This window comes from Streptomyces acidiscabies (assembly GCF_020010905.1).
Classification (GTDB): Bacteria; Actinomycetota; Actinomycetes; order Streptomycetales; family Streptomycetaceae; genus Streptomyces; species Streptomyces acidiscabies.
In genome coordinates this window covers 4,711,107-4,939,758 of the sequence record NZ_JAGJBY010000001.1, presented here as the reverse complement: position 1 = coordinate 4,939,758, position 228,652 = coordinate 4,711,107, and the positions used below count along the sequence as shown (strand labels likewise).

Here is a 228,652-nt window from a genome sequence, read left to right as displayed (position 1 = left end):
ACACGGTGCCGCATACCGGGGACGACGGGCCGGCCGGTGACGACGTCGGCGACTCCGGCGGCACCGCGCCAGACCTGGCCACCGGCGCGCACCTCGGCGAAGAGGCCGGGCACGCCGGCGCGGTGGACGGAGTCGAGGGCCGCGTCCAACTCGGCTGAATTCACTGGGTTCTTCACGTCAAGGGTCCTCTCGCATGCCTCGTCTTATCGAGGGGGCGGACTGGCGCCAACACAATGCACGCGGCGCTCGCAACACCAAGTGCATAGGCTAAGGTGCCATAACGCAAGGGGTTGACGAGAGGGGCACGATGGCAGGCCGGAAGCGTTGGTCGACCGACGAGATCCTGGACGTGGCGGCGGAGTTGCTGCGCACGAGCGACCCGGACTCCTTCAGCCTGCGCAAACTGGCCGCGACCCTCGGCACCGACTCCTCCAGCCTCTACCGGCATTTCCGCAACAAGACAGAACTGCTGCGCGCGGTCGCCGACCGGATCCTCCTCGCCGCGATGGACGACCACCGCGCGGAGGGCGACTGGAAGCAGCGCCTCACGGCGCTCGCGCTGCGGCTGCGGGACGCCTTCGGGAGCCAGCCCGAACTCGCCGCGGTCTGGGGGCGGTATGCGTCGAGCGGTACCGGATCCCGGCTGGTCATGGAGGAGGTGCTCCAGGCGCTGCGCGCGTCCGGTCTCCCCGACGAGGAGATCCCGGCGCGCTACCACCGGCTCGCCGTCCTCATCGCCTCGCTGATCGCCTCCGAGGCCGGCGCGGCGACCCCCGAGGAGCGGGAACAGGGCCTGGAACTGTTCCGGGTCGCGGTCCTCGGCGCGGACCCCGCACGCTTCCCCGCCCTCTCCCACTTCGCCCGCGACATCCGCCCCCTCGGCACGGACCGCGCTGCCGCGTTCGAGGAGATCCTCGCGGCGCATCTGGCGCAGATCGAGGCGGCAGTAGCCTGATCCGCCGAGCCTGAACCGCCCATCGCGGGGAGGGACGCCCCCGCCGCCGACCATGCCCCCCGAAGTCCGGATCGCGCTGCTGGGCGGCCTCAGCGCAATCCGCTCCGCTTGATCTCCTTCACCCTGTACCCGGGGCCGCTTGCTTCTCCTAGTCGCCTGCCAGGAAGTCGGTGACCCGGCGGTTCGTCCGGGCGGGCACCGCGGTGGGCATGGCGAAGTGGGTGAGTTCGGCGAGGGTCTCGATCCGGGCGTCCGGTACGGCCTTGCGGGCCCGGGCTGCGACGTTCGCGGCGTCGTGGGTGCCACTGCGGCCGGCGAGAAGGACCAGGAGCGGGACGTTCAGCGCCGTGGGGTCCGGGCGGCGGCCGACGACCAGCTTCCGGTTCGTGAAGCCCGAGACCGCCAAGGCATAGAGCCGCTTCCAGCCCGGGTCGGTGTCGGTCCCCGCGGTCTCACGGTCCAGGTAGGCGCGCGCACGGGCTTCCGTCGGGCGCAGCAGGATCGGCAGCGAACGCAGCAGGAAACTGGGGCGGAAGCCGGCGAAGCACTGGGTCGGGTCGAGCAGTACCAGCCGGTCGACCCGCCGCGCGGCGTGCAGGGCGTAGGTCAGAGCGATCCAGCCGCCGTAGGAGTGGCCCAGCAGGTGCGTGCGGGACACGGCGAGGCCGTCGAGCAGCGCGTCAAGCCAGGCCATCAGGTCGGCCGTTGTGCGCAGCGGGCGCCCGCCGGGGATGCTGCGTCCGGCATCGCCGAGGATGTCGACGGCCAGCACCCGGTGGTGCGTGCCGAGTGCCGGGGCATTGGCGAACCAGACCGCGCCGGTGGAGCCGCCGCCGTGCAGAAGGAGGACCGGGGTGGCGTCGGCAGGGCCGTAGGCGTGGACACGGGTGGTGCCGTACGGGGTGGGAATGTCGATCTCGGTGGTACCGGTCGGCCAGCGGGCGAGGAGTGCGTCGTAGGCGGCGAAGAAATCCTGGGATGAGGACACGGTGAAACCCCCCGGGGAATCGTCTCGTCGACCAAGTATCTCGCTCGGCGAGATACTAGCCCGGTGAGTGATGACATCGACCCCGCGATGCGGCTGGTCCACCTGCTGCGCGCGGTAACCGTGGAACTCGACCTGCGCGGCGCCGAGTTCGCCGCGCGAAACGGCCTGCACCCGACCGATCTGCGGGCCCTCATCCACCTGCTCGACGCCGACCGGGCGGGCACCGACGTCACCCCGGGACGACTCGGTACGGCGCTGCGGCTCAACTCGGCCGGCACCACCGCCCTGCTCGACCGGCTGGAGCGCCTGGGGCTCGTCCGTCGCAGGCGCGACGAGAACGACCGACGGCGCGTCGTGCTGACGGTGGAACAGAAAGCCGTGGAGCTGGGCCGGTCCTTCTTCGGCCCGCTCATCGCCAACCTGGTCGAGGCGGCCGAGGACTTCACTCCGGGCGAACTGGACATCGTCCACCGCTACCTGACCACCGCCCTTCAAGCAGCCGCTCCCGACCAGGACACGTCGACGCCCGCCGCCACGAATCTCCTCACCGAGGAGCTGACCTGACCGGCAGGTACGAGCGGCTACGCGCCGTCGGCCCCGAGCGCTCAGCCCTCCCCCTCCACCGGCGTGATCACCGTCCGCATGAACACCTCCAGCAGCCGCAGCGGATCGACGGACGGGTCGAGAAGCACCTGGACGCGCAAGCCATCCAGCATGGCGAGGACGAGGACGGCCTTCTCCTCGACGGAGAGTTCCGGGCCGGGGTGAGCCGTTCGCAGGGCGCCGCTGCGGAGGCGGTTGCGCAGGCGTTCGCCGCGGTGTGTGAAGTACTCGTGGGCCGGATGCGCGGGGTTGGTCGCGGCGACGGCGAGGGCGAGCCAGTTGCGCAGGTGGTCGGGGTCGGCGAACTCGTCGGCGAGGAGTTCGCCGAGGACGGCGGCGCCCTCGGTGCCGGAGGCGAGGATACGGTCGGCCTGCTCCTCGTCGTACGCGTCGCGCTGGGCCAGCGCCGCGACGAGGAGGTCCTCCTTGCCGGAGAAGTGGTGCAGGAGCGCGGCATGGGTGACGCCCGCGCGGGCGGCGATGTCGCGCAGGGAGGCCCGTTCGAAGCCGTGCTCGGCGAAGCTCGCGAGGGCGGCGCGGACGATCTGTGTCCGGCGGGCCGGGGTGGTGGCGTACGGCCCTCGGGGGCCGGTCTTCTCGCGCAACGTGCTTCCTCCGTACGACCGCTTGCCTCAAGCTCCGGCCGGGAGTTTAATCGCGTCGAACTCTAACCACCATGGTTAGATTCCATCGCGTTCCACAGGAGTGCCCATGCCGGACAGCACGCCGTTCCTGTGGGGAGCCGCCAGTTCCCCGCATCAGACCGAGGGCAACAACGTCAACAGCGACTGGTGGGTCCGGGAGGGGCAGATCCCCGGCCTGGAGCGCAGCGGCGACGCGACCGACAGCTACCACCGGTACGGCGAGGACATGCGCCTCCTCGCGGACGCCGGCCTCACCGCGTACCGCTTCGGCGTCGAGTGGGCCCGCGTCGAACCCGTACCCGGACACTTCTCCCGCGCCGTGCTCGCCCACTACCGGCGGATGATCGACACCGCGCTCTCCCTCGGCCTGACCCCCGTCATCACGCTGCACCACTTCTCCAGCCCGCGCTGGTTCACGGAGGAGGGCGGGTGGCTCGGCGAGCGGGCGGTCGCCCGGTTCACCCGGTACGTCGAGGCCGTCGCCCCCATCCTGGACGGCGTCCCCTGGGTCGCCACCCTCAACGAGCCCAACATGCTCGCGATGATGATGACGGTCGAGCGCCGGCACCTCACCGCCCAGGGCCTGGCCGGCGCCGACACGACCCGCCCTCGACTCCCGGCCCCCGACCCGAAGATCGGCGCCGCCCTCATCGAGGCCCACCAGGCGGCCCGCGCGGTCCTCCACGCCCACACCGACGCGGGCGTCGGCTGGACCATCGCGAACCGAGCCTTCACCGCCCGCCCCGGAGCGGAAGCGAAGCTCCGCGAGATCGAGTACGTCTGGGAGAACCTCTACCTGGAAGCCTCCCGCGACGACGACTTCGTAGGCGTCCAGTCCTACTCCAGCGAATGGGTCACCCCCACCGGCCTCGAACCCCACACCCCCCACCCCGACGACACCATGACCGGCAAGCCCTACCGCCCCGACGCCCTCGCCCTGGCCGTCCGCCACACCGCGCAGATCACCGGCAACACCCCCATCCTCGTCACGGAGAACGGCATAGCCACCCCGGACGACACCCGCCGCATCGCCTACACGAAGGCGGCCCTGACCGGCCTCTTCTCCGCGATCGACGACGGCATAGACGTCCGCGCCTACTTCCACTGGAGCGCCCTCGACAACTACCGCTGGGGAGACTGGACCCCCACCCTGGGCCTCATCGCGGTAGACCGCGAAACTTTCACCCGGCACCCGAAACCAAGCTTGGCCTGGCTGGGCGAGGTAGCCCGCCGGGGACGTCCGTGACCACCTCCCTGTTCATGCCTCTATGCGCAACCAGGCGTCGCCCGCGCGGAGCCAGAGGGAACCGTCACGGCCCTGACCACAGCCCATGACGACCCGGCCGGGCACCCGCAGCTCGCGGCGGCTGGTCACCGCCCAGGTGACGCCGTCGAACTCGGCACGCGTGAGTTCGACGGACCGCTTGTTGTGGTCGCGGCGGGTGAGTACGGCTCTGCTGCCGGAGACCGCGAATCCGTCCGGGTTGCGCACGGGGCTGGGGTGGCTGACGACGTCTCCGGTGGACGGCGTGATCCGCGTGAGGAACGTACCGTCTCTGCCGGAGTCCCAGACGAGCCACACCTGCCCGTTCTCGGTCGCGGCGGTGGAGCCTTGCAGCGGCCGGTCGGGCAGCCGGCCCCGGGGAATCCAGGAGTTCCGGCCCTGGGAGTCCCAGCCCGCGAGGCCCGTTCTCGACTCGGGGTGACCGCCGTAGATGCCCTCGTCACCGTAGGCCGTCCAGATTCCTCCGTCGGTGTCGGTGACCAGGGCGGAGATGTCGTCACCGACGCAGAACTCGGACTCGGGGGTGCCGGAGGGGTCAAGGACCATGGCGTTCGGCGCCCAATATCCCTCGGAAACCTCGAATCGGGCAGCAGGGCCAGGTGACTGGGCCAGAACCGAACGTCCTTTACCGGGATACGCCGCTCTTCCTGTCCCGCGACGATGACCAACTCCCCGGCGAACGGGGCCTTCGGCCTCCAGCCTTTGATGTACGGGATGCGTTCCAGGTATCGCCGGTGAACCAGCAGGACCGCAAGCGGTCCGGCGGGCCCGGCGCTGGTTGCCTCTGGGACTCCGGAGCCGAAGGGCCCGAAGAGCGCCACGTTACCGGCCTCAGGCGCATGCTCAATCCCCGTCCGGGAGAAGTGCGCGATCGTGGGCCCGCCGCCGCGAGTCGAGCCCCGTTCACCCCGCCTGTTTGCCGCTGCCGCGTTCTCTGTGTGACTGCCAGACTGGCAAGCATGCATCGCACTGGATCCGGTGATCGTGCACGCGAACTGGAAGAGGGCCTGTACCGGAAATTGATTCAGGCGTTCCATGACGGCCGTCTGGTGATCTATCGCTTGCGCTCCCCGCAGCAAACGCCTTGCGCACTGGGAGAGAGCCATGAAGTAAACGGTGCCTGGCAGTCCGCAACGCTCATCTACGGCCCGTGGGACACGAATCAGGAACACACACACGTCACCACTTGGCGCGAGCTTCCCGGTCAAGCATTCCGCCCTGACACCCCCCCGGACGTCCAGTCCGCTCCCTCGCAGAACCTCGAAGTCCGGGTCGATGACCTGCCCGTCCTCGGCACGCTTCATCGTGGCCCGGAGACATGGCAGTTGGGGGTGGCCGTCGAGGATCACAAGATCCTGGTGACCGGTCGCGGGGCGATCGGAAACCTGGCCCTTGAGACGGTCGACGACATCGTTCCCCTCATTGATGCGCGGCGTGCCCATATAGAGAACTACCGGCGGCAGCGCTGACGTTGAAGCTGATGGTGCAGCGCTCCAAGCACCGCCGACACGGGGTGAACGTGCAGGTGGTCACCGACCTCCGTGGCGAGGTGCTGTGGCTGTCTCCGCCCCTGCCGGGGCGCTGCCAGGACCTGACCGCGCCCCCAGGCGGGCCGCCGGCTCAGGCTGGCGTCAGCTGCCATTGCTGGTTGGCGCCGTTGTTGGCGGTCCACTGCACGACGGCGGCTCCGTCGTTCTTCGACTGGCCGTTCACATCGGCCGCCAGGCCGCTGTCGTGGCTGACGATGGTGAAGTGCCCGTCGCCGGTGGGCCGCAGGTACCACTGCTGGTTGGTGCCGCCGGTGACGGTCCACTGCTGGAGCTGGAGACCTGCGGTCGAGGAGAAGCCGTTGACGTCGAGCACCTTGCCGGTGGGGTTGTAGCGCAGGGTGAAGGCGCTGCCCGAGGCGCTGAGGGTCCAGGTCCCGCCGCCGGTCTGCTGGACGGCCTTGGCGCCGTCGGCGGTGGAGTTGCCGGCGATGGCCAGCGGCTTGCCGCTGTTCCGGTTGACGATCCGGTAGGTGCCCGGCGCGGGGCTCGTGGAGCTGCCCAGGGTGAAGTACTCGACCGCGTCGCTGAACACGGTCGTCCCGGCTTTGCTGGTGGACAGGACGAGGTAGACCCGTGAGCCGCTGGACGGCGCGGTGAACGACACGGTCTGCGTCGCCTTCGAGCCGAGCGGGACGGTGAGGGTGGTGTTCCCGGAGGCGACCACCGGGCCGGTGGCGCTGTCGAGGTGGGCGCTCCAGGCGAAGTCCACGGCGGTGCCGGTGAAGTCGTCGTTGAACACCGAGATCGTACGGTTCACGGTGCTGTTGGCGGCGTATCCGGGGACCGCTTGCGGGAGCGGGAAGATGCCGTTGGAGTCCGACACACCGGAGGCCGACCAGTAGGGCAGGTCGATCGCGGCCACGGGGTTGAACGCGGCCTGCACCCGCTGGAACTGCGGATTGCTCCACGGGTCGGAGAGGTTGTCGGCGCCGTAGACGGGATGGCCGCCCTCTTCGGGGGTGAAGTCGGTGGTGCGCACGCCGGGTATGACGCCCGCCCAGGCGGACAGCAGGGTGTAGGGGCGCAAGTCGCTGGCGTCCTTGGCGCGCTTGGCCACCATCGTGGTGGCGAACCACTCGAAGCCCTGCTTGGTGTTGCACTTGGGCCAGATGTACTCGCCCTCGCCATCGGGCCGGCCGGCCACCGGCACGACCTTCTCGCCGTATTGGCCGAATCCGTCCAAGTAGTGCCCGAAGACATCGAAGTTGGAGTACGTCATGGTGGGGTAGGGGTTGGCCGGGGCGCCGACCCACGCGTCGACGCTTACCGGCCGGGTGCCGTCGTTGCCGTTCATCGCCGCGTACAGGTCCTTCTCGAACTGCTCCGAGTCGTCACCGCTGCTGCCGGGCTCGTTGCTCTGGCTCCAGCGGATCACGGCCGGGTGGTTACGGTCGCGCAGGGTCAGCGCGCGGGCGTGGTCGACCATGTTGTCGTGCCCGGCGACGAAGTCCTGAAGGCTGTTGGAGCCACGGATGCCGGTCTCGTCGATGATCATCAGGCCCATCTCGTCGGCCACGTCGAGCATGTAGGGGCTGGCCGGCTCCTGGTGAATGCGGACCACGTTGTAGTTCAGCCGCTGGTAGTTGTCGACCGCCTGCGGCCAGCCGCCGTTGCCCGAGGAGGGCGCGAGGAAGCCGGGCAGGGTGTCGTAGGCGTCGCCTTTGCCGCCGTTGTCGACCCGGTCGTAGTCGGCGCCCTGGAGGTTGTCGCCGCGGAAGTTCACCCGCACGCCGTTGAGGTAGTAGTACTCGCCGTTCTGGCTGCTCTCCCGGAAGCCGAAGCGGTAGGTCGCGTCGCTGGTGTGTCCGTCGTCGGTCGCCGCGTGGACGGTCAGGCGGTGCAGTTGGGCGCGATACCCCTGCCGGTAGGGGACGTTGGGCCACCAGTACGAGGAGGAGCCCAAGTTCCACGCCACCGGCCCGACCGTCACCTTGACGGTCGAGTGGGCGGCCACGGTCACCGTGCTGCTCGGCAGCGCCGGGTAGCTGAACGACGTGCCGTTGTCCGATGCGAGCGAACCGGTCAGCGTCACCGTCCGCGCGGCGCCGGAGGTGTTGGTCACCGACGCGTCGTAGGTGAGGGTCTGATTGGCCACGGACGTGCGGATGAACGTGTCACTGACGTACACCGCCGGATACACGCGCAGGAACGCCGAACGGAAGATCCCCTGTGGTACCGCCTCGGCCCAGTCGGCCGCGTCGGGCACCAGATACCTGCCGTTCGCGGGGTTCTTCAGGGCGCCTCTGCCCTTCACGTCGACCGTGATGGTGTGCGTGGTACCCGGTGCCGCGTACGCGCTGATGTCGAAGTTCGACGGTGTGAAGGCGGTGGTCCTGGTCGCCACCGTCCGCCCGTCGACCGACAGGGTCGCCTGGTGGTTCACCGCGCCGAACTCGATCCACGTGGACTGCGACTGCCCGGAGTCCGGCACGGTGATGGTGCGGGAGTACACCGCCTCGTTCACATCGGTGAAGCCCTGCTTGTACCAGCCGCCGCCCGGCACGGTGATCGACGTCGCCGACCGGCCCGCCGGGGTGAACCCCCACGTGCCGGCCAGGTCGGTCGAGGTGATCGCGGCGTTGCCCGCGGTGAAGCCGTTGACGTCCGCCGCCGACGCGGCGGGGACGGCCGCCGTGGACGCCGTGGGTCGCGGACCTGCCGCCGTGGCCGGGTGCATGCCCACTACAGCGGTGAGCAGCACCGCGGCGGCCGCTGCCACCGGCATGAAGCGTCGACGGCTCCGCAGCCGAATGTGTTGTCGCATGACGCGAGCTCCTTCGTTGAAGGGTGGGGGGATCACGCTGCTTTCTTCGTGCTGTTCGCGGTGCGACCTGGTCTAGGTGCGCGCCCGAGGTCGATGAGGGTGTTGTCGGAGTCCGGGACGTCGCACGGCACGGGGCAGGCGGTCGGCGTCGAGCATTCAGGGAACCTTGACCCGCCAGGTGACCCGACCACGGGGTGACCTGATGGCCACCGGAAGAAACGTGGTCGGCGATGGCGTTGGGCCGGCCGGGGAGCAGGGTCCGGCCGGCCGTGGGGCTGTCGGGCCACGGGGTCATCGGTGCGACCGAGGTGCGGCTGCCAGGGGCGGCGAAGGTATCCATCAGCACACGGGCCGCCGCCGGCGATACGACACGCCCGCGGCCCCGACACCATCCCGCCACACCGAACCGCCGTCGCCTGCCATCAGCTGCTCCACTACGTTGTGGCGCCCGCCGACCGGAGGTGGACGAGCTGGTGGCTCATGATGTGTCTGACTCATCAGTGGGACCGGTCTGGCCGTTCAAGCGTCAGGCGACAACGCAAGCCGGTTTCAACCCCCATAGCCCTGCGGCCATTCCGAATCCCCATGACAGCGCTCGGCCGTGCTCGACGTCAAGGGCAATGAATCTGCCTATTTCAAGATGTTCGCCGCTGCAGACCCATCGGAGTCCAGGCGGCGGCTGATTTGCCTTGAATGACCAACGGAGGCGCCTGATGAGTAAGACTCATCGCCGCTTGATGCTCGCTCATCGGCATGAACGGACGTTGCTGTCGGTCTGAGAGGGCGAGATCTGTGGTTCGGGGCGTGGGTCGATACCAGGTGCCGGGCGATGGGACTCAGCGGGCGGGAGCCGGCTCGGACGACGGCAGCCACTCTCGCCTGAGCAGCCCGTAGACCCACGAGTCAGAGACCTCGCCGTTGACAACGCAGTCTTCCCGCAACGTCCCCTCACGCACGAAGCCGAGCTTCTCCAGCACGCGGGCAGAAGCCACGTTGCGCGTATCGGCCTCAGCCTGGACGCGATTCAGGTCCAGCGTGTCGAATGCCCACCGCAGCAAAGCGCGCGGCCTCGGTCGCATAACCGTGGCCCCACGCCGCATCGTCGAAGCAGTAGCCCAGCGACGCGCTGCGGAAGTCCGGATTCCACCTGCTCAGGGTGCACCAGCCGATGAACGCCCCGTCGGAGACACGATCCACGGCCAGCCGCGCCCCGGTGCCTTCCTTCTCCATCTCTTGGCAACGGGTGATGAACTTCTCGGCGCGCGCGTTCGGTCCACGGTGGATCGTCCCAGTAGCGCAACACGTAAGCGTTGCTCTGCAGCGCGAACAGGTCGTTCGCGTCCGCGTCTTCGAAGGCACGCAGTCACAGGCGAGCAGTGTGTAACGAGGGGGTTGGCAGAACGACGTGAGTGGGCCAGTGGCGTGTTTTCAGTTTGATGCGGACGTTGTTGATGTTGTTCGGCACGAGGTCCAGGTCCATCGCCTCGCACACGTTCCTCGCCCGTAGCGGAGCGTCGGCTTCGGCGAACACGGCCATGATCTGCTGGTAGGCGGGGCCGTCCGGCAGGGCCGGAGTCGGTGTGGCCGGTGCCGAGGGCGTTTCGTCGGGCAGTTCCAGGAGCGTCTTGCGGGTGATCGTGATGTGCTCGGCGGCCTGGGCGAGTCCGTCCAGCAGTGCGGTCAGCTGCGCGATCTGCTCGTGAGCGGCCTCCGCTTCCACAGCGATCTGCCGCTCGCGGACCTCCAGACGTGCCAGCAGGGCACCGAGGGTCTGCTGTGGGTCGCCGCTCACGCGCCGCGCCAGGACGGGGTGGAGGTCCCCGCGGCGACCTTGTCCAGCAACGCGGTACCGAAGGCGTTGTCGCGCACGGTCGTGACCGCGGGCGGCATGCAGACTCGGGGTGTTGAGCACCACCAGGCTCGGGTCGGCTAGGGCCTGTCCTGCGGATCATCGTTTGCCTCTGACCCGAGTTGGTCAACGGTATCGTCGGGCCATGAGGGGGACTGATGACTGCTAGGACGACGAATACCGCCGGCGCGGCCAACGCTTTTAGCATTGGAGGTGATTACCCAGTACGTCGGCTTGGGTTCGGCGCCATGCGCCTGCCCACCACGCCGGGACCGGACCGGGAAGGCTCCATCACGCTGGCCCGGCATGCTGTGGAACTCGGTGTCACGCTGATCGACACCGCCCACCTGTATGGGTGGGGTGCCAATGAGGAACTGCTGGCCGAGGCCCTGCATCCGTATCCCGAAGACCTGCTGATCGCCACCAAGGTCGGCGTTACCAGGTCCGGGCCGGACGGGTGGGCGCATGATGCACGGCCCGAGAGCCTGCGCCGACAGGTAGAGCAGGGGTTGCGCCGCTTGCGGACCGAGCACATCGGCCTGTTGCAACTGCACCGGATCGACCCCAACGTACCCGTCGCCGAACAGGTGGGCACGCTCCACTCGCTCCAACTGGAAGGCAAGATAGGCCATATCGGGCTGTCCGAGGTGTCGGTTGCCCACTTGCACGAGGCCCGGCAGACCGCTGAGATCGCGAGCGTGCAGAACCGCTTCAGCCTCCTGGACCGGTACCATGAGCCCGTGCTGGAGGCATGCGAGGCCGCCGGTATCGCATTCCTGCCCTGGCGCCCCGTCGCCGCGGCCACGGACTCCCGAGCGGCATCCGAACTCACCGCAGTCGCCGACAGCCTCGGCGCCACCGTCCCTCAGATCCTGCTCGCCTGGCTGCTGGCCCGATCGTCGGTCATCCTGCCGATTCCCGGAACCGCCTCGCGCGCCCACTTGGAGGAGAACCTGGCGGCAGCAGACCTCCAGCTCACCGATTCCCACCGGCAGCTGCTGGAACGTGCGGCCAGATCCGCGGCCCCGACCGGCGGATCATGAGCGAAGCCACAGCCGGATCGCGGCGATGGTAACGGTGCCGTGAAAGATGTAGGCGCGCTTGTCATACCTCGTGGCCACGGCCCGGGAGTGCTTAGGGCCTGTCCGGCGGATCTTGTGACCGCTACAGGGCCACTTGTTGGCATGCATATGGCGCACGGGGCTGACATGTGAGGAATGGTCATGCCAACGAGCCGACGCTGGGACGGTCACATGATCCGCCGGACAGGCCCTAATCGTCCCCGGCTCTCACGCACCTGCCGGCGCAGCAGGTCATGGATGACCTCGTCGGTGCCGTCGTCGTGCCATTTGTAGAAGTAGTACTTCACCGCGCCAGGCAGTGGCAGGTCGTGGGGCAGGTAATCCCATTGGCAGCCGGTCCGGGACTGGTACAGGAGCGCGTTGACAATCTCTCGCATCTCGTAGTTGCCCTGGTGGCCACTGACGGACGGATGTTTCGCCTTCCATGCAGTGGTCACCGGCTCGATCAGCGCCCAGCGTTCCTCGGATAAATCGCTCTTGCAGGGCTTGCGGTCGCTCACCCCGTCACTCCAGCACGGCCAAGCCCATCAACCGGCCGGGAGTCCCCGCACCCACACGATCAGGCGATACCGAACCGGACATCAGGTCACGTACCGCCCTCTCCCAGATCCCGGTGCAGTCCGAATCGAATGACGCCAATCGCCGCAGCTGTCCTCGCCCTGGAGCGGCAACGCTGAAAAACCTCCGTGAGATCCATGTGCCGAGAATCGCCCGGCACAGCCGTCCGGCGCCTCAACCCACGGGTGGGAGCGGGGTGGATTTCGATCTCCACCCGGAGGTGGAGGGCGTGTTCAGGAAGCGGTGCAATGAGGCGGTCGAGCGACGCGAGATCGACGTACTCGGTGTCCGCGTGAGCGCCCTCGCCACCAACTCCGGAGAGGAAACCGGGGGTTCAGGCCCAGTCAAGCAGCGCACAGTCCGTCCAGAAGCGTCGATCACCGGTGGGATCCCTCCGTGTTGAGCAGGACGGTCACAGAGTCCGGCCCGAGGTCCGGGAGCAGGTGCCGGGCCGCGCGCAGGCCGGCTAGTGGGGCCGCTCCGCAGGGGCCCGAGTCGACTCCCAGGGCGGCTAGTTCGGCGGCAGCCCGGGCGCTCGCCTCGTCCGTTACCGCGATCGCCGCGTCCAAGCCGCCGTGCAGGTACGGCCAGGCGATGCTCGACGGGGTGCCGCAGTTCAGGCCCGCCATCGTCGTACGGCCCGTGGTGACGCTGACGAGTTCGCCGTGTCTGAGGCTCTCCAGGACGCAGGCCGCGCTGTCCGGTTCCACCGACATCAGCGCGGGGGCGTTCGGGCGGCTGCGGTAGTGGGTGATCACGGCCTGGGCGAGCGAGCCGACGCCGACGGGTACGACGATCAAGTCCGGTTCCGCCGGGAGCTGTTCGTCGATCTCCGCGCACAGGGTGTCGTAGCCCTCGACGATCCACGCCGGGATCTCCTCGTAGCCCGGCCAGGCGGTGTCCTGGATCAGGAGGGCGTCCGGTGTCTCGGCCGCGTGGCGTACGGCTGTGTCGTAGTCGCCGTCGACCTCGGTGACCTTGGCACCCTCGGCGGCGATCGGGGCGGGGTCGACGCCCTGGGGGATGAACACGTGGGCCTGCATGCCGAGTTGGCGTGCGGTGCGGGCGACCGCGCGGCCGTGGTTGCCGTCGGTGGCGGTGACCAGGGTCGTGGTGTGCGGGGCATCGGCGAGGGCGCGGTGGATGGCCCAGGTGGCGCCGAGTGCTTTGAACGCGGGGAGGCCGAGGCGGGAGGACTCGTCCTTGACGAAGACGCGTCCTAGGTTCAACTCCCTTGCCAGAGTGGGGAGTTCGGTGAGGGGGGTAGGGGCGTAGTCGGGGAGGGTGCGGTGGAAGGCGCGTACGGCGGTGGGGGGTGGAGGGCAGCGCCAGGTGCGGGCTGCGGGGCGGGCCAGCCAGGGGATTTCGGTCACGTTCTCAGGGTCCAACACCCAGCGATCGTGGCACGCCGGGACGCCTTGCAGGCGGCGGTAGCCGACCAGTACAAGTGACGTCCCGGCCACGACACCCCTCAGGGCACCTCCGGCCCCCCGAACTCCTCCATCGCGTCGATCAGCCACCGCCCCAGATAGTCCGCGAACGACGCGCGCGGGAGCAGACGGTACGTCGGCGCATCGTCCACCTGCCACAGCAGAACCGGTATCGGACCCACCGTCGTCAACACCGCGCGTCCGGGGCCGAATTCGCGGGGGTGGAGGTCCAGGGGACAGCCCTTTTCCAGGACCGCACGGGCGCTCGGGCCGGTGAGCTGGAGAGTCGTGCGGTTCGCGGAGAGGTCGACGATCGAGCCGGGGTCCGTACCCAGGGACTCCTTCAAGTCAGCGGTGAGCGGGGCCGGTTCGCTGCTGGAGATGACGAGCCATTCGTCCGGACCCGACCAAGTGGCCGTGTGGGGACCGGATGTTGCCGTACGGCCGGATTCCCTGGGGAGGGAGACGCCCAGCGTCTTCTCCATCCGCGCCGCCGCCTCCGAGGCCGGGTTCACGCGGACGTTCACCATCGTGAGGAACGGGAGTTCCGTCAAGGAGACACCTCGGGGGCCCGTCACCGTCGCCGCCGACAGGGCTTCCTTCAGGTGGGCCAGCGGGCTGACCGCGAGTTGTTCAGCCATCTCGGCGGGTCCCTTCGGGGTCGTAGAGGACGAAGTCGGTGACCTCGACGGGGATCAGGTCGTCGCCGACGGGGGCGAGGAGGGTTTCGCCGTGCCGGGAACGGCCGCCGGACACCAGCGCGAGGGCGAAGGGGCGGCCGAGGGCCGGGCTGTGGTAGCTGGAGGTGACGTGGCCGAGCATGGGAACCGGGATCGTGTCCAAGTCGACGTCCGGGGAGAGGAGTTGGGTGCCCTCGGGGAGCCGGGTCGTACGGTCCGCCGGCAGCAGGCCGACCAGGTGCTTGCGGTCGGCGCGGACCGTGTCGGGCCGGGAGTACGACCGCTTGCCGACGAAGTCCTTCTGCTTCGACACCACCCACGCCATCCCCGCGTCCTGCGGAGTGACCGTCCCGTCCGTGTCCTGCCCGACGATGATGTACCCCTTCTCGGCGCGCAGGACGTGCATGGTCTCGGTGCCGTAGGGGGTGATCCCGTACGGCTGCCCGGCGGCGTGCACCTGCTCCCAGACCGAACGCCCGTACCACGCGGCCACGTTGATCTCGTAGGCGAGTTCACCGGAGAACGAGATCCGGCAGATCCGGGCCGGTATCCCGGAGGCGAGCGTGGTCTCGCGGAAGGCCATGAAGGGGAACGCCTCGTTGGAGAGGTCGACGTCCGGCGCCAACTGCCCCACGACGTCACGGGACTTGGGCCCGACGACCGCGATGGTCGACCACTGCTCGGTCACCGACGTGCAGTACACGTCGAGTTCGGGCCACTCCGTCTGGAGCCACTCCTCCAGCCAGTCGAGGACTTTGGCGGCGCCACCGGTCGTGGTGGTCAGGAAGTACCGCTCGTCGTCGAGGCGCAGGGTCACCCCGTCGTCGAAGATCATGCCGTCGGGCTTGCACATCACGCCGTAACGGGCGTTGCCGGGCTTCAGTTTCTTGAACGCGTTGGTGTAGATCCGGTTGAGGAACTCCCCCGCGTCGGCGCCACGGATCTCGATCTTCCCGAGGGTAGAGGCGTCCATGAACCCGACCCCCTCGCGGGCGGCCCGGCACTCGCGGGCGACGGCGGCGTCCATGTCCTCCCCGTCCAACGGGTAGTACCGGGGCCGCTTCCACTGCCCGACGTCCTCGAACACGGCACCGTGCTCGACATGCCAGTGATGCACGGACGTCATCCGCTCCGGGTCGAACAACTCCCCCCGCTCACGCCCCGCGAGAGCCGCGAACGCGACCGGCATGTACGGCGCCCGATAGGCCGTCGTCCCAATCTCCCCCGGCTCACCCCCGAGCACCGACGCGATCACCCCGATCGCGTTGACCCCGGACGTCTTCCCCTGATCGTTGGCGGTCCCGAGCGAGGTGTACCGCTTGACGTGCTCAACTCCCCGCATCCCGGCGCCGGTCGACCGCAGCACATCGGCGACGGACACATCCCGCTGGAGATCGACGAAGTGATCGTCGTACGACTCGGCGGGCACGGTCCACAACGCCCGTACGGACGAGGCTGGTTGCCGGAAAACCCGAGAAGACACCGACGGCACCGGCACCGCGAACCCTGCTTCGGCAGCGGCCACCGCCCCGGCCCGAGCCCCCTCGGCGACACAGTCGTCCGTGTCGTACGTCCCCCGAGCCGCCCCCACCACCTGCTGCCCCCGCACCACCCCGTCCGGCACGAACGCGGCCAGTTCCTCGTCCCAGCGCACCTTTCCCTGCCGCTGGCTGTGCAGATGAACGACAGGACTCCAGCCCCCGGAGACGGCGAGCAGATCACACGCGAAAGTCTCCAAGCCCTCCTGCCCATCAAGCCCTTGGACGGTGACCCCGGTCAACCGCCCTTCCCCGGACGCCGATACGACCGCGCTCCCCGTCAACACCCGCACGGCATCCGCCAGAACAGCGGCCCGAGCCGACAACTCCGCACGCGCGTCCACCACAGCCACGACCTCGACCCCCGCAGCCCGCAACGCGTCCACGGTGTCGTACGCACTGTCATTGGTCGTACTCACCACAACCCGCGAACCCGGCGTCACCCCGTACCTGTCGAGGTACGTCCGCACAGCCCCGGCAAGCATCACCCCGGGCCGGTCGTTCCCGGCGAAGACCAGCGGCCGTTCATGCGCACCGGTGGCCAGCACGACCTGCCGGGCCCGGATGTGCCACAGCCGTTGCCGCGAGACCCCCTTCAACGACAGGTCCTCGGTGCGCCGTTGGAGCGCGAGGACGTAGTTGTCGTCGTAGGACCCGAAGGCGGTCGTCCGGTGGAGTACGACGGTCTCGGGCGCGGCGTCGAGGCGCGCGCGCAGGTCCGTGACCCACTCGGAGCGGTCGAGGAGCGAGCCGCCCGGCTCCGGCTGGTCGTCGATGAGGAGGACGCGGGCGCCGGAGTCGCTGGCGGCGACGGCCGCGGCGAGCCCGGCGGGGCCCGCGCCGACGACCAGGACGTCCGTGTGGACGTACTTCTTGTCGTAGGCGGCCGGGTCGTCGGACGGATCGAGGCGGCCCTTGCCGGAGAGGGTGCGGGCGCTAAGGCCGTCGTACAGCTCGATCGTCGTGGCGGGGAGCATGCCCTCCGAGTAGGAACTGTCCAGCTGCACCAGGGCGTTGGGCTCTTCGACGCCCGCCGAGACGATGCCTCGCGGGCGGCCCCGGTAGAGGGACGGGGCGACCTCTATGACCCCGTTCGCGAGCATCGCGGAGGCGAGGGTGTCGCCGGGATGGCCGGTCAACTCCCGTCCGTCGACGGTGAATCGGAGGACGGTGTCGCGGTCGATACGGCCGCCGTGCGGAAGCCGGAAGGGCTGGTCGGTCATCGGGTTCCTTCCGGGCGGGGCTCGTCGAGGCGGTAGACGGCGAGGACCTGATAACTGGCGGTGTCACGCAGGACGTTGAACCAGCGGCGGCAGCCCGTGCTGTGCACCCAGCGCTCGGCGAAGGGGCCCTTGGGGTTGTCGCGGTAGAAGACGTACTCGGCCCACTGCTCGTCGGTGAGGTCGCCGGCGTTCTCGGGGTAGGGGACGTGGGCCTGGCCGCCGTAGTGGTACTCGGTCTCGTCGCGCGGGCCGCAGTAGGGGCAGTCGATCAGCAGCACGGTGCCTCCTCAGTGGGCCACGGCCGCGGCGCCGTGTTCGTCGATCAGGGCGCCCGTCGTGAAGCGGTCGAGCGCGAACGGGGCGTTGAGGGCGTGGGGTTCGCCGGTGGCGATGGTGTGCGCGAAGGTCCAGCCGGCCGCCGGGGTGGCCTTGAAACCGCCGGTTCCCCAGCCGCAGTTGACGTACAGGTTCTCGACCGGGGTGGTGCCGATGACCGGGGAGGCGTCGGGGGTGACGTCGACGATGCCGCCCCAGGTGCGCAGGACGTGCGCGCGGGCGAAGGCGGGGAACAGCTCGACGGCGGCGGCCATTTGCTGCTCGATCACATGGAACGAGCCGCGCTGGCCGTACCCGTTGTAGGAGTCGACGCCCGCGCCCATCACCAACTCGCCCTTGTGGGCCTGCGATACGTACACGTGGACGTGGTTCGACATCACCACGGTCGGGTGGACCGTCTCGTGCAGCTCGGAGACGAGGGCCTGGAGCGGGTGCGACTGGACGGGGAGGCGGACCCCGGCGAGTTCCGCCAGGACGCTGCTGTGTCCGGCCGCCGCGAGGCCGACGCGTCCGGCGAGGATGCGGCCCCGGTTCGTCTCGACGCCGACGACCCGGTTCCCGTCCTTGACGAAGCCGGTGACCTCGCAGCCCTGGATCAGGTCGATGCCGTACGCGTCGGCGCTGCGGGCCAACGCCCAGGCCACGTGGTCGTGTTTGGCGATCCCGGCGCGGGGCTGGAAGGTCGCGCCGAGCACCGGGTAGCGGGTGTTCGAGGAGACGTTGACGATCGGGCAGACCTCGGCGACCTCGTCCGGCTCCAGCCATTCGGCGTCAACACCGTTGAGGCGGTTGGCGTTCACGCGCCGGACGCCCTCGCGGACGTCCTGGAGGGTGTGCGCGAGGTTGAGGACGCCGCGCTGGCTGAACAGGAAGTCGTAGTCCAGCTCCTCGGGGAGCCGCTCCCACAGTTTGAGGGCGTGCTCGTAGATCGCCGCGCTCTCGTCCCACAGGTAGTTGGAGCGGATGATCGTCGTGTTGCGGGCCATGTTGCCGCCCGCGAGCCAGCCCTTCTCCAGGACGGCGACGTTCGTGATGCCGTGGTTGACGGCGAGGTAGTGGGCGGTCGCCAGGCCGTGCCCGCCGCCGCCGACGATGACGACGTCGTACGAACGCTTCGGGTCGGGGTTGCGCCAGAGGAAGTCGGGGTGCTCGGGGAGAGGGGCTTCGGTCATGCGAGGTCTCCGTACAGGGGGAAGGCGTTCGCCAACTTGGTCACCCGGTCCCGGAGTTCACCCTCGGGCACCTCGCCCTTGAGCGTCTCCGCCACGATGTCGGCGACCTCCCGGAACTCCGGCCTGCCGAAGCCGCGCGTGGCGAGTGCCGGGGTCCCGATGCGCAGCCCGGACGACACCATCGGCGGGCGCGGGTCGAAGGGGACGGCGTTGCGGTTGACGGTGATGCCGACCCGGTGGAGCCGGTCCTCGGCCTGCTTGCCGTCCAACTCCGAGTTGCGCAGGTCGACCAGGACGAGGTGGACCTCGGTGCCGCCGGTCAGGACGGTGATCCCGGCCTCGGCGACGTCGTCGGACAGCAGCCGTCCGGCGAGCACCCGGGCCCCCTCCAGCGTCCGCCGCTGCCGGTCCCTGAAGTCCTCGCTCGCGGCGACCTTGAAGGCAACTGCCTTGGCGGCGATGACGTGTTCGAGCGGGCCGCCCTGCTGGCCGGGGAAGACCGCCGAGTCGATCTTCTTCGCGAGACCGGCCCGCGTGAGGATCACGCCGCCGCGCGGTCCCCCGAGGGTCTTGTGCGTGGTCGTCGTGACAACATCCGCGTACGGCACCGGATTCGGGTGCAGCCCGGCCGCGACCAGCCCGGCGAAGTGCGCCATGTCGACCATCAGGTACGCGCCGACCGCGTCGGCGATCCGCCGGAACTCCGCGAAGTCGAGCTGGCGCGGGTACGCCGACCAGCCCGCGACGATCAGCTTCGGCCGGTGTTCCAGGGCGAGTTGCTCGACCTCGTCCATGTCGATCCGCAGGTCGGACGCGCGGACGTGGTACGGCACGACGTTGTACAGCTTGCCCGAGTAGTTGAGGCGCATGCCGTGCGTCAGGTGGCCGCCGTGCGCGAGGTCGAGGCCGAGGATCGTGTCGCCGGGCTTCAACAGGGCGAACATCGCCGCCGCGTTGGCCTGGGCGCCCGAGTGGGGCTGGACGTTGGCGTGTTCGGCGCCGAACAGGGCCTTGACCCGGTCGATCGCCAACTGCTCGATGACGTCGGTATGTTCGCAGCCGCCGTAGTAGCGGCGGCCGGGGTAGCCCTCGGCGTACTTGTTCGTGAGCACCGAGCCCTGGGCCTCCAGGACCGCGACGGGCGCGAAGTTCTCGGAGGCGATCATCTCCAGCGTCGACTGCTGGCGGTGCAGTTCGGCCGCGACGGCGGCGGACACGTCCGGGTCGAGTGCGGCGAGCGGGAGGGACAGGGTCATCTGTTCACCATCCTGGGAACCGGCTGATACGCGACTGATATATCAAGCTGTGCGGTAACGTATGGGAGCTCACCGCACGCGTCAAGGGGGCGTCCATGCAGCAGACGGCGGCCGAGGAGCTGTCCCTCGCCGAACAGGCGTACCGCGCCGTACGCGACCAGCTCGTCCTGCTCGCGATCCGGCCCGGCGCGCCCATCAACGAGGAGCAGTTGGCGCAGTCCCTCGGGGTCGGCCGCACGCCGCTGCGCGAGGCGCTCAAGCGGCTCCAGTACGAGCGGCTCATCACGACGTACCCCCGGCGCGGGACCTTCGCCACGGACGTCAACATCACCGACCTCGCGCACGTCTCCGAGGTCCGCCAGGAACTGGAACCCCTCGCCGCCGCGCAGGCCGCACGCCGGGCCACCCCCGCCGACCGGGCCGTACTCACCGGGCTGCGGGGCGAGTTGGAGAGCGCGGACACCCGCCGCCAGGGCGCGACCGCCCTGCTCCGCCTCGACCTCCAGGTGCACCGCGCCGTCTACGCCGCGACCGGCAACCCCTACCTGGAGGACACCCTCGTCCAGTACGACAACCTCGCGACCCGCATCTGGTGCCTCTTCATCGACCGCCTCCCCGACATGGCGGGCCACGTCGTCGAACACGGACCACTGATCGAGGCGATCGTGACGGGCGAGCCGGACCGGGCACAGGAGCTGGCGCGCAGGCATGTGGAGGGGTTCGAGAAGGCGGTGCGGGGGGTGATCTGAGCGGGCCTCGCCTTCAGCGGCCTCGCGGATGCGGGGGTGGTCGTCCTCGCCGTACTGACCGCCTGGTTGGGGGTGACCGCCGTGCGGGTCACCCCCGTACAGGATCACGTCGTCCGTGGCGCCGGCGGTCTCGTGATCGCCGTCAGGACCACCGCCGCGAGCGTCACCACGCCGACCGTGACGAACGCCGTGGTGTAGCCGTCACTCGCGAGGTGAGCGGTGGTCAGGGGGCCGATGACGCCGGCCAGGCTCCAGGAGACGAGCATCGGACCGTAGACGGCGCCGATGTGGGCAACACCGAAGAAGTCACCGGCAGTTGCGGGCATCGTCCCGAACCCGCCGCCGTTCGCGAGGCTGACCGCGCAGACGAGGACGGCGAAGAGGGCGGGGTCGTGGGCCCAGGGCAGGGCGAGGAGCGCGAGGCCCTGGACGACGAGGAGGACGGCGAACGTCCGCATCCGGCCCGCCCGTTCGGAGATCGCGCCGGCCAGCGGGCGGCCCACGCCGTTGAAGACCCCGGCCGCCGCGGTGAGCGCCGCCGCGGACCCGGCGTCGTACCCGGAGATGGCGTGCGCGGCGGGGGCCAGCACGCTGACGAGGCTGATGCCCGCGAGCGCGCTGGCGAACAGGATCGTCGCGAGGAGGTACCACTCGCGGCTGCGCAGCGCCTCACGCCCGGTGAAGGAGGGCCGTACGCTGCGGCCGACCACGACGGAGGCGGACGCGGACGCGGGCGGGTTCACGAACAGCCACGCCGCCGGCAGGGTCATCGCCGCGCAGAGCAGGCCCATCGGCAGGAACGCCTGGGTGGGTACGGTCTCGTAGCGGTGGACGAGGGCCGCCAGCACCGGCGCGCTGAGCACCGGCCCGAGGCCGAAGCCGCCGACGCTGATGCCGGTGATCAGCCCCCGCTTGTCGGGGAACCAGCGCTGGAGCAGGGCGGTCGGGACGATGTACCCGATGCCGAGCCCGACTCCGGAGACGACGCCGTAGCAGAGGATCAGGACCCACAGGTCGGCCGCGTCCCGGGCGGCCGAGCAGGCGATGATCCCGGCCGAGTAGATCCCCGCGCCGATCATCGCCGTGACCCGGGAACCGTGCCGCTCCTGGAGCCGGCCGCCGCACCAGGTCCCGACGAACACCATCCCGACGGCGACGCTGAACGGCAGCGTGGCGCGCGTCGCGTCGAACGCGAACGTCGAGCCGGGTTCCCTCAGCGCCCGCGCGAACACGCTCCACGAATAGACGGACCCCAGGGCGAGTTGGAACACCACCGCCGCCACGGCGACCCAGATCCGGTGCCTCCCCCGGGTACGGCGCATCAGCACCGGCATCGACACGGAGACCACCACACGCCGGGCGGCGTCCGGCCGTACGTACCTCTGCCCCTCACGGGACCTGTCGATTACAGACTTCACAACCAGCCACCTCGGCATAGCGGACGAACGTTTCGGCTCCGCAGTCGATCACCGGGGGTGGCGCGTGTTCGGCACGGCACACGGGGAGTTCACTCAACGGGGTCGCGGTCCGGGCATCCGGCAGGAGGTGTCGTAACCGGTGGGCGGGAGTGTCGTTCGTGCAGCGGAGGTTCACTGTCGGGTGCTGAGGAGCGAGGAGCGGGGAGGGAGCGTGTGGTTCGTTACTGTGTACGGGTTCACGCACCCCCTCACCCTCAGATTTCTCAAAAGATTGCCAACCGGCTTGAAATGCGATAAAAGCGCCATCAGCCGCGAACCGCTGATCGACTGGAGGACCAGGTTTGTTAGAGGCGGTCGGCTTGTTCGGTAGTCAGCCGCTTCGTGTGCCTGTGGGGCCCGACGCCCACCGCTGGATCACCTTCCGAGGCGAGCGCACGCTCATCGTCGCCGCCCGTACTTTCACCTCGACCGTGCGCGTCCTGGAAACGCTGCCCGCGCTTCTGCGTGACGACCCCCGCGTGACCGTCGTCTTCGCGCACGACCCCACCTCCGCGTTCAACGACGGCGTGCTCGACCTCCTGCGCACCGCCGGGTGCCGGGTCGCCCCCTGGGAACAGGTGGGCCGTATCTCCCCCGACCTGATCCTGTCGGCCAGCGAGAACATCGACGTGCCGGAGGGCGACTGCCCCGTGCTGGTGCTGCCGCACGGCGTCGGCTTCCAGAAGCTCGTACCGGACTCCCGCAGTCACCGCGAGCGGCTCTCCGGCGTCGTACCGGACTCCTTGCTGGAATCGGGACGCGCCTGGCTGGCGATCTCGCACCCGGCGCAGGAGGAGCAGTTGCTCGCCGCTCACCCGAAGGCGGCGGGGCACACACTGCTGGTGGGTGACCCGTGCTTCGACGAACTGGCCGAGAGCCGGGACCACAGGGCGGCGTACCGCGAGGCGCTGGGCGTCGCGGAGGACCAACGTCTGGTCATGGTCAGTTCGACCTGGGGGCCGACCTCCCTCCTGGGCAGCCGTCCGGACCTGCTCCCCCGGCTCCTCGCGCACCTTCCCCTCGACGCGTACCGGGTCGGCGCGATCGTGCACCCCAACGTGTGGTCGGCGCACGGCGCCTGGCAGATCCGTACCCTTCAGGCCGCCGCCCTGGAGGCAGGGCTGCTGCTGATGCCGGCCGCCCACGCCTGGCGCCCCGCGCTGGTCGCCGCCGACGTCGTGATCGGCGATCACGGTTCCGTGACGCTGTACGGGGCGGCTGCGGGAACGCCCCTGCTGCTGGCCGCCTTCGGCAGCGACGCGGTGCCGGGGACGGCCGCCCACCGCCTGGCGTCCCTCGCGCCCCGGCTCGACACGCGGGGAGACCTGCGCCGACAGGTGGAGGACGCCGTACGGGAGCACACGCCCGACCGGTACACCGAGGTCGCCACGCATGCCTTCGCCGAGCCGGGGCACGCGCTCGCCCGGCTGCGCACCGCCCTCTACGACCTGCTGAGACTCCCGGAACCCTCCTCCGCTCCCCCGGCCCCCGCGACGCTGCCCGTCCCGGACCCGCCCGCCGCACCGGTCACCTCGTGGCAGGTGACCACCGGCGTCACCGGCGGGGCGACGCCGACGGTCACCGTGCGCCGCTTCCCGGCGGCCGTGACCGCGTACGGCGATCCCCTCCCCGACTCCGACGCCCTCTTCACCCACCTGGCCTGCGCGGACGACGAGCGCGACCGCCGGCTGACCGAGAGCGCCTCTGTCCTGGTCCGACGCCACCGCGCACCGACGCCGGTCGCGGCACTGCGCTGGATCGAGGACACCCTCGCCCGGTTCCCCGGCAGTCTCCTCGCGGCGTCGGCGGTGCGCGGAGGCGGCTATCTGGCCGGGCTCAGGGACGGCCGCGTCGTGGAGGCCGGGGTCACGGGACCGGTGCCGGACCCGGGCCTGCCGGCGGCGGTCGTCTACGCCTGTCTGCGCGCGGGGCTCGCGCTGGACGACGCGCAGGTGACGCTGTACGTCGACGGGGTGCGGGACGAGGACGTCGTCCTGCGTCTTCGTCTCGGATAGGGCTCAGCCTCCGAAGTCCCCCAGGCGGCGCCGCAGTTCCTCTTCCCGGCGGCTGTCGCCGAGCGCCTCGTAGATGGCGGCGGCGCGGCTCAGGCACTCGCGCACCAGCTCCTCGTGACCGCCGGCCTCTTCGGCGATATCGGCGAGCCGGACCCGGGCCTGTGCCTCGTACTGCATCCCGTCCGCCACCCCGGCCAGCTCCCCGATCGCCTCCCGCAGGTCGTGCATCGCCTGCGCGGTGTCGCCGAGACGGCCGTGTACGACGCCGATGGCGGCCTTCGCCCGCGCCGCCATCCGCAGGTCGGGCTCGGCGCGGTCCGTCAGCTCCTGGTGCGCCCGGCGCAGCAGGGTCAGGGCCTCCGCGTGCTCGCCCTGGGCGTCCAGCGCGCAGCCGAGGAAGAAGGTGACGAGGGCGGCGCCGCGCGTCTCCCCCGCCTGCTCGTTGAGCTGGAGGGAGCGCCGGTACGCATCGGCCGCCCGGGGCGGGTCGACGACGTCCAGGTACCGGCCGAGGAACTCGTGGACGGATGCCTTCAGCGCGAGGCGGTCGGTCGTCTCGGCCAGGGCGACGGCCCGCTCCAGTTGTTCTCCCGCGCGGTCGTTCTCGCCGAGGTCGAGCAGCGGACGCGACAGCAGGCTGCGCAGCCTGGCACCGGTCGCCCGGGCCTCCTCGTCGGGCTCCCCCTTCTCGGCCGCCTCGATGCCCAGCTCCAGTACCTCCACCCAGGTCCTGAGGTAGCGGTGGTAGAGGAACAGCACCGAGAACGACTCGGCCAGCCTGCGGGCCAGGGGGTACAGCTCGTGCCGGACGGCCTCGCGCAGGACCGCGAGGACGGTGGTGTGCTCGGCGTCCAGCCACTCCAGCGGCGGCGGACCGCCGGCCGTGGCGAAGGGGTCGGCGGCGCCGCGCAGCAGGTGCGAGAGGTCGGCGGCCCGCAGCCGTTCCTTCCTGAGCGCCCGGTCCGCGAACGCGCAGAGCACGAGGTAGTGCGTGCCCACGCGCTCGATCAGCGCCGTCTGCTCGGTCGCCGGCTCCTCCTCGGCCGCGCGCTCACGGGCGTGCAGCCGGATCAGGTCGTGCATGCGGTACCGGTCGTCGTGCGCCTTCTCCACCAGGCCGTCCTTCACCAGGACGAGCAGCAGGCTCTTGGCGCGTTCCGGGGTGACCTCGGCGGCGACGGCGGCCACGCCCGCGTCGAAGCGGCCTACCGGCAGCAGGCCGAGCAGCCGGTAGAGCCGGGCCGCTTCGGGCGGCAGCAGCCGGTACGTGGGACCCAGGACAGTGGACACGACGGACTCCTCCCCATCCAGTGCGAGACCGGCCAGCCGGCCGGCCTCGTCGTCGAGTTCGGCGGCCAGTTCCGCCATGCTCAGGCACTCGTCGTTCAGCCGTGCCGCCACCACCAGCAATGCCACGGGCAGCCCGTCGCACAGCTCCACCAGGCGCTTCGCGGCCTCCGGTTCGGCTTCGACCACCTCCCTGCAGCACCGGTCCCGCAACAGCTCCAGCCCGCCGTGCGTGTCCAGCGTCTCGACGCGGACGAACCGGGCGCTGCCCCCGACGGCCAGCTCACCGATCCGGCGCTGGCTCGTGGCCAGTACGGCGCTGCCCGGCCCCTTGGGGATGAGGGCACGGACCTGTGCGGCCTGGTCGACGTCGTCGAGGACGAGCAGGATCCGCAGGTCGGCCGTGCGCGAGCGGAACAGGTTGGTGCGGTCGTGGAGCGAGTCCGGGATGCCGAGTTCTCCTCCCGGCAGCGACCTCAGGCACATGGCCAGGGCCTCGGAGACGTCCCCGCCGGGGCCGGGCAGAGGGGCGGATCCGTCGCGCAGGGCCGCGAAATCCACGTACAGCTGGCCGTCCGGGAAATGGGCCTTGGTCTTCTCCGCGCACCGCCAGGCCATGGCCGACTTGCCGACGCCGGGAGGGCCGAACAGGACGTCCACGCCCACGGCTGCGCCCGCTCTCGCGCCGAGCCTCGTCTCCAGGGTTCCGAGTTCGGCCTCCCGGTTGCTGAACGGCATGGTCAGGGCGGGGACTTGGTCAGGTCTGACCCGGCGGTCCGGGGCGGGTGAGGGTGCTGCCGGGACGTGGAAATGGATGTTCCCGTGGACGGGTGAACCCTGGAGCACCAGGCCGTGGTTCACGCCCGCGCCGACCAGCTCGACGTAGCCGCGTGACGCGTCCGGGGCCAGGTCGGACAGCAGGCGTGCCAGTTCGGCCGCGGCGCCGGAGTCCTCCTGGAACACCTCCTCCAGGCGGTGGCGCAGGCGGTCCTGGACAGCTGCCCGAGCGCCGGTGTCGCCCGCCCCGCCCAACTCCTCGTGTGCAGCTGCCAGTTCCTCCTCGGCGCCCTCGCCCGAGGCCCGTCGTCCGAAGAACCGGGTCAGTCCGCTCTTCGCCCGCTCGAACCCCTCGGAGACGATCAGCCCGACCAGCGCCGTCGCCCCCGACGCGGCAAGACCCGCCAACTCGGCCTCCACACAGCCCCCTTCACTCGTTCCAGCCCCGCAGAGCACGGTCGGACACCCACCGTAGCGTCCTCGACCGTGTGCGATACGTCGTGCCTCGCCTAGCTTGGCCCCATGGAGAACGCGAACCCGCTGCGGCGGGTCCCCCTCGACCGGCTCCGGCGTCGTACGAGCATGAAGTGGCGGACGTATCCGCAGGACGTCCTGCCCCTGTGGGTCGCCGAGATGGACGTCGATCTCGCGGAGCCGGTCGCGCGGGCCCTCGTGGACGCGGTCGCGCTCGGGGACACCGGGTACCCGGCGGGGACGGCGTACGCCGAGGCGCTGGCCGGGTTCGCGGGCAAGCGGTGGGGGTGGGAAGGGCTCGCGGTGGAGCGTACGGCGATCGTGCCGGACGTGATGCTGGGGGTCGTCGAGATGCTGAAGCTGGTGTCGGGTCCGGGGGACCGAGTCGTCGTCAACTCCCCTGTGTACACGCCGTTCTACCAGTTCATCAGCAACATGGACCGGGTGGTCGTCGAGGCCCCGCTCGGCGCGGACGGCCGGATGGACCTCGCCGTGCTGGAGGAGACGTTCGGCCGGGTCGCGGCGGAGGGCGGCCGGCCCGCGTTCCTGCTGTGCAGCCCGCACAACCCGACGGGTACGTTGCACACGGCCGAGGAGCTGGCCGCGGTGGCGGCGCTGGCGTCGCGGTACGGCGTGCGGGTCGTGGCGGACGAGATCCACGCGCCGGTCGTCGCGGCGGGCGCGGCGTTCGTGCCGTACCTCAGTGTCCCCGGCGCGGAGAGCGGGCTGTCGCTGATGTCCGCGTCGAAGGCGTGGAACCTGGCCGGGCTCAAGGCGGCCGTCGCCGTCGCCGGACCTGACGCGGGGGACGATCTCGCGCGGCTCCCGGAGGAGGTCGGCCACGGTCCCAGCCACCTCGGCGTCATCGCGCACACCGCCGCGCTGCGGGACGGCGGGGACTGGCTCGACGCGGTCCTCGCGGGGCTCGACGAGAACCGGCGCCTCGTCGCCGGGCTCCTGGCACAGCACCTTCCCGCCGTGCGGTACACCCCGGCGCAGGCGACGTACCTGGCCTGGCTGGACTGCCGCGCGCTGGACCTCGGCGACGACCCGGCGGACGTCTTCCTCCAACGCGGACGGGTGGCCCTCAACTCCGGCCCCTCCTTCGGCACCGGCGGCGCGGGCTTCGTCCGGATGAACCTGGCGACGTCCCCGGAGAACGTGGCGGAGGGGGTACGGAGGATGGCGGCGGCACTCGACTGACCGACGGGACCAGTGGGACCAGTGGGACCGGCGTTCCCCGTCCGCCCCACAGAAAACACACAGGCTTGGCCTGTTCGCGCGTGCCGCGTGCTCATCCCGCTGTGCTGAGGTGACCCCCGTACGGGATTCGACTTGTGCGACATGGACCGACCCCAGCGACAAACGGACCGACCCCAGCGACAAGGAGAGCACATGCCCCGCACCGGACGCTGGGCCGCGGTGACCGCCGCGGCCTTCGCCACCGCTCTGGCCTTCACGCCCTCGGCGAGCGCCGACACCCCCTCGACGAGCGCGGCGCCCCCGTCCCGGCCCGTCCACTGGACCGCTCCCGCCCCGGGCCTGACCGCCCCGGCCCTGAAGAAGGTCCTCGACCTGCCCGTGCGCATCACCAACGACTTCGCGAACCGTCCCACCACCCAGTGCCTGGACGTCGACGCGAACGGCGGCGGCAACGGCACCGTCGTCCAGGTCTGGCAGTGCAACGGCACGACCCAGCAGCGCTGGTACCTGTGGAACAACGGCGCGCTGGAGAGCTACCGCTTCCCCGGCAAGTGCCTGGACGCCGACACCAACGGCGGCGGCGCCAACGGCACCAAGGTCCAGATCTGGGACTGCAACAACACCGCGCAGCAGAGCTGGTCCCACCCGTCCGGCGACCGCGCGATCTACAACGCCCTCTTCTACGGCGGCGGCAACATCGTCCTGGACCGCGACGCCAACGTCTGGGGCAACGGCGCCCGCGTCCAGCTCTGGCAGAAGAACTTCCAGTCGCAGCAGTGGTGGGACGTCTGGGCGGACTGACAGCGAACGGGCCGGCGGAAAACCGACAACACCGGCACCCCCGGGAAATGTCCGGAAACCGACGGCCCCACGCCCCAACCTTTCCCCCACCCCCGTGGTCCCACCTGGCACGGACACCCGCCCGAGAGGAGCCACCCACCCATGAAACGCTGGGCCACCGCCCTGGCCACGACCACGCTGGTGCTCACGGGAACCGCCCTCGCCCCGGCCGCCGTCGCCGCTCCGCGCACCGCCGCTGTCTGCGCGACGGGCTGGGGCAGCGACACGAAGGCCGCGCCGGGCTCGATCGCGACGGTCGGATCCCTCACGGACGTACGGACGGGCCGCCACGACTGCTACGACCGGATCGTTCTCGACATCCCCGGGATGACGACCGCCGATCCCGCCGCGTACTGGGTCCAGTACGTCCCGAGCTTCTCCCATCCCCCGTCCCAGACCGGCATTCCGGTCACCGGCGGGGCCATCATCGAGGTCGAGTTCACGGCGCCGGTCGACACGGCCCGCTATCCCGTGCGCCTCGCGGCCCCGCTCCCCGGCCTCGACCTCACCTCTTACCGCACCTTCCGCGACGCCAAGTTCGGCGGCACGTACGACAACGGGACCCATATCGGCCTCGGGGTCCGCGCCCGGCTGCCGTTCAGAGTGCTGGTCCTGCCCGACCGGCTCGTGGTGGATGTCGCTCATACCTGGTGATCGTTCCGAGTGCCGGAAACGGTTCACACCAATTTCGGATCACACCTTTTCCGGCACCCGCCACGCCCCTGACACCCACCACGCCCCCGGCGCTCACCACGACCCTCAAGGTTGACACGTCACCCGCTGAACTTCCCCGCATTCTCCGCCAGCCACGCGTCAAAGCTCCGCAGCTCCGGATTGATCTCCCGCAGCCGCACCAGATCCCGCGCCCCCGTGAACTCCCGGTCGAAGTCGCCGTAGTACTGGAACATGTTGCCGATCTCGTCCCCAGCAGGGACCCCGAGAGAGCGGAACACGTCGTACGGCACCGACTGGAACCGCACCGGCTCGCCGTACGCGCCGGACAGCTTCTCGGCGTACTGCGCGCCCGTGAGGTGGTCGCCCGCAAGGCCGACCGTCTCGCCGATGTACTGCTCACCGCCCTTGATCAGCGCGAACCCGGTGCGGCCGATGTCCTCGGCGTCGACGCCGGACAGGAGCTTGCCGTCCTCCAGCGGGAGGGTCAGGGTCAGGACGCCGTCGTCGCCGCGCTGGGGGGCGAACTGGCCGAGGAAACCCTGGAAGTAGAACGTGGCGTTGAGGAACGTCGTCGGCACGCCCGCCTCCGTGAAGAGCCGGTTGCTCTCACCCTTCGCGTCGAAGTGCGGGACGTTGTAGGAACCCTGGAGGACCGGCATCCGTTCATCCGTCAGCGGCAGCAGCTCGCGGGTGTCCTCCAGCGTCGACCAGACGACGTGCCGCAACCCCGCGGCCTGCGCGGACCGGACCAGCACCTCGATCTCGGCGGTCTCCTTCTCCGCCGACATGTGCGCCCAGAAGTTGGTGACCAGGAACGCGCCGTACGCGCCCTCGAACGCCGCGCGGACGCTCGCCTCGTCGGTGAAGTCCGCCCGTACGACCTCGGCGCCCAGTCCGGCGAGTTCCCGGGCGGCGGGCGCTTCGGGGTCACGGGTGAGCGCGCGGACGGTGAAGCCGGACTCCGGGTCCGCGAGGACCGCGCGGGCGAACCCGCCGCCCTGCGCACCCGTGGCTCCGGCGACCGCGATGACCTTCTTGCCGTTCATGGTGCTCCTCCGAAAGGCCGTGGTTGACGCTTCAACCAGAAGCCTAGGACCATCAAGATGACACGTCAACCAGATCGAGGGCGTAGGAAAACCCCCGACACCTGGTCGGGCAACCCTCAGCGGTTGCGGGACGCCCCCGGAAGCGGCGCCTGAAGATCCGCGAGAAGCTCCGCCTGCCCCGCGAGAACACCGGAGAGAATCGCGCGGGCGACCCGCAGCAGCTCGGCGATGCGCGGATCCGTCAGCGAGTAATGAACGGTCGACCCCTCTTTACGGGTCACCACGAGATTCGCCCGCCGCAACACAGCGAGCTGCTGGGACAGATGCGCGGGCTCGATCCCGACCTCGGGAAGCATCTCCGCGACAGAGTGCTCACGCTGGCTGAGGAGTTCGAGCACGCGGATCCGGGCGGGATGCCCGAGCGTCTTGAAGAACTCGGCCTTCAGCTGGTACAGCGGCGTACTCACCGTCCCGCCACCTCTCGCATCCGCCCGTTCGCCACGAACCTGCATGGTAACAACCTCGAAGGCCACCGAATCCGGCGAACGCCGAGGACGACAGGAGATCACCGATGACATGGCCACGGGTCGACGGGATGCGGACACTGGAGCTGGGCACCCCGGGCGACATGCGGGTACGGCTCAACTCCCTGGCCCTGTCCGGCCGCAAGACCACGACGACGGGCCTGGCGGGGCACCGCGGCTACTGGGAGCGCGCGGGTACGCCGGTCGACGACGGAACGCGCGTCGTGTGCCTGGCCTTCCGGCTGGTGGACGCTCCGCAAGACACCCCTCCGACATCGGCCTCAAAATAATTCCGGCACCGATGTCGAGAACCCGTACCCCGCTCCGTCCCAGTAGTGAACGCGGCCACAACGGGCCGCATAAGTCGAGGAGAACGTCATGGCCAAGTACCTGTTGCTCAAGCACTACCGGGGCGCGCCGGCGGCGGTCAACGATGTGCCGATGGAGCGGTGGACGCCCGAGGAGGTCTCGGCGCACATGCAGTACATGCGGGACTTCGCGGAGCGGCTGGTGGAGAGCGGGGAGTACGTCGACGGGCAGGCGCTGGCGCCCGAGGGGACGTGGGTGCAGTACGGCGGGGAGGGGCAGGCGCCCGTGACGGACGGGCCGTTCGCCGAGACCAAGGATCTGATCGCCGGGTGGATGGTGATCGACGTGGACACGTACGAGCGGGCCGTCGAGCTCGCCGGGGAGTTGTCCGCGGCGCCCGGCGCCGGGGGGAAGCCGATTCACGAGTGGCTGGAGCTGCGGCCCTTCCTCTCCGCGGCGCCGAACGTCACGGACTGCCACGCCGGTGGATGACGCGCTGCTCAGGGGCCTCACCCCGGGTGTCCTGACGGTCCTCGTCCGCCGCGGAGCAGACTTCGCGGCGGCCGAGGACGCCGTCCAGGACGCCCTCGTGGAGGCGGTCCGCGTGTGGCCCGGGGAGCCGCCGAGGGACCCGAAGGGCTGGCTGGTCACCGTGGCCTGGCGGAAGTTCCTCGACCAGTCCCGCGCGGACACGGCACGCCGCCGCCGCGAGGACCGCGTCGAGGAGGAACCCCAGCCCGGCCCCACCCCGGCCGTGGACGACACGCTCCAGCTGTACTTCCTGTGCGCGCACCCCTCGCTGACCCCGTCCTCGGCGGTCGCGCTCACCCTGCGCGCGGTCGGCGGGCTGACCACCCGGCAGATCGCCCAGGCGTACCTCGTCCCCGAGGCGACGATGGCGCAGCGGATCAGCCGGGCCAAGCGCACGGTCTCGGACGTCCGGTTCGACCGGCCCGGCGACGTCGCGACGGTCCTGCGCGTCCTGTACCTCGTCTTCAACGAGGGCTACACCGGCGACGTCGACCTCGCCGCCGAGGCGATCCGCCTCACCCGGCAGCTCGCCACCGCGATCGACCACCCCGAGGTCGCGGGCCTGCTCGCCCTGATGCTGCTGCACCACGCCCGCCGTACGGCCCGTACGGCCCCGGACGGCAGCCTGGTCCCGCTCGCCGAACAGGACCGGACGCGCTGGGACACCGCCCTCATCGCCGAGGGCGTCGACATCCTCCAAAAAGCCCTGGCCCGCGACAAGTTGGGCGAGTTCCAGGCGCAGGCGGCCATCGCGGCGCTGCACGCCGACGCGCCCACCGCCGGGGAGACGGACTGGGTGCAGATCGTGGAGTGGTACGACGAACTCGCGGGCCTCACGGACAGTCCCGTCGTCCGTCTCAACCGGGCGGTGGCGGTCGGCGAGGCGGACGGGCCCCGCGCGGGTCTGGCCGCCCTCGCGGCCGTGGATGCCTCGCTCCCCCGTCATACGGCGGTGGCGGCCCACCTGCACGAACGCGCGGGCGACCTGGCGACGGCGGCGCGCCTGTACGCGGAGGCTGCCCACAAGGCCCCGAACCTCGCGGAGCGCGACCACCTGACCCGCCAGGCGGCCCGCCTCAACACGCGCGGCGCGAACTGAACAGACTCAGTCCCTCAACACCAGGTCGAGGAGCCCGGGAAACTGCGCGTCGAACTCCTCCCGCCGCAGCCGGTTGACCCGCCGGGGCCCCTCGTCCCGCTGCTCGACGAGCCCCGCCGCGCGCAGCACGGAGAAGTGGTGGCTGAGCGCGGCCTTGCCGACGGGTACGTCGAAGCTGCCGCAACTGCGCGTCCAGACAGGGGAACCGGCAAGTTCACGCAGGAGCCGGATGCGGACGGGGTCGGCCACGGCAGACAGGGCCGTGAGCACGGGGACGTCCTCGGGGTGCGTGTGGACGGGCGCGGCGCGGTGGCTCGCGCCCGGGGGCTGGTCGGGCATGTGCCTCCTGTCGGCGGGGGTCCCGGCCGGTTGCCGAGTGTTCGACGGATATCTTACAGTCCGAGTGTTCGCTTCCAATTGAACACTCGCCCGGACCGAGCCCCGTCACCCTGCCCCGTCACCTGCCCCGAAGGACGTGTCACCCATGCGCGCAATCGAGTTCCACGAGACCGGCGCCCCCGAGGTCCTGAAGCTCGTCGACGCCGAGACCCCCGAACCGGCCCCCGGCCAGGTCACCATCGACGTCGCCTATGCCGGTGTGAACTTCGCCGACGTCAAGGCCCGCGCCGAGGGCTACCGCGTCGAGACCCTGCCCTTCCGTCCCGGCCTCGAAGTCTCCGGCCGTATCCGCACGGTCGGCGAGGGCGTCACCGGCCTCACCCCGGGCCAGGAGGTCGCCGCGTTCCTCCCTGGCGGCGGCTACGCCGAGGTCGTCCGCGCCGAGGCCACCGCCACGGTCCCGCTCCCCGAAGGCCTCGACCTGCGCACAGCGGCGACGCTCCCCACCGTCCTGCCCACCGCGCACGCCCTCCTCCACGAGGTCGGCCGCCTGCGCACCGGCGAGACGGTCCTCGTGCACGGCGCGGCGGGCGGCGTCGGCACGGTCGTGGGCCTGCTCGCGCGGGCGGCGGGCGCGGGCGCGGTGTACGGCGTGGCCTCGACCCCGGCGAAGGCGGAGTACGCGCTGAAGCACGGGTACGACGAGGTGTTCACGCCGGACGCGTTCGCGGCGGACGTCCGCCGTGCCACCGGCGGCAAGGGCGTCGACCTGATCCTCGACCCGGTCGGCGGCGAGACCCTCCGGCTCGGCCTCGACGCCCTCGCGCTGTACGGCCGCCTGGTCTCCTACGGCAACGCGTCCGGCGCCGCGCCCTGGCAGGCCGGCGCACCCGAACTGGGCGCGCAGGGGCGTTCCGTGTCGGCGTTCACGCTCCTCGGCCTCGCCCAGTCCGCGCCGGACGAGCTGCGCGCGCTCACGGAACGGGCGTACGCGAAGGTGCTCGACGGCACGGTGTCCCTGCCGGTGACCGCCGAGTTCCCGCTGACGGAGGCGGCCGAGGCGCACCGGCTGCTGGGCGGGCGGACGTCGACGGGGAAGCTGCTGCTGCGGGTGGCGGACTGAGGGCACGCCCCCCCGCACTCGCCAGAGCCTCAGCCCCCGTACCGCGCAGCCGCCGTCAGCAGCGCGTCGACCTCACCCTCCGTCGTCGCAAAGGACGTGACGAGCCGTACGACCCCCTGGCCCCACCGGTCGTGGTAGAAGGCGAACCCGTCCGCGAGGAGTCCGTCGAGCACCACTTGGGGCAGTCGGGCGAAGAGGATGTTCGCGTCGGCCGCCCCGAGCAGTTCGACTCCCGGGATCGCCTTGAGCCCCTCCTGGAGGCGGGCGGCCATCGCGTTGGCGTGGGCCGCGTTGCGCAGCCAGAGGCCGTCGGCGAGGTAGGCGTCCAACTGGGCTGCCTGGAAGCGCATCTTGGCGGTGAGCTGTCCGGCGCGCTTGCCCCGGAAGGAGAGTTCGGGGGTGAGGGAGCGGTCGAACACCACGATCGCGTCGGCCGTCATCGTGCCGTTCTTCGTGGCGCCGAAGGACAGGACGTCGACCCCGGCCCGCCAAGTCAGCTCGGCGGGCGTGCAGTTGAGGGAGGCGACGGCGCCGGCGAACCTGGCGCCGTCCATGTGCACCCGCAGCCCGGCGTCCTTGGCGATGGCCCCCAACTCCCGTACCTCGTCGAGGGTGTAGACCGCCCCGGACTCGGTGGCCTGCGTGATGCTGACGACGGACGGCTCGACGCTGTGCACGTCACCCGTCTTGTGGCGGACGGCCGTTCGCAGTTCGGCGGGGTCGATCTTGGCGTCGGCGCCGCCGAGGGGCACGAGCTTGGCGCCCGCCGTGTAGAACTCGGGCGCCCCGCACTCGTCGTTGTTGATGTGGCTCTCGCGGTGGCACAGGACACTGCCCCAGGGCGGGGTGAGCGTGGCGAGGCTCAGCGCGTTGGCGGCGGTGCCGGTGGAGACGAACAGGACGTCGACGTCGTGCTCGAAGAGGTCGGCGAGCCGGCTCCGTACGGACGCGGAGTGGTCGTCGGCGCCGTACGGGAGAGCGGAGCCGGAGGCGGCTCGGATCATCGCCTCGACTATCTCGGGCGGGGCGGCGGCGGTGTTGTCGCTGCTGAAGATCATGGGCGGGGCTCCTTGACGGCGTGGATCAGACGGCGGAGGGCGTCGAGGTAGACGTCGTGGTCGGTGACGGCGGGGACGATCTCGGCCAGATGGGCGGTGAGGACGGGGAACGCCTCGGGGTCGAGCGCGGCCAGCGCGCGGCGGGTGGTGGCGCGGGCGGCAGCGGGGTCGCGGTGGTCGACGAAGCCGGCGCTGCCGAGGGTGAGGAGGTACAGGGACCGGTACGCCGTGATCGCCTCGGTGGGGGTCATCCCGGCGGCGAGGCTGTCGGCGAGCTGGGGTTCGGTGAGGCGGGCCAGCAGGTTCGGGCCGAGCCAGGGGCGGGTGCCGCGCAGGGCGAGGAGGCCGGGGTGGGCGACGAGGAGGCGGTAGAGGGCGGTGAACCGGGTCTCGGTCACGCTCTCCCAGTCGCCCGTCGCCTCCGGGAGCTGGGCCGCGAGGTGGTCGAGGCACAGGTCGAGGAGTCCGGCGAGGTCGGTGCAGCGGCGCTGGAGGGAGGCGAGCGAGATGTCGAGCCGGGCGGCGAGGGCCCGGAAGGTGAGCGCCTCGGGTCCGCCCTCGTCGACCAGCCGGAGGGCGGTCTCGGCGATGCGGGCCGGGGTCGCGCGGTCCAGGGAGGGGGAGGTGCGAGGCATGCGGGTCAGCGTACGGTACGGCGTATCGCCAGGACAAGCACACCCCACCCGGAACAGGCACACCCCGCCCCGGAAGGTCTCAGCCCTCCGCGGACCGCACCCCGTTCAGGAACAGGTCCAGGAACCGGTCCCGCATCCCCGTCGCGCTCACTCCCCGCCTGTGCGAGATGTGCGAGCTGAAGTTCGTCAGCGCGGCGGCGAAGGACTCCGCGGCGACCGAGCGGTCGAGCCCCGGCCGCAGCTCACCGCGCTGCTCGGCGCCGTACAGCACGTCCTCGATGACCGCGAGCGGCTGGTCCACGCAGTCGCGCAGGAAGCCCGCGTACAGCTCGGGGAAGTCGGGGAACTCGAAGGAGCACCGGAAGACGATGAGCCACTGGGGGCTCTCCAGGGTCTCGGCCATCTTGTCGTACAGGATGCCCAGGTCCCGTTCGAGGCTGCCGGTGCGGGGCGGGTGGATGCAGCCGGAGAGGCTGCTGAGCGCCGCGAGGACCAGGTCGTCGCGCTCCGGCCAGCGGGAGTAGAGCGTGCGCTTGGCGACCTTCGCGCGGGAGGCCACGGAGTTGGTGCGGAAGCCCGCGACGCCGGCCTCGGCGAGTTCGTCGACGGCCGCTTGCAGGATGCGTTCGTCGGCGCCGGGGTCACGGGGCCGGCCCGGTCTCGCGGCGGGCGGTGACGTGGTGGCCATGGGTACCCCTTCCGGCGGTGCTCGGTTCCAGTCTTACAGGTGGCATGTTTCACGACCGAAACGGTTTCGTATTCATCCATGTCCGCGATAGCGTGGAGGCCGGGACACCAAGTGAGGGGACGGTGGCCATGACCGGACACCCGACGACCGCAGCGCAGCGCTCACGCCGCAGCCGGATCAGCCCGGAGCGCGAGGCCGAGTTGTACGACGCCGTGCTGGACCTCCTGCGCGAGGTCGGGTACGAGGGGCTCACGATGGAGGCGGTCGCCACCCGCACCCGGTGCAGCAAGGCGACCCTCTACCGCCAGTGGGCGGGCAAGCCGGAGCTGGTCGCGAAGGCGCTGCGCCACCAGAAGCCGGTCTCCTTCGACCGCATCGACACCGGTTCCCTGCGCGGCGACCTCATGACCCTCGTCGACCAGCTCGACGACCATCGCATGGCCGAGGACACCGCGCTGATCCGGGGCCTGTCGTGCGCGGTGCACGCGTACCCGGAGCTCCGGGTGGCGTTGCGCCGTCTGCTGGTCGACCCCGAGGTGTCCGGCCTCGACACGCTGCTCGGCAGGGCGGTCGAGCGCGGGGAGGTCCACCCGGACACCCCCGCCCTCGCCTACGTCGCGCACATGATGGTGGGCGCGCTGATCACCCACTCCCTGATCGAGGGGACCCCGGCGGACGCGGCCTTCCTGCGCCGGTACATCGACTCGGCACTGTTCCCCGCGCTGGGGGTGTGACTCAGCCGAGCTTCTCGTTGAGCAGCGCGGCGAGCGGCGCGGAGGACGCCGGGTTCTGCCCGGTCAGGACGTTGCGGTCGGTCACGGTGTACGGCGCCCACGGCGCACCGGACTCGACCCGCAGCCCCGCCTCGGTGAGCCGGTCCACCAGCAGCCACTTCGCCTTGTCGGCGAACCCGCCGATGCGCTCCTCCTCGTTGGTGAAGGCGGCGACCCGGTACCCGGCGAACGCGTTCGTGCCGTCGCCCTTCACGGCCGCGAGCAGCGCCGCCGGACCGTGGCAGACGACGGCGACCGGCATCCCGCTGCCGACCGCGCGGGTGAGCAGCGCGCCGGAGTCGGCGTCGACGGCGAGGTCCTCCATCGGACCGTGCCCGCCGGGGACGTACACGGCGTCGTAGTCCTCCAGGCGTACGTCGGTGAGGGCGATGGGCTCGCGCAGGCCGGTCGCCTTCTCCAGGCCCTCCTTGATCTCGTCGGAGTCGAGGCTGTTCCGGTCGACCGGGGAGACGGCGCCGCCGGGGGTGGCGACGGTGACCTCGTGGCCGGCGGCCTGGAACGCCTCGTAGGGGACGACCGCTTCCTCGGCCCAGAAGCCGGTGGGGTGGGTCGTGCCGTCGGCCAGGGTCCACTGGTCGGCGGCGGTCATCAGGAACAGGATCTTCGCCATGGTGCGCTCCTCGGCGTGGGGGATGTACCGACGAGACTAGTTGCAATCACCACCGATGCACCAACGGAGCCGTTGTCCGTGAGGTCACCCCCGTGCGTTGCGGCACATGTCCTCGGTGAGCGGGCGCCCGGTGGGCCAGGCGGTCGCCTGGAACGCGAGGGTTCCCTTTCCGGCCTTCCCGGCGGCGGGCGGGACGAGGCGGACGACGGCGACCGCCTTGTCGTACGGCGTCCCGTCGCTCTTCAGGCAGATCCAGCCGCTCGCGCCCTCCACCTTGGACTGGCCGCGCAGCCGCCGCCAGGTCTCCTTGATGTCGGCGAGCGCCGGGACCGTGCCCTTCTCGTCGACGCGGTCGGCGATGCCGGTGACAGCGGTGGTGGCCGCGTCGAACATGGTGATCGTGCGGCCGTCGGTGAGGTCGACGGCCCCGATCTGCTTCTGCTTGTCGATCACGCCGGTGAGTTTGGCGAGGTCGTCGGGGGAACCGCCGGTCGCGGGGCGCCCCTTGGTGCCGGCCTTCCACGCGTCGGGGTGGGTGATGGTCGCGTACTCGACGGTCAGGCCCGCGCCCCGGGTGAAGGCGCCCCAGTCGAGGTTGGGGTCGAGGGTGATCGTCGAGGCGCCGGAGACGGTGACGACGCGGATCGGGCGTTCCGTGCAGCCCCGGTCGCCGAGGGCCTTGATGAGGTTGGCGAGGGCGGGGGGCCGTCCGGCGAAGTAGACGGTGGTGGCCTTCGAGTCGCAGACGTTGCCGACCATCTGCCGGAAGTCCCGGTAGAGCACCTTCTCCGCGTCGTACGTCTCGGGGCCGCCCGCCGCGCCCTTGGTGACCTCCTGGAACGCGTCGCGCAGGGACCGGGAGTACAGGTCGTCGCTGTTCTCGTCCTGGATCAGGAAGGTCCGGGACGAGTCGCCGCCGAGGTAGTGGCTGAGGGCCTGGGCCTGGTCGCGGTTGGAGGGGACGACCTTGACGAGGCCGGGGTAGTGACCGGCGTCGTCGTTCGCGAGGTCGGTCGCGGTGATCGGGCCGCCCACCACGGGGATGCCCTTGTCCTTGGTCAAGTAGCCGATGGTGTCGGCGTTCTGACGGACACTCAGGTTGAAGCCGAAGACGACCCGGAGCCGGTCCCGCGTCTTGGTCATCTCCCCCAGCCAGTCGGCGACTTGTCTGCCGTGGTCCATCGCGCGCCCCGGGTTGGCGAGGACGAGGCGGACGCCGATGTCGGAGTCGTCGACCTTGTTGGCCCGGTACTGGGCGAGGTAGGCGCCCTGCACCTCGCGCAGGATCTGGTCCCGGTCGGCCTTGCTGTCGGCGGCCGGGGTCATGGGGATCATCAACGCGACTGTGGTGTACGGCTTCTGAGTATTCGTCACCTCGTCGTTGAGGTCCTTGATCGCCTTCGACACCTTGTCCAGCTCGCTGATGTAGACGTGGCCGCCGTCGCTGACGCCGACGCACTGCCCGCCCTCCTTCACCAGCCGTTCGTTGCCGCTCTGGCAGTAGTCGGGCAGCCCGGCGGCCCACACGACCACGGTGACCGCGCCGAACGCGAGCAGCGCGCACGCCCCGAGGAGGACGCCGCGCACGACGGGGACGAAGTGGGCCCGCAGCACCAGCCAGACGCCGGCGCCGAGGACGAGGAGGAGGACGATCGGCCCGCCGATCAGTACCGGCGTCGGCCAGAACTCGGGTGCCACGTCAGTGTTCCCTTCTGGCGGTGGGGAGTTCGGGGACCCGCCGCCCCTGGGCGAGCAGGACGGGCCAGCGGCGGGCGGCGTCGGCGGTGGCGAGCTCCTGGTCGCCCCGGTCGTCGTACGCGACGTCGAAGCCGTTGAGCAGTTGCCGCAACCGGTTGTCGGGGCTCTCCGGGTCGTCCGTGTAGAGGGAGGAGAGCGTCGAGACTCCCCACAGCAGGTCGAGGAGGCGGCCGATCGCGCGGTGGCGGTCGTCGTGGTGGGGTCCACATGCTGTGCAGAGCGCGGCCGGCTGCGGGTGCTGTCCGGCGTACCCGTCGGGCGGGTGCGGGGCCGCGCACACGGTCTGTACGGTGGCCAGCCAGCCGGGGCGGCCGGTGGCACCGAACGCCGTGTGCAGCCCGGCGACGGCCTCCTCGCGGCGGCCGAGAGCCAGGGTGTGGTGCAGGTGGGGTGCGCTGCCGGGGGCGTACCGGTCGCGGGCGGCGGTGTGCAGCGCGGTCCAGCGGGCGGGGTCCGCCTCGGTGCGCAGGTGGTGCAGGAGGAGTTCGCGCAGGGTGCGGTCGCCGATCGCGGGGTGGGCGGCGTCCGGCCAGGCCGCGCGGTGCCAGTGGTCCTCCTTGAGGAGGTCGCGGACGCGGTGGTGCTGGTCGGGGTCGTGTCCCGGCAGGTGCGGTACGTCCTCCGCGCGCAGCGCCACCGCCCACGGGAGGAGGGCGTCGATCAGGTCGCGGTCGGGGACGAGGTAGCGCAGCAGCGCGGCGGTGACGGTGCCGTCCTGGTCGGTGCCCGCCGGAGGCAGGCTCAGCAGGGCGGGGCCGAGGGCCTGGGGTTCGGCGCGCAGGAGGGTGGCCCGGCGGCCGGTGCGCAGGGTCTCGCGGGCGGCCTCGATCAGCGGGTGCGCGCAGCCCGCCCGGCCGGCGCTGAGCTGCTCGACGAGGTTGGGCAGTCCGCGCGGGCAGGGGGCGCCGAGGGCGGTGGCGATGCTGTCGGCGCCGAGGGCCGGCGCCTGGAGCCACACCTGCCAGGCTTCGCGGGCGTCGCTGCGGGGGCTGTGCCAGACGAGGGTGCCGAACTGCGGGACGCCGAGCGGGTGGGGGTGCTTGGGGGTGGCGGCCCGGGGCCTGGCGGAGAGTTGGGTGGCAACGATCACCGGGCGGGTGACCTGGTCGCCCCGCGTGTTCTCGGGGCCCGCCGCTCTCGCGTAGGCGGTCAGCAGGAGGTCCAGGAGGCGGCGTCCTGTGGGGGTGTGCGTGTTGTCGAGGAGGATCAGCGGCAGGGGCCGCACGCGCCAGTGTCTTCGCCGGTAGTGGGCGTCGATGTCGGCGAGGAACGCGGCGCTCAGGCGGCTCTCCAGGTCGCGGCGGGCCTGGGCGGGGACCTGGAGGCGCAGGCTCAGGAACACCCAGTCGAGGAGCTTCCTGATGCCGGAGCCCGAGATCGCGAGGAGTTCCTCGTCCCACCATTTCAGGGCCGCCTGGTCGAGTCTGGCGCCGCCGCGCTCCCCCGCCTGTCCGATGATCCGCTGGAGGAGTTCCTCGACCGGGCCGAGTCCCGGCGCGAACGCCGTGACCAGGGGGATCGCCGCCGACACCCAGGCCGCGAGCGTGTCCCACAGGGGGCGTTCGCCGGCCAGGGCCTCCTCCAGTGCGCGCAGGCGGTGTTCGAGGCGCTGGAGGTCCGCCAGCGCGGGGCCGTCCGCGTGGTCGGTGTCGAGGGGTTCGTACAGGGTGGTGGCCGCCATCAGGCCGTACGTGAAGCGGGGGAAGTCGATGTGGCCGAACTTCGGGACGTCCACGCTGAGTTCGCGCACCAGCCAGCCGAGCGCCGCGAGCGGGCGTGAGGTCAGGGGGCTGGCCTGGTCGGGGGGCGGGGCCATGCCGACCGGCTGGGCGCCGGGCATCGGCCACTTCGCGACATGCAGGCGGCCCACATGGGCGTCGTGCAGCTGCTCGCAGACGGCCGTCCTGCCCGTGCCACGTCCGCCGTACACGGTGATCACCGGGGCGCCGCGCGGGTATCCGGACGCGGCTCCCGTACCGCGCGGCCCCAGGCCCACGGCCTCCGGGACGAACGTGTCGACGAGTTGCTCGTACCCGTGGAGTACACGGTGCGCCATCCATACCCCCGTTGAGATGTGCGCGCTGTGGGGTGACCCCTGAGATCACGTCAATTCTCCCCCAATACGGGGATGTTGGCGCCGGTGTTGCTTGACTGGGGTGGTTACGAACAGGTGAAAGGGGATGACGTGTACGACCTCACGGAGTCGATCGAGTCGATGGAGCAACTCGCCTCGGGCTGGCGGACGTTGACACTCGACCGCAATCCGGACTCCGACGTCCGCGACCTGCCGGGGATCGCCGTGCGGTGGGCCGACAGCCGGTTCCTCTTCTGGAACTGCGTCACGCTCACCGAGACCGATGTCCGACCCGCGCTCCTGGAGCGGCGGTTGGGCGAGGCGGCGGACGTCATGCGGGCCAAGAAGCAGGGCGGGTTCCTGTGGGTCTTCGAGGACCTGCTGTCCCCCGAGGCCCGTACGGCGCTCGCCCCGGCCGCCGGACGGGCGGGCCTCGCCCACGCGTTCCCCGGCACCGGGATGGCCGGTGACCTGCTGCCGCTCCCCGAACCCGCCCACCCGGAGCTGACGTTCGTCCGGGTGCGCGACGACGAGCAGCTGACGGCGTACGCGGACCTCAACTCCCGTGCGTACGGCTTCGATCCGGACGACGGGCGGGACGGTCTGGTCGGGTCCGCGCTGTGGAAGAGCGGCGTGCACGCCTACCTGGGGCTGCGCGACGGGGTCCCGGTGAGCTGCGCGGCGACCGTCGAGACGGACGGGCGGCTGTTCGTCGTCCTCGTCGCGACCGACCCCGCCTGGGAGCGGCGGGGGTACGGGGAGGCGGTGACGCGGAAGGCGCTGTACGAGGGCGGCCGGGCCACGGGGCTGACCCGGGCCACCCTGCACGCGACGGCGGCGGGGGCGCCGGTGTATCCGAGGATCGGGTTCCGGGCGAACTCGCCCATCTCGTTCTGGGCGCTCAGTTCAGGCTGAGTTCCGGGCGGTACATCTCCAGCCAGAGGGCCAGGTCGAGGGCGCGTTCCAGGCCGCGTCGCCCGGCCTGGCTGTTCACCTGGGTGGTGCGGTGGGCGATCTCGTGAAGGTGGGTCCTGTCGACGAGGTCGAAGACCGGGTGGGAGGGGTTCGTGAGGAGGTCCTTGGCCTGGGCGCGCAGGGCGGTGGCGTACGCCGGGTCCTGGGTGGAGGGGTAGGGGCTCTTGACCCTGTCGTACACGGACTTGGGCAGGAGGTCGGCGGTCGCCTCGCGCAGGAGGCTCTTCTCGCGGCCGTCGAAGGACTTGAGGGACCAGGGGGTGTTGTAGGCGTACTCGACGAGGCGGTGGTCGCAGAACGGGACGCGGACCTCCAGGCCGACGGCCATGCTCGCGCGGTCCTTGCGGTCGAGGAGGATGCGGACGAACCGGGTGAGGTGGAGGTGGGACATGCGGCGCATGCCGTACTCGAAGTCGCTCTCGCCGTCGAGGCGTTGGATGTCCTTGACGGCTCCCCGGTGGCTGTCGGCCACGTAGCCGTCGAGGTCGAGGGCGGTGAGCAGGGCGGGGTCCAGGGTCTCGGCGTCCTGGCCGAAGTGGCGGCCGAAGCCGGCCAGCCAGGGGAAGGTGGTGCCCTTGCGGGCCTCCTCGTCGAAGAACTGGAGGTAGCCGCCGAAGACTTCGTCCGCCGACTCGCCGGAGAGGGCCACCGTGGACTCGCGGCGGATCGCCTTAAACAGCAGGTACAGGGAGGCGTCCATGTCACCGAACCCTGCGGGCAGGTCGCGGGCCCTGATGCCCTTCGCGCGGACCTCCGGGTCGGCGAGGGACTGCGGGTCCAGGACGATGTCCTGGTGCTCGGTGTGCGCGGTGCGGGCGACGTCGTGCACGAAGGGGGTGTCGGGGGTGCCGCGCAGGTCGTCCGCGATGAAGTGGTCCGTCTGGCCGACGAAGTCGACGGCGAAACTGCGCACCTTCTCGCCGTGCTCGCCGAGTTGGCGTGCCGCGAGCGCCGTCATCGCGGAGGAGTCGAGGCCGCCGGAGAGGAGCGTGCAGCGGGGGACGTCGGCGACGAGCTGGCGGCGGACGATGTCGTCGAGGAGTTCCCTGACCGTCGCGATCGTCGTCGCCTTGTCGTCGGTGTGCTCCTTCGTCTCCAACTCCCAGTACACGCGCCGGTGCAGGCCCTCGCGGTCCACGGTGACGACGGTTCCCGGCTCCACCTCCGCCATGCCGTCCCACACCGCGTGGCCCGGCGTCTTCACCATCGTCAGCAGTTCCCGCATGCCGTCGAGCGTGACGCGGCGGCGGGCCAGGGGGTTCGCGAGGATCGCCTTGGGTTCCGAGCCGAAGAGGACGCCGTCCGGGGTGGGGTAGTAGTAGAAGGGCTTGATGCCCATGCGGTCCCTGATCATCACGAGCTTGCTGCGGCGGCCGTCCCAGACGGCGAACGCGTACATGCCGTTGAGGCGTTCGGCGACCTCGTCGCCCCACTCCAGGTAGCCGTGCAGGACGACTTCGGTGTCCGAGTCGGTCGTGAACCGGTGCCCCCTGGCCTCCAGTTCGCGGCGCAGCTCGGTGAAGTTGTACGCCTCGCCGGAGTACACCATCGCGACGGTCCCGTGCGCCGTCGGAAAGGTCATCGGCTGCCGTCCACCGGGCAGGTCGATGATGGCGAGCCTGCGGTGCCCCAGCCCTGCGGGGCCCTCCGCCCACGCTCCCCTGTCGTCCGGTCCCCGGCACTCCATCGTCTCCGTCATCGCATCCAATACGGCGCCCTCGTCCCGCAGTTCACGGTCGAAGGAGACCCAGCCGGCGATGCCACACATAACGTCCTCCACTCCGCGTCCCCTTCCGGGAACCCCGTCTCACCAGCGCAGACGCACGCCGGAAGCACACCCGTCGGGGGAACAAGTTGTAACCACCACTCACTTCCGAGCGTGCGCCGTGCGTGACCGTCGGTCAACATGGCCGTAACAAAGGAACCTTGAGCAACCACCTGCTTTCGGACGGACTTTGCCGGGGATAGACCTGCGACTCGGCGCACCGCCTTGGCCACACCCACCGGGAACCGGCCACAAGCAAAAACTTCCCCACCGGGAGAGGGATCCGCCATGGATTGAGGAGGAAACCGGGCGAGCATCATCAAGGCCCAGCACTTTGGAACACATGGGGGTGGATCCGATGCCCGACCAGTCCGACAGATCATCAGAAAGTGCCGGTGAGAGTACTGGTACGCCGGGGACATCAGGCCGCTGGGGAAAGCTGATCGCCGCAGTCGCCGCACTCGGAGGGTTCGGCGGTCTCGCTCTGTTCCTGCCCGCGCTGGGAGACACGTTCGGCTGGGGTGCCGATGGCGGGCAGCCCAAAGAGACGGTCGCGACGTCGGGGCCGAGCAGTTCATCTGCCACCACGCGCGGCGGGCCGCCGGATTCCTCCACCAAGATCGAATATCCCGCAGCCCATGGGGACGAACCGATCGAGATCGGCCTCTGCCAGGAGTTCAGGGGAAGCTCGCGACTGACTGACGGCTACAGGTTATGGATCGCCGGACGAGCCGCGGGCGAAGACGACTACGTCCTCTTCGGCGAGGCAACCGTGTCCGCCACCACCGGCGACTGGACCCACACCATTCAAGCGGGCGCCAAAGAACAGAAGGGTCTGGTATTCGAGATCTTCACGGTCCCGGTACCGGAAACAGTCTCCGACTACCTGCTCGACGCCACCGACTACCAGGGACGCCACCTGGCCCCCCACGGTGACGGATCTCCGGAAGTCGGCCTGCGCAACACGGCTTTCCCACCGGACTCCGACACACTTCACATCGACAGCATCAAGGTGCGGCGGAACAACGATTCCCGTCCGTGCTGAGCCATGGTCGGCCCGCGCGATCAGCATCGCGGCCCCACCCGAACCCCAGCCCTGAGCCCCTGGAGTCCCGTGCCTCTCTCCCTCGAAGACCGCCTCGCCATCCACGAGTTGATCGCGCTGCACGGCCACCTCGTCGACGACGGTGACCTCCACCGTCTCGACGAGCTGCTCACCCCCGACGCCGTGTACGACCTCAGCGACTTCGGCCGTCCTCCCCTGATCGGTATCGACGCCTTCCGCGAAGCCGCCCTCGCGCTGGGGGCGGCCAATCCGGTTGCCCATCACGTCACCAACGTCGTCATCGTCGCCTCGGACGCCGACAGCGCCCAGGTCCGTTCGAAGGGCCTGGGCGTGATGGTCGACGGGTCCTGTGGGTCGGTGAGTTATGACGACACGGTGGTTCGTACGCCGGGTGGCTGGCGGATCAGCCGGCGGCTGATGGCGGTTCGCCGGGTTCCACTGAACGGTGCCGGGTGACAGCTCACGCCGCGTTTCTCTCCGCCGCCTCCACCACGTTCGCCAGCAGCATCGCCCGCGTCATCGGCCCCACTCCCCCGGGCATCGGCGCGAGCCAACCCGCCGTGCGGGCGCAGTCCGGGTGGACGTCACCCACCAGGCCCGAGTCCGTGCGCGTGATGCCGACGTCCAGGACCGCCGCGCCGGGGCGGAGCATGTCGGGGGTGACCAGGCCGGGGACGCCCGCCGCCGCTATGACGATGTCGGCCTCGCGGACGTGCCAGGCCAGGCCCTTCGTGCCGGTGTGGCAGAGGGTGACCGTGGCGTTCTCGGAGCGGCGGGTGAGGAGGAGGCCGATGGGGCGGCCGACCGTCACGCCTCGGCCGATCACGCAGACGCGGGCACCGGCCAGCGGGACTTCGTGGCGGCGGAGGAGTTCGACCACTCCCCGTGGGGTGCAGGGAAGCGGTGCCTCGACGCCCAGGACCAGGCGGCCGAGGTTCACGGGGTGGAGGCCGTCCGCGTCCTTCGAGGGGTCCATGCGTTCCAGTACCGCGTTCGCGTCCAGGTGCGCGGGCAACGGGAGTTGGACGATGTAACCCGTGCACGCGGGGTCCGCGTTGAGCCGGTCCACCGCCTCCTCGACCTGCGCCTGCGTCGCGTCCGCCGGAAGGTCGACGCGGATCGACGCGATGCCGACCTGGGCGCAGTCCCGGTGCTTGCCGGCGACGTACGCCCGGCTGCCGGGATCGTCGCCGACGAGGACCGTGCCGAGGCCGGGCGGCGGAGCGCCGGTGGCGGTCAACTTGGCCACGCGGTCGGCGAGTTCGCTGCGGAGTGCGGCGGCGGTCGCCTTGCCGTCGAGCAGTCGCGCGGTCATCGCGTTCCCCCTCAGCCCCGCAACCGGGACATGGTCGGGTCGAACAACGGCTCCTCGGCGACCACGGCCTCCACCCGCCGGTCGAAGTAGCCGATACGCAACTCCGTGCCGGGCACGGCGAGTTCGGCGGGGAGCCAGGCGTACGCGATGCCCTTGCCGATCGTGTAGCCGTACGCGGCGCTGGTCACGTACCCGACAGCGCGCTCCCCGTCGTACACGGGCTCCTTGCCGAGGACGACGTCGTACGGGTCATCGATGGTCAGGCAGGTCAACTTCCGTCGCACAGAGGTCTTCCGGCGTTCCAGCGCCGCCTTGCCGATGAAGTCGCCCTTGTCGAGCTTCACGGCGAAGCCGACGCCCGCCTCGTAGGGGTCGTGCTCGTAGGTCATGTCGGTGCCGAAGGAGCGGTAACCCTTCTCCAGGCGGAGGCTGTTGAAGGCGCCGCGGCCCGCGATGACGCCGCCGAGGGGTTCGGCCGCGCGGCGCAGCGTGTCCCAGAGTTTCAGGCCGAGGTCGGCGGTCGTGTAGATCTCCCAGCCGAGTTCGCCGACGTAGGACAGGCGCATGGCGGTCACCGGGACGCTGCCGATGTGGGCCTGCTTCGCGCGGAAGTACTTGAGGCCGTCGTTGCTGAAGTCGTCGTCGGTGAGCGGCTGGAGGACCTTGCGGGCGAGGGGTCCCCACAGGCCGATGCAGCAGGTCCCGGCGGTGATGTCGCGGACCTGGACGGTGCCGTCGGCGGGGAGGTGGCGGGTGAGCCAGTCGAGGTCGAGGTTGCCGTTGGCGCCGATCTGGAAGCGGCCCTGGGCGAGGCGGGCCACGGTGACGTCGCTGCGGATGCCCCCGTCGTGGTCCAGCAGCAGCGTGTACGTCACCGAGCCGACCGACTTGGCGACCTTGCTGGTGGTCAGCGTCTCCAGGAAGGCGCCCGCGCCGGGGCCGGTGACCTCAAGCCGCTTGAGCGCGGTCATGTCGTACATCGCGACGGTCTCGCGCGTGGCCTGCGCCTCGGCGCCGACGATCGGGGACCAGTACTGGGCCGCCCAGTCGTTGGGGACGGGGATGGAACGGCCGTCCAGGAGCGCGGAGTTGGCCTCGTACCAGTGAGGGCGTTCCCAGCCGTTCGCCTCCAGGAAGAACGCGCCGTGCTCCTGCTGCCTTTCATGGAACGGGCTGGTCCGGATCGGGCGCGGGTCACCGGAGGGCTGGAGCGGGTGCAGGATGTCGTACACCTCGACGAAGTTCTGGCAGTCGCGCGCGAGGACGTACTCCGGGGTGAGCTGGTGCGGCTCGAAGCGGTTGACGTCGCACTCGTGGAGGTCGAACGAGGAGCAGTACCCGTCGACGAGCCACTCGGCCATCGCGCGGCCGATGCCCGCCGAGTGCGTCACCCACACCGCCTCGGCGACCCAGAACCCCTTGACGTCCCGCGATTCGCCGAGGAGGGGGAAGTTGTCGGTGGTGAAGGAGAACAGGCCGTTGATGCCCTCGTCGACCTTGGCGTCCTTCGTCGCGGGCAGCAGCGATTGCGTCTCGGTCCAGGCGTCGGCGAAGTCGTCCTCGGTGAACTCCAGGACGGACGGCATGGGTTGGTCGTCGCCGAAGGTGAGGATGTCGTCGGCGGAGACCGGCATGGGGCGGTGGCCGTAGTAGCCGATGCCGATGGCGTCGTACCGGTCGCGGTAGTAGAGGTCGGCGTCCTGGTGGCGCAGGATCGGCCGGACGGCCTCCTCGGTCTGCCCGGCGAGCGCGGGGACGGGGCCGGTCCAGGCGAGTTGGTGGGCGAGCGGGGTGAGGGGGAGGTTCATGCCGGCCATGCGGGCGATCTTCGGGCCCCAGATGCCGGCGCAGCACACGACGATGTCGGCGTCGAGGTCGCCGTGGTCGGTGCGGACGCCGGTGACGCGGCCGGCGTCCTGGAGGATGTCGAGCACCTCGTGGCGGGGCAGGAAGTCGACGCCGTTCTCGGTGGCCCGGCGGATCTGGGCCTCGACGGCGAGGACGGCCTTGGCGAGGCCGTCGGTGGGGACGAAGAGGCCGCCGAGGACCCGGGAGCGGTCCAGCAGGGGGTGCTTGGCGACGCACGCGTCCGCGTCGATCAGCTCGGCCTCCACGCCCCACGCGGTGATCCAGCCGTGCCGGCGCTCCAGTTCGGTGAGGCGCTCGGGGGTGGTGGCGACTTCGAGGCCGCCGACCTGGAGGAAGCAGGGCTTGCCGTCCACGTCCAGGGAGCAGAACTTGTCCACCGTGTAGCGCGCCAACTCGGTCATCGCCTTGGAGGAGTTGGTCTGGAAGACCAGCCCCGGGGCGTGCGAGCTGGAGCCTCCGGTGGCCGGGAGCGGACCCTGGTCGACCACCGTCACATCGGTCCAGCCGCGCTGCGCGATCTCGTCCGCGAGCGCGGCGCCGACGACGCCTGCTCCGATGATGACCACTCGGGGTCCCGTCATCGCCGCACCTCCGCTTGAGTTGCTTCGTACGCAACGCACTTCAGGTTGCGCAACTCAATGTGCCCGGCGCACAGGGGGGTGTCAAGAGGGCCGGGGATGCCGGAGAACACCCCTTTTCCACAACAGGAAAAACACGAACGCCCGGCAGGCGGAGCGCACTTGGGCACTCCGCCTGCCGGGCCTCACAGCGAGGTCACTTGAGCCAGGCGTCGACCTTCCCCCGGTTCGCCTCGACCCACTTCTTCGCCGCCGCCTCCGGTGTCATCCGGTCCACCGCGATGTACTTGGCGACGATGTTCTGGTCGTCGTTGGTCCAGGTGAAGTTCTTCACCAGGTCGTAGGCGGGGGACCCGGACTTCTCGAACCGCACGCTGACGATCTTGTCGAGGTCGTACACGGGGTAGTCGCAGGCGATTTTCTCGGCGTTCGCGTCACAACCGGTCTTGTACGCGGGGAGGTTGACCTTCACCAAGGGGACTTCCGTCAGGAACCACTGCGGCTCGTAGAAGTAGCCGATCACCCATTCCTTGTTCTTCTCGGCCTTGCGGTACGCCTGGATGAGCGCGGTCTCGCTGCCCGCGTACACCACCTTGAAGTCCAGCTTGAGGTTCTTCACGAGCGCCTCGTCGTTGGTGACGTACGACGGGTCCCCGTCGAGGAGTTGGCCCTTGCCGCCCGACTCCGAGGTCTTGAAGTTGGCCGCGTACTTGTTGAGGTTCCGCCAGTTGGTGATGTCGGGGTGGGCCTTGGCGAGCCACGGCGGGACGTACCAGCCGATGACGCCCTTGTTGCCGGCGGAGCCCGCCGAGACGGCCGTCTTCTGGCCACCGATGTACTTCGCCTTGAGGTCGTCGTGCCCCCAGTTCTCCAGGACGGCGTCCACCTCACCGGTCCCGAAGCCCTGCCAGGCGATCTCCTCCTTGAGGTCCTTCTGGACGACCTTGCAACCCAAGTCGTTGGCCGCGACGTACGCGACCACCGCCGCGTCGGCCTGGTAGCCGACCCAGGGGTTGACCGCGAGGTTGAAGGTGCCGCACGTGCCGTGGGCGCCCGCAGCGGGCGCCATGTCGCTGACCTTCGCCCAGCCGCACCCGGCGGTGAGGGTGAGGGAGAGCGCCAGCGCGCCGAGGCCGGCTCGCCTGTGAAGTGTCATCGGGTCGTCCTTTGCGCGGCGGCCTGCGTGATCCGGTCGAACATGACGCCGAGCAGCACGATCGCGAGCCCGGCGGCGAGCCCCTTGCCGTACAACTGGCCCTGCGAGAACCCGGCGACGACGTCGTACCCGAGCGCGCCCGCGCCGACCAGGCCGCCGACGACGACCATCGACAGGACGTAGATCAGCCCCTGGTTGGTGGCGAGGGTCAACGCGCCGCGTGCCATGGGGAGTTGAACCTTGGTGACGAGCTGCCAGGTGCCGGCGCCGGCCGAGGTCGCCGCCTCCACGGTGGTCTCCGGGACGTTCCGTACGCCGTCCGCGATGATCTTGATGGCGACGGGGGCGGCGTACACCACGGCGGCGACGATCGCCGTGAACCGGGTCGCGCCGAACAGCGCGAGGAACGGCACCAGGTAGACGAACGGGGGCATGACCTGCGCCGCGTCCAGGGTCGGCCGCAGGACGCGGTCGACCGTGCGGCTGCGGCCCATCCACACGCCGAAGACGATGCCGAGGAGCATCACCATGACGGTGGCGAAGGCGGTCGAGGCGAGCGTCGTCATCGCGTCGGACCACAGGCCCGTACCGATCAGGAGTCCGACGCAGATCGCCGCCGTGATCCCGGCGCGTACGCCGCCGAGGACCGTGCCGATCCCGGCGAGGACAAGGCCGACGAGCCACCACGGGGAGTCGGTGAGGAGGGTCTGGAAGGGGTTGAGGAGGCCGGTGGTGACGGCGTCGCGGAAGCCGTTGGTCAGGCCGGAGAGGTGGTCCTGCGCCCAGGTCGTCGCCGAGTCGGCGGCGCTCGCGATCTTCTCGCCGGTCTGTCCGCTGCCGGGGAACTGCGCGGCCCAGACGTAGACGTGGGAGAGGTAGATCATGACGGCGACGCCCGCCGCGCCGGCCGCGAGGAGGTGGGGGCGCCATTTGAAGGTCGTCCGGCCCCGTTCGGCGGCGGCCGTGGTGACGCGGTCCAGGACGATCGCGAGGACGACGATCGCGAGGCCCGCGTTGAACGCCGTGCCGACGTCGAGGGACTGGAGTGCCTGGACGACGGTCTTGCCGAGGCCGGGCGCGTCGATGAGGGCGGCGATGGTGGCCATGGCGAGCGCGGCCATGATGGTCTGGTTGACGCCCATCACGACCGTGCGGCGGGACATCGGGAGCAGGACCTTGCGCAGGGCCTGTCCCCTGGTCGCGCCGAGGGATTCGGCGGCCTCGACGGTCGTCGCGGGGACCGCGCGGATGGCGTGGGCGGTGATGCGGATCGCGGGCGGGGCCGCGTAGATGAGGGTGGCGATGGTCGCGGAGGCCGGGCCGATCAGGAAGAACAGGGTCAGCGGGGCCAGGTAGACGAAGGTCGGCATCGTCTGCATGAAGTCGAGGAACGGCGTCAGGATCCGGTTCACCCGGTCGGAGACGCCCGCCCACACGCCCAGCGGGATGCCGATCAGCAGGGCGAGGAGGACCGCCGAGAGGGTGAGCGCGAAGGTGTCCATGCTCTCCTGCCACAGGCCTTGCAGCCCGAGGAAGGTGAAGCCGGCCGTCGCGAGGAGCGCGACGCGCCAGTTCCCGAAGGCCCAGGAGACGAGGGCGACGATCCCGACGACCCCGAACCAGCCGATCTGCGGGACGGGCCGGCCGTCCGGCGGCTGGGCGATCAACTCCTGGACGAACACGCCGAGATGGTCGATCGCCGTGCGGATGTCGTTGAAGAAGTACTCGAAGAGCGGGTTGGAGTCGCGGTTCGCGCCGATCGAGTCGTTGACGTCGTTGAACCAGCGGTGCAGGTCGGTGAGATCGGCCGCCGCGAGCGACAGGGTCTGCTTGCCCTTGAGGACGGCGAACAGGAGCAGCCACGCCGCGAGAATGGCCGCCACCAGCCGGGGCCGGGTGATCCTGCTGGCTGACGGTTCGTCAACTACCGGTGGCTCGGCGGACTCTGTGGGTTTCTCCAGGACTGTCGTCATCGCCCGGCCACCACCGCGAGGATCTCCTCGTCCCCGACGATCCCGAGCAACTGCCCGTTCTCGACGACCTTCACGGGCTTCTCGGCGGCGAGCACGGCCCGCGTCGCCTCGCGTACGACGACGTCGGGGCCGAGTTCGGGGCCGTCGAGGGCGTCGTCGTCCCGCGCGGGGCGCATGATCCAGCGCAGGGTGAGGACGTCCCCGCGCGGCACGTCCCGCACGAACTCCTTGACGTAGTCGTCGGCCGGGGCGCCCACGAGTTCGTCGCCGGTGCCGCACTGGACCATCTTGCCGTCGCGCATGATGAGGATGCGGTCGCCGAGTTTGAGGGCCTCGGAGAGGTCGTGGGTGATGAACACCATGGTCTTGCCGACCTCGTGGTGCAGGCGGACGACCTCGCTCTGCATGTCGCGGCGGATGAGGGGGTCGAGCGCGGAGAAGGGTTCGTCGAAGAAGAGGACCTCGGGGTCGCCCGCCAACGCCCGTGCGAGGCCCACGCGTTGCTGCATGCCGCCGGACAACTGGTCGGGGTAGGAGTTCTCGTAGCCGGAGAGGCCGACCAACTCGACGACCTCCAGGGCGCGTTTCATCCGCTCGGCGCGTCCGGCGCCCCGGATCTCCAGGCCGAAGGCGACGTTGTCGACGACCTTGCGGTGCGGGAGGAGGCCGAAGTGCTGGAAGACCATGGAGAACTTGCGGCGGCGCAGCTCGCGCAGCCGGGCGGGGTCGGCGTCGCGGATGTTCTCGCCCTCGAAGACGATCTCGCCCGAGGTGGGTTCGATCAGCCGGGTGAGACAGCGCACCAGGGTGGACTTGCCGGAGCCGGACAGGCCCATGACGACGAAGACCTCGCCCGGGGCCACCTCGAAGCCGACGTCGCGCACGGCGGCCGTACAGCCGGTACGGTCCATGAGTTCACGGCGGCCGAGGCCGCTCAGTTCCTCGGAGCCGGGGACCTTGTCGGCCTTCGGTCCGAACACCTTCCACAGGTCGCGCACGGAGATGACCGGCGTACCGTCCGAGTCCTTGGGTGTGCCGCGCCGCTGGGGCACCTCGGTCTGTGTGGGGAGCACAGTCGGACCTCTTTTCAGGTGTCCCGGCCTCAGCCGCTGAACCAGCGCTGAGGCCGGGGTCGGATGTTCTGCCAGATGTGTTTGGGCTCCCGGTATTCGTCCAGGCCGGTCGGTCCCAACTCCCGGCCCACTCCCGAGCGCCCGAAGCCACCCCATTCCGCTTGCGGCACATAGGGGTGGTAGTCGTTGATCCACACGGTGCCGTGCCGCAGCCGCCGGGCGACCCGCTGGGCCTTCCCCGCGTCCTCGGTCCACACGGCTCCCGCGAGGCCGTACTCCGTGTCGTTCGCGATGCGTACGGCGTCGTCCTCGTCCGTGAACCGCTCCACGGTCAGGACGGGTCCGAAGGACTCCTCGTGCACGACGCGCATGTCCTGCGTGCAGGCGTCCAGGACGGTCGGCGGGTAGTAGAAGCCGTCCGCCAGCGCGGGGTCGGCGGGGCGCTCGCCGCCGCAGCGCAGTACGGCGCCCTCGGCAATGCCGGCCGCGACGTACGCCTCGACCTTCGCGAGGTGCGCTGCGGAGATCAGCGGGCCGGTCTCGGCGGCGGCGTCGAACGGGCCGCCCAGGCGGATGAGTCGGGCCCTGCGGACGACCTCGTCGACGAAGCGGTCGTGCAGGGAGTCCTCGACGATGAGGCGGGCTCCTGCCGAGCAGACCTGGCCGGAGTGGAGGAAGACGGCGGTGAGCGCGAAGTCGACGGCCGCCTCGAAGTCGGCGTCGGCGAAGACCACGTTGGGGTTCTTGCCGCCGAGTTCCAGGGCCGTCTTCTTGACGGTGGCGGCGGCGCTCGCCATCACGCGCTTGCCGGTCTCCACGCCGCCGGTGAAGGAGACGAGGTCGACGTCGGGGTGGTCGGCGAGGGGGGCGCCCGCCTCGGCTCCGGCGCCCAGGACGAGGTTCGCGACGCCCGGCGGGAGGCCGGCCTCTTCGAGGGCCCGCATGAGGAGGATCGCGGTGGAGGGGGTGAGTTCGCTGGGCTTCAGGACGAACGTGTTGCCCGCGACGAGCGCCGGGGCGACCTTCCAACTCGCCTGGAGCAGCGGGTAGTTCCACGGGGTGATCAGTCCGCAGACCCCTACCGGGGCGTACTCGACGCGGCTGATCGCGTCGTCGCGGCCGGTGTCGATGACGCGGCCCGCGGAGGTGCCGGCGAGGCCGCCGTAGTAGCGCAGACAGGAGACGACGTCCGCGATGTCGTACTCGCTCTCCACGAGGCGCTTGCCCGTGTCGAGGGACTCCGCGCGGGCGAATTCCTTCGTGTCGCGCTCGATCAGGTCCGCCGTGCGCAGCAGGACCGCGCCCCGGTCGCGTTCGGGGGTGCGGGGCCAGGGGCCGGTGTCGAAGGCTCGGCGGGCCGCCGCTATCGCCGCTTCCGTGTCCTCGCGGGCCGCCTCCGCGACCGTCGCGACGAGGGTGCCGTCGGCGGGACATCGGATCTCGCGGCGCCCTTCGGCGGCCGAATCCCGCCACTCGCCGTCCACGTACAGGTCTGCCACGCGCCGTGCCCTTCCGGAAGAAAATGCCCCGTATCGAGATTCGTTGCGCATAGTGCATCTGATTGCTTGTGGTGGAACACAGTGACGAACCGACAGAGCGTCGTCAAGGGGTTCGCCGGTGACGATTTCGCCAACGGGGCAGTTGACCCGGTGGCCTTGACCTCCCCCCAGCATCGCCCGACCATGTTGCGTATCGCTCACCGCGTTGTGTCATGCGCATCAACGGAGGCCAGCATGTCCCCTCGTACACGATCCGGCCGTGAGTTCGTGCTCACCCTCTCCTGCCCCGACAGCGTCGGGCTGGTGCACGCCGTGAGCGGGTTCCTCGTCCGCAACTCCGGGAACATCCTGGAGAGTCAGCAGTTCGACGACCGGCTGACCGGGCGGTTCTTCATGCGGGTCCACTTCGATGTGACCGACCCCGCCTGCGAGTTGGAGTCCCTGCGGCTGCGGTTCGGGCCCGTCGCCCAGGCGTACAACATCACCTGGACGCTGCGGGACGCCGCCACGCCGACCCGGACCCTCATCATGGTCTCCAAGTTCGGGCACTGCCTCAACGACCTGCTGTTCAGGGGGCGTTCGGGCGCGCTCAACATCGAGATCCCGGCGATCGTCTCCAACCACCGGGACTTCGAGGGGCTCGCCGAGAGTTACGGGGTGCCCTTCCACCACATCCCGGTCACCAAGGACACCAAGCCCGAGGCCGAGGCGCGGCTGTTGGAGCTGGTGCGTGATCTCGATGTCGATCTCGTGGTACTCGCGCGTTACATGCAGGTCCTGTCGGACGACCTGTGCAAGCAGCTCGAAGGGCGGGCCATCAACATCCACCACTCCTTCCTGCCGAGCTTCAAGGGGGCCCGGCCTTACGACCAGGCGCATCTGCGGGGGGTGAAGCTGGTGGGGGCGACCGCGCACTACGTGACACCCGACCTCGACGAGGGACAGATCATCGAGCAGGACGTGACGCGGGTGGACCACTCGCTGGCGCCGGGGGATCTGGTGACGGTGGGGCGGGACGTGGAGGCGCAGGTGCTGGCGCATGCGGTGAAGTGGCACAGCGAGAGCCGGGTGATGGTGGACGGGAACCGGACGGTGGTGTTCCGGTGAACCGTCGCCCACTACCGCCGGGTTGACGGCTCTCGTATGGTGGAGAGGAAACGCATCGGCGCCCGCCTGATTTGACGCGCGGGCCGGACGGGGGAAGAAGGGTGCGTGCCCGGTGTCGGTCGGGCTCCTCTCCAGCATCGCCGCCGTGTTCTACGGCTGCACTGTCTCGCTCATCGCTCTCACCGCCACGTTCTCCCGCAGCCATGCTCTGCGGCGTGAAGCGCGCAGCACACTCGCCGTGTTGGTGCCGGGGAGCCGGGAGGGTGCCGACAGCTGAAACGGTGGGTGGAGCCGGCAGCCCGGCTCCACCCACCGTCGTATACGGCTAACCCGCCTGCTTCTGCGCGTCCCTGTGGCGGTAGTACTCCGCCTCCGACGCCGGGAGCGGGGTCTTGCCCAGGATCAGGTCCGCCGCCTTCTCAGCGATCATCATGACCGGGGCGTAGATGTTGCCGTTGGTGACGTACGGCATCACCGAGGCGTCGACCACGCGCAGGCCCTCCACGCCGTGGACCCGCATCGACTCGGGGTCGACCACCGACATCTCGTCCGTGCCCATCTTGCAGGTGCAGGACGGGTGGAGGGCCGTCTCGCCCTCCTTGGCGACCCACGCGAGGATCTCCTCGTCGGAGGCGACGGACGGGCCCGGGGAGATCTCGCCGTCGTTGTAGGGGGCCATCGCCGGTTGGCTCAGGAGGTTGCGGGCCACCCGGATCGCCTCCACCCACTCGCGGCGATCCTGTTCCGTGGAGAGGTAGTTGAAGCGCAGGGCGGGGTGGACCCGGGGGTCCTTGGTCTTTATCTTCACCGAGCCGATCGCGTCGGAGTACATGGGGCCCACATGGACCTGGTAGCCGTGCCCCCCGGCCGGTGACGAGCCGTCGTAGCGGACCGCGATCGGGAGGAAGTGGAACATCAGGTTGGGGTAGTCGACGTCGTCGTTGCTGCGCGCGAAGCCCCCCGCCTCGAAGTGGTTCGTGGCGGCGGGACCCTTGCGGAAGAGCCACTGGAGGCCGATGAAGGGGGCCCGCCACTTCGCCATGTACGGCTGCATGGAGACGGGTTGTTTGCAGGCGTACTGGACGTACACCTCCAGGTGGTCCTGGAGGTTCTCGCCGACGCCGGGCAGGTCGTGGACGACGTCGATGCCGAGGGCGCTCAGTTCCTCGGCGTTGCCTATGCCCGAGACCTGGAGGAGCTGCGGGGAGTTGATGGCGCCGCCGCACAGGATGACCTCGCCGGCGCGGACCTGCTGGGCGGCTCCGGGGCCGCGTTCGTACTCGACGCCGACCGCGCGTTTGCCCTCGAAAAGAACCCGGGTGACGAACGCCCGTGTCTTCACGGTGAGGTTGGGGCGTTTGCGGACGGGCTTGAGGTAGGCCTTGGACGCGGACAGGCGCCGCCCGCGGTGCACGTTGCGGTCGAACGCGGCGAAGCCCTCCTGCCGGAATCCGTTGACGTCGGACGTGGGCGCGTACCCGGCCTCCTCGGTGGCTTTGAGGAACGCGCCGAACAACGGGTTGGAGGCGGGCCCGCGTTCGAGGACGAGGGGCCCGTCGTGCCCCCGGAAGGGGTCGTCGGGGTCGGCGGCGAGACAGTTCTCCATGCGCCGGAAGTAGGGCAGGCAGTGCGCGTAGTCCCAGGTCTCCATGCCGGGGTCGGCGGCCCAGCGCTCGTAGTCCATGGGGTTGCCGCGCTGGAAGATCATGCCGTTGATGCTGGAGGAGCCGCCGAGAACCTTGCCGCGCGCGTGGTAGACGCGCCGCCCGCCCATGTGGGGCTCGGGCTCGGACTCGTACTTCCAGTCGTAGAAGCGGCTGCCGATGGGGTAGGTGAGTGCGGCGGGCATGTGGATGAAGACGTCCCAGGGGTGGTCGCTGCGCCCCGCCTCCAGGACCAGGACCCGGTTCGCCGGATTCGCGGAGAGGCGGTTCGCCAGTGCGCTGCCTGCCGAGCCGCCGCCGACGATGACGAAGTCGTAGTGGGGTGTTGCCATGGTGCCTCGTCTCCCTCGCGCCATTGGTACGCCGGGAATGCTAGTGCTGAGCGCGCTATGCGCACCAGGTTGCGGTAAGCGCAACTTGGAACGAGTTTGCTACGGACGTGTTGCTTGCGGTCGCGTTGTTTACCGCGCGTATAGTTTCACTGTGAGCAACTACACGCCTGATACCGAGACGTCCACTTCCCAGGCCGGCGGGGTCCAGTCGGTCGATCGTGCGATCAGCGTCATGGAGATCCTCGCCCAGCGCGGCGAAGCGGGGGTCAGCGAGGTGGCGGCGGAGATCGAGGTTCACAAATCCACCGCGTTCCGCCTGCTCGGCGCGCTGGAGGCGCGCGGACTGGTCGAACAGGCCGGTGAACGCGGCAAGTACCGGCTGGGGTTCGGCATCGTCCGGCTCGCGGGCGCGGTGACCGGACGGATAGACATCACCCAGCAGGCGCGGCCCATCTGCGAGCGGCTCGCCGAGGAGATCGGCGAGACCGTCAACATCGCGGTGCTCCAGGAGCAGTACGCGATCAACCTGTACCAGGTACGGGGTCCCGGAGCCGTCGCCGTACACAACTGGGTCGGCCAGCTCACGCCGTTGCACGCGACGTCCAGCGGCAAGGTGCTGCTCGCGTCGCTCGCGGCGACCGACCGGGCCGCGCTGCTGGCCGAGACCGGGCTCAAGAAGCTCACGCCGCGCACGATCACGGCGAAGACGAAGCTGGAGAAGAACCTCGCCGAGTCGCTGGAGCGCGGCTACGCCTACACGCTGGAGGAGTTGGAGGTCGGGCTGCACGCGATGGCGGCGCCGGTCCGGGGCCGGGACGGCGAGGTGATCGCGGCGCTGAGCGCGTCGGGACCGGCGTACCGCTTCACGGAGAACCGGCTGCACGAGTTCGCGCCGGTGCTGCTGAAGGGGGCGGAGGAGATCAGCCGCCGGATGGGGCATCTGGGCTGAGGCCAGGGGCTGTTGGGTTCACCCCATGGCCCGTTGAGTTCACCTGGGCTCCCCCAGCCGCTCCAGCACCCAGTCGTGGAACTCCCCGATGTGGTGCTCGCTCGGCACCAGCACGCCCCCCTTCGCGTACATCCGCGAGTGCATGCCGGGCTGGGTCCGCTCGCACGCGTCGAAGTCCTGCTGGTTGACGCGGTGGAAGAGTTCCACGGACCGGCTGACGTCCTTGCCGGACTCGACGACGTGCGGCAGGTACAGCCAGTCGCACTCGACGACCGTGCGGTCGGCGGCCATCGGGTACATCCGGTGGAGGATCACGTGGTCGGGCACCAGGTTGATGAACACCTGCGGTTTGACGGTGATCGCGTAGTACCGCCGGTCCTGGTCCTCGGCGACCCCGGGGATGCGGTCGAGCCCCTCGGAGCCGTCGACGGTGAACCCCTGGACGTCGTCACCGAACTCGGCGCCGTGCCCGACGTAGTACTGGGCGGCGTACCCGTCGGCGAACTCCGGGAGCACCTCGGTCAGTTCGGGGTGGATCGTCGCGCAGTGGTAGCACTCCATGAAGTTCTCGATGATGAGCTTCCAGTTGGCCTTGACGTCGTACACGATCCGCTTGCCGAGCGACAGGTTCGCCATGTCGTAGTGGTCGATGGACTCGGTGTCCCCGAGTCTCTCGACGACCGCGCCCATCACGTCGTCCTCGAAGGACGGCGGGTTCTCGGCGAGGCACACCCACACATAGCCGAGCCACTCGCGCACGTGCACGCTCACGAGGCCGTACTCGGTCCGCCCGACGTCGGGCATCTTCGTGAGGTTGGGCGCGGCGACGAGCTTGCCGGTGAGGTCGTACGTCCAGGCGTGGTACGGGCATTGGAACGCGCGCTTGACCTCGCCGGCCTCCTCCGTGCACAGCTTGGCGCCGCGGTGCCGACAGACGTTGAAGTAGGCGCGGACCGAGTTGTCGCGGGCGCGGGTGACGAGGATGGACTCTCGGCCCACGTCGACGGTGCGGAACGCCCCCGGTTTGGGGAGGTCCGCCGCGCGCACGGCGCAGAACCACATGGTCTCGAAGATGCGCTCCTGCTCCTGCGCGAAGATCCCGGGATCGGTGTAGGAGGAGCCGGGGAGGGTGGCGATGAGGCTGTCCGGCAGGCCGGTCGAGGTCACGGGGCACTCCTCGGGTTGCGTCGGGGGAAAGTCGTTCAGGCGGCGGCGAGTTGCTTGCGCCAGCGGGTGAACAGGCGGGGCTGGTTCATCCCGAGGACGGCGACGGGTGTCTCCCCGCGCCGGTAGACGGCGAGGACGTCGCGCGCGTCGGCGCTGCCCGCCTCGACGGTGACACGGTCGGCACCGGCCGCGTGTCCGGCGAACTGGATGCGTACGCCGTACTGGTCGGACCAGAAGTACGGGGGGCGCGGGGTCCCCGGCGGCGCGGCGCCGTCCCCCGCGAGCAGCGCCGCGACGGCGGCGGCCGGGCGTTCCAGCGCGCCGGTCCAGTGCTCCACGCGCCGGTGGCCGCCCGTGCGCGGGTCGTACCAGTTCGCGCAGTCGCCGACCGCGACCACGCCGGGTACGCCGGTCCGGCCGTCGGCGCCGCACTTGACGCCGTTGTCGAGCGGGACGCCCGAGCCGGCGAGCCACTCCACGCAGGGCCGGGCGCCCACGCCGACGACGACGATGTCGGCGGGAAGTGTGCGCCCGTCCTCCAACAGCACGGCGTCCACGCGGCGTTCGCCGCTGAGCCCCTTGACGCCGACCCCGCACAGGAGCCGTACGCCGTGGTCGGTGTGGAGGCCGGAGACGACCGCGCCCATGTCGGCGCCGAGGGGTCCGGCGAGCGGTGTGGGGGCGGCCTCGACGACGGTCGCATCCAGGCCGAGTGCCTGCGCGGTGGAGGCGACCTCGGCGCCGATGAAGCCGCCGCCGATCACCACGAGCCGTCCACCGGCGGCGAGTTCGGCCTTGAGGGCGCGGGCGTCGTCGAGGGTACGGAGGGTGTGCACCCCGGCGAGGTTCTCGGAGCCGGGGAGGGTGCGGGCGGCGGCGCCGGTGGCGACGACGAAGCCGTCCGCGCTGATCCGGCGGCCGTCCGCGAGCCTCAACTCGCGGGCGCCCGCGTCGAGTCCGGCGGCGCGGGTCCCGAGCAGCCATTCGGCGCCGAGGTCCTCGTCGTCCGTCTCCAGGGCGAGTTCGGCCTCGCCGTACGTGCCGGCGAGGAACTCCTTGGAGAGCGGGGGCCGGTCGTAGGGGCGGTGGATCTCGTCGCCCACGACGATCAGCCGGCCGTCGTACCCCTGGGCGCGCAGGGCGCGGGCCGCCGAGAGCCCGGCCAGCGACGCGCCGATCACGGCGACCGTTCTCACGCGGTCTCCCTCGCGAGCCGGGACGCCATGCAGGGCGGCAGGTTGGGGGCCTCGGTGGACACCTTCACGTGGATCATGCCGTCCTCGACGACCACCTCGTGGGTACGGACCGGGAGTTTGGCGGGCGGGGAGTCCACCGCGCCGGTCCTCAGGTCGAACTTCGAGGCGTGCAGCGGGCATTCCACCTCGCAGCCCTCCAGCCAGCCGTCCGCGAGTGAGGCGTCCTGGTGGGTGCAGGTGTCGTCGATGGCGAAGACCTCGCCGTCGTCGGTGTGGAACACCGAGACGGGCGGGTCGATGTCGAGCCGATATGCCTCGCCTCGCGGCAGGTCCGCGAGACGGCACGCGGGAATCATCATGACACCTCGGTGCGTATAGCGAAACGGATTGCGGTAAGCGCAACGCCAGTGTGGAGCCGCCCCGAACCGTTGTCAAGGAGTCCAAAGACGGGGTTTCCCGGACAGCCGGACGCGCCCGCCCCACCCGCGTGAGCAGGTGGAACAGGCGCGTCCGGCAATAGATTTGACAGATCGTCAGAACACGACAACCGACCGGAGAACGTCCCCCTGACGCATCCGGTCGAACGCCTTCTCCACCTCGTCGAGCTGAATCGTCTCGGTGACGAACGCGTCGAGCGGCAGCCGCCCCTGGAGATAGAGGTCGATCAGCATCGGGAAGTCCCGGGACGGCAGACAGTCCCCGTACCAGGACGATTTGAGCGAGCCGCCCCGCCCGAACACGTCCAGCAACGGGAGTTCGAGCTTCATCTCGGGCGTGGGCACGCCGACGAGGACGACCGTCCCGGCCAAGTCCCGTCCGTAGAAAGCCTGTTTGTACGTCTCCGGCCTGCCGACCGCCTCGATCACCACGTCCGCACCGAAGCCGCCGGTCAGCTCCTGGATCGCCGTGACCGCGTCCGTGCCACGGGAGTTGACCGTGTGGGTGGCGCCCAGTTTCGCCGCCGTCTCCAGCTTGGCGTCGTCGATGTCGACGGCGATGACCTTCGCCGCGCCCGCGAGCGAGGCCCCGACGACGGCCGCCGCGCCGACGCCGCCGCAGCCGATGACGGCGACCGTGTCACCGCGTCCGACGTTCCCGGTGTTGATGGCGGCGCCGATCCCGGCCATCACGCCGCAGCCCAGGAGCCCGGCGGCGGCCGGGGAGGCGGCGCGGTCGACCTTGGTGCACTGGCCGGCGGCGACGAGGGTCTTCTCGGCGAAGGCGCCGATGCCGAGGGCCGGGGCGAGTTCGGTGCCGTCGAGGAGGGTCATCTTCTGCTCGGCGTTGTGGGTGTTGAAGCAGTACTGCGGGCGCCCGCGCAGACAGGCCCGGCAATTCCCGCACACGGCACGCCAGTTGAGGATCACGAAGTCGCCGGGAGCGACGTCCGTGACCCCCTCCCCGACCGCCTCGACGACGCCCGCCGCCTCGTGCCCGAGGAGGAAGGGGAACTCGTCGTTGATGCCGCCCTCGCGGTAGTGCAGGTCGGTGTGGCAGACCCCGCACGCCTCGACCTTCACCAGGGCCTCCCCCGGGCCCGGGTCCGGCACGACGATCGTCTCCAGGGAGACGGGGGCGCCCTTTCCTCGCGCGACGACAGCACGGACCTGGTGAGCCATGGCCACTCCCGAGTTCGACGTTGCTCATTGCGGTACGCATCTCAAGTTACGCAACACAGCATCGGGGAGTGGCCGGGCGCGGTCAAGAAGCGGGACTCAGTGCGTGGTCGTCATCTCCCGAGCCGGGAGACGCGGGCGCCCGCCTCGGCGACGGTCCGGCGCAGCCAGATGTGCGCGGGGTCGCGCTCGTGCCGGGAGTGCCACCACAGGGACTCCACCAGGCGGCCGGGGCCGAAGGGGAGGTCCACGGTGGTCAGTCCGTGACCGGGCGGGAAGAGGGCGATCGCGCGGCCGGGGAGCACGGCGAGGCGGTCGGTGCCGGCGATCAGGTGGGAGACGGGGAGGAAGTTCTCCACGGCGATCTCGACGCGGGGCTCGATGCCGTGGACGCGCAGCCGGTGGACCAGGGAGAAATTCAGCCACGGGAAGTGGAACGGGACCACCCAGGGGCGGGCGGACAGCTCCTCGACCGTCGGGGGTCCGGCGGCGACGGAGTGCGCGGAGGCGACGCAGGCCCACTCGTCCTCGTACAGCTCGATCGCCGAGGCGTCCGCGAGCAGGCCCTGCGGCAGGATCACGCCGTCGACCTCGCCGAGGCGGTGCGCCACGTGGTTGATCAGGTCCGGGGTGTTCGCCTGGAACCGCAGCCGTACGCCGGGGGCCCGCTCGCTCACCAGCGCGGCCAGCTCCCGGCCCAGCGTCGCCACGTGCACGTCGGCGCCGACCAGCGTGAACTCGCGCCGCGTGTGGGCGGGGTCGAAGCCGGAGCGGGGCCGGAAGACGCGGTCCGCCGAGGACAGGGCCGTCATCACCTGTTCCGTGAGCTGTTCCGCCAGCGGGGTCAGCTCGTAGGTGTTGCCCACCCGGGTGAGCAGTTCGTCGCCGAAGTGCCGTCGCAGGCGCGCGAGCGAGGCGCTCACCGTCGGCTGACTGAGGCCCAGCCGCGCCGCCGCCTTCGTCACGCTGCGTTCCCGCAGGAGCGCGTCCAACGGCACGAGAAGGTTCAGGTCCAGGGCCACGAGGTCGTGCCTCCGCAGGGTGTCGGGCCGGGTCCCGGGCGAGCCTAGATCACCTGGGTAAAGCGGAGTTCCGGTCCTGGGCACCCCGCGTCAAACCTCGGCAAAACCGGTTGTCACCGGAACCTGCGGCCACCGGCCTTCCCCGTCAGTAGAGTTCGGGCATGCCCGCGCGAGACGAACTCCTCATCGACCTGATCGACCACACCGAGAGGGAGGGCGCCGGCCCGCGACTCACCGTGATCACCCACGGCGTCGTCCTCACCGGCCGCCTCACCACCCACCGCACCTGGGCCGTCTCCGTCGCCGACCTCCTCGACGACGACAGCGCACCGGACGAACACTTCGGCGAGGCGTTCCGCCGCGAGGCCGCCGAACCCCTCGCCCACCCGCCGGTGTTCCTGCATCTGCACGGCTGCCGGCTGATCTCCGGGGCGAGCAGCTTGCCTGCGGCGGTGGGCGAATATTTCCGGGTGCCGTTGGATTCGGTGACGGCTTGGAGTGTGCGGTGAGGTGGAGTGGGCGCCTGGCTGGGCGAGGCGTCCGGGGGTGGGATCATGAACGGGTCGTTACTACATAGCTGTAGAGGAGATGTCGGGTGTTCGAGGGGCTGAAGAACCTCAAGGGGCTCAAGGACAAGGTCGAGGACCTCGCCGGGGAGCACGGGGACAAGATCTCCGCCGGGCTGGAGAAGGCGGGGGACTTCATCGACGACAGGACCGGCGGGAAGCACGGCGACAAGATCGACACGGCGGTCGACAAGGCGCAGGAGTACATCGGGAAGCTGGGCGAGAAGAAGGACTGACGGTCCGTCAGCATGGCGCCCCCACCGGGTTGTTGGCGGTGGGGGCGTTGCGGGTTCAGGCGGGGGTGTCGCTGTCCAGGATCTTCGCGAGGGTCTCCAGTGTGGGGTGGATCTCGCGCTGGAGGCGGGGCACGTCGAGGCCGTCGTCGCCGACGACCGTGAGCAGGGCGCGGTCGTTGACCGCGAGGACGACGATGTGCCGGTCGGCGCTGCGGGTGGTGACGTCCCGCAGGCCGGTGCCGCCAGCCTCCTGGGCCATGCGGCGGGCCAGGCTGTAGCTCGCGGCGGTGAGCGCGGCCACGGACTCCGCGTGCACGGCGTCGACGTCGGCGGCGACCAGGAGGCCGTCGACGGTGGAGATCACCGTCTCGCTGACACCCATCACCCCTTCACGCAGCGCGGCGAGCACCTCGACGAGCGGTTCGGACTGGTGGACTTCGGACATCGGCGATCCCTGCTGGTGAGCGGACGAGCGGGCGTGCGGGGAGTGAGAGCCTGTGTCACATCCCTGGTCGGATCAGCGCGCGTCGTCTGGTGCGTGCGATCGCAAGGCGCCGGAGCGCCCGCGTGGCGGAGTCACGTGGGCGTTTCGGCAACGCGGCGAGCGTGCGTGCCAGGCGGCGGGCGCCCGGCCGGGGATGTGACACAGGCTCTCAGGGCAAAGAGGCGAGACGGTCGCGTACCCGGTGGAGGAGGGACGTGTCAGGCTGGTGCTCCTCAAGGTCCGTGGGGACGGGGCGGCCGGCCGATGTGCCGGGGCGGCGTACGGGGAGTGGCGGCGGGATGTCGGCGGGCTGGTCGAGCCTGCGTCGCCGGGCGAGCGTGAGGTAGCGCTGTCGGGACTTCCTGCGCCGGCGCGGGTTCACACGGTATCCGATCGGTGGGGGTGGTGTGTTCCCGGTGTGCGCGTCGGGAGCGGGGTGCTCCGGGCCGGGGGGCGGGATGCGTCGGCGCGTGCTCCCGGGACGCGAAGTGCCGTGCTGGGGCGGCCCGTTGGCGTCACGTCGGGGTGGATCAGGCCCAGCGTGCGCAGGTGGGCGAGGTCCATCATCACCGCGTACGTGCCCCGGCCGAGGGTGAAGGCGAGGTCGCGCGGGGTGCGGCGGCCGTTCACCGCGTCCAGGAGTGCCGTGTGGCGGGCGCCGAGGACTTCGGGGCGGGGCGTGTCCGTCGTACGGAGTCTGGTGCGGGCCAACTCGCTGGGGGAGCCCCAGAGTTCGGTGAGGGCGGTGAGGCGGCGGGTGGTCTCGGCGGCGACGAGGTGCGGGGCGAAGGCGCGGGCGGCGACGACTCCGGGGGCGGGGTCGCGGACCTCCCAGACGGCGCCGGGGCCCAGGGCCAGCGCGAAGGCGCCGTCGAACAGGGCTGCCGTGCACGCGACTTCGAACTCCTGCGGGGTCAACACGCCGCGTTCCTTGAGCTGTTGGGCGAGGTCGCCGTGCGCCGCGCGGGCCGCCGCCCAGGAACTGTCGTCCACGCGGCCCGACTTGAGGAGGATCGACTCCGCGCTCGGGGCGCCGGGGGTGTCGACGGCGACGACCAGTCCGGCGTGTACGTGAATCGTGCCACCAGGGGTGCCCGAGACGGTGACCGCCGCGTCGCGGCCCTCGTCGTGCAACGCGGCCAGCAGGGCGGGGAGGTTGCGCGGGGTCGCCGCGGAGGTCATGCGGTCACCTCTGCCGCGTACAGGCCCAAGTGGTGCAGGACCAGGGCGAGATTGGCCTGGCCGCGCTCCAGTGCGGCCGTCAGGAGCAGGGGGTCGCCCTGGCGCGGTACGGTCGCCACGACCAGCTGGCGGTTGGCGCCCGTGATGACGATGCTCTCCAACTCCCCTTGCGCGCCAGCCGCGTTGAGGCCGCTCTCGACGGACGCGGCGAGGCGGCTGCACTCGACGGGGTCCGAGCCGCCCTCCCCCGCGTCGCCGTACGTCAGTCCCGTGACCGCGTCGATGAGCGAGACACCTGTGACGCCCGGTAGATCCAGGAGGCGACTCAGGGAGGCTTCGACTGATGACAACGGGACTCCCCTTCACTTTTGCTTCACATCACAACTGAAGGCACAGTAGTTTAATCCGAAAGGTTCAGGACAGGGCGTCCGTCGCTCATTTTCTGACCCATCGTCACATCGCCGTACCGCACAGAGTGAACAGAGCGAAGGGCAGCACATGAACATCGAGACAGCGCTCAAGGAAGCGATGACGATCGACGGCGCCCTGGGTGTCGCTCTCGTGGACTACGAGAGCGGAATGTCGCTCGGCGTCCTCGGCGGCGGCCCCGGTCTCGACCTGGAGGTCGCCGCCGCCGGCAACACGGAGGTCGTCCGCGCCAAGACCCGCACCCTCGAACTCCTCGGCATGGAGGACGCGGTCGAGGACATCCTCATCACCCTCGGCGCCCAGTACCACCTGATCCGCCCCCTAGGCAGCAGCAGCGGCACCCTGTTCCTGTACCTGGCGCTGGACCGGGGCCGGGGAAACCTGGCGCTGGCGCGGCATGCACTGAAGCGGATCGAGAAGGACCTGGAGATCTAGTCCTTCCGGATCCGCCTCAACTCGGCGTCACAGGACCGGCGTTCCACTCCCGGGGCAGCGGCGCGTCGCAGAAGACGCACACGAAGTCCCCTTCGCGCACGACGTTCACCTCCCGGCAGGCGACGCACCGCCGGAAGACCACCTCGTGCGTGAACCCGCCGGGGTGTCCAAGCCCGGCCCGCTCCAGGGAACGCGCGACCGCGTCCCAGGACGTGACGTCCGGGCAGTAGCCGGTGGACAGGTTGGTGATCTCGGCCACCGTCCACCGGCCCGCATCCCGGTCGAACGTGATCTCTCCCGCGCCGAGCACCGGTTCCCCGGACGCGCACACGACGTGTTCACTGCGCCGGGGCGCCAGGCGCAGCCGCGTCTGCCGGTCGACCACGTAGGTGAACGGCGCCGCCAGGTCCTCCGGAGACTGGGCCGAGGCCCAACTCTCCATGTCGGACGGCGTGTTGATGCAGGCGCCGCCGCTTTCCGGGTGTGCGAGGGCGGTCAGTTCGGCGGGGCCCGTGTAGGCGTACATCACCTCGATCGCGCCGCCGCCGGAAAACACGGCGAGGGCGGAGCCGTTGTGGCCCCGCCCTCGTGCGCGTTCGGTCCTAGCGGCCCCACGCCCACTTCAGGCGGTCCGCGCCCGACGTGTTCGTCGTGGCCAGCCAGGGGTTCGCCGCCGGGCCCGTCAGGGTCTGGAGGGAGTACGTGTCGCCCGTGCGCAGGCCCGGCCAGTAGACCGAGCCCATGTGGAGCTGGCGGAAGACGTCCGTGTCGGCCTGGATGAAGGAGATCTCGTTGTTGCCGACGTTGGAGCCGTTGTAGTCGAGGCCGCTCGTCATCGTCGCGCCGAACTCGTCCGCCACCGTGCGGTACGCGCAGTCGCCGAGGCGGGTCTTGAGGTCGGTGACCCACTCGTCGTAGGTGCGGTTGCCCCAGAAGCCGTAGTGGTGCAGGGAGAGGTACGTACCCTTGAGGCGGGGGTCCGCGCAGACGGAGACGACGCTGTCGTTGTAGCCGCTGCCGCTGACGAAGATCCGGTTCTTCGGGATCTTCGGGAACGTGCCGATCCACTTCGCGGCGAGGTCGGCCCACTCGGTCGGCGTGTAGCCGTGCGGCTCGTTCATCGGCTCGAAGTACACGAGGCTGTTGTGCCGGAACGCGCTGGTGACCGTCTTCCACATCGGCCAGTACGTCGCCGTGTCGTCGATGAACCCGTCCTTCTGGGCGCCGGAGCCCTCCCAGTAGGAGACGATGACCTTGAAGCCCTGGCGGGTCGCCGCGTCGATGACCGCGCGGTAGGAGTGCCAGTAACTGCCGTTCACCGTGTACGGGTTGATCGGGATGCGTACGGTGTTGGCGCCGAGGTTGGCCCGGAACGCGGAGATGATGCGCGTCGCCTTGTGGTACGTCTGCGCGTACGTGTCCGACAGCGACAGACCCGACAGCACGACCTCGTCGTTGGCGTAGTTGTCGCGCGGGTCCGCCCAGTTGACGCCCTTGAACTGGCTGGTGTTCGGCGCGGGCGCGGCGTGCCGGTCGGCGGCGGACGCCGGGACACCGGCACCGAGCGCGGCGACACCGGCGAGGGCCACGGCGGTGGCGATCAGCGAACGCGTGCGGGGGCGCCGGGAGTTACGGGAGCGCAGGGGCACGGCAGTACCTTCTTACGGGATGAACGCGGCTCGGCGTCAGGCTTGACCTGGGGTGATCAACGCGGTGTGAGTCTGGGGCGGGGTGCGCGAGGTTGTCAAGGACGTTGCGGGGAGATTTCGGAAAGCGCTTACCCTCCGGTGGTGGAGCCGTTGTCGGTGGTCGCTGCCGGCGTTCGCGACGTGACGGAAAGGGAGCGGCGGGTCGCCCTCGACCATGTCCGACGCTCGTCGCGGAGGCACCGCTGCGCGGGAGCATGACGATGCCGGTGTGGGCGGGGACGCGGCGCGCACGCCGGGGGACCTCGACCGGGTCGCCCTGGAGGACGATGTGGGCGTCGATCCCCTCGACCCGTACCCGTGCGCCCGGCTCTTCAAGGGAGTTGGAGTCTCGTCTCTGAATTGACGCACCGTCACGCGAACGTGGGGGTGAGGGAGGCGGTGACGAGTTCCGTGCGGGAGCGTGTGCCGGTTCTGGCGAAGAGGCGGGAGAGGCGGCGGGACGCCGCGTTCTCGGTGAGGTGGAGGACTCGGGCGATCTGGCGGGTGGTGAGCTGTTCGGTGAGGAGCGTGGTGAGGAGGTGGTCGTTCTCGGTGGTGGCCTGTCTGCGGCCGGGGACGGCAAGTCCGGCTTCTCGTAGGGCAGTTCTCGTGTGGAAGCGCCACAGGGACGCGCCGGTCCGGCCGAACACTTCGTACGCCTCGTGCAGCACCGTCGCCGGGACCGCGCCCGCCGTGGCGGCGGTCATCAGGGTGGTCGCCGTCTCGAACGGCAGCCCCCGGCGGCGGGCGAGGTCCACGGCCTCGCGCAGGTCGCGGTGGGCGGTCGCTTCGTCGCGCAGGACTCGGGCCGAAGTCAGCAAGTACAGCAGGCGGGTTCGGTCGGTGCCGGTCTGCCGGACAAGGTGCTCCAGGCGCCGTAGGCAGTCCGCCGCCTCGCGGTCGCGTCCCGCCCGTGATGTCAACTGAGCCAGCAGGGACCACAGTTCGTCCGTGCCGTGGGCCTGGTCGTGCGCCCGGGCCCGGTCCAGGCCGGTGCGCAGGGTCCGCTCCGCCCCGTCCAAGTCGCCGAGAGCCATGAGGAGTTCGGCTTCCGACGCATGCAAGGCGCCGTGCGGCGGGGTGCCTTCAGGGCCGTGGGCGTCCCGTACCAGGTGGAGGGCGGTGGTGACGCGGCCCTGGGCGAGGAGGATGGCCGCCGTCCGCGCGGGGAGCAGGGTGCTGTCCGCGACCGGGGTGGACTGGATCTCGCGCCCGGCCAGGAGCCGGCGGGCCGATTCCAGGGCCTGGTCCCACCGGCCCGTGAGGTGGTCGTGAAGGAACCGGGTGAGCGGCGGCAGCACGGGCACGGTCAGGCCGGTGGTCGTCAGCAGGGCGGTCGTGCCGACGAGGTCGTAGCGGCTGAGGAGGTTGTCGACCATGCCGCCGGCCAGCGAGTACACCTTGCCCGGGGGGAGTTGGGGGGCGTCGTCGAAGGCCAGTGCGCGCCGGTAGGGTTCCGGGCGGCCGAGGCCGAGTTCGGCCGTGGCGAGGCAGACGACGGGTACGGCGCGGGCGCGGGGGTCGGTGTTCCACACCGTCTCGGTCGTACGGAGCAGGTCCTCCGTCTGCCGCCACCGCGAGAGGTGGCACAGGGCGAGGGCCCGGCCCGTCACCTTCGCGAGGGCGGGGATCGGCAGGACGTCCCACCAGTGGGCGGTCCCGAGGCGGGACATCGCGGACCAGTCGCGCTGGTTGGCCGTGACCGCCACGATCAGGCAGGCGGCCTCCTGGAGGTCGAGGTCGCTCAGCGTCGGTCCCGGGTCGCGCAGCAGGGATTCGGCGGCGGTCCGGGCGGCGGGGTAGTCGCAGGCCAGGTAGGCGGTGATGCCGTACTGCTGGAGGACGAGGTCGCGGGCGTCGGCGTGTTCGGTCAGGTCACGGGCGGCCCGCAGCCAGCGCAGGACCCGGCCGTCGTCGGTGCCGGGCCGTATCTGCCGGGCGGCGTCGGTGAGTTCGGCGACGGCGCGTTCTCGGTCGACCAGGCTGCCGGCGTCTGCGCGGTAGGTCTGGACGGCCGTGCCGTCTAGGAGGGTGCCCGCGTTCGCGTGGTGGGCCGGGGTGTCCGTGGGGTCGCGGAGGCTGGGCTCTGCGCGGTGGGCCGAGGTGTCCGTGCCGCCAACGGGGCCGGGCCCGGCGTCCTCGCGGTGCGCCGAGGTGCCGGGCTCCGGGTCCGCGCAGTGAGCCGGGGTATCGCCAGGGCCAGGCTCCGCGTCCGCGCGGTGCGCCGAGGTCTCGCCAGGCTCCGATGCGCCGTCGTTCCAGAGGACCTCCACCGCGACCGCGGACAGCCTGCTGCGGCGTACCGGGCTCATCCGCTCGCGGACGGAGTGCGCCGTCAGCGGGAGGCGGAAGGGCCTGCCCGGGGCCTCGTCGACTATGCCCGCCTCGGCCAGGCTGCGGGCACCCTCGTGGACCGCCTCGATGGACAAGCCTGTGCACTCCGCGGTCAGTTGAAGGGCCTGCTCGCCGAGTGGTCCCAGGATGCTCAGCGCCGCGGCCACCGTGCGCGCGGGCTCGCCGAGCCGGTCCAGGGCCGTGAGGAAACGGTCGTCGTCCGGCAGCACCGGCACCGTCGCCCTGGAGGGGACGAAGGCGTGGCCGTCGGCGACCCGGATCACGTCCCGGCGCGTCCACGCGGTGAGCAGGGCCTCGACCGCTCCCGGGAGGCCGCGCGTCAACTCGCCGATCTGCCGGGACAGTTGGGTGTCCGCTTCGGCCTGTAGCCAGCGCGCGACCAGGGCGTGGGTGTCGTGGGGGCTCAGCGGGTGCAGGACCATCACGTCGGCCGAGGGCCCGTCGAGCAGCGGCGCGTTCCCGTCGGCGGGCGCGGAGGTGTCGGGTCTCGCGCCGTCCCAGCTGGCCGCCGACGCCATCAACCACACGCCGGGAACCGCACCGTCCCGACTGGCCCCCGACGCCACCAGCCGCACACCGGGAACCGCGCCGTCCAGGCAGGTCGCCGACGCCACCAACCCCTCGCCGTCCCGGCCGACTTCCGACGCCACCAACCCCGCCCCGTCCAGGCACGCTCCCGACACCACCAGCCGCACACCAGGAACGTCGACCCGCCCCAACGCAGCCAGAGAGCCCGAATCGGCGTACTGAACGTCGTCGACAAGCACCGTCACCGGCGCACACCGAGCAAGGTCCGCCCGCAACAACGCCTCCATCCCCGCCCGATCCCCCCGGTCCACAGCCGTCAACGCCTCCGCGACCGGCCCCCGCCCCCGCACCGCCATGACCACCCGCAACGCCAGCAACAACGGCCGGTCGGCATCGCCGGGAACGCAGTCCACCGCGTACACCGCACCCCCGCGCGCCCGCAGCCGCTCACCCGCCGCCCGCAGGAACGCGCTGCGCCCCACGCCGTGTTCACCCCGTACGAGGACGAAACGCGGGCCGTCGGAGTCGCCGAGCAGACCGTCGAGCCGCTCCAACTCCCGTTCGCGGCCGAGCAGACGGGCGTCGGTGCGGTCCATACGGGCGGGCCTGCCCCAGCGGGCCAGTTCGTCGGTGTGCGACCCCACTTGTCACCCTCCGGTTTCCGAGATGTGGCTCCGACCCTACGAGCCGCGCCGGAGAGATGATCTTCATCCGGGCAGCGGGAACGGAGTACGGCGAGGTGTCGTCTTCCCCCGGGGGCGACCACGAGGAACGGGATGGCAGGGTGCGGGAGCGGCGTGGGGCGGTCGTCGGCAGGGACGGCGAGATCCGGACACTGACGGACGCACTTCGGGCCACCGGCGGAGCGGCGCGTGTCCTGCTCGTCACCGCCGGGGCCGGGATGGGCAGGACGACCGTCCTGGAGGAGGCGCGGCGTACGGCGGCCCGGGCCGGGACGGCGGTGGTGGGGGTCGGTCCGGCGGGCGAGGGCGACGCGGCATGCGGCCTGGTCCTCACGAACCCGGACGACCGTCTGGCCGGACTGCCGGGAGCCGTGAGGTCGCGGTTGCGGGCGGCGGGGCGGGTCGGCGGGGTGGAGGGGCTGTCCGCGCTGTCCGGGGCGCTGGCCTCGGCGGCGCGCCGGGTGCCGCTCGCGCTGGTCGTCGACGACGTCGACCGTCTACCGCCGTACGCCGCCGACGCGTTGGGGCTGCTGCTGCGGGTCTTCCGCCCGTACGGCGTACCTGTGGTGATGACCGCCGGTCACGCGCGGCCCCCGGCCGACCACGTCCTCGAACTTCCCCCGCTGCGCCCGGCCGACGTCGCCGGGCTGGTCGACCTCCACGTCACCCGGCGGTTCGGCCGCCCGGCCGATCCCGCGCTGGCGGACGCGGTGTCCCTGGCCCTGGGCTCACTGGCGGGCAACCCGCGCGCCGTCCTGTCCGTCCTCGGCACCCTGGACGAGCGGGAACTGCTGGAACTCGACGGCCTGATGTGCCTCGCCCGCCCTGCGAGTTGCCTGCGGCTGGCCGTCGAGGACGCGTTCCCTCTCGGGTTCGGCCGGTCCCACGAGCCGCCGTACTCCGGGACCGTCGAGGCCGCGATCGTCACCGCACGTGTGCTGGACCACGCCGAGGTGCATGTCGACGACGCGTTCCGGATGACGCCGTCGGCCGGTGCCCGGGCCCTCGAACGCAGGCTGGACCGCCTGATCACGGACGGGGTGCTGGCCGCCGACGCCCGGGGCCGCCTGTCGTTCGCCGTCCCGGCCCTCGCGGCGACTCTGCGGGCCTTGCCCTTCGCCCGCGACGTCCAGGCCAACTCCGCCCGGTACGTCACCTCGCTGGCGGAGCGGATCGGTGCCGAGGCCACCGGGCGCGGCCATCCCCGGCTGGCCGACCGCGTCGCGGAGTCGGGCACGCGCGTACCGAACTCCGTCGCCGTACCCCTGCTGCTAGCGGCGGCCCGCGAGGAGGCCAGGACAGACTGGCACCGCTCGGCCCGCGCGTACGCCGCCGCACTCACCCGACTCGCACCGGACGATCCGCGTACGCCGGGTGTGCTCAGGGAGGCGAGCGGCCTGAGCCTGCGGCACGGGGACCACGAGGGGTTGCTCACGCTCGGAAAGCCGCTGTACGCCGTCCTGGACGCGTCACCCACGCCGGGCCTGGAGGGCGTCGCCGCCGCGCGGGCGTGGGCGGCGCTCCACCAACACCGCATGCCCGACGACGAGTTCCCCGCCGCAGGCGAACTGGCGGCGCTCGGCGGCCTGTACGGCATCGGCCCACTCACGTCCGGACGGGTGCGGGTTGCCGACCAGACGTCGGAGGCCGGGGCCGGGCGCTGGCTGACGGCCGCCGACCACACGCCGGAAGCCGTGAAGGGGCGCCCCCTCACAGCCGCCAGCCACACACCGGGCACCGACCCCGAGCACCCCCTCACACCCCGGCACCACACCCCGGAGTCCGTTCCCGAGCACCCCCTAACCCCCTCCGCCAACCACCCCCCACACCCCCTCACCCCCCTCCCCTCCCCCACCGAACTCCGCCTAGTCGCCGCCGCGTTAGGCAGCCGTACCGAACTGGACCGAGCCCGGCGCCAGTTGCCCGTCGATGCCCTCGACGCCGGGAGTCTGGAGCGGCTGCGGCAAGCCGCCGCCCATGCCGATCTGTCCGGCGCGTTCGCCGCCGTCCTCGGTGATCGGTATGTCACCGCGGCGGACAGTGTCGCCGCCCAGTACCGGGGCATGGTGCGTGACCATCTCGCGGGGGACTGGGACGCCGCGCTCGCGACAGCCCGCCGTATCGAGGTGCGCAACACTGCCGGCACCCCCTACCCCGCGCGGGCGCTGGCCGCGGAGATCCACTGTGCGCGCGGGAACCTCGTACACGCCCGTACGTGGCTCGGTCTGGTCCCCGACAGCCTCACCCACCCCCTGGCGGGCCGGGCGCGGCTGGCCGTGCGGTACTGGTCCGGCGGGGCGGAGGAGGCGTTGGAGGGGGCCTGGTACGACGCGCGGCGGGCGCGGAAGGACGGGCAGCTCGCCGGGGTCGAGCGGCTGCTGCTGGGGATTCTGTCGCTTGCCGCCCTCGACGACCGACCGTACCTGGTCCAGCAGGTCGTGGAGGAACTGGAGACCCTGCACGAGGAGGCGGACGCGCCGCTGACCCACGAGGCGCTCCTCCTGGCACGCGGCCTCGCCCACCACGACACGGACAGCGCGCTGGCCGCCCACCGGATGATCGAGCGGCGGGGCGACGCCGACCTGCGCGTCCTGTGCTGCATGTGCCTGACGCACATCGCCGACGACCCACAGCCCTGGCTGGCGGATGCCGTACGCGAGGCCCGCCGCCTCGGTCTCGGGGGCCCGTTCCGCACCGCCGCCCACCGCGCCGCGCGCGTACGCGGCATCCCTCTCCCGCGTCTGCGCCGCGCCGACGAGAAGCTGAGCGACGCCGACGCCAGGCTGTTGCGCATGGTCAGCGACGGCGCGACCAACCGGCGGATCGCCGCGGAACTCGCGTGCAGCCACAAGACCGTGGAGCAGCGCCTGGCGCGGCTGTTCCAGCGCACGGGCTGCCGCTCCCGGACGGAGCTGGCCGCCTTCTGGCTGAACGAGAACCTCACGCAGCCCCGGACGGCCGCCGACCCGACGGACACCGGCCGGTGATCCCGGACCGGTCCGCACGGACACTGTTCGGGCACCGTCGGCCCGTCTCGCTCGGCGGCGTACGCGTACTGGTCATCGGGTACGGGCAGGTCACGTACCCGGCACACCCCGTTCCCCCGCGAAACCCCCGTTCCCCCTCACAAGAACGCCGATCCGGACCCCCCGTCGGGAGAGTACGGCCGACGCCCGAGCGGACCCGCGCCGATCGGTGGGGCCTGGATGATGCGGGCCAGATCGCGCTGTATCCCCTCCGCCTCGGCTCGGACCTGGGCCGGTATGTCCCCGCGCTCGGCGACGAGGCGGTCGAAGATGGGGGTGTAACTGAACACGTCGAGTCTGTTTTCCTGCCTGGTAGGCCCAGAGCACACAACTGGGCGGTGTGGCGCATACGGTGCTGAGCCTACGGGGTGGATCACGGCCCGCGCCCGCCGCCCTGATCATGTCTACGTCACCCCCACACGCCGGGAGAGCCTGTGACACCCCGTCACCCGGCGGGAACCGCGAACCCCTCACGCCTCCCGCAGCATCCGCCACCCCGGCGCATAGTTGCCGTGCAGCACCAGCGACGCCGCCCCCACCGCGCCCACCGTCTCCCCGATCACGCTCGCCTCGACCGTGATCCCCCGGATCGTCCGCGCGACGGACGTCCGGTTGACCGCCGCCTCGATCTCCTCCCGCATCAGCCCCTCGATCCCCCGCAGCGCCTCGCCCCCGAGGACGATCCGCCCCACGTCCAGCAGGCTCGTGGCGCCCCGCGCCGCCTGTCCGATACGCCGCGCCGCGCGCCGTACGACGTCGAGGGCCGCGTCGTCGCCGGAGCGGGCGGCCTTGCGCAGGGCCTTCCAGTCGAGGTGGACGGAGTCGGGGCCGCCGATGAGGCCGAGACCGGCGGCGGTGTCGGGGCCGTGGCGCTCGAAGAGGTCCTCGATGATCGCGGCGGGGCTGCAATAGGGGCCGAGGCAGTCGTTCGCGCCGCACTGGCAGACCCGGTCCCCCGGCTCGACCGGCATGTGCCCGAACTCCCCCGCGTTCCCCGAGTCCCCGTGCAGCACGGTGTTGTCGAGGACGATCCCGGCCCCGATCCCGGTCCCGAGGTAGACGAAGAGGAAGCTCCCGGCCCGCTGGGCGCCCCCGATCCACCGCTCCCCTATGGCCGCGGCGGTCGCGTCGTTGTCGAGGGCGACCGGCAGCCCGGTGGCCGCCGCGAACATCTCGGTGAGCGGCACCCGCCCCCACCCGGGAAAGTTGGGCGGCGAGACGACGGCCCCGGTGCTCCCGTCGAGGGGCCCGGGCGCCGCGATGCCGAGCCCGAGGAGCCGCTCGCGGTCGACGCCGGAGCGCTCGACGAGCCGTAGGGCGGCGCGGGACACCCGGTCCACGATGCCGGCCGGGTCCCCGGGGTCGGTGAGTCTGAGCCGCCTGCTCCCCACGACCTGCCCCGCGAGATCGACGACGACGATGACGGCGACGTCCGGATCGAGGTGCACACCGACCGCGTACGCCCCGTCCGCCCGCAGCGACAGCAACGTACGCCGTTTGCCCCCGTTGGACGGCGCCTGCCCGGACTCGACGACGAGCCCGGCGTCGAGGAGCTTGCGGACGACGTTGGAGACGGTCTGGTTGGTGAGGCCGGTCAGCGCGGCGAGCTCGACGCGGCTGATCTCCCCGCCCGTACGGACGGCGTCGAGGACGACCGCCTGGTTGTAGCCACCGACGCGCGGCAGGTTCGTCCCGCTCGGCGTCGACACCGGACTCCCCTGGGGCACGCCCGCCCCGTCCGTCACACTCTGTGCCCGCGTCTGCTGCGTCACCCGTACCACCTGGACCCCTCACCTCGGCCGGCCGCTCCCCCAGAGCGCGCCGCAGGCCGAAAGTTTACACACCGGAAGCATTGACTTAATCCATCAATTGGATTTAGCTGACGCCCATCAAATCCGGTCGCATGGTCCGGGTGATGTGGCGCCGAGGCCAGGTCAGAGCGGCGCACCCACTCGCCCCTGTGGCCGGAAAGAGCCGTAGAACATCTCGTCATTCCCCAGGTTTCGCGCTCCGGAGGAACCACTGTGCGCACGAGAATCGTCACCGCCGCGGCGTTCACCGCCGCCACCGCACTGGCTGTCACCGCCTGTGGTTCGGGTTCGTCAGGCAGCTCGTCCAAGACCGTCAAGGTCGTCTACTGGCAGAACCTGAACAGCACGGTCAAGCTCCAGGCGAACTTCCTCGCCTCCGCCGTGAAGGAGTTCCAGGCCGCCAACCCCGGCACCAAGGTCCAGCTGGTCCCGGTCACCGCCTCCGAGAACGACTACTACACGAAGATCCAGCTCATGATGCGGTCCCCCTCGACCGCTCCGGACCTCATCTACGAGGACACCGCGCTGATCAACTCCGACATCGCGGGCGGCTACCTCAAGCCCCTCGACACCTACACCGCGCAGTGGGCCGACTGGTCCCAGTACGCGGCGGCGGCGAAGGGCGCGGTCACGGGCGCCGCCGACGGCAAGGTGTACGGCGTCCCGGACAACACCGACACGCGCGGCATCTGGTACAACAAGCAGCTCTTCCAGAAGGCCGGCATCGCCGTCCCGTGGCAGCCGAAGACCTGGGCCGACGTCCTGACGGCCGCGCGCACGATCAAGGCGAAGCTCCCCGGCGTCACCCCGCTCAACCTCTACACCGGCCAGGCGGGCGGCGAGGCGTCCTCGATGCAGGGCTTCGAGATGCTCCTGTACGGCACGCAGGCCGCCGGGAACTCGCTGTACGACGGGGCACAGAAGAAGTGGGTCGTCGGCAGCCAGGGCTTCAAGGACTCCCTCGACTTCGTGCACACCGTCTACAACGACGGCCTCGGCCCGGCCAAGGAGCAGGCGCTCGGCGCCAACTTCGGCACCACGGTCGGCACGGAACTCATCCCCCAGGGCAAGCTCGCGATCGACATCGACGGCTCGTGGATGCCGAACAACTGGGGGACGACGAGCCCGACGCCGTGGAAGGAGTGGAACTCGGTGATGGGGACGGCCGCGATGCCGACCCAGAACGGCCAGGCGCCCGGCGCGACCAGCATGTCCGGCGGCTGGGCCTGGTCGATCCCGGCGAAGGCCAAGAACGCCGACCTCGCCTGGAAGTTCCTCTCCGGGACGCTCCAGACGAAGGCCAACTCCACGAAGTGGAACGTCCTCAACGCGACGATCGCCGTGCGCAACGACGTCGCCGCCGACCCCGAGTACCTGAAGGCCGTCCCGACCAACAAGTTCTTCACCGGACTGGTCGCCGACACCCACTACCGCCCCGGTCTGCCCGAGTACAACCAGGTCTCGACGGCGATCCAGAAGGCGATGGAGTCGGTGACGACGGGACAGGCGTCCGCCGACAAGGCCGCAGCCACGTACGACAACGATGTCAAGTCGGCGGTCGGCGGTGACCACACGGTCGAGGGCACCAAGTGACCGCCGTCTCCCCCCTGGCGCCCCGCGAGAAGCGCTCTCGCGGGGCCGCCCCCTCGCCCGTCGTCCGCTCGCTGCTGCGCGGGCTGCCGACCGTCCCTGCGGTGATCCTGCTCGCCGTGTTCCTCGCCGGTCCGATCGCGTACTGCGTCTACTACGCCTTCACGGACATGCAGTTGACCGGCACGTCCGGCACGGACTTCGTCGGTTTCGACAACTTCACCCGCGCGTTCAAGGACGACGACTTCCTCAACGCCGTGAAGCTGACGCTCGTGTTCGTCGTCGGCTCGGCCGTGGTCGGGCAGAACACGCTGGGCCTCGCGCTCGCGCTGATGATGCAGAAGGCCAGCAAGCCGGTCCGTTCCCTGATCAGTGGCGTCGTGATCGCGGCCTGGGTGCTGCCCGAGGTCGTCGCCGGGTACCTGATGTACGCCTTCTTCTTCGACCAGGGCTCGCTGAACTCGCTGCTCGACGCGATCGGCCTGCCCACGCAGAACTGGCTGTACACGATGCCGATCCTGGCGGTGTGTCTGGCCAACGTGTGGCGCGGTACGGCCTTCTCGCTGATGGTGTTCACCGCCGCCATCAACGACGTACCGGCCGAACTCACCGAGGCCGCCGAGATGGACGGCGCGAACGCCTGGCAGCGGCTGTGGCGGGTGACCCTTCCGGTGATCAGGCCGACGATCCTGACGAACCTGATGCTGATCACCCTCCAGACCCTGTCGGTCTTCGGGCTCATTTACACGATGACGCGCGGCGGTCCCGGCAACAAGAGCGAGACGCTGCCGATCTTCATGTACCAACAGGCCTTCCAGAACAGCCTGATCGGCTACGGCACGGCGATCGCGCTGGTGCTGCTCGTGGTCGGCGCGCTGTTCTCGATCGTGTACATCCGCCTGCTCAAGATGGAGGACGACTGATGGCCGCCCTCGCCACTCCGCCCGCCGCGACCGTCAACAAGGCTCCTGCTGTCAGGAGTTCGCCCCGACGGCGCTTCAAGCTCGGCAAGCTGTCGGTGAACGTCGTCCTGCTCGCGGTGTCGGTCCTGTACGTCCTGCCGCTGCTGTGGATGCTCCTCGCCTCCGTCAGCGACCTCAACACCTTCCAGCTAAAGCTCCCCGGCTCCCTCACGCTGGACAACTTCGACGCGGTCCTCAACGTCGACACGACCTTCCGCCCGATGCTCAACAGCCTTCTGCTGTGCGGTTTCGGTACGGCGATCACGGTCGCGGCGTCGATCCTGTGCGCGTACCCGCTCTCGCGGTACCGGTCGCGGGTGCGGCGACCGTTCCTGTACACGATCCTGTTCTCGACGGGGCTGCCCATCACCGCCGTGATGATCCCCGTCTACAGCATGTTCGTGCAGGTCAACCTGATCGACTCGATGCCGGGGACGACGCTGTTCCTGGCCGCGTCCTCGCTGCCGTTCGGGATCTGGCTGATGAAGAACTTCATGGACGGCGTGCCGATCGTCCTGGAGGAGGCGGCCAGGATCGACGGCGCGAACACGATGCAGGTGCTGTGGCGGGTGGTGCTGCCGCTGATGCGGCCCGGGGTCGTCGTGGTCACCATCTTCACGTTCATCGGCATGTGGGGGAACTTCTTCGTCCCCTTCATCCTGCTGCTGTCGCCGGAGAAACTCCCCGCGTCCGTCAGCGTGTTCACGTTCCTCAGCGCTCATGACCAGACGCAGTACGGGCAGTTGTCGGCGTTCTCGATCATCTACTCGCTGCCGGTCGTGATGTTGTATCTGCTGCTGGCCCGCAAGCTGGGCGGCGGGTTCGCGCTCGGCGGCGCGCTCAAGGGCTGAACTCCCTCCGGCTTCACAGGTTTTCGGCTCAGGCCGCCCCCCCACTTCTTGCGACGGAGATCCACATGCACAACGACCGTGACGTCACCGAACAGCGGCTGCGCCGGGTGCTGGAGGAACGCATCCGGCCCGCCGTCCACGCCAGAGCGGTACCCCTCTCGGTCGAGGCGTGGGATGTGCCGGGTGAACCGGTGCCGGTCGGCGAGGGGTTGGCCGCGCCCTTCCGTCCGGTGAAGGTCGGCGACCCGTGGGGACCCGCCTGGACGACGAGTTGGTTCAAGGTGACCGGGACCGTACCGGCCGAGTGGGCGGGCCTGCCGGTGGAGGCGGTGCTCGACCTCGGGTTCGGCACGCACTCGGCCGGCTTCTCCGCCGAGGGCCTCGTCTACCGCGCCGACGGCACCGCCGTGAAGGCCCTCAACCCGCGCAACACCTGGCTCCCGGTCACCGAACAGGCGGAAGGCGGCGAGGAGTTCACGGTCTTCATCGAGGCCGCCGCCAACCCGGTCGTCATGCACACCGGCCAGGACCAGGTGACGTTCACCCCGGTCACGGTCGGCGGCCCGGCCCCCTGGCTCGGCGACCCGGCGGCCGACCCGGGCGCCCCGGTCTACCGCCTGCGCCGCATGGACCTGGCCGTCGTCGACCGCGAAGTCCACGAACTCACGCAGGACTTGGACGTCCTCGGCCAGCTCATGCACGAGCTCTCCCCGGCCGACCCGCGCCGCTGGCAGATCCTGCGCGCGGTCGAACTCGCCCTGGACGCCATCGACTTGCGGGACATCAGCGGTACGGCTCCGAAGGCCCGGGAAGCCCTCCGACCGGCTTTGGACTCCCCCGCGCACGCGGGCGCCCACCGCGTCACCGCCGTCGGCCACGCGCACATCGACACGGCGTGGCTGTGGCCGCTGCGCGAGACGGTCCGCAAGGTGGCCCGCACGGTCTCCAACGTCACTCAACTCATGGACGACCACCCCGAGTTCAAGTTCGTCATGTCCCAGGCCCAGCAGCTCGCCTGGCTCAAGGAGCACCGGCCCGAGGTGTACGCGCGCGCCCAGGAGAAGGCGAAGACCGGGCAGTTCCTGCCGACCGGCAGCCTCTGGGTGGAGCCGGACACCAACATCAGCGGCGGCGAGGCGCTGGTGCGGCAGTTCGTGCACGGAAAGCGGTTCTATCTCGACGAGTTCGGCGTCGAGACCGAGGACATGTGGCTGCCGGACACCTTCGGCTACAACGCGGCCCTCCCCCAGATCATGAAGCTGGCCGGGGTGAAGTGGTTCCTCACGCAGAAGATCTCGTGGAACACGACGAACAAGTTCCCGCACCACACGTTCTGGTGGGAGGGCATCGACGGCACCCGTATCTTCAGCCACTTCCCGCCGGTCGACTCCTACAACGGCGACCTCTCCGGCGCCCAAGTCGCCCACAGCGTCCGGAACTTCCAGGACAAGGCGCGCGCCAACCACTCCCTGATCCCCTTCGGCTACGGCGACGGCGGCGGCGGTCCCACCCGGGAGATGCTGTCCCGCGCCGAGCGCATGAAGGACCTGGAGGGCGCGCCGCGCGTCGAGATGGACGGCCCGCTGGAGTTCTTCCGCAAGGCGCACGCCGAGTACGAGGCGAACGGGGGCGCCCCCGTCTGGTCCGGCGAGCTGTACCTGGAGTTCCACCGGGGCACGCTCACCAGCCAGTTGGCCACGAAGCAGGGGAACCGGCGCAGCGAACACCTGTTGCGTGAGGCCGAGTTGTGGGCGGCGACGGCGGCGGTGCGGGAGGGGACGCCGTATCCGTACGAGGAGTTGGACCGACTGTGGAAGACGGTGCTGCTGCATCAGTTCCACGACATCCTGCCGGGGACGTCGATCGCATGGGTGCACCGGGAGGCGGAGGAGACGTACGCGCGGGTCGCGGGGGAGCTGAACGGGGTGATCGGGGTGGCGCTGGGGGCGCTGGCCGGGGAAGGGGAGGGGACGGTCGTCTTCAATGCGGCTCCGCATGCGCGGGGTGGGGTGGCGGCGTTCGGGGCGGTGGTTCGGGAGGGGCGGCCGGAGGCGCCGGTGGCACCACAGCCGGGGTCGGTGGCCGGGTCCGGTGAAGTGCGGTCCGATAATCCGACCTTCGTCCTCGACAACGGCATCGTCCGCGTCACCATCGACTCCCGCGGCCTCGTCACCTCCGCCTACGACCTCGAAGCCGACCGCGAGGCCCTCGCCCCCGGTACTGTCGGCAACCTCCTCCAGCTCCACCAGGACTTCCCGAACCAGTGGGACGCCTGGGACCTGGACGTCTTCTACCGCAACACCGTCCGCGACCTCACCGAGGCCGAGTCGGTCACGGCGACCGAGGACGGCGTCCACGTGGTCCGCGTGTTCGGCGACTCGCGGATCGAGCAGACGCTGACCCTGCCCGCCGGTTCACGCCGCCTGTCGGTCGACACGGTCGTCGACTGGCACGAGCGGGAGAAGGTCCTCAAGGCCGCGTTCCCGCTGGACGTCCGCGCCGCGCACTCGACCGCCGAGATCCCCTTCGGTCACGTCGAGCGCCCCACGCACACCAACACCACCTGGGACGCAGCCAAGTTCGAGATCTGCGCGCACCGCTACCTGCACGTCGGCGAGCGCGACTGGGGCGCGGCCCTGGTCAACGACTCCTCGTACGGCCACGACGTCACCCGCGACGTCCGCGCCGACGGCGGCACGACCACCACGGTCCGCCTCACCCTGCTGCGCGCGGCCCTCTTCCCGGACCCCGACCAGGACCAGGGCACGCACCGCCTGTCCTACGGCCTGCTGATCGGCGCCCAGGTCCCGGACGCGGTGCGCGAGGGGTACCGGTTCAACCTGCGCGAGCGGGTCGTCGCCGGTTCCGCGACGGTCGCCCCGCTGGTCGCCGTCGACGACGACGGCGTCGTGATCGAGGCGGTCAAGCTCGCCGACGACCGCAGCGGCGACGTGATCGTCCGCCTCTTCGAGTCCCGGGGCACCCGCGCCCGCGCCACCCTCACGGCCGGCTTCCCGCTCGCCTCCGCCACCGTGACCGACCTGCTGGAACGCCCGCTGGAGGGCGAGTCGGTGGAGCACGGCGGCAACGAAGTGCGGTTCTCCCTGCGGCCGTTCCAGATCCTCACGCTACGGCTGGGCCGCTAGCGGTATCCGCTCCAGGACCCCTCCCGCGAACACGTCGTACAGCGGGAGGGTCTCCAGGTGCACGTACCCGATGTGGCAGTCGCACACGGCGAGCGGGCACGCGCGCGGCTGCAACGCGGCCCGGTAGGAGCCGTCGTAGAGGTTGCCGAGTTCGGCGCGGACGAAGTGGCAGCGCCGTACGGTCCCCTCGCCGTCCACCGAGATCACCGACTCGCCGGTGCGGCACGGGAGTCCTGCGCTGGGGTGCGGGCGGCGGCTGTACGGGAACAGCGGGTCGAGGCCGGTCCAGTCGGCGGCGGAGGCGTCGTCGTACGTGTGGCCCTCGGCGGCGTTCACCCACAGGTAGACGTGGCCGGGGAGGTCGGCGCGCAACTGTCGTGCCGCGTCGAGGTGTTCGGGCAGGCCGACGATGCCGACGCTGTACCGGATCCCCTTCGCCGCGAGGTCGTGGCACTTCGCGAGGAAGCGGTCGTACGGGGTCTGGCCGGGGTGGTAAGTGCACCACAGGGCAAGGGTGTCGGGCTCTGCCTCGGTCAACCAGTCGGTGCGGCAGCTGAGGTTGGTCTGGATGGCGACGCGGCGGACGTGCGGGAGGTGGGACAGGCCGACCAGCGCGCGGCGGTACCAGGAGCGGGTCAGGCCCTCGCCCCAGGGGGTGAAGAGGATCGACAGGCGGTCGTCGGTCTGGGCGTGCGCCCACTCCGTGAAGCGGTCCAACGCGGCGCGGTCCGCCCGGAGTCGGTCCGTGCTGTCGCGGCGCTTCGCGAACGGGCAGTAGGGGCAGTCGTAGTCGCAGGAGGCGAGCGGGCCCCGGTAGAGCAGGGTGAGATCCATCGCGGCGGCTACTTCCTCTCGTACGCGGCCATGCGGCGGCGCACCACCGGGGAGAAGAGTTCGGGCCCGATCGCGTCGGAGTGCGCGAGGCCCTCCGGGGTGAGCTTGAGCCGGCCGTCCGTCTCCTCCAGCCAGCCGCGCTCGGCCAGGCGCGCCAACTCGGGCCCGAAGTGCTCCCGTTGGCCGTCCTCGGGCAACCCCTCGGCCTGGAGCAGGGATTGGAGGAGATACCGGCGGCGCCGCTCGTCGTCGCCCATCTCGAAGCCGATCTCCGCGTGCGCGAAGTCCTCGGTGGTCACGTAGTCGTCGATGATCCCGCGTATCTCGCTCATCCCCACCGCGTAGTCGAAGGAGTAGTGCACCTCCCTCGTGTACGACCGCGCCCCGCACCCCAGTCCGACCATCCCGTCCGTCTGGCACGCGTAGTCGTCCGCGCCCTGGTCCGGGGCGTCCGCACGGCGGAACATCCGCATCGAGTGCTGGACGTACCCCTGCGCGAGGAGATGGTCGCGGCCCAACCGGTAGAGCCGCAGCCGCTGTTGGTCCCAGGCCGGGTCGGGGGCGTCGGACGCGCGTCGGCCCAGTCCCGTGCCGGGGCGGACGTACAGGGGGTAGAGGTACAGCTCCTCGGGGTCCCAGGCGAGCGCCGCGTCGAGGGAGTTGAGCCAGCTCGCGTCCGTCTGGCCGTCGATGCCGTAGATGAGGTCGATGTTGAGGACCGGGATGCGTACGTCCCTGATCCTGCCGAGCGCCGCCTCGACGTCCGCGCGTTTCTGCGGGCGTACGGCGGCTCGCGCCTCGGTGTCGTCGAAGCTCTGGACGCCGAGGCTGAGACGGGTGGTGCCCCGGTCGGCGAGGACCTGGAGCCGGTCGGCGGTGGCGGTCGCGGGAGATGCCTCGACGGAGAGGGGGATCGCCTTCAGGTCGGCGCCCATGCGCAGTTCGGCGAGGTCGCAGAGGCGGTCGAGTTCGGCGGCGGTGAGGAAGGTGGGGGTGCCGCCGCCGAACGCCGCTGTGGCGAAACGGGGTTCGGTGAGGGCTTCGCGGGCCGCTGTCGCCTGGCGTTCGAGGGCGTCCAGGTAGGCGGTGGTGAGGCCGTCGGGGGCGCCGATGCGGGTGAAGAGGTTGCAGAAGCCGCAGCGGACTTCGCAGAACGGAATGTGGAAGTAGAGGGAGAGGGCGTTCGTCGGTTCGTCCGCCCAGAGCTTGGTGAGCGGCGGGCGGTCGTCGAGTTTCCGGTACGCCGTCTTGTGAGGGTAGGCGTACACGTACGACTGGTAGGGGCTCGTGGTCACGCTGTCTCCCCCTGGTTCAGGACGAATTGGGCGTACGGCACCGTCCATACCGAGGGGTGGCCCAGGCGGTGGCCGGTGTAGCCGTCGTCGCCGTAGGCCGTGCCGTGGTCGGAGCAGACGATCGTGAAGCAGGGGCGGCGGCTGCTCGCGGCGGCGAAGAGGCGGCCGATGTGGCGGTCGACGTACTCCAGGGCGGCGGCATGGGTGGCGCGGGTGTCTCCGGCCTCGCGGGTGGCGCCGGGGAGGTGGAACCAGTTGGGCTGGTGCAGGGCCGAGACGTTCACGAAGAGGAACAGGCGCTGGTCCTGCGGGAGTTCGGCGACGACCTGTTCGGCGCGGGCGACCTGGTTCTCGAAGGAGTGGGGTGAGGTGACGCCGAACTCCGGTTCCCAGTGGGCCTCTTGGAAGAGGCCGGGGAGGACCGTGCCGAGCGGGCCCTGGCGGTTGAAGAAGCCGACGCCGCCGATGCAGACCGTGCGGTAGCCCTCCTTCGCCAGGCCGGAGACCAGGTCGGGGGTGTCGTACACGAACGTGCCGTCGGCCGTCGTCTCGCTGCCCGCGAAGCGTGCGGCGAAGAGGCGTGGGTGGGGTCCCGGGGTGGCCGGTGTCGGCAAGAATCCCGCGAAGATCGCCTGGTGGGAGGCGTACGTGAAGCTGCCGGGGGCGTGCCGTTCCTCCCAGCGGCCGTCGGGGAGGTGGCGGGCGAGGTTCGGGATGCGGCCCTCGGCGGCGAGTTCGACGGCGACGTCGTACCTCAGGGTGTCGAGGGTGACGAGGAGGAGGTCGTGACTGCCGACGATCCTCGCCATGTCAGGCGTGTGCATGGGTGGTTCTTCCGTGGTTCGGGGCGGCGTGGCGCCGGGCGTGTTCCGGTGCGGCGCGTATCTGGGCGGCGTACGTGTCGAGTCCCTCCGCGCCGCTGCCCGGCAGGCCCGTGAGGCCGGGGAGGAGGTCGCCGAAGGCGTTGACCTCGCCGACCACGGCCGCGCGCCAGCCGACCGCCGGCAGCAGGTCGACGCCGACGCACAGCGTGCGCGGGAAGCAGGCGGCGGCCCGCTCGGCCACCCCGAGGACGTCGGACCAGCGCGCCCCCGCCTCCTCGACCGCCGCGCGCGCCTCGTCGAGGTCGCCTCTACGGCCGCCGAGGTGCAGGTTGGTGAGCGGGGAGCCGCTGGTGCGGACCACCGCGTGCGTGGCTCGTCCGGCGACGACCACGACCCGCAGGTCCGCCGCGCGGGCCCGCTGGGACGCCTTCGGGAACCAGCGCTCCAGGTGGAGGTGGTCCGGGGCGAGCCTGTCGACGATCGCGGCGATCTCGCGTTCGCTGTCGTAGCGGCGGACCTTGAGGGAGTTGAACAGCCGCCCGTCCGGGGCGCGTTCGACGGACGTCGTCGCGCGGATACGCCCGCCGCCCGCCGTCTCGACCGCGAGTACGCCGGACGCGGAGGAGCCGTGCGCGGGCTTCACGAAGAGCCTCGGCATGCGGTGCTCGCGCATCAGGGCGCGGACGTCGTCCCAGCCGGTGACCTCGGCGGCGGGCGAGTACGGGACGGGGACACCCGCTGCCGTCAGGCGTGCGTGGCAGCGGCGTTTGTCGAACAGGGTCGCCAGGTCGTCCGGGTCGTCGAGGCGGGTGCCGCCGCGCAGGGTGGCCAGGGTCGCGAGGAACGCGTCGTACCAGCGGGCGGAGCCTTCGACCCGGGTGGGGTCGTCGGCGGCGCGCAGGACGCGGTCCACCTCGGGGTTCTCGCCGGGCGAGTCGAGGCGGACGATCTCGTCGGGGGTGAAGTCGGCGCCGCCCGCCGCGAGGACGTCCGCCCAGGCCAGGACGCGCGGGGCCGGGAGACCGGCCGCGCGGGCGGCGTCGGTGAAGAGGGTCACGCGGCGGTTCTCGGGGTTGCCGACGACCGTGAACGCGGGCGTACGGCACACCTCCTCGGGAGCGGGCGGCATCGGTGTCACTCCCCCACGGCCACGTAACGCCACACCGTGCCGTCGTCCTCTTCGTCGTCCTCCGCGTCGTCGCGGTCGAGGAAGAGGTCGACGCCCGCCGGGGTCAGGGTGTCGGTGAGGCGCTCGCGCACGGGGGCGGTCAGGTAGTTGTAGTGCAGGTCGAGCGTCTTCAGGTGGGTGAGGGGCTGGCCGGTGAGGAGGGCGGCGGCGCCGTCGTCGGTGAGGATGCCCATCGACAGGTCGAGGGACTCCAGGCGGGCGACGACCGGTGCGGCGGCGACGGCTGCGGCGACCTGGTCCTGCATCTCGCTGTTGTGCAGCGCGAGGTGACGCAGGCTCGGCAGGCGGGCGCCGGACAGGATCGGCGCCAGGTCGCCGATCTCGGCGTCGCCGCCGTAGTCGGGCGTGCCGAGCCACAGGTCGAGGTGTTCCAGGGCCGGGAAGTCGCACGCGGCGACCCCGCGCACCACGCTCGCGGGCAGGCCGCCGGACTCCATCGTCAGGCGGCGCAGCGCGGTGTGCGTGACGCTGTCGATCGCCAGGTCCTGGCCGCCGCGCGTGCCCAGCTCCTCCAGCTCCGGGAAGGCCGTCAGCAGCGGGGTGACGTCCGTCTGCTGGATCCAGGAGATCTCACACTCCTCCGACGTCATGTCCCCGAGGAACAGCGCGCGCAGCGCGGGCAGCCGGTCCTTGGCGGCGACGATCGCCTCGATCACGGCCGCCGGGTCCGTCTCGTACGCCTCCTCCCAGGCGCCGACCACGATCGCCTTCACCTGCGCGCTGTCGACGGTGTCGAGGAAGCGGGCGAAGACGGCCGTCCACTCCTCGCCGGAGTCGTACACCTCGCTTGCGATGCGCCAGGCGCAGGCGTCCGCGTCGGGCTGCGGCCTGTTGTCCTTCGGGTGCGGGATCGCGCGGACCGGCAGCCGGTGGAAGGTCTTCAGGTGCTCGTGGACGGTCATGCGACGGCTCCATGCTCGCGGCGGTTGTGGCCTGTTGCCGCAAGTTGTACCAACCGCCACTGACAACGCGGTGCCGGGGGCGGGGTTCGGGGGCGTTGTCAGTGGTGGGTCGTACGGTCGTGGTCATGAGGGCGGCGCGAGGTGCGCCGCGGTCGAGTTGGAGGGGGTGTGTCCATGTACCGGCAGGGAGACGTACTGATCGTGTCCGTCGCCGAAGAGGCCGTTCCGGCGCATGTGGAGCGGGCGCCGAGAGAGGCGCGGGACGGGCGGGGGCGGCTGGTGCTGGCGCTGGGCGAGGTGACCGGGCACGCGCATGCGGTGGTGGGTCCGGGGGACCTCGTGCGGGAGTCGGGGCCGTTCGGGCCGATGCTGCTGCATGTGCCCAAGGGCGGGCGGGTGGTTCACGAGGAGCACGCGACGATCGTGCTCCCGGCGGGGTGGTACCGGGTGATCCGGCAGCGGGAGTACGTGCCCGGGTCGGTGCGGATCGTGGCGGACTGAGGGGTCTTGACGATGAACGTGAACGAGTGGCGTGCCTGTGCGGCGTCGGCGGTTCCGGCGGACCGGGCGCGGGCCGAGGCGGGCGTCCGGCTCGCGTACCGGCGGGCGGGGCTGGCCGAGCCGGAGCGGGTCCTGTGGGCGGGCTCGCCCCTGGAGGGCGTGGCCGTGGTCGGCGGGCTGGCCGCTCCCGGGGCGAGTGTCCGCGAGGCCGTGCGCAGTGAGCCGTGGGCGGTCGAACGACGGCGGCTGCACGGCGAGTTGGGGCCGGAGGGGTGGTCCGCGCACTGGTCCGCGACCGGCGGCCGGCTGTGGGAGCTGACCCAGTCGCTGGTCGAGCGGATCCGGGAGGGCGTGCTGGAGGAGGTCGGCAGGCAGCGGGCGGGACAGGCTCGGCTGATTCTGCTGGACGCGATGCTGGGGCAGCATGACGCGCCGTGGCTGGCGGCGTTCGCGGGTGGCTCGGCATCCGGTGACGCGGGGCTGCCGGACGACGGCACCACGCCGCTTCCGGCGCGCGGGAGCCTGACTGAACAGCCTGGTGCCGAGGGGCCGTTGGACGGGCTCGCCGAGGTCTGTCGCAGCGCCGGGTGGTGGTGGGCCTTCGAGAAGGTCGCCGTGATCTGCGAGCGGCCCACCGAACTGCACCGTGACGAGGCGGGGCGGCTCGACCGGGGGGACGGTCCGGCGCTGGCGTTCCCCGACGGGTTCGCGCTGTGCGCGTGGCGCGGAATGCCGGTGCCGCCGGACTTCCTCGACGAGCTGCGCACGCTGGTGCCGCAGCGCATCCAGGCCGAGGAGAACGCCGAACTGCGGCGCGTGATGCTGGAGTTCTACGGGTACGAGCGGTACCTCGCCGACTCGGGCGCGCAGCCGGTCCACCGGGACGGGACCGGCGTCCTGTGGCGGATCGAGATGGGCATCGACGAGCCCGTGGTGATGGTCGAGGTCGTCAACTCCACGCCGGAGCCGGACGGTTCACGGAACGTGTACTGGCTGCGGGTGCCGCCGCGTACGCGCACCGCGCGAGAGGGGGTGGCCTGGACGTTCGGCCTGAGCGCCGACGCGTACGCGCCGCTCCAGGAGACCTGACCGCCCCCTGCGCCGGGTCAGCTCAGACCGAGGTCCGACAGTGCTGTCGTCCAGTCCGAGGCGATCGCGTTCTGCGCGTCGGTCAGGTTGACCTGGCCCGCGCAGACGGCCTTCTTGAGCTTGTTCTCGACGGTGTCCTTGTTACCGGCGGTCTTGTCGCCGTACTCGGGCTCCGGCCACAGGTTCAGGGGGTCCTTGGGGGCGCCGCCGAGTTCGAGGGGGATGAAGTGGTCCTCCTCGTAGTCGGCGGTGCTGGTGTCGCTGTAGCCGTACTCGACTATCTGCTGCTTCTTCAGGGCGGTCGTGTACGAGCTGGAGGGACGGACGGTCGCGGTCCACCCGGAGACGCAGATGGTGGAGCCGATGGTGTCCTGAGTGACATCGGGGTTGAGGGCGCCGGGCTGGCAGGAGGGGTCGGGGAGGGGAAGGTACGACTGGCTGCACGACTGCGCGTGAGCCGTACCCGCCGTGAACGTGAGTCCGGCGGCGGCGAGGGCGAAGGCGGAGAGGGCGGTCACCACGGGACGGGTGGTACGGGACATGGGGGGTCTCCCGAGAAGGCCCGGCAACAGTCCGGGCGGTCGCGCACATGACAGCATCCCGGGGTTCTACGCGGATAGACGTCTTTGCCGAAGGAGGTGACAGCTTGAGGCACGGATTGCCGGAGGCCGGGAGTGGGGTGGCAAGTGCATTGCCGGACCTTGGAGTTCGGGGAGCGGACCACCCTCACGCCCGCCCGCGCCCCGCCCTCCGGGCCTAGCTCGGGTAGGCGGTGTCGCGGGCCGTCTTCTCCCAGGCGGTGACATCGGAGCGGACGGCGTCGAGGTGGGCGAGGACCGCGTCGACCGCGTCGCCGCCCAGGGGCAGATGCAGCGGGGTCTGCTCGGCGTCCAGGGCCGCCAGGATCGCCGCCGCAGCCTTGGCCGGGTCGCCCGGTTCCGTGCCGCCGGCAGTCTGGGTCATCCGCCGGGTGGGGCCGACCGTCCCGGCGTAGTCGGCGATCTCCTCACTGACGCTGATATTGCCCATCAAGCTGGTACGGAAGGCACCGGGCTCCACGATCAGCACCTTGATACCGAGCGGACGCACCTCCTCGACCAGCGCCTCCGAGAACCCTTCCAGCGCGAACTTGGTCCCGCTGTAGGCCGAGAACCCGGAGAAGGACATCTGACCGCCCATGCTGCTCATCTGGACGATCGCGCCACTGCGCCGGGCACGCATGTGCGGCAGCACGGCCCGAACCAGCGCGGCGGGCCCGAAGAAGTGCAGGTCGAACAGGGACCGCAGCTCGGCGTCGCTGGTCTCCTCAGCAGCACCCACATGACTACGCCCGGCATTGTTGACCAGAACGTCGATCCGCCCGTGCCGATCCGTCACATCCCGCACGACAACCTCGATCCCCGCACTGTCGGTCACATCGAGCGCCAGCGCCTCCACCTGCCCGGGATGCGCGGCAACCAGCCCCGCCAGCGCATCGACACGGCGCGCGGTCGCCACGACCACGTCCCCGGCAGCAACCGCCGCCTCGGCGATCGCCCGGCCGAACCCGCTGCTCGCCCCGGTCACCAGCCACACCTTGCTCATCGGACGTCCCTCCCGTAAGTACTGCGGATCTCTCAGGCCCCACCCTGCCGCCAGCCGCGTTCACCCGTCCAAGACCCCTTGTGATAACCCATGGCTATGGACGTGCACGGAAGAGACCTTCGCTACTTCGCCGCCGTCGCGGACGAACTGCACTTCACACGCGCCGCCGAGCGGCTGTTCATCTCCCAGCCCGCGCTGAGCAAACAGATCCGGATGCCGGAACGGCAGCTAGGCGCACCGCTGTTCGAGCGCGACCGGCGAGAGGTCCGGCTCACCCCGGTGGGCGCCGCGCTGCTCCCCCACGCCCGCGAGATACTGGCCGCCTGGGACACCGCGCACAAGGCGGTCGAGGCCGCCAAAGCCGGTCAGCGCACAACTCTCGTCATAGGGATGAGCACCAGCCCGGGCCGCGGCGGCCTGCTCCCCGCGATCAGATCCCGGTTCACCGACCTCCACCCCGACGCCACCGTGAAACTGCGCCAGATCAGCTGGGAGGACCCGACCGCAGGCCTCACCGACGCCTCCAGCGACCTCGCCTTCGTCTGGCTCCCCCTGCCCGACCCCGACCGCTACACCTGGCTCGTGGTCGCCGAGGAACCACGCCTGGTCGCCCTCCCCCAGAACCACCCGCTGGCCGCCCGGGACACCGTCGACTTCACCGACCTCCTCGACGAACCCTTCCTCGCACTGCCGAAGAGCGCCGGAATACTCCGGGACCACTGGCTCGCACTGGACGCCCGCAACGGCAGACCACCCCGCATCGGAGCCGAAATAGCCGGCACCGAGGAAACGTACGAAGCCCTCGTGGACGGACGCGGCATCTGCCTGCTGGCCAGCGGAAACGCACCACTGATCGCCCTCGACGGCGTCACCACCCGCCCGGTGCACGGCCTCTCCCCCAGCCGCCTCGCACTCGCCTGGCGCACCGACGACCACCGCCCCCTGGTGAAGGACTACATACACGCCTGCCACCAGGCGACCGGACGGGCCTGACCGCACGCGAAGCCGACCGCACCGAAATTCGTTTGCGACCCCCGCCCCACCCCCCCGACCCTGACACCATGCCGTACCTCATACGCCCGGCCACCCTCGAAGACGCCCCCGAGATCACCGCCCTCCTCAACGCGATCGACGTGATCGAGGTCGGCCGCCCCGAAACGGACCAGCACACCGTCGAGGCCGACCTCAAACACCCCGACACCGACCTGGCCCACGACTCATGGCTCGCCTTCGACGGTGAACTCCTCGTCGTCTACGGCCTGTTGTGGGACGAGTCGGAGGGCGAGCGGATCGACATCGACCACTATGTCCTCCCCGAGCCCCAGGAGGCCGGCCGGAGTGTCCTGGCCGCGATGGAGACGAGGGCCCTGGAGAAGGCCCGGTCGAACGGGGCCGAGCGAGCTGTCGTCCACCTCTACCTCAACGTCCGCGCGACGCTCGACCAGGAAGTGCTGACGGCTCGCGGCTGGGACGTCGTCCGCAGATACCACGTACTGCACAGGCCGGTCGATCCCGAGCAGGACCACCCCGTCCAACTCCCCGACGGCGTACGGCTGCGAGCCTGCGTCACCGAGGAGGACCGCCGCCTGGTCCACGCCCTCTACCAGGCCACGTTCGCCGAGCACTTCGACTTCCAGCCGCGTACGTACGAGCAGTGGTTCCACGACGTCGACGGCGACCGGATCGACTGGTCGCTGGTGTGGATCGCCGGCACCGGTCAAAAACAAGACGTCGGCTTCCTCCTCGCCCGCAACGACCGTACGGCGATGGGCTGGATCCGCAGCATCGGCGTCCTGCGCGAAGCGCGCGGCCAGGGGCTCGCGGGCCTGCTCCTGCGGCACGCGTTCGCGACGTTCGCCGAACTGGGCCGCGACACGGTGGGCCTTGGCGTGGACACCGACAACACGACGGGCGCACCGGCGCTGTACGCACGCCACGGGATGACGGTGCACTTCGCGGTGGACACCTGGGAGGTCACCCTCACCTGAGCCCGCCCCCCTCTGCCTCAACCCACCGCACACCAGCACGCCCGGCCCCTCCGAAGAGAGACCGGGCGTACCGAACGATCAGAGCGTCACGGTGTGATCTGCCACCGCTGGATGTACCCGACGTCGATCGAAGCCTGGTCCTGGACCCGCAGCTTCCAGGTCCCGTTGACCGCTTCGGACGACGCGTTGACGGTGAACGTCTGGTCGACGTTGTCCGCGGAGCCGCCGGCGCGGTTCAGCAGCGAGTAAACCGTCCCGTCGGGCGCGACCAGGTCGACCTTCAGGTCGCCCCGGTAGGTGTGGACGATGTTGACGTACACCTCGGTGGTCGCGGAGGCGTTGCCCGCGCGGCCGGTGATGGTGATGGGCGACTCGACGGCGGCCCCGTTGTCGGGGATGTCGACGCGGGTGGAGCTGGCGTAGATGTTGGCGACCCGCCAGTTGAAGGTCAGCGAGACGGACGCGCCGGTGGCGTCGGTGACCTTGACGGTGACGTCGCCGGCCCCGAGGGTCGTCGGAACGCCGGAGATGAGGCCGGTGGGGCTGATGGAGAGACCGGCGGGCAGCCCGGTGGCCTCGTAGGTCAGACCGGCACCGGTGTTGGTGGTGTACGCGTCGACCTGGAGGGAGACGCTCTGCCCGACGCCGGAGACCTGCGCGGGGATCGGCGCGACGTTGACGCCGAGGGCGATGCGGTTGCCGACGTTGATCCCGGCCCACGCGTCGGCGACGGCGAGGTAGGTCGGGCTGTAGGCGCCGAAGAGGTCGGTGGCGGCCGACAGCGTGGCGACGCGCGCGCCCGCGTAGTCGGTGGAGGACGTCATGTACGTCGTCAGCGCCCGGTACCAGATCTTCGCGGCGTTCTGGATGCCGATGCCGGTGACCGGCTTGCCGTCGGAGGTCGGGCTGTCGTAGGCGACGCCGTTGACGGTCTTGGCGCCGCTGCCCTCGCTCAGCAGGTAGAAGAAGTGGTTGGCGGGACCGGAGGAGTAGTGGACGTCGACGCCGCCGAGGGAGGAGCTCCAGCTGTCGTACGAGGCGCCGTCCTTGGAGGGCTTGTCCATGTACCGCAGCGGCGTGCCGTCGCCGTTGATGTCGATCTTCTCGCCGACGAAGTAGTCACCGGGGTCGGCGGGGGTGTTCTCGTAGAACTCGACGGCGGCGGCGAAGATGTCGGACGTCGCCTCGTTGAGGCCGCCGGACTCGCCGGAGTAGTCGAGGTTCGCCGTCGCGGCGGTGACGCCGTGTGTCATCTCGTGCGCGGCGACGTCGAGGGAGGTGAGCGGGTTGTTGTTGCCGGAGCCGTCGCCGTACGTCATGCAGAAGCAGGAGTCCTGCCAGAACGCGTTGACGTAGGAGCTGCCGTAGTGGGCGCGGCTGTAGGCGGCGACGCCGTCGTTGCGGATGCCGTTGCGGCCGAAGACGTTCTTGTAGTAGTCCCAGGTGGCCGCCGCGCCGAACGCGACGTCGACGCCGGCGGTCTGCCGGTTGCTCTGCAGGCCGTTGCCCCAGACGTCGTCGGCGTCGGTGAAGAGGGTGCCGGTGCCGGAGGTGCCCTGGTTGAGGTCGTAGGTGCGGTGGCCCGCGCGGTCGCCGTCGACGAGCTGGTACGTCGATCCCGACAGCGTCGAGCCGACCGGGACCGCGCCGTTGTACTGGCCGGTGCCGGTGCCGGTGTGGACGCCTTCCTCGGCGAGGAGCTGCTTGCCGGAGGCCGCGTCGCTGACGACGCGCAGCTCGCTCGGGGTGCCGTCGGCCTGCGTGCCGTGGACGGTGGTCTCCCAGGCGAGGACCGGCTTGCCCTCCCCGGCCCACACGACGAGACGGGGCGCCTTCTCGGCCTCGCCCTTGGCGACGTCGGCGTTCTTCGCGGCGCCGAGCGCCTTGCCCGACGCGGTGGCGGCGGAGATCTTCGGGGTGAGCGAGGGGACGGCGAGCTTCGCCTCGTACGCCTTGGACGTCGTCGTACGGCCGCTGGTCGCGGTGTGCACGACGAGGTCGCCGCCGAGGACGGGCAGACCGGCGTAGGTGCGCTCGTAGCGGGTGTGGACGGTGCCGTCGGCGTCCTTGATGACGTCGCGGGCGACGAGTTTCTCCTGGGTGCCGAGGGCGAGGCTGCGGGCGGTGGTCGCGGCCGAGGCGGTGGCGCTCTTGAGGAGGCTCGTGCGCTGAGCGGGCGTCAGGGTGAGCTGGGCTGCGCCTGCGCGGGGTATCGCACTGATCTTCTTGCCCGCGCCGGCACCGGCGTCGGGCGCGGCCGTGGCGCCGCCGGTCTGGGTGCCGACGGCCAGCAGGGCGCCGGCTGCGGTGAGGGCGAGGAGCGTAGCGCGTCTGCGCCGGGGGAGAAGGCGGGGTCGCCGGGGCAAAGGGGTCTCCTTCTGCGGACGGCTTCTGGTCAAGAGGCCGTGGCGGACGGAACGCAGGTGGGGGGTGTCGCCTGATGCGTACGTGAAGAAAAGGTGAACGTGAGACAGAAGAGTGACACCGAGTGCCGCCTATTGTCATGAGTGCATCAAGTCAACGGCTTGAACTAGCCCTTATTTACTGGGAGTTCAGACTTTCAAGAGCGAGTTTTCGGACTCACCGAACTCTCACCGCGCTCTCACCACAGCCCCCGCCACACCTTCACCGAACCCCAGGGAGATCCCCCCGCCACTCCAGCCGCCGCCCCTCCCCCACGTACACCGACCGCCCTCCCGCCCCGTACCGCCCTATCTCCGTGGCCAGCACCACTTCTTCCCCGGCCCCGGCCGCCCGTTCCGTCACGTCCAGCAGCAGACCGTCCAGCGGGCCGCCCACCAGTTCGGCGTAACGCCTGCCCTGTCGAGGCCCCGCGTCCTCGTGGTCCGCGCCGTACACCCTGCCGCGCATGAACTCCGTCTCGTCCATGGTCAACAGCCTGCCACCCGGCACTGACAACGCCCCTGCGGCGACCTCCCGGTGACGGTCACTCCGATGCCCGAATCCCGATGTCCGAATTGATCATATTTGACCTTTATGTGCCTATATAGGGTGAGTGGTTCTCCATGAGACGAGGAGCAGCATGCGCAAGGAAACTCTGCGGAGACGGGTACGACGGCGGATCGCCGTCGGCCTCGTGCTGGCCGTGTGCGCGGCCGGCGCGCCCGTCGCCCAGGCAGCCTCGGCCCCCGGGCCCGCGAAGGGCAAGGGCTCCGGCGACGGCACGGTGACCGTACGGGTCGTCACCGAGGTGAACGCCGACGGCGCGTACGACAGCGCCCTGGAGCCCGGGATGGCGGGCGTGACCGTCACCCTGACGGACGACGCGGGCCAGAAGCTGACCGCGACGACCGACGCGGACGGGCTCGCGACCTTCACCCCGGCGTCCTCGGCGCTGACCGGCGGCAAGTACCGGATCGAGGTGAAGAACCCCGACACGGCCACCTACCAGCCGGCGATCGCGGGCCTCGGCACGGGCGCCGACGTGATCCGCTCCAACACCGGCTTCGTCGACGTCTCGGGCGGCACGGCCGCCACGTACACCACCGGCTTCTGGGAGCCGGACGTCTACTACCCGGAGAACCCGACGCTGGTCACGGCGGGCCTCGCCAAGGGTGACGCGCCCGCCATGCAGGGCCTGCTCCAGTTCGACGGGAACCTGACGACCACCCCGCCCGGCGACGCGGTCACCCAGCTCACCGAGAACACCGCCCAGCAGGCCGTCTTCGGCATCGGCACCGACCGCACCGGCAACGTCTTCATGGGTACGTCGGTCAAGCGGCACACCGAGTACGGCCCGGCCGGTCCGGTCAACGCGATCTACCGCTACAACGGCACCAGCAAGGCGGTGACGACGTTCACCACCCTGCCGGGCGACCTCACCAAGCACGACGCGACCGGCAACTACCTCCACGACGACGCCATCTACAGCAAGGTCGGCCGCGAGGGTCTCGGTGACGTCGACGTCTCCGGGGACGGCAAGACGCTGTACGCCGTCAACCTCAACGACTCCAAGCTGTACAAGGTGCCCATCGACGGCACCGGCGACGGCGTCACGGCGGGCACGCAGGCGTCGTACGCCATCCCGAAGCCGGCGTCCTGCGAGGGCGAGTGGCACCCGTACGGCATCGGCGTGCGCGGGAAGCGCGTGCTGGTCGGCGGGGTGTGTGGGGCGGAGACGACCGTCAGCGACACCGCGGCGTGGGGCGATCCCTCCAAGCTGAGCGCGCACGTCTCCGAGTTCAAGGGCGGTTCGTTCAGCGAACTGACCTCGTACGCGCTGGACTTCGGGCGCGGCTGCGCCTACCGGTTCACCGGGACGCCCGACACGGCCTACCGCTGCGACGACGCGACGACCGTCGGCGCGCAGATGAGTGGGGACTGGGAGGCGTGGAACGAGCGGGTGCCGGTGCGTGAGGAGCACTCGTTCGTCTCCGCGCCGCAGCCGATGCTGTCCAACATCGAGATCGCCGACAACGGCGACCTGATCATGGGCTTCCGCGACCGTTTCGGGGACATGCAGGGCAACCAGACCTACTCCTTCGGCTCGACGACGACCCAGGTCTCGGCGGTGGCCGCCGGTGACGTGCTGCGGTCGTGCGTGTCGGGGACGACGTACACACTGGAAAGCAATGGCTCCTGCGGTTCGTTCACGGGCGCGAACCCGGGCAACAAGCAGGGGCCGGGCGGCGGTGAGTTCTACGACGACACGACCGTCCTGTCCGACGCCAGCCACGACCAGATCACCGAGGGCGGGCTCGCGCTCCAGCCGTACCGCAAGAAGCTGTGGACCAACGCCTTCGACCCGTGGACGAACCAGGCGTACGAGCAGGGTGCGCGCGAGTGGGTCGCCGACGGTTCCGTGCCCACGCGCAAGCGGGCCGACCAGAGCGGCACGATCATCGGCAACCTGCGGATCAAGTCGACGTGGAGCGACGGCGCGAACCTCTTCGGCAAGGGCAACGGCCTCGCCGACCTGGAGCTGATCTCCACCCCGCCGCCGGTCCAGGTAGGCAACCGGGTCTGGTACGACGCGAACGGTGACGGCATCCAGGATCCGTCCGAGCCGCCGATCCCGGGCGTCGTCGTCACCCTGACGGCCCCCGACGGCACGAAGCTCACCGCGACGACCGACGCGAACGGCGAGTACTACATCGGCACCACGCAGGGCCTGGAGCCGAACACGACGTACGACGTCGCCTTCGACCCCGCCGGCGCCGACACCTCGGGCTTGCCCGGCACCCCCGCCCCCAAGGACCTCCAGTTCACCAAGGCGAACGCGGGCAGCGACACCCACCTCAACTCCAAGCCCGACAGCGCGGGCAAGACGACGGTGGCCGTCGGTGACCCCGGCTACACCAACCACGACGTCGACGCGGGTCTGACGCCGCTCAACAAGCTGGGCGACTACGTCTGGTACGACGAGAACGGCGACGGCATCCAGGACCCGACGGAGAAGCCGGCTCCCGGAATCACCGTCAAGCTGATCGACCCGGCGACCGGTCAGACCATCAAGACCACAACGACCGGCACGGACGGCAAGTACCTCTTCGAGGACCTGCCCGACGGCAAGTACAAGGTCTGCTTCGACAAACCGGCCAACTACCAGTGGACCAAGCAGAACGCCGGAGCCAGCGGAAACGACTCCGTCGTGGACCCGTCGACCGGCTGCTCCGCCGAGGTCACCCTGGGCCCGACCAACCGCGCGGACCTCACCCAGGACGCCGGTCTCACGCCGCTCAACAAGGTCGGCGACTACGTCTGGTACGACGACAACGGCAACGGCATCCAGGACCCGACGGAGAAGCCGGCGTCCGGGATCCCGGTCAAGCTGATCGACCCGGCCACCGGTCAGACCATCAAGACCACGACCACCGGCACGGACGGCAAGTACCTCTTCGACGACCTGCCCGACGGCAAGTACAAGGTCTGCTTCGACAAGCCAGCCGGCTACCAGTGGACCAAGCAGAACGCCGGAGCCAGCGGAAACGACTCCGTCGTCGACCCCGCCACCGGCTGCTCCGCCGAGATCACCCTCGGCCCGACCAACCGCGCCGACCTCACCCAGGACGCCGGACTCACGCCGCTCAACAAGGTCGGCGACTACGTCTGGTACGACGAGAACGACAACGGCATCCAGGACCCGAGCGAGAAGCCCGCATCCGGGATCCCGGTCAAGCTGATCGACCCGGCCACCGGCAATACGGTCAAGACGACGACGACCGGCACCGACGGCAAGTACCTCTTCGACGACCTGCCCGACGGCTCGTACAAGGTCTGCTTCACGGCTCCGGCCGGCTACCAGTTCACGAAGCAGAACGCGGGCGCCTCCGGCAACGACTCGGTCGTGGACCCGAAGACGGGGTGCTCGGCGCCGGTCACGCTGGGTCCGTCCAACCGGACCGATCTCACGCTGGACGCGGGACTCGTACCGCTCAACAAGCTGGGCGACTACGTCTGGTACGACGACAACGCGAACGGGATCCAGGACAAGGGCGAGAAGCCCACCCCCGGGGTCACCGTGAAGCTGATCGACCCGGCCACCGGCAAGACGCTGAAGACGACCAAGACGGACGCGCAGGGGAAGTACCTCTTCGACAACCTCCCCGACGGCAAGTACAAGGTCTGCTTCGACAAGCCGAACGGCTACCAGTGGACCAAGCCCAACGCGGGCGGGGTCGGCAACGACTCGGTCGTGAACCAGAAGAGCGGCTGCTCGAACCCGGTCACGCTGGGCCCCGGTCACCGTTCGGACCTCACCCTGGACGCCGGTCTGGTCAAGGAGTTGGGGGTGACGGTCCTGACGACCGACGCCAAGACCGGTACGCCGCTGGGCAGTACGGTCGTCCAGCTGTGGCGCAGCGTCAACGGCAAGAAGACGCTCGTCGGTGAGTGCTCGACGCCGGTCAACGGCAAGTGCGCCTTCGGGAAGCTGCCGCCCGGCACGTACTACGCGGTCGTCAAGGACGTCCCCGAGGGCTACGACCTGCCGAAGAACCCGACGACCAAGACGTACCAACTCACCGTGAAGAACAACGGGTTGATCATCAAGATCCCGATCCCGCGCGGGGAGCCGTGCAAGGGGAAGAAGTGCTGATCCCCTGACCGTGCTGATCGGCTGACCGTGCCGGTCCGCCGAACGTGAAAGGGCCGCGTACCCCACCGGGTGCGCGGCCCTTTCCGATGCGTCAACTATCCGCTGTAGACGCCGACTTCGTTGAGCGAGTAGCCCCACTCGGTTCCCCGCTGCACACCCTGTACGCGGACGTACCGCGCCGGGGTCGCCGTGAAGCGGGCCGTGTCGAGGCCGCCGTCACCGGCCGTCGTCGACCAGGCGGTACGCCAGTTGCTGCCGTCCGAGGAGACCTCGATGCGGTACGACTTGCCGTACGCCCGCTCCCAGTCCAGCGTCACCCGGCCCACCAGCTGCGTGGCGCCGAGGTCGACCTGCCAGGACTGCGCGTCGTTCCAATCGCTGGCCCAGCGCGTGGAGTTGTCGCCGTCGATGGCCCGGCCCGGCTGGTAGCTGGTGAACGGGTTGGACTCCGAGGTGCTGGCGCTCGCGGTGCCGGTGCGGGCGAGGTCGACGCCGGCCCGGTGGTCCTCGGTGGCGCCCCAGGTGCCGAGGTAGGACTCGGCGCCCCGGAAGAGGTCGCCGACCGCGTCCTGGCCGCCGACCTTGCGGATGTCCTCGATCCAGTCGGGGATGAGACCCGCGTGCGCGCCGCCGTCGGTGTTGATGTCGAACGTGCGCTGTCCGCTGGTCTGCCGGTCGATGACCGAGCCGCCGTCGACGCTGGTGAAGGGGTACGTCACCTTCGTCGCCGTCTCGCCGCGCGGGCCGGGGTGGTCGCCGACGCCGTTGAAGTCGGTGCCGAATCCGTAGCCGACGCCGTACTTCTCACGCAGCGCGTCCGTGCGGGCGGCCTCCTTCACGAACGCCTCGGAGCCGTGCATGTACTGCGCGACGAAACCGCCCACCGAGTAGACCCGCTCGGTCCAGTTGAGGTCCATCCAGCTGTGCGAGGAGATCACGCCCGGGTAGGACGCGGCCTCGAACATGTCGAGCACCCGGCCGGTGGCCTTGACGCTCATGTGGTCGATCTCCAGCATCATCTTGCGCTGCATCATGCCGCGTACGGCGTACTCACCGAGTTCGGTCAACCCCCGTTTGTTGCACTGGGCGTTGTCCTCGTAGGCGGGCACCTCGACGCCGTCCGGCAGCTCCTTCTCAGCCGTGGAGGCGGCGCCGCCGATGGGGTTGTCGTGCATCGCGGTGGTGCACTTCTCGGTCTGCCAGAACGTGCCGGTCGACAGGAACTGGCCGACGTTGATGGCGGTGCCGAGGCCGCCCTCGTCGAAGCGGACGCCGCACAGCGCGTTGTCGAACTTGTGGCACAGGAACATGGAGCGCACGCCGAGCCCGTACAGCTCGTCGAGACCCTTGTCGATGTCGGCCTTGGAGCACTGCGCGATGTCGAGGACCTGCTTGCAGCCGAACGGCTCGGACGTCTCGACGCCCAGGATCACCGCCAGCTTGCCCTGTTCGATGACCTGCCGCGCCTGCTCACTGTCGGTGACGATGCGGAACCAGCCCTTGCCGGTGCCGCCGTACTGCCGGTCGATGAATGCCTGGAGGTCGTACGTCAGCTTCGCCTGGAGGCGGATCGACGTCATCTCGTCGCAGGAGCGGTCCTTGAAGAAGTAGACCGAGCAGATCACGCCGTTGGTGACGAGGTCGTTGACCAGGACGCGCTGGCCGCCGCGCCAGGCGCGCTCGATCCAGGCGTAGTAGTTGGCCTGGTGCGTCATCGAGTCGTACGCGGGCCAGTCCTTGAAGGTCGGCCAGCCGGTCGGGTCGTGCTTGCCGTCGCCGCCGTGGGTGATGTAGTCGAAGATCGCGAGGGTGCCGTCGGGGTAGTGCTCCGGACAGTCCTTCAGCGCGTCCGCGACGCCGGCCTCCGAGAAGACCTTGCCGCAGATCAGCCGGCCGCCGAACGCCTCGTTGGAGAAGAGGTGGTTGTGGGCGTCGACGAAGCCGCGTACCTCTCCGGCCGCGTTCGTGCCGGTGAAGGGGGCGCCGGTGACGTTGATCTGGGAGTCGGGGGTGGCGCGCGCGGTGGGGTTCCACCAGTCCGTGGCGGCCGAACTGGGGGTCGGAACCAGGGCAGTTGTGAGGAGGAGCAGGAGGAGCGCGAGCAGGGTGACGCGTCTGCGTCTGACCGTGGTCATGTGGCGGTCCCTCGGGTCGGCGGGGGCGCGGTCGATGAGCCGGAGTGTGCGGCGTTCCCCTCACCGTTCCACGGGAGTTCCATGGGGTTGTCATGACCGTCGCAAGATCTTCATGGATGAGGATCGGGGTGGAGTCGGCGCGCAGTCAAGACTTAGGAAAGACCGACCGGTCGGAATCGGCCCCGGCTTGCGGGAGTTGAGGGGTGCTGGGGTGGCGGACGCCGGGGTGGCGGGCGCTACCCTCGGTAACTCCGCAGCTTTCTATACAGAGTTGCCCGTCCGATGCCCAGCGCCGACGCCGCTCGCGCCTTGTTGCCGCCGTGCCGTTTCAACGCCTGGAGGATCGCTGTGCGTTCCGCGTCCTCCATCGGGCTGAGGGGGCGGTGGGCGGGGCCTTCCCGTACCGCGTCGGGGAGTTCGGCCTTGCGGACCGGGCCCGTGAGGCGGCGGCCCTGCACCAACGCGTGGACGACGTGCGCGAGTTCGGTGAGGTTGCCCGGCCAGGGGTGGCGTTCCAGCGCCCGCAGGGCGTCCAGGGACCAGGTGAGCGGGGGGTGTCCCGCGGGGGGCTTCGGGGCGAGCGTCTTCAGCAACTCCGCGATGTCCTCCGGGCGTTCACGGAGGGCGGGGAGGGTGATCGTGCGGGCCGCCAGGACGTCGAGGAGGCGTTGGAGGCAGGGGCCCGGGGGTGTGCCGGGGGTGTACGTGACGTACAGCGGGGCCGTGGGGTGGGTGTCCAGGAGGGAGTTGAGGGTGGCGGTGTCGGGTGGGGTGAGGCGTTCCGCGTGGCGGAGGATCAGGGGGTGACCCGTCGTCAGGTGGTCGACCGCGTCGCCGAGTTCGGACTCTGCCGCGTCCACCGTCCTTGCGTGCGGGGCGAGTTCGCGGGCGAGGGTGGTCTTGCCGGTGCCTCGTTCGCCGGTGATGAGCAGCGGGGGTCGGGTACGGCAGGGTTCGGCGCCGCTCCGGACGGGGGCCGGGTTCAGGACGGCGACCACTCCGACGGTCGCCTCGCCCTGGCGTACGGGGGTGAGGTCGACGCTCCGTCCGGCCACGGTGAGCTGCCGGGCCTCGGGGTCCTTGAGCGCGGCCCGTTCGAGGCGGTGGAGGTCCTCGGGGGTGAGGGCGCGGGCCGCCAGCTCGTCGACGAGCCTGCTGTGCCCACCGAACGCCGCGACCGGGCGGTCGCCGGTGCGGGCGGAGAGGTAGGCGTCCAGGAGGAGGCGTTCGGGGGTGGCGGAGCGGGCTAGGAGCTCGGCTTCGAGGGCTGCGGCGGTGGCTTCGGCGAGGGCGGCGGAGGGGTGGGGGGTGGCGGAGTGGGGGGCGGCGGAGGGGTGGGGGGTGGCGGAGTGGGACGGGGCAGGGTGGGCTGCGGAGGGGTGGGTGTCCGGGAGGTGAGTGTCTGCGAGGTGGGCCGCAGGGAGGTGGGCGGGGGCAGGGGCGGCGGCGAGGCGAGGCGGGGCGGACTCGACGCCGGGCAGCTGAGCCGGAGCGGAGTCGACCCCGGCGAGGCGGACCGGCCAGAGGTGGGCGTCAGGCAGGTGTGCCGGCGAGGTGGCGACGTCGGGAAGCTGGGCCGTGCAGCCCTCGCACAGCCGGGTCACGACGGTGACCGTACCGATCGGGCGCGTGGCACCCGGCGCGCGGACGGGGGCGCTGACGGCGGACGTGTCCTGCCAGTCGTCCAGGAAGTGTTCGGGCCCATGGACCTCGGCACGGCGCCCGGTCCGCAGCGCGATGGCGGCGCTGTTGGGGCCCACGCGCTCCTCGGAAAGGTCCGCGTACGGATGGTCGTGCGGATGAACGCCTCTGCTCCACAGCACCCGCAGCCGCGCGTCGGTGAACACCAGCGCCGACCGCCCGTCCAGCGCGGAAGCGAGCCGCTCCAGCACCGGCCGGGCCGCCTCCAGCACCGGCGCCGCTCCCACGACCGGCGGCGCGTCCCCGCCCGCATCGCGCCGCACCCCGTGGAACCGGGCCCGCCGCCAGGCCGACACGACCTCCTCCGGTACCCCCTCGGGCACCGGCCCACCCGCCAGGAACCGCTCCCGGGCATGCCGAAGTCGGGTAAGGGCCGGAAGCTGCTCTGCGGTCGTCATGACACCCCTCACCGTACCTGGAACGGTTGAAGGGGCAACGAACAGGACTGTCACGGAGTGCCACCGCTCTCACTTCCCCCGGATGGGCTCCCCCGGCGCCGGAGGAGCCCATGTCACCCGGCCGTCACTCCGGAGGCGTCGGCATGTCCGGTGACCGGTACATCGCCTGGACGTCCAACTCCAGCTGGACCGTCGGGCCGACCACCGCGATGCCCCGGGCCAGCATCGAGCGCCAGTTGAGGGTGTAGTCCTCGCGGTGGAGTTCGGCTGTCGCGAGGGCGGCGCAGCGGAGTTCCTCGCCGTAGCCGCCGTTCACCGTGCCCAGGTACGTCGTGTCGAGGGACACCGAGCGGCTCACGCCGTGCATCGTGAGCGTGCCCTGGAGGGTCCACTTGCTGCCGCCCCGGTAGGCGAACCGGGTGCTCTGGAAGTCGATGTACGGGAACCGCTCGACGTCGAGGAAGTCCGCCGAACGCAGGTGGTTGTCACGGGTGTTGTTGCCCGTGGTGATGCTGGCGGCGTGGATGCGGACATGGACGCTGGAGTCGCTCATGTCCGGCGTGACGCGTATCGCGCCCTCGAACCGTTCGAACCGGCCGTGCACGTGCGCCATGCCGACATGCTTGGCGATGAAGCGGATCGCGGTGTGCGGCGGGTCGAACGCCCAGCCGCCGGGCGGCGGGAGCGGGAGCTGGCGGGCCGGCTGGAGCCGGACCAGACCGGGCGCCGGGCTGTGGCCGCCGAGCACGTCGACGGTCTCCCGGTGCGGGGTCAGCCCCTCCGCGATCGCCAGCATGCTGTACCGGCCGGGCGGCAGGACGGCGACGAAGAACCCGTACGGGTCCGTGATGCCGCGCGCGGCCACCTGGTGCGTGTCGAGGGCGGTGATCGTCACCTCGACCGCGCCCATCGGCTGGTCCACGGGGTCGACGATCGTCCACCCGGCCGAGCCCGCGCCCGCGGGCAGCGCCAGCCGCAGCCCGGTATCGGCCGCCGCGCCCTTGTCCCGTCGGCGCCGGAGCAGTCCGAGGGCCATGTTGTGTCACCTTCCTGAATTCCTGAATAGAGTCCGCGAGCACCGGTACGGCACTCACGGTCGAGGGAGTGAGGCTCCTGAACCGGACCAACTCCGGTTCCCTGTACGGCTGTTGAGGCATTCCCCGATGCCCGCGCCGCAAGCCTCCTCACCGCCCCCGGGGTTCCCGCCCCTCGAACGCGTCGCGCAGCACCCCCAGCACGCCGTCCGCCGTGACCTCGCGCGGATTCGGATAGGCCGTCCCCACGGCCAGCTCCACCGCACGCGTCAAGTCCCCCTCGGTCAGCCCGAGTTCACCCAGCGATCGGGGTGCCCCGAGCCGCCCGCACAGCTCCCGCAGCGCCCCCACCGGATCGTCCGAGCCCATCGCCCGCCCGAGCCGCGCCAACGCGTCCGGCGCGGCAGGGGAGTTGAAGGCCAGGACGTACGGCAGCAGCACCGTGTGCGTCTCGGCGTGCGGCAGCCCGAAGCTGCCGCCCAGCACATGCGCCAGCTTGTGATGCAGGCCCATGACGGTCGACCCCAGCACCGCCCCGCACAGCCAGGCCCCGTACAGAGCCCGGCCGCGAGCCGCCAAGTCCCCCGGCGCCGACGCCAGTTCGGGCAGCGCGCCGACCATCGCCCGCGCCCCCTCCTCCGCCATCAGCTGGAGCAGCGGCGACACCCCCGGCGAGTACAGCCCCTCGGCGGCATGCGCGATCGCGTTGACGCCGCTCGTCACCGACAGGTCCACCGGCATGCCGACGGTCAGGTCGGGGTCGTACACCACGCTGCGCGGCAGCACCGCCGGATCACGGCCCGTACGCTTCACCCCGTTCTCGGTGAGCCCCCACACGGGCGTCATCTCCGAGCCGGAGTACGTCGTCGGTACGGCGATCAGCGGCAGCCCGGCGCGCAGGGCGAGCGCCTTGCCGAGCCCGATGGCAGAGCCGCCGCCCACGGCGACGCAGCCGTCGGCCTTCAGTGAGGACGCCAACTCCACGGCCCGCTCGGCGACTTCGACCGGAACGTGCATCCGGGCCGCCGCGTGCACCCCCACGCACACCGCCCCGAGCGCCCGCGCGACTTTCTCCGCGACGTCCGCCCCGCGCGCGCCGCTCACCACCAACACCCGCTCCAGGCCCAGCCGTTCCACCTCCCCCGGCACAGCGCTCGTCGACGCGCCGGACCGCAGGACCACCCGCGACCCCGGCACGTCGTGCACGAACTCCACGCCGGTCACCGTGAGTTGAGGACGAGGTCGAAGCGGGCGTGCCGGAAGGGGTTCGCGACGCCGAACTCCCCTGCCAGGGCAGGGTCGTCGGTCGTGGCGAAGTCCTGCACGAGGCTCTCCTTCACCGCGAACACCGCGTCGGAGTCTAGGTATCGGCCGCCCGCGACGAAGATGTGCGTGGTGACCGGCGTGTGCCCCGGCGCGGACGCGATGAAGTGGATGTGCGCGGGCCGGTACGGGTGGCGTCCGGTCGCCCGCAGCAGGTCGCCGACGGGGCCGTCCGTGGGGATCGGGTACGCGTCCGGCACGCACGTCCGGAACCAGAACCGTCCCTCGCCGTCGGCGGTGAACAACCCGCGCCCGTTGCCCGGGGGTTGGACGTCGGGCTGCTGGACGTCGTAGAAGCCCTCGGCGTCGGCCTGCCACACGTCGAGGACCGCGCCCGGCAGGGGAGTTCCGTCGCCGGACAGCACCCGCCCGCTCACCACGCACGGCTCGCCGGTGCCCAACAGGTCGATGTCCGCGCCGAGTTCACGCACCGGCGACTCGGTCATGTGGAACGGCCCGAGGACCGTCGACTCGGTGCCGGGCCCGGTGTCGCCGTTCACGGTCTCGACCAGCATCGACACGCCGAGCACGTCGGACAGGAGGATGAACTCCTGCCGGGTGTCGGTGCACGTCTGCCCGGTCGCGGTGAGGAAGCCGATCGCCCGCTCCCACTCCTCACCGGTCAGCCGGGTCTCACGGACGAAGTCGTGCAGATGCCGGGTGAGAGAGCCGAGCAGCTCGCGCAGCCGGGGATCGGCCGTACCGGCGAAGCTCTCGACGACCGCGCCGGTCAGCTCATCGGAAGAACCGCCCGGCTGCCCGCCCAGCCCTCCGCCCGGCTCCCCCGCCGGCCTCGCGCTCGTCCCGGCCGCTTCGGCAGACCCCGCGCTCATGGATTCCGTACTCATACGACTCCCTCAGCCCCGCCCGAGCACCCGCCCGAGCGCCTCCGACAACCGCCGTCCAGCATCCTCCGGCGCCCCCGCGTACCGGAACGCGACATACCCGTCCGGCCGGACGAGGAGCACGCCCGCGTCCGGTACCTCCCGCAGCCGGGCCCAGTCGCCGTACGGGTCGTCGTACTCCTGACCAGGGCCGATGACCACGGACGTCAGGCCGAGCGCGTCCGCCGCGCGGACCCAGTCCTCGCCGCCGATGCCGGTCAGGACCGTGAAGCGGCCCTTGCCGACCGTGTCCAGCGTGGACAGGGTGCGCGCCCCGGAGGTGATCCAGGCGTGCGGGAGCTTCGCGCCGGGGCGGGACGACGGCTGGTGGTACAGCTCCGGGTCGCGGTCGAAGCCGGGGTCGGGCGTGCCGTCCGGGACGACCGCGTCGGACGCGTACCGCTGGTTCAGGTCGACGCCGTGCGCGTTGAACTCGTACGCCTTGAACGCGATCGCCTCCCGCAGCCGCTCCCGGCGCTTCTCCGCCGCCGCGCCGGCGTCCTTGCGGCCCTCGATGTTGGCGCGCAGTTGCGCGGGGGTCTGCGGGGCGAGCAGGTCGAGGGCCTCGAAGACGGGAGCCGTCTCGCCGATCGACTGGTTGGCACGGGTGACGATCCGCCGCCCGACCGGCGCGCGTTCGGCGCTGTACGTGTCGAGCAGCTTCGGGCTCGCCGTCCCTTCCAGGACCAGCTTCAGCTTCCACGCCAGGTTGTACGCGTCCTGGATCGACGTGTTGGAGCCGAGGCCGTTGGACGGCGGGTGGCGGTGCACGGCGTCCCCGGCGCAGAAGACACGCCCGTTGGAGTAGGTCTCGGCGTACAGGTCGTTGACGGTCCACGCGGACGACGACTTGATGGTGACCGGGATCTCGTCGTCGCCGATCAGCTTCCGTACGACCGACTCCGCGTACTCCGTGGTCAGGTCGGGTGCGCCCGCGTCCACGTCGTACCCCCACACGATCATCCACTCGTGCCAGGGCCGTACGCACCGCACCAGCCCCGCCCCGATGCCGCCGACGGTCGCGCCCGGCGTGAGGACCCAGTACAGGGTGGACGGGCGGTGCGCGGTGTACTTGGTGAGGTCCGCGTCGAAGACGATGTTGATGCTGCCGGCCACGCCCATGCGGCCGACCGTCGGCAGCCCGGCGTCCTGCGCGACCTGCGAACGGCCGCCGTCCGCGCCGATCAGGTACTTCGCGCGGATCGTGTACTCGTCGCCGCGCACCCGGTCCTCGACGGTCACCGTCACGCCGAACTCGTCCTGCACGAACGACTTGTAGACCGTGCTGTACCGGAACACCGTGCCGCGCGCGATCGCCGCGTCCACCAGGACCGGTTCCATCAGGTGCTGCGGCATGTCGCACATCCGCGTGGGGCTCGCGAGGTCGTGCTCGGCCTGGACGCGGGGGTCGTTGCCCCACGACCGCAGCCGGCCCAACTCTTCCCCGGCGAGGCTGGTGCAGAAAGTCGTGTTCCCCATGAGGTGTTGGGGCGTCGCCTGCGCGACGACCTCGTCCTCGACGCCGAGGTCCCGCAGCACCTCCATCGTCCGCTGGTTCGTGATGTGCGCACGCGGCGTGTCCGCGAGGCTCCCGTACCGGGTGACGACCATGTTCGCCACCCCGTACGTACTCAACGCCAACGCCGCCGAGGCACCTGCGGGGCCACTGCCAACAATAAGGACGTCGGTCACGACATCGGGCTCGACGCTGTGCACGGGAACGCTCCGGGGAAGTGAGGGGGATCTTCCAAGATCATGAACCGGAGGGGGCGGGGGCGGGTGTCTCAGTTCGAGACAGTGGGGAGGGTTTGGGGCCGCCTGTCTACGTCAGTGATTTGCGCACGGCGTCGACCAAGGAGGCCGCACGCGTGTCGCCCGCTCCTCCGACGAGGTTGTTCATCACGTAGCCGAAAGCGATGCCGGACTCCGGGTCGGCGAAGCCGAGCGAGCACCGCGCCCGGTGTGCCCGAAGGAACTCGCCCCGAGCATCGGGGTGCTCTCCGTGAGCAGACGTACGCCGTCCACCCTGCCGATCAGCGCGGCGTACATACGGGCCAGCGCGTGCGCGGTGCCGATGCCGTTGGAGGCGGGGAGTTCGGCGGCCTGGACCTCGGAAGAGTTGAAGTCGATCTCGGCGGGGTCGGTGACTGCGTACGCCCGGTTGCTGAACGACTCCGGGTCCTGCCAGGCGGCGACGAGTTCTCGGAGTTCCTCGGGGACCGGCTCAGTCGTGAGGTCCAGCGCTGGTTACTGGTGCACCATGCGGCTGACCCGGCTGACCCGGCTGACCCGGCTGCGTCGGTCCGCCGGCAGTCCGATGCAGAAGTCGCGCCCGAGGGGAGCGGCGATCTCCTCGGCGACGAACCAGCCCGGCGTCCGCCCGGACACCCAGCGGATCACTTCGCCGACCAGCCAGCCCCAGGTCCGCCTGTGGTACCCGTGCGCCGTACCCGGAACCCACAAGGGGCGCTGCGCCGCCAGCGCGGCCACGATCGGGTGCCAGGCCAACGCGTCCTTCAACGGGACCGGGCGGTCCAGCGTGATCAACCCCGCCTGGTGGGACAGCAGTTGACGTACCGTGATGTCCGCCTTGCCGTTCACGGCGAACTCCGGCCAGTACGTCGCCACGGGCGCACCGAGGTCCAGCGCGCCACGCTCGACCAGCATGTGCGCTGCGGTCGCGATGGCTCCCTTGGTCGCTGAGTAGACGAGTTGCAGGTTCTCCCGTGTCCATGGGCGGCCGGTCCCTGGGTCGGCGATACCTCCCCAGAGGTCCACCATCGGTCGGCCGTGCCGGTACACGCATACCGCTGCGCCGATGTCTCCGTGCTGGGAGAAGTTCGCGGCGAACGCCTCCCGCACGGGTTCGAACCCGGCCTCGACCTCACCGTGGATCATTGTCATGCCGTCCGTCCTACCGGGCTGCGGTGTGCAGCCCAAGGAGGCACGTCGCTGAACCCCACCCGCTACTAGTGACTGCCGCAACGGGCAGGATCGGGGCATGAGGATTCTTGTGCTGGGTGGGACATGGTTCTTGGGCCGGGCTGTTGCTCAGGTGGCTCTGGGCCAGGGTTGGGAGGTCACGGCGTTCAACCGGGGACGCTCCGGGACGGCTCCGGAGGGGGTGGCCGAGGTTCATGGGGACCGTACGGTTCCGGGGGACGTAGCGAAGCTTGCCGGTCATGGGCCGTGGGACGCGGTGGTCGACACCTCGGCTTCGGAGCTTGCTCCGCGTGACGTGCTCGCGGGGGCGCGGGCGTTGGAGTCGGTGGCGGGCCGGTACGTCTACGTATCCACGGTGAACGCTTATCGGGGCTGGCCCGACGAGCCGTTGACGGAGACCTCGGAGCTGCTGGACGGTCCTGCGGATGCGGACATCGACTACGGCAGGTTGCCTGCGGACTGGGACGGTCCCGACTGGTACTACGGGCGCCAGAAGGCCGGTGCCGAGCGGGCGGCGATCACGGCGTTCGGCGCCGAGCGGGTGTCGGTGCTACGCCCCGGGGTGATTCTGGGACCGGGGGAGTACGTCGGCCGTCTGCCGTGGTGGCTGCGTCGGGCGGAGAAGGGCGGCGCGATTCTGGCGCCCGGCGATCCGGCGAAGAGCATTCAGCCCGTGGACGTCCGTGATGTGGCCGCGTTCGCGCTGGACCAGGCGCAGGCTGTCGGCGGTGGTGCCTACAACGTCACGGCTCCGCTCAGCCGCGAGACGATGGGTGGCTTCCTCGACGCGTGCCTTGAGGTGACCGGCCGCGTCGGGCATCTGGTATGGGCTTCCGACGACCTGCTGATCGGTCATGGGGTGCAGCAGTGGACGGAGTTGCCGCTCTGGCGTACCCACGCCGGGGTGTGGAGCATCGACTCCGCGCTGGCGCAGGCGGCGGGTCTGCGGTGCCGGCCGCTGGCCGAGACCGTTGCCGACACGTGGGAGTGGCTGCGTGCGGGAGGTCTGCCGGTCGAGCATCCGCGGTGGGCGGAGCACGGGATCGCGGCGGCGAAGGAGGCGGAGATCCTGGCCGTACTGAGCGGCTGACATCAGCCTTCGAGCGCCGACGGGGCGCCGGAGCCGAGTCTTTGTGCTGTGGCGGCGGCGGTGAACTCCTCGATCCGCTCCCCCAGTGAGTTCGCCTCCGCCGCGCCGGTGAAGTCCGGGTGGCAGAGTTCGGCGCGGACCGCTGAGATCCGTTCCAGGGTTCCGGCTCCCCGCCATTCGGTGGGGATGGCGAAGACGGGGTCGAGGGCCTCGTGCGTTCCGTCGAGTTCCCGGCGCAGGAGGCGAGCCCGCGCGAGGTCCACCGATGCCTGGGAGACGACGAGGAGCGGACGTTGGTCCTCGGGCCGCGCGGACAGGAGAGTCAGGGCGGAGGACGCCGCCTCTTCCGCGCCGTCCGCGTTGCGCAGCAGGAGGTGCGTCGTGGCGTTGCTCATGGCGACGCGGTGGGCGGGGAATCCGAACTCCCCCGCGATGTCGTCGTGGAGTTCGTCGCGTGTCCCCGTGTCGTGGTCCAGGGCCTCACGCATGGCCTGCTCCGAAGCCGCCCGATTCCCCAAGTGGGCGTAGGCGCGGCCCTCGATGACGGACAGACGGGTACGGGCGGTGTCGCCGAGTCCGCCGAACCGCTGTGCCTTGTGGACGAGCCGAAGGGATTCGGAGGGTCGGCCGCCCCAGTAGGCGAAGAGAGCCAACGCGCCGTGTGCGTACGCCTGGAGAGGACCGTGCTCGATGACCTGTCCGTAGAGCGCGGCGGTGCGTGACAGCGATACCGCGGGTGCCAGGGATCCCAGGTCGAAGCAGATGGCGGAGAGCAGCGCCGCCGACTGGCCGGAGGCGAGGTAGGCGCGGGTCTTCTGCCGGGGTACCTCGGTCCTTTCCAGCAGGGACTGGGAGAGCGCGAGCAGTTCCTTCGCACGCCGGTACACCTCGACCGGTGACGTGCGGTTGTAGTCCTGTGCCAGAGCCATGACGTCGTCGTCGAGCTGGTCGAGCGTGATGTCCGGAACACTGAGGGAGGCGGCATCGCTTGCGTGTGCCGCCGCGTCCCGAGCGGTCATTGCGAGTTCACTTTCATCGAGCGTGAATACGTGCTGGTGGGGCTGGAGGAGAGGCGTCTTCGGGACAGGGCCGAGGAGTTCGCGTACCGGATAGCCGAAGATGCGCTCCAGCACCTGCGGAGCGGGCTGGTTCGGCAGACCCTTCACACGGCCTGACGTCCACCGCCGGAACGTCTGCTCCTCCACGGTCGCGGTGGAACAGGATTCGCCTGTGGCTGCCGCGAGTTCGCGGGCGGCTCGCTCGTACGCCTTCCTGAAGACCTCGTACGTCCATCCCCGCTCCTGGAGCAGGAATTGGAACAGCGTCCTCGCTTCCCGCGTCATGAATTTCCTCCCCGGCGACTCGATCACAAGGGGCGTGTTGAAGGGGGAGCCCCACAGCCACTATCGCCCAATCCGCCACGGTCGACGCGATCTTGGGGCCAGGTGCGGTCCAAATGACATGTCTGTGATATCCGCATCACCCGACCGAGCGCCAGGTGATACCCGGCGTGACATGGTGCGGCCCGCCGGGCGGCGCAACTCTTGATCTCCCCCCACCGTCCCGAGGCCAGGCCCCTGGCCAGTGCCTCGGGACGGGGCCCTTCACGGGGCTCAAGGACAGGCGCTGGAGGAGCCCATGGCCGTCACGGCATACGTAGGCACGCGGCACTACCGACAGGAGCTGACCGTCGACTCGAAGAGTCTCGGCAGGACCCGCCGGATCGTCGCCGCGTTCATGCGGTACTGGGGTCTGGGCAAGTTAGTGGACCCCGCGGTCGTGTGCGTCACGGAGCTGCTGGCCAACGTGAGCAGACACGCCGGCTCCACATGCGTTCTCGTTGTCCGGGCGACGGATTCCGGCGTACGCATCGTCGTCAGCGACGGCAGCACGCGGCATCCGGTCGTCCGTGAGCCGGACTGGTCCGACGAGAGCGGGCGGGGCATGGTGCTCATCAGCACGCTCGCCTCCTCCTGGGGTGTCACGCCGACCGACACGGGCAAGGACGTCTGGGTCGAGCTGCGTACAGCAGCCTCCGAGGAGGCCGCCTGATGTGCGCCATCAAACCCTCCCTGCCCGTACGCGACAGCGAAGCGGCTCCTGCGAGGCCGACGTCGTCGCGGACGCTGGGCGATCTGCTGGACGCCCTCCAGTCCTCCTTCGTTCTCGACGGGGTCGACGAGTACTTGGAGCGGGTCCTCGGCTGGGGTGCTTCGCCGCTGAGTCCCGCGGAGACCAGGACGATCGCGCCTCGGCTGTACGGCAGCCTGTGGTGGCTGGTGACCGAGATCCTGCGTCGTGTGAACGGCCGTCCGGACGGGGCGCAGAAGGAACTCATCGGCCGCGCGGTCCGCCTGCGTGAGGACGAGACGGCTGACGAGGTTGGTGTCCGCCGTCTCGCGGTGCTGGTCTCGGCCCTGCTGGACGAGATTGCCGACGACGACGCTCACGGGCCGCTGCCGTACTTCGGTGATGAGCGGGACGTCAGGTGGTCGGCGTGAGTGGTCAGCCGCTTCCGCGTACGTACTGGTGCCACGCGGATTACGCAGGGTCGGGGCCGGTCGGCGTGATCCCTCTGAGCGCCGTGACCACGTCTCCGGCGCAGGCCGTGGAGTGGGTGCGCGACGCCGTACGCAACACCGCCTTCGTGCTCGACCGCCGGACGTTCGGGGCCGTGTGGGGCTGGCTGGGTGATCACCAGGCGGTGGATGCCGCCGTTATCGGTCTGCGCCGGGGGCGGTCGTACGTGTACAGCGTGCCGACCCCCACGGGGTGCTGGAAGTGGACCGTCTACCCGGTCTCCGTGCTCCCGATGGCGGGAAGGCGCGGGTCGCCGTCGCACGGCATCACCGGAGGGCCCCGTGCGGGGTGTTCCGGAGGCGTTCAAGTCCCTTGCGAACTTCCGTTGTTCGGAGACCCCTATGACCTCCACTGATTCCCTCGCGGGCCTGGGCCGTCCCACGGTCGCCGAGGCGGCATCCGAACTGACCCGTGCCTGCCAGGCCGCGGGTCTGAAGATCCAGGTGTCGTCTTCGCCGTCGAAGGCGGGGTTCGGCCGGTACCTCGTCCTCGGTGAAGTGACTCCTCAAACGGCCGTGAGGCTCGCGGAGTTGATCGAGGAGCAGCTGACGGAGGCGCACCAGGCCGCCGAGGAGTTGTGGAACACCTTCCAGGCGTGCGGGCTGACGACGCCCACCCCGTACGTCGTCGGCTCCCGGATCGACCTCGGTGACGTCTCCGTCGAAACGGCCGAGCAACTCGCCGTCCTGCTCGGTGCGCCGCCTCGGCCGGACTCCTCGGCGCCGGTCGTCGACTGGGTGGTGGGCCAGGAGGCCGCGGACCGGCCCGCCTCCGCTTTCGCAGAGGTGACCGGCGGTGGACTGCTGGACGCCTACTTCCACCCCGACTGCCTGCGCTGTGACGAGGGCTCGGCGGTGAGTCTGAAGTCCGTCTCCGTCGAGCACGCACAACTCCTCGGCGAGGCCCTCCAGTTCGGAGTTCCGTCATGACCGAGCCTCAGCGATCCGACCTCGCCCGCGACCTGATCGCACGCGCTCGGCAGGCGCGGGAGTACCACGCGCAGCGGGCACGGGGTCTGCTGCGCGAGTTCGAGACCGACCTGGGCCGTCACCTCGACCACGCCAACGCCCGGGTACTCCAGCGGATCACCACCCAGCACGGCTGGCCCGGCAGGACCCTGGTGGGGGAGGAAGCCGCCGAAGCGACGTGGCAGCTCGCGCTGCACGTCGACCACCTACCCGACCTCCAGCGGACCCTGCTGGATCTGCTGGACGTGGCGGTGAAGCTGGGCGAAGCCTCGCGCCGCCAGTGGGCGCATCTCTTCGACCGGTGTGCCGTCAACGCGGGACAGCCTCAGCTCTACGGCACCCAGTACCACCTCGGCCCAGACGGTGTGGAACCGCTGCCGATCTGGGACCCGGAACACCTCGACGCCCGCCGCGCCAGGGTCGGCCTGCCTCCGCACGGGCCCGTCCACGCACTGGTGCGGCGACGGCACAGCTATGGACCCCAGCCTCAGCAGTCCGAGCCGGACGGGGAGTCCGAGCGGACGGTCCTCCTCGGGAGCGCGGCATGACCCAGACCGGGCGGGGAGCATCCCGTGGCCCTCCCCGCCACCTGACACCTCGTTCCCCCGATCCGCCCGAATCCGACCGGAGGCCGTCCGTTGGAGAAAAAACCGCAGTTGGCACAGGAGTTGGCCGAGACCGTCAAGATCCTGTCCTGGAACATACGCAAGGGCGAGCACGCCGACGCCGCCTGCGCGTGGATCAACGAGCAGCAGCCCGATGTCGTGTTCTGGCAGGAGATGCAGGCCGCCGACCTCGAACGCGTCACCAACCAGCTGGGGATGCTCGCCTTCCCGGCCGCACGCACGGCCTCGGGTAACGGCAACGACAACGTCATCTTCGTGCGTTCCGATGGTCCGTTCGTCGTGGAGGACGTGTACGGGCACGAGTGGGCCGGATGGCATGCGCCGGCGAACGTCTCCGTGCGGCTCGCACTGGCGGACGGCGGTGTCAGTGCGCGGGCGCTGAGTCTGGTCTGCGAGCACTCCTGTTACTGGTCGTCCGAGCGCCGCTGGGACGAGGCGCGCTGGTACGCGACGCTCGCCAAGCCGGGGTGGCTCACCGTCGCCGGCGGGGACTGGAACTCCTACCCGACCGGCGAGGGGCCCAGCGCCGAGGAGTGGGAGACGGTCCAGGACCGCGCGTTCTACATGAACCGCACCTACATCGCCGCCGACGGCACGCGGGTCAGCGACGATCGCGCCGACGGGATCATGCGCGGCGCGAAGTACGTCGACGTGGCTCGTTGGGTCGCCGACCACACCGAGTGGGCCGCTGCGGTCCGGCCGACAGCCGGGTACGGGCCGGAGAAGGCGCTCCAGGGTGGGCCCGAGCGCATCGACCGGACCTACGCCGTGAAGGAACTCGCCCGCGCGATCGCCCGCTACGAGACCTTCGACATCGGGAAGCTCCGCTCGATCTCCGACCACCTGCCGGGCATGACCACGTTCTACCGGCGGGTCCTGGCGGAGATCATGTGCGCCCCCGTCGACAGCCTCGGCCGTCCGGCCGCGATACCGGGCTGACAGGGGGTGTGCTGATGGGCAGGTGGGTGAGTCTCGGCCAGGCGTTCGGGGGTTTCTCTGAGTCGCTGGTGCTGGAGCCGCAGCCGAAGCCGAGGACGGAACCGGTGCCCCGCAGGGCCGTCGAGGAGGAGTCCAAGGAGGCCAGGGCTGCGGCGGACACCATGCGCGCCGCCGGATACGAACCCGAGGAGCCGTATCCCGGACGCCGTTCCTCCCCCTGGCGGGTCCGGTGTACGACCTGCAAGAAGCCGCGCCGTCCGACCCTGCACCAGGTCGCCTGCGGCCTGCGCTGCAAGCACGGCGGACGCCCCAAATCCTGACGTTCCGGATCACCGGAACGTCGCCTCGACCCCCGGCGTGGGAGCGCCCGATCGGACTCCCCCGCCCGAGAAGCACTTCCACGCCGGGCCGTGCCCCTTGCCGTGAGATATCCACGCCTCGCGGCAAGGGGAATCAGAAAAAGAATGGTGGTCATGCCCAGATTTCGGATCGGCGCGATAGTGAAGAGCAGTAACAAGCCCTCGAAGGGGGCGAATGTCTGGGTCGACGCCAAAGGCAAAGAGGAAGCCGAAGGGAAGGGGAAGCGGAAAATCCAGAAGGAGAACCCGAACGGGCACGTCGAAGTGGCGAAGGTTGAGGAAGTGCCCCCCTCCGGAGCCGCCCAAGTTCCGCTGGTGGTAGGCAGTTTCAGCGTCCTGCGTCTCAACTCAAGGAGGGGAAGCATGCTCAGGAATTTTTCCTACGACGGCATCGAGGGCGCCTACCTCGATGCGTTACGGCTGGCAATCGAATATCCCGAACATCAGATCTCTGCTCGCGGAAATCGCGCGCGGGAGGTCATCGGCGTCAGCTTCAGGCTGAGCGACCCCCGCCAGCGCTTCCCGTATTTGGTGCAGCGCAAGGCCAACCCCGTATTTCAGATCGCGGAGTCGCTCTGGTATCTCGCGGGCCGCCGCGACCTGGAGATGATCGGGTACTACGCCCCGTCCATGAGGGCGAGTTCCCCGGACGGCATCCACCTGGGCGGGTCCGCCTATGGCCATACCCTGTTCACACCGGGAGCCGACGGTGTGTCGCCGTTCGACCGGGTGCTGGACCTGCTGCGCACCGAGACGGACTCGAAGCGGGGCTATCTGCCCGTCTTCTCCTCCGACGAACTCGCCGTCGACGACAACCCCGACGTGGCCTGCCTCGCGGGGCTGCACCTCCTCGCGCGCGGCAACGCGTTGCACATGGTGTGCACCATGCGCGCCAACGACCTCGACTGCGGCCTGCTGAGCGACGTCTTCAGCTTCACCATGATCCAGGAGTACGCGGCCGTCCAACTCCGCCTGGACCTGGGTACGTACACCCACTTCATCGGCTCGGCCCACGTCAACGGCTGCAACGCCGACCGGGTCAAGCGGGTCCTGGCCGAGGCGGACGGCCTTGCGGAACCCCGGCTCTTCCCGTTCCCGGCGATGCCGCGCACCACCACCGCGGCGACCGTTGCCCGTGTCCTGGAGCACGAAGAGGCCCTGCGCACCAACAGGGTCCGCTACAGCGCCCGCGACATCCTCGGCCTGGACCTGGAGGTGTACTGGCAGCAGATGCTCCTGCTGTTCGAGGTCTACCGCCAGATCCAGCACGACCGCCCCGACACCGTCTCCGACGACGTCCTGTCCGCGCTGATCCCCGGGCTGCGGTGGCTGGTCGGACACCGCTGGCCCCAGTACGCCGCCTCGGCCCTGAACGGCGTCGCGCGGTGAGCCGCAAGCCGGCGAGCGGCGCCGTGGTGGACGGCATCGACTTCGACCGCCGGGCCGTCGTCCTGTGCAAGCCCGACGCGGTCGAGCGCGGTCTCGTCGAGCGGGTGCTCGCGCGGATCACCGAGGCGGGTTTCACGGTCGTCGGGCGCCGGGACGTCGTGGTCCAGCCGTGGCAGGCGCACGTCGCGTACCGCGACCTCCTCACCGGACCCCGGAACCCCGGCGCCGACGTCCCCGCCCTTCTCGACCAGGCGTTCACCGGCCGTCCCGTGGCGGTGGCCCTCGCCCACGGCACCCCGGACATCCATTCCCGGTTGCGTCGGCTCATCGGGCACACGGACCCGGCTGCCGCCGTGGCGGGCACGATCCGCAGTGACCTCGGCGCCGACAGCCTCGAAGCCGCCGCTCTTCAAAAGCGCCTCGTGCGCAACCTCGTCCACACCAGCGACGATCCCGCCGCCGCGCGCCGCGAGTTCGGCGTCTGGTTCGCCGAGCGTGAGGTGCCGGACTTCGCCGAGTGCTCCGTGATCCTGTGCAAGCCGGACGCGGTCGAACGCGGCCTGGTCGCGGAGGTCCTGGACCGCGTCCGGGCAGCCGGGTTCACGGTCTCGGACCCGGTGGACGTCATCGTGCGGCCGTGGCAGATCCACGTCCACTACTGGGATCTCCTTGTCGACGCCGACTGGTTCCCCGACCGTGACATCCCCGCCTGCCTCGACGCCGAGTACGCCGGCAGACACGTCAGTGTCGCTCTCGCGCACGCGGAACCCGGCTGCCACGGCCGGCTGCGCCAACTCCTCGGCCACTTCGACCCGATGTACGCCGCACCGGGCACGATCCGCGGCGACCTCGGCGCCGACAGCCTCGAAATCGCCTCTCTGCAGAAGCGCCTCGTGCGCAACCTCGTCCACACCAGCGACGACGCCGACGCCGCGCGCCGTGACTTCGGCACCTGGTTCGGAGCCGGCCGCCGCGCTCTGCTCACGTCCTTGTCCGTACCGGCCCAGCCCACGTCCGCCGACCACTGACCCCGGATCCGGAGGCCACCATGACGAACCTCCCCGAACCGACCGCGCTTCTCCGCCGCCCGCTGCCGATCCTGACCGACAGGCAGATCGGCGCGCTGAAGCCGGAACTGTCCGACGTGATCGAGTACCGCAAGTCCGGCCTGTCGCTGAACTGGATCGTCGGCTGCCCGCTGAAGTGCGGCTACTGCGTACGGCACCTGTTCGACAACTTCGGGATGAAGGCCCCGAAACGGCTGATGAGCGACGAGGCTGCCGTTGCTGCCCTCGTCGGCCACCCGTACTTCCGCCCCCACCGCACACCGGTCCAACTCCTCAACCGGGCCACCGACTCGATGCTCCCCGTCGTCAAGCCGCACCTGTTCTCCGTGCTGCGGAGCCTGGACGATCAGGGCCTGACCAACCACGTCCTGGTCATCACCCGCTGGCGGGTCCACCCGGAGGACTGCGCCGTCCTCAACTCCTTCAGGAACCTGCGCCTGACCCTGCTCGTCACCCACTCTGGGATCGACCACCCCGGCATCGAACCGGTCGACTCCGCCATCGCCGCCGACAGCCTGCGCACCCTGTACGCGCACGCCGAGAACTACCGCACCATCCTGTACTGGAGGCCGATCGTCCCCGGCCTCAACGACAGCCCCGCACACCTCACCCGGGCCCGCGAGCTGTCCCGGCACGCGCACGCCACCGTCTTCACCGGCCTGTTCTTCCGCGCCGAGATCAAGGCGTACTACGAGGCCAACGGCCTGCCTGCACCGTACGACGACACAGCCCGCCGCAAGATCCTGCCGGAGACCACCGAGCAGCGGATCCTCGACGCCTTCCCCGCAACACCGGGTGTCCTGTTCCGCAAGACGAGTTGCGGTATCGCCTACGCCTGGGGCGAGCCCGATTACAACGGCCACTACGGCATCCGTGAGTTGTGCGACATCTGCCCGCCCGAGCAGATCGCGCTGTGCCGGGACGCCTGGGTCAAGCCGGACCTGCCCGACGTCACCCGTGAGGCGCGCGTCCTCGGCGCGATCGGCGAGGTCGAGGTCAACGGCCGTGCCATCGTCGTCGAGGGACTGGACGAGCCGCCCCGCTACTTCCTCCAGCACGGATACGGCTACCAGTGCCACGACCGCCGCAAACCGCACCACTACCGCCAGCACGGCCGGGCTGCCATCGGCTGGCCGGCGGAGAACGGACCTTCCCCGTCATGAACTTCGGCTCCTGGCCCCGTCTGCTCGTCGTCGACGTCGAAGGCAACGGCACCAACCCTCCCGACCTCGTCGAGGTCGCCGCACTCCCCATCGACAATGGCCACCCCGACAAGGCGACCGCGCGGGCGTGGCTGACCCGGCCGCAGCGCCCGGTCACCTCGTTCGCCACCCGCGTGCACGGCCTGACCAACCAGGACCTGGCCGACCAGCCCGCCTGGGCGGAGATCGCCGGCACGGTCCAGGAGTTCCTCGGCACGGCGTGGATCTGCGCCCACAACGCGCACATCGACCACCGGGTCCTCGCAGCCCACCTGCCCGGATGGGAACCCACCGGGGTCCTGGACACCCTGCGCCTCGCCCGCGTCACCCTTCCCGGCCTGCCCGGCTACAGCCTGGACGCGCTCATCAAGGCCGTACAGCCCGATCTGCGCGAAGCCCCCGCCCAGCGCCACCGGGCCACGTACGACGCCTACGCCACCGCCCAGATCCTCATCACCCTGGCCGGTCACTACGGCACCTGGGACGACCTCGTCGCCGCCGCCGTACCCCCCGGCCTCCCCGGAGCCCCCGAACCAGAAAAGGACCCGACCCTGTGGTGACCCCTCAACCGCCCGTCCGGATCGGGGTGCTGGGCACACACTCCACCGGCAAGACGACCCTCCTGAAACGGATCGAGATGGAACTGCGCGGCCACGGCGTGACCGTGGCCCGCACCGGCCGCTTCGCCAAGCGGGCCGCCGCACTGGGCCTGCCCAAGATGCAGCACCACACCGTGGCCTCCACCGAGTGGATCATCACCCAGGGCATCGCCGACGAGATCGCCGCCACCGCCACGGGCGCCGACGTCGTCCTTCTCGACTGCGCCTCCTACGACGCCCTCGCCTACTGGCGGGCCGCCCTCGAATTCCGCGGCGAGACGGCACACCGGACCGACACCGAACGCCTGCTGGCGCTCGCGGCGACCCAGGCAGTGAAGTACGACCTGCTGTTCGCCACCGTGCTGGACCCGCACACCGCCACCGGCGACGACGCCCTCTTCCGCCGCCTCGTCGACCGCCACGCCCACGCCCTCCTCGCCGAGGAGCACATCCACCACCAACGCGTCACCGACGAGGACCACAACCGCACGGCAGCCATCGAGCGAGCCCTCCACCTGTCCCTGAAGGAGCCACGGACATGACCACCGTCACCCCGCCCGCAGGCACCATCACCATCGCCGGCAAGACCGTCTCCCGCCTCGGCTTCGGCACCATGCGCCTGACCGGCCCCGGCACCTGGGGCCACCCCGACGACCACGACACCGCCATCACCGTCCTCCGCCAGGCCGTCCACACCCACGGCATCACCCACATCGACACCGCGGACGCCTACGGCCCTCACACCTGCGAGACCCTCGTCCGCCACGCCCTCTACCCTTACCCGCCCGACGTCCTCATCGCGACCAAGACCGGCATGCTCCGCCCCGGCCCCGACCAGTGGGTACCCCACGGCCACCCCGCTTACCTCAGGTCCTGCGCCGAAGCGAGCCTGCGCCGCCTCGGTGTCGAACGCCTCGACCTCTGCTACCTCCACCGCATCGACCGCGAGATCCCCGCCGACGACCAGTTCGGCGTGATGAAGGCACTCCAGGACGAGGGAAAGGTCGGCCACATCGGCCTGTCGAAGGTCACCCCCGACGACATCCGGGACGCCGGGAAGCACTTCGAGATCGCGGCGGTCCAGAACGTCCTCAACGTCATCGACCACTACGACCCCTCCCTCGAAACCTGCCGGGAACTCGGCATCCCGTACGTGGCCTACCGCCCCCTCGACGCCGGTGCCCTCACGAAGACACGGGGTGTCGCCGAGTCCCTGGCCTGGCTCCTCGACAAAGGACCCCACGTCGCCCCGATCCCCGGCACCAGCAACCCCCGGCACCTCGCGGAGATCGCCGAGGCCGTCAAGGGCCGGACGTGACGCCGTCGGCCGTGGCTCCCACGCCGACGAACACGAAGACCCCGTACACGAACTGGCGGCCTCCACTCATCGGGGTGTCGCTGTTCGTCCCCGTCGACGGCGACGCCCTCCTCGTCGCCAAGACCATGGGAGGCATCGTCCTTCCCGTCGGAGGCGTACGAGAGGGACAGACGGTCGAACACGCCGCGCGGGAGGTGCTGCCCGGGGGAGAACTTCCCCACCTCCGGCGGGTCTTCACCGACCGGAGACAGATGCGCCGCCGGGCAGTCGTCACCCACGTCCTGGCCACGGCCGCCATGTCCCAGGACGAGACGCTCCCCTTCGCCTACCGGGACCCGCGAGGGATGTTACTCATCCTCACGATCCGTGAGGCCATCTCGCGCATGCCTCCCCGGACACGGTCGAGGGTCGAACTTGCCGCGCTGACGCTCGCAGGTGGCACCGTACGACTTCCGTTTCCCACACCGAAATAGGACAACGCCAGCTCGCTGCCGTCGCTGAGGGCAGCGGTCGCCATGCCTTCATGAGATGCCCCGGACCCGTTGCTCTGCCACTGCACGAAGCTCCCCTCCGACATCACGAACCGCCCGTCTGGATCTCCGTCTCCGCGTGTGCCAAGAAGTCGCTCACCATCCGGCCGAACAGTGCCGCGAGCCGCTCCCGGTCCTCCGGGGACCACTCCGCGAGGGCCTGGGCGATGCTGCGGCGGCTCACCTCGCGGACGCGCTGTGCTGCGGAGAGGCCCGCCTCCGTGAGGTGGATGCGTTGGGCTCGGCGGTCGTCGGGGTCGGGGGTGCGGATGAGGTAGCCGGCTTTTTCCAGCTGGCCGAGTTGGCGGGTCACGTGCGACGCCTCGACCGAGAGGCGCGCGGCGAGGACGCCGGGGCGTTGGGGGGACGGGTCGCTGGAGAGGTGGCGGAGGATGCTGACGGCGGCCCGGTCCAGGGTGACACCGCTCGCGGCCATGAGCTGTTCGTGTCGACGCATCCGCCCCGAGTGCATCGTGAGGCGGTTGAAGTGACGCTCGATCTCCGTGACCTCTCCGGAGGCCGGTGACAGGGGGCTGGGCGGCGTTGGGGTCATGATCCCAGCCTACCCGTTAGTTGCGTAACTTAAGTAACTCGAATCCGACCGCTGCGGGGCGCACCGCGAGCTCCGACCCCAAGCCCGGCCGCAAGGGCGTGATCACAGGGGTACGGCAACAACGGCTTGGCCGCACGGGGCTCGGCCTGACGGAACCGCCCCGCAAGCCGAGCCTTACGGGGCTCGACTTCACACCCCTCACCCATGGAGAAGACCTCGCGATCTCGGCTTCACGGACCCAACCTCACGAGGGCCGACCTCACGGGCTCGACCCAACAGGCCCCCGGGCCCACCCCCACGCACCCGATCACGAAGCCCCGGCCACAAGGCGCCGACCATCCCCAGCCTTCGCAGCACCACCGCCCTCCCCACAAGGCCCCAGCAGCAAGGAGCCGACCAAGCACAATCACCACCCCCTCCCCATAAGACCCCAGCCCCAAGACCCCTGACCACAAGGCCTCCGCCACAAAGCCCCGCCCTCACCCCGCCCCTAAAACCTCCCCCACAAGGGCCAGTTCACCCCCTTGCCCCGCGTGCCCCCATTGAATGATCCATTCAACCTCACTACCATGCGCCGATGGATTCATTCACCCATGCGCTACGCAGGCGACTCCCCCTCGCCCTGCTGCTGGCCCTCGGGCTGACTCTTCCCACCTCTCCCCCCGCCTCCGCCGCCCCGGCGACCCCTCTCCCCCAGGTCTGGCCCACCCCGCAGCACATGACGGCGGGTCGAGGCTCGGTCGCCGTACCGAGCCGGGTCGTGGAGGTGGTCGGCGCGAAGACCGACCCCGCCGCCCGCAAGGTCGTCGAGACGGCGCTGCGCAACGCCGGCGCCGACCACATCGTCACCGTCACGGCAGGACACCTCCCCCCACCGGCAGCACTCACCGTCTACGTGGGTGGCCCGACCGAGAACCCCGACACGGCCCGCGCCCTGCGCAAACTGCACGCCCCGGCCCCCACCGCCCTCCCCGCAGAGGGCTACGTCCTCGCCTCGGGCAAGCGCACCCTCGCCCTCGCAGGCGTCGACACCACCGGCACCTTCTACGCCGCCCAGACCCTCCGCCAACTCCTGACGGGACGTCAACTCCCGGACGTCACGGTGAAGGACTGGCCCACGGCCAAGCTCAGAGGCGTGATCGAGGGCTTCTACGGCACCCCCTGGTCGCACGCGGCACGCCTCGCCCAACTCGACTTCTACGGCCGCACGAAGCAGAACGTGTACGTCTACTCCCCCAAGAACGACGCCTACTTGAGGGCACGCTGGCGGGACGAGTACCCGCCGGCGGCGCTCGCGACCATCAAGGAACTGGTCGACAGATCGGCGGAGAACCACGTCCGCTTCACGTACGCCCTCTCCCCGGGGCTGTCGGTCTGCTACTCCTCGCAGGACGACATCGCGGCCCTGGTACGGAAGTTCGCCTCGCTGTACGACATCGGCGTGCGCTCGTTCGCGATCCCGCTGGACGACATCAGCTACACGAAGTGGAACTGCGCGGCGGACGGGACGAAGTTCGGCACGGGCGGCGCCGCGGCCGGTGAAGCCCAGTCGTACCTGCTGAACGAGGCGTGGAAGGCGTTCTCCCAAGGCCGGTCAGGACTGGGCCCGTTGGAGATGGTCCCCACGGAGTACTCCGACCTCGCCGACAGTCCGTACAAGACGGCACTGCGTGAGCAGCTCGGCAAGGACGTCGTCGTGGAGTGGACCGGCACCGCCACGATTCCCCCGGTGATCACCACCGCCCAGACCGAGCAAGCCCGCGAGGTGTACGGGCATCCCGTCCTGATCTGGGACAACTACCCGGTGAACGACTACGTCACCAGCCGTCTCCTCCTCGGCCCCTACAACGGTCGCGAACCCGGCGTGCCGACCGCCGCCGTCGGCGTGACCGCCAACCCGATGGTGCAGGCGGAGGCCAGCAAACTGGCCCTGTTCACCTCGGCCGACTACCTCTGGAACCCCCACGCGTACGACCCCCACAAAGCGTTCCTCGCCTCGGTCCGCGACCTCGCGGGCCCGGCGGCGGAGCACTGGCTGCGGATCTTCGCGGAGAACCAGTACTCCTCGGCACTGAACACCACCGAGTCCCCCACCCTGACGAAGCTGATCGCGGACTTCCGCGACGGATACGGCGAGCGGGCCACGGCAGCCCTGCGCGCCTACTTCACCGACATGGCGGCAACGCCCGCCCAGTTGCGCGCCCACCTCGCCAACCCCGGTTTCCTCAAGGAGAGTTCGGCCTGGCTGGACAAGCTGGGCGCGTACGGCAGTGCCGGACTCACCGCCGTGGACCTGCTGTTGGCGCACCGCCAGGGCGACACGGAAGCCGTGTCCCGCCTCTGGAACCGCCTCCAGTCCGAACGCAAGGCCCTCGACGCGGTCCCCCAGCAGATCTCCCCCGGCGTCATGGACCAGTTCCTGTTCCGCACGTCCCTGGAGAACGCCCCCGCCCCCGGCCCCGACGCCACCTTCACCCCGACGTCCGTCTCCCTGAAACCCGGCGAGAAGGCGACGGTCAAACTCAGCTTCTCCCAACCGGGCCCGGCACAATGGCAGTTGACCGTCCCCGAGGGCCTCACAGCAACCCCGTCCACCGGCACCGCCACCACGGCAACGATCACCCTGACGGCCGACGCGAACGCGAAACCCGGCGTACGGTCCGTCAACGTCACCGGCGCCCTCCCCCGCACTCTCCCCGTCCAAATCACCCCCGGCGACGGCACCTTGCGCGCCCTCACCGCCAACTTCAGCGGCGCCTCGGTCAGTTCGATCGACCTCGCGTCCGGCACCAGCACCGAGATCAAGACCGGCGCCAACCCCGGTGACGTAACAACGAGTTCGGACGGCCGTACGGCGTACGCGGCGAACCAGGGCGCCAACACGGTCAGCGTCATCGACGTGTCCACGAGTACGGTCACGGCGACGGTCCCCGTCGGCAAGGTCCCGGCGGGCCTCGCGCTGACGCCCGACGGGAAGACCCTCTGGGTCGCGAACTACACGGACGGCACGGTCCAGCCGATCGACACGGCGACACTCAAGCCGGGTGCGCCGGTCAAGGTCGGCAAGGGCCCCGAGAACCTGACGATCACGCCGGACGGCAAGACCCTGTACGTCCCGAACATCAGCGGCAACACGGTCACGCCGGTGGACCTGGCCACGAACAAGGCGGGCAAGGCGATCCCGGTCGGCCCCCGCCCCTTCAACGTGGTCGCCGCTCCCGACAGCAGGACGGTGTACGTCTCCAACTCGGGCGGCTCGACGATTACCCCGATCGACACGGCGACGAACGCCACGAAGCCGACGTACCTGGTCACGGGCCAGGCGTACGGCCTGACGATCACCCCGGACGGCCGCACCCTCTGGGTCACCGCCAGCACGGGCAGCACGGCGACGCCGATCGACACGGTGACGGGCGCCCCGGGAACCCCGGTGACGGTGGGCAGGTCGGCGTTCGACGCGGCTCCGGACTGGAACGGCGCCACGGTCTACGTGACGACGGCCGACGAGAACCACCTCGTGCCGCTGAACACGGCGACCGGCAAGCTCGGAACGCCGCTGCCGACGGGGGCGTACCCGTTGGCGGCGACGGTGACGGGGGTGCCGGTGAAGTAGAAGAAGGGGTTGCCGCCTCGGAGGAGACGGCAACCCCTTCTTTTTTCGCTACGTCAGCTCGCGGTGCGGCGGATGCGTCCCTCGTACCGCTTCTCCAGCTCCAGGTTCCCCTCGAACCCTCCCGGCACATTCGCCGACACGTACACCGGCGGCCGGTCCCCCGACTCGATCAGCTGACCCGCCGCCTCGGCCACAGCCATCTGCACCAGCATCACCCCGGTCAGCGTGGACAGCGCGCACACCGCCCCACCCCCCGGCAGCGGCAGCAGCGCGTCCCCGCGGGGCGCCGCGTTGTCCAGCACCACGTCCGCCAGATCCGCCAGCTTCTTCCCGCTCGGGTGCTTGGCCGGAACGGCACGCGTGTGCGCGAGGGACGTGATCGCGAGGAGCTTGTGCCCGTGTTCCTTCGCCTGGATCGCCATCTCGACGATCACGTTGTTGACGCCGGAGTTGGAGACGACGACGAAGAGGTCCTGCGGCCGGGGCGCCGCGAGGTCGTACAGCCGGGCGGCGACACCGGGCTCGCGTTCGAGGAGCGGGTCGTCGAGGGCGCTGGGCGCGTCGCCGCCGAAGAGGACGAGGTCGGGGACCTGGAGCCGGTTGGTGGGCACGAACCCGCCCGCGCGGCCCGCGAGTTCGAGGACGAGGGCCTGCGAGTGGCCGGTGCCGAACGCCTGGATGACCCCGTCGTCGCGGACGCACTGCGCGATGAGGGCGGCGGCCCGGGACACGTCGTCCCGGCATGTCTCGACGAGGTGCGAGAGGACGTCGAGTCCCTCTTTGGCGAAGCGTTCCGCGTTGACGGACTCGTTGGCGGACTCGACGGTCACCTGGGACTCCCCACTGATCGATGGCTCAAACCACCATGCTAAAGAGAACAGGTGAATCAATAAATCACACACACCGGTCCACCGGCAATGAGGCAGGCATCCCGCACATATCCGGTCCTGGTATTCACCCGACCAGTCAGTCGGTGGCTGGTACCTTCTCCTCATGCCCACGACCGACGTCACCACACTGATCCGCACCGAGTTGCCGAGGCTGGCCGGCTCCCTGAGGAAGGTCGGGGAGCTGATCCTGGAGGACCCGGCCGCCGTCACCCACTGTTCGGCGGCGGAGCTGGGCCGACGTACCGGCACCTCGCAGGCGACGGTGACCCGTTTCTGCCGGGCGATCGGCCTGGACTCCTACCAGCACCTGCTGATCGAGCTGGCGCAGGAGCGCGGCCGGGGCGAGGCGTCGGACTGGGGCACGGCGGAGATCGGCCCGGACATCTCGCCGGACGACAGCCTGGAGCGGGTCGTGCAGGTCGTCGGCAGCGCGGACCTGCGGGCGATCCAGCAGACGGTGGACCGGATCGACCTGGACGCCCTGGAGCGCGGCGCGCAGGCGCTGGCCAGGGCCCGCAGGATCGACGTGTACGGCGTCGGCGGCAGCGGCGCGGTCGCGCAGGAGACGGAGACGCGGCTGTTCCGGATCGGCTGCGCGGTGCGCGGCTGGACGGAGGTGCACGGCGCGGCGACCTCGGCGGCGCTGCTGACCCCGGCGGACGTGGCGATCGGCATCTCGCACTCGGGGTCGACGCGGGAGACGCTGGAGCCGTTCGAGATGGCGAAGGAGCGGGGCGCGACGACGATCGCGCTGACCACGGACCCGCGTTCGCCACTGGCCCGCGCGGCCGACGTACGGCTGATCTCGGCCACCTCGGAGACCAGCTTCCGCACCGGCTCGATCGGCGGCCGGCACTCGGTCCTGATGATCGTGGACTGCCTGTACGTGCGGGTCGCGCAGCTCTCCTACCAGCGGGCCAGCGCCTCCCTCGCGCTGACCGACCACATCACCCCGCAGCACGCGGTGAAGGCACGCCGCGCACGCTGATCATGCATGGTTCAACCAACCTCGATACCCAGGAGTGGTTGATTGAACCACCGCTCGATGCCACTATGAGGCTCCCTCGACCTCCCGTAGGAGCCCCATGCGTGTCATCTCCGTCGAGTCGACCGAGCTGTTCACCGGCGCCGCCGAGCATCCGTACCAGGTGGTGGCCGTCGAGATCGGGCACGACCCCGGCCGACAGGTCCGGCTGACGCTCACGGGCGACGGCGTCCACGGCGTCGACGAGCCGCTCGTCACGATCGGCGAGGACGGCACCGTACGCGCCGAGATATCCGTGACGTCCGAGGGGCTCGCGCCCGGCGACAAGCGCGAGATCACGGTCACCGCCGAGGACGCTTCCCAAAAAGAGACCGTTCACCACACCGCCGAGTTCACCGCCGCCGAGCCCGGCTGGACGATGTTCATGGTGAGCCACTTCCACTACGACCCCGTCTGGTGGAACACACAGGCCGCCTACACGGAGACCTGGGACGTCGCCGACGACGCGTCCAGCGGCCTCCCGGCCCGCACCTTCGACTCGCGCGGCCAGTCCGGCATGAGCCTGGTCCGCGCGCACTGCGACCTCGCGCGGCGCGACCCGGCGTACACGTTCGTCCTCGCGGAGGTCGACTACCTCAAGCCGTACTGGGACTCCTTCCCCGAAGAGCGGGCGTTCCTGCGGGAGTTGATCCGCACCGGGCGCATCGAGATCATGGGCGGCACCTACAACGAGCCCAACACGAACCTCACCGGCGCCGAGGCGACCATCCGCAACGCGCTGTACGGCGACGGGTTCCAGCGCGGGATCATGGGCGCGGAGCCGGACACCGCCTGGCAGTTGGACGCGTTCGGCCACGACCCGCAGTTCCCGGGCCTGATGGCGGACGCGGACATCTCCACCAGCTCCTGGGCGCGCGGCCCCTTCCACCAGTGGGGCCCGACGCTGTCGGTGTTCGGCGAGGAGCCCCGCGACCCCCAACGCATGCAGTTCCAGGCCGAGTTCAACTGGATCGCCCCCTCCGGGCGTGGCCTGCTGACGGCGTACATGGTGAACCACTACGGCGCCGGGTGGGCCATCGACAACGCGCCCACCCTCCCCGAGGCCGAACAGGCCGCGCTGAAGCTCTTCAAGGGGCTGAAGAAGGTCGCGCTCACGAAGAACGTGATGCTGCCGGTCGGCGGTGACTACGCGCCGCCGTGCCGCTGGGTGATGGGCATCCACCGGGACTGGAACGCCCGTTACGTCTGGCCGAGGTTCGTCAGCGCGATCCCCCGCGACTTCTTCGCCGCCGTACGCGCCGAGCTGGAGACCGAGGGCCGCGTCGCCTCGCCGCAGACCCGGGACATGAACCCGATCTACACCGGCAAGGACGTGTCGTACATCGACACCAAACAGGCCCAGCGGTACGGCGAGTCGCTGCTGTCCGACGCCGAGTCCTGGGCGACGCTGGCCTCGCTGGTGACCGGGCACCCGTACCCGGACGCGGCGCTCGACAAGGCGTGGCGCCAGCTCATCTACGGCGCCCACCACGACGCGATCACCGGTTCCGAGTCGGACCAGGTGTACGTCGATCTCCTCACCGGCTGGCGGGAGTTGTACGACCTGGCGCGCGACGTCCACGCGGACGCGACCGACGCGCTCGCCTCCCACGTCGTCTCGCTCCCCGGCGGCACCCCGGACCTGGTCGTGTTCAACTCGGCGACCTGGCAACGGCGTGACACCCTCACGGTCGACGACCCGGGCCTCGTCCCGCTGGACGTCACCGGCCTGCCGCTGCCCGCCGTACGCGAGGACGGTCAACTCACCGTCGTCGTACCGGAGGTGCCCGGCATGGGCCTCAAGGCCCTTTCCCTCGCGGAGGGTTCGGTGCCGGGGTGGACGCGCGGCGACGGGGCGACGATCCGCAACGCGTACTACGAGGTCACCGTCGATCCCGCGCGCGGCGGCGCCGTCAGCAGTCTGCGCGCGCTCGACGAGAACGCCCAGGGCCGGGAGTTGCTGCGGGACGGCGACATCGGCAACGAGCTTGTCGTGCAGGAGGAGTTCGCCCGCCACCCGCGCTTCGGCGAGGGCCCCTGGCACCTCACGCCGACCGGAACCACCGCCGCACGCAGCGGACTTGTCGCCGCCGACATCGATGTCGAGCACTCCCCCGCCGGGTCCCGCATCACCGTGCGCGGCGACCTCGGGCTCTTCCGGTACACGCAGCGCATCACCCTGTGGGCGGGTGTCGACCGGCTCGACGTGTCGACGACCCTCGACGGGTACGACGGCGCCGACCGGCTGATCCGGGTGCGGTGGCCGTCGGACGTGCGGGGCGGGCTGCCGGTGCACGAGGTCGCGGACGCGGTGATCGGGCGCGGGTTCGGGTTCGTGGAGGTGGACAGCGAGCGGTTCCCGTGGACGCTGGACAACCCGGCCAACACGTGGTTCGGGCTCGGGTCCACGGCACGGGTCGCCGTGCACGGCACGGACGGGGCGCTGCTGGGTGAACGAGCCATCGGCGTCGCCGAGTTGATCTACCCCGACTGGGGCAGCGCCGGCGAGCTGGGGACTCCGCTCGCCGCAGCCCTCGTACGCGTCGGGGTCACGGCGACCTCGACGATCACGGGCGGGCAGCGGTACGGCGATCTGGAGGTCGACTCCAATCTGCCGGACATCCGGATCGCCGTCGGCGGGCCCGAGCGCAACGCGCTGGTCGCCGAGGCGCTCGGCTGGGACCCGGCCGCCGCGCGTGAACTCCGCAGGCAGCTCACCGAGTCGGGCCTCGCGGCCGTGTGGGTCGCGCCGCGTGCCTCGCTGCGCGAGGAGTGGGTGCCCGGCGCGGACCTGCGGGACCTGGAGCGGCTACCGCTGCTGGTCGTCGCGGGCGTGGACGCCGAGCAGGACGCGAAGGCCGTCGACGCGCTGATCACGGACCTGGAGGACGCCGTCGTCCACGCCACCGCCGCAGGGGGCGGGGAGGCGCTGCCGCCCGGGGACGCGTGGGACGGACAGAGCTTCGCCGTCCTGAACCGGGGCACGCCCGGGTGTGTCGTCACCGCCTCGGGCGACCTCTACATGTCGCTGATGCGGTCCTGCACGGGGTGGCCGTCCGGGATCTGGGTCGACCCGCCGCGCCGGACCGCGCCCGACGGGTCCGGGTTCCAGCTCCAGCACTGGTCGCACACGTTCGAGTACGCGGTTCTCGCGGGCGCCGGGGACTGGCGCGAGCAGCGGCTCCCGCAGGCCGGGCACGCGTTCAACCGGCCGCTGACCGGGCGCGTTCGTACGGGAGTTGAGGTCGTCACCGGGTTGCCCCGGGCGGCGACGCTGTTCGCCGTCGAGCCGGAGGGGCGGGTGGTGGTGGACGCGCTGAAGGCCGCCGGTTCGCCGCTGGCCCGGGGTGGGTCGGAGGCCGTCGATCCGGGGCGGGGTGTGGTCGTGCGGGTGCACGAGGTGGAGGGACGTTCCGTGCGGGCCCGGGTGACGGGGCCCGTCGCGTGGGAGTCCGCCGTCCGGTCCGACGTGCTGGAGCGGGCCGGGGAGGAACTTGACGTCGACGGGGGTGCGGGGTTCGGACTGGGCGGGTTCGAGGTGGGGACGGTGCTGGGGGTGCCGGGCGCAACTGCCGTACCGTGCACGGATGTTGAGCCTGTCGCCGGGTACGAGCCCGCGCAGCCCGTCTATACGCGGTACTGGCTCCACAACTCCGGCCCCGCGCCGCGCGGCAACTTCCCCGTCGCCCTCTATCTCTCCCCCACGGCCCTCACCGTCTCCGGCCCGGTCACGACGACGGTCCGCGTCTCCTCGGAACTGACCGACGCGGCGGCCTCCGGCTCCGTACGGCTGCTGGTGCCGGACGGCTGGACCGCGTCGCCGCCCGTCGTCCCGTACGACCTGGCGCCGGGCGGCTTCAGCCTCGCCGAGGTCACCGTCGTACCGCCACCGGACGCGGCTCCCGGCCGGCGCTGGCTCGCCGGGCGACTGTCGTACGGCGGGCAGGTGTACGAGGACGTCGTCGCCCTCGACGTACCGGGCGAGGTGCCTTCCGGCGAGCCCGACGGGCGGACCGGGCCGACGCTGGTCACGTCCCTCGGGGTGGAGCGGGTTCGGGTGCGGCGGGGTGAGCGGGTGACCGTGCCGGTGCGGCTGCGCAATACGACGCGGGGGACCGTGAACGGGCAGTTGTGGGCGGTGTCGGCGTGGGGGACGTGGGCGGGGGTGTCGCCGGGGTTGCAGGGGTTCGCGGTGCCTGCCGGGGAGAGCATCGAGGCGGGGATCGAGGTGGACGCGTCCGTGGTCGCGCCGGGGGCGTACTGGCTGATGGCCAAGGTGGGGTGGCACGGGTGTGTGGCGTACACCGAGGCGGTTGTGGTGGAGGTGACGGAGTGAGCGGGCAGGGTGTGTCGGCGGGGGCGGAAGGCGGTGCGCGGAGTGTCGTACCGCCCTCGGGCGCCCCGGCCGTCACGCCACCCCAGCCCCACACGCCGCACCCGCACAACCACCACCCACCCCTCGCCGCCACCATCGCCGGAAGCGCCGTTCCGGCCTCCCGCGTGGACGCCGTTCTCGACTCCGTCCCCGCCCGTGACCGGGCCACCCGGCCCGAGGGGCTGGCCCGGGACGAGCGGCAGCGCAGGCGGTGGGCGACTCAGGTGGTCGTCGTCGACGAGCTGGCCCGGCGGGCCTGTGTCGCGCGGGGGCTGGCGCCGCCGCCCGAGCTGGTGCCGGGGCGGGTGCTCGGGGTGTCCGGGACGGATGTCGCGGACCTGGGGAGCATCGTCGCCGTGGCGCTCGCGCACTCCGCCGCCGCCCGGGCGCTGCTGGCGGCGCTGGAGGGGGAGCAGCGGGTCGGGGAGGCGGACGTGCGGGAGTACTACGAGCGCAATCCGGACCGTTTCCTGACGCCGGAGGCGCTGCGGCGGGGTGTCGACCCGTTCCGGGGTGCGAAGGCGCGGGATCTCGTGCCGTACGCGCGCGTGCGGGACGGCGTCGAGGGCGAGTTGCGGCGTGCGCGGGGGCGGCAGGCGTTCTTCGACTGGCTGGACCGGGAGCGGGCCGGTGTGCGGTACACGCACGGTCACGAGCACCCCGGCGATCCCGGACATCCGGACCACGAACACCGGCATTAGCACGGGTGCGGTCACCTCACAGTGACCGCCCCGGTAACGCACGGAACCGAAACGCAACACGCAAACCATTGACCTCCGATGAATTCTGGTCCACCTTTTCATCATTCGGAGTCCAACTTGGTGATTTGAACCAGCAGGAAGGCCCAGGCATGCGCGCGAGAACACTGACTGGAACCATGGCGGGCGTCATCGTCCTGGCCCTGACGGCGGCGGGCTGCGGCCTCTCCGGCGGCGGCTCGGACGACGGCGGCGCCAAGGCGGGCGGCTGTAGCGTCGACAAGGCGAACGTCGGTTCCGGGAAGCTCACCGGGGACGTGAAGGGCGACATCACCTTCCAGACGACGAACCTGAAGAAGGACTTCTCGAAGTACTTCGACGGCGTGATCGCGGCCTTCGAGAAGGCCAACCCCGGCGCGAAGGTCAAGTGGATCGACGACCCGGGCGACTCGACGTTCACCCAGCGGCTCGTGTCGGACGCGCAGGCGTGCACGCTCCCGGACGTCGTCAACATCAACGTCAACACGGCCGAGGCGCTCACCAAGACGGGTTACCTGCTGAACCTGGACCAGAAGGCCCCGGACGCCGGCAAGCCCTTCGTCCCCGGCCTGTGGGACTCCAGCACGTACGCCGACGCGGCCGGCCAGAAGGTGCACAGCGTCCTGCCCTGGTACTCCGGCGGCATCGTGCAGACCTTCAACACCGAGCTGATGAAGAAGGCCGGCCTCGATCCGGCGAAACCTCCGACGACCGTCCTCGGCATGTTCGCCGACGCGGAGAAGATCGCGAAGGCGTCGGACGGCGACTACTACGCCTTCCTCGCCAACCCGCAGCTCCGTATCCCCGCCGACTGGCAGCAGATGGGCGTCAAGATCTTCGCCGCCGACGGCAAGAAGTTCACGTTCGCCGACGACCCGAAGACCGTCCAGTGGGTCGAGGGGATGACGAAGCTCTACAAGGACGGCGCGATGCCGCGCGACTCGATCTCCTCGAACCAGGACCCGTCCACGGTCTACGGCCAGGGCAAGCTCGTGTACGGCGCGTCGAACCCGAACTACCTGCGGTTCATCGAGCAGAACAACCCGACCGTCTACAAGAAGACCGGCGTGGCCCGCTACATGCTGGACAGCCTCGGCCACACGGTCGGCGCCCCGCAGTACGTCGGCGTCGCCTCCACCAGCAAGCACGCGGCGACCGCGCTGGCCTTCGCCCAGTTCCTGACGAACGCGCAGAACCAGCTCACCTGGGCGAAGGACCCCAACGTCGTCATCTTCCCCTCGACGACCGCCTCCCTGGACGACCCGTTCTTCCAGTCGGTCACCGGTGACGACCCGTTCTCGCAGGCCCGCAAGATCGTCGCCAGCGACCGCAAGACCGCCACGGCCGACGAAGTCGCCCTCACCCCGGGCGAGTTGAACGCGGCGACCGCACAGGTGCAGCTCGCGATGCAGGGCAAGAAGAGCGCCCAGGACGCCCTGAACGACGCACAGAAGAAGATGAACGAGCTGATCGCGCAGGGCAGTTGAGCATGGCGTCCAAGACCCTGACCCCGGTGCCCGTCGCGGCACCGGGCCGTCCGGCCCCCGAACAGCCCTCCGGCGTACGGCGGTTGCTGCGGTGGCTGAAGCCCGGTCCGACCGCCGAGGCGGGCGGCGCCGCGCTGTACCGCCGCTGGTGGCTGCCGTGGCTGTGGATGTCCCCGGCGATCGTCGGCGTCACCGTGTTCGGCGTGTACCCGTTCCTGAACACGCTGCTGCTGTCCTTCACGGACGCCAAGCCCCTCGGCGGCGCGGCGAACTTCGTGGGCCTGGACAACTACACGCGGATGCTGGACGACCCGGACTTCTGGCTCGCCACCCGCAACAGCCTGCTCTACGCGATCGTCGTCGTACCGCTGATGGTGCTGCTGCCGCTGATGCTGGCCGTCCTGGTGGAGAAGAACCTCCCCGGCATCGGCTTCTTCCGGTCCGCGTTCTACACCCCGGTCCTCGCCTCCAGCGTGGTCGTCGGCCTGAGTTGGCAGTGGCTGCTGTCCGATCAGGGCCTGGTGAACACGTGGTTGGAGAAGGGCCACCTCATCAAGTCGGCGATCCCGTTCCTGTCCGACTCGTGGCTGATCCTGTTCTCCGCTATGGGCCTGACGATCTGGAAGGGGCTCGGCTGGTACATGATCTTCTACCTGGCCGCGCTCGGGAACGTGCCGAAGGAACTGCACGAAGCGGCCTCCGTGGACGGCGCGGGCGCGATCCGCCGGTTCTGGAACGTCACCGTGCCGGGCGTACGCACCTCGATGATGCTCGTCGGCACGCTCACCGGTATCGGCTCGCTGCGGGTGTTCACCGAGATCTACATGCTCGGCGGCTCGACCGGCGGTCCCGGCGGCGCCGACCGCACGCTCCCCTTCTACATCCGGGACGTCGCCCTCGACCCGCTCACCGGCAACGCCGGGTACGGGTCGGCCGTCAGCGTCGCCCTGTTCGTACTGACCCTGGGCCTCACGCTGCTGTCGCAGCGCCTGACGAAGGAGGACGAGTCATGACGACGGCCGTCTCTCAGACTCCCGCTTCCGGGGCTGCCAAGCGCCGCCGTCTGATGCCGCGCTGGCGCGACTACGGCCGCCCGCGCGAACTCATCGTCCGCTACCTGCTGTTGCTGTTCGTCCTCGCCATCACCATCGGCCCCCTCGTGTGGCAGTTGCTGTCGTCCCTGAAGGGCGCGGGCGAGGACGTCTTCGGCGCGGGTGCCTCCCTCATCCCCCGGCATCCGACGCTCAACGCCTACAAGCAGGTCTTCGACCAGGTCCCCGTGTGGACGTACATCCGCAACAGCCTGATCATCGTGGTCCTGTCGGTCGGCAGCCAGCTGCTGTTCTCCACCATCGCCGGCTACATGCTCTCCAAGCCGGGCTGGAAGGGCAGCAAGCTGGTGTGGATCCTGCTGATGGCGTCCATGATGTTCCCCTTCGAGTCCATCATGGTGTCGCTGTTCCTGAGCATCCGCGACCTCGGACTGATCGACAACCTCGTCGGCGTGTGGCTGCCCGGCTTCGTCGGCGCGATCAACGTCCTCATCATGCGCGCCGCGTTCCTCGCGGTGCCGCGCGAGATCGAGGACGCGGCGATGCTGGACGGCGCGGGCGAGTGGAAGCGGTTCCGGCACCTGTACCTGCCGTCCGCGTACGGCGCGATCCTCGTCGTCGCCATCAACACGTTCATCAGCGCCTGGGACGACTTCCTGTGGCCGTTGATCGTGCTGCGCACCGAGGACCACTTCACGCTGACGCTCGGTCTGTCCCGGCTCCAGTCCTCGTCGTTCGGGTACGACCAGCGGCTGGTGATGGCGGGGTCCGTGATCTCCGTGGTCCCGGTGCTGGTGCTGTTCGTCATCACCCAGCGCTGGTTCTACAAGGGGGTCTCGTCGGGGGCGGTCAAGCTCTGACCTTCAGGGTCAGGGGTACGGCCGCCAGCGCGTGGCGGGCCGACTCCCCGACCCGCACCTCGATCTCGTCCGGTACGAACGCCTCCAAGTCGGCGCCGATCAGCTTCAGTTGGTCGGCGCCGAGGTGTATCGAGACGGTGCGGGTCTCGCCGGGGGCCAGGTCCACGCCCTGGAACGCCCGGAGTTCGAGGGTGCGCGGCCAGACGGGGGTGCGTACGGGGCGGATGTAGAGCTGGGCCACCGAACGGCCTTGTCTGGCGCCGGTGTTGGTGATGTCCACGTCGATGGTGTCGCCGTCGCGCCTCGGGGGGCCGTACGCGAACGTCGTGTACGCCAGTCCGTGGCCGAAGGCGTACAGCGGGTCCGCCTCCTCGTCGACGTATCTGCCGTACTCCGTCTCCTTGTGGTTGTAGTAGACGGGGAGTTGGGCCGCCGAGCGGGGGACCGAGACCGGGAGGCGGCCTCGGGGGTCGGTGTGGCCGAGGAGGACTTCGGCGATGGCGTCGCCTCCCCAGGGACCCGGGTACCAGGCGGTGAGGACGGCGCCGGCTCGGTCCGCTTCCGGTACCGCGTGGGGGCGGCCCTGGATCAGGACCACCGCTGTGGGGGTGCCGGTGGCGATCACCGCGTCCAGCAGGGCGTGTTGGGCCGGGCCGAGGCGGAGCGTCGCGAGGTCGGCTCCCTCTCCGCACGTCATGTCGTCCCGCGTGGACAGGGCCGCGCCGTTCGCGTCGAACTCCGTGTCCTGGGTGCGGGCGCTGCTGCCGCCCAGGACGAGGACGGCGAGGTCGGCGGCGGCTGCTGTGGCCACTGCCTCGGGGATGTGCTTTCTGTCGTCGCCGGTCAGGGCGCAGCCCCGTGCGTGGCGGATGTCCGTGGTGGGCGGGGTCAGTCTGCGGAGGGCGTCCAGGACTGTGGTGCCCTCGCGTTGGGGGGCTGTGTAGTCGCCGAGTTGGTGGGTCGTGGTGGCTGCGTGGGGGCCGATGACCGCGATCCTGCGGGTGGCCGGCGGTACCGGGAGGACGTCGTCGTTGCGCAGGAGGGTGATCGAGGCTCGGGCCAACTCCGTGCTGAGGTCCCGGCCTTCGGGGAGGGGGTTCCTCCTCGTGTACGGGTTCTCGAAGAGGCCCAGACGGAACTTCAGGGTCAACACCCTTGCCACGGCGCTGTCCAGGGTGGCCTCGGTGACCAGTCCCCGCTCCACCGCCTCCTCCAGGTGCGTGAAGCCCTCGTCCCAAAGGCTCATGTCCACACCGGCGTTGAGGGCGAGGGCCCCTGCGGTGAGTTTGTCGCCGGTGATGCGGGCGAGGCGGTCCACGGCCAGGCCGTCCGCCATGACGAGGCCGCCGAATCCCCACGCCTCCCTCAACAGGCCGGTGAGCAAAGGCCTGTTGCCGGTGCAGGGGAGGCCGTTCACCTCGTTGTACGCGGACATCACCGCTGCCGCGCCCGCGTTGACGCCCGCTCGTGCCGCCGGCAGGTGGATCTCGTGGAGTTCTCTCGGGCCCAGCTCTGTCTCGGCGGAGTTTCTGCCGCCTGTGGTGGCGCCCTGGCCTGCGAAGTGCTTGAGGACTACGGGGGCTTGATCCGCCGTGAAGTGTTCTGCCGGGGTGCCCTGCATTCCGTGGACCAGTGCTTCGGTGAGGCGGGCCGCCAGGTGGGGGTCCTCTCCGAAGCATTCTTCCGTGCGGCCCCATCTCGGGTCCCTGGCGATGTCCAACGCCGACACCAGGGCCACGTGGCCGCCCCTGGCCCGGAGTTCCGCCGCCGCGTGCGTCGCTGCTCGCTCGTACAACTCCGGGTCCCAGGTGGCTCCTACGCCCAGGTTCACCGGGAAGACCGTGCCGTCCAGGGCCATATGACCGTGGGGGACCTCTTCAACGAACAGCGTGGGGATACCCAGCCGGCTCTTCGCGAGGACATGCCGCTGCACCATGTCCGCCAGGTCCGCACTGGTCCTCGCGTCCGGACCGTTGCCGTGGGTCACGCCCGACCAGGGGTCGGCCCGCATCAGCCCGTACAGCGCGCCCAGCCCTTGCCAGCGGGTGGTCTCTTCGTCCAATGCCTCTGTGAGGGCGAAGTCCCCGACGGGGGTCCGGGTGTAGGCGTGCCAGCCGTACATCCGCTGGTTGAGCTGCCCGACTTTCTCTCGCAGGGTCATGCGGGAGAGGAGGTCGGCCACTCGGGAGGGGGTGGGGGCGGTGGGGTCTTGGTAGAGGGGGGTGGGCATGGGGGTCCTTTGGGTGGGTGGGGGTTTGGGGGTTGGTGCGGGGCGGATGGGGTGGCGGGTGGGTTTGTGCATTCCCCCTCCGGGGGGGGTGGGCTTGGGTTGGGGTTCAGCTGTCTGGGGCTGGGGGGTGCGGTTCGGGCTGGGTGGGTGGTTCGGGTGGGGTGTCCGGCGAACGGAGGGGGTGGGTGTGGTCCGACGGGTCTGCGTGGCTCAGGCCGCGTGCGCGGCTCCGGGGTCCGGGTGGGGTGTCCGACGGACGGAGGGGGTGAGTGTGGCCCGACGGGTCTGCGTGGTTCAGGCCGCGCGCGCGGCTCCGGGGTTCGGATGGGGCGTCCGACGGACGGAGGGGTGGGTACGGCCCGACGGATCTGCGCGGTCCGGGCCGCGCGCGGCTTCGGGGTCCGGGTGAAGTGTCCGACGGACGGAGGAGGTGGGTGTGCCGACGGGTCGGCGCGACTCGGGCTGGGTGCGTGGCTTCGGGGTTCGGACGGGGTGTCTGGCGGACGGAAGGGGTGAGCGTGGCCCGACGGGTCTACGTGGTTCAGGCCGCGCGCGGCTTCGGGGTCCGGGTGAGGTGTCCGACGGACGGAGGAGGTGGGTGTGCCGACGGGTCGGCGTGACTCGGGCTGGGTGCGTGGCTTCGGGGTTCGGACGGGGCGTCCGACGGACGGAGGGAGTGGGTACGGCCCGACGGGTCTGCGTGGTTCGGGCCGCGCGCGGCTTCGGGGTTCGGACAGGGTGTCCGGCGAACGGAAGGGGGTGGGTACGGTCTCCGACCGATCGGCGCGATCCGGGCCGCGCGCGGCTTCGGGGGTTTCGGTGCATCGTCCGGCGAACGGTCGTGTGGTTCAGGTCAGTGGGCGAGTGCGGATTGGGGCGGCGGGCGTGCGTGGTTCGGTCGGTGGGGGTGGGTTCGGTTGTCCTCGTACGTCGTCCGGCGGCCCCGTCTTCTTCGTGGCCGGGCCGCCGGGTTCGTACGCCGTTCAGCGAGCCACCGCGATCCGCGCCAGCGCCACCGCACCGGCCGAGCCGTCCACCACCGGGGAGATCGTGAGGCCAAGGGGGGTGAGGTGTTCGGTGAGTGGTGCGAGGAGGGGACCGTTGGGGGCGAGTAGGCCACCGGTCACGACCAGGGGTTCACCGGGGCGTGGAGAGAGAGCGGCAACCGTCTCGACCAGCGCGGCAGCAGCTTCCTGAAGGATCTGCCGGGCTACCTCGTCCCCTTCGTCAGCGGCCCGGGTGACCAAGGGTGCGTGCGCGGCCAGGTCCGTGGGTCGGCGTTCCATGACTGCGGGGAGGAGATAAGCACGGTACGCGGCTCGCTGAGCCAGACTCCAGCGGTACGGGTCTGGCGCGGACGTTCCTGCCGGGCGCTCGGCGTCGCCGTCCACACCGTCGCAGCTACGGGACGGCGACTGCGCACCGGCCCCCCGCTCCTCCGACGCAAGAACATCGCGCCGCACGCCCACTGCCTCGGACCTCGCCCCCTGCCCACGCCGCTCACCCGCAGCTCCCGCCGCCCCCGGCGGGAGAATGCTCTCTTCTCGCACGCCAGCCACCGACAAACTCGGCCCAACCCCGGAACTCCCTGACGGAACGCCCTGCGCACCCTCCGCCCCCAGCCCAGTCGCCGCAGCCTCCCGCCCGACCTCGCCCCGCACAGCACCCACCTGACCTGCACCCGGCGCCTCAGCTCCCCGCCCAGCCTCGCCCACCTCTGCACCGGCCGACAGCACCTCCCGCGCAGCCCCCACCGGGCCCGCACCCGCCGGGCCCGCACCCGACGCCTCACCCTCCCGCCCGGCCTCACCCCGCTCAGCACCAGTCGACGGCACGTCCCGCACAGCACCCACCTCGTCCGTACCCGCCGCCACCCACCCCGGCGCCTCAGCCTCACCCCTCTCGGGACCACCCGGCGAAACACCCACCCCCGAGCCTCTCACCTGGGCTTCCTGCCCAACCTCGCCCCTCTCAGGACCACCCAGCGGTACGTCCCGCACAGCACCCGGCCCCTGCCCACTCGCCTCCTCCGAACCTGCCTCTCCGACTCGCCGCCCCAGCTCATCCCCCTCCGAGGCCGAGTCAACGTCCCCCGCCCCCGACACCTGCACACCGGGCCCAGGCCGCACGCCCGTCTCCCCCGCTGACGGCAGCACCCCACCCACTCCCCCGTCCGCCGACGGCACCCGCTCCCACCCCCTCGGCGGCAACACCCCCTCCGGAACACCGAGTGCTCGGCCGACCGCCGCCACCAGCGACGTCGGTCGACCCCGGCCGTCCGCTGCCCTCAACGCCGCGCGAACCGCCCTCCGCCCGATCCAGAAGCCACTGCCGTCGTCACCGAGGAGCCAGCCGTCCCCACCGGAGGTCGCCACAAGGACGCGGTCCTGGACACGGGCCGCGACCGAACCGGTACCCGCGATCAGAGCGAGACCGGCGGCAGGGTGCCCGGGCGCTCCGGCGAACGCTGCCTCGATATCGCTGTGGATGGTGATCGCGGGGAGGGGGATACCAAGGCGTTCGAGCGCAGCGGTGAGGGCGGCACGGGCACGGAGCCGACCGGGTTCCTCATCCGCACCGCTCCCGTCTACCGCCGTCCCACCGGACTCCCCCAGTGCACCGCCCCCAACCTCCGACGTCCCGCTAGACCTCCCCTCCCCACCATCGCCGCCCGCCGACGCCCCGCCGGACCCCCTCACCACATCGTTCCCACCCTCCGAGGCCCCGCCGGACTCCTCTCCTACGCCCTTCCCACGCCCCGACGCCCCGCCGAGTTCCTCCTCCGCGCCACTGCCCCGAACCGACACCCCACGCGATTCACCCTCCACGCCACTCCCACGCACCGACCCCCGGCCCTCACCCCCCACCCCATCCACCCGCACACTCGCCGCCCCCGCAAACCCACCCGCCACCGCAACCACCCTCCCCGGCGCAACCCCCCGCACCGCCTCCCCGATCGCCTCCACCAGATGCTCGGTAACCACCGAGACCGGCACGGTCAACGCATTGCCGGGACCAGACACGCCTTCCCCGAGGACACGCCCGTCCGACGCGTCCGCCAAGACCGCACGCGTACGCGTACCCCCCGCATCGACGCCAAGGACGTACGCAGGGCCGTCACAGACCAAGGTTTGGTTCAAATCACTATTCATCGGTACCCATGGTGGTTGATACATTCGCCGCAGACAAGGTCCGAAGTGGATCCGCGACCCGAGGAGAACGCCATCAGCACGCCCCCGCCCGCTCCGGAACTCCGCTTCGGCGTCAACTACACCCCACGCCGGGGCTGGTTCCACGCCTGGCACGACTTCGACGCGCAGAACACCCGCGAAGACCTCGCCCAGATCGCCGCACTGGGCCTGGACCACGTCCGCGTCTTCCACCTGTGGCCCCTCCTCCAGCCGAACCGCACGTACATCCGCCCGGCAGCAGTGGACCAACTGGTCCGCCTGGTGGACCTCGCGGCGGAAGTGGACCTCGACGTCATGGTGGACGGCGTACAGGGCCACCTGTCGAGCTTCGACTTCTACCCGGAGTGGACCCGCAGCTGGCACCACCGCAACGTCTTCACCGACCCGGAGGCCATCGAGGCCCAGGCGAACCTCCTGCGCACCCTCGGCAAGGCCCTGGCCGACCGCCCCAACCTCATCGGCCTCCAGCTCGGCAACGAACTGAACAACCTGGTCGAGCACAACCCGGTCACGGCGACCGAGGTCGACCACTACCTCGACACCCTCCTCACGGCATCCCGCGAAGGCCTGGGCCCCGCCGGCCTGGTCACGCACTCCGCGTACGACGCGGCCTGGTACGGCGACGACCACCCGTTCACCCCTGAGGCGTCCGCCCGCAAGGGCGACCTGACGACGGTCCACCCCTGGGTCTTCTCCGGCGACTGCGCCCGCCGCTACGGCCCGCGCTCGACCCAGGTCCACCACTTGGCGGAGTACGGCACGGAACTGGCCAAGGCTTACGCGACGGACCCCACCCGCAAGGTCTGGGTCCAGGAAACGGGCGCCCCCGAACCCCACATCCCCGCCCCGGACGCCCCCCTCTTCGCCCGCGAAACCCTCCTCAACGCGGCAAGCTGCACGAACCTCTGGGGCGTCACATGGTGGTGCTCCCACGACGTGGACCGCAGCCTGGCGGACTACCCCGAACTGGAGTACACCCTGGGCCTGTTCGACTCGAAGGGCACCCCCAAACCGATCGCGGAGGCGATCGAGGAAACAATCACAGAACTCCGCACGCTCCCCTTGGCACCGTCCCCCAGAGAAACGGCGCTGGTCCTGGATTGCACCCCGTCCACTCGCTCGACATCGGGTCCAGGAGGCGCGTTCTTCGAAACATGGATGAACATGCGAGCGGAAGGCGCCCGCCCGGCAATAGTCCTGGCTGAACGCGCCGGTGACGCCACCTACTTGGCGACCCGTGGAGTAACAGAACTAATCACCCCAGGGTGAGTTGTCGTCTTTAGGGGCGCGGGGAACTGCGCGAGCAACCACATACAAACCCGCACTCGCCACACTCCCCGCACCACCCCACCCTTACCGCGCCCCCACCACAACCTCCGCCACAGCCCGAAGATTCACCCTCCCCCGCCCATAAGACAGCACAGCCCCCTCATCCCCCACCCCAGGCAACCCGGTAGCAACAGAAACCGCATCCGGCCGAGCAGCCAACAACGCCCCCCGCACCCACTCCTGCCAGGGATACAACTCCGCATCACAAGCGGCAACCACCAAGGCCCGCCCCTCAGCCGCCTTCAACGCTTCCGCAACCACCACCTCCCAATCCTCCGGCTCCCCAGCAACAACCACCCCATCAGCCGACGGATCAACCTCCCGCACCGCACTCACCAAACTCTCCCCACCCCAGTTCAAAGCGGGATGAGGCCGAGGAAACAGATCCACGACATACGCCCCCGCACCCCCGCCCGACCCCAACTCCCCCTTCCCCACGGCCCGCCGAGCAGCCACCATCCCCGCATCCCACGTGGAAATCTCCCCCGGCACAACAGGCACCCCATACCGCGAAACAAGCCCCCGCACCCGCAACGCAGCCTCAAAGACCCGCTCTTCACTCAACGACCCGTCGCGCAACGCCCCCAGAACGGCATCCCGACAAGCAAGGGTCGTAGCCAATTCCGGCACAGCAACGATGACTTGATCCGCCCCGGCAGCAAGCGCAAGCCGAGCCCCCGCAGCCTCCCCGTACCGATCAGCGATGGCCTTCATCTCCAGCGCATCACTGACGAGCACCCCCTCGAACCCAAGCTCCCCCCGCAGCAACTCCCCCAGCACATAAGGACTCAGAGTCGCAGGCAGCGCAGCGTCCAGCGCGGGGAAAACGACATGCGCGCTCATCAACATCGGCACCCCCGCCTCGATGGCGGCCCGAAACGGCGCGAGATCCAACTCTTCGTAAGCCCGAGGATCGACGGCAAGTTCATAGTGACTGTCGGTGACGGTTCCTCCATGCCCAGGGAAGTGCTTCGCACAGGAAGCCACCCCCCGAGCCTCGGTCGCGGAGATCCAGGCCCGCAGATGCCGGGAGACCAGGTCGGGATCGCCCCCGAAGGCCCGCGTACGGACGATGGGATTCTCCCCGCGATGCTGAAGATCGGCGACGGGCCCGTACGACGCGCTGATCCCGAGACTCGCGAGGTGCGCGGCGAGCGCGTCCGCGCAGGCGGCGGTGAGCGAGGGATCGTCGACGACGCCAAGGGCGTAGTTCCCGGGCACCTCGGGCGCCCCGGCGGTGACGAGGTGCCCGATCCCCCCGCCTTCGTTGTCGATACCGATCAGCAGATCGTCCCGCAGCGCGCGCAGCGCGGACGTCAGCGCCCGCACCTGCTCGGCGTCCCGGATGTTGCGGGTGAACAGGATGACCCCGCCGAGCCCGCGCTCGATCAGCTTCTTGAGGTCGTCGGGCACGGTGTCCGTACCGGCGAATCCGGCGACGAGGCAGCGATGGGCGGCCTCGTCGAGGGCGGCGGGGAGAGCGGGGCTCGCAAGAGGGTTCACCCCCGGAATCCTCTGGCTCACAGAACCGAAAGTCAACAGAGGGCCGGATTTACTCATTCATACGGCGGCTCTACTACGTACAGAAAGGGGGCCCCTCCGCAGACCAGCCGGAGAGGCCCCCTCACGTCACCTCACGCGCCTACTGGGCCGCGCCCTTCTTCTTAGACCGGTTCGCGAAGAACACCGCACCCGCCCCGATCACGACGACGGCGGCAGCGCCGCCCGCGATCGGCCCGACCGGCGTGCTCGCCCCGGTCTCGGCCAGCGGCGGCGTCGACTCGCTCGGCGACGGCGACGGGGTCGGCGTGCTCGGCGGCGGCGTGGTCATCGGCGGCACGTCCGGCGTGGTCGGCGGCGTCTCCGAGACCGGCGTGGTCGGCGGCGCGGCCGGCGGAGTCGTCTCCGTGGCGGGCGGCGGCGTGGTCTCGCCGGCCGGCGGCGTGGCGGGAGGCGTGCTCGGCGGCGTGCTCGGCTCGGACGGCGGCGTCGCCGGCGTGCACTCCTTGTCACCGCCGTTCCACGCGGCTATCAGGTGGTTCGGCGTGACGACGTTCCCGGGCTGGTAGGGCGCGGGGCCGTGGCCCTCGCCGGTGCCGCCGTCGTAGCTGACGTCGTCGCCGTAGAGGTCGATCTGGCCGTAGCAGTCCGGCGTCTCGACGTTCAGCTTCTGCCAGGTGCGGCCGGAGTCGTCCTTGCCGACGACGTCGTCCTTGCCGAGGTAGACGGTGGCCTTCTGGACGAGGGTCTGCTTGCCGGACGTCGGCCAGCTCGGGCCTTCCGTCGTGTACTTGGCGAGCGAGACGGGGTACTTGCAGTCCGCGCCGACCTGCTGGTCGGGCGCGAGCCGGACCTCGACCTTGTCGAGACCGGAGTTCCAGGTGCGGAAGCCGCCGGTGGAGGTCCAGTCGCCGCCTTCGAGGCGGTACTGGATGGTGGCGGAGGAGCAGCCGGCGCCGGTCGTGGCGGCTGCCGGAGTGGCCGCGAGGAGGAGGGGCGCGGCGGAGGCTGCGAAGGCGGTCGCTGCGAGCAGCGCCAGGCTTCTGGAGTACTGCGTACGGGACAAGTTGAGCCTCTGTGCAGTCGTCGTGTGGGAGGTGACTCTCGATGCGAGTGCTCGACGCAGGCGGTGACGTCCGCGGACATGCGGGGAGGGGGTACTCGCAAGGCCCCACCCGCTGCTACGAGCGCGGTGAGGTTGGTTGAATAATGATTCACCTTTACAACTTCAGTCAATTCAGCACCGGTTTCCCCCACGTAAAATGGGGGCCAACTCCCAGCTCACCAACTCCCCCGGCCGCCCGGGGGAGTTGACACGCCTCGTCAGCTCACGGCGGGCAACCCCGGCCCGACGCACCGGACATCGGCCGGGGGCACGTCCCCGTCGAGGAGGTACGCGGCCACGGTCCCGTCGACGCACGCGTTGCCCCGGCTCGCGAACACGCCGTGCGAGTAGTCGTCGTCGAGGGTGACGATACGCGAGCCCGGCAGGAGGCGGCGCAGCGCATGGGCACCCTCGGCCGGGGTGACCGGGTCGTGCGCGGAGGCGACGAGCAGCAGCGGCGGTGCGTCGGGGCTGCCGAGCGGTGTGCGGTGGGCGGGGCGGTGGTGCCAGTACGCGCAGGCCGCCGCTTCCATGCCGGTGAGGACGGGGGCGGGGGCGAGGCGGTGCAGGTGGTGCCGGTCGGCGAGGATCCGCGCGGGTGTGGGGGCGGGTCCGTCGGCGCACTTCACGATGCGGTTGGCGGCTTCGTAGGTGCGTGACGCGGGGCTGTCGAAGGGGGCGGGGAGGCGCAGACCGTCGGTGGAGCCGTCGCGGAGGTAGGCGCGGAGGCCGTCGGCGAGGGGGGCCCAGCGTTCGGTGCGGCCGAGGGCGCGGTAGACGACACGGTCGAAGTCGGCGGGGCCGAGGGCCGGTTGGGCGGAACCCCCGGCACCCTTTACGCCCCCGGGATCAGCGCTGGCCCGCCTGTCGGAGCCAGTGCGCCCGCCCGTGCCGGAGGCCCCAGCGCTGTCCGCCCCGCCAGACCCGTACCCCTCGAACCCTTCCCGCACCCGCAGATACGCCCGCCGGACCTCCTCCGCCGTATCCCCCAGCCCGAACCGTTCGTCATGCCCCGCGGCCCACCCGAAGAACGTCTCCCGCTGCCGCAGCAGCGCCCGTGCCTGGAGTACGTCGAAGTCGTACCAGTCCCACGGCCCGACCACGCTGTCCAGCACCATCCGCCCGGTCCGCGCGGGGAACAGCGCGGTGTACGCGGCGCCCAGGTAGCTCCCGTACGACACCCCGAGGAAGTTCGTCACCGGCTCGCCCAGCGCGGAGCGGATCGCGTCCATGTCGTACGCGGTCTCCTCGGTGGAGAGGTACGGCAGGGCGTTGCCGGCGCAGTCGTCGGCGAGGGCCTTCAGGGACGCCAGGTACGCGCGGCCTTCGAGGTCGGGGGCCGGGGTCTTGAACAGGCCGCCCATCTCGCCGCAGTCGGCGGGCGCGCTGGCGCCCACGCCGCGCGGGTCGAAGCCGATGACGTCGTAGGCGCGGCGAACGCTCTCGGGGAGCTTGGCCCGCTTGGTGACGGCGTACGGCAGTCCGGAGCCGCCGGGGCCGCCGGGGTTGACGAGCAGGATCCCCCGGCGCTCCCCCGAGGCGGGGACGCGGGAAACGGCTATGTCGATATGGGGACCGTCGGGGCGGCGGTGGTCGAGGGGCACGCTCAGGTGCCCGCACTCGACGCGGTCGGGCGCGGGCGGCGCGGGGACGGAGTCGGGGCAGGGGCCGAAGCGCAGCGGCTCGGCGGCGGACGCGGACGGGAGCGGCAGGTGCAGGAGCGCGGTGGCGGCGAGGAGCACCACGCAGCGCGGCAGGAAGGTCAAGGGATTCCCTTCGGTTGACCATGGACAGCCAGATGACAATGAAAATGATTATCGATAAGGTCGCCACATCACAACCGGGGCCGCCTTCCGCGAAGGCGCGCTCCGGCCTGCGCCGAGAACTCAACTCCTGTCCCTGAAAGGGGAGTCGTGGCTCATCTGTTGGTGGTCGAGAGCTGGGTCGGTTCGATGAGCAGACTGCTGCCGAGGGCGATCCGCGAGAGCGGGCACACGTTCACGTTCCTCACCCGTGATCTGCACCACTACCTGCGCTCGGCGCCCGAGGGCACGGCACACCCGCTGCTCGGAGCGAGCAATGTCGTCACCGCCGACACGAACGACACGGACACTCTGCTGCCCCGAGTGGTCGCGCTGCACGGCGTGTTCGGCTTCGACGGCGTCGTCACGTCCTGCGACTACTACCTCCCGACGGTCGCCCGCATCGCCGCCCACCTGGACCTCCCGGGCCCGGGCGCGCAGGCCGTAGAGGACGCGTGCCGCAAGGACGCCACCCGCCGCGTCCTCACCGAGGCGGGAGTCCCCGGCCCGCGTTTCGCCGTCCGCACCGAATGGTCCGAACTCGCCGACGCGGCACGGGAGATCGGCTACCCGCTGGTCGTGAAGCCGGTCGACCTGTGCGCCGGGATGCTCGTACGACGTGTCGACGACGAGGCCCAACTGGCGGACGCCTTCCGCGCGTTGACGGCGTTCCCGGTCAACGCCCGTGGCCAGCGCCGCGATCCGGCCGTCCTCCTCGAAGAGCTGCTGGACGGCCCCGAGGTGAGCGTGGAGACGGTGTCGCACGCGGGCGCGGTCCACGTGATCGGCGTGACGGACAAGAGCATCGGCGGGGAACCGGCGTTCATCGAGACGGGCCACATGTTCCCGGCCGCCCTCTCCCCGGCGGACACCGAGGCCGCCGAGCACACCGCGCTGGCCGCCCTGAAGGCGCTGGGCCTGGTGGACGGCGTCGTCGCGCACACCGAGGTCAAGCTCACCTCGTCCGGCCCCCGCATCGTCGAGGTGAACCCGCGTCCGGCGGGCAACCGCATCACCGAACTGGTCCGCCACGTCACCGGAATCGACCTCGCCGCCGCCTTCGTGGACGTCGCCCTCGGCCTCGCCCCCGACCTGGCCCGCAAGGACACCGGCCTGACCAGCGCGGCGATCGGCTTCGTCGTCCCCGACACCTCGGGCACCCTCGAAGCCCTGGACGGCACCGGCCTCCCCGGCGACCTCCTGGAACTCCAACTCGCCGAGCCGGGACGGCAGGTGAAGGCGGCCGGCAGCAACAACGAGTATCTCGGCCACGTCATGGCGGGCGACCCGGACGGCCTCGGCGCCCGCGACCGCGTCGAGTCGGCGCTGTCGACGCTGCGCGCCGGGCTGGTGATCCGGTGACCGCCCTGACGGAGACCTCCTTCGACGCGCTCCTGCACCAGGCCCTCGACGGCGCCCTCGGCCCCGACCCGGCGGCCGTACGCGTCGCCGTCGCCTTCCGCACCCAGCAGGCCGTACGGCACGACGGGCGCGGCACCGGCTACCGCAACGAGGTGCTGAGCCTGCGCATCGGCGAGGCGGTCGGCTCCTGCGCGGTCGAACCCGGCGCGCTCCCCGAGGAGGCGCTGGACGACTGTGTCGGCGCCGACGTCGCCCAGCTGCTCCAACACCCCTTGCTCCCGGTGCGAGTTGCCGCGCTCGACGCCTACCTCATGCACGCCGTCCCGCACGGCGGCGAGCCGGTCGCGCTGCCCGCCGGGACGTCCCTGGAGAAGTCGCGGGTGCGCGCACGGGCCGTCGTCGAGCTGCTCGACGTGCCCGAGGGGTCGACGGTCCTGGTCGTCGGGGTCGTCAACTCCCTTCTGGAGGCGCTGCGTTCGCGCGGGCTGCGGTATGTGGCGTGCGATCTGAAGGGCGGTAAGACGGAGTGGGGCGAGCCGGTCGCGGTCGACGCGCTCGCGGCCGTGGACGGGTGTGACGCGCTGCTGGTGTCCGGGATGACGCTGGGCAACGGCACGTTCGACGCGCTGCGGGAGCGGGCAGGCGGGCGTCCGCTCGTGATGTTCGCCCAGACCGGCAGCGCGGTCCTGCCGCACTTCCTCGGGCACGGGGTGAGCGCGGTGTGCGCGGAGCCGTACCCGTTCTTCTGGCTGGACGGCGGTCCCGGGACCGTTCACCGCTACCGTGCCGGAGGCGTGCGATGACCACGACCGCCGAACGCGCCGTCGCCCGGCCGGAGTTGCTCGAACTCCTCGGCCGCACGCCCGTCGTACGGATCACCGCCGGACTGCCCGGACCGCAGCCCGGATTCTGGGCGAAGCTGGAAGGGCTCGCGGCCGGTGGGATGAAGGCGCGGGCGGCCGTGTCGATGCTGCTCGGAGCCCGGGAGCGGGGCGAACTCCGGCCCGGCGCACCAGTAGTTGAGTCCACCTCGGGCACGCTCGGGATCGGGCTCGCGTTCGCCGGGCAGGCGCTCGGGCATCCGGTGGTCCTCGTCGGGGACAGCGAACTGGAGCCGTCCATGCGGCAGTTGCTGCGTGCGCACGGTGTCCGGCTCGACCTCGTCGACCGTCCGGCGCCGGTCGGCGGCTGGCAGGCGGCCCGACTCGCCCGACTGCGCGAGCTGTTGGCCGTCCTGCCGGACGCGTACTGGCCCGACCAGTACAACAACCCCGACAACACGGCCGGTTACGCCTCTCTGGCCGCCGAACTCGCCGCCCAGATCGACCACTTGGACATCCTGGTGTGCAGCGTCGGCACGGGCGGGCACAGCGCCGGTGTGATCGGGCCGCTGCGCCGTCACTGGCCTCAACTGCGCCTGATCGGCGTGGACTCGACGGGTTCCACGATCTTCGGCCAGCCCGCCCGGCCCCGCCTGATGCGCGGCCTCGGCAGCAGCATCCACCCGCGCAACGTCGCCTACGACGCGTTCGACGAGGTCCACTGGATCGGCCCCGCCGAGGCCGTGGACGCCTGCCGCAGGCTGGCCCGGGAGAGCTTCGTCAGCGGCGGCTGGAGTACGGGCGCGGTCGCGCGCGTCGCCGCCTGGGCGGCCCGCGTCCACCCGGGCGCGGTCGTCGCGACCGTCTTCCCCGACGGCCCCCACCGCTACCTGAACTCCGTCTTCGACGACGACTTCACCGCCGCGCACGGCCTCTCCCCCGCCACGGCGGCCACCCGCCCGGTGGAGATCCCGCACCCCACCGCCGCCGAGGCCACCGGCTGGGCCCGCTGCACCCGCGTCACCGACCCCCTGTTGGAAAGGACCCCGTGAAGGCCACCCTGCGCACCGTCCGCCTCGACCTCACCGAGCCGCTGCGCATCTCCCGCTCCACCATGTCCGCCCGCGACGCCGTCTGGCTCACGATCGAGGACCCCGACGGCACCCGAGGCCACGGCGAGGCCGTCAGCAGCGTGTACTACGACCTGGACGCCGAGACCCTGAACCGGCACCTGTCGTCCGTCGACCTGACCCGCTACCCGGACCCCGAAACGGCCCTGTGCGACGGTGAGTTGACCGGCGCCGACATGCCCCCGGCCGTCACGGCGGCCGTCGAGTCGGCGCTGTTGGACCTCGTCGGCAAGCGGGCCGGGAAGCCGGTGCACGCCCTGCTGGGCTCCCCCGCCACGCCGTTCGCGGCGACCGCGCGGACCATCGGCATCACCTCGCTCGCGAAGGCCGCCGCCGAGGCGCGGAGACTCTCGGCCTGCGGTTTCCGTGTCATCAAGGTCAAGGCCGGTGCGGCCGAGGAGGCCGTGGAGCGCGTCCGCGTCATCCACGACGCGGCGCCCGATGCCCGGCTCCTGCTCGACCCCAACGGGGCCTGGAGCATGGCGGAGGCGCGTCAGCTGCTCCCCCGGTTCGCCGAACTCGGCGTCGAGGCCGTGGAACAGCCGGTGGCGCCCGGCGACCCCGAGGGGCTCGCGGCGCTTGCCGCTGAATCGCCGGTGCCGGTGATCGCCGACGAGGACGCCGTACGGATCGAGGACGTACGTCGCCTCGCCGGACGCGTACAGGGTGTCAACGTCAAGCTCGCCAAGTGCGGCGGCGTCCACAACGCCCTGCGCATCGCGGAGTTGATCGAGGGCAGCGGGACCTCGCTGATGCTGGGGTGCCTGACCGCGAGCAGTCTCGGGATCGCGCCCGCCGTCCATCTCGCCGACCGGGCGCGGTGGGTGGACCTGGACGGGCATCTGCTGCTGGCGCGCGATCCGTGGTCGGGGATCGGGGGCGACGACGGGTACGTGCGGACGAGCGGGCTGCCCGGGCTCGGGGTGCGGTTCGGGGGTGTGTCGCGTGCGCACGTGGCGTGAGATGCGGCAATTCCCGCTCGCCGTACAGCTGTTGCTGGTCAACCAGTTCGGCGTCAACACCGGGTTCTATCTGCTGATCCCCTATCTCGCGACGCACCTCGGGGAGAACCTGGGGCTGTCGGCCGCCGTGGTCGGGGTCGTCCTCGGGGTGCGGAACCTCAGTCAGCAGGGGCTGTTCATCATCGGCGGGTCCGCGTCCGACCGGCTCGGGGCGCGCGGGGTCATCATCGCCGGGTGCGCGCTGCGGACCGTCGGGTTCGCGCTGTTCGCGCTCGGGGACAGCCTGGTGGTGCTGCTGGCCGCGTCGGTGCTGAGCGGGTTCGCGGGGGCGTTGTTCAACCCGGCCGTGCGGGCGTACGTCTCGCAGGAGTCGGGGGAGCGCAAGGCGGAGGCGTTCGCGCTGTTCAACGTGTTCGCGACGGCCGGGGCGCTGGTCGGGCCGCTGCTGGGGAGTGCGCTGCTGCTGGTGGACTTCCGGACGTCGGCGCTGACCGCCGCCGCGATCTTCGCGGTCCTGACGGTCGCCCAGGCGCTCGTGCTGCCGGCCCGCAAGGTCGCGCCGAGCAAGAGCACGGTCCTCGGGGACTGGCGCGAAGTGCTGGGTCAACGTGCCTTCCTGGCCTTCGCGTTGGCGATGGTCGGCATGTTCACCCTGGAGAACCAGCTCTACCTGCTGCTCCCCGACGGGGCACGCCGGGCCACCGGCTGGGACGGGGCCGCCGGGATCGTCTTCCTCGTCGGCACGCTCGCGAACCTCGCGCTGCAACTGCGGATCACCGCCGCGCTCAAGGAGCGGGGGAACAGGGCGCGTTGGATCGCCGTCGGGCTCGGTGTGATGGCGGTCGGCTTCCTTCCACCGGCTGTCGTCGCCGGGGTCTCCGACGGACCAACTGCCTTGCGGGTGCTGCCCGTTCTCGTCGGGACGCTGCTGCTGTACCTCGGTGTGATGGTCGCCCAGCCGTTCGTCATGGAGCTCATCCCCCGGTTCGGCAGGCCCGAGTTGACCGGCACGTACTTCGGGATCTTCTACGTCGTGTCCGGTATCGCGGCGGCCGTCGGCAACGCGGTCGTCGGGTGGGCGATGGACACCGGCGAGCGCGGGGACGTGGCCTGGCTGCCGTGGGTGTGCTGCGCGGGGTTCGGACTGGTGTCGGCGGCGGGGGTGGCGTGGCTGCATCGGCTGGGGTCGCTGCCGTCCGAGGCGCGGGCTGTCGCTGTGGCGGGGGTGTGAGGGTGACGACTGAACCGACTTCTGCTGGGCCAACTTCCGCTGAACCGACCTCAGTTGAGCTGACCTCGACTGAGCCAACTTCCGCTGTGCGCAACCTCCTTACGGACAACCCCGCCCTGTACGAGGCCCGCTTCCCCGACGCCGAGCGGCTCGCCGGGCGCTGGGCCGAGGACTGCCTCCGTCGATACGACGCCGGCGCCCGCGTCCTCGACCTGGGCTGCGGCACCGGGCGCGACGCCGCGTACCTGCACGGCACCGGCCGTACCGTCACCGGGGCCGACCTGTCGGAGGCGATGCTGGCGCACGCGCGGGCCGTCCACCCCGGGCCCTCGTACGTCACGGCCGACCTGCACGAATTCGACCTGGGCGCGGGTGAGTTCGACGCCGTGCTCTGTCTGGACAGCGCGCTGCTGTACTGCCACACCGACGACCAGCTCGACGCCTGTCTGCGCTCGGTACGGCGGGCGCTCGCGCCGGGTGGGCTGCTGGTCGCGGAGATGCGCAACGGGGCGTATTTCCTGGGCCGGACCGACCTGTTGGCCGCGCCGAGCCTGAACTCCTTTGTCTGGCAGGGAGTTTCGTACCGGTCGACGACCACGCTCACCGTGGACCGCACGGCTCAGCTCCTGCGCCGGACGCGGGTCTGGGAGACCGAGGGCGGTGCGGTCGAACAGCGGTCGGCGTGGCGGCTGTTGTTCCCGCTGGAGCTGCGGCACCGGCTGGCGGCGCACGGGTTCGAGGTGCTGGAGCTGCACGACGGACCCGGGCCGCGTACCGAACCTCCTTGGCGGGAGGGCTCGTTGCCGGGTTCTGCGGCGGATGCCGACCGGCTGCATGTGATCGCTCGTCTCACTACTTCTTCTTGAGGATGTCTGATGCGTTTTCCTTTGGGTCGCCGGGGTTTTCTGGCGGCGGGGGCGGCTTCGCTGGGTGCTTTGGCGGTCAACGGCTGCGGCGACTCCGGTGGTGGCGAGCCTCGGAGTGATCGGAGTGACACGCCCGTGCGCGGGGGACGGCTCCGGGCCGCCTTCGCCGGTGGCGGTGCCAGCGAGAACCTCGATCCGCACCTCGCGAACCTCTTCGGTGACGTCGCCCGCGCCAAGGCGCAGTACGACAAGCTCGCCGACTACGGCCCGAACCTCGCCGCCGTACCCCGGCTCGCGGCGAAGTGGGAGCCGAACAAGACCCTCGACCGGTGGCAAGTCACCCTGCGCGAGGCCGAGTTCCACGACGGAAGGCCCGTCACCGCGCAGGACGTGCTGTACAGCTACCGCCGGATCGCCGACCCGGCGAAGGCGTTCCGCGCCAAGGCGTCCCTGGAGCCCATCGACCTCGCCGTGAGCCGGGCGACGGGGACGCGGACGATCGAGTTCGTGCTGAAGCGGCCGACCGCCGAATTCGCCAACGTGCTGGCCGCGTTCGGCGCGTACATCGTGCCCGACAAGGCGACCGACTTCGACAAGAAGCCCGTCGGGTCGGGGCCGTTCAGGTTCGTGTCGTTCGCGCCGGGGCGTTCGGCGGTCTTCCGGCGCAACGACTCCTACTGGGAGGGCGCCCCGCACCTGGACGAGCTGGAGTTCGTCGTCGCGAACGAGGAATCGGCGCGCGTCAACGCCCTGTTGGGCGGTCAGATCGAGTATGCGCACGAGCTGAACCCGACGACCGCCCGCGCGCACGAGGGACGCGGTCAGATCGAGATCGTGCGGCTGCGCGGCAGCGCCATGCAGGCGTTCGCGATGAAGACCGACCGGCCGCCGTTCGACGACCCGCGCGTCCGGCAGGCGTTCTTCCTCATCGCCGACCGGCAGGAACTCGTGGACGGCGCGCTGTCGGGCGCGGGTGTCGTCGGCAACGACCTGTTCGGCAAGGGGTACGAGTACTACGCGGCCGATCTCCCGCAGCGCGCCCAGGACTTGGCGAAGGCGCGGGCGCTGCTGAAGGCGGCCGGGGCCTCGGACCTCAAGGTCACGCTGGACACCTCGGAGGTCGCCGCCGGGTTCACGGAGGCCGCCGGGATCTTCCGCGACCAGGCCAAGAAGGCGGGCGTCACCGTCGAAGTGCGGGTCGGCAGCAAGGACTCGTACTGGAGCGACATCCTCGACTCCGGTGTCCTCGCCTGCTACCGCTCGGGCGCGATGCCGATCGAGGCGCACATCTCACAGCGGCTGCTGACCGACTCGACGACCAACGCGACGCACTGGCGGCACAAGGACTTCGACGCGCTGTACCGGCAGGCGCAGTCGACGTCCGACGCGACCGAACGGGCCGCCGTATACGGGCGGATGCAGCGGCGGCTGTACACCGAGGGCGGGTTCCTGGTGTGGGGGTTCGCGGACTGGATCATCGGAACGGGCCGCCAGGTCAAGGGCGTTGAGAAGGCCGCGCCGGCCAACACGCTGGGCTGGGCGCGGTTCGACAAGGTGTGGCTCGCGTGAGTTTTCTCGGCTCGTTCGTCGTCCGGCGGCTGCTGCTCGGCGTCGTGCAGACCGTGGCTGTGGTGCTGCTGGTCTTCGCGCTCGCCGAGGCGCTGCCCGGTGACGCGGCGGTCGCCCTCGCGGGCGATCAGCCCGACCCGGCGCGGATCGCGGCGATCCGGGAGGCGATGCACCTCGACCAGCCCGCCGGGGAACGGCTGTTGAGCTGGGCGGGTGGACTGCTGCACGGGGATCTGGGCACGTCCCTGGTCTCCGGGCGGCCGGTCTCCCTGTACCTCTCCGACGGCTTCGGGCCGACGCTGCTGCTCGCCTCGCTGACGTTGCTGTTGCTGGTCCCGGCGGGGTTCGGGCTGGGGGTGCTGATGGCCCGTCATGAAGGCGGCTGGATTGATCGGTTGGCCAGTGCGGTGACTCTCGGGGTGTACGCCGTACCGGAGTTCGCACTCGGGGTGCTGCTCGTGACGGTGTTCGCGCTGCGGCTCGACTGGCTGCCGCCGACCGCTGTCGGGTACGGGACCGAACTCCTCGCGCATCCAGCCGTGTTAGTGCTGCCGGTGCTCGTTCTCCTCGCCCGGCCGGTGTGTTCGCTGTCGCGGCTGGTGCGGGCCGGGATGGTCGAGGCGCTGGCCTCGCCGTACGTGGCGCAGGCCCGGCGGTACGGGGTGGCGAAGGCGCGGGTGCGGTATCTGCACGCGCTGCCGAACGCGCTCGCGCCGGCTGTGCAGCAACTGGCGCGCACTGTCGACTGGTTGCTGTGCGGGGTGATCGTCGTGGAGGCGTTGTTCGTGATTCCGGGGCTGGGGACGGTGTTGCTGAACGCGGTGTCCGAGCGGGATGTGCCGGTCGTGCAGGGGCTCGCTGTGGTGTTCGGGGTGCTGACGGTCGTACTGAATCTGGGGGCTGATCTGGTGGCGCACCGGTTCGCGCCTCGGGCGGAGGTGGCGGCGTGAAGGGGCGGTTCGCGTTGGGGGTGGTGATCGTCGCGGTGCCTCTCCTGCTGGCACTGCTCGGGCCGGTGTTCGCGGGTCAACCCGGGCCCCGGGGAACCTCGTTCACGCTCGGGGGCGGGCACTGGCTCGGGACCGACTTCGTGGGGCGGGACGTCGTCCAGCAGATCCTGCACGGGGGTCGGCCGGTGGTCGTGACCGCGCTCGCGGCGACCGTACTGGCGTATCTCGTCGCGCTGCCCGTCGGGTTGTGCTGTGCGCTGACGCATCGGCGGTGGCTGGAGGAGGTGTTGATGCGTCCGCTGGACGTACTCCTCGCGGTGCCTTCGCTGTTGCTGATCCTGCTCGTCGCTGCGGTGTTCTCGCCGGGGGCGGTGGGGCTCGCGCTGCTGGTGGCGGCGGTGAACGTGCCGGACGCCGCACGGATCGTACGGGCCGCAGCCGGGGAAGCGGCGTCGCGTCCGGCCGTCGAGGCGCTGCGGATGCAGGGCGAGGGGTGGTGGCGGATCGCCGTCGGAACCGTCGCGCGCTCGGGCGTACGGACGTTGGCCGCCGACGCGGGGACGCGGCTCACCGGGGTGCTGTACCTGGTGGCCACCGCCGCGTTCCTCGGCGTCGGCGTCGAGCCGGACGCGGCGGACTGGGCGGTGATGGTCGACCGGAACCGGACGGGGCTGTTCGTGCAGCCGTGGGCGGTGGTGGTACCGGCGCTGCTGATCGTGGCGCTGACGACGGGGACGAATCTGCTGTTCGACGCGGCGTTGGGCCGTAAGAAGGGGACAACGGTCTCATGAGTGGTGCGGGTGGCAGCGGCGGGCCTGTTGCGGACGGGGCTGGTGGGGCTGCCCGGGTTCCGGGCGCGAGTGGCGGAGCCTCGCGGGGTCCGGGCGGAGATGCTGGGCTCGGGCGCGTTCCCGACATAGACGGCGGAATCTTCCACACTCCCGACGGCGGCGGAGCCGAACGTCCCCTCAGCGGGCGTAGCAAGGCTGGGCGGGTCCCCGACGGAGGTGGCGGGCTCGCGCGCGTCCCAGCCGGAGGCGACAGGACCCGGCGTATGCCGAAGAGAGCTGCTGAGCCCCCACGCGTCCCAGCCGGAGACAGTGCGGCCGAGACCGCCCCGAGTGAGCGCGTCGTCGCCGAACTCCGTGATCTCCGCGTCGAGATCGGCGGCCGGGCCATCGTCGACGGCGTCAGCCTCCGCGTGACCGCCGGTCGCGTCACCGCGCTGGTGGGCGCGTCGGGGAGCGGCAAGACCACGACCGGGCTCGCGTTGCTCGGCGAGTTCCCGCCCGGCGCCGCCGTGACCGGCGAGGTCCGTGCCGCCGACCGGGTCGGGTACGTCCCTCAGCATCCGGCCGCCGTCCTCAACCCCGCCCGCCGGGTCTCGGCGCTGCTGACGGACATCGCCCGTACCCGGCCTCGTACGGAACGCCGGGGACTGTTGGCGGGCGCCCTCGCCGACGCCCAGGTCCCTGAACCCCTGCTGCGCCGCTTCCCCCACCAGCTCTCCGGCGGCCAGCAGCAGCGCATCACCCTCGCTCAGGCCCTCCTCCTCGGTGCCCAGGTCGTCGTGGCCGACGAACCCACCACCGGGCAGGACGCGTTGACGAAGAGCCGGGTGGTCGACGAACTCTCCGCCCTGGCCGCGCGCGGCATCGCGGTGGTCCTCCTCAGCCATGACCTGGACGTCGTCCGGGCCCTCGCCGACGAGGTCCACGTCATGCGTGCGGGCCGCGTCGTCGAGTCGGGCCCCGTGGACCGCCTCCGTCTCACTCCGCAGCACCCGTGGACCCGCGAACTCTTCGATGCGGCAAGGCCGTTCACGTCACCGGACACGACACCGGGCGAACAGGTCCTGGGCATCGAGAACTTGACGGCTCGTCACCGCCGTACCCCGGTCGTCCACATCCCCCGCCTCACCCTCCACCAGGGCGAATGCCTTGCCGTGGTGGGCCGTTCGGGCAGCGGCAAGACGACCCTGGCCCGCACCCTGGCCGGCCTGCACCGCACGTACGACGGCGAGGTCACCCTCGACGGCACCCCTCTCCCCCGCAGCCTCCGCGACCGGACCCGCGCCCAACTCGCCGCCGTGCAGTACGTGTTCCAGGACGCGCGCTCGGCGTTCGACGAGCACCGCACGATCCTGGACCAGGTCTCCCGCACGGCGATCCGCCTGCGCGGCCTGACCACGCCGGCCGCTCAGGACGAGGCCCGCGACACCCTGACGAGCCTCGGTCTCACCGAGTCCCTGTGGGCCCGTCTCCCCGCCGCCCTCTCCGGCGGCGAACTCCAACGCGCCGCCCTGGCCCGCGCGTTGCTCGCCCGCCCGCGTGTCCTGCTGTGCGACGAGATCACCTCGGCCCTGGACCCGGTGACCCGCCGCACGATCCTCGACACCCTCACCGCACTCCTGCACACCCGCCCCGACCTGACCCTCGTCCTGATCACCCACGACCTCGACACGGCCGCCCTGGCTCACCGCATTGTGGTCCTGGACGCCGGCGAACTGGTCGAGACGGGCCCGGCGGAGGAGATCCTGACCCGCCCGGCCCACCCCTTCACGGCCGCGCTGACCCGGACGACGGCTCGGTTGCAGGGGACTTGAGACTCACCCCAACACCCCGGCCGGATCACCGGCGTTGCGGATCAGCCGCCGGAGTACCTTGACGGTCGTGACGTAGTCGGCGTCGTCGATGCCCTCGTGCATCCTCTCGCGTACGGCGGGAGCGTGCCGCTTGACCGCCGTACGCGCCTCCTCGCCCGCCTCCGTGATCCACAGCCGGTCGTCGCCGTCGCGGCTGATCCAGCCCTTGGCCAGGAGGCTCTCCGCCTCGGCGGCCAGGTCGTCCTCGGGGCGGAGGTAGGTGGTCATGGCGTCCCTCAGCTCCACGACCGTCCTGCCGTGGCCGTCGGGCGAGAGGTCGTGGCGGGAGAGGTTGCGCAGGATCCAGAACTGCGGCTGGGAGGTGCCGAGTTCGGCCATGTGCGCGCGGATGTGGGCGATGGTCGCCTCGTACGCGACGCCGGTCCAGTACGCGACGGGCTGCGCGGCGAGGTCGGCGTCGGTGAGGTTCTCGGTGGTCATGCGGGGTTCCCCCTGGGTGTGGTCGGTGTGACACCCAGGACCGTAGAACCTGGACTTAAGTTGAGGTCAAGGGCCGGGTCTCCCCGCACCTGCGAGGTCCCGTTCGAGGTCGTCCAGGGCCTGGCGGGCCGCGCTGATGCGGGCCCGCAGGAGGTCGTCCTCCATGGGGGCGCCCGGGGAAGCCGGTTCTCGGCGCGCAGGGGGTTCCTGGCTCTCCCGCGCCGCCTCCCGCGCCGCCTCCCGTTCCATCTCCCGCGCCTCGTCCAGCGACGTGATCACCACCCCGATCAGCACGTTGACCAGCACGAACGAGGCCAGCAGCACGTACGAGGCGTAGTAGACCAGGCTCCAGCGGGAGATCTCCAGGCCGCTGTGGACCGCGTCCCCGATGCCGTCCAGCGTCATGAGCAGGAACAGCGTGAGGACGGCCCGCCCGATGGAGCCGTAGTGCTGCGGGTCCTCGCGGCTGAAGAAGACCCAGCCGACCATCGCGTACACGTACAGCAGCAGCGCCCCGACCAGCAGGAAGCTCAGCGTGCCCGGCAGGCTGCGGACCACCGCGACCAGCATGACCCGCAGTTGCGGCAGGAACCGCGCGCTGCGCAGGACCCGGGCGAGGCGCAGCAGACGCAGGATCGTGGTGTTCTCGCGGACCACCGGGAGGAAAGTCGTGAGGATGACCGCGAGGTCGAAAAGGTTCCAGGGGTCCTTGAAGAAGTCCCGGGGCCGGTCGGCGTGCGCGCCGAGGCGGACGAGGAGTTCGGCGGTGAAGACGGCGAGGCAGAGGTGTTCGGCGAACCGTAACCCCGTGTGCCAGCGGGCGACGAGACCGGTGTAGGTCTCCACGCCGAGCAGCGCCGCGTTGAGGAGGATCACCGCGAAGACGGTGAGGGCGAACCACCGGGACTCGGTGACCGCGCGGCAGCGGTCGGCCAGTTCCTGGCGGGCGGGGTTCATCGGCGCCACCTCGATCGCCGGGTCGTGCATGTGCGGCATCCTGCTGTCCTGGCTCCTTCGTCACGCGTGCGAGCGGGCACACCGGTCAACCCGCCCTGGGCGAGGGCGGGTTGAGTGATCACCCCGGGATACTTCTACAGGACAGAACTTCTACAGGACAGTAGAGAGGCGTCGCCTCGACAACCGCAGACCTCGACGACCGCGAGCCTCAGCGCGCCGCCAGCCTCTTGAGGAAGTCCGTCGGCGGTACGAAGAACAGCGTGCCGGTGACCGCCTCCGAGAAGTCCAGGATCGGATCGGGCCCGGTGTCCTGCGTACCGAGGAACATCCGCCGCAGCATGGTCTCCGGGATCTCGGGGTCGCCCGCGTAGGCGATGAAGTACGTCCCGAACTCGCCGTGTCCGGGCCGCCCGAACGGCAGCGCGGCGCGCAGGATCCGCCGCTCCTCGCCGTCGTCCCCGGTCAGCGTGTTCACGTCGACGTGCGAACCGGGCCGCTCCAGCTCGATGTTGGTCGCCTTGGTCCGCCCGATCACGCCCTCCTGCTCCTCGGTGGCGAGCTTCTCCCACGCCTCGACGTCGTGCAGGTACTTCTGGACGATCGCGTACGACCCGCCCGCGAACGCCGGGTCCTCGGCGCCGACGAGCGCGGTCTCTGCGGCGATCCGGCCGACCGGGTTCTCCGTGCCGTCCACGAAGCCGAGGAGGTTGCGGGCGTCGAAGTAGGAGAACGCGTGCACCTCGTCCTGGAGGACGGCGACCCCGCGCAGCCGCTTCACGATCTCCGTGGCGAGCGCGAAGCACAGGTCGGGGCGGGTGGCGCGGAGGTGGAACAGGAGGTCGCCCGGCGTGGCGACAGCCCGGTGCCGGGGGCCTTCGAGGGGCCGGAACGGGTGCAGGGCGGCGGGGCGTTCACCGGCCCCGCAGATCCGGTCCCAGCCCTCGGCGCCGACGCCCGCGACGCACGACAGCTGCCCCTCGGGGTGCCCGAAGCCGATCGACCTGACCAGTCCGGCGAGCCCGGCGAGCAGGTCCCTGGCCACGGGTTCGCCGCCGGGTTCGACGGTGAACACCAGGAAGACGGCGGCGGAGGCCGGTGCCCTGACGACAGGCTGTGCCCGCTCCTCATCCGGCCGGTGTTCCGAAGCAGACCAGGACGACGACATGGCTCCCCTCCCTGCGGATCCCTGCCGGATCCTGTGACGCGTATAGGTACTGATGGGCCCCGGTGCCTTCGACTGGGCGGACCGCCCCCGTGACCATGCCCGGCGGACCGGCCCTCGAAGCACGGTTCCGGAGTGACGGCTTCCACCCTCCGCCCCGGCGCGGCTCGCTCACTCCTTCCAGTAGTCCCGCTCCGGCAGTCGCACCCACCTGTCCGGCTGTCCCGTGAACGCCTTCCCGTCGACCGGCCGCAGGCCCGCCCACGCGCAGGCGTACGCCATCGGCTTCAGCGAGTAGAGGTAGCCCATGAGCACCTCGTCGGCGCTCTGTCCGACGTCCGTCCCTCCGCCGGGGTGCAGGTCCCATCCCTCCACCACGCCGTCCCGGACGACGCACCCCTGGTTGCCGCTCTTGGGGTTGGCGTACACCCCGTACCCCCGCGTCCCGACGGTGAGCCGCTTCATCACGCCGGGCGTCTGCGGCCCGTACCCCCACGGCTGGGCGACGACGCACCCGCCGGGCACCGTCGTCACGCCGACGATCAGCAGGCTCTCGTCCATATCGAAGTCGTACGGCGCCTCCAGCAGCTCCGCGAGGTCCTCGGGGTCGACCTCGCCCGCCTCCAGGCGCCGTACGGCCTCGTCGGCGTCGATGCCCGCGACGCAGGCGACGCCCATGCCGTCGTAGTAGAACTCCCCGAGGGCGCCCAGCAGCCGGGCCGCCTCCTCGGCGACCAGGCGTTCCGCATCGGTCAACCCGGGCTGCCCTTCGGGCCGTTCGAAGAGGTCCGGCGTCGGTCCCGCGAGGGCGAGGCGGCCCGGGGACCAGCCGCCAAGCTGGGGCAGCCAGGGGTCCGCACCAGCGGCGACGAGAGCCCGCGCGTGCTCGACGTGGCGGGACTCGACCGCCTCCCACAGCGCGGTCCTCCCCTCCCACAGGGCGTCCACATCGGCGACCCGGCCGGCGAGTTCGGTGACGACCTCGGGCGAGCCGGAGACGACTGCCCGGTGCAGGGGCAGTCCGCCGCTCCACTCCTCGGGATCCGCACCCGCGTCGAGCCGCGCACGGACGTCCCCGTGATCCGTCCAGTCCCACCCCATGCCCACCCAGTTCCCGCCGCTCATCTCCCCGTCCCTCCCTCGCCGATCACCACTGCCCCCACCATCGCAGACGCCACTGACAACGCCCCCTACTCCCGCAGGAACCCCGCCACGACCTGCGAGAACTCCTCGGGCCCATCCATCCAGGGGAAGTGCCCGGCCCCTCCCTGCACCACCACCTCCGCCTCCGGGAACAACCCCGCGAACTCCCCCACCACCTCGGGCGGAGCCCCCACGTCGACCTGCCCCGCGACCACCAGCACCGGCCCCCCGACCCGGCCGAGCGCCTTACGCGTGCGCGCGGGGTCGTACGCCCCGTCACCCCCGTACGCCGCGAGGATCACCGGATCCAGCGACTCCCCCGCGTGATGCGCACGCGCCCGCGCGTCCCAGCGTCCGTACGAGAACGGCGTGACGGCCTCCCACGCATCGGCGTCGCCCCGGCCCGCGACGATCGACGACAGGGCCGCGTACGCCGTCGGGAACCAGGGTTCGGCGTGCCGCAGCCGTGCGGTGGCCAGCCGTTGCTCCCCGGTGATGTCCAGCCCGACGGCCCTGGTGCTGGGGGTGATGAGGGCGAGCCGCGCGACCCGTTCCGGGTGGCGTTCGGCGTACAGGGCCGCGAGGTTCGCGCCCGCGCAGTGGGCCAGCAGATTCACCCTTTCGAGGCCCAGGTGGACACGGAGCGCCTCGACGTCGTCGACCATGCGGTCGCAGCGGTACGAGGCGGGGTCGGCCGGGGTGGCCGAGCGGCCGGTGCCCCTGAGGTCGAGGCGGATCAGCCGGTACCGGTCGGCGAGGCCGCCGAGGTCGCCCAGGTAGGCGGAGTCGGTGGGGCCGCCGGGGAGGCAGACGAGGGGGTCGCCGGTGCCGGTGGAGTGGAGGGCGAGGAGAGTGCCGTCGAGGGCGGGGAAAACGTCGTACGCCATGAGGTTCGAGCCTTTCGGGGTGCCGTATCAAGGCACTCCGAACGCTTGACCTGGGTCAGCCGCGTCGTCCGGACTCGTCCGGGGTGAGTGCCCTGCCTGCTCCTGCGGTGATGGGACTCACCTCCTCGGTCGATGTCGACAGGCGCGAAGAACCACGCCTGCGGTGAGATTATCAGCCCGCTCAGGCCTCCATACCGGGCCCCGCACCCACCACGCCTTCCCGCCCCCGCACCCCCGCCGACCTCCGATACACACTCGGACTCACCCCGTACGCCCTCTTGAACGCCCCGCTGAACCCGAACGCGTCCGCGTACCCCACCTTCCGCGCCACCGACCCCACCGTCTCCCGCGACCCGGTCAGCAGGTCCGCCGCGAGGTTCATCCGCCAGGACGTCAGATAGGTCAGCGGCGGAGTCCCGACCAGGCGTGTGAACCGGTCGGCGAGCGTCGTACGGGACACGCCCGCCTCGGCGGCGAGCCCGACGAGTGTCCAGGCCCGTTCGGGAGCCGCGTGCATCACCCGCAGCACCGGTCCGACCACCTCGTCCCCGAGCGCCCCGAACCACCCCGGCGGCAGGTTCCCCGGCCGGTCGAACCAGCCCCGCAGCGTGCACACCAGCAGCCAGTCCAACAGCCGGTCCTGTACGACGAGTCGGCCGCCGTCGCCCGACCCCGCGAGGAAGTCCAGCAGCGGCGTGCACCCCTCGTCACCCGGCACCAGCATCACCTCGGGCAGCACGCCGGCCAGCCGCCGCCCGACGGCGCCCCGGGCCTCGTACACACCCATGAGCAGGACGGCGGGCTCCGCGTCGGACAGCAGCCGTACGGCACCGGGCCCGCGGACGACGACGGTGTCACCGGCGCGCACCGGATCTCCCCGGTCCAGGGTCCCCTCGCCGCTCAACACCGCGCACAGCGTCAGGGAGTTGTCGTCGCCCAGCGGTACCGACCAGGGCGGTGTGAGGTCGGTGCGGCGGAGCCCGGCACCGTCCGCGCGCACGCCCTGTAGCAAGTCGTCGAACGGATCCATGCCGACACCCTAGTGGCCCGGACGATCACGCAATTGCGCCGGACGATCAGCCATGTCACCCGGTTTGACAGCCCAGTTGACTGCGTGGCATGACGACATACACGGACGCGGTACTGGTGCTGGGCGCGACGGGGAAGGTGGGCCGACGGCTCGTTCCGGCGTTGCGGGCGGCCGGACGACAGGTGAAGGCGGTCTCGCGGACCGGCGCGGAGCGGTTCGACTGGGCCGAACAGGGCACGTGGGCGGGGGCGTTGGCCGGTGTCGGCGCCGTACACCTGCTCGCGCCGGAGGACCCCGGGCTCGCCGGGCCCTTCGTGGAGCAGGCGGTCGGCGCCGGGGTGCGCCGGTTCGTGGCGCTCTCGGGGCGTGGCATGGACGGGGTTGCGCCGGACACGTTCCAGGGAATGGCCGCCGCCGAGAAGGCCGTTCGGGAGTCCGGGGTCGAGTGGACGGTCCTGCGGCCCAACAACTTCCACCAGAACTTCGACGAGGACCTGTGGCAGGCCCCGCTGCGCGCCGGGTACCTCGCCCTGCCCGCCGGTGACGTCCCCGAACCCTTCGTGGACGTACGGGACATCGCGGAGGTGGCCGCCGCGCTGCTGACGTCCGACGGGCTCCAGGGTGAGGTGTACGACCTGTCGGGTTCGCGTGCGCTGACGTTCGCCGAGGCGGTCGCGGAGATCTCCCGCGTCGCCGAACACCCCATTGCTTACAAGGAGTTGACGCCGGAGGAGTACCGTTCCGAGTTGCTGGACCAGGGGTTCCCGGAGGAGGCGGCGCATGAGCTGAACGCCTTGTTCGCGGCGATGCGCGCGGGGCACTTCGCCGTGCCGACGGACACGGTGGCACGGGTTCTCGGGCGGGAGCCGGTCTCCTTCACGGAGTACGCCGAGCGTGCGGCGGCGGCCGGCGCCTGGAGGTAGCGCGCCGGTCCGGCGGCTCCCGGCCTGGTGGGAGCCGCCAATTCCAACTCCCGTATCCCGTATTCCAGTTGTGGAGACCCGTGAAGATTGAAAGGTGGACTTCCGCATAGGATCGGAGATCTCGTGGAGAGGGACCAGGCGTGAGCGAACACAACGGCAGGGCGGCGTTCGGGGGCGAGGACGGATCGGCCCGGGGACCCGCCCCGGCATCCGGCCCGGAGTCCGCCGTGGAATCGACCCTGGAGTACCCCTCGGGCCTCGTCCCGCAGTCCGACGGGACCCCGGGCACGCCCACCGCCGCACCTCCCGGCCAGGTCCCGTCGTACGACTTCATGCCCGCCCCCGGCCCGGGCCCCGACCTCTTCCCGGAACCGGAACCCGGTCCGGACGACCACCCCGACCCCGAACTCGGCCTGGACACCGACGAGAAGGCCCCCGCCAAGCGCAGCCGCATAGCCATCGTCACCGTCACCGCGGCCACCTTCGCCGTGACGGCCGGCGTCCTCGTCGGCGTCTCGATGTACCAGGCCCCGACCCGCGGCGACCACCTCCAGGACGACCTGCGCGCGGGCGTCCCCGACCAGGTCTCGGCCAGCGCGGAGCGGTCCCCCGGCGCCTCCGCGAGCACCTCGGCCTCCGCGAGCGCCTCCACCTCGGCATCGCCCTCGGAGAGCACCAGCGCCTCCCCGACCGGCTCGCCGACCGCCTCGCCCACGGCGTCCCCGACGAAGGGCCCGGCCACCTCCCCCACGACCGCCCCGGACCCCACCCCCACCCAGGGCGGCGCCGAGGCCTCCCGCGTCCTGCGCCTCGGCGACACGGGCCCCCAGGTGCGGGAACTCCAGCTCCGCCTCAAGCAGATCGGCCGGTACGACGGCGAGGCGACCGGCGTGTACGACGAGAGCGTCCAAAGCGCCGTACGCACCTACCAGTTCACCCGTCTGATCCTGTCGGACGACTCCGGCGTGTACGGCGCGGCGACCCGCCAGTCCCTGGAGTCGGAGACGCAGAAGCCCTAGGAGACGGTCTTGAGGTACGCGGCGAGCCGCGCGATCGCCGACGGGTTGCGCGGGCTCTCGACGAGGTCGACGTAGTCGAGGACGAAGATCCGCTTGTTCTTCACCGCCGCGACGTTCCTCAACGGCGCGTACGACAGCAGGAAGTTGCGCTTCTGCTCGGCGCTGACGTCCCCGTAGTCGCAGATCACGATGGCGTCGGGGTTGCGCGCGACGACGGTCTCCCAGCCGACGGTCGTCCAGGAGTCGTCGACGTCGTGCGTGACGTTCTCGCCCCCGGCCGCGCTGATGATCTGGTCGGGCGCGGCGTACTTCCCGGAGGTGAACGGCGCGTCCTGGCCGCTGTCGTACAGGAACACCCTGGGCCGCTTGGCAGGGGCCTTGACCTGGGCTATCTCCTTCTTGAAGGAGGCGATCAGGGTGGCCGCGCGCTGCTCGACGCCGAAGAGCTGCCCGAGGGTGGTGAGGTCGGTGTAGAGCGCCTCCAGCGGCGGCATGATGCCGCGCGAGGTCCCGGTACGGCCGTTGCGGCACGACTCGGTGAGGATGTACGACGGGACGCCGAGCTTGGCGAGGGCGTCGGGGGTGAAGCCGCTGTCCTCGCGGAAGCCGTAGTTCCACCCGGCGAAGACCATATCGGCGCGCGCGTCGAGGACGTTCTCCTTCGTCAGCTGGTTCTTGGAGAGCCACTTGACCTTCTGGTACCCGTCCTTCCACGGCACGCCGGTCAGGTCCCCCTTGTCGTCGGGCATCGCGAACCCGGCCATGCGGTCCTCCAGGCCCAGCGCGAACATCAGCTCGGTGATCCCGACGTCGTTGGTGACGACGCGTTCGGGGACATGGTCGAAGGTCACCTTCTTCCCGCAGTTGGTGATGGTGACCGCCTTGTCGGCGGGGGACGACGCGGTCTTCTCCACGGAGGCCCCGCAGCCGGTGACGGTCAAGCACAGGGCGACGGCGGCGAGTTGACGCAGGGAGGGCACAGAAGGTTCCTTACAGGCGGTCGAAGAGGAGTTGTACGGCGCCGGTGACGGGGTGGCGCAGGGGGTGGGCCCGGACGCCGAACACCTCGGCGAGCAGGGCGGGTTGGAGGACGTCCTCCGGAGTGCCGGACGCGACGACGCGGCCCGCGTCGAGGACGTACAGCCGATCGCAGTACGCCGCCGCGAGGTTGAGGTCGTGCAGTGCGGCGAGGACGGTGAGCCCGGCGTCGCGGACGAGGGTCAGGACGTCCAACTGGTGGGCGATGTCGAGGTGGTTGGTGGGTTCGTCGAGGACCAGGACCCGGGGTTGCTGGGCCAACGCCCGCGCGATCAGGACGCGTTGGCGTTCGCCGCCGGACAGCGCGAGGAAGCCCCGGTCGGCGAGGTGGCCGACGCCGGTCGCCGCCATGGCCTCGGCGCAGATCTCCAAGTCCTCGGCCGCGCCCCGCCGTTCGTGCGGGAGGCGGCCCATCCGGACAACCTCGGTGACGGTGAAGTCGAACTCGGCGCCGGACTCCTGCGGGAGCGCGGCCAGCACCCGGGCGGCGGCGCGCGGGGCCATCGTCCGCATGTCCTCGCCGTCGAGCCGTACGGTTCCGGCGGCAGGCCGCAGCGCCTGGTAGACGCACCTCAACAGGGTTGATTTCCCACTGCCGTTGGGGCCGACGAGGCCGACGACCGCGCCGGGTGCGGCGGTGAGCCGTATGTCGTCCACGAGGCGGGCGCCCGCCGCCTCGACGCTCACGCCGTCCACGTCGAGCCGCATGCCGGTCACCACTTTCCGCCGAACGCGTGGCCGCCGCGCCGCATCAGCAGCAGGAACGCGGGGACCCCGACGACGGCCGTGATCACGCCGACGGGGAGTTCGGCGGGTGCGAGGAGGAGGCGGGACAGGATGTCCGCCCAGACGAGGAGGACGGCCCCGGCGAGCGGGGCGAGCGCGAGGACGCGGCGGTGGTCGGCGCCGACGGCCATCCGCACGAGGTGCGGGACCATGAGCCCGACGAACCCGATCGCACCGCTGACGGCGACGAGGGTGCCGGTCACGGCGGCCGTCACAAGGAACAGCTCCCGCCGCAGCCGCTCCGGCCGCACCCCGAGGGAGGCCGCCGTCTCGTCGCCCATCGCGATCGCGTTCAGCGCCCCGGCCCGGCGCCTGAGCCACGCCCACCCGGCCACGACGGTGACGGCGGCGATCGGCACCTGCGCCCACGTCGCCCCGCCGAGGCTCCCGAGCAGCCACATCATCGCCGAGCGCGCCGCCTCGCCCCGGGCGGCGCTGAACACCATCACGGTCGTGATCGCCTCGAACCCGTACGCCAGCGCCGTACCCGTCAGGATCAGGCGCAGCGGGGTGAGGCCGCGCGGGGTGCGGGCGACGGCGTAGACGAGGACCATCGCGGCGAGCGCCGAGCCGAACGCGGAGACCGACAGGGCCCAGACGCCGAGCCCGGCGAAGGCTCCCATGAGGATGACGGCGTTGGCGCCGACGGCCGCGCCGGAGGAGATGCCGAGGACGAAGGGGTCGGCGAGGGCGTTGCGGACCATGGCCTGGACGGCGACGCCGACGGAGGCGAGTCCGGCGCCGGCGACCGCGCCGAGGACGACGCGGGGCAGGCGTATCTCCCAGACGATGGTGTAGTCGGCGGCGTCCTGTGCGGAAACGGTTCCGCCGGTGAGTCCGGCCCACAGGAGCTTCAGCGAGTCGGCGGCGGGGATGCCGGAGGCGCCGAGCATGACTCCGGCGAGCAGGGACAGCAGCAGGAGCAGGGCGAGGGCAACGGTCAGCAGGGCGAGGGGGGTTCGGCGCACCGGCGGTCCTTCGGCTGAGGCCGCCGGACGGACGTCACGCGGGAGACACGGCTTGCGGTCCCCTCTCGCAGTCCACGGCGAGCGGTCGTACGGGTCGCGTGCCGGCCGTGGGCGATCGGGCTCGCGCGGAAGCGTTTCCGCTTGTCGCGCATACCGTTGCGGGTCAGCGCCGGATTCTCACCGGACTTCCCCCGCGGGAGGCATGCGGAGCCTAACAAACCGGTTCGGCGTCTCCGTAAGAGGCCGCCGCCCCTCAGTCGAGGTAGTCCCGCAGCACCTGTGACCTGGAGGGGTGGCGCAGCTTCGACATCGTCTTCGACTCGATCTGCCGGATCCGTTCGCGCGTCACTCCGTACACGAGCCCGATCTCCTCCAGCGTGCGCGGCCGGCCGCCGAACAGGCCGTAGCGCAGCGAGATGATCCCTGCCTCGCGGGCGGTCATCTCCGCGAGCATCGCGCGCAGGGTCTCCTGGAGGAGGCCGAAGGTGACCTGTTCGACCGGGGAGGGGCTGTCCGCGTCGACGATCAGGTCGCCGAACTCGGTGCCGGAGTCGTCCGCGAGCGCGGTGTCGAGAGAGACGGGTTCCCTTGTGTAGCCGTCGAGTTCGGCGAGGCGTTCCACCGGTACGTCGGCTTTCTCGGCGAGTTGCTCGGGGGTGGGGTCGAGGCCGGTGTCGTGGATGATCTCGCGGCGGACTCGGGCGATGCGGTTGATGATCTCCACTGCGTGGACGGGTACGCGGATGGTGCGGCCTTGGTCGGCCAAGGCCCGGCTCACGGCCTGCTTGATCCACCAGGTGGCGTACGTGGAGAACTTGAAGCCCTTCGTGTAGTCGAACTTCTCCACGGCCCGGATGAGGCCGGTGTTGCCCTCCTGGATCAGGTCGAGGAAGGCCAGGCCGCGGTTGATGTAGCGCTTGGCGACGGAGACGACGAGGCGGAGGTTGGCTTCGACGAGATGCCCCTTGGCCCGGCGGCCGTCTTCGGCAAGGAGGGCCAACTCCCTTGTGTCATAGGCGGTTTCCGCTGTCAGCAACCTCTCCGCATACAGTCCCGCTTCGATGCGTTTCGCGAGGTCGACCTCCTGTTCGGCGGTGAGGAGGCGGACGCGGGCGATGAGGCGGAGGTAGTCCTTGACGGGGTCGTCGGAGGCGCCGGCGGTGGTGAGGCGAGGTGCGGGGGCGTCGTCGTCCTCTTCCTCCACGGCCGGGAGGGGTTGTTCCAGGTCGAGCAGGGTCATGACGCCTCCGGGAGGGGGTGCGGGGACCGGTCGGCGGGGTGGGTGGGGACGGGTTCCAGGGTGGCCTTGAGGAGGACGTCCGTATCCGGCTTCGTCAACTGCCTCGCACACGCCGACAACGACTCCGCATAACGCCGCTGCCTCTCAGCGAAAATAGTATCGACGGCCAGACTCGATTTCCCCGACCCGGAAACCCTCGTGAACACCGTCAGCGCATTATTGGACAGCTCCACGAAAACATCCCGAAGATTGTTCTGCCGGGCACCTTTGACGACGAGACGATTCCGCACAGGTCAACGGTAACACCGGCGGAGTACGGGGTCCGGGCCGCATTTCGGGGGCTCCGAGTGTGGGATAAATCGCGCTTGACAAAAGTTTGGGAACTGTGAGCAACGAATTCAAAATATCGCCGTCGCGACACTTGCCAAACACCGAGAACCGTGACCCTTGACACCGACATGCGAAGCTGCACCACATGATCTCCGCCGACCCGGAACTGAACGCCTTCCTCGAATCCCTCACCCCCGGCCAACACCTCACCGGCCGCATCGCCTCCATCGAGCCCTTCGGCGTCTTCGTGACCCTCGACGACGGCCCTGCACATCCCACGTTCCCCGGCGTCGGCTTCATCACCCACCCCGACCTCTCCTGACACCGCTTCGACTCACTCTCGACACCGCTGTGACCTGCGAGTTCCTCCACCACGACACCTAAGCGGGTCAGCTTTCCCGGTGCGGGCGGGACCGTACGCGTCAGCGGACAGGGACAACCCAGGTGAGTACGGCACAGCCGACGCCCTCACCCCACACGCACACCCCTGCGGATACCCTCACCAGCCTTCGCGCACCGCCGCACCGCCGCACCGCCGCACCGCCGCACCGCCGCACCGCCGCACCGCCGCACCGCCGCACCGCCGCACCGCCGCACCGCCGCACCGCCGCACCGCCGCACCGCCGCACCGCCGCACCGCCGCACCGCCGCACCGCCGCACCGAGAACACCCACTCACCCCACCTCCCCCAACCGCACACTCACCTGCTCCCCCACCTCCCGAAACCCCACCTTCCCCGCCACCCTCCGCGACGCCCCCACCCGCGCCCTCCACTGCGGCAGCAACCCCGCCGACAACGCATGCCGCACCGCCGCGCCAGCCACCTCGGTGGCCAGGCCCCGGCCACGGGCTTCCGGTGCCGTGAGGACGCAGACATGGGCAGTCGATGCAGGCCAGACCTCGTACCCGGCAGCGGCGAGGACTCTAGGGCCGTCGTGGACAGCGAACACAGGCGAGTCGATGTCGGCGAGGCCGCTCTCGCCCGCATCCTCGTCCCCCACGGCGTCCAGGAGCGCTCGGACCGCTTCCGGTGAGGCGACTGTCGTGGACCCGGTCGCGGTGACCCGGAGACCGCCGGGCGGCAAGTAGCCGAGGGCCGCCGGGCCCAGCACCTCCCCCGCCGACCTCAGCGCGTCGAAGTCACGCGGTACCCGCCTCGCCGTCCCCTCATCCGGCGCCGTGATCAGCACCGCACCCCCGATCCACACCGCCCCGACCCAGCCCGGCGGACACAGCCTCGACCCCGGCGAGACGACCACCCGTGTCCCGCCGGCAGGCGGAAAGCGTGCCCCCGCCAACTCCTCCCACAACCCCCGAACCCGTCCCAGCAGCGCGTCTTCAGGCATCCCCGGACCGTACCCACTCCACCACAGCGGCAGCAGCGACCCTCGCCCCTCCGCTCCCGAAGCGATCCAGCAGCCCGACCGCCCGCCCCGCCCCCATCCCGGCGACGGCCTCAGCCACCCGGCGGGCGAACCGGCCGCCGGAGTCCCCGCTCAACTCCCGCAGCGCGGACGTCAGTACGCCCGCCATCTCCGGCTCCCCGTCCCCGAAGTCGACGGTGAGCCCGAAGTCGGACCAGTCGACGAGCCCGTCACAGCAACCGTGCGCGGCGACAACTTCCGCCTGCCGGGCCTGGCTTGCGTTGGTGGCCGGAAGGAGCACCGTGGGAACCCCGGTCGCGGCGGCGTCATAGATGTTGCCGAGCCCGGGCGTCATGAAGGCGTACGGCGCGACGCGCAGGAGGTCGAGGACGTCGCTGCGCCGATACGTCCCGACGGTCACCCCGCGTACGGAGGACCCGAGTTCACGCGCGATGCCCTCACTGGTCACGACGAGCACGGAGCACGATTCCGGCACAGCATCCCGAACCCCCGCGACGACGAGCCGCGCATACGCCTCGACTTCAGCGGCCTCCCAGAACGGATTGCACAACCCCCCGAGATTCACGACGACTTGATCCCCACCGCCGACCCACCCACCGCCGGGCTCCACCAACGGCGGCACCACAACGCTCCGCGCCCCCGCCAACTCCGGCTCCCCGGCGACCCGTTCACGCACCCCGAAGAAATCCTGCGCAAGATACAGCACGCTCTCGTCCCGCACGACGGGCCACACCCAAGGCCAGAACCAGGTCAACGCGTCGTACACGGCGACCCGGAACCCCGCTTGACGGGCCGTCAGCCCGAACGCGAAGTCCATGGAGGTGAGAACCGCGTCGTACTCCCCGGCGAGCCCCCGCAGCCGGTCGAGGCAAGCCGCTTCGGAGAGGCCCGTGACATCATGCACGGCCGTATACGGCGGCCGGTGCTGAAGATCGAGCGTGTGCCCACCCCCGACGTACCCCAACTCGGCGCCACACGCCAGGAGTTCCTCCGCGAGTACCGCCGAAGCCGCAGCCGGCCCGAAGCCGAACGCCTCGGCGTTGAGAAGGATGCGCGGTCCGTCGCCCATCAGGTCCCCCTACCTCATCACGCACGCCACCCGTACGCTGAGTACGCGTTCAGTAACTGTACGTCGAGTGACGGCACTTCACTGGGGGAGTCGATGAATTCACCCGCCCGAGCAGGCACCCTCCCGGCCCCGGGAGCGACCCTCTACTACGAGGTACGCGGCACCGAAGGCCCACCGCTCCTCCTGCTCGCGGGCGGCAACTCGGACGCGGCGGTGTTCACGGACCTCGCGGACGAACTGGCAACGGACCACCGGGTCATCTCCTGCGACCCGCGCGGCAATTCACGCAGCGTCCTCACCGGCCCACCGGTGGACCAGCGGATCGAGGAGCACGGCGAGGACATCGCCCGGCTCCTCGACCACCTCGTACCGGAGGACGAACCGGCACGGATCTTCGGCAGCTGCTCGGGCTCGCTCGCGGCCCTGCACTTCGCCTCCCTGCACCCGCACCGCATCGCGGCCCTGATCGTCCACGAACCGCCCTCGGTACGGCTGTTGCCGGACGCGGACGACTTCCTCGCCCTGATCGACAGGACCCAAAAGACGCTCCACGAACAGGGCGAGGCCGCCGCGATGGAGACCCTGTCCGCCCTATTCGGCGGACGCCCGGCCCCCGACCTCCCGGAGGCGCACGACAACACGTACTTCTTCCTCGCCCACATGCTGCACCCCTCCTCCACCCACCTCCCCGACCTCACCGCGACCGCCCCGCTCACCGGCCGCCTGGCGATCGCGGGCGGCGAGGGCTCCCGCGACCAGACCATCCACCGCCCGGCCCTGGAACTCGCGGCGCAACTCGGCCTGGATCTCGTCGAGTTCCCGGGCGGCCACGTCGGATACGCCAGGTATCCCCGGGAGTTCGCGGACCGCCTGAGGTCGCTCATGACGGACCTCAGCGGCTGAGCAGCATCTCCAACTCCCGTGCGGTGTCGGGGTGTCGGCCCAGCAGTGCCGATCCCCGTACCTCCTCCGCCCGCCACGGATCGTCGCACCCCAGCAGCCCGGCCAGCGCGTCACAGGTCACCGGGTGCGCGGCGAGGAGCGTCGACGCCGCCGCCCGTGCCGACGGCACCGCCTGCTCCTCCCGCCACGGCGGCGTCCACGCGTCCAGCGCCGGCAGCCGCGCCGGGAAGATCCGGTCGGCCTCGCGGATGAGCAGCGGGGCGAGTTCGGCGCCGCTCGCGCGCAGGGTCGTCACCAGTGTCGGCAGCCACGGCAGCAGCACCGCGTCGGGGAGCCGCCCGAACGCGTTGGACACGGCCTCGACGACGAAGTCCGCGAGCTGCGGTACCGGTTCGAGGGCGTGCAGGAAGCCGCTGAGGTAGCGCGGGTAGGCGGGGACGACGAGCGGGCTGGAGAGCAACGTGTCGCAGCGGGCGGAGAGTTCGGCGCGCGGGAGGGTGCCGAGGTGGGTCTGGGCCGCCCACAGCAGGGCCGTCTTCGCGGTGTCCTCGGGGTGCGACTGCCCGACGGCGAGTTCGAGTTGCGTACGGTCGCAGCCGAGGGACAGCGCGAGGCTCTCCATGCTGAACAGGAAGCCCAGCATCGCGGCGACCTGCCGTACGGTCGCGTCCTCGTCGGTGAACGCGGTCGGCAGCAGCGTGCAGTAGTGCGCGTAACCGGTCTTGACGAACGACTCGATCCACCCGGGCAGCGTCGGTTCGCTGGTCCGGTAGTACGCGAGCAGGCGGCGTACCCGGCGCAGCACCTCCGGCGCGCCGTCGACCCCGCGCTCCCGGGAGAGCACCTCCAGCGCGTGGGTGCCGAGTTCGTCGGCGAGGCGGCGGCTGCGCAGGTAGAGCGTGGCGTCCTCGACGGCTTCGAGGACGGTCGCGGCGGTGGCCTGCGGGGCGTACGCGGTGCGGCGCAGCCGCTGTTCCAGGACCTGTTCGACGCTGACGCCCTCGTACCCCAGCTCGATCAGCTCACGCTGGTGCGTGCCGAGCGCGAGGTCCCAGGACTCCTGGATCGACCGCTCGCCGAGCGCGCGCTCCCCCATGATCGGCCGCGCGGCACCCTGCGGGAGCAGCTTGCGCAGGATCCACAGCACGTCGGAGCAGGCGGCCAGTTCAGGCTGTCCGGCGATGTCCAACAGGGCGCGCTGTACGCCGCGTTGCTGGAGTTTCAGGTTGAGCGGTACGAGCCTGTCGTGGACGTCGCGCGCGAGCGGCGGCAGCGCGTTGTACCCGACCTGCCCGATCCGGTCGCCGCCCATCATGATCTCGACGAGCCTGCCGACGTCCCGCCGCCCCGGCACCGAGTCCTTCTCGATGCAGGTGACGGCCGCGTCCTGGAAGTCGTACGGCGTCGGCTTGGCGCGGTCGCGCATCCCCGCGAGGAGGATCGACGTCTCGAACACGGCGATGGCGTCGGCGGTCGAGGCGAGGTACCCGTTGCGCCGGGCTGCGTGGACGATGTCGACGGACCAGCCGAGGAGTTCGGCTTCGTCGAGCGAGTCGAGGACCGGGGGGCGCTGGAGGAAGCCGGTGAGACGGTCGGGGGCGGTGGCGGCCGAGGCGGCGGGTGCGGGAGCGGAGCCGGGCAGCGGGGCGGGGAGCTGTACGCCCGTGGCTCCCGGCGTGGGCCCCAGGGCGCCGGGCGGCGCCGGGGCGGGGGTGGCGGGCGCCGAGGTGGCAGACACTGGTGGCGAGGCGGCGCCGGCGGGCGCACTCGGCGCCACGACCACCGCCGCCTGCGCCGAGCCGACTGCCTCGGCCAGAGCCACAGGCTGTCCTGCGGACGCGCTCGCCGTGGCCACGTCGGCGGGCGCCGAGCCGTCGGCCCCTGGCAGCACCTGGCCCGGCAGGGCCGTCGCCGCCTCGGGCACCAGGTCCTCCCGCCTCACGCCCGGCGCCGAAGCGGAGCCGGCCGGTACCGGTCCGGTCGCCTCGGGGGCCGTCGGCAGGGTGACACCGCCCGCGACCGCGGCCGTTCCCGGGGCGCCCGCCGTCACCGCCGCAGCCGCAGGTCCCGTCGCCGTCACAGCCGTCCCGGAAGGGCTCGTCGCCCCGGTCTTCTTGCCCCGGCCCTTCCCCGTCCCCGCCTGCCCCTCCAGCCGGTACGGCTTCACGCGGCTGCGTTTGAGGTTCTTCGTCCACTCCGTCGCCGCGATGGACACCGACCCGGACGCGAGCCCGAACTGTGCCTCGATCGCCGTGTTGCTGGACGGGATCAGGCCGTGCCGCCACCGCGTGCCGCTGGGCGGCGTGATGGTGAACGTGTCGCTGCCGGCGATCCCGAACTCGGCGACGCGGCTGGCCGCGTGGAACGCCCCGCACACGTACAGGCAGTCGGCGGGGTCGGCGCCGCTCGCCGCGAGGTGTTCGCGCATCCGCGTCCACATGTACCGCTCGCGGTCCTCGTCGATCTCGACGCGCCGCGTGTCGCCGGGGGCGAGGCGGCGGAAGAGGCTGCCGATGAGGAGCATGACCTGACGGTAGGTGTCGTGGTCGCCGTCGCCGAGGGGCACTTCGACGTACTGGTGCCACCACTCGGACCAGTGCCGTACCCGCCCGTGCCGCAGCAGGTGTTCCTCCAACTCGCCGAACCGGGGCCGCAGATCGCCGATCTCGACGCCGACGGCGTCACCGTGCAGGGCGGACTCCTCGTCGCCCGGCGCGGGTTCGGCGCCGCGCGGGGTCTCCCACTGGAAGACGTGGTCGGAGGAGCGGTCGACGAGGACGAGTTCGACGCCGGGTGTGTCGAGCGCGTAGGCGATGGCCTGGTACTCGGCGGACGCCTCGGTGATCGGGGCGACGACGGACAGGGGCGCCCAGTCGACGGGGAAGCCCTCGACCTCGCCGGCGAAGGCCTGGACGGCGACGGGGAGGCGGCAGTTGCGCAGCTCGGTGAGGAGCGGCGCCATGTCCTCGCACAACTCCAGGTAGATCACCCGGGGTTGCTTCTCGCGCAGGCGGCGGGCCATGGCGAGCGCGGAGGCCGGGGAGTGGTGGCAGACGGGGAAGATCTCCAGGGGTTCGCGTATCGCGCGGTCGACGTCGTCGACGATGCCCCGCAGGATGCCTTCGAGGGCGTCGGGGCCGTCCGCGAACGTCTGGGCGGCGTCGTCGAGTTGGGCGCGCAGCGCGCCGAAGGGCCCGCTCATGACAGCGTCGCGATCGCCGCACGGCCGCCTTCGAGGAACTCCGGCCAACAGCCGCCCTCTTCCTTGCCGCGCGGCTCGACGACACCGTGCAGGTACTTGTTGAGGATCGCGAGGTCCTCGGGCGCGCGCCGGGCGAGGGAGCCGACGAGGGACGAGGCCAACGTGTGGGCGGTGAGGGCCTGTTGGCCGAAGAAGTTGCTGTGCAGGATCGCGTCCTCCAGGACGCCGATCTGCTCGGCGGTGGACAGCGCGGACTCCAGCTTCTCGTCGTCGCTGCCTGCGGCGGCCGAGGAGGCGCGCAGGTCGGCGAAGCTCTGGAGCAGGACGTCCAACAGGGTGGGCGGGACGTCGAGTTCGATCTGATGGCGCCGGAGGAGTTCCTCCGTACGGAAGCGGACGATCTCCGCCTCGCTCTTCTTGTTCGTGACGACCGGGATGCGCACGAAGTTGAAGCGCCGCTTCAGCGCGGAGGAGAGGTCGTTGACGCCCCGGTCGCGGCTGTTGGCGGTGGCGATGACCGAGAAACCGGGTTTCGCGAACACGATGTTGTCGCTGTCGAGTTCGGGGACGGAGATGTACTTCTCGGAGAGGATCGAGATCAGCGCGTCCTGGACGTCGCTCGTGGAGCGGGTCAGCTCCTCGACGCGCCCGATCGCGCCGGCCTCCATCGCGGTCATGATCGGCGAGGGGATCATCGACTCGCGGGACTGGCCCTTGGCGATGACCTGGGAGACGTTCCACGAGTACTTGATGTGGTCCTCGGTGGTCCCGGCGGTGCCCTGGACGACGAGGGTGGAGTTGCGGCAGATCGCGGCGGCGAGGAGTTCGGCGAGCCAGCTCTTGCCGGTGCCGGGGTCGCCGATGAGCAGGAGCCCGCGGTCGGAGGCGAGGGTGACGATCGCGCGCTCGACGATGGCGCGGTCGCCGAACCACTTCTGGGAGATCTCGCGGTCCAGTCCGTCGGCCCGCTCGGAGCCGAGGACGAACAGGCGGATCATCTTGGGCGACAGGCGCCAGGTGAACGGCTTGGTGCCGTCGTCGGCCGACTCCAGCCAGTCCAGTTCCTCGGCGTACTTGAGCTCGGCGGGGGCGCGCAGCAGGTCGGACATGTGAGGCCTTTCTGGCTGGTCAGGTGAGGAAGTTCTTGAGCTCGTGGACGAGCTTCGTGATGTGGCCGGAGAGCACCGGCGTGCCCTGGTCCTTGAACTTGTCGCGGAACCAGGGGTTGACGCTGCCGCGCCCGGAGCTGGTCACCGAGCCGACGGGGATGAACTTGACGCCGGAGCGGTGCAGGGCGGCCATGCTCGCGAAGAGGGGTTCCTGGCGCCATTCGTAGAAGTCGGAGATCCACACGACGACCGTGTTGCGGGGTTCGGCGATCTTCGGCTGGGCGAGCGCCATCGCGACCGTGCCGTCGGTGCCGCCGCCGAGCTTCGTGCGCAGCAGCGTCTCGAACGGGTCGTGCACCCACGGGGTGAGGTCGAGGGCCTGCGTGTCGTACGCGACGAGGTGGACGTCGACCTTCGGCAGCCCGGCGAAGATCGAGGCGAGGATGGTGCAGTTGACCATCGAGTCGACCATGGAGCCCGACTGGTCCACGACGACGATGAGGCGCTGCGGCGTCGTCTTGCGGGCCGTCTGCCGGTAGTAGAGGCGGTCGACGTAGAGCCGCTCCTCCTCGGGGCTGTAGTTGGTGAGGTTCTTCCAGATCGTGCGGTCGAGGTCGAGGTTGCGGAAGACGCGCTTGGGCGGGACCGAGCGGTCGATCGCGCCGACGGTCGCCTTCTCGACCTGCGTGCGCAGCACTTCGGCGACCTCGTCGACGAACCGCCGGATCAGCGCCTTCGCGTTGGCGAGGGCGACGCCGTCGAGGTTGTTCTTGTCCCGCAGGAGCTGCTCGATCAGCGACATGCTGGGGGTGAGCTGCGAGGCGAGCTTCGGGTCGGCGAGGACTTCGCGCAGGTGCATACGGCTGACCAGGTCGGCCTCCAGCGCGCCGAGTTCGGGGCCGATGGGCGGGACGAGCCGGCTCAGGTCGGGGTCGGGGCCGCCGAACCCCGTACCGGTCGGGCTGACGCCTCGGCGTCCCCCGCGCAGGTCGCCGGGGTTGCAGCCGAAGGCGCGCTCCAGCCATCCGGCGTCCGCCTGCCAGCGCGCCAGCTGCCCGGCGTCGACGGCTCCGGAGCCGGTCGCGAACACGTTCAGCAGGATCTTCGACACCAGCGCCGCGCGCCGTACCTCGGCCGCCCGGTCGCGCTCGCCGTCGGGCTCGTCGGCGAGCATCAGGCCGTCGAACTCCTCGGCCAGCGCGGGGTGCCGCTGCACGACCGAGTCGACCGAGGCGCGCGGGTCCAGGAGCGCGGGCGGCAGTCCGATGTCCTCGACGACGGCGAGGCTCGCGGACTCCAGCGCGGGTCGCTCCTCGGGGTCGAAGAGCCTCGCGAGCAGCCGCCAGTACAGGACCTGCCGCCGGTTGTCGTACGCCTCTTCGGCGATCTCCGCGCTCATTTCCTCAGCAGCCTTCCCGCGCGCTCGCGCAGCACGGCCACGGCGTCGGTCGCCGCCTTCTCCGCCTTCACGCCCGCCTTGTCGGTGGTCCCCCCGGCCCACGCGCCCGCGTGCAGCGCGACGGGCTTCTTCCGTACGAGGGTCTCGACGGCCAGCGGCTGCACGGCGAACCGTCCGCCGTCCCACCGCAGCAGCCCGATGCAGGCGCCCGACGCGGCCACGGCGCCCGGGGTCAGCGGGCCCGCGACGGGGATGCGGTCGGCGTCGACGGCGAGCGGCTGTCCGGCGAGGACGAACACGTCCTGTCGGACGGTGTAGCCCTCCAGGAGGACGGGTACGGCGAGCTGCGCCGGGTGCCGGTCGAGGGGTGCCGTCGGGGCGGTCAGCGCCGTGGGCAGGGCGACCCGCGCGGTGGTGAACGCGTCCGCCGGCTCCCCCACGCGCGCGTGGGCGTCGTCCCAGAGGAGGTCGCCCTCGCCGGTGACCGGCATCCCGTCCAGCTCCATCGCCCGGCCCTCGCCGAGCGCCGCCAGCAGCGCCATGTGCGGTCGCAGCAACTGCCACACGCCCGCGCCGACGACCGTGTCGGGCTTCGGCGCGGAGACGCTCGCGCGGACCAGTCGGGGCGCTCCGCCGTCGGCCGGTTCGAACACCGCGTGCACCTGCGCCTGTACGGCGGTGGCGTGCTCGTGGAGGTCGACGCCGAGCGGCAGCAGGCGCCCGGTGGCCGTGCCGGGCGGCGTGACCTGCGCGTCGGCGCCGGGGACGCTGAGGAGCATCCCGCGCGCCCACAGGTCGCCCCAGCGCCGCGCCGGGACCCTCTCCAGCGCCGTACCCGGGCAGGAGGCGGCGAGTTCGGCGGTGAACCCGTCGAGGAGGGCGGCGAGCCGACGCACGGCCGGTTCCGCGAGGAGCGCGGAGACGACCGGGGCGGCACCGGCGATCAGCTCGTGGTCGATGCCCTGCCAGCCGGCGCGGGCGAGGTCGGTGAGCCAAGCACGGGCGGCGGCGCGGAGGTTGGCGGTGTCGGGTGCCGGCTCGTGCGCGGGGGTCGGCTCGTCGCCGGTGTGCCCGCGCGCGGGACCCGCCTCGCCGTCAACGGCCGTCCGCCCCGCGCCGGTTGCGTCGGTCGGCCGTCCCACCGCCTCGGCGATCCGTCCCGCCAGCGCGTCATGTGCCGCCCCCAGCAGGGCCGTCCGGGCTGCCGCGAGGGCGAGGAAGTGGTCCTCGGCTGCGGTGCCCGCGGCGGCCTTCTCGGTGGCTTCGGCGACGCGGGTGGCGAGGGGACTGGCAGCGAGCGCGTCCGCGAGGACGGTCAGGTCGGCGGCCTGGGCGGGGCGGGGCCGCAGGAGGCCCGCCGTGAGGGCGCGGTCGAGGGCGTCGACGGCGGCCAGGGCCTCGTCCAGGCCCTCGACCGGTTCGGCCAGGGTGTCGGCTCGCATCAGGCGGCCTCCGCCCGGGTCGGCGGGAACCACTGCATCTCCGGCAACGGGGCGGTGGTCGGGGCGAGTTCGAGGTAGGCGAGGTGGCGCAGGAAGCGGCTGAACACGGCTGCGGCGGCCTTGGCCGGGTCCGGCGCGGGGTTCGTGCCAGTCATGACGGCCGTCAGCGCGCCCGCGTCGGCGGCGCCGTCGGCGTCCACGCGCAGGTAGCGGGCGACGCGCCCGGCGCCGTACTGGAGCACCGCTTCAGTCACCAGCGCGCGGATGTGGTTGCAGAACGAGCCCCGCGCGCCGCCGCAGGGGCGGTTGTTGTTGGTGCTGCACCCGTACGCGTACGTCCCCGCCGCGATCGACGAGACGTAGACCCGGCCGATGTCCGAGCCGCTGGAGACGACGCCCTGGAGGCGGCCGTCGGCCAGTTCGACGAAGGGGACCTTGGCCAGCTTCCGGGGCCGGGCGGGTGCGAGTACCCGGGCGGTGCTCGACCGCTCCCATACCGGGACGTTCTCCGAATCCGACGACACATCAGCTCCTTCGCAGCACAAGGGATGTCTTCCGCCAGATCGGCGTGACATCGATCAAGCTATCGGCCGCCACTGACAACGCCCCCCGGATCGGGGGGCGTCGCAGGTCAGGAGCTTGTGCGGGGGGGGTCAGCCTCGGGTTCGCGTACGGGTCGTCCAGAGGCCCACTGCGAGGAGCCCCGCCACGGCCACCGCAGCCGTCGTACGGCGCTGCGAGCGCCACGCGAGGACCTCGCCCGTGGAGTTCGCGGACAGGGCCGAGCCGACGCTCAGCCAGGAGCCTGCGGACAGGACGGACGCGGAGGAGCCGATGGAGCCGACCGAGAGGAAACTCCCGACGGATCCGATGGACAGCGCGCTGCCCACGGACCCGATCGAGAGGAACGAGTTCACCGAGCCGATCGACAGGGCCGAGTTCTTCGACCGGAACGAGTGCCAGGAGCCGTCTGCGGGGTCACGGGTCGTCATGAGGTGATCCTGTCAGAGGAGTCGGCTCCCGGAGAGCGGCTCGGAGTCAGCTCTTCGGCCAGTCCCGGTAGGCGATGCGGGACAGGTCGCGGATCTCGCCCAGCAGGCCCCATTCGTCGCGGCCGAGTCGGGCCAGGGGGCGGAGTCGGCGGATGTCCGGGTGGCCGTCGACCAGCACCGATTCGTCGACGGCAGCGTGGACGACCTCGCCCAGGACGAGGGTGGAGTTGCCGATGCCGAGGGTCGTGTGGAGGCGGCACTCCAGGGCGACCGGGGAGGCCGCGACACGGGGTGGTTTGACCTTGAGGGACGGCTCCTGCTCGATGCCGACCGCGTCGAACTCGCCCTCCCCGGACGGGAAGTCGGTCGCGGTGCCGTTGATCTGCTCGAAGAGCGGTTCCGGGGCGAGGTTCACGACGAACTCGCGGATCGCCTCGACGTTGCGGAGGGTGTCCTTGCGGCCCACCGAGGTGAACTGGACGACCGGCGGGTCGGTGGAGGCGACGCTGAAGAACGAGTGCGGGGCCAGGTTGGCCGTAGTACCGTCCGCCGTCAGGGTCGAGACCCAGGCGATCGGCCGGGGGACGACGACGGCGGTGAGCAGCCGGTAGAAGGCCGCGGTGCCCAGGGAGCCGGGCGAGTAGTCGACACGCATGACAGCCAGTTGTATCCCGCAAGCATCGGGAAGCACGCATCCTGTTCCCCAAGAGTCGGCAACTCACTCCCCACTTGAGGGCGTTACCGCCGGTCACCCGCCCGAAAGAGACGAAGGTCACGACTCCGTATCGGACATTTAACGCTTCAATCTTCACGCCAGTCACACAAGTTGGTTAAGTTGACCGCCGGGCCGCACGACCGACTCCGGCGAAACCGCCGGGCCGCGCGGCCTCCGTCGAATCCGGGGTGACCCGGCGAGGCGGGGCCGGCCGTCTGGCGGCAGGCTGTGCACGGAAGGAGTACGTCCTCCATGGCGACGGACCGAGGCCAGGGCCCCGCGGGTGCAGGACTTCCCGGACAACGCTCCGACTCCGCCCGCCTCCAGGACGGGCCCGCGCCCAGCAAGTCCGAGATCCAACAGGTCGTCACCTCGCTCTACAACCGCGCCGAGACCGACAGCGGCACGTTCAACGCGACCCGCGCTATGTCGCTGCGCAGCGGTCGCAGCGGCGGTTCGGGAGCGCCTCGCGGGGGCGCGCGCAGGGCCTCGGCCCCCGAGACGGACGCGGTCGCCCGGCAGCTCTTCGACGTCGCCCGCAACTCGATCGGCCCGACCGTCCCCGCCGTCCTCCCGCGCGACCGCGCGAACGGCCGTCCAGGGCGCCCCGGGAAGCCGGACGGCATGCCGACCATCCAGGATCTCGAAGCGGTCCTGGAGCGCAAGCAGGAGCTCGCTGCGGGCCGTTCGGCGCCCGCGCTGCCGCCGGGCCAGTCCACGCAGGGCGCCCCCGCGCTCCCCCCGGCCGCCACGGCGGCGCTCCCGCCGTCGCCCCTCGCCGCCCTGCCCCCGGCCCCCGCGACCGCCCAGATGCCCGGCTTCACGGCCACCGGACCGATCCCGGTCGTCCCGTCCTCCATGGCCCAGACGGCGGTCCTGCCGCCCGTGCGGATGTCTCCCGACCCGACGGCCACGGGCCAGTTCCCGACGGTCTCCCCGGCCATGGTCCAGACAGCCGTCATGTCGCCCGATCCGACGGCGACCGGGCAGATCCCCATGGTCCCCTCGGCCATGGCGCAGACGGCCGTGATGGCGCCCCTCGCCGCGCAGATGTCCCCGGACCCCACGGCCACCGGGCAGATACCGGTCATGCCGTCACCCGCCGCGCAGATGCCGGCCTCGCCGACGGCCACCGGGCCGATTCCCGTCGTGCAGGCGCCCGACTCCCGTCCCCCGGCGCAGAGTTGGGACTCCGGCTCGCTGCCGATGTACAACCCCGCCGATCCGACACGTGACACCGGCGCCCTCCCTTCCGTCCCGTCGTGGGAGACCGGCACGTTCCCCGCGTACGCCTCTCCGGCCGCTCAGCCCGGTGGCGCGTTCCCGGCCACGGCCGCCGCGCAGTCCGCGCCCGCAGCCGCCGCCGGGAACACCGGCTCCCTCCCGATGTACAACCCCGCGGAGGCCACCCGGGACACGGGCGCGTTCCCGTCGGTTCCGACGTGGGAGACGGGCGCCTTCGCCGCGTACGACCCTTCCGGTACGTCGACCTGGCAGACCCAGCAGGCCCAGGCCGCCGCCGAACCCGCCCTGACCTCGACGGTCATGTCACCGTCGGCACCGGCCGCCGAACCGGCGTACGCGTCAAGCGTGATGGCCCCTTCGGCGCCCGAACCGGCCCTGACGTCAACGCCGATGAGCCCGCCGGCCGCCGAACCCGCGTTCACGTCAACGGTGATGACGCCGACCGCCGCGCCCGCTGAACCGGCGTACGCATCGGCCGCCATGCCCCCGGCCGAGTCGGGCTTCACGTCGACGGTCATGTCCCCGTCGGCTCCGGCGCCCGCGTTCATGTCGCCGTCCACACCCGAACCGGGCTTCGCCTCAACGGTGATGGCTCCTTCGGCGCCCGAACCGGCGTACGCGTCAAGCGTGATGGCACCCCCGGCCGCGTCAGCAGCGCCCGCCGCGCCCGCCTTCACGTCGACCGTCATGGCCCCGTCGGCCACCCCGGCTCCCGCCGAACCGGCGTACACCGCAACCCTGATGGCCCCGCCGACCGCTGCGGCGACCCCCGCGTACGCCGCGCCCATGCCGTCCCCCGCGCCCGAACCCGGCTTCACCGCAACGCTGATGTCGCCCCCGGTGGCCCAGCAGATGGCAACCGCCGCGCCTGCCATGCCTGTTGACCCCGGGTTCACCGCAACGCTCATGGCACCGCAGACGGCACAGGCAGCGATGCCCCAGGCGCCTGCCGACCCGGCGTTCACGGCGACCCTGATGGCACCGCCCTCCACGGGGGCGCCTGCTGCGCCGATGATGCAGCAGATGCCTGCGCAGGCCATGGCGGCACAGGGCATGCCCGCGCCTGCACAGCCGATGCCTGCCCAGTCCGTCCCCATGCAGCCCGCGCAGCCGATGCCCCCGCAGGCCGTAGCCCCCATGCCCATGCAGGCATCCCCCGGCGCGCCGATGGCAGGCCAGCAGATGGCGAACGCCGATCTCGGATTCACCGCTGCCGCCATGGCTCCGCAGACGATGGCAGCACCCAGCCAGCCTTTCGCCGCACCGGCCGCCCCCATAGCACCGCAGACCATGGCCGCACCGGCCATGCAGGCACCGGCCCCGCCCATGGCACCCGCGCTCGCGCAGACCCCCACCGCCCCCACCTCCGCATACGCCGCCCCCGCCCCCGCCACACCCACCGCCCCCCTGCCACAGCCCACCGCCGCCCCGCTCCCCCCACAGGCCCCGGCCGCCGCGGCCTCCCCCACCGCCAAGGCCGAGAAAGCCGTCGCCTTCGCGCGTGCGCAGATCGGCAAGCCCTGTGTGTGGGGCGCGAAGGGGCCGGGGTCGTACGACAACGCGGGGCTCACGCAGGCCACATGGACGGCGGCGGGGGTCCCGTTGCCGAGGACGGCGGCCGAACAGGCGCAGGCCGGTACGGCGGTGGACGTCACCACGCTGCAACCCGGCGACCTGGTCTTCTTCTTCGACGGCCTGAGCCACACGGGTGTTTACACGGGTAACGGCATGATGATCCACGCACCGGGGCCCGGCGCCTTCATCCGCGAGGAGTCGATCGCGCACGCGGGCGAGTCGGCGCTGCGGTGGGCGATCCGTCCCGCGTGAGGCTCACGCGGTCTCGGAGAGCCGTTTCCTCACGAGTCTGACCTGCTCCTGGCTCAACCGACGCAGCTCCCAGAGGAGTTCCGCCGCGTCGGTCAGGTCGGGGTGGTGGGAAGGTTCCTCGGCAGGGAGTTCGGCGTCGACGAGTACGGCGAGCCGGCCCGCGGGGATGCCCAGCGGCACTCCAAGACCGAGGGCGTACCCGCCGAACTCCTTCAGAGGGCCGCAGCACAGGAACCGGCCCCCGCGTCCAAGGGGTTCAACTCCTCGGGTACATCAAGACCCGCGAGGACGAACACATCGGGCACCCGCACCCTCACGCCCGTACAGGAGTTCCCGCGCCGGCACGGCAACCCCCAACCGTGCCACCCGCGCGCGGAACCCCTCCCAGGTCACTTCTGCCGCGCCCCCGCAACCGCCAGCACAGTCGCCGCAGCCCCCGTCCCCAGGACGGCCCCGGCGATGACGTCCCCCGGATAGTGCACCCCCGTGTGCACGCGCGAGTACCCGACGGCACAGGCCAGCAGCCCCAGCGGGACGGTCGTCACCGGCAGCGCGGTGCTCACGGCTGCGGCGAAGGCGACGGCCGACGCCGTGTGCCCGGACGGGAAGGACGCCGAGTCCGGCATGGGCACGTGCCGTCCGGGGAACGGCGAGTCCTCCGCGCGGTGCGGGCGGGGCCGTCGTACGAGCTTCTTGCCCGCGAGGTTGGCCGTGGCCGAGGCGAGCCCGACGGCCGCGACCCCGAGCAGCGCGGCCCGGCGCGTCTTGCCCGGCCGCAGGGCCAGCAGGGCCGCTGCCGCGAACGAGATCTTCGAGTGGTTGGCGGCCGTGGACAGCCGGCGCAACGCGGTGTCCAGCGTGGGCGTCTTGGTGACGGTCACCGCCTCGTACAGGGCTTGGTCGAGGGCTGCGAGATCGCGCACCAGGCTGATGGCGTCGAGACGGCTGCGGGGGTCGGGCATGGTCGTTTCTCCGGACGGCGGTTTCGGGGCCGGGACGCAACGCGCGGGCGCACGCCGGGGCCAGGACAGGGAGGAAGGTTCCGGGAGGCGGGAGGAACAGCGCGCGCGGGAGACAGCGTTCCCAGCGCGCACGCGCTACAGGCCGAGCCCCCACCCGCACGCACGCGTACCCGCCCCACCCTCACTCATCCCCCTCCCCCATGTCCCCCACCGGCCGATCCAGCGCGAGGCGCACGATCCTGCGCCAGTCGACGTTCGGCGGGGAGTACGTCGCGCCAGGTCTGCGGCGCGGTACGCGTACGCGCAGGGCGCCCTGGCGGAGGGTGCAGACGACGGGGACCGGGAGGACGAGGGCCTCGCCGTCGATGGCGACGGGGATGTGGGGGCGGTCGGCGGAGACCTCCACGCGGGCGGACTTCGTGGAGGTGATGCCACCGGCGCGCTCGCCGCGCAGGACGACTTCCGCGGCCTGCGCGGCGCCCTCGACCTTGATGCCGATGACACCGAGGTTGCCGGAGTCGAGGCGGGGGCGCCGGCCGCCGCCGAAGGGATCCGCGCGCGCGTAGGGGTTGTTGCTGACGAGGACGGCCTGCGGCGCGTGCAGGCGGGTGCCGTCGGCGTGGACGCCGAGGGTCGCACCGGCCTCGCCCATGAGGAGGTCGGGAAGGAGGTCGAAGGCGGTGAACGCCTTGGCGTCGCGGTACTCGGGGCTCTGGACTATCTCCGCGTACGCCCCGAAGGAGACCGTGTTGACGAACGCGCGCCCGTCGACGTCCCCGAGGTCGACGCGGAACTCGACGCCGTCGGTGAGGGCTTCGAGGGAGGTGACGGGGTCGGTGCGGTCGAGCCCGAGGTCCATGGCGAAGTGGTTGCGCGTGCCGGCGGCGATGACGAGGAACGGCACGTCGTGCTCGGCGGCGACGGCGGCGACCAGCGCCTGCGTGCCGTCGCCGCCCGCGACGCCGAGCAGGTCGGCGCCCTCGGCGAGCGCGCGCCGGGCCTCGGCCTCGGGGTCGGTGGTGCCGTCCGGGGCGATGAGGATCACGCGGGCGCCGAGGGCCTCGGCGCGGCGGGCGAGGTCGAAGCGTTCGACCTTCCCGCCCCCGGAGCGCGGGTTCATGATGAACACCGGCCGGCTGGGCGGCGGGGTCTTGCGTCCGCGCCTGCGGCGTTTGGCGTGCGGCTGGCGGACGCTGCGCAGCGCGGACCGCGCGCTGGCGAGGGCGGCGGTCCACAGGGCGATGGCGGAGACGGCGACGATCCACAGCCCGGAGGAGGCGTAGAGGGCGAGGACGCCGAACGGCACGAGGACCGCCAGGAGCGCCCCCAGGAGCCGGGTCCAGCCTCGGTGCGCCAGAGCCCACCACAGGCCCGCTCCGGCCAGCGAGAGGCCTCCTACGCCGCTCAGGAGGACGAGCCAGCCGTCCGATCCGGCGCCCGCGACGACCGTGAAGGCCGCGCAGGCGGCGAGGAGGAGGGCGAGCCGGGCCCAGTCGCGTGCGCGCCGGGCGTCGAGGTCCCGCGCGAAGGCGCTTCGCGCGCGTGTGTCGTTCACCGTGTGCCCGCCATGCTGTGTGCTCCCCCTGGGGTCCCGAGGCTCGTTGCCATGATCGTGATTACCACATCGTGGCGTACCACGGTGGTCGGCAACGCTACCCGGGACCCGTAACGGGCTCAGCGGGCGGCCGAGTTGGCGCGTGCCTGCTCTCGGCGGGCGTTGTTGTACACGCGCATGAGGTGTTTCGAGACGGCGCAGGGCACCGTGTCGAAGTGGCACTGGCGGCAGGTGCGCGCGTGCTCTTCATAGGCGGCGCGTGCTTGCTGGAGCGCGTCCTCGGAAAAGGGCATGACGGTCCTCCGACGGGATGGAGTGGGGGGTGAGCCGGACACCGCAGTGTTCGTAAGGTTCACTTAAAGTCAGAGTGGATCATGTTACTTCCGGTACGGGAAAGCGGGCGCTCAGAGGGCTTCGTCACAGCAGCCGCGGCCCGTGCTCCGCCCCCGGCAGAAGCAGGACGACTCGACGGGTACGTCGGCCACCGCGCGGGCCAGGGTGAGCTGTTGGCCGATCAGCGCGGCCTCGCCGTGCTTCCCGAGCCGTACGAGGCACTCGTGCAGGCCGTGCAGGGCCCAGACGTTGCCGGGGTGCTGGAGCGCGCGCGGGAGCGTCGGGTCGAGGCCGAGGTCCGCGCGGTAGACCGCCTCGGCCTCGGTGACGCGGCCCTGTTCGAGCAGGAGCGCGCCGTACGCGTGCCGGGTGGGCTGCATCCAGCCCCAGGGCTCGTCGTAGGGCAGGTTGTCGCTCAGCTCGACCGAGCGTTCCAGGGCGGCGAAGGCGCGGTCGAAGGCGCCCTTGCGGTACTCCAGTTCGCCGTCGAGCATCGCGGCGGCGATCGTCAGGATGTCCTGGCAGGTGTTGTTGAACAGGGTCCGGGAGTCGGGGACGCGGGCCACGGCGGCGTGGAACAGGGCGCGTTCGGCCTCCGCCTCGGGGACGCGCCCGGTGGCGGAGAACGCGACCCCGCGCGCGTAGTGGTGCATCGCGGTGGTGACGCGGTACAGATCCGGGTCGGCGGGCCGGGGCAGGGCGAGGACGTCGGACCAGCGCCCGAAGCGGATCAGGACGTGGACGCGCATCGCGAGGAACCCCTCCAGCCAGTCGGCCATGGGCGGGCTCTCGACCCTGAGGAGTTCCTCGGGGATGCACTCCTCCAGGCTCCGGGCGGCCTCCAGGGCGGTCTTCGAGGCGCCGAGGAACATCGCGCCGTAGATCCGGAAGTGGTGGTTGTGCGCGCGGTACAGCGTGTAGAAGTTCATCGCTCCCCCGCGCGCGTGCGCCTTCGCGTCGGCGGTGATCGCGGCGGTGTTGTCGGCGACCGCCCTGCGGTAGTCGCCGCAGAGGACCTCCAGGTGCGAGGGCATGTGCAGGAGGTGCCCGGCGTCGGGGACGAGGCCGCGCAGCCGGTCGGCGACCGTGAGGGCGGCCTCCGGAGTGGGCGACATCTCCATCAGATGGACGTACAGGTGCGGCAGGCCCGGGTGGGCGCCCTCGGGGTCGGCCGCCAGGGCGCGCTCCAGGACGTCCCGGGCCTCCCGCGTGCGCGCGCCGTGAGCGGGTTCGCCCGTCCTCAGGTCCCACAGCTGCCAGGGGGTGAGGTTCATGAGGGCCTCGGCGTACAGGGCCGCGACGTCGAGGTCGTCCGGCGCGAGGGCGTACACGGCCTCCATGGCGTCCGCGTAGGCGTGGTTCCACACCGAGCAGTCCTCGGCGGCCTGCGCGCGCGGGTAGCGGGCCCTGAGGGCGCCGATCAGGGCGCGCTCGACGGGCCGGGACCGGGCGGCGCGCTCGACGGCCCGCTCGACGGCCTCATGGGTGCGCCGCACGGTCCGCGCGAGGTCCTGGTCGTCGAAGAACTCCCAGGGTTTGTTGTAGTTCGGGCCGAGCGCGTAGGCGATGCCCCAGTGGGCCATCGCGCACTCCGGGTCGGCGCGCACGGCCTCCTCGAAGCAGGCGACGGCCTCCTCGTGGTGGAACGCGTACGTCCACACCAGGCCCCGGTCGAACCACTTCTGCGCCTCGGCGGACGAGGTGGTGACGATCCGGCCGTAGCTCCCGAGGTCGTAGTACTCCATGCGCGCTCCCCTGCTCGCGGCCACCCCTCAGCGGCGGCCCCCGAGCGACATATACCGCCCGGCGAAGGAGCTGCGGGCCCGGGTCGTCTCGTCCTTCCCTACGACCGGGAACCGTCGTCCCGGAAGGACAGCCCTGTCACCGTATTCGCCCGCACTCCTGGGCCGTCTCCCCGCGCACGCGTACGGCGGGCACCTCGGCCTTCTTCGGCGCGGCCCCCTCCAGCGGCGCGACCTCGGCCGACGCCGTCTGCGTACGCACCGCCTTCGGCCGGGGCACCCACGTCGGGAGCAGTGTCCGTACGCGCTCGCCCTGGCCGTGCAGGAGCCCCATGACGACCGCCGCCGCGACGGCGATGAGGTGTTCGCGGCCCGCGAGGTTGGGCTTGGCGATCGACTCGACGACCATCGAACCACCCGTGAGGGTGAACACGATCGGGGCCCGGCGGACGACGGACATGTACGTGAAGAGGCCCACGACGGCCGCCGAGGGGCCCGTGTCGAGGACCTTGCCGAACTCCGGGGACAGCCCGCCCCAGTGGTCGGGGCCCAGGGCGAGCATCACGCGGACGGTGAGCGTGCCCGAGAGGGTGGACGCGTAGGCGATGAACAGGGTCCGCGCGCGGCCGAGGGCGACCTCGGCGAGGGCGAAGGCCAGGAACAGCTGCGTGATGCCCGCCCAGACGGGCAGGTCGAGGGCCGGGACGTACAGCGAGACCGGCGTGCGCAGCAGGGCCTTCCACAGCGGGAGGTCGCCCTGGACGCCGCCGACCTCACGGACGATCTTCTCGCCCAGGTCGTTCTGGGCGATCGCGTGGAAGAAGATCACGCCCGCGCAGGCGACGATGGCGAGGGAGAGGGCGGAGGGGCCCCTGCGCCACAGTTCGCGCACGGGGTCGACGATGATGCCCTGGAGTTCGCCCCACAGGGTGCGCCCCAGGAACGCGACGCCCCTGTAGAGCGGCGATCTCCGCCGGATCCCCGCCTTCTCGTCCACTTCTGGCCCCACCGTCGTCCCCACTGGTCACCCGCACACACATTCGGAAGATCGAATCTAACTCCTGAGACGCCCGGAATCGACATTCAGGTTGATTTCGGTACCGGATGCGCGAGGCGCACGCAACCGACACCACGACCCACGCACTCACAACGACGGCTGTTCGCGGCTCTTGGTTTAGTCGGCACGGGAACGAAGTGACTATCGCCACACCCTGCCAGGGGCGTTGTCAGTGGCCTCGATTACAGTCCGTTGTCAGATACGCACGAGAGGGGAACGCAGGGTGGGGAACATGCGACGGGGGCTGTCGGCGGTGCTGATGGCAGGCGTGCTGGCCGGGTGCGGGACGTCCGGGGGCGACACGGGGAGCGACACCCAGAACACGACGAGCGACACCCAAAAGGGGTCACCGACGCCCTCGGCGTCGGCCCCTTCGGCCGCCTCCGGCGGGACGCTGGGCGCGAAGGGGTCCGCCTGCGAGCTGCCGGTGACCTTCGAGACCGCCGCGAAGTGGAAGGCCGAGTCCATAACGGCCCCCAAGGGCGCCTCCGACGACCTCCTCGACGGCCTCCTGCGCCAGGGCCCCGTCACCGGCGTCTGCGAGATCGACGCGAAGCCCGCGGGCCACATCGGCTTCATCCGCGTCTACCAGGGCGAGCCGGGCAACGCGGACGCGCGCACGGTCCTCAAGGGCTTCCTGGCCGCCGAGAAGGGCGTGAGCGAGGAGAAGTACGAGACGTTCACGGCGGGCGGCGCGTCCGGCGTGGAGGTCTCGTACCGCGTCCACGTCGAGCTCCTGGACGAGACCAAGACGGAACACGCCCTCGCCGTCACCACCCCCGAAGGCCCCGTGGTGATCCACCTGGGAGGCATCGACGACGAGGAGCACAAGGCGATGCTCCCGGCCCTCGACCTCGCCAAGCGCACCCTGCGCGTCACCGCCTGAGATCTCTCGGAGAACCCCGGACGGCGACGCACAGCCCGCCCGCTACACCTGCGGCCGACGCCCCCGCTCCTGCCGCGGAAACGTCTGGTCCGCCCCCGGCAGCGTCGGCTTCGGCAACGTTGCCACCTCCTCCTTCGCCTTCTCCAGCTGCTCGGCAGTGTCGTCGGGGAGGCGAGGGGGACGAGGGCTGGAGTCGGAGAAGCGGAACGCGGACGTGAAGTCGCCGAAGGTCTCGCGGCGCCAGGCGGTCACGTTCGGTTCCTCGACGCCCGTGAACCGCTCCAGGAACCGCAGCGCCGAGGTGTGGTCGAAGGCTTCCGTCGCCACCCAGCCGCCCACCGTCCAGGGCGAGATGATGATCGCCGGGACCCGGAAGCCGCCCCCGATCGGGAGGCCCTTGATGAACTCGCCCGGCGTGCCTGCGGGAGGCGTCGGCGGGGTGACGTGGTCGAACAGGCCGTCGTTCTCGTCGTAGTTGAGGACGAAGGCCGTCTTGCGCCACACCTTGGGGTTCGCGGCGATCGCCTCGATCTTGGAGGCGACGAAGTCGGCACCGGCGGCGGGCAGGTAGTCGGGGTGCTCCGACTGGTAGCTCGTCGGCATGATCCAGGACACGGCGGGGAGCCGGTCGCCCCGGGCATCGTCCTCGAACGTGCCCTCCGGCTGCCGCCGCACCCCGCGCTCGTACAGCTCGGAGCCGGGCTTCGCGTTCCTGAACGTCGCGAACTGCTCCAGCATGTTGCAGCCGTAGTTGTCGTCCTCCTGGTACACCTTCCAGCTCACCCCGGCCGCCTGGAGGCGCTCCGCGTACGTCGTCCAGCGGTAGGGCGCGGGCGCGCGGTTGCTGGTGACCGGACCGCCGTGCGTGCCGTCGGGGTCGATCGAACCGGTCATCCACATCAGGCGGTTGGGCCAGGTGGGTCCGAAGACCGAGCAGAAGTAGTTGTCGCAGACGGTGAACGTCTCCGCCAGCGCGAACTGGAAGGGGATGTCGCGACGGGTGTAGTAGCCCATGACGTACGGCCCGTTGACCCCGTCGGCCTTGCGGTGGGCCGGCAGCCAGCGGTCCATCCTGCCGTTGTTCCACGCCTCGTGCTGCACCGACCAGGCGTGGCTGGTGGACGGGATGGCCTGGGCGCTGGAGGAGTGCGTGTCGAGGTGGAAGGGCAGCAGGTACCCCTTCGGGTTCTCGGCGTCCGGCTGGTAGAAGACGGAGCGCCCGGTGTCCAGGAGTCTGCGTCGGGTCAACTCGGCCGTCTCTCTCCTTACATGGGAGTCCCGGCTTTCAGGCCGGAAGGGAAACGCGTCCTGAGTACCGGAGCCCCGAAGCGGCGTAGTACGCTCCACTCCTGCTTCGGCAGCGGTCAGGGCTTGGCCGTCTGCCGACTCCCTGGAGTCGGTGGAGAAGCCGCCCCGTTCACGGGGTGGAGGAGTCACGAAAGCCCCTTGATGAGCGAGTGACGGACGGATCGCCGCCCCTCTTCTCCCCGAGCATCGGGGGCGTCAGGGACACCGGGTGAAATCCACCCCAACGTGTCGGGGGGAGTTGGCCAAGCCATGACGTACGTCACCTCCCCCTCACCCGGCCGCCGCCGGCCCGTGAACTTCCGCACGGAATCCGCCGGTTCCCTGAACCCCGCACGCCGCTCACTCAAACCCCGCCCACCCCAACGCGCCCCCCTTTCAAGCCCCCACCTCCACCCCCGCCCCCGCGTGCGCCGCATCACCCTCCGTTACGCCTCTCGCCTCCCGGGGCCCGGCAGTGTAGACATGGGCCCATGGCCCGTCGTCCCCGTGGACCACACGCACCGCGTCCGTCCGTCTCAGCCCGCCGCGCACGGGAGCGGCGGATCCCCGTCGCGCCCCGCCGGGCACTGGGCCGGCGGAGTCTGGCCACCCAGGTGTTCGTGCTCCAGGTGGCCGTCGTCCTGCTGCTGGTCGTCGCGGCGGTGGTCGCGCTGGTGCTCCAGGTCCGGCACGACGGCACGGAGGAGGCCCGCAACCGCTCGCTGGCGGTCGCGGAGTCGTTCGCGAACTCCCCGGGGATGGTGGAGGCGCTGGCGTCCCCGGACCCGACGGCGGTGCTCCAGCCGCGCGCGGAGGCCGCCCGCAAGGCCGCCGACATGGACTTCATCGTCGTCATGAGCCCGGACGGCATCCGGTACACGCACCCGAAGCCGGACCGCATAGGCAAGAGGTTCGTCGGGACGCTCGCGCCCGCGCAGCAGGGCGGCACGGTCGTCGAGGACATCGACGGCACGATCGGCCGCCTGGTGCAGGCCGTCGTCCCCGTGAAGGCGCCGGACGGCCGAGTCGTCGGCCTGGTGTCGGCCGGGATCACGACGGAGTCCGTCGGCGGGACCGTCGACCGCCAGCTCCCCCTCGTCCTGGTCACCGCGGGCGCCGCGCTGCTGCTCGCGACGAGCGGTACGGCCCTGGTCAGCCGCCGTCTGCTGCGGCAGACGCACGGTCTGGGCCCGCGCGAGATGACCCGCATGTACGAGCACCACGACGCGGTGCTGCACGCCGTGCGCGAGGGCGTCCTGATCGTGGACGGCGACGGCCGCCTGATGCTCGCGAACGACGAGGCGCACCGCCTCCTGGACCTCCCGGAGAACGCGGAGGGCCGGTACGTCATGAGCCTGGGCCTGGACACGGTGACGGCCGAGCTGCTGGCGTCCGGCACGGTCGTGACGGACGAGGTGCGCCTGGTCGGCGACAAGCTGCTGGCGATCAGCCAGCGCCCCACCCAGCTCGCCGGCGGCCCCTCGGGCAGCGTCGCGACCCTGCGCGACTCCACGGAGCTGCGCGCCCTCTCCGGCCGCGCGGACGAGGCCCGCGAGCGGCTGGACATCCTGTACGCGGCCGGCGTCGGCATCGGCACGGACCTGGACGTGACGCGCACGGCGGAGGAGCTGGCCGAGCTGGCGATGCCCCGGTTCGCGGACTTCGTGACCGTCGACCTGTTCGACTCGGTACTCAAGGGCGAGGAGCCGGAGCCGGGTTCGGCGCTGCGGCGCACGGCGTCGACGGGCGTGCGCAAGGGCGCTCCGCTGTACGCGGTGGGCGAGCCCCTGAAGTTCGTGGACTCGACGCCGCAGGGCCGCAGCCTCACGGAGGGCCGGGCGGTCCTCGAAGCGCGGCTGGAGGCGTCGCCGGCGTGGCGGGCGCAGGATCTGGAACGTACCGAGCAGGTCGTCGAGTTCGGCATCCACTCGCTGATCACGGTCCCCGTACGCGCGGGCGCGCTGATGCTGGGCGTGGTGAGTTTCTGGCGTTCGGAGCGGCCCGAGCCGTTCGACACGGACGAGGTAGCGCTGGCGGAGGAGCTGGTGGCGCGGGCGGCGGTCACCATCGACAACGCACGCCGCTACACCCGCGAGCACAAGATGGCGGAAACGCTTCAGCGCAGCCTGCTGCCGCGCACGCTGCCCGCGCAGAGCGCCCTGGACATCGCGTACCGCTACCTGCCCGCACAGGCCGGGGTGGGCGGCGACTGGTTCGATGTCCTGCCCCTGTCGGGGGCGCGGGTCGCGCTGGTGGTCGGGGACGTCGTCGGGCACGGGCTGCTCGCGGCGGCGACGATGGGCCGGCTGCGGACGGCCGTGCACAACTTCTCGGCGCTGGATCTCGCGCCGGAGGAACTGCTCGGCCTGCTGGACGAGTTGGTGAACCGGATCGACCAGGAGGACGAGTCGGCGGCCCCGGTGACCGGCGCGACCTGCCTGTACGCGATCTACGACCCGGTGTCGCGGCGCTGCACGATGGCGCGGGCCGGGCATCCGCCGCCGGCGATCGTGCACCCGGACGGACGGGTGGAGTTCGCGGACGTGCCGCCGGGGCTGCCGCTGGGCCTGGGCGGGCTGCCGTCGTTCGAGACGGTGGAGCTGGAACTGCCCGAGGGCAGCCGTCTGGTGCTGTACACGGACGGTCTGGTGGAGTCCCGGGACCGGGACATCGACAGCGGCCTCGACCTGCTCAGCGAGGCCCTCGCGGGCGCGCCGAGCGCGCCGGAGCCGACCTGTGTGGCGGTCCTGGACGCGCTGCTGCCGGCCCGCCAGAACGACGACATCGCGCTGATCGTCGCCCGTACGCGCGCGCTGGGCCCGGACCGGGTCGCGGAGTGGGAGGTGCCGGTGGACCCGGCGGAGGTCGCGCGCGTGCGTGCGGCGGTCGCCCGGCGCCTGGTGGAGTGGGACCTGGAGGACCTGTCGTTCACGACCGAGCTGATCCTGAGCGAGCTGGTCACCAACGCGATCCGCTACGGCGGCGCCCCGGTGCGGGTCCGGCTGCTGCGCGACCGGTCGCTGATCTGCGAGGTCTCCGACGCGAGCAGCACGTCACCGCACCTGCGGTACGCGGCGATGACGGACGAGGGCGGACGGGGCCTGTTCCTGGTGGCGCAGCTCGCGGAGCGGTGGGGAACGCGGTACTCGTCCGTGGGGAAGGTCATCTGGGCGGAACAGCCACTACCAGCAGACCGATAAAGTGCTGGTAGCACCCGACGTCGGGAGAACTCATAAGACCGGTTTATGAGCTCATAGACCGGACCCGCGTACCGGGTTAGGCTTGCCTTAGTTTAGGCTTCCCGTCGAGTCGATCAACTGCCGCTCGAAGGGAACCTGATCATGCCCCGCCCCCTGCGGGTAGCCATCGTCGGAGCCGGCCCCGCCGGGATCTACGCCGCCGACGCGCTGCTCAAGTCCGATGTGGCCGCCGACCCCGGTGTCTCCATCGACCTCTTCGAGCGGATGCCGGCCCCGTTCGGACTGATCCGGTACGGCGTGGCCCCGGACCACCCCCGCATCAAGGGCATCATCACCGCCCTGCACCAGGTCCTGGACAAGCCGCAGATCCGCCTCTTCGGCAACGTCGACTACCCCACCGACATCAGCCTCGACGACCTGCGCGCCTTCTACGACGCCGTGATCTTCTCGACCGGCGCGATGGCCGACCGCGAACTCGCGATCCCGGGCATCGAGCTGGACGGCTCCTACGGCGCGGCCGACTTCGTCTCCTGGTACGACGGCCACCCGGACGTCCCGCGCACCTGGCCGCTTGAGGCCGAGAAGGTCGCCGTCCTCGGCGTCGGCAACGTCGCCCTCGACGTGGCCCGCATCCTCGCGAAGACGGCGGACGAGCTGCTGCCGACGGAGATCCCGGCCAACGTGTACGACGGCCTGAAGGCCAACAAGGCGCTGGAGGTCCACGTCTTCGGGCGCCGCGGCCCCGCGCAGGCCAAGTTCTCCCCGATGGAGCTGCGGGAGCTGGACCACTCCCCGAACATCGAGGTCATCGTCGACCCCGAGGACATCGACTACGACGACGGCTCGATCGCGACCCGGCGCGGCAACAAGCAGGCCGACATGGTCGCCAAGACGCTGGAGAACTGGGCGATCCGCGACGTCGGGGACCGCCCGCACAAGCTGTTCCTGCACTTCTTCGAGTCCCCCACCGAGATCCTCGGCGAAGACGGCAAGGTCACCGGGCTGCGCACCGAGCGCACGGAGCTGGACGGCACGGGCAACGTCAAGGGCACCGGCAAGTTCACGGACTGGGACCTGGGCGCCGTCTACCGCGCCGTCGGCTACCTCTCCGAGAAGCTGCCGAAGCTCCCCTGGGACCTCGACTCGGGCACCGTCCCGGACGAGGGCGGCCGGGTCATCGAGGAGAGCGGCAGCCACCTGACGTCGGTGTACGTCACCGGCTGGATCCGGCGCGGCCCGGTCGGCCTCATCGGCCACACCAAGGGCGACGCGAACGAGACGGTCTCCAACCTCCTGGCCGACCACGCGAACGGCCGCCTCCAGGAGCCGACGTCCCCGCAGCCCGAGTCCGTCGACGCCTTCCTGACCGAGCGCGAGGTCCGCTTCACCACCTGGGAGGGCTGGCACCGGCTCGACGCCGCCGAGAAGGCCCTCGGCGAGCCCCAGGGCCGCGAGCGCGTCAAGCTCGTCGAGCGCGAGGACATGCTCCGCGAGAGCGGCGCCTGACCCCGACCGATCCGGCGCGGGGTGGACCGTACAGAATTTCCTGTACGGTCCACCCCGCGCCGTTGTTATGGTCCCCCGATGTTCTCCCTCCCCGAACCTCCCCTCTTCGCCCGCCTGCGCGACGCGCGCCGTGTCCTGATCGCCGGTGCGGGCGGCGGATTCGACGTGTACGCCGGGCTGCCGCTGGCGTTCGCGCTGCGGGCGGCCGGCAAGGAGGTGCACCTCGCCAACCTGTCGTTCGCGGACCTGTACGGGCTGCCGTCCGAGGTGTGGATCGAGCCGGACGTCGCCGCCGTACGGCCCGACACCCCCGTACGCGGCGACTACTTCCCGGAACGCGCCCTCGCGCGGTGGCTCGACGGGCGGGGGCTGCCGTCCACGGTGTACGCCTTCGCGCGCACCGGGGTCGCGCCGCTGCTGGACGCCTACCGGGCGCTCCTCGACCATCTCGGCGGCGTCGACGCGATCGTCCTGGTCGACGGCGGGACCGACATCCTGATGCGCGGGGACGAGCACGGTCTGGGGACGCCGGAGGAGGACATGGCGAGCCTCGCGGCGGTGGCCCGACTCGACGTCGCGGAGCGGCTGGTGGTGTGTCTCGGGTTCGGGGTGGACGCCTATCACGGCGTCAACCACGCGCTGGTGCTGGAGAATCTGGCCGCGCTGGACCGGGAGGGCGGCTATCTGGGCGCCTTCTCGATCCCCCGGGAGAGCCAGGAGGGGGCCGCGTACCTGGACGCCGTCGCGCACGCGCAGGAGGCGACGGCGAGCCACCCGAGCATCGTGCAGGGGTCGGTCGCCGCCGCCGTACGCGGGGAGTTCGGGGACGTGCGGTTCACGGAGCGGACCAAGGGGGGTGAGCTGTTCGTGAATCCGCTGATGGCGATGTACTTCTGCGTGGACGCCGCCGCGCTCGCCCGGCGCCATCTCTACCTGGACCGGCTGACGGAGACCGTGCTGATGCGGCAGATCAGCTCACGGATCGAGGAGTTCAGGGACGGACTGCCCCGGCTACGGGCACCCCGCGCGTTCCCGCACTGAGCGGGCCGCTACGACGGTGAGGGCGGCGGTCAGCAGGAGCAGGCCCGCCGCCTGGCCGACCGAGCCGAAGCGGGCGACGGCCGGGAGGACGTCGTACCAGTGGTAGAGGGTCGTCACGCGCAGGGCGAGCAGGAGGGCGCCGAGGGCCGCGAGTGCGAAGGCGGTGTCCGGGGTGCGGGGGCGCCAGGCCGGCCAGGCGAGGCCCGCGAGGAGGACCGCCGTGGAGGGGGCCCAGACGGAGTCGGTGGCCAGGGGGAGGACGGTCTGGGAGGCGCCCATGGTCACGCAGGCGGCGAGGTAGGCGAGGCCGGGGGTGCCGGCGGGGAGGGCGGCGGGCGGGGCGTCGTGGTGGTAGGCCGCGTACACCGCGAGGACGGTCAGCCAGGCGAGCAGGCCGCCCGCGGTGGCGTAGGGCAGGTCCGGCGGGTAGGCGTCGGTGACGAACGGGGCGACGAACACCCAGAGTTCGGGCAGCGCCGCCACGGCCGCGGCGATCCCGGCGAGGCGCCTGCGGTCACGCAGGAGCGCGAAGTAGGCGACCGTCCACAGCAGCGGAAGCGCCCACTCCAGGGCGGCGACCGGCACGCTGTTCCCCGGACCCCGGCCGTTGAAACGGGTCAGGAACAGGTCCCACTGCGCCGAACCGTGCGTACTCCCCCACGTCAGTTCGAGCACCCGGTCCACGAGCGCCGAGGCGGCCTGGAGGAGGAGCGCGAACAGGGCGAACCGCCGTACGGACGCGCCGAACAGGGCGTACCGGCGCGGCGCGGCGGCCGTACCGAGGCGGGTGCGGACGGCGAGCGCGGCGATGCTCGCGACCTCGCCGAGCGTGGGGCGGGTCTGGTCCTGGGTGTCCTGGTCGACGTCCCACAGGTACGTCTCGACCATCTCCTCCTCGCGCTCGCGCCGGTAGTAGGCGGGCAGCAGGCGCAGGACGGTCCGGTAGCGGGATTCCAGCAGCGTGGTCATGCGACTCCTCCGGCGAGTCCCGGGCCCGTCACGGGCGGTACGACGGGTGCGGCCGGGGTGCGTCCGCCTTCGGCCATACGGCGCTTGGCCGCGCTCGCGCCCGCCGCCATGCGCTCCGCCTCGGCGTCCAGCGCGGCGACGCCCTCGTCGGTGAGGCGGTAGTACCGGCGCAGCCTGCCCTGCTGGACCTCCTCGCGGTCCAGGACGATCAGCGCGTCGGCGGTGAGTCTGTCGAGGACGCCGTAGAGCGTGCCGACCCTGAGCCGGACCTCGCCGCCGGAGAGGTCCTCGACCTCGCGCAGGATGCCGTACCCGTGCCGGGGCTGGTCGGCGAGGGCCGTCAGCACGAAGAAGGCGGCCTGTGTCATGGACTTCGTTCCCATGGAACCGAATATATCGGCTGCCGATATATTTCGCACGCCGGAACACCGATCGCGCGGACATCGACACGAGGACACGGGCGCGCCGCCGGGCCGCGCGTCCCCGTCGCAAGGAGAAGGCTTCGGCATGCTGTGAACCGCCCTCGACCCGGGTAGTTCTCCCTGTGCGCACCTTCGCGCAGCACTCTCGACAACAAAAGGACACATGGCCTTGGCACTCGCGTACCCTGACGCACCATCAACTCGTCGCCCGGGACGGTCGTGGACGATCCGCGTGACGGGGCGCCGCGACCGGACCGCCTCCGTCACCTGCTCCTCCAACTGCCCGATGCCGGCACGTTCCCGCGATGTCGCGGCCCTGCGCCGCTTCGCGGAAGCGCACGCCGCCGCGCACGCGCGCGCGGCGACCGTCCGGCCCGATGCCGCGTGCGGCTGTCGCCAGCTGAAGTGCGCGGCCCACGAAGGCACGCGCGCCTCCTGCGCGGGGGCCGTCGTCCTGGTCCTGCGCCACGACCCCGCCGTCGGGCAGGTCTGGACCCTCATGGAGGTCTGCTCCGCCTGCGCGCCGCTGATGTCCCACACGCGGGTCGTCGCGCGGGCCGCTCCGCGCGCCCGGCAGGGGGGTGATGCGCCGCCGGTTCCCGCGCCGGTCACTTCTGTGGAGGCTCCTCCGGCCCAGTCCTCCCGTGCCGTGCCGGGCGGGTTCAGCGCGCCCGCGCGCGAGGGCGGGGAGCTGGCGGAGGCCGTACCTCGCCGACGGCGGGGACGGACGGGGGGTGAGGGGAGGAGGGACTGAGGCGGGCGCGCGTGGGTTCCCGTGCGGACAGGGCCCGCCCCGACGCGGATGACGGACCGGCCCTGTCCGCCCCGATGATTGTCGTCAGGGCGGAGGGGGTGGGGGTACGGGTGTGCGGGGGTCGTGTGGGGTGCGGAGTGTGTGCCCCGGGTGTGTCGCCCGTACGGGGTGTGTGGCCCCCTCTTGATCAGATGTGGGGGTGAGCGACGATACTGGGACGTCCGTACCCGTTCTCCGCTTATCAGATGGACCCATGTCGAGCTCCAGCGCCGCCCATCCGTCCACCCCGTCCACCGTGTGGCTGACCCGGGGGCTGCACACCGGTTCCGCGCCGGGGGAGGTGGTGCGCGGGTATCTTCAGCGGCTCAAGGAGACCGAGGAGATCGTCGATTTCCTGGAGCTGGGCGAGGATGTGCGGCCCCCGGGGCTGCTCGTGTTCGAGGCCCGGTGGACGGTGGCCGAGGAGGTGACCGTCCGGGCCCGGCTGGAGATCGCCGAGGACGCCGAGCGGGGCGCGGCCCGTCCGTGGGCGCTCGTCGCCGAGGCCGAGGAGCCCTGGAACCGGCGCTGGCCCTCCCCCGCGACCCGGTTCTGGTCCGAGGAGCCCTGGGAGATCGACGGGCAGTGGGATCACTCCCAGGTCGCCGGGCTGCGGTTCCGGGAGGCCAACGCGCTGCCCTCCGACGACAAGGATCTGCGGCGCGTCCTGAAGAGCGCGATGCGTGACGACTGGTCCATCCATGTCGTCGTCCACGAGGCCATGACGCCGGACGCGCGAGGGCGGCTGCCGTTGAGCCGGTTCCTCACGGAGGGGGTGCGCGACCGGGTCGTCGAGCACCGGGCCTCGCCACAGCAACTCCGTGCGGTCAACTGGGTGTTGAAGGAGTCTCGGGCCGAACTTCCCCGGGGCGGTGCGGTGATCCTTCCCCACGGTGACGTCGATCCCTCCGACTTCGCCGTCCGTACGGTCTTTCTCGACGGGTCCGAGCCGTCCGAACTCGTCGAGGCCATCACCCGGTTCACGACGGTGCCCCAGCAACTTCCCGACGATGCGGATGCGTTGCTCACGGCCCTTCGGGAGGACTGGCATCTCCTCACGTTGCGGGAGGAGTTGGAGCGGGAGCGGCAGCTTGTCGCGATGTATGCGGATGCGTTGGATGCGATGACCAAGTCCCGTGATCTGTATCGGGAGGCTGCCGAGCGGGCGCACGAGGCGTTGGAGGTTTTTCGGGAGTCGGCGGGGGTGGTGGACAGTGTGTCGGAGCCGACTCCGGCGCGTCCTGCCGTATCGCCGTTTCAGCAGATCACTCGGACGTTTGAGCGGTTCAAGCTGCCTAAGAAACCGGGTGATTGAGGTTGTTCGGCGGGTGCGGGTTCGTTGTGGCTTGTCGCGCCCACGCGGCGGTAGCCGCAAATCGACACAGCCCCGCGCCCCTAAAAGATGTGGCCCGCACCGGAACATCAGTGCGGGCCGCATCTCGCCAACTACCGGTTACCTACCCTGCGTCGGCTGCGCCGCCAGCAACAACGTCGTCAATGACGCCAGTGCCGCGCACGCTGCCACGCCTCCTGCCAGCCAGCCTGGGGCCGCTGTCAGGTCCATCGCCCTGGTGAGGGAGGCTGGGCCCATTCGTCCGTGTAGCAACTGGCCGGCTGCCAGTGCTGCGGGGACCAGGAGGGTCAGGGCCAGGGTCGGGACCGCTGGGCGGATCGTCAGGAGTACTCCCAGGATCGTGCAGGCCAGGGCCGCGCCCAGGACCAGGCCGTAGATCTGGGGGGACTCGCCGTCGCGGTGGAGGGGGAGGGTCGCCGCGCCCGTTCCGAGGAGCAGGAGTGCCGTGAGGCGGGCTGCCCTGCGGGTCGAGCGGTCGGGGGCCCGTCGGTGTGCCGCCGTGGCTAGGCGGGCCGTCTCCTCGTCGTCGTACGCCGTCCCCGTACGGGAACTCCCGATCGGCACCGCGCGCGGCAGCTCGCCGTGTACGGCCATCCCGCGCGGCGACTTGGCACGTGCACCGGCGTGCGCGCCCCCTTCGGGCGCGGGGTCGGTGCTTCCGCGCTTCCAGCGGCGGGGGCGCCTGGGTCCGGGCTCCTCCGGGGCGGGGGCGTCGGATCGGTACGCCCGGTGTGCGGGGCCGGTTTCCCCGGCCGGCGAGGACCGCCGTCCGCCGAAGCGGGAACCGGCGTCGGGGCCGGAGCCTGGGCGGAAGCGGGAGCCGGTGCCGGAGTCGGTACCGGTGCCGGAGTCGGAGCCCGGGCGGACGCCCGAACCTGAGCCCGGGCGGACACCGGAGTCGGTCGTCGGGGCGGCCGTGGGGTCGTAGTCCGGTGGCGGTGCCGTGCCGACGACCGTGCGGTCCGGGGCCGTGCGCGCCGCCCGCTCCGCCTCGCTCAACCTGTCGATCAGCTCGGCGAGTTCCTCCACGGGGCGGCGGGTCGCGGCGGTGCGCAGGGCCTCCTCCTCGCAGTGGGGTTCGAGGGGGGTCCGGTGCAGGAGCGCCATCAGGTGGGTGACGTCCTCGACGGGCCGGCGTTCGGCCGCCGCGCGGATGATTTCGTCGGCGCCCTCGGCGGGGCGGGGCGGGCGGGTGAGGAGGGTGACGAGGCGGGTGACGTCCTCGACGGAGCGGTCGACCCCGGCGGTGCGCAGTGCGTCGGAGGCGGCCCGGGCCGAGGCGGGCGACTGCTCCAGGAGGGTGATGAGTTCGGCCAGTTCCTCCAGGGGCCGGTCGGCGACTGCGGCGCGGACCAGGCCGTCCACGGCGGTGCCGGGCGGAGGGGTGTCGGGGGGTACGGAGTCGGCGGGGTGCGCTTCTCCCCCGGGTATGGCGGTCGGGTTCGGACGGATGGACGGAGAACGGGTGGTCATGCTGTCTCCATGAAATGGGTGCGGCCGCTTCTGCGCCCCCGAGTACGGCACGCGGCTACCCTGCTCATTAGGGACACCCGTACGGCTTCGCGCCACTCGGGTGAGCCGGTGGAGTGAGCCAAGCCTCTCCAAACCCGCCCGTCCGGGAACCTGCGAGGCGATACGAACGTCTTGTGCGGGTACTCCGAAAAGTAGGAGCCGCGCCGTGCGGCACCCTCGGACCCCCGGGAGGGGACACGTGGACACGACCACGACGGTGATCGTCGTCGCAGCTCTCCTCGCGGCCCTCGTGCTCGCCGCCGCCGTCGCCGTGGCCGTACGGCTCGTGCGGACGCGGCGGGAGCTGCGGCGGGCCGGGCTGCCGACCGGGCCCCGCTGGATCTTCTGGGGCGCGGTCCTCTACTTCGTGCTGCCGACCGACCTGTTGCCCGACCCGGTGTACCTGGACGACATCGGGGTGCTGCTCCTCGCGCTCCGTTCCCTCCGTACCTCGTCCAAAGACCTCGTCTGAACCGGATCAACCTTTTCGTCCCCCCGCGTGGTCTCCAGAGCTGGGCGCCGAGCGCGCGATGATCACGCAGCGTAAGGAAACCAATCACCCGTTCGATTCGTATAAGTCAATGGAAGCCCAAGGGAATCACCGGGCGACGCGACGACGCGGCAGACGACGGCTCGGTCGGCGCAGCACGGAAGAGGAGAGACGATGCAACCGTTCGCGCTCAACTACGCACGCCCTGCGGCGGAGCCGGAGACCACGACTCCGTACGCCTATGACCCAGGAATGCAGTTGAACGTCACCTCGGACGGGAGGATCGCCGCGGCGGACCTCGCTCTGCTCAGGGAACTCGGTACGACGACATCGACGGCGGGTTCCAAGACGCACTTCGACGACTGAGATGACTGTCCTCATCCTCACCTGCGAGGAGGACGTGACGGCGGACATGGTCGTCGTGCACCTCAACGCGACCGGGGTGCCGGTGGTCCGGCTCGACCCCGCCGACCTGACGGGCGGGGTCGCGCTCTCCGGCGAGTACGTGCACGGCGGCTTCCGCGGCCATCTCTGGTCAGCCGGACGCCTGTTGAGCATGGACGGGCTGCGGTCGGTGTGGGTACGGCGGCCCGGCGTGCCCGCGGCGCGGAGCGCGGAGCCGTCCGAGTGGCTGACGGAGGAGTCCTCGCAGGCGCTGTACGGGATGCTGCGCTCGACGGGCGCGCGCTGGATGAACCATCCGGACGCCGCTCGCCGGGCCCGGCACAAGCCGTGGCAGCTGCGGGTCGCGCAGCAGAGCGGGCTGGCGGTGCCGGCCACGCTGATCACGACGTTTCCGCAGGCCGCGCGGGAGTTCGCGGAGCGGTTCCCGGATCTCGTGGTCAAGCCGGTGTCCGGGGCGCATCCGCAGGAGCCGCCGCGTGCGGTGCCGACGAGCAGGGTCGCGCCGGACGCGGACTTCTCGGCGGTGGCGTTCGGGCCGACGCTGCTGCAACGCCGGGTTCCCAAGCGGGCGGACGTGCGGCTCACCGTCGTCGGTGAGCGGATGCTGGCCGCGCGCAAGGAGGTGGCGGGCGACGCGGATCCCGACGAGATCGACGTCCGGTTCGCGTCCCCGGCGATGCCCTGGGTGCCGGCCGAGGTGCCGGCCCGGGTCGCCGAAGGGGTGCTCGCGTATCTCCGGGCGGCCGAACTCGCTTACGGTGCCTTCGACTTCGCGGAGGACTCGGACGGGACCTGGTGGTTCCTGGAGTGCAACCAGTCGGGGCAGTTCGGGTTCGTCGAGGTGGAGACGGGGCAGCCGATCGCCCGGACGATCGCGGAGTGGCTGGCGGCGCCGGGGGCGGGGGAACGGGAGTCGTGCGACGGGAGTGATTCGGTGGTGCCTTAGGGGTTCCCTGGGCGGACGTTGAAGGGGAAACGATTCAGCAACCGGAGGGAACGGTTCGGCTCTGTGCTGCGTCCTGTAATGCCCTCGTCCCGGCCGAGTCCGGCCCGGCAGATCGCCGGGCCGGACCAGGTGCCGTCAGGCGGGCTCGGGCGGTGCCACCGAGAAGCCCACCTCTCCGCCGGGTTCCTCACTGAGCGTGTCCGGGAGTCCGCCGAGCGCGCGGCACAGGTGCTCGGCCATGCCCCGGGTCAACGGGCCGTCCGGCGGCGGGACTTGGCGTGTGCTGTCCGCGTCGATCTCGCTGCGCGAACGCGCGTACTCGGCGCCCCAGTCGGCGTACCGGGGCAGCGCCAGCTTCCCGCCGTCCTCCAGGAACCCCTTCGCGGCGGCAGCCACGACGACCCGGACCCGCCGCTCGAAGCTCTCCGGCACGATCTCGGTGAACACGGTGACCCGGACGAGCCCGTTCCCGTCGTCCATCCCCCACGGCAGGGTCCACTCCAACGCCCCCGGCACGGGTTCCTCCCTCGGCTTCCCGGCCCGCGCGACCAACACCGCGAGCACGGGCCCCAGTTCACGTGCGACGTACTCGTGCCACACGTCGACGGCCATGCGCATTCCCCCTCTTCAGGACACTGTTGCGTCTGCCATCGACCTTAGAGGTCGAGGTAGCGCAAGGTCTCGGGCGCCGGCGTACTGTGCAGGTCCCCGTCCCGGATCTGCCACTGGCTCGCGCCCTCCACCTCGTGGGTCGCGAGGAAGAAGCCGGTGACCCGGTCGCCGTCCGCGTCGGAGGCGGGGAGCTCGGCGATCTGTCTCAACTGGTCGAGCAGCCACGGGATTTCGGCGGCGCGCAGGTCGGCGCCGAAGAAGGCGTAGCGGGTCCAGTTGATGGGGGCCGGGAAGCTCCAGCCGCCGCTGTAGAAGCCCTCGTCGGCGGCGCGGACGATGTCGTGGACGGCCGCGAGTTGCCGGTCGTCGCACTCCAGCCAGCCCCGGACGCTGACGAACACTCCCATCTCACGCCACCTGTCCGGCGTGCAGCGCCGTGTACGCCCCACCTCTGCGCAGGAGTTCGTCGTGGGTGCCCACTTCTCGGATGCGGCCGTCGTCCATGACCACGATTCTGTCAGCGCCTCGGACCGTGGAGAGGCGGTGGGCGGCGACGAAGGTGGTGCGGCCCTGGAGGAGGCGGGCCAGGGCCTGTTGGACCAGGGCCTCGGAGCGGGTGTCCAGGGCCGAGGTCGCTTCGTCGAGGACCAGGACCTTCGGGTCGCGGATCAACGCCCTTGCTATCGCGAGGCGTTGGCGTTGGCCGCCGGAGAGGCGGGCGCGACGTCGAGGGTGAAGCCGCGGACGGCGGCCCGGCCGGTGTCGTACTCGTGGTCGACCTGACGGAACGTCACCGGCGGTCACGCCCCAGGTGCGTAAGTACGAGACGAGCGCGGCGCCCGTCAGGACCAGCACGCCGACGACGTTGAGGACGACCCAGGCCGGCGAGCCGAAGCGGCCGTTGACGAGGTCGAGTCTGAGGCCCGAGTCGAGGAGGTGAACACGACGACGGCGCCGACCGGCGGCGAGCGCTTTCTGCCGGTCGGCAGAAGTACATCAGGGATTGGGGGGTCCGTGGGGGTGTCCGGCCGGTGAGATCGGCTTCGTGAAGGCTTGCGTGTACGCCCCGGGCGTGGGGAAAGTGGCGTCATGCGCATCGGACTGCTCGGTACGGGGCCGTGGGCCCGGATCGCCTACGCTCCCGCCCTCTCGGGGCATCCCTCCCTCGAATTCGTCGGGGTGTGGGGGCGGCGAGGGGAGGCCGCGAAGGAGATCGCCGGGGAGTACGGGGTGCGGGCGTACGACGATGTCGACGCGCTCATCTCCGATGTGGACGCGGTTGCCGTTGCTCTGCCGCCGGATGTCCAGGTCGCGTTGGCCACGCGGGCGGCTCTTGCCGGGCGGCATCTGCTGCTGGACAAGCCACTCGCCCTGTCCTCCCTCGACGGGCGTCGGCTGGTCGAGGCCGCTCGGGAGAACGGGGTGTCGTCCGTCGTGTTCTTCACGGCTCGGTTCGATCCCGTGATCTCCTCCTGGATCCGTGAACAGGGCGCCGTTGATGGGTGGTTCACCGGGCGGGCCGAGTGGCTGGGGTCCGTGTTCGCGTCGCCCGGCAGTCCCTTCGCGGAGTCGGCCTGGCGGCGGGAGAAGGGGGCGTTGTGGGATGTGGGGCCGCATGCCTTGTCCGTGTTGCTGCCGGTGTTGGGGGATGTGACGAAGGTGGGGGCGGCTGTGCACGGGCCTGGGGACACGGTGCACCTCGTCTTCGACCATGCGGGTGGGGCGTCCAGCACGGTGACGTTGAGTCTTACGGCTCCGGCTGCGGCTTCGGGGAACGCGGTGGAGCTTCGCGGTGAGGCGGGGGTGGTTGTTCTGCCGGAGGGGGTGAGTGATGCGGTGAGTGCGCTGAGCGGGGCGGCCGACGCGTTGCTGGAGGCGGTTGCTTCTGGCCGGCCGCACGCTTGTGATGCGGGGTTCGCTTTGCGGGTGACGGAGATTCTGGAGGCGGCGGAGGGGGTTTTGGGGGCGGGGGAGTAAGCGCGGTTACTGGATGCCGCTTGGGGTTGTGTGGCGGGTGCGGCTCCGTTGCGGCTGATCGCGCCCGCGCGGCGGCAGCCGCATATTGATACAGCCCCGCGCCCCTAAAAAGGGCGCTACGCGCCCATCAACCCTCGCCCCACGCGTAAGGTCTCCGCCCCGCCCGCCGAAGTACCGCGGCAGGCCGGATGGCAACTGCGGCACCACAAGGGCTGGTCGCGTCTGTGCGGCAGCAGCCGTACGTCAGATACAGACCCACACCCCTGAAGCGCGCTACGCGCCCCGCGCGTGAGGTCTCCGCTCCGCCCGTCAAAGTGCCACAGCAGGCCGGATGGCAACTGCACCGCCACAGGGGCTGAGCGCGCCCACGCGGCGGTAACCGCACATCAGATACAGCCCCCGCCCCTGAAGAGGCGCCACCTGCCTCATCGGGACGCGGTCCCACGCGTGAGGGTTCCGACCCGCCCGCCAAGCTCGCCCGTCAGGGCGCCACGGCAGGCCGGATGGCGGCTGCGGCGCCACAGGGGCTGAGCGCGCCCGCGCGGCGGCAGCCGCACATCAGATACAGGCCCACGCCCCTAGAAGGGCGCTGCGCGTCCATCAAACTCCGCCTCACGCATGAGAATTCCGACCCGCCCGCCAAGCCTCGCCCGCCGAAGTGCCACAGCAGACCGGAAGGCGACTACAGCACCGCGGGGGCTGCTCGCGTCCGCGCGGCGACAGCCGTACGTCAGATACAGCCCGGCACCCCTGAAGGGCGCTGCGCGTTCCGCGCGTGGGGATTTCGGTCCGCCCGTCGAGGCTCGCCCATCAGAGTGCCGCAACGAGATGGAAGGCGGCTGCGGCGCCGCGGGGCTGAGCGCGTCCGGTGCGGCGGCAGCCGTACGTCAGATACAGGCCCTTGCCCCGTCACGATGCGCCCCGCCCGTCAAGGTTCCGGCCCCGCCCTTTGGAGTTCCGGTTCGGGGTCCGTCCGCTTCGGGCTGCCCCGTGTGAAGGGGGCAGCCCGTCTCCCCGGTCCGGGCTCTCCTCAGCCGAACATTCCCGGCTGGTAGTCGCCCGCCGGCTGGCGGATGATCACGTTGGCTCGGTTGTACGCGTTGATGATTGCGATCAAGGACACCAGTGCCGCCAGTTGTTCCTCGTCGTAGTACTTCGTCGCGTTCTGCCACGTCTCGTCCGAGACGCCGCCGGCCGCGTCGGCGATGCGGGTGCCCTCCTCGGTCAGGGCCAGCGCCGCGCGTTCCGCGTCGGTGAAGACCGTGGCCTCGCGCCAGGCGGCGATCAGGTTGAGGCGGGTCGCCTCCTCGCCGGCGGCGGTGGCGTCTTTCGTGTGCATGTCCGTGCAGAAGCCGCAGCCGTTGATCTGGCTGGCTCGGATCTTCACCAGCTCCTGGGTGGCCGCCGGGAGGGTGGAGTCCGAGACGGCCTTGCCGGCCGAGTTGACGTGCCGGAGGACCTTGCCGAAGACCTGGCTGCCGAAGAGGTTGAGGCGGGCTTCCATCGTGTTCTCCCTGTTCCGTTCCGCTGGGTACACCACTTAGACAGCGCGGAGAGCCCGAGTGTGACAGCCCTGGATGTGACGCCTGTCACATCCCCTCGAACGGTTCGTCGCTCCACCGGAACCACGCCCGCCCCCCCTCGATGTGCAGCAGGAACTCCGGCACGGGCCCGTCCGGGGAGGACAGTGAGACGCGGCTCGTGATCGCGTCGTACGCGGACTCCCACTCCTCGGTCCACCCCTCGTTCAGCAGCGCCAGCTCACGGGTGAACAGGGGTTCGACGGCCGCGTACGCCGGGCCGGGCGTGAAGCGGCCCGAGAGCCACGGGAAGTCGGCGTCGTCGATCGTGACCGTACCGACCTCCTCGTCCCCGCACCGCACCCGCCAGATCTCACCGTCGAACCCCATGCCCTCTCCCGCCTGTCAGTCCGTCTTACCCCACCTTGTCACCCCCCACTGACAACGCCCTCGTAAGCGAAGTTCACCCGCTCCCGCACCACGGGATACCCGGCCTTCGTGAAGTGCGCGGCCATCGGAAAGTTCCCCTGGTCGGTCGCCGCGGCGATGAACCGCGCACCCCGTTCGGCGAGGTAGTGCGTGCACTCGGCGAGCAGGTCGTACGCGTACCCGTGCCCGCGCTGCTCCGGCACGACGCCGATGAACCCGATACAGGGCCCGCCCGGGTTGTGGGCCGGGATGTGGATGCCGGCCAGCTCCCCCTCGGGCGTACGCGCGACCTGCCACCACTCGCGCGGCGACGGGCACCAGCGGAAGAAGTCGATCTCCTCCTGCGCGGCCTGGTCGAGGCCGCCCTCCTCGATGGCCTTGCGCGCGTGCGCGTCGAGGGTGACCGAGTGGATACGGCGCAGCGCGTCGAAGAAGACGGCGTCGTCGGGTTCGGGGCCGAAGGAGAGGCGCCCGGGGCGGTCGGGGAGGCCGCAGTCGGGGGTCCAGCGGTAGATGTAGCGCTCGACGAGGAGGCGCTGTCCGGCGCGCCGGGCCACGTCGATACGGGCCTCGGCGGCGGCCTTCGTCGCGGGGTCGTCGCGCCAGCCGCCGGGGAGGTTCAGCTCCAGGCCGACCTTCCAGGGGGCCGTACGCAGCAGCTCCACGCCGGTCTCTTCCTCGCCGTCGGCGAAGTCGAGCCACTGCGAGGTGAGGGGTTCGGCGTCGTCGGGGCCGCCCCACCAGACGGCGCGGGCCACGACGCGGCCGTCGCGCAGGGCGACGCGCTTCCAGTCGGGGCGGTGGGTGACATGGCCCAGGGCCTCGGCGGCGCGCAGCGGGTCGGGCAGGGTGTCGAACAGGTGGACGTCGCTCTCGTCGAGCGCGCGGATGACCAGGTCGGTCACGGATTCCTCCGGGTAGCGGAAATGCGGTGCGCTCCCGGGCAGGTCAGACGTGGCACGCGACGGCGGCGGGGAGGGAGCGCGGGGTCGTGGTGGACTGCATGGCGCTCGCCTCCTTCCGTTCGTCTCGGGCGTGCGGTCAGACGATATGACAGCCGTCTCGGGGGCGTCCAGGAGTTTTCCGGCGACGAGTTTTCCGGCGATCTCCGTGGGCACGCGCACATGCGAGCCGCGCGATGAGTGGCGATAGTGGATTTGTCGACCTAGCCGGTCGACCACACCAGAGGAGTCCATCCCATGACGAGCCCCTCCGAGGACCGTGCCACCCCCGACGCCCTGCTCCACACCCGCACGGGGACCGAGGTGACCCCCGAGGACATCGTCCTCGCCGCCGGCCGCGACCTCACCCCCGAGAACCTCGCCTGGGCCGAACGCAAACTGGCGGCGGAGGGAGACGCGGCGATCGAGAAGCTGCTGCCGTAGGACCGACGCACCCTTCCGGAAACCCTCACCCCCTGCCACACTCCGACCGTGCCCGATTTCGACATGCTCGTGCTCGGATCCGGTCCCGGCGGCCAGAAAGCCGCCATCGCCGCGGCCAAACTCGGCCGCAGAGTCGCTGTCGTCGACCGAGGTGACATGGTCGGCGGTGTCTCGCTGCACACCGGCACCATCCCGTCGAAGACCCTGCGCGAGGCGGTGCTGTACCTGACCGGTCTCACCCAACGGGACCTGTACGGCCAGAGCTACCGCCTGAAAGAGAACATCACCGTCGCCGACCTCACCGCCCGCACGCAGCATGTCGTGAACCGCGAAATAGAGGTCATCCGCAGCCAGCTCTCCCGCAACCAGGTCCCGTTGTTCGCGGGAACCGGCCGCTTCCTGGACCCGCACACCGTCGCCCTGACCGAAGTCACCGGCCACGAGCGGGTGTTGACGGCGGAGCACATCGTCATCGCGACCGGCACCCGCCCCGCGCGCCCGGAAACCGTGGAGTTCGACGGCCGGACGATCCTCGACTCGGACAACGTGCTGACGATCGAACGCGTCCCGAGGTCGATGGTGATCGTCGGCGCGGGCGTGATCGGCATGGAGTACGCGAGCATGTTCGCGGCGCTCGGCAGCAAGGTGACCGTCGTCGAACGCCGCCCGGTCATGCTGGACATGTGCGACGTGGAGATCGTCGAGGCGCTCAAGTACCAGCTGCGGGACCTGGCCGTGACGTTCCGGTTCGGGGAGACGGTCGCGGCGGTGGAGCGGCACCAGCACAGCGCGCTGACGGTGCTGGAGAGCGGCAAGAAGATCCCGGCGGACGCGGTGATGTACTCGGCGGGCAGGCAGGGCCTGACGGACGAACTCGCCCTGGAGAACGCGGGGTTGACGGCGGACGCGCGCGGCCGGATCGCGGTGGACGAGCACTACCGTACGCAGGTCCCGCACATCTACGCGGTCGGCGACGTGATCGGCTATCCGGCGCTCGCGGCGACGGCGATGGAGCAGGGCCGGGCGGCGGCGTACCACGCGTTCGGGGAGCCGGTGGGCGGGATGGACGCGCTCCAGCCGATCGGCATCTACACGATCCCGGAGATCAGCTTCGTCGGCCGTACGGAGGATCAACTCACCGAGGAGTGCGTGCCGTTCGAGGTCGGGGTGGCCCGGTACCGGGAGCTGGCGCGGGGTCAGATCATCGGGGACGCGCACGGGATGCTGAAGCTGCTGGTGTCGCCGGTGGACCGCAAGCTGCTCGGGGTGCACTGCTTCGGGAGCGGGGCGACGGAGCTCATCCACATCGGCCAGTCGGTGATGGGATGCGGGGGCACCGTCGACTACTTGGTGGACGCGGTCTTCAACTACCCGACGCTGGCCGAGTCCTACAAGGTCGCGGCGCTGGACGCGACGAACCGGCTGCGCCAGCTGGACCGGATCGGCGACTGAACCCTCGTACGCCGCAAGGGAGTTCGAGAAAACCGGTCGTAGAGGTTACCCGACGGTCAATCTTGAAAGGTAAACCGTTGGGACTATCATCACTCGCATACTCGGTGTGACCGGCCGCCGACGGAGCGGTGGTGCGACAGGTCCCGCACGCAGGTTCCGTACGGCCTTTTTCCCGCCGCCGTCCCAGGTCGCCCCTGGACGCGCCGGCGGTGCGACCCCCAATCCCCCACCTCCACCCCCCACCCCCCACGCGCCGCCGGGCAGTTGACGCCGCGCGGTGTGCACGACGGAAAGCAGCGCACCATGAGCAACAGCAGTGGTCGAGGGCTTCAGGCGAACGTCCTCGGCACGTTCGACACGGTGGTGATGGCTCTCGCGGGCAGCGCTCCCGCGTACTCGATCGCGGCGACAACCGCCGTACTGGTAGGGGCAGTTGGGCTGGCCAGTCCGGCGGCCCTGCTGTACTGCGCGCTGCCGATGGCGGGCATCGCGCTCGCCTACCGGCACCTGGGCCGCATCGACGCGAACGCGGGCGCGGCGTACTCGTGGGTGGGGCGCACGCTCCACCCGTTCCTCGGGTTCCTCAGCGGGTGGGCGCTGGTGGTGTCGACGACCCTCTTCATGGTCGCCGGGTCGCTGCCCGCCGGGTCGCTGACGCTCTCCCTGTTCGACGAGGGGCTCGCGGGCTCCACGGGCTGGTCGACGGTCGTCGGCGCGGGCTGGCTGATCCTGATGCTGGGCATCGTGCTCGGCGGGGCGCGGCTCACCGCGCGGGCCCAACTCGTCATGTCCGGGATCGAGTTGGCGATCCTCGCGGTCTTCGCCGTGCTGGCGTTCCTGCACGCGGACAACGCGCGGGCCTTCGACTGGGCCTGGTTCGGGCCCGGGCAGTTCGACGGGGTCGGCGGGTTCGCGGCGGGGGCGCTGGTCGCCGCGTTCTACTACTGGGGCTGGGACGTCACGAGCAACCTCAGCGAGGAGACGCGCGACAGCCGCCGGACCACCGGGCTCGCCGGGCTGATCGGGCTCGGGGTCGTGTTCCTGCTGTTCGAGATCTACACGGTCGCCGTCAATGTGGTGCTGACGCGGGACGAGATCGACCGGGACGCGGCGAACGTGCTGGGCGCGCTCGGGGAGGCCGTGTGGCCCGGGTGGGGCGGGAAACTGCTGGTCGTGGCGGTGATGCTGTCCACGATCGCGACGCTGGAGACCACGCTCATCCAGGTCACGCGGTCGCTGTTCGCGATGGGGCGCGACCGTACGATGCCGGCCGCGTTCGGGCGCGTGCACCGGCGCTGGAATACTCCGTGGGTGGCGGTCGCCGTCGTCGGCGCGGTCGCGCTCACGCTGCTCGTCGCGTCCAACGCGCTCGGGTCCGTCGGCGAGATCCTCTCGGACGCGATCTCCGCGATAGGCCTCCAGATCGCCCTGTACTACGGCCTCACCGGGCTCGCCGCGGTCGTCGCCTACCGCAGGCTCCTCCTGCGCTCCCCGGCGACGTTCCTCCTCGGCGGGGTCTGGCCCCTGTGCGGCGCCCTCTTCATGTTCTGGATCTTCGCCGAAGCCCTCGGTTCCCTGAGCACCCCCGCGATCACGATCGGCCTCGGCGGCCTGGCCCTCGGCCTGATCCCCCTGCTCCGGTACCGCGCCAAGGGCAGCGACTACTACCGCCCCACCCGCCTGGACGCCTCCCACACGATCACGTCACACGCGGTACCGGCGGGCAGAGGCGCGTACGAGGGCGTACCGACGGACTTCTGAGACGCGGGGCACGGACTACGACGGGTACGAGGCTGTCGCGCCGATTCCTGGGGGCGCGCGGGGCGGTTACGGAACGCACGACACGCCCCGCCCTCGCTTCTCCCCCTCAGTCACCCGCCCTCACCCCACCCCCTGACACTCCCCGAGCCCCGACCCGAGGCAGGTTCCATGGTGCGTGATCGTTTCTCGCTCGACTTCGATCCCGACTGCGGGGACGAGGCGCTGACCGTGACGCGGCCGGATCTGGTGATCGGGAGATGGCACGGGCTGCGGGAGTTGCTGCGGGCGACGGGGCCGGACTGGGCGGCGCGGGGGCATCGGGTGCGGCGGCTGGCGGAGGTGTGTGCGGGCGGGTCCACCGTGGAGTCGTGGCTGGCGGCCGAGCCGCGTGACCCGGACGCGCTGGTGCTGCGCGCGGCGACGGAGACGACGCGGGCGTTCAACCTGGCGATCGAGGCGGGCCGGGGTGCGCCGATCGACCCCCGTCGGATGGACGCGGCGGTGTCGGCGTGCCTGGCGGCGACGGAGGCGTACCCGGTGGACCCGACGCCGTGGGTGTCGCTGATCTCGGTCGCGCGGCTGTACCCGGCGGGGGTGCGGCGGCAGGAACTCGCCCGCTGGTGGGACGAGTTGCACCACCGGGACCCGTACAGCATGGAGGGCCACCTCCAGGTGCTGCACTACTACTCGGCCCGCTGGCACGGCACGCACGGCCTGATGTACGACTTCGCCCGCGACGCCGCCGGGGTCTCCCCGCCGGGGTGTCCGCTGCCGGTGCTGGTGCAGTACGCGCGGGTCGAGGAGTACCGGCACACCCTGGACCTCACCCGCGACCGCCCGACCACCGTCGGCATCGCCCAGCACTGGACGAACGACGGCGCGATCAGCGACGTACGCCGCACCTGGGACCGCTGGCTGTCCCCCCGCCCCGACCACTTCCCCGTCTCCCCCGCCGAACTCCGCGACCTCAACCACCTGGCCCACGCGGCCTGCCGGGCGGGCGAGCAGGAGATCGCCGGCATCCTCCTCGACCTCATGGGCCGCCGCGCCACACCAACTCCCTGGACCTGCACGGGAGATCCCTCCCAACAAATCACCCGCTACCGCAAGGACCTGACGAAAAGGTGAGGACACCTGCGCCCGCGTTCACGCAGACTGCGCGCATGACCGACATCGACGCCGGACTCGTACAGGCCCTGATCGCCGAGCAGTTCCCCGCGTGGGCGGACCTTCCCGTGCGGCCGGTACCTCGACAGGGCTGGGACAACCGGACGTTCCGGCTCGGCGAGGAGTTGTCGGTACGGCTGCCCAGCGCGGAGGGGTACGTCGCGGCGGTCACCAAGGAGGACCGCTGGCTGCCTTTCCTGGCAGGGGAGTTGACGACACCGGTACCCGCGCCGGTGGCCGTGGGGCGCCCGGCGTCGGTGTACCCGTTCCCCTGGTCCGTACGGCGCTGGCTCCCCGGGGACACGGTCGAGTCCGGCGCCGTGGACCGCGTCCAACTCGCGCGGGATCTCGGCGAGTTCCTACGCCGCCTGCGCGAAGTTCCCGCCGAGGGCGGGCCGGTGGCGGGGCGGCACTCGTGGTACCGGGGATGCCATCCGAGTGTGTACGGGGATCAAGTCGCCGAGTCGCTGGTGACGTTGGCGGACGCGGTGGACGTGAGCGCGTGCCGGGAGGTGTGGAGCGAGGCGGTGGGGTCGGTGTGGGGATCGGCGCCGGTGTGGTTCCACGGGGACGTGTCCGCCGGCAACCTCCTTGTCCGGGACGGGAAGTTGGCCGCCGTCATCGACTTCGGGACGTGCGGGACGGGGGACCCGGCGTGTGACCTCGTGATCGCGTGGACGTACTTCGAGGGGGTCGAGCGGGAGGTGTTCCGGGAGGCCGTGGGGTTGCCGGACGAGGTGTGGCGGCGGGCTCGGGGGTGGGCGTTGTGGAAGGCGTTGGCGGTGCTGGCCGGGTTGTCGAGTCCTGATGTGGACGGGGTTCAGAGGCGGGTGCTGGAGACCGTGTTGGCGGAATCCGGCTGATCCGTCACCGGCTGGGGATTTACTCCCCACTTCTCCTCGATCCGTCCCACCTTCCACACGATCAGCGCGATCCCCCACGCCGCGACGAACATCCCGGTCACCACGAACCCGAGTGTGTTGAGGTCGAGGCCCGATACCCAGTCCCAGAACGCTCCGTGCAGGTCGAGCTTCTCCGCGGCCAGGCCCAGGAGTTCGGCTGTGCCGATGAGGAGGGCTACCGCTACGGAGAGGCCGGTCACCGTCAGGTTGTAGTAGACCTTGCGGACCGGCTGCGAGAACGCCCAGCCGTACGCGAAGTTCATGAACGAGCCGTCGATGGTGTCGAGGAGGGACATGCCGGCAGCGAAGAGGACGGGGAGGCAGAGGATCGCGTACCAGGGCAGGCCCGAGGCCGCGCCGGAGCCGGCGAGGACCAGGAGGGCTACTTCCGTGGCCGTGTCGAAACCGAGGCCGAAGAGGAGGCCCAGCGGGTACATCTGCCAGGGCTTGGTGATGGAGTTCATGACCCGGCCCAGGAGGCGGTTCATGAAGCCCCGGTTGTTGAGGTGCTCCTCCAGCTCCGCCTCGTCGAACTCACCCGTCCGCATCCGCCGGAACACCTTCCAGATCCCGGCGAGGATGACGAGGTTGAGGATGGCGATGACGTAGAGGAAGGTGCCCGAGACGGCCGTACCGATCAGGCCGGTGACGTCATGGAGGCTGGAGTTGTCGTCGCGCAGCGGGCCCGCGAGGGTCTTGACGCCGAAGGAGAGCAGGAGCGCGAGGGCGAAGACGACGCTGGAGTGGCCGAGGGAGAACCAGAAGCCCACGGAGAGCGGGCGTTGACCCTCGCTCATCAGCTTGCGGGTCGTGTTGTCGATCGCGGCGATGTGGTCGGCGTCGAAGGCGTGGCGCATGCCGAGCGTATAGGCGGTGACGCCGATGCCGATGCCGAAGGTCTTCTCGCCGATGCTGTAGTGGTGCGGGGCGACGATCGCGACGAGCGTGAACCAGCCCACGACGTGCAGGGCGAGGATGAACGCGGCCATTCCGGCGACGCGAGTCCATTCCTGCCGGGTCATCGTCATGGGGGTGGTGCCTTTCGTCGCAGAGGTCGAGCACCCGCCATACTCTCCTAGTTGCACATCATGTGCAGTAAAGCCCGCGACAGATCTTCACCATGGCTTGACCAAGGGTTTTACAGCGCCCGGCGCCTGATCAGCGCCACCAGCACCACCAACCCCGGCACCAGCGGCAACCACACCGTCAGCAACCGGTACCCCAGCACAGCGGAAGCAGCCGCCACAGCCGGCGCCCCCGTAGCCGCCAGCGACAACGCCAGCACCGCGTCCAGCGACCCGATCCCACCCGGCGTCGGCAACAGCGCGGCGGCACTGCTCGCCGCGAGATACAGCAGCGCGACGTGAACCGGCGACAGCGCGAGCCCGATCGCACGAGTAACCGCGATCAGCACGCACGCGTGCAGCACGGCGAACGCGAAGGACCCGCCCCACAGCGCCGCCGCCCGGCACGGCCGCGCATGGACGGCCCGGATATCGGCCACGACCGCCGACAGCGCCCGCCGGCACCGCGCCCACAGCAGCAGCCCCGGAAGCAGCGCCACCACACCGACGACGGCCACGACGACCCCCGCCGGCGCCTCGGGGACCTGGAGGACACCGGGAGCCAGCGGCGCGAGCATCGCGATCAGCGTGACGCGGGCGACACAGGACGCGGTCGCCTTCACCCCGAGGGCCGTCGCGGAGCGCGTCGCGGACAGGCCGCAGCGCATCAGGAACCGCAGATTGACCGCGCTCGCGCCGAGCCCGGCGGGCAGGAGGTGGTTGGCGGCGGACGCAGCGAACTGTGCGGCGACCAGCTTCCCGCGCGGCAGGCTCGGCGGTACGGCGCCCTGCTGGGCGAGCGCCGCGCACCCCCACGTACCCACCGTCGCGAACGCGCCGCACAGCAGCCAGCCCTGGTCCGCGACGGCGAGGCGGCCGGCGCCGTCGGAGACCACCGACCAGTGCCGGCGGGCCAGCCAGACCACGCCCAGCAGGACGGCGAACGAGCCCAGCAGGGGCCAGGGGACCCGGCGTCGTACGGGAGCGGCGACCGCGACACACGGCTCGGAAGTCATGCGCGCTGCCTCTCTCCACGGTCGACGACTGTCACTGGGGGCCTCGCCAACGTAACCCTCCGCGAGGCGATCCGGCGTCTCCGGTTCCCCCGGGCGGCGGACCCCGGCCGTACGCTCACCCCTGCCCTCAGTCGTGCGGAAACGAATGGTGTTCGTGGGCGATCACCCACTCCCCCCGCTCCTTGACCAGCCCGAACGTCAGCCGCAGCCGCAGTTCCGGCCGCTCGGCCAGTTCCTGGGCCGTCCCGCAGAGCACCAGCGCGTGCGCGTACGCGACGTCCGTGCCGGCCGTCACCTCCAGCGTCTCGATGTCGAAGCGGGCGCCGAGCGCCTGCCACGCGAACAGGGGCGGCCAGATGACGCGGTACGCGGCGCGGGAGCGGATCCCCTCGTACGGCGGGGCGACGTTGAACATCGACAGCGCCTCGGCATGCCGCGCGAGCACCCCGTCGATGTCACCCCGGTGCACGGACTGTGCCCAGCGGGCGATCAGCACACGGATGCGCGCCTCGTCGTCGACGGCGGTGGAGACCTGGGTCGGACACACGGCGGACGCTCCTTTCCTCTCCCCCTCTCTCACGGATACGAGAGTGATCCGTCTTCCTGTGAGGAGGTTGAACCTTGCCTAGGTGCACCCCTTCCAACGATTCACTCCTGTACATCCGTTCCCTGCCGATTGCGTGGATTCGCTCAGGCGTCCGGCGCTGTGGCCCTGATCCCCGCGAGGACCACGCCGACGACGCGTTCCGCATCCGTACGAGTGAACGGGCGCATGCCACGATTGACGATCAGGTGTACCGGGCCGGAGATCATCTCGCCGAGGAATCCGCTGTCGATCGGAGGGAGTTCGCCCCGCTCCACGGCGGTGTCGACCCGGCGCCGCATCGCGGCCACGCGCTGGTCGAGGACCCTGGTCAGCGCCTCGACGGTGCCGCTCTGCCGGGCCGGTGAGATGGCCTTTTCGAGGGACTGTCCGAACGGTGTCTCCAGGACACCGGCGAGCGCGATCACGAAATCCACGAGGTCCCGGTGGATATCACCGGTGTCGGCCACCGAGGCCAGCTCCTCGGCGTACGTGAGCAGCGCCTCGGCGACCAGTTCCTCACGGTCGGGCCAGTTCCGGTAGACGCTCGCCTTGTGCACGCCGGCCGTCTCGGCGACCTCCTCGTAACGGAACCCGGCGATGCCGTCGCGGGCCACGAGTTCGACGGTCGCCGCGAGGATCCGCTCCCGCACCCGCGCGGTACGGCCCCCGGGGCGCCGCGCGGCCTGCCGGTCAGTGGTTCCGTCGGCCGTCACCGCGCTCACCTCACGTTCTGTGCTCGGACGGCGATTCTCGCCAGGCACGCCGTTGCGGTGCAAGCGGGCGGCACGTACGCTCGATTAAAGCGACAGCTTGTCGCTTTAAGTTCGAGTCACTTGGAGCACCTACGTGAAGATCCTCGTCTCCGGAGCCGGAATCGCCGGTCTGGCCTGCGCACTTGAGTTAGGCAGGCGCGGTCATGACGTCTCCGTCGTCGAGTACGCCGACCGACTCCGCCTCGCCGGCACCCCCATCGACATCCGCGGCGACGCGGTCGACGCCGTGGACCGGACGGGCCTGCTCCCGGCGATCCTGCGACGCCGGATCGACATGTCCGAGCGCACCCGATTCGTCGACAGCCAGGGCCAGTCGATCGCCCCGCTCCCCCTCGCGGAGATCAACGACTCCGCCCGCGACATCGAACTCCTGCGCGGCGACCTCGTCCGCGTCCTCGCCGACGCCCTGCCCGGCACGGCGACCGTCCGCTTCGGCGACTCGGTCGAGACGCTGACGGCCGACGGCGACGTACGGTTCGCCTCCGGCCGAACTGAGCGCTATGACGTGGTAGTTGGCGCCGACGGCCAGCATTCAGGCGTACGGGAGCTGGTGTTCGGGCCCGAGGAGCAGCATCTCCGGCATCTGGGCGTGTACTTCGCGCTCGCCGCGCTGCCGGGGGAGGCTTCGGCGGAGGGGCCCAACTCGATCTACAACGTGCCGGGTCGGATGGCGGGGGTCTTCCGGTACGGGGGTGGGGCCGTCGCCGTGTTCCAGTTCCGGTCGGCGCCGCTCGACCACGACCACCGTGATCCGGACGCGCAGAAGAAACTGCTCGTCGACGCCTTCGCGGGTCAACGGTCGTGGCGGATACCGGAGTTGCTCGATGCGGCGCTCGCGGACCCCGGGTTCTACTTCACCTCCGCGAGCCAGATCCGGATGCCGTCCTGGCACCGGGGGCGGGTCGTGCTGGTCGGGGACGCGGGGTACAGCCCGGCGTTCCTGTCCGGGCGGGGTACGTCGCTCGCGCTGACGGGGGCGCGGTTCCTCGCGGAGGAACTCCAAGTCGGGGACCTCGGCGCCGGGTTCGCGCGGTACGAGGCGCGGCAGCGGCCGTACGTCGTCGCCGCGCAGGAGCGGGTTCACGGGGGCCGGGAGCGGATGCTGCCGGAGACGTGGGGGGCCATCGCGGCGCGGAACGAGGCGCTGCGGGCCGCTGAGGGGAACGCGCGGTGACCGACACCCTGGAGAAGCCCGTCCCCGTCCTGCGCGAGCACCGCTGGAGCAAGCGGCTCGTCCTCTGGGCCCTCGTGCTCACCCTCGCCAACGTCCTCGCGGACATGGCCGTCGGCTCGCCCATGATGGTGCTGCCGCAACTCCTCGACCACTTCGACACCGACCAGGCCGCGTGGCTGAACATGAGTGCGCTGCTCGCCGGGGCGCTGTGGTCGCCGCTGCTCGCGAAGGGGTCGGACGTCCTGGGCAAGCGCAAGGTGCTCGTCGGGACGCTGCTCCTCGCGTGCGGGGGTGCGCTGGTCTGTCTCGTCGCGCCGAACGTCTGGGTCTTCCTGGCGGGGCGTTTCCTCCAAGGGGCCGCGTTCGCGGCCGTGTTCCTCACCGTGGCCCTCGCGCGGCAGATCTGTACGCCCAGGGTGGCGATGGCCCTGATCGGGCTCGTTACGTCCGGGTCGTCGGTCGTCGGGATCGTCGAGCCGTACGTGATGCGGCCGGTGATCGACGTGTTCGGCTACCGCAGCGTGTTCTTCGTGGCGGCGGTGCTCGCGGCGGTGGCCGCCCTGTGTGTACGGACCCTCATCCCGGAGTCGCCGGTCCGGGGCACCGGCAGGGTCGACCTGAAGGGGGCGCTCCTGCTGGGCGGCGGGATCGGCTCGGTGCTGGCGTACGTCAGCCTCGGGGGCGACCAGGGCTGGCTGTCCGGGGGCATGCTCGCGCTCCTCGTGGGCGGCGGCGCCGCGCTGACCGGCTGGGTGCTGCTCGCGCTGCGGACCGAGGAACCCGTCGTCGATCTGCGGGGGTTGAGCCGTCCGATCCTGCTGACGCTGCTCGCGCTGGTCCTCGCGGCGGGTTCCTTCCGGAGCATGCTGCAACTGACGAGCATCGTCGCCCAGGTCCCCGCCGACCTGGGACTCGGCTACGGCCTCGGCGAGGGAGAGGCAGTGGCGGTCCTGCTCTCCGCGCCCAACCTCGGCATCGTGATCGGCGGCACGCTCGCAGGTTGGCTGGCGGGCCGACACGGCCCGGCCCTCCCCCTCCTCGGCGGCATCGCCCTGGGCGCGGCGGCGACCTTCGCCATGCTGGCCGGCGTCGCCGCCCTCCCCCTGGCCATCGCCTGCGGCACCCTCGCAGGCATAGCCGCCGGCGCGATCAGCGCCTCCGGCTACAACCTCGCCACCAGCCTCGAAACCCCCGAACACCAGGGCACGGTCGCCGGGTTGGTCTCGGTGATCCTCGCCCTGGGCTCGGTCGTCTTCACCTTCACCGGCGGCGAGATCCTCAAGGCCACGGAGATAGCCGGACTCTCCGCGGACGGCGCCCCGGTGAGCACGGCGACGGGGGTGCACCTGTACGCCGGAATGACGGGGGTGCTGTTCCTGCTCGCGGCGGTACCGGCGCTGGTGCTGGCACGCGGAAGGACCCCGATACCGTCGTCCTCATGACCGACGGCATCACCTGGCTCAAGGACTACGACGGCTGGCTCACGGCCCTGCTCTTCGCGAAGGGTGTCTCCCCCGAGGAACTGGCGGCACGCATGGGAGGCGCGCTTCTCCCCGAGCCGGCCACGGAGTTGGGAGTGGACGACCTGGATGAGGAGGATGCCGTGATCCGGGTGGGGACGTACGGGAGGTGGACCCTGGCCGTCGAGTACGGCGACTCCCCGGCCGGCGATCTCCTCCCCGAACTCTCCCGCGACGGCGTCGAGTTGGTCAGGTACTCCCCCGCGCAGGAACACCCGCCCACCCTCTTCGACCACGCCCGCGACGGCGTCCACCTCTGCGGCCACGGCCTCACCGAGGAGTTGTGGCGCTGGGGCGACCAACCCGACCTGCTCGTCCCCGAGTTGACCGCCGCCGGGATCCTCGCGGACGACGGAGCGACGTACCTCCCGGCGGACGACAAGAAACACGGCAGGGAACACAGCGAGGAACAGCGAAGCCTGGCGTTCCTGGAGCGGAGGTTCGGATTGTCCCTCTCCCCCGCGTATCTCCTGGACGCCAGGCTCCCTGTCTACGCGCTGCGCCGCCTCAGCGGCTGAGCCTCAACTCAGGTTCGGCAGCCGCGTCGAGACCCCCGAGGACCGCCGTGAACACGTCCGTGCGGAGCGCGAGGCCGTTCGAGGTCCACTCTGCGCTCAGCTTCAGTGGTGTTGGGTCGCCGTAGCGGACGGCGAAGACGTGCAGGTCGTCGGGGGCGTCCGGGATGGGGCCCGCCTCCAGTGCTGTGGAGCTGACCAGGTGGTGCCAGCCCTCGTCGGGGTTGCCGTAGCCGCGTGGGTCGGCGGCCAGGGTGAACGCCGCCTGTTCCTGCGTGAGTTCGGACCGTGCGTCGAAGTGGTCCGGGCCCTCGGTCTGCGGGTGAGTGAGGCGTAGCTCCCCTGCCGAGGCGACCCCGGGCGCCGATGACGTACGCGCCACGCGTCCCTCGTCGTCAGCCGCGTACGGCAGCCCCGCCAGCAAGTACGGCTCCCCGTCGAAGCGTTCGACCGCGACAGTCGTCCACAGGGACGTGCCGTCGGTGACGTACAGGGACCGGACGCTGCGCAGGACGTGGTCGCGGCCGACTACCGGCTTGGTCACCAACTTCGCGGTGAGTCCGTCGACTTGGAGGTCGCGGACCCGCACCTCGCCCATCGGGCGCGTGAACAGGAACCCGTCCAGGACAGGGCCGAAGCCGTGCTGGCGGTTCGTCGCGGCCGGCAGGTAGTACGTGCCGCCCGCCTCGACCAGCGCGGGCGTCATCTTGGAGTCGAACGCCACCGACACGGTCCCGGCGCGGAGTTGGTGCCTCACCGGCACCCCGGAAGGCTTCCGGTGCCAGACACTGTCGTCCTGGATCTGCCAGACCAGCATCCACGCGAAGTGCCCGTCGACCCCGCCGTCCAGCTTGACCGCGTGCCGTCCCCACCGGGTGTCCCCCCGGTAGCGCCCGATGTCGGCGCCGATGCGCGCGCCGAAGTACCGCAGCCCCAGCACGGATTCGAACCCGGAGTGCTGCTCGCTGTAGCGCGGACCGCCGTTGTCGAAGCCGCCGACCGTGAGGCGGGCGTCGATGTAGCGGGCCAGCGCCGCACCGTCCTCGGCGAACATCTCCTCGCCGGAGACCCGGTGGGCCTGGGCGAGGAACGAGAGGGAGATCGGGCCGTAGTTGTTGTCGTAGGCGCCGCCGTGCTCGGGAGGCAGCAGCGCGCCCCGGTCGTACACACGGTGCGCGCGGATCTTCGTCCGGTACAGCTCCAGGGCCGTGGCGCGGACCGACT

General features: G+C 71.0%; 197 protein-coding genes and 8 pseudogenes (2 of these 205 only partly in view). 92 read left to right on the top strand and 113 right to left on the bottom strand.

The features are described 5' to 3' along the window. Positions 1-176, bottom strand: the start of a protein-coding gene (locus J8M50_RS22670) for a serine hydrolase domain-containing protein (protein WP_029184181.1). It extends 940 nt beyond the left edge of the window; 176 of the gene's 1,116 nt are visible here — the first part of the coding sequence; its start codon is at positions 174-176; the stop codon falls past the left edge of the window. Positions 177-307: 131 nt separating this feature from the next. Here J8M50_RS22670 and J8M50_RS22665 point away from each other — a divergent pair, with 131 nt between their 5' ends. Further along, positions 308-955 (top strand): TetR/AcrR family transcriptional regulator, encoded by a 648-nt coding sequence (locus J8M50_RS22665; protein ID WP_010356124.1) that lies wholly within the window; start codon positions 308-310, stop codon positions 953-955. 148 nt (positions 956-1,103) lie between these two features. Here the strand turns inward: J8M50_RS22665 and J8M50_RS22660 are convergent, their stop codons facing one another. Continuing rightward, positions 1,104-1,943: an alpha/beta fold hydrolase gene (locus tag J8M50_RS22660; RefSeq protein ID WP_010356125.1), complete on the bottom strand. Its 840-nt coding sequence runs from the start codon at positions 1,941-1,943 to the stop codon at positions 1,104-1,106. A gap of 87 nt (positions 1,944-2,030) precedes the next feature. Between J8M50_RS22660 and J8M50_RS22655 the strand changes: the two genes are divergently transcribed. After that, complete coding sequence (locus J8M50_RS22655) at positions 2,031-2,507, top strand: MarR family winged helix-turn-helix transcriptional regulator (RefSeq protein ID WP_050987305.1); 477 nt, start codon at positions 2,031-2,033, stop codon at positions 2,505-2,507. Between the two features lie 41 nt (positions 2,508-2,548). Here the strand turns inward: J8M50_RS22655 and J8M50_RS22650 are convergent, their stop codons facing one another. Then, positions 2,549-3,151: a TetR/AcrR family transcriptional regulator gene (locus J8M50_RS22650; protein ID WP_010356127.1), complete on the bottom strand. Its 603-nt coding sequence runs from the start codon at positions 3,149-3,151 to the stop codon at positions 2,549-2,551. Positions 3,152-3,257: 106 nt separating this feature from the next. Here J8M50_RS22650 and J8M50_RS22645 point away from each other — a divergent pair, with 106 nt between their 5' ends. Next, on the top strand, positions 3,258-4,436 hold the full coding sequence (locus J8M50_RS22645; RefSeq protein ID WP_010356128.1) for a family 1 glycosylhydrolase: 1,179 nt from the start codon (positions 3,258-3,260) through the stop codon (positions 4,434-4,436). Positions 4,437-4,448: 12 nt separating this feature from the next. Here the strand turns inward: J8M50_RS22645 and J8M50_RS22640 are convergent, their stop codons facing one another. Further along, complete coding sequence (locus tag J8M50_RS22640) at positions 4,449-5,021, bottom strand: hypothetical protein (protein ID WP_010356129.1); 573 nt, start codon at positions 5,019-5,021, stop codon at positions 4,449-4,451. A 413-nt stretch (positions 5,022-5,434) separates the two neighbouring features. Between J8M50_RS22640 and J8M50_RS22635 the strand changes: the two genes are divergently transcribed. Next, entirely contained in the window at positions 5,435-5,944 is a 510-nt protein-coding gene (locus J8M50_RS22635; protein ID WP_141655609.1) for a hypothetical protein, read from the top strand. 26 nt (positions 5,945-5,970) lie between these two features. Continuing rightward, positions 5,971-6,075 (top strand): annotated as a pseudogene (locus J8M50_RS22630) (IS5/IS1182 family transposase); the annotation flags it as partial. 20 nt (positions 6,076-6,095) lie between these two features. Here the strand turns inward: J8M50_RS22630 and J8M50_RS22625 are convergent. The 3 genes and pseudogenes from J8M50_RS22625 to J8M50_RS22615 all read right to left on the bottom strand — a co-directional run bounded on the left by J8M50_RS22625 (position 6,096) and on the right by J8M50_RS22615 (position 10,581). After that, on the bottom strand, positions 6,096-8,789 hold the full coding sequence (locus J8M50_RS22625) for an RICIN domain-containing protein (protein ID WP_029184182.1): 2,694 nt from the start codon (positions 8,787-8,789) through the stop codon (positions 6,096-6,098). 836 nt (positions 8,790-9,625) lie between these two features. Beyond that, positions 9,626-10,019, bottom strand: a pseudogene (locus J8M50_RS22620) (GNAT family N-acetyltransferase). Between the two features lie 133 nt (positions 10,020-10,152). Then, positions 10,153-10,581 (bottom strand): hypothetical protein, encoded by a 429-nt coding sequence (locus J8M50_RS22615; protein ID WP_223786245.1) that lies wholly within the window; start codon positions 10,579-10,581, stop codon positions 10,153-10,155. Positions 10,582-10,796: 215 nt separating this feature from the next. Here J8M50_RS22615 and J8M50_RS22610 point away from each other — a divergent pair, with 215 nt between their 5' ends. Beyond that, positions 10,797-11,681: an aldo/keto reductase gene (locus J8M50_RS22610; protein ID WP_040837241.1), complete on the top strand. Its 885-nt coding sequence runs from the start codon at positions 10,797-10,799 to the stop codon at positions 11,679-11,681. Here the strand turns inward: J8M50_RS22610 and J8M50_RS22605 are convergent. The 8 genes and pseudogenes from J8M50_RS22605 to glyA all read right to left on the bottom strand — a co-directional run. Beyond that, a pseudogene (locus J8M50_RS22605) lies at positions 11,676-11,774 on the bottom strand (IS5/IS1182 family transposase); the annotation flags it as partial. The gene J8M50_RS22610 and the pseudogene J8M50_RS22605 sit on opposite strands and share 6 nt — an antisense overlap. A gap of 137 nt (positions 11,775-11,911) precedes the next feature. Next, a pseudogene (locus J8M50_RS22600) lies at positions 11,912-12,220 on the bottom strand (transposase); the annotation flags it as partial. 435 nt (positions 12,221-12,655) lie between these two features. Next, the gene (locus J8M50_RS22595; RefSeq protein ID WP_223786244.1) at positions 12,656-13,651 is read right to left on the bottom strand and encodes a pyridoxal-phosphate dependent enzyme; all 996 of its coding nucleotides are present in this window, start codon (positions 13,649-13,651) and stop codon (positions 12,656-12,658) included. A gap of 98 nt (positions 13,652-13,749) precedes the next feature. After that, positions 13,750-14,349, bottom strand: coding sequence for a sarcosine oxidase subunit gamma (locus tag J8M50_RS22590; RefSeq protein WP_010356137.1), 600 nt, complete (start codon positions 14,347-14,349; stop codon positions 13,750-13,752). Further along, entirely contained in the window at positions 14,342-17,149 is a 2,808-nt protein-coding gene (locus J8M50_RS22585; protein WP_010356138.1) for a sarcosine oxidase subunit alpha family protein, read from the bottom strand. The genes J8M50_RS22590 and J8M50_RS22585 overlap by 8 nt, the downstream gene beginning before the upstream one ends. Then, positions 17,146-17,427, bottom strand: coding sequence for a sarcosine oxidase subunit delta (locus J8M50_RS22580; RefSeq protein WP_010356139.1), 282 nt, complete (start codon positions 17,425-17,427; stop codon positions 17,146-17,148). The genes J8M50_RS22585 and J8M50_RS22580 overlap by 4 nt, the downstream gene beginning before the upstream one ends. A gap of 9 nt (positions 17,428-17,436) precedes the next feature. Further along, complete coding sequence (locus tag J8M50_RS22575) at positions 17,437-18,657, bottom strand: sarcosine oxidase subunit beta family protein (RefSeq protein ID WP_010356140.1); 1,221 nt, start codon at positions 18,655-18,657, stop codon at positions 17,437-17,439. Beyond that, complete coding sequence (glyA, locus tag J8M50_RS22570; protein WP_010356141.1) at positions 18,654-19,913, bottom strand: serine hydroxymethyltransferase; 1,260 nt, start codon at positions 19,911-19,913, stop codon at positions 18,654-18,656. Before glyA ends, J8M50_RS22575 begins: the two co-directional genes overlap by 4 nt. 95 nt (positions 19,914-20,008) lie before the next feature. On the opposite strand from glyA, the gene J8M50_RS22565 reads away from it, so the two are divergent. Next, positions 20,009-20,662 carry a GntR family transcriptional regulator gene (locus J8M50_RS22565; RefSeq protein ID WP_010356142.1) on the top strand — a complete coding sequence of 218 codons (654 nt, stop codon included), beginning with the start codon at positions 20,009-20,011 and terminating at the stop codon, positions 20,660-20,662. 104 nt (positions 20,663-20,766) lie between these two features. On the opposite strand, the gene J8M50_RS22560 is transcribed toward J8M50_RS22565, so the two are convergent. Next, complete coding sequence (locus J8M50_RS22560; protein ID WP_158002814.1) at positions 20,767-22,080, bottom strand: OFA family MFS transporter; 1,314 nt, start codon at positions 22,078-22,080, stop codon at positions 20,767-20,769. Positions 22,081-22,469: 389 nt separating this feature from the next. Between J8M50_RS22560 and J8M50_RS22555 the strand changes: the two genes are divergently transcribed. Beyond that, positions 22,470-24,134: a hypothetical protein gene (locus J8M50_RS22555; protein ID WP_010356144.1), complete on the top strand. Its 1,665-nt coding sequence runs from the start codon at positions 22,470-22,472 to the stop codon at positions 24,132-24,134. A 3-nt stretch (positions 24,135-24,137) separates the two neighbouring features. On the opposite strand, the gene J8M50_RS22550 is transcribed toward J8M50_RS22555, so the two are convergent. Continuing rightward, on the bottom strand, positions 24,138-26,618 hold the full coding sequence (locus tag J8M50_RS22550) for an NB-ARC domain-containing protein (protein WP_010356145.1): 2,481 nt from the start codon (positions 26,616-26,618) through the stop codon (positions 24,138-24,140). Between the two features lie 102 nt (positions 26,619-26,720). On the opposite strand from J8M50_RS22550, the gene J8M50_RS22545 reads away from it, so the two are divergent. The 3 genes from J8M50_RS22545 (at position 26,721) to J8M50_RS22535 (ending at position 29,369) form a co-directional block, all read left to right on the top strand. Further along, complete coding sequence (locus tag J8M50_RS22545) at positions 26,721-27,875, top strand: MalY/PatB family protein (protein ID WP_010356146.1); 1,155 nt, start codon at positions 26,721-26,723, stop codon at positions 27,873-27,875. 192 nt (positions 27,876-28,067) lie between these two features. Next, on the top strand, positions 28,068-28,676 hold the full coding sequence (locus J8M50_RS22540; RefSeq protein ID WP_010356147.1) for an RICIN domain-containing protein: 609 nt from the start codon (positions 28,068-28,070) through the stop codon (positions 28,674-28,676). Between the two features lie 141 nt (positions 28,677-28,817). Further along, positions 28,818-29,369 carry an AMIN-like domain-containing (lipo)protein gene (locus tag J8M50_RS22535; RefSeq protein ID WP_010356148.1) on the top strand — a complete coding sequence of 184 codons (552 nt, stop codon included), beginning with the start codon at positions 28,818-28,820 and terminating at the stop codon, positions 29,367-29,369. Positions 29,370-29,488: 119 nt separating this feature from the next. On the opposite strand, the gene J8M50_RS22530 is transcribed toward J8M50_RS22535, so the two are convergent. Further along, positions 29,489-30,436 (bottom strand): NmrA/HSCARG family protein, encoded by a 948-nt coding sequence (locus J8M50_RS22530; RefSeq protein WP_010356150.1) that lies wholly within the window; start codon positions 30,434-30,436, stop codon positions 29,489-29,491. Positions 30,437-30,552: 116 nt separating this feature from the next. Next, a complete protein-coding gene (locus tag J8M50_RS22525) occupies positions 30,553-30,903 on the bottom strand; it encodes an ArsR/SmtB family transcription factor (RefSeq protein WP_010356151.1) in 351 nt (116 codons plus the stop codon). A gap of 104 nt (positions 30,904-31,007) precedes the next feature. Between J8M50_RS22525 and J8M50_RS22520 the strand changes: the two genes are divergently transcribed. The 3 genes from J8M50_RS22520 (at position 31,008) to J8M50_RS22510 (ending at position 32,899) form a co-directional block, all read left to right on the top strand. After that, positions 31,008-31,250: a hypothetical protein gene (locus tag J8M50_RS22520; protein ID WP_010356152.1), complete on the top strand. Its 243-nt coding sequence runs from the start codon at positions 31,008-31,010 to the stop codon at positions 31,248-31,250. Between the two features lie 88 nt (positions 31,251-31,338). Further along, positions 31,339-31,761 carry a YciI family protein gene (locus J8M50_RS22515; protein WP_010356153.1) on the top strand — a complete coding sequence of 141 codons (423 nt, stop codon included), beginning with the start codon at positions 31,339-31,341 and terminating at the stop codon, positions 31,759-31,761. Next, entirely contained in the window at positions 31,754-32,899 is a 1,146-nt protein-coding gene (locus J8M50_RS22510; protein WP_010356154.1) for an RNA polymerase sigma factor, read from the top strand. The genes J8M50_RS22515 and J8M50_RS22510 overlap by 8 nt, the downstream gene beginning before the upstream one ends. 6 nt (positions 32,900-32,905) lie before the next feature. On the opposite strand, the gene J8M50_RS22505 is transcribed toward J8M50_RS22510, so the two are convergent. After that, positions 32,906-33,238, bottom strand: a complete 333-nt coding sequence (locus J8M50_RS22505; protein WP_010356156.1) for an ArsR/SmtB family transcription factor — start codon at positions 33,236-33,238, stop codon at positions 32,906-32,908. 145 nt (positions 33,239-33,383) lie between these two features. Between J8M50_RS22505 and J8M50_RS22500 the strand changes: the two genes are divergently transcribed. Continuing rightward, on the top strand, positions 33,384-34,361 hold the full coding sequence (locus J8M50_RS22500) for a quinone oxidoreductase family protein (RefSeq protein WP_010356157.1): 978 nt from the start codon (positions 33,384-33,386) through the stop codon (positions 34,359-34,361). 29 nt (positions 34,362-34,390) lie between these two features. Here J8M50_RS22500 and J8M50_RS22495 read toward each other — a convergent pair whose 3' ends face one another. The 3 genes from J8M50_RS22495 to J8M50_RS22485 all read right to left on the bottom strand — a co-directional run bounded on the left by J8M50_RS22495 (position 34,391) and on the right by J8M50_RS22485 (position 36,742). Then, complete coding sequence (locus tag J8M50_RS22495; RefSeq protein WP_010356158.1) at positions 34,391-35,419, bottom strand: threonine aldolase family protein; 1,029 nt, start codon at positions 35,417-35,419, stop codon at positions 34,391-34,393. After that, positions 35,416-36,054 (bottom strand): TetR/AcrR family transcriptional regulator, encoded by a 639-nt coding sequence (locus tag J8M50_RS22490; protein WP_010356159.1) that lies wholly within the window; start codon positions 36,052-36,054, stop codon positions 35,416-35,418. Before J8M50_RS22490 ends, J8M50_RS22495 begins: the two co-directional genes overlap by 4 nt. Before the next feature lie 79 nt (positions 36,055-36,133). Beyond that, positions 36,134-36,742, bottom strand: a complete 609-nt coding sequence (locus J8M50_RS22485; RefSeq protein ID WP_010356160.1) for a TetR/AcrR family transcriptional regulator — start codon at positions 36,740-36,742, stop codon at positions 36,134-36,136. Positions 36,743-36,870: 128 nt separating this feature from the next. Between J8M50_RS22485 and J8M50_RS22480 the strand changes: the two genes are divergently transcribed. After that, the gene (locus tag J8M50_RS22480) at positions 36,871-37,476 is read left to right on the top strand and encodes a TetR/AcrR family transcriptional regulator (protein ID WP_010356161.1); all 606 of its coding nucleotides are present in this window, start codon (positions 36,871-36,873) and stop codon (positions 37,474-37,476) included. 1 nt (position 37,477) lies between these two features. Here the strand turns inward: J8M50_RS22480 and J8M50_RS22475 are convergent, their stop codons facing one another. From J8M50_RS22475 to J8M50_RS22465, 3 genes are all read right to left on the bottom strand, one after another. After that, a complete protein-coding gene (locus J8M50_RS22475; protein ID WP_010356162.1) occupies positions 37,478-38,146 on the bottom strand; it encodes a type 1 glutamine amidotransferase domain-containing protein in 669 nt (222 codons plus the stop codon). A gap of 84 nt (positions 38,147-38,230) precedes the next feature. After that, complete coding sequence (locus J8M50_RS22470; RefSeq protein ID WP_010356163.1) at positions 38,231-39,844, bottom strand: ABC transporter substrate-binding protein; 1,614 nt, start codon at positions 39,842-39,844, stop codon at positions 38,231-38,233. A 1-nt stretch (position 39,845) separates the two neighbouring features. Beyond that, on the bottom strand, positions 39,846-41,960 hold the full coding sequence (locus J8M50_RS22465) for a hypothetical protein (protein ID WP_010356164.1): 2,115 nt from the start codon (positions 41,958-41,960) through the stop codon (positions 39,846-39,848). A 129-nt stretch (positions 41,961-42,089) separates the two neighbouring features. On the opposite strand from J8M50_RS22465, the gene J8M50_RS22460 reads away from it, so the two are divergent. Next, positions 42,090-42,893: a GNAT family N-acetyltransferase gene (locus J8M50_RS22460; protein WP_010356165.1), complete on the top strand. Its 804-nt coding sequence runs from the start codon at positions 42,090-42,092 to the stop codon at positions 42,891-42,893. On the opposite strand, the gene asnB is transcribed toward J8M50_RS22460, so the two are convergent. Continuing rightward, positions 42,880-44,721, bottom strand: coding sequence for an asparagine synthase (glutamine-hydrolyzing) (gene asnB / locus J8M50_RS22455; RefSeq protein ID WP_010356166.1), 1,842 nt, complete (start codon positions 44,719-44,721; stop codon positions 42,880-42,882). The genes J8M50_RS22460 and asnB overlap by 14 nt on opposite strands. Before the next feature lie 355 nt (positions 44,722-45,076). Here asnB and J8M50_RS22450 point away from each other — a divergent pair, with 355 nt between their 5' ends. Beyond that, positions 45,077-45,763, top strand: a complete 687-nt coding sequence (locus J8M50_RS22450) for a hypothetical protein (protein WP_141655610.1) — start codon at positions 45,077-45,079, stop codon at positions 45,761-45,763. 69 nt (positions 45,764-45,832) lie between these two features. After that, a complete protein-coding gene (locus J8M50_RS22445) occupies positions 45,833-46,240 on the top strand; it encodes a nuclear transport factor 2 family protein (protein WP_010356168.1) in 408 nt (135 codons plus the stop codon). 4 nt (positions 46,241-46,244) lie between these two features. Here J8M50_RS22445 and J8M50_RS22440 read toward each other — a convergent pair whose 3' ends face one another. From J8M50_RS22440 to J8M50_RS22415, 6 genes are all read right to left on the bottom strand, one after another. Beyond that, positions 46,245-47,099, bottom strand: a complete 855-nt coding sequence (locus J8M50_RS22440; RefSeq protein WP_010356169.1) for a bifunctional methylenetetrahydrofolate dehydrogenase/methenyltetrahydrofolate cyclohydrolase — start codon at positions 47,097-47,099, stop codon at positions 46,245-46,247. An 11-nt stretch (positions 47,100-47,110) separates the two neighbouring features. Next, positions 47,111-49,549 (bottom strand): GcvT family protein, encoded by a 2,439-nt coding sequence (locus J8M50_RS22435; protein WP_040837244.1) that lies wholly within the window; start codon positions 49,547-49,549, stop codon positions 47,111-47,113. 193 nt (positions 49,550-49,742) lie between these two features. After that, positions 49,743-50,702 carry an ABC transporter substrate-binding protein gene (locus J8M50_RS22430; RefSeq protein WP_010356171.1) on the bottom strand — a complete coding sequence of 320 codons (960 nt, stop codon included), beginning with the start codon at positions 50,700-50,702 and terminating at the stop codon, positions 49,743-49,745. After that, a complete protein-coding gene (locus tag J8M50_RS22425; protein ID WP_029184189.1) occupies positions 50,699-52,675 on the bottom strand; it encodes an ABC transporter permease in 1,977 nt (658 codons plus the stop codon). The genes J8M50_RS22430 and J8M50_RS22425 overlap by 4 nt, the downstream gene beginning before the upstream one ends. Beyond that, a complete protein-coding gene (locus J8M50_RS22420) occupies positions 52,672-53,748 on the bottom strand; it encodes a quaternary amine ABC transporter ATP-binding protein (RefSeq protein WP_010356173.1) in 1,077 nt (358 codons plus the stop codon). Before J8M50_RS22420 ends, J8M50_RS22425 begins: the two co-directional genes overlap by 4 nt. 29 nt (positions 53,749-53,777) lie before the next feature. Then, entirely contained in the window at positions 53,778-55,247 is a 1,470-nt protein-coding gene (locus tag J8M50_RS22415; RefSeq protein WP_010356174.1) for an aldehyde dehydrogenase family protein, read from the bottom strand. Positions 55,248-55,481: 234 nt separating this feature from the next. Here J8M50_RS22415 and purU point away from each other — a divergent pair, with 234 nt between their 5' ends. Next, positions 55,482-56,354 carry a formyltetrahydrofolate deformylase gene (gene purU / locus J8M50_RS22410; RefSeq protein WP_029184190.1) on the top strand — a complete coding sequence of 291 codons (873 nt, stop codon included), beginning with the start codon at positions 55,482-55,484 and terminating at the stop codon, positions 56,352-56,354. Positions 56,355-56,466: 112 nt separating this feature from the next. Then, positions 56,467-56,631, top strand: a complete 165-nt coding sequence (locus J8M50_RS22405; RefSeq protein ID WP_010356176.1) for a hypothetical protein — start codon at positions 56,467-56,469, stop codon at positions 56,629-56,631. A gap of 48 nt (positions 56,632-56,679) precedes the next feature. On the opposite strand, the gene betA is transcribed toward J8M50_RS22405, so the two are convergent. Next, positions 56,680-58,350 (bottom strand): choline dehydrogenase, encoded by a 1,671-nt coding sequence (gene betA, locus J8M50_RS22400; protein WP_010356177.1) that lies wholly within the window; start codon positions 58,348-58,350, stop codon positions 56,680-56,682. A 151-nt stretch (positions 58,351-58,501) separates the two neighbouring features. Between betA and J8M50_RS22395 the strand changes: the two genes are divergently transcribed. Next, entirely contained in the window at positions 58,502-59,299 is a 798-nt protein-coding gene (locus tag J8M50_RS22395; protein ID WP_010356178.1) for an IclR family transcriptional regulator, read from the top strand. A 39-nt stretch (positions 59,300-59,338) separates the two neighbouring features. Here the strand turns inward: J8M50_RS22395 and J8M50_RS22390 are convergent, their stop codons facing one another. From J8M50_RS22390 to J8M50_RS22370, 5 genes are all read right to left on the bottom strand, one after another. Then, positions 59,339-60,466 carry an aromatic ring-hydroxylating oxygenase subunit alpha gene (locus tag J8M50_RS22390; protein ID WP_010356180.1) on the bottom strand — a complete coding sequence of 376 codons (1,128 nt, stop codon included), beginning with the start codon at positions 60,464-60,466 and terminating at the stop codon, positions 59,339-59,341. Positions 60,467-60,501: 35 nt separating this feature from the next. After that, positions 60,502-61,662 (bottom strand): NAD(P)/FAD-dependent oxidoreductase, encoded by a 1,161-nt coding sequence (locus J8M50_RS22385; protein ID WP_010356182.1) that lies wholly within the window; start codon positions 61,660-61,662, stop codon positions 60,502-60,504. Next, positions 61,659-62,021: a bifunctional 3-phenylpropionate/cinnamic acid dioxygenase ferredoxin subunit gene (locus J8M50_RS22380; RefSeq protein ID WP_010356184.1), complete on the bottom strand. Its 363-nt coding sequence runs from the start codon at positions 62,019-62,021 to the stop codon at positions 61,659-61,661. Before J8M50_RS22380 ends, J8M50_RS22385 begins: the two co-directional genes overlap by 4 nt. A gap of 174 nt (positions 62,022-62,195) precedes the next feature. Further along, positions 62,196-63,281 carry an S-(hydroxymethyl)mycothiol dehydrogenase gene (locus J8M50_RS22375; protein WP_010356185.1) on the bottom strand — a complete coding sequence of 362 codons (1,086 nt, stop codon included), beginning with the start codon at positions 63,279-63,281 and terminating at the stop codon, positions 62,196-62,198. 110 nt (positions 63,282-63,391) lie between these two features. Then, positions 63,392-64,300 carry a LysR family transcriptional regulator gene (locus tag J8M50_RS22370; protein WP_010356186.1) on the bottom strand — a complete coding sequence of 303 codons (909 nt, stop codon included), beginning with the start codon at positions 64,298-64,300 and terminating at the stop codon, positions 63,392-63,394. A gap of 161 nt (positions 64,301-64,461) precedes the next feature. On the opposite strand from J8M50_RS22370, the gene J8M50_RS22365 reads away from it, so the two are divergent. Both J8M50_RS22365 and J8M50_RS22360 read left to right on the top strand, forming a co-directional pair. Then, positions 64,462-64,809: a GvpU-like protein gene (locus J8M50_RS22365; RefSeq protein WP_010356187.1), complete on the top strand. Its 348-nt coding sequence runs from the start codon at positions 64,462-64,464 to the stop codon at positions 64,807-64,809. A gap of 86 nt (positions 64,810-64,895) precedes the next feature. Continuing rightward, positions 64,896-65,102, top strand: a complete 207-nt coding sequence (locus J8M50_RS22360; RefSeq protein ID WP_010356188.1) for an antitoxin — start codon at positions 64,896-64,898, stop codon at positions 65,100-65,102. Positions 65,103-65,157: 55 nt separating this feature from the next. Here the strand turns inward: J8M50_RS22360 and J8M50_RS22355 are convergent, their stop codons facing one another. The 4 genes from J8M50_RS22355 to J8M50_RS22340 all read right to left on the bottom strand — a co-directional run bounded on the left by J8M50_RS22355 (position 65,158) and on the right by J8M50_RS22340 (position 67,118). Continuing rightward, on the bottom strand, positions 65,158-65,547 hold the full coding sequence (locus tag J8M50_RS22355) for a roadblock/LC7 domain-containing protein (RefSeq protein ID WP_010356189.1): 390 nt from the start codon (positions 65,545-65,547) through the stop codon (positions 65,158-65,160). A gap of 208 nt (positions 65,548-65,755) precedes the next feature. Further along, entirely contained in the window at positions 65,756-65,968 is a 213-nt protein-coding gene (locus J8M50_RS22350; RefSeq protein ID WP_075736913.1) for a hypothetical protein, read from the bottom strand. Beyond that, complete coding sequence (locus J8M50_RS22345; RefSeq protein WP_010356190.1) at positions 65,965-66,768, bottom strand: hypothetical protein; 804 nt, start codon at positions 66,766-66,768, stop codon at positions 65,965-65,967. The genes J8M50_RS22350 and J8M50_RS22345 overlap by 4 nt, the downstream gene beginning before the upstream one ends. Further along, positions 66,765-67,118, bottom strand: coding sequence for a roadblock/LC7 domain-containing protein (locus tag J8M50_RS22340; RefSeq protein ID WP_010356192.1), 354 nt, complete (start codon positions 67,116-67,118; stop codon positions 66,765-66,767). Before J8M50_RS22340 ends, J8M50_RS22345 begins: the two co-directional genes overlap by 4 nt. Positions 67,119-67,266: 148 nt before the next feature. Here J8M50_RS22340 and J8M50_RS22335 point away from each other — a divergent pair, with 148 nt between their 5' ends. After that, positions 67,267-67,632: a hypothetical protein gene (locus J8M50_RS22335; protein WP_010356193.1), complete on the top strand. Its 366-nt coding sequence runs from the start codon at positions 67,267-67,269 to the stop codon at positions 67,630-67,632. Between the two features lie 16 nt (positions 67,633-67,648). Here J8M50_RS22335 and J8M50_RS22330 read toward each other — a convergent pair whose 3' ends face one another. Together J8M50_RS22330 and J8M50_RS22325 are read right to left on the bottom strand one after the other, a co-directional pair. Then, positions 67,649-68,188: a hypothetical protein gene (locus J8M50_RS22330; RefSeq protein WP_010356194.1), complete on the bottom strand. Its 540-nt coding sequence runs from the start codon at positions 68,186-68,188 to the stop codon at positions 67,649-67,651. A 46-nt stretch (positions 68,189-68,234) separates the two neighbouring features. Further along, positions 68,235-69,281, bottom strand: coding sequence for a glycoside hydrolase family 5 protein (locus J8M50_RS22325; RefSeq protein WP_010356195.1), 1,047 nt, complete (start codon positions 69,279-69,281; stop codon positions 68,235-68,237). A gap of 214 nt (positions 69,282-69,495) precedes the next feature. On the opposite strand from J8M50_RS22325, the gene J8M50_RS22320 reads away from it, so the two are divergent. Further along, a complete protein-coding gene (locus J8M50_RS22320; RefSeq protein WP_059045241.1) occupies positions 69,496-69,684 on the top strand; it encodes a hypothetical protein in 189 nt (62 codons plus the stop codon). A 7-nt stretch (positions 69,685-69,691) separates the two neighbouring features. Here J8M50_RS22320 and J8M50_RS22315 read toward each other — a convergent pair whose 3' ends face one another. After that, positions 69,692-72,847: an AAA family ATPase gene (locus tag J8M50_RS22315; protein WP_010356196.1), complete on the bottom strand. Its 3,156-nt coding sequence runs from the start codon at positions 72,845-72,847 to the stop codon at positions 69,692-69,694. Positions 72,848-72,903: 56 nt separating this feature from the next. On the opposite strand from J8M50_RS22315, the gene J8M50_RS22310 reads away from it, so the two are divergent. Then, positions 72,904-75,873: a helix-turn-helix transcriptional regulator gene (locus tag J8M50_RS22310; RefSeq protein WP_010356197.1), complete on the top strand. Its 2,970-nt coding sequence runs from the start codon at positions 72,904-72,906 to the stop codon at positions 75,871-75,873. Positions 75,874-76,010: 137 nt separating this feature from the next. On the opposite strand, the gene J8M50_RS22305 is transcribed toward J8M50_RS22310, so the two are convergent. Together J8M50_RS22305 and J8M50_RS22300 are read right to left on the bottom strand one after the other, a co-directional pair. Further along, a complete protein-coding gene (locus J8M50_RS22305; RefSeq protein WP_010356198.1) occupies positions 76,011-76,202 on the bottom strand; it encodes a hypothetical protein in 192 nt (63 codons plus the stop codon). 180 nt (positions 76,203-76,382) lie between these two features. Further along, positions 76,383-77,684: an ROK family transcriptional regulator gene (locus tag J8M50_RS22300; protein ID WP_223786243.1), complete on the bottom strand. Its 1,302-nt coding sequence runs from the start codon at positions 77,682-77,684 to the stop codon at positions 76,383-76,385. Between the two features lie 252 nt (positions 77,685-77,936). Between J8M50_RS22300 and J8M50_RS22295 the strand changes: the two genes are divergently transcribed. The 4 genes from J8M50_RS22295 to J8M50_RS22280 all read left to right on the top strand — a co-directional run bounded on the left by J8M50_RS22295 (position 77,937) and on the right by J8M50_RS22280 (position 84,272). Then, on the top strand, positions 77,937-79,316 hold the full coding sequence (locus J8M50_RS22295; RefSeq protein ID WP_010356200.1) for an extracellular solute-binding protein: 1,380 nt from the start codon (positions 77,937-77,939) through the stop codon (positions 79,314-79,316). Continuing rightward, positions 79,313-80,236 (top strand): carbohydrate ABC transporter permease, encoded by a 924-nt coding sequence (locus J8M50_RS22290; RefSeq protein ID WP_010356201.1) that lies wholly within the window; start codon positions 79,313-79,315, stop codon positions 80,234-80,236. The genes J8M50_RS22295 and J8M50_RS22290 overlap by 4 nt, the downstream gene beginning before the upstream one ends. Continuing rightward, positions 80,236-81,126 (top strand): carbohydrate ABC transporter permease, encoded by an 891-nt coding sequence (locus J8M50_RS22285; protein WP_010356202.1) that lies wholly within the window; start codon positions 80,236-80,238, stop codon positions 81,124-81,126. Before J8M50_RS22290 ends, J8M50_RS22285 begins: the two co-directional genes overlap by 1 nt. Before the next feature lie 65 nt (positions 81,127-81,191). Then, a complete protein-coding gene (locus J8M50_RS22280; protein WP_010356203.1) occupies positions 81,192-84,272 on the top strand; it encodes an alpha-mannosidase in 3,081 nt (1,026 codons plus the stop codon). Here the strand turns inward: J8M50_RS22280 and J8M50_RS22275 are convergent. The 5 genes from J8M50_RS22275 to J8M50_RS22255 are packed head-to-tail and all read right to left on the bottom strand — an operon-like array spanning position 84,255 to position 89,316. Further along, entirely contained in the window at positions 84,255-85,106 is an 852-nt protein-coding gene (locus J8M50_RS22275; RefSeq protein WP_010356204.1) for an STM4011 family radical SAM protein, read from the bottom strand. The two genes, J8M50_RS22280 and J8M50_RS22275, sit on opposite strands and share 18 nt — an antisense overlap. An 8-nt stretch (positions 85,107-85,114) precedes the next feature. Then, a complete protein-coding gene (locus tag J8M50_RS22270) occupies positions 85,115-86,449 on the bottom strand; it encodes an STM4012 family radical SAM protein (RefSeq protein ID WP_078481028.1) in 1,335 nt (444 codons plus the stop codon). Next, the gene (locus J8M50_RS22265; protein WP_178855067.1) at positions 86,398-87,210 is read right to left on the bottom strand and encodes an STM4013/SEN3800 family hydrolase; all 813 of its coding nucleotides are present in this window, start codon (positions 87,208-87,210) and stop codon (positions 86,398-86,400) included. The genes J8M50_RS22270 and J8M50_RS22265 overlap by 52 nt, the downstream gene beginning before the upstream one ends. Position 87,211: 1 nt before the next feature. Beyond that, positions 87,212-88,354, bottom strand: a complete 1,143-nt coding sequence (locus J8M50_RS22260) for an STM4014 family protein (protein WP_010356207.1) — start codon at positions 88,352-88,354, stop codon at positions 87,212-87,214. Between the two features lie 5 nt (positions 88,355-88,359). Next, positions 88,360-89,316 (bottom strand): STM4015 family protein, encoded by a 957-nt coding sequence (locus J8M50_RS22255; protein ID WP_010356208.1) that lies wholly within the window; start codon positions 89,314-89,316, stop codon positions 88,360-88,362. Positions 89,317-89,490: 174 nt separating this feature from the next. Here J8M50_RS22255 and J8M50_RS22250 point away from each other — a divergent pair, with 174 nt between their 5' ends. Together J8M50_RS22250 and J8M50_RS22245 are read left to right on the top strand one after the other, a co-directional pair. After that, positions 89,491-89,817, top strand: a complete 327-nt coding sequence (locus J8M50_RS22250; protein WP_010356209.1) for a DUF8820 family protein — start codon at positions 89,491-89,493, stop codon at positions 89,815-89,817. Between the two features lie 12 nt (positions 89,818-89,829). Continuing rightward, positions 89,830-90,906: a DUF6745 domain-containing protein gene (locus J8M50_RS22245; protein WP_010356210.1), complete on the top strand. Its 1,077-nt coding sequence runs from the start codon at positions 89,830-89,832 to the stop codon at positions 90,904-90,906. Between the two features lie 17 nt (positions 90,907-90,923). On the opposite strand, the gene J8M50_RS22240 is transcribed toward J8M50_RS22245, so the two are convergent. Both J8M50_RS22240 and J8M50_RS22235 read right to left on the bottom strand, forming a co-directional pair. Next, positions 90,924-91,448 carry a hypothetical protein gene (locus J8M50_RS22240; protein WP_010356211.1) on the bottom strand — a complete coding sequence of 175 codons (525 nt, stop codon included), beginning with the start codon at positions 91,446-91,448 and terminating at the stop codon, positions 90,924-90,926. Between the two features lie 214 nt (positions 91,449-91,662). Further along, the gene (locus J8M50_RS22235; RefSeq protein ID WP_010356212.1) at positions 91,663-92,490 is read right to left on the bottom strand and encodes an oxidoreductase; all 828 of its coding nucleotides are present in this window, start codon (positions 92,488-92,490) and stop codon (positions 91,663-91,665) included. A gap of 90 nt (positions 92,491-92,580) precedes the next feature. Here J8M50_RS22235 and J8M50_RS22230 point away from each other — a divergent pair, with 90 nt between their 5' ends. Both J8M50_RS22230 and J8M50_RS22225 read left to right on the top strand, forming a co-directional pair. Next, complete coding sequence (locus J8M50_RS22230; protein WP_029184192.1) at positions 92,581-93,483, top strand: LysR family transcriptional regulator; 903 nt, start codon at positions 92,581-92,583, stop codon at positions 93,481-93,483. A gap of 68 nt (positions 93,484-93,551) precedes the next feature. After that, positions 93,552-94,478: a GNAT family N-acetyltransferase gene (locus J8M50_RS22225; protein WP_010356214.1), complete on the top strand. Its 927-nt coding sequence runs from the start codon at positions 93,552-93,554 to the stop codon at positions 94,476-94,478. A gap of 86 nt (positions 94,479-94,564) precedes the next feature. Here J8M50_RS22225 and J8M50_RS22220 read toward each other — a convergent pair whose 3' ends face one another. Both J8M50_RS22220 and J8M50_RS22215 read right to left on the bottom strand, forming a co-directional pair. After that, a complete protein-coding gene (locus tag J8M50_RS22220; protein WP_010356215.1) occupies positions 94,565-96,844 on the bottom strand; it encodes a M4 family metallopeptidase in 2,280 nt (759 codons plus the stop codon). 259 nt (positions 96,845-97,103) lie between these two features. Further along, on the bottom strand, positions 97,104-97,367 hold the full coding sequence (locus J8M50_RS22215; RefSeq protein ID WP_029184193.1) for a hypothetical protein: 264 nt from the start codon (positions 97,365-97,367) through the stop codon (positions 97,104-97,106). Between the two features lie 154 nt (positions 97,368-97,521). On the opposite strand from J8M50_RS22215, the gene J8M50_RS22210 reads away from it, so the two are divergent. Further along, positions 97,522-101,535 (top strand): SdrD B-like domain-containing protein, encoded by a 4,014-nt coding sequence (locus J8M50_RS22210; protein WP_059045222.1) that lies wholly within the window; start codon positions 97,522-97,524, stop codon positions 101,533-101,535. Positions 101,536-101,630: 95 nt separating this feature from the next. On the opposite strand, the gene J8M50_RS22205 is transcribed toward J8M50_RS22210, so the two are convergent. The 7 genes and pseudogenes from J8M50_RS22205 to J8M50_RS22175 all read right to left on the bottom strand — a co-directional run bounded on the left by J8M50_RS22205 (position 101,631) and on the right by J8M50_RS22175 (position 111,914). Continuing rightward, entirely contained in the window at positions 101,631-103,670 is a 2,040-nt protein-coding gene (locus tag J8M50_RS22205; RefSeq protein WP_010360952.1) for a galactose-binding domain-containing protein, read from the bottom strand. A 236-nt stretch (positions 103,671-103,906) separates the two neighbouring features. Then, positions 103,907-105,769: a helix-turn-helix domain-containing protein gene (locus tag J8M50_RS22200; protein ID WP_029184739.1), complete on the bottom strand. Its 1,863-nt coding sequence runs from the start codon at positions 105,767-105,769 to the stop codon at positions 103,907-103,909. A 124-nt stretch (positions 105,770-105,893) separates the two neighbouring features. Beyond that, positions 105,894-106,805, bottom strand: coding sequence for a YceI family protein (locus J8M50_RS22195; protein ID WP_010360954.1), 912 nt, complete (start codon positions 106,803-106,805; stop codon positions 105,894-105,896). A gap of 148 nt (positions 106,806-106,953) precedes the next feature. Then, on the bottom strand, positions 106,954-108,027 hold the full coding sequence (locus tag J8M50_RS22190; protein ID WP_010360955.1) for a maleylacetate reductase: 1,074 nt from the start codon (positions 108,025-108,027) through the stop codon (positions 106,954-106,956). After that, positions 108,024-108,974 carry an intradiol ring-cleavage dioxygenase gene (locus tag J8M50_RS22185; protein ID WP_223786241.1) on the bottom strand — a complete coding sequence of 317 codons (951 nt, stop codon included), beginning with the start codon at positions 108,972-108,974 and terminating at the stop codon, positions 108,024-108,026. Before J8M50_RS22185 ends, J8M50_RS22190 begins: the two co-directional genes overlap by 4 nt. Before the next feature lie 9 nt (positions 108,975-108,983). Then, complete coding sequence (locus J8M50_RS22180) at positions 108,984-110,726, bottom strand: FAD-dependent oxidoreductase (RefSeq protein ID WP_029184740.1); 1,743 nt, start codon at positions 110,724-110,726, stop codon at positions 108,984-108,986. Between the two features lie 106 nt (positions 110,727-110,832). Continuing rightward, a pseudogene (locus tag J8M50_RS22175) lies at positions 110,833-111,914 on the bottom strand (serine hydrolase domain-containing protein). 97 nt (positions 111,915-112,011) lie between these two features. Between J8M50_RS22175 and J8M50_RS22170 the strand changes: the two are divergent. Beyond that, the gene (locus J8M50_RS22170; RefSeq protein ID WP_029184642.1) at positions 112,012-113,043 is read left to right on the top strand and encodes an NAD-dependent epimerase/dehydratase family protein; all 1,032 of its coding nucleotides are present in this window, start codon (positions 112,012-112,014) and stop codon (positions 113,041-113,043) included. A 2-nt stretch (positions 113,044-113,045) separates the two neighbouring features. Here the strand turns inward: J8M50_RS22170 and J8M50_RS22165 are convergent, their stop codons facing one another. Continuing rightward, complete coding sequence (locus J8M50_RS22165) at positions 113,046-114,386, bottom strand: NsdA family TPR-like regulatory protein (protein WP_010360225.1); 1,341 nt, start codon at positions 114,384-114,386, stop codon at positions 113,046-113,048. 295 nt (positions 114,387-114,681) lie between these two features. On the opposite strand from J8M50_RS22165, the gene J8M50_RS22160 reads away from it, so the two are divergent. From J8M50_RS22160 to J8M50_RS22095, 14 genes are all read left to right on the top strand, one after another. Beyond that, positions 114,682-115,095, top strand: a complete 414-nt coding sequence (locus J8M50_RS22160) for an ATP-binding protein (RefSeq protein ID WP_010360223.1) — start codon at positions 114,682-114,684, stop codon at positions 115,093-115,095. Beyond that, a complete protein-coding gene (locus J8M50_RS22155; protein ID WP_010360221.1) occupies positions 115,095-115,544 on the top strand; it encodes a DUF6415 family natural product biosynthesis protein in 450 nt (149 codons plus the stop codon). Before J8M50_RS22160 ends, J8M50_RS22155 begins: the two co-directional genes overlap by 1 nt. 83 nt (positions 115,545-115,627) lie before the next feature. Next, on the top strand, positions 115,628-115,978 hold the full coding sequence (locus tag J8M50_RS22150) for a hypothetical protein (protein ID WP_141655666.1): 351 nt from the start codon (positions 115,628-115,630) through the stop codon (positions 115,976-115,978). Continuing rightward, entirely contained in the window at positions 115,965-116,552 is a 588-nt protein-coding gene (locus J8M50_RS22145) for a hypothetical protein (protein WP_010360218.1), read from the top strand. Before J8M50_RS22150 ends, J8M50_RS22145 begins: the two co-directional genes overlap by 14 nt. After that, positions 116,549-117,139, top strand: a complete 591-nt coding sequence (locus J8M50_RS22140; RefSeq protein WP_010360216.1) for a DUF6624 domain-containing protein — start codon at positions 116,549-116,551, stop codon at positions 117,137-117,139. The genes J8M50_RS22145 and J8M50_RS22140 overlap by 4 nt, the downstream gene beginning before the upstream one ends. Positions 117,140-117,229: 90 nt before the next feature. Continuing rightward, on the top strand, positions 117,230-118,156 hold the full coding sequence (locus tag J8M50_RS22135) for an endonuclease/exonuclease/phosphatase family protein (RefSeq protein WP_178855066.1): 927 nt from the start codon (positions 117,230-117,232) through the stop codon (positions 118,154-118,156). A gap of 14 nt (positions 118,157-118,170) precedes the next feature. Next, positions 118,171-118,476 carry a hypothetical protein gene (locus tag J8M50_RS22130; protein ID WP_010360212.1) on the top strand — a complete coding sequence of 102 codons (306 nt, stop codon included), beginning with the start codon at positions 118,171-118,173 and terminating at the stop codon, positions 118,474-118,476. A gap of 402 nt (positions 118,477-118,878) precedes the next feature. Further along, positions 118,879-119,904, top strand: coding sequence for a thymidylate synthase (locus tag J8M50_RS22125; RefSeq protein WP_010360211.1), 1,026 nt, complete (start codon positions 118,879-118,881; stop codon positions 119,902-119,904). Then, entirely contained in the window at positions 119,901-120,932 is a 1,032-nt protein-coding gene (locus J8M50_RS22120; RefSeq protein ID WP_010360210.1) for a nucleoside-diphosphate kinase, read from the top strand. The genes J8M50_RS22125 and J8M50_RS22120 overlap by 4 nt, the downstream gene beginning before the upstream one ends. A gap of 20 nt (positions 120,933-120,952) precedes the next feature. Continuing rightward, complete coding sequence (locus J8M50_RS22115; RefSeq protein ID WP_010360209.1) at positions 120,953-122,134, top strand: hypothetical protein; 1,182 nt, start codon at positions 120,953-120,955, stop codon at positions 122,132-122,134. Next, complete coding sequence (locus J8M50_RS22110; protein WP_010360207.1) at positions 122,131-122,733, top strand: 3'-5' exonuclease; 603 nt, start codon at positions 122,131-122,133, stop codon at positions 122,731-122,733. Before J8M50_RS22115 ends, J8M50_RS22110 begins: the two co-directional genes overlap by 4 nt. Continuing rightward, positions 122,727-123,314: an AAA family ATPase gene (locus J8M50_RS22105; protein WP_010360206.1), complete on the top strand. Its 588-nt coding sequence runs from the start codon at positions 122,727-122,729 to the stop codon at positions 123,312-123,314. The genes J8M50_RS22110 and J8M50_RS22105 overlap by 7 nt, the downstream gene beginning before the upstream one ends. Beyond that, positions 123,311-124,090 carry an aldo/keto reductase gene (locus J8M50_RS22100; RefSeq protein WP_010360204.1) on the top strand — a complete coding sequence of 260 codons (780 nt, stop codon included), beginning with the start codon at positions 123,311-123,313 and terminating at the stop codon, positions 124,088-124,090. Before J8M50_RS22105 ends, J8M50_RS22100 begins: the two co-directional genes overlap by 4 nt. Further along, a complete protein-coding gene (locus J8M50_RS22095) occupies positions 124,087-124,563 on the top strand; it encodes a hypothetical protein (RefSeq protein WP_010360203.1) in 477 nt (158 codons plus the stop codon). Before J8M50_RS22100 ends, J8M50_RS22095 begins: the two co-directional genes overlap by 4 nt. A 103-nt stretch (positions 124,564-124,666) precedes the next feature. Here the strand turns inward: J8M50_RS22095 and J8M50_RS22090 are convergent, their stop codons facing one another. Then, positions 124,667-125,173, bottom strand: coding sequence for a MarR family winged helix-turn-helix transcriptional regulator (locus tag J8M50_RS22090; RefSeq protein ID WP_010360201.1), 507 nt, complete (start codon positions 125,171-125,173; stop codon positions 124,667-124,669). A gap of 577 nt (positions 125,174-125,750) precedes the next feature. Between J8M50_RS22090 and J8M50_RS22085 the strand changes: the two genes are divergently transcribed. Next, the gene (locus J8M50_RS22085; RefSeq protein WP_050987413.1) at positions 125,751-128,786 is read left to right on the top strand and encodes a beta-N-acetylglucosaminidase domain-containing protein; all 3,036 of its coding nucleotides are present in this window, start codon (positions 125,751-125,753) and stop codon (positions 128,784-128,786) included. A 53-nt stretch (positions 128,787-128,839) separates the two neighbouring features. Here the strand turns inward: J8M50_RS22085 and J8M50_RS22080 are convergent, their stop codons facing one another. Further along, positions 128,840-129,616: a sugar isomerase domain-containing protein gene (locus J8M50_RS22080; RefSeq protein ID WP_010360197.1), complete on the bottom strand. Its 777-nt coding sequence runs from the start codon at positions 129,614-129,616 to the stop codon at positions 128,840-128,842. A gap of 163 nt (positions 129,617-129,779) precedes the next feature. Between J8M50_RS22080 and J8M50_RS22075 the strand changes: the two genes are divergently transcribed. The 6 genes from J8M50_RS22075 to J8M50_RS22050 all read left to right on the top strand — a co-directional run bounded on the left by J8M50_RS22075 (position 129,780) and on the right by J8M50_RS22050 (position 139,211). Beyond that, positions 129,780-130,664 carry a MurR/RpiR family transcriptional regulator gene (locus J8M50_RS22075; RefSeq protein WP_010360196.1) on the top strand — a complete coding sequence of 295 codons (885 nt, stop codon included), beginning with the start codon at positions 129,780-129,782 and terminating at the stop codon, positions 130,662-130,664. Positions 130,665-130,761: 97 nt separating this feature from the next. Beyond that, complete coding sequence (locus J8M50_RS22070) at positions 130,762-135,036, top strand: glycoside hydrolase family 38 N-terminal domain-containing protein (RefSeq protein WP_010360194.1); 4,275 nt, start codon at positions 130,762-130,764, stop codon at positions 135,034-135,036. A gap of 134 nt (positions 135,037-135,170) precedes the next feature. After that, a complete protein-coding gene (locus J8M50_RS22065; protein WP_029184640.1) occupies positions 135,171-135,776 on the top strand; it encodes a peptidylprolyl isomerase in 606 nt (201 codons plus the stop codon). 149 nt (positions 135,777-135,925) lie between these two features. After that, on the top strand, positions 135,926-137,299 hold the full coding sequence (locus tag J8M50_RS22060) for an extracellular solute-binding protein (protein ID WP_029184639.1): 1,374 nt from the start codon (positions 135,926-135,928) through the stop codon (positions 137,297-137,299). A 2-nt stretch (positions 137,300-137,301) separates the two neighbouring features. Next, positions 137,302-138,312 carry a carbohydrate ABC transporter permease gene (locus tag J8M50_RS22055; protein WP_010360190.1) on the top strand — a complete coding sequence of 337 codons (1,011 nt, stop codon included), beginning with the start codon at positions 137,302-137,304 and terminating at the stop codon, positions 138,310-138,312. Beyond that, the gene (locus J8M50_RS22050; RefSeq protein ID WP_010360189.1) at positions 138,309-139,211 is read left to right on the top strand and encodes a carbohydrate ABC transporter permease; all 903 of its coding nucleotides are present in this window, start codon (positions 138,309-138,311) and stop codon (positions 139,209-139,211) included. The genes J8M50_RS22055 and J8M50_RS22050 overlap by 4 nt, the downstream gene beginning before the upstream one ends. Here J8M50_RS22050 and J8M50_RS22045 read toward each other — a convergent pair. Beyond that, positions 139,201-141,441: a glycoside hydrolase family 3 N-terminal domain-containing protein gene (locus J8M50_RS22045; protein WP_010360188.1), complete on the bottom strand. Its 2,241-nt coding sequence runs from the start codon at positions 141,439-141,441 to the stop codon at positions 139,201-139,203. The genes J8M50_RS22050 and J8M50_RS22045 overlap by 11 nt on opposite strands. Before the next feature lie 983 nt (positions 141,442-142,424). Then, positions 142,425-144,593, bottom strand: coding sequence for a BadF/BadG/BcrA/BcrD ATPase family protein (locus tag J8M50_RS50525; RefSeq protein ID WP_119612416.1), 2,169 nt, complete (start codon positions 144,591-144,593; stop codon positions 142,425-142,427). Between the two features lie 45 nt (positions 144,594-144,638). On the opposite strand from J8M50_RS50525, the gene J8M50_RS22025 reads away from it, so the two are divergent. Continuing rightward, positions 144,639-145,901, top strand: a complete 1,263-nt coding sequence (locus tag J8M50_RS22025) for a glycoside hydrolase 5 family protein (RefSeq protein ID WP_010356561.1) — start codon at positions 144,639-144,641, stop codon at positions 145,899-145,901. A gap of 84 nt (positions 145,902-145,985) precedes the next feature. Here J8M50_RS22025 and J8M50_RS22020 read toward each other — a convergent pair whose 3' ends face one another. The 3 genes from J8M50_RS22020 to J8M50_RS22010 all read right to left on the bottom strand — a co-directional run bounded on the left by J8M50_RS22020 (position 145,986) and on the right by J8M50_RS22010 (position 150,332). Further along, positions 145,986-147,464 (bottom strand): glycoside hydrolase family 3 N-terminal domain-containing protein, encoded by a 1,479-nt coding sequence (locus tag J8M50_RS22020; protein WP_010356560.1) that lies wholly within the window; start codon positions 147,462-147,464, stop codon positions 145,986-145,988. A 139-nt stretch (positions 147,465-147,603) separates the two neighbouring features. Next, positions 147,604-148,527, bottom strand: a complete 924-nt coding sequence (locus J8M50_RS22015; RefSeq protein WP_223786240.1) for an LAETG motif-containing sortase-dependent surface protein — start codon at positions 148,525-148,527, stop codon at positions 147,604-147,606. Positions 148,528-148,784: 257 nt separating this feature from the next. Next, a complete protein-coding gene (locus J8M50_RS22010) occupies positions 148,785-150,332 on the bottom strand; it encodes an alpha/beta hydrolase (RefSeq protein WP_010359001.1) in 1,548 nt (515 codons plus the stop codon). 147 nt (positions 150,333-150,479) lie between these two features. Between J8M50_RS22010 and J8M50_RS22005 the strand changes: the two genes are divergently transcribed. The 10 genes from J8M50_RS22005 to J8M50_RS21960 all read left to right on the top strand — a co-directional run bounded on the left by J8M50_RS22005 (position 150,480) and on the right by J8M50_RS21960 (position 161,864). Then, positions 150,480-151,730 carry an ATP-grasp domain-containing protein gene (locus J8M50_RS22005; RefSeq protein ID WP_029184483.1) on the top strand — a complete coding sequence of 417 codons (1,251 nt, stop codon included), beginning with the start codon at positions 150,480-150,482 and terminating at the stop codon, positions 151,728-151,730. After that, positions 151,727-152,533, top strand: coding sequence for a Rossmann-like domain-containing protein (locus J8M50_RS22000; protein WP_010358999.1), 807 nt, complete (start codon positions 151,727-151,729; stop codon positions 152,531-152,533). Before J8M50_RS22005 ends, J8M50_RS22000 begins: the two co-directional genes overlap by 4 nt. After that, positions 152,530-153,603, top strand: a complete 1,074-nt coding sequence (locus J8M50_RS21995) for a PLP-dependent cysteine synthase family protein (protein ID WP_010358998.1) — start codon at positions 152,530-152,532, stop codon at positions 153,601-153,603. The genes J8M50_RS22000 and J8M50_RS21995 overlap by 4 nt, the downstream gene beginning before the upstream one ends. After that, a complete protein-coding gene (locus J8M50_RS21990) occupies positions 153,600-154,643 on the top strand; it encodes a dipeptide epimerase (RefSeq protein ID WP_010358996.1) in 1,044 nt (347 codons plus the stop codon). The genes J8M50_RS21995 and J8M50_RS21990 overlap by 4 nt, the downstream gene beginning before the upstream one ends. Next, a complete protein-coding gene (locus J8M50_RS21985) occupies positions 154,627-155,874 on the top strand; it encodes an MFS transporter (protein WP_010358995.1) in 1,248 nt (415 codons plus the stop codon). Before J8M50_RS21990 ends, J8M50_RS21985 begins: the two co-directional genes overlap by 17 nt. A gap of 86 nt (positions 155,875-155,960) precedes the next feature. Beyond that, positions 155,961-156,740 (top strand): class I SAM-dependent methyltransferase, encoded by a 780-nt coding sequence (locus J8M50_RS21980; RefSeq protein WP_010358994.1) that lies wholly within the window; start codon positions 155,961-155,963, stop codon positions 156,738-156,740. A gap of 9 nt (positions 156,741-156,749) precedes the next feature. Further along, the gene (locus tag J8M50_RS21975) at positions 156,750-158,309 is read left to right on the top strand and encodes an ABC transporter substrate-binding protein (protein WP_029184482.1); all 1,560 of its coding nucleotides are present in this window, start codon (positions 156,750-156,752) and stop codon (positions 158,307-158,309) included. Continuing rightward, positions 158,306-159,259, top strand: a complete 954-nt coding sequence (locus tag J8M50_RS21970; protein WP_010358991.1) for an ABC transporter permease — start codon at positions 158,306-158,308, stop codon at positions 159,257-159,259. Before J8M50_RS21975 ends, J8M50_RS21970 begins: the two co-directional genes overlap by 4 nt. Further along, positions 159,256-160,050, top strand: coding sequence for an ABC transporter permease (locus J8M50_RS21965; RefSeq protein WP_010358989.1), 795 nt, complete (start codon positions 159,256-159,258; stop codon positions 160,048-160,050). Before J8M50_RS21970 ends, J8M50_RS21965 begins: the two co-directional genes overlap by 4 nt. 263 nt (positions 160,051-160,313) lie before the next feature. Then, entirely contained in the window at positions 160,314-161,864 is a 1,551-nt protein-coding gene (locus J8M50_RS21960; protein WP_010358987.1) for an ABC transporter ATP-binding protein, read from the top strand. Positions 161,865-161,867: 3 nt separating this feature from the next. Here J8M50_RS21960 and J8M50_RS21955 read toward each other — a convergent pair whose 3' ends face one another. The 6 genes from J8M50_RS21955 to J8M50_RS21930 all read right to left on the bottom strand — a co-directional run bounded on the left by J8M50_RS21955 (position 161,868) and on the right by J8M50_RS21930 (position 167,523). Next, positions 161,868-162,344 (bottom strand): MarR family winged helix-turn-helix transcriptional regulator, encoded by a 477-nt coding sequence (locus tag J8M50_RS21955; protein WP_010358986.1) that lies wholly within the window; start codon positions 162,342-162,344, stop codon positions 161,868-161,870. 66 nt (positions 162,345-162,410) lie between these two features. Next, positions 162,411-163,340, bottom strand: a complete 930-nt coding sequence (locus tag J8M50_RS21950) for an ion transporter (protein WP_029184481.1) — start codon at positions 163,338-163,340, stop codon at positions 162,411-162,413. Between the two features lie 169 nt (positions 163,341-163,509). After that, on the bottom strand, positions 163,510-164,466 hold the full coding sequence (locus tag J8M50_RS21945) for a Dyp-type peroxidase (RefSeq protein ID WP_010358984.1): 957 nt from the start codon (positions 164,464-164,466) through the stop codon (positions 163,510-163,512). Between the two features lie 168 nt (positions 164,467-164,634). Next, complete coding sequence (locus tag J8M50_RS21940; RefSeq protein ID WP_010358982.1) at positions 164,635-165,588, bottom strand: ankyrin repeat domain-containing protein; 954 nt, start codon at positions 165,586-165,588, stop codon at positions 164,635-164,637. Between the two features lie 65 nt (positions 165,589-165,653). Then, positions 165,654-166,493 carry an alpha/beta fold hydrolase gene (locus J8M50_RS21935; RefSeq protein ID WP_010358980.1) on the bottom strand — a complete coding sequence of 280 codons (840 nt, stop codon included), beginning with the start codon at positions 166,491-166,493 and terminating at the stop codon, positions 165,654-165,656. Positions 166,494-166,674: 181 nt separating this feature from the next. Beyond that, positions 166,675-167,523 carry an AraC family transcriptional regulator gene (locus tag J8M50_RS21930; RefSeq protein WP_010358979.1) on the bottom strand — a complete coding sequence of 283 codons (849 nt, stop codon included), beginning with the start codon at positions 167,521-167,523 and terminating at the stop codon, positions 166,675-166,677. 89 nt (positions 167,524-167,612) lie between these two features. On the opposite strand from J8M50_RS21930, the gene J8M50_RS21925 reads away from it, so the two are divergent. After that, entirely contained in the window at positions 167,613-168,446 is an 834-nt protein-coding gene (locus J8M50_RS21925) for an NmrA family NAD(P)-binding protein (RefSeq protein ID WP_010358978.1), read from the top strand. Positions 168,447-168,586: 140 nt separating this feature from the next. After that, entirely contained in the window at positions 168,587-169,465 is an 879-nt protein-coding gene (locus J8M50_RS49725) for a peptidoglycan-binding domain-containing protein (protein WP_010358977.1), read from the top strand. On the opposite strand, the gene J8M50_RS21915 is transcribed toward J8M50_RS49725, so the two are convergent. From J8M50_RS21915 to J8M50_RS21895, 5 genes and pseudogenes are all read right to left on the bottom strand, one after another. Continuing rightward, positions 169,462-170,436: an ABC transporter substrate-binding protein gene (locus tag J8M50_RS21915; protein ID WP_029184480.1), complete on the bottom strand. Its 975-nt coding sequence runs from the start codon at positions 170,434-170,436 to the stop codon at positions 169,462-169,464. The two genes, J8M50_RS49725 and J8M50_RS21915, sit on opposite strands and share 4 nt — an antisense overlap. 19 nt (positions 170,437-170,455) lie before the next feature. Then, on the bottom strand, positions 170,456-171,211 hold the full coding sequence (locus tag J8M50_RS21910; RefSeq protein WP_029184479.1) for a heme ABC transporter ATP-binding protein: 756 nt from the start codon (positions 171,209-171,211) through the stop codon (positions 170,456-170,458). 5 nt (positions 171,212-171,216) lie between these two features. Then, a complete protein-coding gene (locus tag J8M50_RS21905) occupies positions 171,217-172,257 on the bottom strand; it encodes a FecCD family ABC transporter permease (RefSeq protein WP_010358973.1) in 1,041 nt (346 codons plus the stop codon). Between the two features lie 253 nt (positions 172,258-172,510). Beyond that, on the bottom strand, positions 172,511-173,497 hold the full coding sequence (locus J8M50_RS21900; RefSeq protein WP_010358972.1) for an RNA polymerase sigma factor: 987 nt from the start codon (positions 173,495-173,497) through the stop codon (positions 172,511-172,513). Positions 173,498-173,568: 71 nt separating this feature from the next. After that, positions 173,569-173,787, bottom strand: a pseudogene (locus J8M50_RS21895) (hypothetical protein); the annotation flags it as partial. A gap of 185 nt (positions 173,788-173,972) precedes the next feature. On the opposite strand from J8M50_RS21895, the gene J8M50_RS21890 reads away from it, so the two are divergent. After that, positions 173,973-174,149 carry a hypothetical protein gene (locus J8M50_RS21890; RefSeq protein WP_010358970.1) on the top strand — a complete coding sequence of 59 codons (177 nt, stop codon included), beginning with the start codon at positions 173,973-173,975 and terminating at the stop codon, positions 174,147-174,149. A 352-nt stretch (positions 174,150-174,501) separates the two neighbouring features. Here J8M50_RS21890 and J8M50_RS21885 read toward each other — a convergent pair whose 3' ends face one another. Further along, positions 174,502-175,173, bottom strand: a complete 672-nt coding sequence (locus tag J8M50_RS21885) for a GNAT family N-acetyltransferase (protein ID WP_223786239.1) — start codon at positions 175,171-175,173, stop codon at positions 174,502-174,504. Continuing rightward, a complete protein-coding gene (locus J8M50_RS21880) occupies positions 175,166-176,281 on the bottom strand; it encodes a glycosyltransferase family protein (RefSeq protein WP_010360865.1) in 1,116 nt (371 codons plus the stop codon). The genes J8M50_RS21885 and J8M50_RS21880 overlap by 8 nt, the downstream gene beginning before the upstream one ends. 93 nt (positions 176,282-176,374) lie before the next feature. Here J8M50_RS21880 and J8M50_RS21875 point away from each other — a divergent pair, with 93 nt between their 5' ends. Beyond that, positions 176,375-177,184 (top strand): alpha/beta fold hydrolase, encoded by an 810-nt coding sequence (locus tag J8M50_RS21875; RefSeq protein WP_010360866.1) that lies wholly within the window; start codon positions 176,375-176,377, stop codon positions 177,182-177,184. Here the strand turns inward: J8M50_RS21875 and J8M50_RS21870 are convergent. The 7 genes from J8M50_RS21870 to J8M50_RS21840 form a co-directional block, all read right to left on the bottom strand. Continuing rightward, complete coding sequence (locus J8M50_RS21870; protein ID WP_010360868.1) at positions 177,174-180,386, bottom strand: DUF5682 family protein; 3,213 nt, start codon at positions 180,384-180,386, stop codon at positions 177,174-177,176. The two genes, J8M50_RS21875 and J8M50_RS21870, sit on opposite strands and share 11 nt — an antisense overlap. Continuing rightward, on the bottom strand, positions 180,383-181,495 hold the full coding sequence (locus J8M50_RS21865) for an ATP-binding protein (protein ID WP_010360871.1): 1,113 nt from the start codon (positions 181,493-181,495) through the stop codon (positions 180,383-180,385). The genes J8M50_RS21870 and J8M50_RS21865 overlap by 4 nt, the downstream gene beginning before the upstream one ends. Positions 181,496-181,514: 19 nt before the next feature. Continuing rightward, positions 181,515-182,894, bottom strand: coding sequence for a vWA domain-containing protein (locus J8M50_RS21860; protein WP_010360872.1), 1,380 nt, complete (start codon positions 182,892-182,894; stop codon positions 181,515-181,517). Beyond that, a complete protein-coding gene (locus tag J8M50_RS21855; protein WP_263303540.1) occupies positions 182,891-184,336 on the bottom strand; it encodes a hypothetical protein in 1,446 nt (481 codons plus the stop codon). Before J8M50_RS21855 ends, J8M50_RS21860 begins: the two co-directional genes overlap by 4 nt. After that, positions 184,336-184,860: a hypothetical protein gene (locus J8M50_RS21850; RefSeq protein ID WP_010360876.1), complete on the bottom strand. Its 525-nt coding sequence runs from the start codon at positions 184,858-184,860 to the stop codon at positions 184,336-184,338. The genes J8M50_RS21855 and J8M50_RS21850 overlap by 1 nt, the downstream gene beginning before the upstream one ends. Positions 184,861-184,989: 129 nt before the next feature. Continuing rightward, positions 184,990-185,328 carry a hypothetical protein gene (locus tag J8M50_RS21845; protein ID WP_050987436.1) on the bottom strand — a complete coding sequence of 113 codons (339 nt, stop codon included), beginning with the start codon at positions 185,326-185,328 and terminating at the stop codon, positions 184,990-184,992. A 46-nt stretch (positions 185,329-185,374) separates the two neighbouring features. Beyond that, the gene (locus J8M50_RS21840) at positions 185,375-185,983 is read right to left on the bottom strand and encodes a flavin reductase family protein (protein WP_010360879.1); all 609 of its coding nucleotides are present in this window, start codon (positions 185,981-185,983) and stop codon (positions 185,375-185,377) included. Positions 185,984-186,295: 312 nt separating this feature from the next. Here J8M50_RS21840 and J8M50_RS21835 point away from each other — a divergent pair, with 312 nt between their 5' ends. Continuing rightward, entirely contained in the window at positions 186,296-189,115 is a 2,820-nt protein-coding gene (locus J8M50_RS21835; RefSeq protein WP_223786238.1) for a C40 family peptidase, read from the top strand. Positions 189,116-189,118: 3 nt separating this feature from the next. Here J8M50_RS21835 and J8M50_RS21830 read toward each other — a convergent pair whose 3' ends face one another. The 6 genes from J8M50_RS21830 to J8M50_RS21805 all read right to left on the bottom strand — a co-directional run bounded on the left by J8M50_RS21830 (position 189,119) and on the right by J8M50_RS21805 (position 194,704). Then, entirely contained in the window at positions 189,119-189,295 is a 177-nt protein-coding gene (locus J8M50_RS21830) for a hypothetical protein (protein ID WP_158002827.1), read from the bottom strand. Positions 189,296-189,504: 209 nt separating this feature from the next. Next, the gene (locus J8M50_RS21825; protein WP_010357840.1) at positions 189,505-190,077 is read right to left on the bottom strand and encodes a phosphatase PAP2 family protein; all 573 of its coding nucleotides are present in this window, start codon (positions 190,075-190,077) and stop codon (positions 189,505-189,507) included. A 181-nt stretch (positions 190,078-190,258) separates the two neighbouring features. Further along, a complete protein-coding gene (locus J8M50_RS21820; RefSeq protein ID WP_010357841.1) occupies positions 190,259-191,632 on the bottom strand; it encodes a diacylglycerol/lipid kinase family protein in 1,374 nt (457 codons plus the stop codon). A gap of 119 nt (positions 191,633-191,751) precedes the next feature. Then, positions 191,752-191,925, bottom strand: coding sequence for a hypothetical protein (locus J8M50_RS21815; protein WP_010357842.1), 174 nt, complete (start codon positions 191,923-191,925; stop codon positions 191,752-191,754). Between the two features lie 111 nt (positions 191,926-192,036). Continuing rightward, entirely contained in the window at positions 192,037-193,710 is a 1,674-nt protein-coding gene (locus J8M50_RS21810) for a tetratricopeptide repeat protein (protein WP_010357843.1), read from the bottom strand. A gap of 136 nt (positions 193,711-193,846) precedes the next feature. Next, positions 193,847-194,704: a hypothetical protein gene (locus J8M50_RS21805; RefSeq protein ID WP_010357844.1), complete on the bottom strand. Its 858-nt coding sequence runs from the start codon at positions 194,702-194,704 to the stop codon at positions 193,847-193,849. Positions 194,705-194,996: 292 nt separating this feature from the next. On the opposite strand from J8M50_RS21805, the gene J8M50_RS21800 reads away from it, so the two are divergent. Further along, on the top strand, positions 194,997-195,650 hold the full coding sequence (locus J8M50_RS21800) for a lipoprotein (protein ID WP_040837814.1): 654 nt from the start codon (positions 194,997-194,999) through the stop codon (positions 195,648-195,650). Between the two features lie 42 nt (positions 195,651-195,692). On the opposite strand, the pseudogene J8M50_RS21795 reads toward J8M50_RS21800, so the two are convergent. Further along, a pseudogene (locus J8M50_RS21795) lies at positions 195,693-196,886 on the bottom strand (phospholipase C); the annotation flags it as partial. Between the two features lie 542 nt (positions 196,887-197,428). Here J8M50_RS21795 and J8M50_RS21790 point away from each other — a divergent pair. The 3 genes from J8M50_RS21790 (at position 197,429) to J8M50_RS21780 (ending at position 202,684) form a co-directional block, all read left to right on the top strand. Next, positions 197,429-200,137: a SpoIIE family protein phosphatase/ATP-binding protein gene (locus J8M50_RS21790; protein WP_075662612.1), complete on the top strand. Its 2,709-nt coding sequence runs from the start codon at positions 197,429-197,431 to the stop codon at positions 200,135-200,137. Between the two features lie 141 nt (positions 200,138-200,278). Next, positions 200,279-201,643, top strand: coding sequence for an FAD-dependent oxidoreductase (locus tag J8M50_RS21785; RefSeq protein ID WP_010357849.1), 1,365 nt, complete (start codon positions 200,279-200,281; stop codon positions 201,641-201,643). Between the two features lie 78 nt (positions 201,644-201,721). After that, entirely contained in the window at positions 201,722-202,684 is a 963-nt protein-coding gene (locus J8M50_RS21780; protein WP_010357850.1) for a DUF1152 domain-containing protein, read from the top strand. Here J8M50_RS21780 and J8M50_RS21775 read toward each other — a convergent pair. Continuing rightward, positions 202,655-203,653: a hypothetical protein gene (locus J8M50_RS21775; RefSeq protein WP_010357851.1), complete on the bottom strand. Its 999-nt coding sequence runs from the start codon at positions 203,651-203,653 to the stop codon at positions 202,655-202,657. The genes J8M50_RS21780 and J8M50_RS21775 overlap by 30 nt on opposite strands. Next, entirely contained in the window at positions 203,650-204,021 is a 372-nt protein-coding gene (locus J8M50_RS21770; RefSeq protein ID WP_010357852.1) for a PadR family transcriptional regulator, read from the bottom strand. The genes J8M50_RS21775 and J8M50_RS21770 overlap by 4 nt, the downstream gene beginning before the upstream one ends. A 286-nt stretch (positions 204,022-204,307) precedes the next feature. Here J8M50_RS21770 and J8M50_RS21765 point away from each other — a divergent pair, with 286 nt between their 5' ends. Together J8M50_RS21765 and J8M50_RS21760 are read left to right on the top strand one after the other, a co-directional pair. Beyond that, positions 204,308-204,829 (top strand): hypothetical protein, encoded by a 522-nt coding sequence (locus tag J8M50_RS21765; RefSeq protein WP_010357853.1) that lies wholly within the window; start codon positions 204,308-204,310, stop codon positions 204,827-204,829. Positions 204,830-205,082: 253 nt separating this feature from the next. Next, positions 205,083-206,183: a hypothetical protein gene (locus J8M50_RS21760; protein WP_010357854.1), complete on the top strand. Its 1,101-nt coding sequence runs from the start codon at positions 205,083-205,085 to the stop codon at positions 206,181-206,183. 138 nt (positions 206,184-206,321) lie between these two features. On the opposite strand, the gene J8M50_RS49185 is transcribed toward J8M50_RS21760, so the two are convergent. Beyond that, positions 206,322-207,695 carry a hypothetical protein gene (locus tag J8M50_RS49185; protein ID WP_010357855.1) on the bottom strand — a complete coding sequence of 458 codons (1,374 nt, stop codon included), beginning with the start codon at positions 207,693-207,695 and terminating at the stop codon, positions 206,322-206,324. Between the two features lie 238 nt (positions 207,696-207,933). Here J8M50_RS49185 and J8M50_RS21750 point away from each other — a divergent pair, with 238 nt between their 5' ends. The 3 genes from J8M50_RS21750 to tgmB all read left to right on the top strand — a co-directional run bounded on the left by J8M50_RS21750 (position 207,934) and on the right by tgmB (position 209,575). Continuing rightward, positions 207,934-208,206: a YkvA family protein gene (locus J8M50_RS21750; RefSeq protein ID WP_010357856.1), complete on the top strand. Its 273-nt coding sequence runs from the start codon at positions 207,934-207,936 to the stop codon at positions 208,204-208,206. Between the two features lie 192 nt (positions 208,207-208,398). Next, complete coding sequence (gene tgmA, locus J8M50_RS21745; protein ID WP_010357857.1) at positions 208,399-208,590, top strand: putative ATP-grasp-modified RiPP; 192 nt, start codon at positions 208,399-208,401, stop codon at positions 208,588-208,590. A gap of 1 nt (position 208,591) precedes the next feature. Further along, on the top strand, positions 208,592-209,575 hold the full coding sequence (tgmB, locus tag J8M50_RS21740) for an ATP-grasp ribosomal peptide maturase (RefSeq protein ID WP_010357858.1): 984 nt from the start codon (positions 208,592-208,594) through the stop codon (positions 209,573-209,575). A 135-nt stretch (positions 209,576-209,710) separates the two neighbouring features. Here the strand turns inward: tgmB and J8M50_RS21735 are convergent, their stop codons facing one another. The 3 genes and pseudogenes from J8M50_RS21735 to J8M50_RS49720 form a co-directional block, all read right to left on the bottom strand. Beyond that, positions 209,711-210,187, bottom strand: a complete 477-nt coding sequence (locus J8M50_RS21735) for a hypothetical protein (protein ID WP_029184386.1) — start codon at positions 210,185-210,187, stop codon at positions 209,711-209,713. A 44-nt stretch (positions 210,188-210,231) separates the two neighbouring features. Next, positions 210,232-210,594 (bottom strand): hypothetical protein, encoded by a 363-nt coding sequence (locus tag J8M50_RS21730; RefSeq protein ID WP_010357860.1) that lies wholly within the window; start codon positions 210,592-210,594, stop codon positions 210,232-210,234. A gap of 1 nt (position 210,595) precedes the next feature. Further along, positions 210,596-211,147: pseudogene (locus tag J8M50_RS49720) on the bottom strand (ATP-binding cassette domain-containing protein); the annotation flags it as partial. Positions 211,148-211,276: 129 nt separating this feature from the next. Between J8M50_RS49720 and J8M50_RS21720 the strand changes: the two are divergent. Then, positions 211,277-212,164 carry a Gfo/Idh/MocA family protein gene (locus J8M50_RS21720; RefSeq protein ID WP_010357862.1) on the top strand — a complete coding sequence of 296 codons (888 nt, stop codon included), beginning with the start codon at positions 211,277-211,279 and terminating at the stop codon, positions 212,162-212,164. Between the two features lie 1,030 nt (positions 212,165-213,194). On the opposite strand, the gene J8M50_RS21715 is transcribed toward J8M50_RS21720, so the two are convergent. The 3 genes from J8M50_RS21715 to J8M50_RS21705 all read right to left on the bottom strand — a co-directional run bounded on the left by J8M50_RS21715 (position 213,195) and on the right by J8M50_RS21705 (position 215,018). Then, positions 213,195-213,668, bottom strand: coding sequence for a carboxymuconolactone decarboxylase family protein (locus J8M50_RS21715; RefSeq protein ID WP_010360256.1), 474 nt, complete (start codon positions 213,666-213,668; stop codon positions 213,195-213,197). A gap of 85 nt (positions 213,669-213,753) precedes the next feature. After that, a complete protein-coding gene (locus J8M50_RS21710) occupies positions 213,754-214,074 on the bottom strand; it encodes a hypothetical protein (RefSeq protein ID WP_010360257.1) in 321 nt (106 codons plus the stop codon). Between the two features lie 38 nt (positions 214,075-214,112). Further along, complete coding sequence (locus J8M50_RS21705) at positions 214,113-215,018, bottom strand: GNAT family N-acetyltransferase (protein ID WP_010360258.1); 906 nt, start codon at positions 215,016-215,018, stop codon at positions 214,113-214,115. Positions 215,019-215,312: 294 nt separating this feature from the next. Here J8M50_RS21705 and J8M50_RS21700 point away from each other — a divergent pair, with 294 nt between their 5' ends. From J8M50_RS21700 to J8M50_RS21680, 5 genes are all read left to right on the top strand, one after another. Next, a complete protein-coding gene (locus J8M50_RS21700) occupies positions 215,313-215,498 on the top strand; it encodes a hypothetical protein (RefSeq protein WP_010360259.1) in 186 nt (61 codons plus the stop codon). A gap of 48 nt (positions 215,499-215,546) precedes the next feature. Beyond that, a complete protein-coding gene (gene sthA / locus J8M50_RS21695) occupies positions 215,547-216,950 on the top strand; it encodes a Si-specific NAD(P)(+) transhydrogenase (protein ID WP_010360260.1) in 1,404 nt (467 codons plus the stop codon). A 303-nt stretch (positions 216,951-217,253) separates the two neighbouring features. Beyond that, positions 217,254-218,711, top strand: coding sequence for an APC family permease (locus tag J8M50_RS21690; RefSeq protein WP_010360261.1), 1,458 nt, complete (start codon positions 217,254-217,256; stop codon positions 218,709-218,711). A 168-nt stretch (positions 218,712-218,879) separates the two neighbouring features. After that, the gene (locus J8M50_RS21685; RefSeq protein ID WP_010360262.1) at positions 218,880-219,839 is read left to right on the top strand and encodes a KH domain-containing protein; all 960 of its coding nucleotides are present in this window, start codon (positions 218,880-218,882) and stop codon (positions 219,837-219,839) included. Positions 219,840-219,874: 35 nt separating this feature from the next. Further along, positions 219,875-220,741 (top strand): aminoglycoside phosphotransferase family protein, encoded by an 867-nt coding sequence (locus J8M50_RS21680; protein WP_029184647.1) that lies wholly within the window; start codon positions 219,875-219,877, stop codon positions 220,739-220,741. Here the strand turns inward: J8M50_RS21680 and nicT are convergent. The 4 genes from nicT to J8M50_RS21660 all read right to left on the bottom strand — a co-directional run bounded on the left by nicT (position 220,699) and on the right by J8M50_RS21660 (position 224,159). After that, positions 220,699-221,808 (bottom strand): Nickel transporter NicT, encoded by a 1,110-nt coding sequence (nicT, locus tag J8M50_RS21675; protein WP_223786237.1) that lies wholly within the window; start codon positions 221,806-221,808, stop codon positions 220,699-220,701. The two genes, J8M50_RS21680 and nicT, sit on opposite strands and share 43 nt — an antisense overlap. A 110-nt stretch (positions 221,809-221,918) precedes the next feature. Further along, positions 221,919-222,860, bottom strand: a complete 942-nt coding sequence (locus J8M50_RS21670; RefSeq protein ID WP_010360265.1) for a lysylphosphatidylglycerol synthase transmembrane domain-containing protein — start codon at positions 222,858-222,860, stop codon at positions 221,919-221,921. Between the two features lie 127 nt (positions 222,861-222,987). After that, complete coding sequence (locus J8M50_RS21665; protein ID WP_010360266.1) at positions 222,988-223,407, bottom strand: nuclear transport factor 2 family protein; 420 nt, start codon at positions 223,405-223,407, stop codon at positions 222,988-222,990. Between the two features lie 143 nt (positions 223,408-223,550). Continuing rightward, positions 223,551-224,159 carry a TetR/AcrR family transcriptional regulator gene (locus J8M50_RS21660; RefSeq protein ID WP_010360267.1) on the bottom strand — a complete coding sequence of 203 codons (609 nt, stop codon included), beginning with the start codon at positions 224,157-224,159 and terminating at the stop codon, positions 223,551-223,553. Positions 224,160-224,292: 133 nt separating this feature from the next. Between J8M50_RS21660 and J8M50_RS21655 the strand changes: the two genes are divergently transcribed. The 3 genes from J8M50_RS21655 to J8M50_RS21645 are packed head-to-tail and all read left to right on the top strand — an operon-like array spanning position 224,293 to position 227,431. Beyond that, the gene (locus J8M50_RS21655) at positions 224,293-225,393 is read left to right on the top strand and encodes an FAD-dependent monooxygenase (protein WP_010360268.1); all 1,101 of its coding nucleotides are present in this window, start codon (positions 224,293-224,295) and stop codon (positions 225,391-225,393) included. Beyond that, positions 225,390-226,835: an MFS transporter gene (locus tag J8M50_RS21650; protein ID WP_079076295.1), complete on the top strand. Its 1,446-nt coding sequence runs from the start codon at positions 225,390-225,392 to the stop codon at positions 226,833-226,835. Before J8M50_RS21655 ends, J8M50_RS21650 begins: the two co-directional genes overlap by 4 nt. Then, a complete protein-coding gene (locus tag J8M50_RS21645; RefSeq protein WP_010354463.1) occupies positions 226,832-227,431 on the top strand; it encodes a DUF6461 domain-containing protein in 600 nt (199 codons plus the stop codon). The genes J8M50_RS21650 and J8M50_RS21645 overlap by 4 nt, the downstream gene beginning before the upstream one ends. Here J8M50_RS21645 and J8M50_RS21640 read toward each other — a convergent pair. Beyond that, positions 227,421-228,652 carry the 3' portion of a hypothetical protein gene (locus J8M50_RS21640; RefSeq protein WP_010354464.1) on the bottom strand. 595 nt of this gene lie beyond the right edge of the window, so 1,232 of the gene's 1,827 nt are visible here — the last part of the coding sequence; its start codon lies off the right edge, out of view — the gene reads right to left on this strand; the stop codon is at positions 227,421-227,423. The two genes, J8M50_RS21645 and J8M50_RS21640, sit on opposite strands and share 11 nt — an antisense overlap.

Bases quoted from the DNA above. Each gene is read 5' to 3' on its own strand.
- J8M50_RS22665 (WP_010356124.1), top strand. From the start codon at position 308: ATGGCAGGCCGGAAGCGTTGGTCGACCGACGAGATCCTGGACGTGGCG.
- J8M50_RS22655 (WP_050987305.1), top strand. From the start codon at position 2,031: ATGCGGCTGGTCCACCTGCTGCGCGCGGTAACCGTGGAACTCGACCTG.
- J8M50_RS22645 (WP_010356128.1), top strand. From the start codon at position 3,258: ATGCCGGACAGCACGCCGTTCCTGTGGGGAGCCGCCAGTTCCCCGCAT.
- J8M50_RS22640 (WP_010356129.1), bottom strand. From the start codon at position 5,021: ATGGTCCTTGACCCCTCCGGCACCCCCGAGTCCGAGTTCTGCGTCGGT.
- J8M50_RS22635 (WP_141655609.1), top strand. From the start codon at position 5,435: ATGCATCGCACTGGATCCGGTGATCGTGCACGCGAACTGGAAGAGGGC.
- J8M50_RS22625 (WP_029184182.1), bottom strand. From the start codon at position 8,789: ATGCGACAACACATTCGGCTGCGGAGCCGTCGACGCTTCATGCCGGTG.
- J8M50_RS22610 (WP_040837241.1), top strand. From the start codon at position 10,797: ATGACTGCTAGGACGACGAATACCGCCGGCGCGGCCAACGCTTTTAGC.
- J8M50_RS22590 (WP_010356137.1), bottom strand. From the start codon at position 14,349: ATGGCTGAACAACTCGCGGTCAGCCCGCTGGCCCACCTGAAGGAAGCC.
- J8M50_RS22585 (WP_010356138.1), bottom strand. From the start codon at position 17,149: ATGACCGACCAGCCCTTCCGGCTTCCGCACGGCGGCCGTATCGACCGC.
- J8M50_RS22575 (WP_010356140.1), bottom strand. From the start codon at position 18,657: ATGACCGAAGCCCCTCTCCCCGAGCACCCCGACTTCCTCTGGCGCAAC.
- glyA (WP_010356141.1), bottom strand. From the start codon at position 19,913: ATGACCCTGTCCCTCCCGCTCGCCGCACTCGACCCGGACGTGTCCGCC.
- J8M50_RS22565 (WP_010356142.1), top strand. From the start codon at position 20,009: ATGCAGCAGACGGCGGCCGAGGAGCTGTCCCTCGCCGAACAGGCGTAC.
- J8M50_RS22545 (WP_010356146.1), top strand. From the start codon at position 26,721: ATGGAGAACGCGAACCCGCTGCGGCGGGTCCCCCTCGACCGGCTCCGG.
- J8M50_RS22540 (WP_010356147.1), top strand. From the start codon at position 28,068: ATGCCCCGCACCGGACGCTGGGCCGCGGTGACCGCCGCGGCCTTCGCC.
- J8M50_RS22535 (WP_010356148.1), top strand. From the start codon at position 28,818: ATGAAACGCTGGGCCACCGCCCTGGCCACGACCACGCTGGTGCTCACG.
- J8M50_RS22530 (WP_010356150.1), bottom strand. From the start codon at position 30,436: ATGAACGGCAAGAAGGTCATCGCGGTCGCCGGAGCCACGGGTGCGCAG.
- J8M50_RS22520 (WP_010356152.1), top strand. From the start codon at position 31,008: ATGACATGGCCACGGGTCGACGGGATGCGGACACTGGAGCTGGGCACC.
- J8M50_RS22515 (WP_010356153.1), top strand. From the start codon at position 31,339: ATGGCCAAGTACCTGTTGCTCAAGCACTACCGGGGCGCGCCGGCGGCG.
- J8M50_RS22505 (WP_010356156.1), bottom strand. From the start codon at position 33,238: ATGCCCGACCAGCCCCCGGGCGCGAGCCACCGCGCCGCGCCCGTCCAC.
- J8M50_RS22500 (WP_010356157.1), top strand. From the start codon at position 33,384: ATGCGCGCAATCGAGTTCCACGAGACCGGCGCCCCCGAGGTCCTGAAG.
- J8M50_RS22495 (WP_010356158.1), bottom strand. From the start codon at position 35,419: ATGATCTTCAGCAGCGACAACACCGCCGCCGCCCCGCCCGAGATAGTC.
- J8M50_RS22490 (WP_010356159.1), bottom strand. From the start codon at position 36,054: ATGCCTCGCACCTCCCCCTCCCTGGACCGCGCGACCCCGGCCCGCATC.
- J8M50_RS22485 (WP_010356160.1), bottom strand. From the start codon at position 36,742: ATGGCCACCACGTCACCGCCCGCCGCGAGACCGGGCCGGCCCCGTGAC.
- J8M50_RS22480 (WP_010356161.1), top strand. From the start codon at position 36,871: ATGACCGGACACCCGACGACCGCAGCGCAGCGCTCACGCCGCAGCCGG.
- J8M50_RS22475 (WP_010356162.1), bottom strand. From the start codon at position 38,146: ATGGCGAAGATCCTGTTCCTGATGACCGCCGCCGACCAGTGGACCCTG.
- J8M50_RS22465 (WP_010356164.1), bottom strand. From the start codon at position 41,960: ATGGCGCACCGTGTACTCCACGGGTACGAGCAACTCGTCGACACGTTC.
- asnB (WP_010356166.1), bottom strand. From the start codon at position 44,721: ATGTGTGGCATCGCCGGCTGGGTCTCCTTCGACCGTGAACTGCGGGAC.
- J8M50_RS22450 (WP_141655610.1), top strand. From the start codon at position 45,077: ATGCCCGACCAGTCCGACAGATCATCAGAAAGTGCCGGTGAGAGTACT.
- J8M50_RS22440 (WP_010356169.1), bottom strand. From the start codon at position 47,099: ATGACCGCGCGACTGCTCGACGGCAAGGCGACCGCCGCCGCACTCCGC.
- J8M50_RS22435 (WP_040837244.1), bottom strand. From the start codon at position 49,549: ATGACGGGACCCCGAGTGGTCATCATCGGAGCAGGCGTCGTCGGCGCC.
- J8M50_RS22430 (WP_010356171.1), bottom strand. From the start codon at position 50,702: ATGACACTTCACAGGCGAGCCGGCCTCGGCGCGCTGGCGCTCTCCCTC.
- J8M50_RS22425 (WP_029184189.1), bottom strand. From the start codon at position 52,675: ATGACGACAGTCCTGGAGAAACCCACAGAGTCCGCCGAGCCACCGGTA.
- purU (WP_029184190.1), top strand. From the start codon at position 55,482: ATGTCCCCTCGTACACGATCCGGCCGTGAGTTCGTGCTCACCCTCTCC.
- betA (WP_010356177.1), bottom strand. From the start codon at position 58,350: ATGGCAACACCCCACTACGACTTCGTCATCGTCGGCGGCGGCTCGGCA.
- J8M50_RS22380 (WP_010356184.1), bottom strand. From the start codon at position 62,021: ATGATGATTCCCGCGTGCCGTCTCGCGGACCTGCCGCGAGGCGAGGCA.
- J8M50_RS22375 (WP_010356185.1), bottom strand. From the start codon at position 63,281: ATGGCTCACCAGGTCCGTGCTGTCGTCGCGCGAGGAAAGGGCGCCCCC.
- J8M50_RS22365 (WP_010356187.1), top strand. From the start codon at position 64,462: ATGCCCGCGCGAGACGAACTCCTCATCGACCTGATCGACCACACCGAG.
- J8M50_RS22355 (WP_010356189.1), bottom strand. From the start codon at position 65,547: ATGTCCGAAGTCCACCAGTCCGAACCGCTCGTCGAGGTGCTCGCCGCG.
- J8M50_RS22345 (WP_010356190.1), bottom strand. From the start codon at position 66,768: ATGACCTCCGCGGCGACCCCGCGCAACCTCCCCGCCCTGCTGGCCGCG.
- J8M50_RS22335 (WP_010356193.1), top strand. From the start codon at position 67,267: ATGAACATCGAGACAGCGCTCAAGGAAGCGATGACGATCGACGGCGCC.
- J8M50_RS22320 (WP_059045241.1), top strand. From the start codon at position 69,496: ATGTCCGACGCTCGTCGCGGAGGCACCGCTGCGCGGGAGCATGACGAT.
- J8M50_RS22310 (WP_010356197.1), top strand. From the start codon at position 72,904: ATGATCTTCATCCGGGCAGCGGGAACGGAGTACGGCGAGGTGTCGTCT.
- J8M50_RS22285 (WP_010356202.1), top strand. From the start codon at position 80,236: ATGGCCGCCCTCGCCACTCCGCCCGCCGCGACCGTCAACAAGGCTCCT.
- J8M50_RS22280 (WP_010356203.1), top strand. From the start codon at position 81,192: ATGCACAACGACCGTGACGTCACCGAACAGCGGCTGCGCCGGGTGCTG.
- J8M50_RS22275 (WP_010356204.1), bottom strand. From the start codon at position 85,106: ATGGATCTCACCCTGCTCTACCGGGGCCCGCTCGCCTCCTGCGACTAC.
- J8M50_RS22270 (WP_078481028.1), bottom strand. From the start codon at position 86,449: ATGGACGGTGCCGTACGCCCAATTCGTCCTGAACCAGGGGGAGACAGC.
- J8M50_RS22265 (WP_178855067.1), bottom strand. From the start codon at position 87,210: ATGGCGAGGATCGTCGGCAGTCACGACCTCCTCCTCGTCACCCTCGAC.
- J8M50_RS22260 (WP_010356207.1), bottom strand. From the start codon at position 88,354: ATGCCGCCCGCTCCCGAGGAGGTGTGCCGTACGCCCGCGTTCACGGTC.
- J8M50_RS22255 (WP_010356208.1), bottom strand. From the start codon at position 89,316: ATGACCGTCCACGAGCACCTGAAGACCTTCCACCGGCTGCCGGTCCGC.
- J8M50_RS22250 (WP_010356209.1), top strand. From the start codon at position 89,491: ATGTACCGGCAGGGAGACGTACTGATCGTGTCCGTCGCCGAAGAGGCC.
- J8M50_RS22245 (WP_010356210.1), top strand. From the start codon at position 89,830: ATGAACGTGAACGAGTGGCGTGCCTGTGCGGCGTCGGCGGTTCCGGCG.
- J8M50_RS22240 (WP_010356211.1), bottom strand. From the start codon at position 91,448: ATGTCCCGTACCACCCGTCCCGTGGTGACCGCCCTCTCCGCCTTCGCC.
- J8M50_RS22235 (WP_010356212.1), bottom strand. From the start codon at position 92,490: ATGAGCAAGGTGTGGCTGGTGACCGGGGCGAGCAGCGGGTTCGGCCGG.
- J8M50_RS22230 (WP_029184192.1), top strand. From the start codon at position 92,581: ATGGCTATGGACGTGCACGGAAGAGACCTTCGCTACTTCGCCGCCGTC.
- J8M50_RS22225 (WP_010356214.1), top strand. From the start codon at position 93,552: ATGCCGTACCTCATACGCCCGGCCACCCTCGAAGACGCCCCCGAGATC.
- J8M50_RS22215 (WP_029184193.1), bottom strand. From the start codon at position 97,367: ATGGACGAGACGGAGTTCATGCGCGGCAGGGTGTACGGCGCGGACCAC.
- J8M50_RS22210 (WP_059045222.1), top strand. From the start codon at position 97,522: ATGCGCAAGGAAACTCTGCGGAGACGGGTACGACGGCGGATCGCCGTC.
- J8M50_RS22205 (WP_010360952.1), bottom strand. From the start codon at position 103,670: ATGACCACGGTCAGACGCAGACGCGTCACCCTGCTCGCGCTCCTCCTG.
- J8M50_RS22200 (WP_029184739.1), bottom strand. From the start codon at position 105,769: ATGACGACCGCAGAGCAGCTTCCGGCCCTTACCCGACTTCGGCATGCC.
- J8M50_RS22195 (WP_010360954.1), bottom strand. From the start codon at position 106,805: ATGGCCCTCGGACTGCTCCGGCGCCGACGGGACAAGGGCGCGGCGGCC.
- J8M50_RS22185 (WP_223786241.1), bottom strand. From the start codon at position 108,974: ATGAGTACGGAATCCATGAGCGCGGGGTCTGCCGAAGCGGCCGGGACG.
- J8M50_RS22170 (WP_029184642.1), top strand. From the start codon at position 112,012: ATGAGGATTCTTGTGCTGGGTGGGACATGGTTCTTGGGCCGGGCTGTT.
- J8M50_RS22165 (WP_010360225.1), bottom strand. From the start codon at position 114,386: ATGACGCGGGAAGCGAGGACGCTGTTCCAATTCCTGCTCCAGGAGCGG.
- J8M50_RS22160 (WP_010360223.1), top strand. From the start codon at position 114,682: ATGGCCGTCACGGCATACGTAGGCACGCGGCACTACCGACAGGAGCTG.
- J8M50_RS22155 (WP_010360221.1), top strand. From the start codon at position 115,095: ATGTGCGCCATCAAACCCTCCCTGCCCGTACGCGACAGCGAAGCGGCT.
- J8M50_RS22145 (WP_010360218.1), top strand. From the start codon at position 115,965: ATGACCTCCACTGATTCCCTCGCGGGCCTGGGCCGTCCCACGGTCGCC.
- J8M50_RS22140 (WP_010360216.1), top strand. From the start codon at position 116,549: ATGACCGAGCCTCAGCGATCCGACCTCGCCCGCGACCTGATCGCACGC.
- J8M50_RS22130 (WP_010360212.1), top strand. From the start codon at position 118,171: ATGGGCAGGTGGGTGAGTCTCGGCCAGGCGTTCGGGGGTTTCTCTGAG.
- J8M50_RS22125 (WP_010360211.1), top strand. From the start codon at position 118,879: ATGCTCAGGAATTTTTCCTACGACGGCATCGAGGGCGCCTACCTCGAT.
- J8M50_RS22115 (WP_010360209.1), top strand. From the start codon at position 120,953: ATGACGAACCTCCCCGAACCGACCGCGCTTCTCCGCCGCCCGCTGCCG.
- J8M50_RS22110 (WP_010360207.1), top strand. From the start codon at position 122,131: ATGAACTTCGGCTCCTGGCCCCGTCTGCTCGTCGTCGACGTCGAAGGC.
- J8M50_RS22100 (WP_010360204.1), top strand. From the start codon at position 123,311: ATGACCACCGTCACCCCGCCCGCAGGCACCATCACCATCGCCGGCAAG.
- J8M50_RS22090 (WP_010360201.1), bottom strand. From the start codon at position 125,173: ATGACCCCAACGCCGCCCAGCCCCCTGTCACCGGCCTCCGGAGAGGTC.
- J8M50_RS22085 (WP_050987413.1), top strand. From the start codon at position 125,751: ATGGATTCATTCACCCATGCGCTACGCAGGCGACTCCCCCTCGCCCTG.
- J8M50_RS22075 (WP_010360196.1), top strand. From the start codon at position 129,780: ATGCCCACGACCGACGTCACCACACTGATCCGCACCGAGTTGCCGAGG.
- J8M50_RS22070 (WP_010360194.1), top strand. From the start codon at position 130,762: ATGCGTGTCATCTCCGTCGAGTCGACCGAGCTGTTCACCGGCGCCGCC.
- J8M50_RS22060 (WP_029184639.1), top strand. From the start codon at position 135,926: ATGCGCGCGAGAACACTGACTGGAACCATGGCGGGCGTCATCGTCCTG.
- J8M50_RS22055 (WP_010360190.1), top strand. From the start codon at position 137,302: ATGGCGTCCAAGACCCTGACCCCGGTGCCCGTCGCGGCACCGGGCCGT.
- J8M50_RS22050 (WP_010360189.1), top strand. From the start codon at position 138,309: ATGACGACGGCCGTCTCTCAGACTCCCGCTTCCGGGGCTGCCAAGCGC.
- J8M50_RS22045 (WP_010360188.1), bottom strand. From the start codon at position 141,441: ATGCCCACCCCCCTCTACCAAGACCCCACCGCCCCCACCCCCTCCCGA.
- J8M50_RS50525 (WP_119612416.1), bottom strand. From the start codon at position 144,593: ATGAATAGTGATTTGAACCAAACCTTGGTCTGTGACGGCCCTGCGTAC.
- J8M50_RS21995 (WP_010358998.1), top strand. From the start codon at position 152,530: ATGACCACGACCGCCGAACGCGCCGTCGCCCGGCCGGAGTTGCTCGAA.
- J8M50_RS21975 (WP_029184482.1), top strand. From the start codon at position 156,750: ATGCGTTTTCCTTTGGGTCGCCGGGGTTTTCTGGCGGCGGGGGCGGCT.
- J8M50_RS21960 (WP_010358987.1), top strand. From the start codon at position 160,314: ATGCCGAAGAGAGCTGCTGAGCCCCCACGCGTCCCAGCCGGAGACAGT.
- J8M50_RS21955 (WP_010358986.1), bottom strand. From the start codon at position 162,344: ATGACCACCGAGAACCTCACCGACGCCGACCTCGCCGCGCAGCCCGTC.
- J8M50_RS21950 (WP_029184481.1), bottom strand. From the start codon at position 163,340: ATGCCGCACATGCACGACCCGGCGATCGAGGTGGCGCCGATGAACCCC.
- J8M50_RS21945 (WP_010358984.1), bottom strand. From the start codon at position 164,466: ATGTCGTCGTCCTGGTCTGCTTCGGAACACCGGCCGGATGAGGAGCGG.
- J8M50_RS21940 (WP_010358982.1), bottom strand. From the start codon at position 165,588: ATGAGCGGCGGGAACTGGGTGGGCATGGGGTGGGACTGGACGGATCAC.
- J8M50_RS21935 (WP_010358980.1), bottom strand. From the start codon at position 166,493: ATGGCGTACGACGTTTTCCCCGCCCTCGACGGCACTCTCCTCGCCCTC.
- J8M50_RS21930 (WP_010358979.1), bottom strand. From the start codon at position 167,523: ATGGATCCGTTCGACGACTTGCTACAGGGCGTGCGCGCGGACGGTGCC.
- J8M50_RS21925 (WP_010358978.1), top strand. From the start codon at position 167,613: ATGACGACATACACGGACGCGGTACTGGTGCTGGGCGCGACGGGGAAG.
- J8M50_RS21910 (WP_029184479.1), bottom strand. From the start codon at position 171,211: ATGCGGCTCGACGTGGACGGCGTGAGCGTCGAGGCGGCGGGCGCCCGC.
- J8M50_RS21900 (WP_010358972.1), bottom strand. From the start codon at position 173,497: ATGACCCTGCTCGACCTGGAACAACCCCTCCCGGCCGTGGAGGAAGAG.
- J8M50_RS21890 (WP_010358970.1), top strand. From the start codon at position 173,973: ATGATCTCCGCCGACCCGGAACTGAACGCCTTCCTCGAATCCCTCACC.
- J8M50_RS21885 (WP_223786239.1), bottom strand. From the start codon at position 175,173: ATGCCTGAAGACGCGCTGCTGGGACGGGTTCGGGGGTTGTGGGAGGAG.
- J8M50_RS21880 (WP_010360865.1), bottom strand. From the start codon at position 176,281: ATGGGCGACGGACCGCGCATCCTTCTCAACGCCGAGGCGTTCGGCTTC.
- J8M50_RS21875 (WP_010360866.1), top strand. From the start codon at position 176,375: ATGAATTCACCCGCCCGAGCAGGCACCCTCCCGGCCCCGGGAGCGACC.
- J8M50_RS21870 (WP_010360868.1), bottom strand. From the start codon at position 180,386: ATGAGCGGGCCCTTCGGCGCGCTGCGCGCCCAACTCGACGACGCCGCC.
- J8M50_RS21865 (WP_010360871.1), bottom strand. From the start codon at position 181,495: ATGTCCGACCTGCTGCGCGCCCCCGCCGAGCTCAAGTACGCCGAGGAA.
- J8M50_RS21860 (WP_010360872.1), bottom strand. From the start codon at position 182,894: ATGAGCGCGGAGATCGCCGAAGAGGCGTACGACAACCGGCGGCAGGTC.
- J8M50_RS21855 (WP_263303540.1), bottom strand. From the start codon at position 184,336: ATGCGAGCCGACACCCTGGCCGAACCGGTCGAGGGCCTGGACGAGGCC.
- J8M50_RS21845 (WP_050987436.1), bottom strand. From the start codon at position 185,328: ATGACGACCCGTGACCCCGCAGACGGCTCCTGGCACTCGTTCCGGTCG.
- J8M50_RS21840 (WP_010360879.1), bottom strand. From the start codon at position 185,983: ATGCGTGTCGACTACTCGCCCGGCTCCCTGGGCACCGCGGCCTTCTAC.
- J8M50_RS21835 (WP_223786238.1), top strand. From the start codon at position 186,296: ATGGCGACGGACCGAGGCCAGGGCCCCGCGGGTGCAGGACTTCCCGGA.
- J8M50_RS21825 (WP_010357840.1), bottom strand. From the start codon at position 190,077: ATGCCCGACCCCCGCAGCCGTCTCGACGCCATCAGCCTGGTGCGCGAT.
- J8M50_RS21815 (WP_010357842.1), bottom strand. From the start codon at position 191,925: ATGCCCTTTTCCGAGGACGCGCTCCAGCAAGCACGCGCCGCCTATGAA.
- J8M50_RS21810 (WP_010357843.1), bottom strand. From the start codon at position 193,710: ATGGAGTACTACGACCTCGGGAGCTACGGCCGGATCGTCACCACCTCG.
- J8M50_RS21800 (WP_040837814.1), top strand. From the start codon at position 194,997: ATGCGACGGGGGCTGTCGGCGGTGCTGATGGCAGGCGTGCTGGCCGGG.
- J8M50_RS21790 (WP_075662612.1), top strand. From the start codon at position 197,429: ATGGCCCGTCGTCCCCGTGGACCACACGCACCGCGTCCGTCCGTCTCA.
- J8M50_RS21785 (WP_010357849.1), top strand. From the start codon at position 200,279: ATGCCCCGCCCCCTGCGGGTAGCCATCGTCGGAGCCGGCCCCGCCGGG.
- J8M50_RS21780 (WP_010357850.1), top strand. From the start codon at position 201,722: ATGTTCTCCCTCCCCGAACCTCCCCTCTTCGCCCGCCTGCGCGACGCG.
- J8M50_RS21775 (WP_010357851.1), bottom strand. From the start codon at position 203,653: ATGACCACGCTGCTGGAATCCCGCTACCGGACCGTCCTGCGCCTGCTG.
- J8M50_RS21770 (WP_010357852.1), bottom strand. From the start codon at position 204,021: ATGACACAGGCCGCCTTCTTCGTGCTGACGGCCCTCGCCGACCAGCCC.
- J8M50_RS21760 (WP_010357854.1), top strand. From the start codon at position 205,083: ATGTCGAGCTCCAGCGCCGCCCATCCGTCCACCCCGTCCACCGTGTGG.
- J8M50_RS49185 (WP_010357855.1), bottom strand. From the start codon at position 207,695: ATGACCACCCGTTCTCCGTCCATCCGTCCGAACCCGACCGCCATACCC.
- tgmA (WP_010357857.1), top strand. From the start codon at position 208,399: ATGCAACCGTTCGCGCTCAACTACGCACGCCCTGCGGCGGAGCCGGAG.
- tgmB (WP_010357858.1), top strand. From the start codon at position 208,592: ATGACTGTCCTCATCCTCACCTGCGAGGAGGACGTGACGGCGGACATG.
- J8M50_RS21735 (WP_029184386.1), bottom strand. From the start codon at position 210,187: ATGGCCGTCGACGTGTGGCACGAGTACGTCGCACGTGAACTGGGGCCC.
- J8M50_RS21730 (WP_010357860.1), bottom strand. From the start codon at position 210,594: ATGGGAGTGTTCGTCAGCGTCCGGGGCTGGCTGGAGTGCGACGACCGG.
- J8M50_RS21720 (WP_010357862.1), top strand. From the start codon at position 211,277: ATGCGCATCGGACTGCTCGGTACGGGGCCGTGGGCCCGGATCGCCTAC.
- J8M50_RS21715 (WP_010360256.1), bottom strand. From the start codon at position 213,668: ATGGAAGCCCGCCTCAACCTCTTCGGCAGCCAGGTCTTCGGCAAGGTC.
- J8M50_RS21710 (WP_010360257.1), bottom strand. From the start codon at position 214,074: ATGGGGTTCGACGGTGAGATCTGGCGGGTGCGGTGCGGGGACGAGGAG.
- J8M50_RS21700 (WP_010360259.1), top strand. From the start codon at position 215,313: ATGACGAGCCCCTCCGAGGACCGTGCCACCCCCGACGCCCTGCTCCAC.
- J8M50_RS21690 (WP_010360261.1), top strand. From the start codon at position 217,254: ATGAGCAACAGCAGTGGTCGAGGGCTTCAGGCGAACGTCCTCGGCACG.
- J8M50_RS21685 (WP_010360262.1), top strand. From the start codon at position 218,880: ATGGTGCGTGATCGTTTCTCGCTCGACTTCGATCCCGACTGCGGGGAC.
- J8M50_RS21680 (WP_029184647.1), top strand. From the start codon at position 219,875: ATGACCGACATCGACGCCGGACTCGTACAGGCCCTGATCGCCGAGCAG.
- nicT (WP_223786237.1), bottom strand. From the start codon at position 221,808: ATGACGATGACCCGGCAGGAATGGACTCGCGTCGCCGGAATGGCCGCG.
- J8M50_RS21670 (WP_010360265.1), bottom strand. From the start codon at position 222,860: ATGACTTCCGAGCCGTGTGTCGCGGTCGCCGCTCCCGTACGACGCCGG.
- J8M50_RS21645 (WP_010354463.1), top strand. From the start codon at position 226,832: ATGACCGACGGCATCACCTGGCTCAAGGACTACGACGGCTGGCTCACG.